Annotated in this window: 217 protein-coding genes, 2 tRNA genes, 2 pseudogenes and 1 riboswitch (2 of these 222 cut by a window edge); of the genes and pseudogenes, 85 read left to right on the top strand and 136 right to left on the bottom strand. The window is 56.1% G+C overall.

From position 1 onward, the window contains the following. Window positions 1-615, bottom strand: partial view of a DNA-3-methyladenine glycosylase 2 gene (gene alkA / locus CWM61_RS09990; RefSeq protein WP_100631178.1) — the 5' portion only. It extends 234 nt beyond the left edge of the window; only the first 615 of its 849 coding nucleotides appear in the window; its start codon is at window positions 613-615; its stop codon lies beyond the left edge, outside the window. Window positions 616-752: 137 nt separating this feature from the next. Here alkA and yegD point away from each other — a divergent pair, with 137 nt between their 5' ends. From yegD to CWM61_RS09970, 5 genes are all read left to right on the top strand, one after another. Continuing rightward, complete coding sequence (gene yegD, locus CWM61_RS09985; protein ID WP_100631177.1) at window positions 753-2,105, top strand: molecular chaperone; 1,353 nt, start codon at window positions 753-755, stop codon at window positions 2,103-2,105. A 289-nt stretch (window positions 2,106-2,394) separates the two neighbouring features. Beyond that, on the top strand, window positions 2,395-4,251 hold the full coding sequence (locus tag CWM61_RS09980) for a sensor histidine kinase (RefSeq protein ID WP_100631176.1): 1,857 nt from the start codon (window positions 2,395-2,397) through the stop codon (window positions 4,249-4,251). Window positions 4,252-4,265: 14 nt separating this feature from the next. Next, window positions 4,266-4,967, top strand: a complete 702-nt coding sequence (locus tag CWM61_RS09975) for a response regulator transcription factor (RefSeq protein ID WP_061153908.1) — start codon at window positions 4,266-4,268, stop codon at window positions 4,965-4,967. Window positions 4,968-5,204: 237 nt separating this feature from the next. After that, window positions 5,205-5,345 (top strand): small membrane protein, encoded by a 141-nt coding sequence (locus CWM61_RS30110; RefSeq protein WP_046621842.1) that lies wholly within the window; start codon window positions 5,205-5,207, stop codon window positions 5,343-5,345. Window positions 5,346-5,460: 115 nt separating this feature from the next. Then, window positions 5,461-6,072 (top strand): helix-turn-helix transcriptional regulator, encoded by a 612-nt coding sequence (locus CWM61_RS09970; RefSeq protein WP_100631175.1) that lies wholly within the window; start codon window positions 5,461-5,463, stop codon window positions 6,070-6,072. Between the two features lie 275 nt (window positions 6,073-6,347). Here CWM61_RS09970 and CWM61_RS09965 read toward each other — a convergent pair whose 3' ends face one another. Next, on the bottom strand, window positions 6,348-7,622 hold the full coding sequence (locus CWM61_RS09965) for a dicarboxylate/amino acid:cation symporter (protein WP_074388079.1): 1,275 nt from the start codon (window positions 7,620-7,622) through the stop codon (window positions 6,348-6,350). A 300-nt stretch (window positions 7,623-7,922) separates the two neighbouring features. Between CWM61_RS09965 and CWM61_RS09960 the strand changes: the two genes are divergently transcribed. The 8 genes from CWM61_RS09960 (at window position 7,923) to yegS (ending at window position 21,815) form a co-directional block, all read left to right on the top strand. Beyond that, entirely contained in the window at window positions 7,923-9,161 is a 1,239-nt protein-coding gene (locus CWM61_RS09960) for an MdtA/MuxA family multidrug efflux RND transporter periplasmic adaptor subunit (protein WP_100631174.1), read from the top strand. Further along, entirely contained in the window at window positions 9,161-12,283 is a 3,123-nt protein-coding gene (locus tag CWM61_RS09955) for an MdtB/MuxB family multidrug efflux RND transporter permease subunit (RefSeq protein ID WP_100631173.1), read from the top strand. The genes CWM61_RS09960 and CWM61_RS09955 overlap by 1 nt, the downstream gene beginning before the upstream one ends. Then, window positions 12,284-15,361, top strand: a complete 3,078-nt coding sequence (mdtC, locus tag CWM61_RS09950) for a multidrug efflux RND transporter permease subunit MdtC (RefSeq protein WP_100631172.1) — start codon at window positions 12,284-12,286, stop codon at window positions 15,359-15,361. Between the two features lies 1 nt (window position 15,362). After that, a complete protein-coding gene (locus CWM61_RS09945; RefSeq protein WP_100631171.1) occupies window positions 15,363-16,778 on the top strand; it encodes an MFS transporter in 1,416 nt (471 codons plus the stop codon). After that, a complete protein-coding gene (gene baeS, locus CWM61_RS09940) occupies window positions 16,775-18,277 on the top strand; it encodes a two-component system sensor histidine kinase BaeS (RefSeq protein ID WP_061153901.1) in 1,503 nt (500 codons plus the stop codon). The genes CWM61_RS09945 and baeS overlap by 4 nt, the downstream gene beginning before the upstream one ends. Further along, window positions 18,274-18,996: a two-component system response regulator BaeR gene (gene baeR, locus CWM61_RS09935; protein WP_074388074.1), complete on the top strand. Its 723-nt coding sequence runs from the start codon at window positions 18,274-18,276 to the stop codon at window positions 18,994-18,996. Before baeS ends, baeR begins: the two co-directional genes overlap by 4 nt. 318 nt (window positions 18,997-19,314) lie before the next feature. Further along, window positions 19,315-20,676 (top strand): tRNA 5-hydroxyuridine modification protein YegQ, encoded by a 1,362-nt coding sequence (gene yegQ / locus CWM61_RS09930; protein ID WP_008804076.1) that lies wholly within the window; start codon window positions 19,315-19,317, stop codon window positions 20,674-20,676. Window positions 20,677-20,918: 242 nt separating this feature from the next. Further along, window positions 20,919-21,815: a lipid kinase YegS gene (yegS, locus tag CWM61_RS09925; RefSeq protein WP_165784240.1), complete on the top strand. Its 897-nt coding sequence runs from the start codon at window positions 20,919-20,921 to the stop codon at window positions 21,813-21,815. A 238-nt stretch (window positions 21,816-22,053) separates the two neighbouring features. Here the strand turns inward: yegS and CWM61_RS09920 are convergent, their stop codons facing one another. From CWM61_RS09920 to dalD, 10 genes are all read right to left on the bottom strand, one after another. Then, complete coding sequence (locus CWM61_RS09920) at window positions 22,054-22,827, bottom strand: ABC transporter ATP-binding protein (protein ID WP_044649923.1); 774 nt, start codon at window positions 22,825-22,827, stop codon at window positions 22,054-22,056. Window positions 22,828-22,837: 10 nt separating this feature from the next. Beyond that, entirely contained in the window at window positions 22,838-23,701 is an 864-nt protein-coding gene (locus tag CWM61_RS09915) for an ABC transporter ATP-binding protein (protein WP_008804073.1), read from the bottom strand. Beyond that, window positions 23,673-24,578: an ABC transporter permease gene (locus CWM61_RS09910; protein WP_002912641.1), complete on the bottom strand. Its 906-nt coding sequence runs from the start codon at window positions 24,576-24,578 to the stop codon at window positions 23,673-23,675. The genes CWM61_RS09915 and CWM61_RS09910 overlap by 29 nt, the downstream gene beginning before the upstream one ends. Beyond that, window positions 24,575-25,612 carry an ABC transporter permease gene (locus CWM61_RS09905; protein ID WP_012541059.1) on the bottom strand — a complete coding sequence of 346 codons (1,038 nt, stop codon included), beginning with the start codon at window positions 25,610-25,612 and terminating at the stop codon, window positions 24,575-24,577. The genes CWM61_RS09910 and CWM61_RS09905 overlap by 4 nt, the downstream gene beginning before the upstream one ends. Beyond that, window positions 25,609-27,231 (bottom strand): ABC transporter substrate-binding protein, encoded by a 1,623-nt coding sequence (locus tag CWM61_RS09900; RefSeq protein ID WP_100631170.1) that lies wholly within the window; start codon window positions 27,229-27,231, stop codon window positions 25,609-25,611. Before CWM61_RS09900 ends, CWM61_RS09905 begins: the two co-directional genes overlap by 4 nt. 119 nt (window positions 27,232-27,350) lie before the next feature. Continuing rightward, the gene (locus tag CWM61_RS09895; RefSeq protein ID WP_074388072.1) at window positions 27,351-28,505 is read right to left on the bottom strand and encodes a mandelate racemase family protein; all 1,155 of its coding nucleotides are present in this window, start codon (window positions 28,503-28,505) and stop codon (window positions 27,351-27,353) included. 297 nt (window positions 28,506-28,802) lie between these two features. Beyond that, window positions 28,803-29,465 (bottom strand): HAD family hydrolase, encoded by a 663-nt coding sequence (locus tag CWM61_RS09890; protein WP_100631169.1) that lies wholly within the window; start codon window positions 29,463-29,465, stop codon window positions 28,803-28,805. A gap of 48 nt (window positions 29,466-29,513) precedes the next feature. After that, window positions 29,514-30,791 (bottom strand): D-arabinitol transporter, encoded by a 1,278-nt coding sequence (gene dalT / locus CWM61_RS09885; protein ID WP_008804068.1) that lies wholly within the window; start codon window positions 30,789-30,791, stop codon window positions 29,514-29,516. 70 nt (window positions 30,792-30,861) lie between these two features. Then, entirely contained in the window at window positions 30,862-32,325 is a 1,464-nt protein-coding gene (gene xylB / locus CWM61_RS09880; protein WP_100631168.1) for a xylulokinase, read from the bottom strand. A gap of 9 nt (window positions 32,326-32,334) precedes the next feature. Further along, the gene (gene dalD / locus CWM61_RS09875; protein WP_100631167.1) at window positions 32,335-33,702 is read right to left on the bottom strand and encodes a D-arabinitol 4-dehydrogenase; all 1,368 of its coding nucleotides are present in this window, start codon (window positions 33,700-33,702) and stop codon (window positions 32,335-32,337) included. A 206-nt stretch (window positions 33,703-33,908) separates the two neighbouring features. Between dalD and CWM61_RS09870 the strand changes: the two genes are divergently transcribed. Continuing rightward, window positions 33,909-34,850: a sugar-binding transcriptional regulator gene (locus CWM61_RS09870; RefSeq protein ID WP_100631166.1), complete on the top strand. Its 942-nt coding sequence runs from the start codon at window positions 33,909-33,911 to the stop codon at window positions 34,848-34,850. 81 nt (window positions 34,851-34,931) lie between these two features. Here CWM61_RS09870 and fbaB read toward each other — a convergent pair whose 3' ends face one another. From fbaB to thiM, 3 genes are all read right to left on the bottom strand, one after another. Next, window positions 34,932-35,984: a class I fructose-bisphosphate aldolase gene (fbaB, locus tag CWM61_RS09865; protein ID WP_004201578.1), complete on the bottom strand. Its 1,053-nt coding sequence runs from the start codon at window positions 35,982-35,984 to the stop codon at window positions 34,932-34,934. Window positions 35,985-36,131: 147 nt separating this feature from the next. Then, window positions 36,132-36,932: a bifunctional hydroxymethylpyrimidine kinase/phosphomethylpyrimidine kinase gene (gene thiD / locus CWM61_RS09860; protein ID WP_008804064.1), complete on the bottom strand. Its 801-nt coding sequence runs from the start codon at window positions 36,930-36,932 to the stop codon at window positions 36,132-36,134. Beyond that, entirely contained in the window at window positions 36,929-37,702 is a 774-nt protein-coding gene (gene thiM / locus CWM61_RS09855) for a hydroxyethylthiazole kinase (RefSeq protein WP_100631165.1), read from the bottom strand. The genes thiD and thiM overlap by 4 nt, the downstream gene beginning before the upstream one ends. A 34-nt stretch (window positions 37,703-37,736) precedes the next feature. Continuing rightward, window positions 37,737-37,834, bottom strand: a riboswitch (TPP riboswitch). A gap of 231 nt (window positions 37,835-38,065) precedes the next feature. On the opposite strand from thiM, the gene CWM61_RS09850 reads away from it, so the two are divergent. After that, window positions 38,066-40,042 carry an alkyl/aryl-sulfatase gene (locus CWM61_RS09850; protein WP_074388065.1) on the top strand — a complete coding sequence of 659 codons (1,977 nt, stop codon included), beginning with the start codon at window positions 38,066-38,068 and terminating at the stop codon, window positions 40,040-40,042. A gap of 67 nt (window positions 40,043-40,109) precedes the next feature. Here the strand turns inward: CWM61_RS09850 and CWM61_RS09845 are convergent, their stop codons facing one another. Further along, window positions 40,110-40,745, bottom strand: coding sequence for a helix-turn-helix domain-containing protein (locus tag CWM61_RS09845; protein WP_074388064.1), 636 nt, complete (start codon window positions 40,743-40,745; stop codon window positions 40,110-40,112). 203 nt (window positions 40,746-40,948) lie between these two features. On the opposite strand from CWM61_RS09845, the gene CWM61_RS09840 reads away from it, so the two are divergent. Beyond that, window positions 40,949-42,925 (top strand): alkyl/aryl-sulfatase, encoded by a 1,977-nt coding sequence (locus CWM61_RS09840; RefSeq protein WP_074388063.1) that lies wholly within the window; start codon window positions 40,949-40,951, stop codon window positions 42,923-42,925. 82 nt (window positions 42,926-43,007) lie between these two features. On the opposite strand, the gene CWM61_RS09835 is transcribed toward CWM61_RS09840, so the two are convergent. Beyond that, window positions 43,008-43,934, bottom strand: a complete 927-nt coding sequence (locus CWM61_RS09835) for a LysR family transcriptional regulator (protein WP_165785031.1) — start codon at window positions 43,932-43,934, stop codon at window positions 43,008-43,010. Window positions 43,935-44,054: 120 nt separating this feature from the next. Between CWM61_RS09835 and CWM61_RS09830 the strand changes: the two genes are divergently transcribed. Further along, a complete protein-coding gene (locus tag CWM61_RS09830; protein WP_074388061.1) occupies window positions 44,055-45,866 on the top strand; it encodes an adenine deaminase in 1,812 nt (603 codons plus the stop codon). A gap of 2 nt (window positions 45,867-45,868) precedes the next feature. Then, window positions 45,869-47,212 carry an NCS2 family permease gene (locus CWM61_RS09825; RefSeq protein ID WP_004180600.1) on the top strand — a complete coding sequence of 448 codons (1,344 nt, stop codon included), beginning with the start codon at window positions 45,869-45,871 and terminating at the stop codon, window positions 47,210-47,212. Here the strand turns inward: CWM61_RS09825 and CWM61_RS09820 are convergent. After that, window positions 47,202-48,101 carry a LysR family transcriptional regulator gene (locus CWM61_RS09820; protein WP_023323022.1) on the bottom strand — a complete coding sequence of 300 codons (900 nt, stop codon included), beginning with the start codon at window positions 48,099-48,101 and terminating at the stop codon, window positions 47,202-47,204. The two genes, CWM61_RS09825 and CWM61_RS09820, sit on opposite strands and share 11 nt — an antisense overlap. Before the next feature lie 183 nt (window positions 48,102-48,284). On the opposite strand from CWM61_RS09820, the gene CWM61_RS09815 reads away from it, so the two are divergent. Further along, window positions 48,285-48,602: an RcnB family protein gene (locus tag CWM61_RS09815; RefSeq protein ID WP_002912749.1), complete on the top strand. Its 318-nt coding sequence runs from the start codon at window positions 48,285-48,287 to the stop codon at window positions 48,600-48,602. Then, window positions 48,577-49,038 carry a GNAT family N-acetyltransferase gene (locus CWM61_RS09810; RefSeq protein WP_100631164.1) on the top strand — a complete coding sequence of 154 codons (462 nt, stop codon included), beginning with the start codon at window positions 48,577-48,579 and terminating at the stop codon, window positions 49,036-49,038. Before CWM61_RS09815 ends, CWM61_RS09810 begins: the two co-directional genes overlap by 26 nt. Here the strand turns inward: CWM61_RS09810 and apbC are convergent. Beyond that, window positions 49,035-50,144: an iron-sulfur cluster carrier protein ApbC gene (gene apbC, locus CWM61_RS09805; protein WP_008804054.1), complete on the bottom strand. Its 1,110-nt coding sequence runs from the start codon at window positions 50,142-50,144 to the stop codon at window positions 49,035-49,037. The two genes, CWM61_RS09810 and apbC, sit on opposite strands and share 4 nt — an antisense overlap. A 153-nt stretch (window positions 50,145-50,297) precedes the next feature. Here apbC and metG point away from each other — a divergent pair, with 153 nt between their 5' ends. Next, a complete protein-coding gene (gene metG, locus CWM61_RS09800) occupies window positions 50,298-52,331 on the top strand; it encodes a methionine--tRNA ligase (protein WP_061156336.1) in 2,034 nt (677 codons plus the stop codon). Window positions 52,332-52,441: 110 nt separating this feature from the next. Here metG and CWM61_RS09795 read toward each other — a convergent pair whose 3' ends face one another. Genes CWM61_RS09795 through CWM61_RS09785 form a run of 3 tightly spaced genes read right to left on the bottom strand, consistent with a single transcriptional unit; the run spans window position 52,442 to window position 55,361 of the window. After that, window positions 52,442-52,912, bottom strand: coding sequence for a DUF1456 family protein (locus CWM61_RS09795; RefSeq protein ID WP_008804053.1), 471 nt, complete (start codon window positions 52,910-52,912; stop codon window positions 52,442-52,444). Between the two features lie 47 nt (window positions 52,913-52,959). Then, window positions 52,960-53,679 (bottom strand): two-component system response regulator BtsR, encoded by a 720-nt coding sequence (gene btsR, locus CWM61_RS09790; RefSeq protein WP_061153886.1) that lies wholly within the window; start codon window positions 53,677-53,679, stop codon window positions 52,960-52,962. Continuing rightward, window positions 53,673-55,361 (bottom strand): sensor histidine kinase, encoded by a 1,689-nt coding sequence (locus CWM61_RS09785; protein ID WP_002912760.1) that lies wholly within the window; start codon window positions 55,359-55,361, stop codon window positions 53,673-53,675. Before CWM61_RS09785 ends, btsR begins: the two co-directional genes overlap by 7 nt. A 229-nt stretch (window positions 55,362-55,590) precedes the next feature. On the opposite strand from CWM61_RS09785, the gene CWM61_RS09780 reads away from it, so the two are divergent. Then, entirely contained in the window at window positions 55,591-55,704 is a 114-nt protein-coding gene (locus tag CWM61_RS09780; RefSeq protein ID WP_002912762.1) for a protein YohO, read from the top strand. On the opposite strand, the gene CWM61_RS09775 is transcribed toward CWM61_RS09780, so the two are convergent. The 5 genes from CWM61_RS09775 to bglX all read right to left on the bottom strand — a co-directional run bounded on the left by CWM61_RS09775 (window position 55,679) and on the right by bglX (window position 61,856). Further along, window positions 55,679-56,416: an ABC transporter permease gene (locus tag CWM61_RS09775; RefSeq protein WP_074388058.1), complete on the bottom strand. Its 738-nt coding sequence runs from the start codon at window positions 56,414-56,416 to the stop codon at window positions 55,679-55,681. The genes CWM61_RS09780 and CWM61_RS09775 overlap by 26 nt on opposite strands. Then, entirely contained in the window at window positions 56,400-57,347 is a 948-nt protein-coding gene (locus CWM61_RS09770) for an ABC transporter ATP-binding protein (RefSeq protein WP_100631163.1), read from the bottom strand. The genes CWM61_RS09775 and CWM61_RS09770 overlap by 17 nt, the downstream gene beginning before the upstream one ends. Continuing rightward, complete coding sequence (locus CWM61_RS09765) at window positions 57,340-58,497, bottom strand: ABC transporter permease (protein ID WP_100631162.1); 1,158 nt, start codon at window positions 58,495-58,497, stop codon at window positions 57,340-57,342. Before CWM61_RS09765 ends, CWM61_RS09770 begins: the two co-directional genes overlap by 8 nt. 7 nt (window positions 58,498-58,504) lie before the next feature. Next, entirely contained in the window at window positions 58,505-59,422 is a 918-nt protein-coding gene (locus tag CWM61_RS09760) for an ABC transporter substrate-binding protein (protein WP_100631161.1), read from the bottom strand. Window positions 59,423-59,558: 136 nt separating this feature from the next. Continuing rightward, the gene (bglX, locus tag CWM61_RS09755) at window positions 59,559-61,856 is read right to left on the bottom strand and encodes a beta-glucosidase BglX (protein WP_100631160.1); all 2,298 of its coding nucleotides are present in this window, start codon (window positions 61,854-61,856) and stop codon (window positions 59,559-59,561) included. Window positions 61,857-62,050: 194 nt separating this feature from the next. Between bglX and dld the strand changes: the two genes are divergently transcribed. Continuing rightward, window positions 62,051-63,784, top strand: coding sequence for a D-lactate dehydrogenase (dld, locus tag CWM61_RS09750; RefSeq protein ID WP_100631159.1), 1,734 nt, complete (start codon window positions 62,051-62,053; stop codon window positions 63,782-63,784). 126 nt (window positions 63,785-63,910) lie between these two features. On the opposite strand, the gene CWM61_RS09745 is transcribed toward dld, so the two are convergent. The 3 genes from CWM61_RS09745 to CWM61_RS09735 all read right to left on the bottom strand — a co-directional run bounded on the left by CWM61_RS09745 (window position 63,911) and on the right by CWM61_RS09735 (window position 66,949). After that, the gene (locus CWM61_RS09745; protein WP_100631158.1) at window positions 63,911-64,684 is read right to left on the bottom strand and encodes an IclR family transcriptional regulator; all 774 of its coding nucleotides are present in this window, start codon (window positions 64,682-64,684) and stop codon (window positions 63,911-63,913) included. A 127-nt stretch (window positions 64,685-64,811) separates the two neighbouring features. Continuing rightward, window positions 64,812-66,014 (bottom strand): CaiB/BaiF CoA transferase family protein, encoded by a 1,203-nt coding sequence (locus CWM61_RS09740; RefSeq protein WP_100631157.1) that lies wholly within the window; start codon window positions 66,012-66,014, stop codon window positions 64,812-64,814. After that, window positions 66,014-66,949 (bottom strand): hydroxymethylglutaryl-CoA lyase, encoded by a 936-nt coding sequence (locus CWM61_RS09735; RefSeq protein WP_100631156.1) that lies wholly within the window; start codon window positions 66,947-66,949, stop codon window positions 66,014-66,016. Before CWM61_RS09735 ends, CWM61_RS09740 begins: the two co-directional genes overlap by 1 nt. A gap of 550 nt (window positions 66,950-67,499) precedes the next feature. Between CWM61_RS09735 and CWM61_RS09730 the strand changes: the two genes are divergently transcribed. Both CWM61_RS09730 and CWM61_RS09725 read left to right on the top strand, forming a co-directional pair. Next, complete coding sequence (locus CWM61_RS09730; protein WP_100631155.1) at window positions 67,500-68,780, top strand: CitMHS family transporter; 1,281 nt, start codon at window positions 67,500-67,502, stop codon at window positions 68,778-68,780. Between the two features lie 145 nt (window positions 68,781-68,925). Beyond that, the gene (locus CWM61_RS09725) at window positions 68,926-69,480 is read left to right on the top strand and encodes a GNAT family N-acetyltransferase (protein WP_008804045.1); all 555 of its coding nucleotides are present in this window, start codon (window positions 68,926-68,928) and stop codon (window positions 69,478-69,480) included. Between the two features lie 475 nt (window positions 69,481-69,955). Here the strand turns inward: CWM61_RS09725 and pbpG are convergent, their stop codons facing one another. Together pbpG and CWM61_RS09710 are read right to left on the bottom strand one after the other, a co-directional pair. Next, on the bottom strand, window positions 69,956-70,906 hold the full coding sequence (pbpG, locus tag CWM61_RS09715; RefSeq protein ID WP_165784241.1) for a D-alanyl-D-alanine endopeptidase: 951 nt from the start codon (window positions 70,904-70,906) through the stop codon (window positions 69,956-69,958). Between the two features lie 188 nt (window positions 70,907-71,094). Continuing rightward, a complete protein-coding gene (locus tag CWM61_RS09710) occupies window positions 71,095-71,682 on the bottom strand; it encodes a Yip1 family protein (RefSeq protein ID WP_008804043.1) in 588 nt (195 codons plus the stop codon). 153 nt (window positions 71,683-71,835) lie between these two features. Between CWM61_RS09710 and CWM61_RS09705 the strand changes: the two genes are divergently transcribed. Further along, complete coding sequence (locus CWM61_RS09705; protein WP_061153879.1) at window positions 71,836-72,405, top strand: DedA family protein; 570 nt, start codon at window positions 71,836-71,838, stop codon at window positions 72,403-72,405. Window positions 72,406-72,437: 32 nt separating this feature from the next. Here CWM61_RS09705 and mdtQ read toward each other — a convergent pair whose 3' ends face one another. Beyond that, on the bottom strand, window positions 72,438-73,877 hold the full coding sequence (gene mdtQ / locus CWM61_RS09700; RefSeq protein WP_074388051.1) for a multidrug resistance outer membrane protein MdtQ: 1,440 nt from the start codon (window positions 73,875-73,877) through the stop codon (window positions 72,438-72,440). 128 nt (window positions 73,878-74,005) lie between these two features. Here mdtQ and CWM61_RS09695 point away from each other — a divergent pair, with 128 nt between their 5' ends. Then, on the top strand, window positions 74,006-74,740 hold the full coding sequence (locus CWM61_RS09695) for a class I SAM-dependent methyltransferase (protein WP_074388050.1): 735 nt from the start codon (window positions 74,006-74,008) through the stop codon (window positions 74,738-74,740). A gap of 33 nt (window positions 74,741-74,773) precedes the next feature. Here the strand turns inward: CWM61_RS09695 and CWM61_RS09690 are convergent, their stop codons facing one another. The 5 genes and pseudogenes from CWM61_RS09690 to dusC form a co-directional block, all read right to left on the bottom strand. After that, entirely contained in the window at window positions 74,774-76,168 is a 1,395-nt protein-coding gene (locus tag CWM61_RS09690) for a glycoside hydrolase family 1 protein (RefSeq protein ID WP_100631154.1), read from the bottom strand. A gap of 15 nt (window positions 76,169-76,183) precedes the next feature. Next, a pseudogene (gene bglF / locus CWM61_RS09685) lies at window positions 76,184-78,159 on the bottom strand (PTS beta-glucoside transporter subunit IIABC). A gap of 29 nt (window positions 78,160-78,188) precedes the next feature. Continuing rightward, window positions 78,189-79,022, bottom strand: a complete 834-nt coding sequence (gene bglG / locus CWM61_RS09680) for a transcriptional antiterminator BglG (protein WP_074388047.1) — start codon at window positions 79,020-79,022, stop codon at window positions 78,189-78,191. A gap of 155 nt (window positions 79,023-79,177) precedes the next feature. Further along, window positions 79,178-80,542 carry a carbohydrate porin gene (locus tag CWM61_RS09675; RefSeq protein ID WP_100631153.1) on the bottom strand — a complete coding sequence of 455 codons (1,365 nt, stop codon included), beginning with the start codon at window positions 80,540-80,542 and terminating at the stop codon, window positions 79,178-79,180. Window positions 80,543-80,898: 356 nt separating this feature from the next. Continuing rightward, window positions 80,899-81,831 carry a tRNA dihydrouridine(16) synthase DusC gene (dusC, locus tag CWM61_RS09670; protein ID WP_100631152.1) on the bottom strand — a complete coding sequence of 311 codons (933 nt, stop codon included), beginning with the start codon at window positions 81,829-81,831 and terminating at the stop codon, window positions 80,899-80,901. A 358-nt stretch (window positions 81,832-82,189) separates the two neighbouring features. On the opposite strand from dusC, the gene CWM61_RS09665 reads away from it, so the two are divergent. From CWM61_RS09665 to sanA, 4 genes are all read left to right on the top strand, one after another. Then, window positions 82,190-82,594 carry a CidA/LrgA family protein gene (locus CWM61_RS09665; RefSeq protein ID WP_004201620.1) on the top strand — a complete coding sequence of 135 codons (405 nt, stop codon included), beginning with the start codon at window positions 82,190-82,192 and terminating at the stop codon, window positions 82,592-82,594. After that, window positions 82,584-83,279: a CidB/LrgB family autolysis modulator gene (locus CWM61_RS09660; protein ID WP_008804035.1), complete on the top strand. Its 696-nt coding sequence runs from the start codon at window positions 82,584-82,586 to the stop codon at window positions 83,277-83,279. Before CWM61_RS09665 ends, CWM61_RS09660 begins: the two co-directional genes overlap by 11 nt. A gap of 128 nt (window positions 83,280-83,407) precedes the next feature. Next, complete coding sequence (gene cdd, locus CWM61_RS09655) at window positions 83,408-84,292, top strand: cytidine deaminase (protein WP_074388044.1); 885 nt, start codon at window positions 83,408-83,410, stop codon at window positions 84,290-84,292. Window positions 84,293-84,568: 276 nt separating this feature from the next. Continuing rightward, window positions 84,569-85,285 (top strand): outer membrane permeability protein SanA, encoded by a 717-nt coding sequence (gene sanA, locus CWM61_RS09645; protein WP_004201624.1) that lies wholly within the window; start codon window positions 84,569-84,571, stop codon window positions 85,283-85,285. Between the two features lie 69 nt (window positions 85,286-85,354). On the opposite strand, the gene mglC is transcribed toward sanA, so the two are convergent. The 6 genes from mglC to folE all read right to left on the bottom strand — a co-directional run bounded on the left by mglC (window position 85,355) and on the right by folE (window position 92,334). Further along, window positions 85,355-86,365, bottom strand: coding sequence for a galactose/methyl galactoside ABC transporter permease MglC (gene mglC / locus CWM61_RS09640; protein ID WP_002912871.1), 1,011 nt, complete (start codon window positions 86,363-86,365; stop codon window positions 85,355-85,357). A 15-nt stretch (window positions 86,366-86,380) separates the two neighbouring features. After that, window positions 86,381-87,901 (bottom strand): galactose/methyl galactoside ABC transporter ATP-binding protein MglA, encoded by a 1,521-nt coding sequence (gene mglA, locus CWM61_RS09635; RefSeq protein WP_074388042.1) that lies wholly within the window; start codon window positions 87,899-87,901, stop codon window positions 86,381-86,383. Window positions 87,902-88,019: 118 nt separating this feature from the next. Then, window positions 88,020-89,018 (bottom strand): galactose/glucose ABC transporter substrate-binding protein MglB, encoded by a 999-nt coding sequence (gene mglB, locus CWM61_RS09630; RefSeq protein ID WP_074388041.1) that lies wholly within the window; start codon window positions 89,016-89,018, stop codon window positions 88,020-88,022. Window positions 89,019-89,314: 296 nt separating this feature from the next. Continuing rightward, window positions 89,315-90,337, bottom strand: coding sequence for an HTH-type transcriptional regulator GalS (gene galS, locus CWM61_RS09625; RefSeq protein WP_012967553.1), 1,023 nt, complete (start codon window positions 90,335-90,337; stop codon window positions 89,315-89,317). 155 nt (window positions 90,338-90,492) lie between these two features. Beyond that, window positions 90,493-91,650 carry a DUF418 domain-containing protein YeiB gene (yeiB, locus tag CWM61_RS09620; RefSeq protein ID WP_100631150.1) on the bottom strand — a complete coding sequence of 386 codons (1,158 nt, stop codon included), beginning with the start codon at window positions 91,648-91,650 and terminating at the stop codon, window positions 90,493-90,495. A 15-nt stretch (window positions 91,651-91,665) separates the two neighbouring features. Beyond that, on the bottom strand, window positions 91,666-92,334 hold the full coding sequence (gene folE, locus CWM61_RS09615; protein ID WP_023290444.1) for a GTP cyclohydrolase I FolE: 669 nt from the start codon (window positions 92,332-92,334) through the stop codon (window positions 91,666-91,668). 360 nt (window positions 92,335-92,694) lie between these two features. Between folE and fghA the strand changes: the two genes are divergently transcribed. Further along, on the top strand, window positions 92,695-93,528 hold the full coding sequence (gene fghA, locus CWM61_RS09610; RefSeq protein WP_100631149.1) for an S-formylglutathione hydrolase: 834 nt from the start codon (window positions 92,695-92,697) through the stop codon (window positions 93,526-93,528). A gap of 70 nt (window positions 93,529-93,598) precedes the next feature. Here fghA and cirA read toward each other — a convergent pair whose 3' ends face one another. From cirA to yieE, 3 genes are all read right to left on the bottom strand, one after another. After that, window positions 93,599-95,572, bottom strand: coding sequence for a catecholate siderophore receptor CirA (gene cirA, locus CWM61_RS09605; RefSeq protein ID WP_100631148.1), 1,974 nt, complete (start codon window positions 95,570-95,572; stop codon window positions 93,599-93,601). 299 nt (window positions 95,573-95,871) lie between these two features. After that, window positions 95,872-97,341, bottom strand: a complete 1,470-nt coding sequence (locus CWM61_RS09600) for an amino acid permease (protein WP_074388038.1) — start codon at window positions 97,339-97,341, stop codon at window positions 95,872-95,874. Window positions 97,342-97,518: 177 nt separating this feature from the next. After that, window positions 97,519-98,385 carry a DNA-binding transcriptional regulator YeiE gene (gene yieE, locus CWM61_RS09595; protein WP_061153864.1) on the bottom strand — a complete coding sequence of 289 codons (867 nt, stop codon included), beginning with the start codon at window positions 98,383-98,385 and terminating at the stop codon, window positions 97,519-97,521. Window positions 98,386-98,652: 267 nt separating this feature from the next. Here yieE and CWM61_RS09585 point away from each other — a divergent pair, with 267 nt between their 5' ends. Together CWM61_RS09585 and nfo are read left to right on the top strand one after the other, a co-directional pair. Beyond that, on the top strand, window positions 98,653-99,702 hold the full coding sequence (locus tag CWM61_RS09585) for a YeiH family protein (RefSeq protein ID WP_012967550.1): 1,050 nt from the start codon (window positions 98,653-98,655) through the stop codon (window positions 99,700-99,702). A 71-nt stretch (window positions 99,703-99,773) separates the two neighbouring features. Then, window positions 99,774-100,628 (top strand): deoxyribonuclease IV, encoded by an 855-nt coding sequence (gene nfo / locus CWM61_RS09580; protein ID WP_061153862.1) that lies wholly within the window; start codon window positions 99,774-99,776, stop codon window positions 100,626-100,628. Window positions 100,629-100,681: 53 nt separating this feature from the next. Here nfo and fruA read toward each other — a convergent pair whose 3' ends face one another. From fruA to fruB, 3 genes are read right to left on the bottom strand one after another with little or no spacing between them, the layout of a single operon-like run. Beyond that, window positions 100,682-102,376 (bottom strand): PTS fructose transporter subunit IIBC, encoded by a 1,695-nt coding sequence (gene fruA, locus CWM61_RS09575; protein ID WP_100631147.1) that lies wholly within the window; start codon window positions 102,374-102,376, stop codon window positions 100,682-100,684. A 16-nt stretch (window positions 102,377-102,392) separates the two neighbouring features. Beyond that, entirely contained in the window at window positions 102,393-103,331 is a 939-nt protein-coding gene (gene fruK, locus CWM61_RS09570) for a 1-phosphofructokinase (RefSeq protein WP_061153860.1), read from the bottom strand. Continuing rightward, window positions 103,332-104,462 (bottom strand): fused PTS fructose transporter subunit IIA/HPr protein, encoded by a 1,131-nt coding sequence (gene fruB, locus CWM61_RS09565; RefSeq protein ID WP_074388034.1) that lies wholly within the window; start codon window positions 104,460-104,462, stop codon window positions 103,332-103,334. 334 nt (window positions 104,463-104,796) lie between these two features. On the opposite strand from fruB, the gene setB reads away from it, so the two are divergent. Then, on the top strand, window positions 104,797-105,978 hold the full coding sequence (setB, locus tag CWM61_RS09555) for a sugar efflux transporter SetB (RefSeq protein ID WP_061153857.1): 1,182 nt from the start codon (window positions 104,797-104,799) through the stop codon (window positions 105,976-105,978). A gap of 34 nt (window positions 105,979-106,012) precedes the next feature. Here setB and CWM61_RS09550 read toward each other — a convergent pair whose 3' ends face one another. Both CWM61_RS09550 and CWM61_RS09545 read right to left on the bottom strand, forming a co-directional pair. Further along, window positions 106,013-107,149, bottom strand: a complete 1,137-nt coding sequence (locus CWM61_RS09550; protein WP_061153856.1) for an HlyD family secretion protein — start codon at window positions 107,147-107,149, stop codon at window positions 106,013-106,015. A gap of 1 nt (window position 107,150) precedes the next feature. After that, window positions 107,151-107,495: a DUF3302 domain-containing protein gene (locus CWM61_RS09545; protein WP_061153855.1), complete on the bottom strand. Its 345-nt coding sequence runs from the start codon at window positions 107,493-107,495 to the stop codon at window positions 107,151-107,153. Between the two features lie 213 nt (window positions 107,496-107,708). On the opposite strand from CWM61_RS09545, the gene CWM61_RS09540 reads away from it, so the two are divergent. Further along, the gene (locus tag CWM61_RS09540) at window positions 107,709-108,641 is read left to right on the top strand and encodes a LysR family transcriptional regulator (RefSeq protein ID WP_061156333.1); all 933 of its coding nucleotides are present in this window, start codon (window positions 107,709-107,711) and stop codon (window positions 108,639-108,641) included. 2 nt (window positions 108,642-108,643) lie between these two features. Here the strand turns inward: CWM61_RS09540 and CWM61_RS09535 are convergent, their stop codons facing one another. Further along, window positions 108,644-108,898 (bottom strand): YkgJ family cysteine cluster protein, encoded by a 255-nt coding sequence (locus tag CWM61_RS09535; RefSeq protein WP_100631146.1) that lies wholly within the window; start codon window positions 108,896-108,898, stop codon window positions 108,644-108,646. A 147-nt stretch (window positions 108,899-109,045) separates the two neighbouring features. Between CWM61_RS09535 and yeiP the strand changes: the two genes are divergently transcribed. Beyond that, the gene (gene yeiP / locus CWM61_RS09530) at window positions 109,046-109,618 is read left to right on the top strand and encodes an elongation factor P-like protein YeiP (protein ID WP_002912951.1); all 573 of its coding nucleotides are present in this window, start codon (window positions 109,046-109,048) and stop codon (window positions 109,616-109,618) included. A 640-nt stretch (window positions 109,619-110,258) separates the two neighbouring features. On the opposite strand, the gene uxuA is transcribed toward yeiP, so the two are convergent. After that, window positions 110,259-111,449 (bottom strand): mannonate dehydratase, encoded by a 1,191-nt coding sequence (uxuA, locus tag CWM61_RS09520; protein ID WP_061153852.1) that lies wholly within the window; start codon window positions 111,447-111,449, stop codon window positions 110,259-110,261. Window positions 111,450-111,656: 207 nt separating this feature from the next. On the opposite strand from uxuA, the gene CWM61_RS09515 reads away from it, so the two are divergent. The 9 genes from CWM61_RS09515 (at window position 111,657) to yejF (ending at window position 123,313) form a co-directional block, all read left to right on the top strand. After that, complete coding sequence (locus CWM61_RS09515) at window positions 111,657-113,123, top strand: mannitol dehydrogenase family protein (RefSeq protein ID WP_100631145.1); 1,467 nt, start codon at window positions 111,657-111,659, stop codon at window positions 113,121-113,123. A 120-nt stretch (window positions 113,124-113,243) separates the two neighbouring features. Beyond that, window positions 113,244-114,230 (top strand): CobW family GTP-binding protein, encoded by a 987-nt coding sequence (locus CWM61_RS09510; protein ID WP_100631144.1) that lies wholly within the window; start codon window positions 113,244-113,246, stop codon window positions 114,228-114,230. 28 nt (window positions 114,231-114,258) lie between these two features. After that, complete coding sequence (locus CWM61_RS09505; RefSeq protein WP_165784214.1) at window positions 114,259-114,972, top strand: phosphatase PAP2 family protein; 714 nt, start codon at window positions 114,259-114,261, stop codon at window positions 114,970-114,972. 426 nt (window positions 114,973-115,398) lie between these two features. Beyond that, window positions 115,399-115,968, top strand: coding sequence for a bifunctional murein DD-endopeptidase/murein LD-carboxypeptidase (gene mepS, locus CWM61_RS09500; protein ID WP_004201653.1), 570 nt, complete (start codon window positions 115,399-115,401; stop codon window positions 115,966-115,968). 188 nt (window positions 115,969-116,156) lie between these two features. Next, window positions 116,157-117,719 carry a cyclic di-GMP phosphodiesterase gene (locus tag CWM61_RS09495; protein ID WP_100631143.1) on the top strand — a complete coding sequence of 521 codons (1,563 nt, stop codon included), beginning with the start codon at window positions 116,157-116,159 and terminating at the stop codon, window positions 117,717-117,719. 68 nt (window positions 117,720-117,787) lie between these two features. Further along, window positions 117,788-119,593 carry an extracellular solute-binding protein gene (locus CWM61_RS09490; protein ID WP_100631142.1) on the top strand — a complete coding sequence of 602 codons (1,806 nt, stop codon included), beginning with the start codon at window positions 117,788-117,790 and terminating at the stop codon, window positions 119,591-119,593. Between the two features lie 9 nt (window positions 119,594-119,602). Beyond that, window positions 119,603-120,697 (top strand): microcin C ABC transporter permease YejB, encoded by a 1,095-nt coding sequence (locus CWM61_RS09485; protein ID WP_100631141.1) that lies wholly within the window; start codon window positions 119,603-119,605, stop codon window positions 120,695-120,697. Next, complete coding sequence (locus CWM61_RS09480) at window positions 120,697-121,722, top strand: microcin C ABC transporter permease (RefSeq protein ID WP_100631140.1); 1,026 nt, start codon at window positions 120,697-120,699, stop codon at window positions 121,720-121,722. The genes CWM61_RS09485 and CWM61_RS09480 overlap by 1 nt, the downstream gene beginning before the upstream one ends. Before the next feature lies 1 nt (window position 121,723). After that, the gene (gene yejF, locus CWM61_RS09475) at window positions 121,724-123,313 is read left to right on the top strand and encodes a microcin C ABC transporter ATP-binding protein YejF (RefSeq protein ID WP_100631139.1); all 1,590 of its coding nucleotides are present in this window, start codon (window positions 121,724-121,726) and stop codon (window positions 123,311-123,313) included. 3 nt (window positions 123,314-123,316) lie between these two features. On the opposite strand, the gene CWM61_RS09470 is transcribed toward yejF, so the two are convergent. From CWM61_RS09470 to rsuA, 3 genes are all read right to left on the bottom strand, one after another. Further along, entirely contained in the window at window positions 123,317-123,661 is a 345-nt protein-coding gene (locus tag CWM61_RS09470; RefSeq protein ID WP_002912974.1) for a YejG family protein, read from the bottom strand. Between the two features lie 330 nt (window positions 123,662-123,991). Beyond that, window positions 123,992-125,188 (bottom strand): Bcr/CflA family multidrug efflux MFS transporter, encoded by a 1,197-nt coding sequence (locus tag CWM61_RS09465; protein ID WP_074388024.1) that lies wholly within the window; start codon window positions 125,186-125,188, stop codon window positions 123,992-123,994. Next, window positions 125,185-125,904: a 16S rRNA pseudouridine(516) synthase RsuA gene (rsuA, locus tag CWM61_RS09460; RefSeq protein ID WP_061153842.1), complete on the bottom strand. Its 720-nt coding sequence runs from the start codon at window positions 125,902-125,904 to the stop codon at window positions 125,185-125,187. The genes CWM61_RS09465 and rsuA overlap by 4 nt, the downstream gene beginning before the upstream one ends. 147 nt (window positions 125,905-126,051) lie before the next feature. Here rsuA and CWM61_RS09455 point away from each other — a divergent pair, with 147 nt between their 5' ends. Next, the gene (locus CWM61_RS09455; protein WP_074388023.1) at window positions 126,052-127,809 is read left to right on the top strand and encodes a DEAD/DEAH box helicase; all 1,758 of its coding nucleotides are present in this window, start codon (window positions 126,052-126,054) and stop codon (window positions 127,807-127,809) included. Between the two features lie 136 nt (window positions 127,810-127,945). Next, window positions 127,946-128,230, top strand: a complete 285-nt coding sequence (rplY, locus tag CWM61_RS09450) for a 50S ribosomal protein L25 (RefSeq protein WP_008804000.1) — start codon at window positions 127,946-127,948, stop codon at window positions 128,228-128,230. A gap of 79 nt (window positions 128,231-128,309) precedes the next feature. Here rplY and CWM61_RS09445 read toward each other — a convergent pair whose 3' ends face one another. Continuing rightward, the gene (locus tag CWM61_RS09445) at window positions 128,310-128,906 is read right to left on the bottom strand and encodes an NUDIX domain-containing protein (RefSeq protein WP_074388022.1); all 597 of its coding nucleotides are present in this window, start codon (window positions 128,904-128,906) and stop codon (window positions 128,310-128,312) included. Window positions 128,907-128,987: 81 nt separating this feature from the next. On the opposite strand from CWM61_RS09445, the gene CWM61_RS09440 reads away from it, so the two are divergent. Beyond that, window positions 128,988-129,749 (top strand): DeoR/GlpR family DNA-binding transcription regulator, encoded by a 762-nt coding sequence (locus CWM61_RS09440; protein WP_074388021.1) that lies wholly within the window; start codon window positions 128,988-128,990, stop codon window positions 129,747-129,749. Window positions 129,750-129,759: 10 nt separating this feature from the next. On the opposite strand, the gene yejK is transcribed toward CWM61_RS09440, so the two are convergent. Beyond that, on the bottom strand, window positions 129,760-130,767 hold the full coding sequence (gene yejK, locus CWM61_RS09435; RefSeq protein ID WP_074388020.1) for a nucleoid-associated protein YejK: 1,008 nt from the start codon (window positions 130,765-130,767) through the stop codon (window positions 129,760-129,762). 186 nt (window positions 130,768-130,953) lie between these two features. On the opposite strand from yejK, the gene CWM61_RS09425 reads away from it, so the two are divergent. The 6 genes from CWM61_RS09425 (at window position 130,954) to CWM61_RS09395 (ending at window position 135,963) form a co-directional block, all read left to right on the top strand. Further along, window positions 130,954-131,181 carry a YejL family protein gene (locus CWM61_RS09425; RefSeq protein ID WP_004195346.1) on the top strand — a complete coding sequence of 76 codons (228 nt, stop codon included), beginning with the start codon at window positions 130,954-130,956 and terminating at the stop codon, window positions 131,179-131,181. A gap of 18 nt (window positions 131,182-131,199) precedes the next feature. Then, window positions 131,200-132,960, top strand: a complete 1,761-nt coding sequence (yejM, locus tag CWM61_RS09420) for an LPS biosynthesis-modulating metalloenzyme YejM (RefSeq protein WP_100631137.1) — start codon at window positions 131,200-131,202, stop codon at window positions 132,958-132,960. Between the two features lie 76 nt (window positions 132,961-133,036). Beyond that, window positions 133,037-133,113 (top strand) — tRNA-Pro (locus CWM61_RS09415). A 236-nt stretch (window positions 133,114-133,349) separates the two neighbouring features. Then, window positions 133,350-134,471, top strand: a complete 1,122-nt coding sequence (locus CWM61_RS09410; RefSeq protein WP_226938777.1) for a hypothetical protein — start codon at window positions 133,350-133,352, stop codon at window positions 134,469-134,471. Window positions 134,472-134,789: 318 nt separating this feature from the next. Beyond that, window positions 134,790-135,467, top strand: a complete 678-nt coding sequence (locus CWM61_RS09400; protein WP_100631135.1) for an SOS response-associated peptidase — start codon at window positions 134,790-134,792, stop codon at window positions 135,465-135,467. A 13-nt stretch (window positions 135,468-135,480) separates the two neighbouring features. Continuing rightward, window positions 135,481-135,963 (top strand): hypothetical protein, encoded by a 483-nt coding sequence (locus tag CWM61_RS09395; RefSeq protein WP_226938776.1) that lies wholly within the window; start codon window positions 135,481-135,483, stop codon window positions 135,961-135,963. Here CWM61_RS09395 and CWM61_RS09390 read toward each other — a convergent pair. The 4 genes and pseudogenes from CWM61_RS09390 to CWM61_RS09370 form a co-directional block, all read right to left on the bottom strand. Further along, a complete protein-coding gene (locus CWM61_RS09390; RefSeq protein WP_100631134.1) occupies window positions 135,924-137,189 on the bottom strand; it encodes a Y-family DNA polymerase in 1,266 nt (421 codons plus the stop codon). The genes CWM61_RS09395 and CWM61_RS09390 overlap by 40 nt on opposite strands. A gap of 1 nt (window position 137,190) precedes the next feature. Next, complete coding sequence (locus CWM61_RS09385; RefSeq protein WP_002901812.1) at window positions 137,191-137,610, bottom strand: translesion error-prone DNA polymerase V autoproteolytic subunit; 420 nt, start codon at window positions 137,608-137,610, stop codon at window positions 137,191-137,193. Window positions 137,611-138,159: 549 nt separating this feature from the next. Then, window positions 138,160-138,582, bottom strand: coding sequence for a hypothetical protein (locus tag CWM61_RS29840; RefSeq protein WP_001333465.1), 423 nt, complete (start codon window positions 138,580-138,582; stop codon window positions 138,160-138,162). Between the two features lie 50 nt (window positions 138,583-138,632). Then, window positions 138,633-138,887: pseudogene (locus CWM61_RS09370) on the bottom strand (helix-turn-helix domain-containing protein); the annotation flags it as partial. A 128-nt stretch (window positions 138,888-139,015) separates the two neighbouring features. On the opposite strand from CWM61_RS09370, the gene CWM61_RS09365 reads away from it, so the two are divergent. Further along, entirely contained in the window at window positions 139,016-139,768 is a 753-nt protein-coding gene (locus CWM61_RS09365) for a hypothetical protein (RefSeq protein WP_100631132.1), read from the top strand. 69 nt (window positions 139,769-139,837) lie between these two features. On the opposite strand, the gene CWM61_RS29135 is transcribed toward CWM61_RS09365, so the two are convergent. From CWM61_RS29135 to CWM61_RS09190, 36 genes are all read right to left on the bottom strand, one after another. Continuing rightward, complete coding sequence (locus tag CWM61_RS29135; protein WP_165785261.1) at window positions 139,838-139,990, bottom strand: hypothetical protein; 153 nt, start codon at window positions 139,988-139,990, stop codon at window positions 139,838-139,840. Window positions 139,991-139,998: 8 nt separating this feature from the next. Beyond that, the gene (locus tag CWM61_RS29835) at window positions 139,999-142,119 is read right to left on the bottom strand and encodes a phage tail protein (protein ID WP_227521378.1); all 2,121 of its coding nucleotides are present in this window, start codon (window positions 142,117-142,119) and stop codon (window positions 139,999-140,001) included. Window positions 142,120-142,174: 55 nt separating this feature from the next. Further along, complete coding sequence (locus tag CWM61_RS09350; RefSeq protein WP_100631131.1) at window positions 142,175-145,243, bottom strand: host specificity factor TipJ family phage tail protein; 3,069 nt, start codon at window positions 145,241-145,243, stop codon at window positions 142,175-142,177. Beyond that, window positions 145,240-145,620, bottom strand: coding sequence for a nitrite transporter (locus CWM61_RS09345; RefSeq protein ID WP_100631130.1), 381 nt, complete (start codon window positions 145,618-145,620; stop codon window positions 145,240-145,242). The genes CWM61_RS09350 and CWM61_RS09345 overlap by 4 nt, the downstream gene beginning before the upstream one ends. 290 nt (window positions 145,621-145,910) lie before the next feature. Further along, complete coding sequence (locus tag CWM61_RS09340; protein WP_100631129.1) at window positions 145,911-146,279, bottom strand: hypothetical protein; 369 nt, start codon at window positions 146,277-146,279, stop codon at window positions 145,911-145,913. A gap of 9 nt (window positions 146,280-146,288) precedes the next feature. Beyond that, the gene (locus tag CWM61_RS09335; protein ID WP_023317177.1) at window positions 146,289-146,771 is read right to left on the bottom strand and encodes a DUF1833 family protein; all 483 of its coding nucleotides are present in this window, start codon (window positions 146,769-146,771) and stop codon (window positions 146,289-146,291) included. A gap of 180 nt (window positions 146,772-146,951) precedes the next feature. Then, window positions 146,952-147,422: a hypothetical protein gene (locus CWM61_RS09330; protein ID WP_100631128.1), complete on the bottom strand. Its 471-nt coding sequence runs from the start codon at window positions 147,420-147,422 to the stop codon at window positions 146,952-146,954. Then, the gene (locus CWM61_RS09325) at window positions 147,422-149,845 is read right to left on the bottom strand and encodes a phage tail tape measure protein (protein ID WP_100631127.1); all 2,424 of its coding nucleotides are present in this window, start codon (window positions 149,843-149,845) and stop codon (window positions 147,422-147,424) included. The genes CWM61_RS09330 and CWM61_RS09325 overlap by 1 nt, the downstream gene beginning before the upstream one ends. 62 nt (window positions 149,846-149,907) lie before the next feature. Continuing rightward, complete coding sequence (locus tag CWM61_RS09320) at window positions 149,908-150,279, bottom strand: hypothetical protein (protein WP_224359868.1); 372 nt, start codon at window positions 150,277-150,279, stop codon at window positions 149,908-149,910. 56 nt (window positions 150,280-150,335) lie between these two features. Further along, a complete protein-coding gene (locus CWM61_RS09315; protein ID WP_100631126.1) occupies window positions 150,336-150,599 on the bottom strand; it encodes a phage tail protein in 264 nt (87 codons plus the stop codon). A 32-nt stretch (window positions 150,600-150,631) separates the two neighbouring features. Beyond that, window positions 150,632-150,985, bottom strand: a complete 354-nt coding sequence (locus tag CWM61_RS09310) for a phage tail assembly chaperone family protein, TAC (RefSeq protein ID WP_100631125.1) — start codon at window positions 150,983-150,985, stop codon at window positions 150,632-150,634. 46 nt (window positions 150,986-151,031) lie between these two features. Next, window positions 151,032-151,562, bottom strand: coding sequence for a KilA-N domain-containing protein (locus CWM61_RS09305; RefSeq protein WP_100631124.1), 531 nt, complete (start codon window positions 151,560-151,562; stop codon window positions 151,032-151,034). 179 nt (window positions 151,563-151,741) lie between these two features. Continuing rightward, the gene (locus CWM61_RS09300) at window positions 151,742-152,224 is read right to left on the bottom strand and encodes a phage tail tube protein (RefSeq protein ID WP_023343204.1); all 483 of its coding nucleotides are present in this window, start codon (window positions 152,222-152,224) and stop codon (window positions 151,742-151,744) included. Window positions 152,225-152,288: 64 nt separating this feature from the next. Next, window positions 152,289-152,651, bottom strand: a complete 363-nt coding sequence (locus CWM61_RS09295) for a DUF3168 domain-containing protein (RefSeq protein WP_008806070.1) — start codon at window positions 152,649-152,651, stop codon at window positions 152,289-152,291. Beyond that, window positions 152,648-153,133: an HK97-gp10 family putative phage morphogenesis protein gene (locus tag CWM61_RS09290; RefSeq protein ID WP_008806069.1), complete on the bottom strand. Its 486-nt coding sequence runs from the start codon at window positions 153,131-153,133 to the stop codon at window positions 152,648-152,650. Before CWM61_RS09290 ends, CWM61_RS09295 begins: the two co-directional genes overlap by 4 nt. Further along, complete coding sequence (locus CWM61_RS09285; RefSeq protein WP_008806068.1) at window positions 153,126-153,476, bottom strand: phage head closure protein; 351 nt, start codon at window positions 153,474-153,476, stop codon at window positions 153,126-153,128. The genes CWM61_RS09290 and CWM61_RS09285 overlap by 8 nt, the downstream gene beginning before the upstream one ends. 1 nt (window position 153,477) lies before the next feature. Beyond that, window positions 153,478-153,690, bottom strand: coding sequence for a hypothetical protein (locus CWM61_RS09280; RefSeq protein ID WP_032701061.1), 213 nt, complete (start codon window positions 153,688-153,690; stop codon window positions 153,478-153,480). A gap of 71 nt (window positions 153,691-153,761) precedes the next feature. Then, window positions 153,762-154,088, bottom strand: coding sequence for a head-tail connector protein (locus CWM61_RS09275; protein ID WP_008806067.1), 327 nt, complete (start codon window positions 154,086-154,088; stop codon window positions 153,762-153,764). Continuing rightward, window positions 154,085-155,131 (bottom strand): phage portal protein, encoded by a 1,047-nt coding sequence (locus CWM61_RS29830; protein ID WP_100631123.1) that lies wholly within the window; start codon window positions 155,129-155,131, stop codon window positions 154,085-154,087. Before CWM61_RS29830 ends, CWM61_RS09275 begins: the two co-directional genes overlap by 4 nt. After that, window positions 155,128-156,486, bottom strand: coding sequence for a phage portal protein (locus CWM61_RS29825; RefSeq protein WP_100631122.1), 1,359 nt, complete (start codon window positions 156,484-156,486; stop codon window positions 155,128-155,130). The genes CWM61_RS29830 and CWM61_RS29825 overlap by 4 nt, the downstream gene beginning before the upstream one ends. Then, a complete protein-coding gene (locus CWM61_RS29130; RefSeq protein WP_086076060.1) occupies window positions 156,486-156,653 on the bottom strand; it encodes a hypothetical protein in 168 nt (55 codons plus the stop codon). The genes CWM61_RS29825 and CWM61_RS29130 overlap by 1 nt, the downstream gene beginning before the upstream one ends. Before the next feature lie 38 nt (window positions 156,654-156,691). Further along, entirely contained in the window at window positions 156,692-158,626 is a 1,935-nt protein-coding gene (locus tag CWM61_RS09260) for a phage major capsid protein (protein ID WP_100631121.1), read from the bottom strand. Between the two features lie 58 nt (window positions 158,627-158,684). Then, the gene (locus tag CWM61_RS09255) at window positions 158,685-160,343 is read right to left on the bottom strand and encodes a terminase large subunit (RefSeq protein ID WP_100631120.1); all 1,659 of its coding nucleotides are present in this window, start codon (window positions 160,341-160,343) and stop codon (window positions 158,685-158,687) included. Window positions 160,344-160,346: 3 nt separating this feature from the next. Then, window positions 160,347-160,859 (bottom strand): terminase small subunit, encoded by a 513-nt coding sequence (locus CWM61_RS09250; RefSeq protein WP_100631119.1) that lies wholly within the window; start codon window positions 160,857-160,859, stop codon window positions 160,347-160,349. Window positions 160,860-161,039: 180 nt separating this feature from the next. Continuing rightward, window positions 161,040-161,408, bottom strand: a complete 369-nt coding sequence (locus tag CWM61_RS09245; RefSeq protein WP_008806062.1) for an HNH endonuclease — start codon at window positions 161,406-161,408, stop codon at window positions 161,040-161,042. Beyond that, a complete protein-coding gene (locus CWM61_RS09240) occupies window positions 161,401-162,000 on the bottom strand; it encodes a hypothetical protein (protein WP_080871594.1) in 600 nt (199 codons plus the stop codon). Before CWM61_RS09240 ends, CWM61_RS09245 begins: the two co-directional genes overlap by 8 nt. Further along, window positions 161,982-163,439, bottom strand: coding sequence for a glycosyltransferase family 2 protein (locus CWM61_RS09235; RefSeq protein ID WP_080871623.1), 1,458 nt, complete (start codon window positions 163,437-163,439; stop codon window positions 161,982-161,984). Before CWM61_RS09235 ends, CWM61_RS09240 begins: the two co-directional genes overlap by 19 nt. Window positions 163,440-163,442: 3 nt before the next feature. Then, window positions 163,443-163,736: a hypothetical protein gene (locus CWM61_RS09230; protein WP_100631118.1), complete on the bottom strand. Its 294-nt coding sequence runs from the start codon at window positions 163,734-163,736 to the stop codon at window positions 163,443-163,445. A 181-nt stretch (window positions 163,737-163,917) separates the two neighbouring features. Further along, the gene (locus tag CWM61_RS09225) at window positions 163,918-164,145 is read right to left on the bottom strand and encodes a hypothetical protein (RefSeq protein ID WP_048290400.1); all 228 of its coding nucleotides are present in this window, start codon (window positions 164,143-164,145) and stop codon (window positions 163,918-163,920) included. A gap of 297 nt (window positions 164,146-164,442) precedes the next feature. Then, window positions 164,443-164,637: a hypothetical protein gene (locus tag CWM61_RS29820; protein ID WP_100631116.1), complete on the bottom strand. Its 195-nt coding sequence runs from the start codon at window positions 164,635-164,637 to the stop codon at window positions 164,443-164,445. Then, entirely contained in the window at window positions 164,588-164,863 is a 276-nt protein-coding gene (locus CWM61_RS09210) for a hypothetical protein (RefSeq protein ID WP_100631115.1), read from the bottom strand. The genes CWM61_RS29820 and CWM61_RS09210 overlap by 50 nt, the downstream gene beginning before the upstream one ends. A gap of 2 nt (window positions 164,864-164,865) precedes the next feature. Next, window positions 164,866-165,495 carry a glycoside hydrolase family 19 protein gene (locus CWM61_RS09205; RefSeq protein ID WP_100631114.1) on the bottom strand — a complete coding sequence of 210 codons (630 nt, stop codon included), beginning with the start codon at window positions 165,493-165,495 and terminating at the stop codon, window positions 164,866-164,868. Next, a complete protein-coding gene (locus CWM61_RS09200) occupies window positions 165,495-165,776 on the bottom strand; it encodes a phage holin family protein (protein WP_080871598.1) in 282 nt (93 codons plus the stop codon). The genes CWM61_RS09205 and CWM61_RS09200 overlap by 1 nt, the downstream gene beginning before the upstream one ends. After that, window positions 165,763-166,158, bottom strand: coding sequence for a phage holin family protein (locus tag CWM61_RS09195; protein ID WP_080871599.1), 396 nt, complete (start codon window positions 166,156-166,158; stop codon window positions 165,763-165,765). The genes CWM61_RS09200 and CWM61_RS09195 overlap by 14 nt, the downstream gene beginning before the upstream one ends. 119 nt (window positions 166,159-166,277) lie before the next feature. Continuing rightward, entirely contained in the window at window positions 166,278-166,430 is a 153-nt protein-coding gene (locus tag CWM61_RS29125) for a hypothetical protein (protein WP_165785259.1), read from the bottom strand. Window positions 166,431-166,432: 2 nt separating this feature from the next. After that, on the bottom strand, window positions 166,433-167,278 hold the full coding sequence (locus CWM61_RS09190; RefSeq protein ID WP_179133323.1) for a TAXI family TRAP transporter solute-binding subunit: 846 nt from the start codon (window positions 167,276-167,278) through the stop codon (window positions 166,433-166,435). Window positions 167,279-167,510: 232 nt separating this feature from the next. Between CWM61_RS09190 and CWM61_RS09185 the strand changes: the two genes are divergently transcribed. Then, window positions 167,511-167,786 carry a hypothetical protein gene (locus tag CWM61_RS09185; RefSeq protein ID WP_080871600.1) on the top strand — a complete coding sequence of 92 codons (276 nt, stop codon included), beginning with the start codon at window positions 167,511-167,513 and terminating at the stop codon, window positions 167,784-167,786. Here the strand turns inward: CWM61_RS09185 and CWM61_RS09180 are convergent, their stop codons facing one another. From CWM61_RS09180 to CWM61_RS09105, 16 genes are all read right to left on the bottom strand, one after another. Then, window positions 167,787-167,993 carry a hypothetical protein gene (locus tag CWM61_RS09180; protein ID WP_080871601.1) on the bottom strand — a complete coding sequence of 69 codons (207 nt, stop codon included), beginning with the start codon at window positions 167,991-167,993 and terminating at the stop codon, window positions 167,787-167,789. Between the two features lie 191 nt (window positions 167,994-168,184). Further along, window positions 168,185-168,260: transfer RNA gene (locus CWM61_RS09175), tRNA-Thr, on the bottom strand. Continuing rightward, window positions 168,251-169,300 carry a DNA-methyltransferase gene (locus tag CWM61_RS09170; protein ID WP_080871602.1) on the bottom strand — a complete coding sequence of 350 codons (1,050 nt, stop codon included), beginning with the start codon at window positions 169,298-169,300 and terminating at the stop codon, window positions 168,251-168,253. The genes CWM61_RS09175 and CWM61_RS09170 overlap by 10 nt, the downstream gene beginning before the upstream one ends. A gap of 149 nt (window positions 169,301-169,449) precedes the next feature. Continuing rightward, window positions 169,450-169,641, bottom strand: coding sequence for a TrmB family transcriptional regulator (locus tag CWM61_RS09165; protein ID WP_080871603.1), 192 nt, complete (start codon window positions 169,639-169,641; stop codon window positions 169,450-169,452). Between the two features lie 209 nt (window positions 169,642-169,850). Further along, window positions 169,851-170,681, bottom strand: coding sequence for an antitermination protein (locus CWM61_RS09160; RefSeq protein ID WP_038808199.1), 831 nt, complete (start codon window positions 170,679-170,681; stop codon window positions 169,851-169,853). Window positions 170,682-170,699: 18 nt separating this feature from the next. Further along, a complete protein-coding gene (locus CWM61_RS09155) occupies window positions 170,700-171,758 on the bottom strand; it encodes a DUF968 domain-containing protein (protein ID WP_165785262.1) in 1,059 nt (352 codons plus the stop codon). A gap of 9 nt (window positions 171,759-171,767) precedes the next feature. Next, window positions 171,768-172,589: a KilA-N domain-containing protein gene (locus tag CWM61_RS09150; protein WP_050418595.1), complete on the bottom strand. Its 822-nt coding sequence runs from the start codon at window positions 172,587-172,589 to the stop codon at window positions 171,768-171,770. Window positions 172,590-172,678: 89 nt separating this feature from the next. Further along, the gene (locus CWM61_RS09145; protein WP_042934062.1) at window positions 172,679-173,077 is read right to left on the bottom strand and encodes a RusA family crossover junction endodeoxyribonuclease; all 399 of its coding nucleotides are present in this window, start codon (window positions 173,075-173,077) and stop codon (window positions 172,679-172,681) included. Further along, window positions 173,074-173,550 (bottom strand): SOS-response repressor and protease LexA, encoded by a 477-nt coding sequence (locus CWM61_RS09140; protein ID WP_100631111.1) that lies wholly within the window; start codon window positions 173,548-173,550, stop codon window positions 173,074-173,076. Before CWM61_RS09140 ends, CWM61_RS09145 begins: the two co-directional genes overlap by 4 nt. Continuing rightward, window positions 173,547-175,517 (bottom strand): DNA cytosine methyltransferase, encoded by a 1,971-nt coding sequence (locus CWM61_RS09135; protein WP_100631110.1) that lies wholly within the window; start codon window positions 175,515-175,517, stop codon window positions 173,547-173,549. Before CWM61_RS09135 ends, CWM61_RS09140 begins: the two co-directional genes overlap by 4 nt. Continuing rightward, on the bottom strand, window positions 175,510-176,892 hold the full coding sequence (locus CWM61_RS09130; RefSeq protein WP_100631109.1) for a phage N-6-adenine-methyltransferase: 1,383 nt from the start codon (window positions 176,890-176,892) through the stop codon (window positions 175,510-175,512). Before CWM61_RS09130 ends, CWM61_RS09135 begins: the two co-directional genes overlap by 8 nt. Continuing rightward, window positions 176,880-177,338: a PerC family transcriptional regulator gene (locus CWM61_RS09125; protein ID WP_100631108.1), complete on the bottom strand. Its 459-nt coding sequence runs from the start codon at window positions 177,336-177,338 to the stop codon at window positions 176,880-176,882. Before CWM61_RS09125 ends, CWM61_RS09130 begins: the two co-directional genes overlap by 13 nt. Beyond that, window positions 177,335-178,246: a conserved phage C-terminal domain-containing protein gene (locus tag CWM61_RS09120; protein ID WP_100631107.1), complete on the bottom strand. Its 912-nt coding sequence runs from the start codon at window positions 178,244-178,246 to the stop codon at window positions 177,335-177,337. Before CWM61_RS09120 ends, CWM61_RS09125 begins: the two co-directional genes overlap by 4 nt. Further along, window positions 178,236-178,415: a DUF4222 domain-containing protein gene (locus CWM61_RS09115; RefSeq protein WP_023322342.1), complete on the bottom strand. Its 180-nt coding sequence runs from the start codon at window positions 178,413-178,415 to the stop codon at window positions 178,236-178,238. Before CWM61_RS09115 ends, CWM61_RS09120 begins: the two co-directional genes overlap by 11 nt. Window positions 178,416-178,587: 172 nt before the next feature. Beyond that, a complete protein-coding gene (locus CWM61_RS09110) occupies window positions 178,588-179,139 on the bottom strand; it encodes a YmfL family putative regulatory protein (RefSeq protein ID WP_008806043.1) in 552 nt (183 codons plus the stop codon). Between the two features lie 28 nt (window positions 179,140-179,167). Then, the gene (locus CWM61_RS09105) at window positions 179,168-179,377 is read right to left on the bottom strand and encodes a Cro/CI family transcriptional regulator (RefSeq protein WP_032425791.1); all 210 of its coding nucleotides are present in this window, start codon (window positions 179,375-179,377) and stop codon (window positions 179,168-179,170) included. Between the two features lie 94 nt (window positions 179,378-179,471). On the opposite strand from CWM61_RS09105, the gene CWM61_RS09100 reads away from it, so the two are divergent. The 15 genes from CWM61_RS09100 to CWM61_RS09015 all read left to right on the top strand — a co-directional run bounded on the left by CWM61_RS09100 (window position 179,472) and on the right by CWM61_RS09015 (window position 189,502). Continuing rightward, window positions 179,472-180,116, top strand: coding sequence for a LexA family protein (locus tag CWM61_RS09100; RefSeq protein WP_032425790.1), 645 nt, complete (start codon window positions 179,472-179,474; stop codon window positions 180,114-180,116). A 1,342-nt stretch (window positions 180,117-181,458) separates the two neighbouring features. Continuing rightward, window positions 181,459-181,830: a hypothetical protein gene (locus CWM61_RS09085; RefSeq protein ID WP_014838118.1), complete on the top strand. Its 372-nt coding sequence runs from the start codon at window positions 181,459-181,461 to the stop codon at window positions 181,828-181,830. A gap of 52 nt (window positions 181,831-181,882) precedes the next feature. Next, entirely contained in the window at window positions 181,883-182,713 is an 831-nt protein-coding gene (locus CWM61_RS09080) for a YfdQ family protein (RefSeq protein ID WP_049009157.1), read from the top strand. Window positions 182,714-182,848: 135 nt separating this feature from the next. Further along, the gene (locus tag CWM61_RS09075; RefSeq protein WP_049181653.1) at window positions 182,849-183,376 is read left to right on the top strand and encodes a hypothetical protein; all 528 of its coding nucleotides are present in this window, start codon (window positions 182,849-182,851) and stop codon (window positions 183,374-183,376) included. Beyond that, window positions 183,376-183,576: a hypothetical protein gene (locus tag CWM61_RS09070; RefSeq protein WP_023343167.1), complete on the top strand. Its 201-nt coding sequence runs from the start codon at window positions 183,376-183,378 to the stop codon at window positions 183,574-183,576. Before CWM61_RS09075 ends, CWM61_RS09070 begins: the two co-directional genes overlap by 1 nt. After that, the gene (locus tag CWM61_RS09065) at window positions 183,569-184,354 is read left to right on the top strand and encodes a ParB/RepB/Spo0J family partition protein (RefSeq protein ID WP_100631106.1); all 786 of its coding nucleotides are present in this window, start codon (window positions 183,569-183,571) and stop codon (window positions 184,352-184,354) included. Before CWM61_RS09070 ends, CWM61_RS09065 begins: the two co-directional genes overlap by 8 nt. Then, complete coding sequence (locus CWM61_RS30020) at window positions 184,351-184,485, top strand: hypothetical protein (RefSeq protein WP_255175781.1); 135 nt, start codon at window positions 184,351-184,353, stop codon at window positions 184,483-184,485. Before CWM61_RS09065 ends, CWM61_RS30020 begins: the two co-directional genes overlap by 4 nt. Further along, a complete protein-coding gene (locus tag CWM61_RS30105) occupies window positions 184,482-184,997 on the top strand; it encodes a hypothetical protein (protein WP_100631105.1) in 516 nt (171 codons plus the stop codon). Before CWM61_RS30020 ends, CWM61_RS30105 begins: the two co-directional genes overlap by 4 nt. Beyond that, the gene (locus tag CWM61_RS09055; RefSeq protein WP_133122456.1) at window positions 184,994-186,148 is read left to right on the top strand and encodes a hypothetical protein; all 1,155 of its coding nucleotides are present in this window, start codon (window positions 184,994-184,996) and stop codon (window positions 186,146-186,148) included. The genes CWM61_RS30105 and CWM61_RS09055 overlap by 4 nt, the downstream gene beginning before the upstream one ends. Further along, complete coding sequence (locus CWM61_RS09050) at window positions 186,149-186,640, top strand: HNH endonuclease (protein WP_100631103.1); 492 nt, start codon at window positions 186,149-186,151, stop codon at window positions 186,638-186,640. A 1-nt stretch (window position 186,641) separates the two neighbouring features. Continuing rightward, entirely contained in the window at window positions 186,642-187,295 is a 654-nt protein-coding gene (locus CWM61_RS30100) for a hypothetical protein (protein WP_413773464.1), read from the top strand. Continuing rightward, the gene (locus CWM61_RS09035; protein ID WP_100631102.1) at window positions 187,292-187,597 is read left to right on the top strand and encodes a hypothetical protein; all 306 of its coding nucleotides are present in this window, start codon (window positions 187,292-187,294) and stop codon (window positions 187,595-187,597) included. Before CWM61_RS30100 ends, CWM61_RS09035 begins: the two co-directional genes overlap by 4 nt. Then, entirely contained in the window at window positions 187,590-187,808 is a 219-nt protein-coding gene (locus tag CWM61_RS09030; RefSeq protein WP_100631101.1) for a hypothetical protein, read from the top strand. The genes CWM61_RS09035 and CWM61_RS09030 overlap by 8 nt, the downstream gene beginning before the upstream one ends. 303 nt (window positions 187,809-188,111) lie before the next feature. Further along, complete coding sequence (locus tag CWM61_RS09020; protein WP_032422972.1) at window positions 188,112-188,321, top strand: hypothetical protein; 210 nt, start codon at window positions 188,112-188,114, stop codon at window positions 188,319-188,321. A 2-nt stretch (window positions 188,322-188,323) separates the two neighbouring features. Continuing rightward, window positions 188,324-189,502: a phage integrase Arm DNA-binding domain-containing protein gene (locus CWM61_RS09015; RefSeq protein ID WP_100631099.1), complete on the top strand. Its 1,179-nt coding sequence runs from the start codon at window positions 188,324-188,326 to the stop codon at window positions 189,500-189,502. A 217-nt stretch (window positions 189,503-189,719) separates the two neighbouring features. Here CWM61_RS09015 and CWM61_RS29810 read toward each other — a convergent pair whose 3' ends face one another. Then, window positions 189,720-190,124 carry a hypothetical protein gene (locus tag CWM61_RS29810; protein WP_226938670.1) on the bottom strand — a complete coding sequence of 135 codons (405 nt, stop codon included), beginning with the start codon at window positions 190,122-190,124 and terminating at the stop codon, window positions 189,720-189,722. Between the two features lie 3 nt (window positions 190,125-190,127). Next, on the bottom strand, window positions 190,128-190,544 hold the full coding sequence (locus CWM61_RS09005; protein ID WP_100631098.1) for a hypothetical protein: 417 nt from the start codon (window positions 190,542-190,544) through the stop codon (window positions 190,128-190,130). Between the two features lie 906 nt (window positions 190,545-191,450). Here CWM61_RS09005 and CWM61_RS09000 point away from each other — a divergent pair. Next, on the top strand, window positions 191,451-191,996 hold the full coding sequence (locus tag CWM61_RS09000; protein WP_413773463.1) for a tyrosine-type recombinase/integrase: 546 nt from the start codon (window positions 191,451-191,453) through the stop codon (window positions 191,994-191,996). A gap of 322 nt (window positions 191,997-192,318) precedes the next feature. Here CWM61_RS09000 and CWM61_RS08995 read toward each other — a convergent pair whose 3' ends face one another. The 8 genes from CWM61_RS08995 to CWM61_RS08960 all read right to left on the bottom strand — a co-directional run bounded on the left by CWM61_RS08995 (window position 192,319) and on the right by CWM61_RS08960 (window position 197,485). Beyond that, window positions 192,319-192,678 (bottom strand): colicin E1 family microcin immunity protein, encoded by a 360-nt coding sequence (locus tag CWM61_RS08995; protein WP_077268453.1) that lies wholly within the window; start codon window positions 192,676-192,678, stop codon window positions 192,319-192,321. A gap of 224 nt (window positions 192,679-192,902) precedes the next feature. Next, window positions 192,903-193,691 (bottom strand): pyrroline-5-carboxylate reductase family protein, encoded by a 789-nt coding sequence (locus tag CWM61_RS08990; RefSeq protein ID WP_100631097.1) that lies wholly within the window; start codon window positions 193,689-193,691, stop codon window positions 192,903-192,905. A gap of 23 nt (window positions 193,692-193,714) precedes the next feature. Continuing rightward, window positions 193,715-193,912 (bottom strand): hypothetical protein, encoded by a 198-nt coding sequence (locus CWM61_RS08985; RefSeq protein WP_100631096.1) that lies wholly within the window; start codon window positions 193,910-193,912, stop codon window positions 193,715-193,717. After that, complete coding sequence (locus CWM61_RS08980) at window positions 193,900-194,439, bottom strand: L-2-amino-thiazoline-4-carboxylic acid hydrolase (protein WP_008803992.1); 540 nt, start codon at window positions 194,437-194,439, stop codon at window positions 193,900-193,902. Before CWM61_RS08980 ends, CWM61_RS08985 begins: the two co-directional genes overlap by 13 nt. A 4-nt stretch (window positions 194,440-194,443) precedes the next feature. Next, complete coding sequence (locus CWM61_RS08975) at window positions 194,444-195,286, bottom strand: transporter substrate-binding domain-containing protein (protein ID WP_100631095.1); 843 nt, start codon at window positions 195,284-195,286, stop codon at window positions 194,444-194,446. Next, window positions 195,276-196,028 carry an amino acid ABC transporter permease gene (locus CWM61_RS08970; protein WP_100631094.1) on the bottom strand — a complete coding sequence of 251 codons (753 nt, stop codon included), beginning with the start codon at window positions 196,026-196,028 and terminating at the stop codon, window positions 195,276-195,278. The genes CWM61_RS08975 and CWM61_RS08970 overlap by 11 nt, the downstream gene beginning before the upstream one ends. A gap of 9 nt (window positions 196,029-196,037) precedes the next feature. Next, window positions 196,038-196,736, bottom strand: coding sequence for an ABC transporter permease subunit (locus CWM61_RS08965; protein ID WP_061156331.1), 699 nt, complete (start codon window positions 196,734-196,736; stop codon window positions 196,038-196,040). Between the two features lie 8 nt (window positions 196,737-196,744). Continuing rightward, window positions 196,745-197,485, bottom strand: coding sequence for an amino acid ABC transporter ATP-binding protein (locus CWM61_RS08960; protein WP_100631093.1), 741 nt, complete (start codon window positions 197,483-197,485; stop codon window positions 196,745-196,747). Between the two features lie 333 nt (window positions 197,486-197,818). On the opposite strand from CWM61_RS08960, the gene CWM61_RS08955 reads away from it, so the two are divergent. The 4 genes from CWM61_RS08955 (at window position 197,819) to eco (ending at window position 200,390) form a co-directional block, all read left to right on the top strand. Then, window positions 197,819-198,028, top strand: coding sequence for a YdgH/BhsA/McbA-like domain containing protein (locus tag CWM61_RS08955; protein ID WP_004102265.1), 210 nt, complete (start codon window positions 197,819-197,821; stop codon window positions 198,026-198,028). A 70-nt stretch (window positions 198,029-198,098) separates the two neighbouring features. Next, a complete protein-coding gene (locus CWM61_RS08950) occupies window positions 198,099-198,287 on the top strand; it encodes a hypothetical protein (protein WP_074387972.1) in 189 nt (62 codons plus the stop codon). Between the two features lie 348 nt (window positions 198,288-198,635). After that, a complete protein-coding gene (locus tag CWM61_RS08945) occupies window positions 198,636-199,745 on the top strand; it encodes an AI-2E family transporter (protein WP_008803986.1) in 1,110 nt (369 codons plus the stop codon). A 153-nt stretch (window positions 199,746-199,898) separates the two neighbouring features. Beyond that, window positions 199,899-200,390, top strand: a complete 492-nt coding sequence (gene eco / locus CWM61_RS08940; RefSeq protein WP_032733375.1) for a serine protease inhibitor ecotin — start codon at window positions 199,899-199,901, stop codon at window positions 200,388-200,390. A gap of 65 nt (window positions 200,391-200,455) precedes the next feature. On the opposite strand, the gene mqo is transcribed toward eco, so the two are convergent. Continuing rightward, the gene (gene mqo, locus CWM61_RS08935; RefSeq protein ID WP_032733376.1) at window positions 200,456-202,090 is read right to left on the bottom strand and encodes a malate dehydrogenase (quinone); all 1,635 of its coding nucleotides are present in this window, start codon (window positions 202,088-202,090) and stop codon (window positions 200,456-200,458) included. 359 nt (window positions 202,091-202,449) lie between these two features. Between mqo and CWM61_RS08930 the strand changes: the two genes are divergently transcribed. Then, on the top strand, window positions 202,450-203,610 hold the full coding sequence (locus CWM61_RS08930) for a SulP family inorganic anion transporter (RefSeq protein ID WP_074388007.1): 1,161 nt from the start codon (window positions 202,450-202,452) through the stop codon (window positions 203,608-203,610). Here the strand turns inward: CWM61_RS08930 and mgtE are convergent. From mgtE to CWM61_RS08900, 6 genes are all read right to left on the bottom strand, one after another. Then, the gene (mgtE, locus tag CWM61_RS08925) at window positions 203,573-205,009 is read right to left on the bottom strand and encodes a magnesium transporter (protein ID WP_061153827.1); all 1,437 of its coding nucleotides are present in this window, start codon (window positions 205,007-205,009) and stop codon (window positions 203,573-203,575) included. The genes CWM61_RS08930 and mgtE overlap by 38 nt on opposite strands. Before the next feature lie 150 nt (window positions 205,010-205,159). Further along, complete coding sequence (locus CWM61_RS08920) at window positions 205,160-206,803, bottom strand: multidrug ABC transporter permease/ATP-binding protein (RefSeq protein ID WP_100631092.1); 1,644 nt, start codon at window positions 206,801-206,803, stop codon at window positions 205,160-205,162. Between the two features lie 74 nt (window positions 206,804-206,877). Beyond that, window positions 206,878-207,531: a DNA oxidative demethylase AlkB gene (gene alkB / locus CWM61_RS08915; RefSeq protein WP_100631091.1), complete on the bottom strand. Its 654-nt coding sequence runs from the start codon at window positions 207,529-207,531 to the stop codon at window positions 206,878-206,880. Continuing rightward, window positions 207,531-208,595 carry a bifunctional DNA-binding transcriptional regulator/O6-methylguanine-DNA methyltransferase Ada gene (ada, locus tag CWM61_RS08910; RefSeq protein WP_061153824.1) on the bottom strand — a complete coding sequence of 355 codons (1,065 nt, stop codon included), beginning with the start codon at window positions 208,593-208,595 and terminating at the stop codon, window positions 207,531-207,533. Before ada ends, alkB begins: the two co-directional genes overlap by 1 nt. A gap of 73 nt (window positions 208,596-208,668) precedes the next feature. Beyond that, window positions 208,669-209,721 carry an FAD:protein FMN transferase ApbE gene (apbE, locus tag CWM61_RS08905; protein WP_100631090.1) on the bottom strand — a complete coding sequence of 351 codons (1,053 nt, stop codon included), beginning with the start codon at window positions 209,719-209,721 and terminating at the stop codon, window positions 208,669-208,671. A gap of 103 nt (window positions 209,722-209,824) precedes the next feature. Continuing rightward, the gene (locus tag CWM61_RS08900) at window positions 209,825-210,916 is read right to left on the bottom strand and encodes a porin OmpC (protein ID WP_061153822.1); all 1,092 of its coding nucleotides are present in this window, start codon (window positions 210,914-210,916) and stop codon (window positions 209,825-209,827) included. A gap of 771 nt (window positions 210,917-211,687) precedes the next feature. Here CWM61_RS08900 and rcsD point away from each other — a divergent pair. Both rcsD and rcsB read left to right on the top strand, forming a co-directional pair. Beyond that, window positions 211,688-214,345: a phosphotransferase RcsD gene (gene rcsD, locus CWM61_RS08895; protein ID WP_074387966.1), complete on the top strand. Its 2,658-nt coding sequence runs from the start codon at window positions 211,688-211,690 to the stop codon at window positions 214,343-214,345. Window positions 214,346-214,360: 15 nt separating this feature from the next. Next, complete coding sequence (gene rcsB, locus CWM61_RS08890) at window positions 214,361-215,011, top strand: response regulator transcription factor RcsB (RefSeq protein WP_004201684.1); 651 nt, start codon at window positions 214,361-214,363, stop codon at window positions 215,009-215,011. 45 nt (window positions 215,012-215,056) lie between these two features. Here rcsB and rcsC read toward each other — a convergent pair whose 3' ends face one another. Both rcsC and gyrA read right to left on the bottom strand, forming a co-directional pair. After that, entirely contained in the window at window positions 215,057-217,897 is a 2,841-nt protein-coding gene (gene rcsC, locus CWM61_RS08885; protein WP_074387965.1) for a two-component system sensor histidine kinase RcsC, read from the bottom strand. Between the two features lie 131 nt (window positions 217,898-218,028). Then, the gene (gene gyrA, locus CWM61_RS08880) at window positions 218,029-220,662 is read right to left on the bottom strand and encodes a DNA topoisomerase (ATP-hydrolyzing) subunit A (RefSeq protein ID WP_012967527.1); all 2,634 of its coding nucleotides are present in this window, start codon (window positions 220,660-220,662) and stop codon (window positions 218,029-218,031) included. 146 nt (window positions 220,663-220,808) lie between these two features. Between gyrA and ubiG the strand changes: the two genes are divergently transcribed. The 4 genes from ubiG to yfaE all read left to right on the top strand — a co-directional run bounded on the left by ubiG (window position 220,809) and on the right by yfaE (window position 225,654). Next, window positions 220,809-221,537 carry a bifunctional 2-polyprenyl-6-hydroxyphenol methylase/3-demethylubiquinol 3-O-methyltransferase UbiG gene (gene ubiG, locus CWM61_RS08875; RefSeq protein ID WP_008803973.1) on the top strand — a complete coding sequence of 243 codons (729 nt, stop codon included), beginning with the start codon at window positions 220,809-220,811 and terminating at the stop codon, window positions 221,535-221,537. Window positions 221,538-221,882: 345 nt separating this feature from the next. After that, window positions 221,883-224,168 (top strand): class 1a ribonucleoside-diphosphate reductase subunit alpha, encoded by a 2,286-nt coding sequence (gene nrdA / locus CWM61_RS08865; RefSeq protein ID WP_061153818.1) that lies wholly within the window; start codon window positions 221,883-221,885, stop codon window positions 224,166-224,168. 101 nt (window positions 224,169-224,269) lie between these two features. Further along, window positions 224,270-225,400 (top strand): class Ia ribonucleoside-diphosphate reductase subunit beta, encoded by a 1,131-nt coding sequence (nrdB, locus tag CWM61_RS08860; RefSeq protein ID WP_015365618.1) that lies wholly within the window; start codon window positions 224,270-224,272, stop codon window positions 225,398-225,400. After that, window positions 225,400-225,654: a class I ribonucleotide reductase maintenance protein YfaE gene (gene yfaE / locus CWM61_RS08855; RefSeq protein WP_002913017.1), complete on the top strand. Its 255-nt coding sequence runs from the start codon at window positions 225,400-225,402 to the stop codon at window positions 225,652-225,654. Before nrdB ends, yfaE begins: the two co-directional genes overlap by 1 nt. Before the next feature lie 95 nt (window positions 225,655-225,749). On the opposite strand, the gene glpQ is transcribed toward yfaE, so the two are convergent. Both glpQ and glpT read right to left on the bottom strand, forming a co-directional pair. Then, entirely contained in the window at window positions 225,750-226,817 is a 1,068-nt protein-coding gene (glpQ, locus tag CWM61_RS08850; protein ID WP_100631089.1) for a glycerophosphodiester phosphodiesterase, read from the bottom strand. A gap of 9 nt (window positions 226,818-226,826) precedes the next feature. Beyond that, window positions 226,827-228,173 (bottom strand): glycerol-3-phosphate transporter, encoded by a 1,347-nt coding sequence (gene glpT, locus CWM61_RS08845; protein WP_100631088.1) that lies wholly within the window; start codon window positions 228,171-228,173, stop codon window positions 226,827-226,829. A 271-nt stretch (window positions 228,174-228,444) separates the two neighbouring features. Here glpT and glpA point away from each other — a divergent pair, with 271 nt between their 5' ends. After that, a protein-coding gene (gene glpA / locus CWM61_RS08840) for an anaerobic glycerol-3-phosphate dehydrogenase subunit A (RefSeq protein WP_100631087.1) crosses the window boundary here: on the top strand, window positions 228,445-229,497 show its 5' portion. 570 nt of this gene lie beyond the right edge of the window; only the first 1,053 of its 1,623 coding nucleotides appear in the window; the start codon lies at window positions 228,445-228,447; the stop codon falls past the right edge of the window.

Here is a 229,497-nt window from a genome sequence, read left to right as displayed (position 1 = left end):
CCCGGCGTCGATGTCCGCTGGCGCCGTCAGGGGCAGCTCGCCGCTGAGCGCCGCCCGGGCGAGGTGGATCAGCGCCTCCGCGCGCCGAAGCGGCATTCCCAGCGCCTTCAGCGCCTGCGGGTCGGCCCGGGACAGCGCCTCTGGCGTCGGGAATAACACATAGCCGGGCGCCTCCGCCAGCGGTTCGCCCCAGCCAGCCGCCACTTTGGCGGTGAGCCGGGCGGCCATCGCCACGCTCACCAGCTGGCCCAGCACCGCACGTACCGCCTGTTCGAAGGCATCCAGCGCCCCCGGCAGGCGCAGCCCCGGCCGCGCCTCAGCCAGAGAGCCCAACGCCCCGGCGACCTGCCGCGGATCGCAGGCTAAATCAAACAGCTGGCCAATTCGCGCATAGCAGATCTCCGCCACCGGTTGCAGCCCCGGGGAGAGGGTCACCCGCAGGCCCTGCGCCTCTTCGTCCGCCACCAGATGAATCAGCCCGTGGTGGCCTGCAATGCCAAAGCTGCGACTATAGCCTCCTTCATCAAAGCGCTCGACGCCGGCGACAGCACGCGCCTGCAGAAAACCAACCATCCACGCCCAGTCGTAAGGCGGGGTCCAGGGTAACAACACCATAAGCTCTCCTTTATATAGCGTTTCAATGATAGTCGCCCTTGACCGTCAGCGCCTTGCTTTTAAATTCCAGTTGTCGCCATGGCGACGATCCGCTAAAGTCGCCCCCCTTCTTCACCGGCATGGGGATTTTGCAGACGATGTTTATTGGTTTTGACTACGGCACCGCCAACTGTTCGGTAGCCGTGATGCGGGAAAATACCCCTCAGCTGTTGACGCTGGAAAACGGCAGCGCGCTGCTGCCCTCGATGCTCTGTGCGCCAACGCGCGAAGCGGTCAGCGAGTGGCTCTATCGCCATCATGACGTCCCCACCCACAGCGATGAAAACCAGGCGCTGCTGCGCCGGGCCATTGCCGCCAACCGCGACGAAGACATCGAGGTGCTGCGCAACAGCGTGCAGTTCGGTCTCGCCTCGCTGCATCAGTATGTTGAAGATCCGGAAGAGGTCTACTTCGTTAAATCGCCAAAATCCTTCCTCGGCGCCAGCGGGCTGAAGCCGCAGCAGGTGGCCCTGTTTGAAGACCTGGTCTGCGCCATGATGCTGCACATCAAACTGCAGGCCGAAAGCCAGCTGCCCGAGCAGATCGACCAGGCGGTGATTGGCCGACCGATTAACTTCCAGGGCCTCGGCGGCGACGACGCGAACGCCCAGGCGCAGGGGATCCTTGAGCGGGCGGCTCTCCGTGCCGGTTTCCGCGATGTGGTCTTCCAGTTTGAACCGGTTGCCGCCGGGCTCGATTTCGAAGCGACCCTCAATGAAGAAAAGCGGGTGCTGGTCGTCGATATCGGCGGTGGGACCACCGACTGTTCTTTGCTATTGATGGGCCCGCAGTGGCGGGAGCGCGCCGACCGCCAGCAGAGCCTGCTCGGCCACAGCGGCTGCCGCATCGGCGGTAACGACCTCGACATTGCCCTGGCTTTCAAATGCCTGATGCCCCTCCTCGGCATGGGCGGCGAAACGGAGAAAGGCACCGCGCTGCCGATCCTCCCGTGGTGGAACGCGGTGGCCATCAACGACGTGCCGGCGCAGAGCGATTTCTACAGCACCGCCAACGGCCGTCTGCTTAACGATCTGCTGCGCAGCGCCCGGGATGCCGACAAAGTGGCTCTGCTGCTGAAGGTCTGGCGCCAGCGTCTCAGCTATCGTCTGGTACGCAGCGCCGAAGAGAGCAAAATCGCCCTCTCCAGCGCCGCCAGCGTCGAAACCGCGCTGCCGTTTATTCAGGACGAGCTGGCCGCCGCCATCGCCCAGCAGGGTCTGGAAGCCGCGCTGGATCAACCGTTGACCCGCATTATGGAACAGGTGCAGCTCGCGCTCGACAGCAGCCAGACCACCCCGGACGTGATCTATCTTACCGGCGGCAGTGCCCGCTCGCCGCTGATCAAAAAGGCGCTGGCCGCCCAGCTGCCGGGTATTCCGCTGGCTGGTGGCGATGATTTTGGCTCGGTAACCGCCGGGCTGGCCCGCTGGGCGCAGGTGGTTTTCCGCTAACCCCCTCCTGGCGCTGCCACACAGCAGGTCTGTCCTGATCGTGGCGCTGCAGATTACGCTGGAATATTCCTGGTCTCCCACGCAAAATGGCCTGTTCGTCCGGACAGGCCTGTCCACTCTTCCCCACTTCAGGGGACGTATTATCCATACCGTAGCCAGACGTCTGCGGTCTGTATCGTTGGCATGCCGCAAGGGGGCGTGATTGAAAAGGGTGTCTGCGATCTTCGCAGCGGTCCGGCGTTGCCGGCCGCGGTTCCTGGCAGGCTGGCTGGTCAGCTGTGGATTACTCTTGCTGCTGGCCGCCCCACAGGCGCAGGCAACAACGCGCCAGGTGGGCATTGATATTCCGGTCCAGTGGTACGCGGACGCCAGCGGCCAGATGACGGTCGATCGCTTCGCCGCCCTGCCCGCGGACCAGCTCGCCACCACCCGGCAGATCCCCTCCTTTGGTTATTCGCGAAAAACCTGGTGGCTGCGCAGCGAGCTGCCGGGAACGTGGTTTGCCGGGGAGCCGCGCTGGCTGCAGCTGGGCCCCTCTTTTGTCGACCATCTGACCATTTACTACCGGCCACTGGGCAGCGATGCCCCCTGGACACAGCGCACCTTTGGCGACCGCGACGTCGCCCGCGAGAGCGACCTGCACTACCGGGAAAGCGTGCTGATCCTCCCCCCGCCGCCGACCGACGCCGGCTATGAGGTGGTCTTTCGCCTGCACAGCACCAGCACCCTGATCCTGCTGGCCTCGCTCTCCTCGCCGCAGGAATTTGTGCAGCGGGCGACCGCCGACACCGCTTTCTGGAGCTTCTATTTTGGTCTCGCCGCCGTCGCCAGCGGCGTGGCGCTGTGGCTGGCGCTGGCCCTGCGCCGACGCCTGCTGTGGGGCATTTGTCTTTTCTCGCTCAATTATCCGTTGGTCGCCGCGCTGCACGGCTTCCCGGAGTGGTTTTTCGGCAGCGCCGCGCTACCGTACCAGGACTTTATGATCAGCAGCCTCTCTCTGTTCAGCTATGCCACCGCCCTCTGGCTGCACAGCGAGATTTTTGATTTGAAGAAGAATATGCCGCGGCTTCATCAGCTACTGATCGCCGCGGTGGTCCTCAACCTGGTGCTGCAGGTCAGTATTCCGCTCGGGTTTTACGGCTTCGCGATGCAGATTGAAGGGGTGATATTTATCATTATCACCCCGGTGCTGCTGTTCACTTCCTGGTGGCTGTGGCGCAAGAAAGCCATCGACCGTAACACCCTGCTGCTGGGTCTGCTGCCGCCGTTCTACGTCGCCGCCGCGGTGCTGGTGCAGTTGTCGATCCACGGGATTATCCCGTTCCATGTGGCGATCTATTCCCTCTGGCAGTATGCGCTGATCGTCCACATCATTACGGTGCTGATCATTGCCATCCTGCGGGTACGCGCTGAGAACCGACAGCTGGAGCAGAAGCAGCGCCTGTCGCGTGAGCTACAGATTGAGCGCGAAGCCAGCTTCCACCAGCGGCAATTTATGGGCATGGTGGCGCACGAATTCCGCACGCCGCTGGCGGTGATCCAGGCGGCGCTGGAGAATCTCCGCCTCTCGGCGGCCTCGGCCAGCCAGGAGGCGCGCTTTGATCGCATCGGGCGCGCCGCCACCCGTCTGGTCCAGCTTACCGATAACTGCCTTGCCGACGCGCGTCTGGCCTCCCACGACCTGCACGTCGACCGCCAGCAGACCGCCCTGCTAACGGTGATCAATATGGCGGCCTCGGTGGTGGCCATCTCCCACGACCATTACCTGAACATTCGCCATTACGGCGCGGTGGAAAGCCCGCAGCTGCAGGCCGATGCCGGTCTGCTGTGCATCGCTATCGCCAATTTGCTGGATAACGCGGTGAAGTATTCGCCCCCCGGTGAAATCGCCATCGATATCCGCTCCGATGCCGGGCACACCGAGTTGCGCATTCGCGACCACGGCCCGGGCCTGCCCGATGGGCAGGCAGAGCTGATCTTTGAGCGCTACCGTCGCGGCGAGCATACGTCGCCGGTGCCGGGCGGTACCGGTCTCGGTTTGTATGTTGCGCGTCAGATCGTGCAGGCTCATGATGGCAAACTGTGGCTGGCCGAGCATGGCCCGGACGGCTGCACCTTTATTCTTACCCTCCCCACGGTTGCTTAAGAGGAGAATGATCCATGGCTTTACGACTGGCAATAATTGAAGATAACCCCGATCTGCTGGATGAATTGCTGGCCTGGCTGGGCTATCGCGGCTTCGAGGTGTGGGGCACGCGCAGTGCCGAAGCCTTCTGGCGGCAACTGCACAGCCATCCGGTGGACATCGTGCTGATTGATATTGGCCTGCCCGGTGAAGATGGCTTCAGCGTGCTGAACTACCTGCATGAGCTGGGGAACTACGGCCTGGTGGTGGTCAGCGCCCGCGGCCAGCAGCAGGATAAACTGCAGGCGCTCAGCCTTGGGGCCGATGCATACCTGATTAAGCCGGTTAACTTCGCCCATCTTGCGGAGACCCTCACCGCCCTTGGCGCCCGCCTGCAGCAGGATCGACCGGCCGTCCTCCAGCCGGAGCCAGTCAGCGCCGCGTCCTCCGCTACCACCGGCCTGTGGCGTTTGCATGAAGATAAACTGATCTCGCCCGACGCCCGGACGCTGGAGTTAACCCAGCAGGAGTACCGTCTGGTGGAGCTGTTGATGCGCAATCGCAACGAGGTATGCAGTAAGCTGGACCTCCATGCCTGCCTGTTTTCCCACGAAAGCGAGCCTGACCTGCACCGCATCGACGTGGTGATTAGCCGCCTGCGCCATAAGGCGCGCCAGCAAGGGATCCACCTGCCCGTTCGTGCGATCTTTGGTAAGGGGCTGGCGTTTATTTCCTGATCGATGGCGCGCTCTCGCCGCTGCGCGGGATATGAATAACTCGCAAGTGTTAATTTTTCTCATTTTCTGAGAGAAATGAGAGGAATGAGACTGACGATGCGCTTAAGAACTTTCTTATAGTGCTAGCACATCAGGATGATGTCGTATGATTTTCAGTGGACAGGAAAGCATATAACAAAACGTAATAGCCGTTCGCGGTAAATTCTGACAGCATACAGCACAGACAAGGTAAAAACGATGGCCATGCAAACGTGGTTAATTTTATTGCTATGCATTTTTTTCTTCAGTATCTCTGTATACAGTTTTATTTCCTATCTGAAAGACAGGAGACGGCAGAAGTTTACGTTTAACGATAAGCGTTCGACTCGTCGTAAATAATTCACTTTATAATAATAAAAAACGATTGCAGGTACTTTTATAAAATCAAAACACCGCATACGCCCGGAGGATTTGTCACAGCATGGCGTTATGTTTTGCATAAGGAAATAACGCCATGAGAAACATTAATGTCACCATCAACACCCGCAACACCTTTGTGCGCGAATCGCTGGTCGCCATGGTTAATGACCTCTCCCGGGACGATATGCGGGCCCGTTTCTCCTGGCGCAATAACGACCTGTCAGGCGAAGACATTATTATTTGCGAAGTGATCCCCGGTGAAATTTACCTGTGTAATGCCTTGATTAAAAACAGGAAAAAAGGCAGCTCCCTGATCATTCTCCACAGCTATGACCAGCTGCCGGAAGACGATTTCATGATTAATTGCCTGAAAGGGGTGATTTTTGTTTCGCTGAAAACAGCCAGTATTCCTCAGCTGCTGGCAATCATCAAAAGCGAGCTACAGCATTGCATGGACCCGTCGGCCACCGACGCTGCGAGCCGGGAGCTGAGCTGCGCCAGTTGTCCGCATCGCGTACTGTCGCGATCGCAGACCGCTGTAGTGCACGGTATTCTTGAAGGGTTGGATATGAGTAAAATCGCCGCCCTGCAGCGCGTCAGTCCCCGCACCGCGGCTTACCATAAGAATAAGATTATGGAAAAATACAGCCTGAATAATAACCACGACTTTTTCCAGTTTATGAATCTGTTACGTGAGCGCTGGTAGGCAAATAGCGAACAGAAGAGAATAAGATATTCCCGTAGTGATATTGTCGGGAATCCGAAAATAGCCGCAGGATGCTAAAAAAGCGCCAGCGCTGCCGAACATAACGTTAAACTCTGACGCTTCCTCGGTATAAAGACGTTACCGCGCGTTTTTATATAAGAAAAAAGACTATTTACGAGGAAAACTGATACTTCGTCACATTGCCCCTGGCGTGCCTGTCAGGGGCCTTTTTTTTCCGTGTGGAATAGCGCCCTCAGTGGAAGGGCGCGGCAGGATCAGGCTTCCGCTTTCTCTGCCTCCCATGCCGGTTCATTCCCCTCTTCGGCCAGCAGACCTTCGTTTTTCGACAGCATGGCGGTGGCGATGCCGTTACCCAACACGTTGATGGCGGAACGCCCCATGTCGAGGAAATGGTCGATACCCATCAGCAGCAGGATCCCGGCAACCGGAATATTGAAGCTGGGGATCGTGGCCGCCAGCACCACCAGCGCCGAGCGCGGCACCCCGGCGATGCCTTTCGAGGCCAGCATCAGGGTCAACATCATGACCGTAATCTCGCTAAAGCTCAGCGGTACGTTATAGGCCTGGGCGATAAACATCGCGGCGAAGGAGCAGTAGACCATCGAGCCAACGAGGTTAAACGAGTAGCCAATCGGCAGGACGAACGAGACGATATTGCGCGAGCAGCCAAACTTCACCAGGCGCTCAAGGGTTTTCGGATAGGCCGCTTCGGAGCTGCTGGTGGTAAACGCCACCAGCACCGGGTCCTTCAGCATGTTCAGCAGACGGAAGACCTCTTTCTTCAGCACCATATAGCCAACGGCAATCAGCACCGCGCTGGTCAACAGCACCGCCAGGTAGTAACCGCCAATGAATGAAGCGTAGTTGAGCAGGATCCCCAGCCCCTGGGAGGCAATCACCGAGGAGATGGCGGCGAAGATAGCCAGCGGCGCAACGTACATCACATAGCCCGTCACCTTCAGCATAATGTGCGACACCACGTTGAGCGCCGCCACCAGTGGGGCATTAAACTTCTCGCCCAGCGACGCGCCGGCGATGCCAAAGAACATCGAGAACACCACGATCTGCAGGATCTCGTTGTTGGCCATCGCCTCGGTGATGCTGGTGGGGATGGTGTGCGACAGGAACCCTTTCAGGCTCATGCCGCTGACCGCCAGACCGGTATCCACCGCCTCTTTCGGCACCGCCAGGTTTAACCCGGTGCCCGGGTGCTGGAAGGTGACGATCACCAGCCCGACGAGAATGGATAATACCGAGGAGGTGATGAACCACACCATCGCCTTCCCGCCTACCCGGCCAATGGTCGCCGTCTCGCCGAGGCGCATAATGCCGACGGTCAGGGTGCTGAACACCAACGGCGCGATGACCATTTTGATCAACCGCAGAAACAGATCGGTCAGCAGCGTAATGTTGTCCGCCCAGGCGGAGATAGTGGTCGGCGTCGCGTAGGCATGGATAGCCGCGCCGGAGAGGATCCCCATCAGCATAAAGATGACGATGAAGAGCGTGAGTTTGTTTGCGTTTGCCACAGCAATGACCCCTGATTATTTAACACGTTGATTTTTAAGTGCATATTTTATTATTATGGAAATGCACTGATTTATTCACCGCATAAATCTAATTAAAGCCCTCCCGGATACAACTGTTTTTTACTTTTTTAAACTAAAAGTTGATATCACCACAGGAATCGGTTGCGAGACCGCCCGGCGTCGCGGCGGTTATCCAGACATTTCTCAACCTTCTTTTCATAATTCCTCCATTTTTACGGCCCCTTCCCTCACTAAACTAGTATCATTCAGCGAAACGCTTCAGGATGAGACCGTAAACTAATGAAAGGCAGTAACATACGTCGTTGGGGCGCCGCGCTGGCGGTAGTGATGATCGCCGGAGCCGCCTACTGGTTCTGGCACGATCGTGGAACGAGCAGCAGCAGCGCTCCCGCCGCCGGGCAAGGCCCACAGGGGCCGGGCGGCGCGCGCCATGGCCGTTTCGGCGGTGCGCTGGCGCCGGTGCAGGCGGCGACCGCGACCGAACAAGCGGTGCCGCGCTATCTCACCGGGCTGGGTACCGCGACGGCGGCCAACACCGTGACCGTGCGCAGCCGGGTCAACGGCCAGCTGCTGAGCCTTCACTTCCAGGAGGGACAGCAGGTCAAAGCCGGCGACCTGCTGGCGCAGATCGACCCCAGCCAGTTTAAAGTCGCCCTCGCCCAGGCGCAGGGTCAGCTGGCGAAAGATAATGCCACCCTGGCGAACGCCCGCCGCGATCTCGCCCGTTACCAGCAGCTGGTGAAAACCAACCTCGTCTCCCGCCAGGAGCTGGACACCCAGCAGTCGCTGGTGGTGGAATCCGCCGGCACCGTAAAAGCCGATGAAGCCGCCGTCGCCAGCGCCCAACTGCAGCTCGACTGGACCCGCATCACCGCGCCGATTGACGGCCGCGTCGGCTTAAAGCAGGTGGATATTGGCAACCAGATCTCCAGCGGGGATACCACCGGGATTGTGGTTCTCACCCAGACGCACCCGATCGACGTGGTCTTCACCCTGCCGGAAAACAGCATCGCCACGGTGGTGCAGGCGCAGAAAGCGGGCAAAGCGCTCAGCGTCGAAGCCTGGGATCGCACCAATAAACAGAAAATCAGCGTCGGCGAGCTGCTGAGTCTCGACAACCAGATCGATGCGACCACCGGGACCATCAAGCTGAAGGCGCGCTTCAGCAATCTGGACGACGCGCTGTTCCCCAACCAGTTCGTTAACGCCCGTCTGCTGGTGGATACCGAAGAGAACGCGGTGGTGATCCCCGCAGCCGCCCTGCAGATGGGCAACGAAGGGCATTTTGTGTGGGTGCTGAACGACGAGAATAAGGTCAGCAAACACAGCGTGACGCCAGGCATCCAGGACAGCCAGAAAGTGGTCATTAGCGCCGGGCTTTCCGCCGGGGATCGCGTGGTCACCGACGGGATTGACCGCCTGACCGAGGGGGCGAAGGTGGAAGTTGTCACCGCCAGCGGCAGCGAACAGGCGCAGCCCGCTCCACGCCAGAGCGGTAAACACGGAGCGCGTTCCTGATGCAGGTGTTACCCCCAGGCCGCACCGGCGGCCCGTCCCGGCTGTTTATTATGCGTCCGGTCGCCACCACCCTGCTGATGGTGGCGATCCTGTTAGCCGGGATCATCGGCTACCGTTTTCTGCCGGTCTCCGCGCTACCGGAAGTCGATTACCCGACCATTCAGGTGGTTACCCTCTATCCGGGTGCCAGCCCGGACGTGGTGACCTCCGCTATCACCGCCCCGCTGGAGCGCCAGTTCGGCCAGATGTCCGGCCTTAAGCAGATGTCGTCGCAAAGCTCCGGCGGCGCCTCGGTAGTCACGCTGCAGTTCCAGCTGACCCTGCCGCTGGACGTCGCCGAGCAGGAAGTGCAGGCGGCCATTAACGCCGCCACCAACCTGCTGCCGAGCGATCTGCCCAACCCGCCGGTGTACAGCAAGGTGAACCCAGCGGATCCGCCGATCATGACCCTCGCCGTCACCTCCTCCGCGATCCCGATGACCCAGGTGGAGGATATGGTGGAGACGCGGGTGGCGCAGAAGATCTCCCAGGTTTCCGGCGTCGGTTTGGTGACCCTCGCCGGCGGCCAGCGCCCGGCGGTGCGGGTGAAGCTTAACGCCCAGGCCATCGCCGCCCTCGGCCTGACCAGCGAAACCGTGCGCACCGCTATCACCAGCGCCAACGTTAACTCCGCGAAAGGCAGCCTCGACGGCCCGGCCCGCGCGGTGACGCTTTCCGCTAACGATCAGATGCAGTCCGCTGAGGATTACCGCCGCCTGATCATCGCTTATCAGAACGGGGCGCCGATCCGTCTCGGCGACGTCGCCAGCGTCGAACAAGGCGCCGAAAACAGCTGGCTCGGGGCGTGGGCTAACCAGCAGCGGGCCATCGTGATGAACGTCCAGCGCCAGCCAGGGGCCAACATCATCGACACCGCCGACAGCATTCGTCAGATGCTGCCGCAGCTCACCGAGAGCCTGCCGAAATCGGTGAAGGTGCAGGTTCTCTCCGACCGGACCACCAACATTCGCGCCTCGGTGCGTGACACCCAGTTTGAGCTGATGCTGGCCATCGCCCTGGTGGTGATGATCATCTACCTGTTCCTGCGCAACGTCCCGGCGACCATTATTCCCGGCGTCGCGGTGCCGCTGTCGCTGGTGGGCACCTTCGCAGTGATGGTGTTCCTCGATTTCTCGATCAACAACCTGACGCTGATGGCCCTGACCATCGCCACCGGCTTTGTGGTGGATGACGCCATCGTGGTGATCGAAAACATCTCGCGCTATATCGAAAAAGGCGAGAAGCCGCTGGCCGCCGCGCTGAAAGGCGCCGGGGAAATCGGCTTCACCATTATCTCCCTCACCTTCTCGCTGATCGCGGTGCTGATCCCACTGCTGTTTATGGGCGATATCGTCGGCCGTCTGTTCCGCGAATTCGCCGTCACCCTTGCCGTCGCGATTCTTATCTCGGCGGTGGTCTCCCTGACCCTGACGCCGATGATGTGCGCCCGCATGTTAAGCCACGAATCGCTGCGCAAGCAGAACCGTTTCTCCCGGGCCAGCGAGCGCTTCTTCGAACGGGTGATCGCCGTCTATGGCCGCGGACTGAGCCGGGTGCTGAACCATCCGTGGCTGACGCTCGGCGTCGCGCTGAGCACTCTGGCGCTGTCGATCCTCCTGTGGGTCTTTATCCCGAAAGGCTTCTTCCCGATCCAGGATAACGGCATTATTCAGGGCACCTTACAGGCGCCGCAGTCGGTCTCTTTTGCCAGCATGGCCGAGCGCCAGCAGCAGGTGGCCAGCATTATCCTTAAGGATCCGGCCGTGGAGAGCCTGACCTCGTTCGTCGGCGTCGACGGCACCAACCCGGCGCTAAACAGCGCCCGTCTGCAGATCAACCTCAAGCCGCTGGATGAACGCGATGACCGCGTCCAGACGGTGATCAGCCGCCTGCAGCAGGCGGTGGACGGCGTCCCGGGCGTGGCGCTCTACCTGCAGCCGACCCAGGATCTGACCATCGACACCACGGTGAGCCGCACCCAGTACCAGTTCACCCTGCAGGCAAACTCCCTGGAGGCGCTGAGCACCTGGGTGCCGCCGCTGCTCAGCCGCCTGCAGGCCCAGCCGCAGCTGGCCGACGTCAGCAGCGACTGGCAGGACAAAGGCCTGGCCGCCTATATCAAGGTGGATCGCGACAGCGCCAGCCGTCTCGGCATCTCAATGGCCGATGTCGATAACGCGTTGTACAACGCCTTCGGCCAGCGGCTGATCTCCACCATTTACACTCAGGCGAATCAGTATCGCGTGGTGCTCGAGCAGGATACTGAGGCGACGCCGGGCCTGGCGGCACTGGATAATATCCGCCTGACCAGCAGCGACGGCGGCATCGTGCCGCTGACCGCCATCGCCACGGTGGAGCAGCGCTTTACTCCGCTGTCGGTGAACCACCTCGATCAGTTCCCGGTGACTACCATCTCGTTTAACGTCCCGGACAACTATTCGCTGGGCGAAGCGGTGGACGCGATCCTCGCCGCCGAACAGTCGCTGGATTTCCCGACCGATATCCGCACCCAGTTCCAGGGCAGCTCGCTGGCCTTCCAGTCGGCGCTCGGCAGCACCGTCTGGCTGGTGGTCGCCGCGGTGGTGGCGATGTATATCGTACTGGGGGTGCTGTATGAGAGCTTCATCCATCCGATCACGATCCTCTCCACCCTGCCCACCGCCGGGGTCGGGGCGCTACTGGCGCTGTGGCTGGCGGGCAGCGAGCTGGATGTGATCGCCATCATCGGCATCATTCTGCTGATCGGCATCGTGAAGAAGAACGCCATCATGATGATCGACTTCGCGCTGGCCGCCGAACGCGAGCAGGGCATGCCGCCGCGGGAGGCAATCTACCAGGCCTGTCTGCTGCGTTTTCGGCCGATCCTGATGACGACCCTCGCCGCCCTGCTCGGCGCCCTGCCGCTGATGCTGAGCACCGGCGTCGGCGCGGAGCTGCGGCGTCCGCTGGGGATCGGCATGGTCGGCGGTCTGATGCTCAGCCAGGTGCTGACCCTGTTCACCACCCCGGTGATCTATCTGTTGTTCGACCGCCTGTCGCTGCACCTGAAGCGCCGCTTCCCGCGTCAGGAAGAGGAGGCGTAAGTGAAGTTTTTCGCCCTCTTCATTTACCGCCCGGTGGCGACGATCCTCATCTCGCTGGCCATCACCCTGTGCGGCATTCTCGGCTTCCGGCTGCTGCCGGTAGCCCCGCTGCCGCAGGTGGACTTCCCGGTGATCATGGTTAGCGCCTCGCTGCCGGGAGCCTCCCCGGAGACGATGGCCTCGTCGGTGGCCACCCCGCTGGAACGCTCCCTGGGACGGATTGCCGGGGTCAATGAGATGACCTCCTCCAGTTCGCTGGGCAGTACGCGCATCATTCTTGAGTTTAACTTCGACCGCGATATCAACGGCGCGGCACGCGACGTTCAGGCGGCGATCAACGCCGCGCAAAGCCTGCTGCCGAGCGGGATGCCCAGCCGGCCGACCTACCGCAAAGCCAACCCGTCGGATGCGCCGATCATGATCCTGACGCTGACTTCGGACACCTACTCCCAGGGTGAGCTGTATGATTTCGCCTCCACCCAGCTGGCGCAGACCATCGCGCAGATCGACGGCGTGGGTGATGTCGACGTCGGCGGCAGCTCCCTGCCGGCGGTGCGCGTCGACCTCAACCCGCAGGCGCTGTTCAACCAGGGCGTGTCGCTGGACGCGGTGCGCACCGCCATCAGCGACGCCAACGTGCGTAAACCGCAGGGGGCGCTGGAGGACAGCGCGCACCGCTGGCAGGTGCAAACCAACGATGAGCTGAAGACCGCCGCCGACTATCAGCCGCTGATCGTCCACTACCAGAATGGCGCCGCGGTGCGGCTGGGGGATGTCGCCAGCGTCTCGGATTCGGTGCAGGACGTACGCAACGCCGGGATGACCAACGCCAAACCGGCGATCCTGCTGATGATCCGCAAACTGCCGGAAGCCAATATTATCCAGACAGTGGACAGCATCCGCGCCCGCCTGCCGGAGCTGCAGCAGACCATTCCGGCGGCCATCGATCTGCAGATCGCTCAGGACCGCTCGCCGACCATCCGCGCCTCGCTGGAGGAGGTGGAGCAAACGCTGGTGATATCGGTGGCGCTGGTGATCCTCGTGGTGTTCCTGTTCCTGCGCTCGGGGCGCGCCACGCTGATCCCGGCCGTCGCCGTCCCGGTTTCCTTAATCGGAACCTTCGCCGCGATGTATTTGTGCGGCTTCAGCCTCAATAACCTGTCGCTGATGGCTCTGACCATCGCCACCGGCTTCGTGGTGGATGACGCTATCGTGGTGCTGGAGAATATCTCCCGCCATCTGGAAGCGGGGATGAAACCTCTGCAGGCGGCGCTGCAGGGGAGCCGCGAGGTCGGCTTTACCGTGCTGTCGATGAGCCTGTCGCTGGTGGCGGTGTTTCTGCCGTTGCTGCTGATGGGCGGCCTGCCCGGCCGCCTGCTGCGCGAGTTCGCCGTCACCCTGTCGGTGGCGATCGGCATCTCGCTGGCGGTGTCCCTCACCCTGACACCGATGATGTGCGGCTGGCTGCTGAAAAGCGGTAAGCCCCACCAGCCGACGCGCAACCGCGGCTTTGGCCGCCTGCTGGTGGCCGTGCAGGGCGGCTATGGGAAATCGTTAAAATGGGTGCTGAAGCATAGCCGGCTGACCGGGCTGGTGGTGCTGGGCACCATCGCCCTCAGCGTCTGGCTCTACATTTCGATCCCGAAAACCTTCTTCCCGGAGCAGGACACCGGGGTACTGATGGGCGGCATTCAGGCCGACCAGAGCATCTCCTTCCAGGCGATGCGCGGCAAGCTGCAGGACTTTATGAAGATCATTCGCGAAGATCCGGCGGTGGATAACGTCACCGGCTTTACCGGCGGCTCGCGGGTCAACAGCGGGATGATGTTTATCACCCTCAAGGCACGCGACCAGCGCCACGAGACGGCGCAGCAGGTGATCGACCGGCTGCGCAAAAAGCTGGCCAACGAGCCCGGGGCCAACCTGTTCCTGATGGCGGTGCAGGATATTCGCGTCGGCGGCCGGCAGTCGAACGCCAGCTATCAGTACACTCTGCTGTCCGATGACCTGTCGGCGTTGCGCGAGTGGGAGCCGAAGATCCGCAAAGCGCTGGCGGCGCTGCCTGAGCTGGCGGACGTCAACTCGGATCAGCAGGACAATGGCGCCGAAATGGACCTGGTCTATGACCGGGACACGATGTCGCGCCTCGGCATCAGCGTCCAGGACGCCAACAATCTGCTTAACAACGCCTTCGGCCAGCGGCAGATCTCCACCATCTACCAGCCGCTCAACCAGTACAAGGTGGTGATGGAGGTGGATCCGGCCTACACCCAGGACGTCAGCGCCCTCGACAAGATGTTTGTGATCAACAGCGAGGGCAAGCCGATCCCGCTGGCCTATTTCGCCAAATGGCAGCCGGCCAACGCCCCGCTGTCGGTGAACCACCAGGGGCTGTCGGCGGCGTCCACTATCTCCTTTAACCTGCCCACCGGCCGCTCGCTGTCGGAAGCCAGCGACGCCATTAACCGCACGATGACCCAGCTCGGGGTGCCGTCGAGCGTGCGCGGCTCCTTTGCTGGTACCGCCCAGGTGTTCCAGCAGACCATGAACGCGCAGGTGATCCTGATCCTCGCGGCTATCGCCACGGTCTATATCGTGCTGGGGATGCTGTATGAGAGCTATGTGCATCCGTTGACCATCCTCTCGACGCTGCCCTCCGCCGGAGTGGGCGCCCTGCTGGCGCTGGAGATATTCGATGCCCCGTTCAGCCTAATCGCCCTTATCGGGATCATGTTATTAATTGGCATCGTGAAGAAAAACGCCATCATGATGGTTGATTTTGCCCTTGAGGCGCAACGTAACGGCAATCTGGCGCCGGAAGAGGCGATTTTCCAGGCCTGCCTGCTGCGTTTCCGGCCGATTATGATGACCACTCTGGCGGCGCTGTTCGGCGCCCTGCCGCTGGTGCTCTCCGGGGGCGATGGCTCCGAGCTGCGCCAGCCGCTGGGGATCACCATCGTCGGCGGTCTGGTGATGAGCCAGCTGTTAACGCTCTACACCACGCCGGTGGTCTATCTTTTCTTTGACCGTTTGCGGCTGCGTTTTTCGCGTCACTCCTCTCAACCGGTAAGCGAATAACATGACAGACCTCCCGGCCAGCGTGCGCTGGCAGCTATGGATAGTGGCGTTCGGCTTCTTTATGCAGTCGCTGGACACCACCATCGTTAACACCGCCCTCCCCTCGATGGCCAAAAGCCTCGGGGAGAGCCCGCTGCATATGCATATGATCATCGTCTCCTATGTCCTGACGGTGGCGGTCATGCTGCCGGCCAGCGGCTGGCTGGCCGACCGGGTTGGGGTGCGCAATATCTTCTTCACCGCCATCGTGCTGTTTACCGCCGGGTCGCTGTTTTGCGCCCAGGCCAGCACCCTTGACCAGCTGGTGATGGCGCGGGTGCTGCAGGGCGTCGGCGGTGCGATGATGGTGCCGGTTGGTCGCCTGACGGTGATGAAGATCGTCCCGCGCGATCAGTACATGGCGGCGATGACCTTCGTGACGCTGCCAGGTCAGGTCGGCCCGCTGCTCGGCCCGGCGCTGGGCGGGGTGCTGGTGGAGTACGCCTCATGGCACTGGATCTTCCTCATCAATATCCCGGTGGGGATCGTCGGCGCCATCGCCACCCTCTGCCTGATGCCCAACTACACCCTGCAGACCCGGCGCTTCGATCTCTCCGGCTTTCTGCTGCTGGCCGCCGGGATGGCGACCCTGACCCTGGCGCTCGACGGTCAGAAAGGACTCGGTATATCGTCACGCTGGCTGGCGGGGCTGGTGGCCATCGGCCTCGCCGCCCTGCTGCTGTACCTGTGGCACGCCCGCGGTAACGCCCGGGCGCTGTTCAGCCTCGACCTGTTTCGTAACCGCACCTTCTCCCTCGGCCTCGGCGGCAGCTTCGCCGGACGCATCGGCAGCGGCATGCTGCCGTTTATGACTCCGGTGTTTCTGCAGATCGGCCTTGGCTTTACCCCCTTCCACGCCGGGCTGATGATGATCCCGATGGTGCTCGGCAGCATGGGCATGAAGCGGATCGTGGTCCAGGTGGTTAACCGCTTTGGCTACCGCCGCGTACTGGTCGCCAGCACCCTGGGCCTGGCCGCCGTCAGTCTGCTGTTTATGTTTAGCGCCCTGGCCGGCTGGTATTACGCGTTGCCGCTGGTCCTGTTTCTGCAGGGGATGATCAACTCCAGTCGATTCTCCTCGATGAATACCCTGACGCTGAAAGATCTCCCGGACGATTTGGCCAGCAGCGGCAACAGTCTGCTGTCGATGGTGATGCAGCTGTCGATGAGTATCGGCGTAACCATCGCCGGGCTGCTGCTGGGGCTGTATGGCCAGCAGCATATGAGCCTCGACGCCGCCAGCACCCATCAGGTCTTTCTCTATACCTATCTGAGCATGGCGACGATCATCGCCCTCCCGGCGCTCATTTTTTCCCGGGTACCGGATGACGTCGGCAGTAATACCGTCATCCGTCGACGCAACAGGAGTGGATCGTGAAATTTTGGCGCCCGGGCATTACCGGTAAGCTGTTCCTCGCTATTTTCGCCACCTGCATCGTGCTGCTGATCAGCATGCACTGGGCGGTACGTATCAGTTTCGAACGTGGGTTTATCGACTACATCAAGCGCGGTAATGAGCAGCGGTTAACCATGCTCGGCGACGCGCTGAGTGAGCAGTATGCCCAGCACGGCAGCTGGGCGTTTCTGCGCAACAACGACCGCTTTATCTTCCAGCTGCTGCGCACCTTCGAACGGGACAACGACGACCGCTCGCCGCCGGGACACGGCATGAAGCCGGGTCCGATGGAGGGTCAGGGGCCAGATGGGCCGCCGCCGGATGGGCCGCCCGACGGCCCCAGCGACACCCCGCCGCCGAGGCCGGAAATGCCGCCCCACGGCTGGCGCACCATGTTCTGGGTGGTTGATCAGTCGGGCCGCGTGCTGGTGGGGCCCCGTGAGCGCGTACCGGAGGACGGCACCCAGCGCAGCATTATGGTCAACGGCGTGGAGGTAGGCAAAGTGATCGCCTCGCCGGTAGAGCGGCTGACGCGCAATACCGATATTAACTTCGACCGGCAGCAAAAGCGCACCAGCTGGCTGATTGTCGCCCTTGCCACCCTGCTTGCCGCGCTGGCCACCTTTCCGCTGGCCCGCGGCCTGCTGGCGCCGGTGAAGCGGCTGGTGGAAGGCACCCATAAGCTGGCGGCGGGCGACTTTTCCACCCGCGTGACGGTGACCGGCGGCGACGAGCTCGGCCGCCTGGCGCAGGATTTCAACCAGCTCGCCAGCACCCTGGAGCGCAACCAGCAGATGCGTCGCGACCTGATGGCCGATATCTCCCATGAACTGCGCACCCCGCTGGCAGTGCTGCGCGGCGAGCTGGAAGCGATTCAGGACGGGGTCCGGCGCTTCACCCCCGAGTCCATCCCCTCCCTGCAGGCCGAGGTGGCTACCCTCACCAAGCTGGTGGACGACCTCCATCAGCTGTCGATGTCCGATGAGGGGGCGCTGGCCTACCAGAAAACGTCGCTGGATATCATCACCCTGCTGGAGGTGGCCGCGGGCGCTTTTCGCGAGCGCTTCGCCAGCCGGCAGCTGAGTATTCAGGTGTCGTTCCCGGAGCAGGCGATGATCTTCGGCGACCGCGACCGCCTGATGCAGCTCTTCAACAATCTGCTGGAGAACAGCCTGCGCTATACCGACAGCGGCGGCAGCCTGCTGATCACCGCCAGCCGCAGCGGCCGGATGCTGGTGATCGACTTTGCCGACAGCGCCCCCGGGGTCAGCGATGAGCAGCTGGCCCGCCTGTGCGAGCGCTTTTACCGGGCGGAAGGATCGCGCAACCGCGCCAGCGGCGGCTCCGGCCTCGGGCTGGCGATTTGCCTCAATATTGTCGCGGCCCACGGCGGCACCCTGCGTGCCGACCATTCGCCTTTTGGCGGGGTTAGCATTAAAGTTGAGTTACCTCTGGAACATGATTTACCGAGAGACGTATGACTGAATTGCCTGTAGATGAAAACACCCCACGCATTCTTATCGTGGAAGATGAACCGAAGCTCGGCCAGCTGCTGATTGATTATCTGCAAGCCGCCGGCTATGCGCCTACGCTGATTAACCACGGCGACAAGGTCCTGCCCTACGTTCGGCAGACGCCGCCGCACCTGATCCTGCTGGACCTGATGCTGCCCGGTACCGACGGTCTGACGCTGTGCCGGGAAATTCGCCGCTTCTCCGACGTTCCGGTGGTGATGGTGACGGCGAAAATCGAAGAGATCGACCGACTGCTGGGGCTGGAGATTGGCGCCGACGACTATATCTGCAAGCCCTACAGCCCGCGGGAAGTGGTCGCCCGGGTGAAAACCATCCTCCGCCGCTGCAAGCCGCAGCGCGATCTGCAGGCGCTGGACGCCCAGAGCCCGCTGATTGTCGATGAAAGCCGTTTTCAGGCCTCCTGGCGCGACAAGCTGCTGGACCTCACCCCCGCCGAGTTCCGGCTGCTGAAAACCCTCTCCCAGGAGCCGGGCAAGGTCTTCTCCCGCGAACAGTTGCTCAACCATCTGTATGACGATTATCGGGTAGTCACCGACCGCACCATCGACAGCCACATCAAAAACCTGCGGCGCAAGCTGGAGGCGCTGGACGCCGAGCAGTCGTTTATTCGCGCGGTGTATGGCGTTGGCTATCGCTGGGAAGCAGACGCCTGCCGACTGGCGTAGTTAGCCTTTTCCCGGCTCGCGCTGCGCTTAGCCGGGCTACACGTTCACCGCCATCTGCACACCGTAGCCCGGGTAAGGTGTTTACGCCGCAACCCGGGGAATTCCATAGAGCCTATCCCACCATGCGTTATGAGTGCTGTCAGTGTGAGCACTGCCCAGGTTCAAAATGGCAAACAAATTAGCCATACTGAAAGATATCCATCAGATATTTACTCCCCTTCGCCGCGGCGCTACAATGCCCGCCCTTAATGTGGGGACACTCCCCAACTCGCCGCGCCAGGTGCGGCGAATCTGACCTGTCATCAGAACGAGAACACCATGTTTAAACCAGAACTCCTCTCCCCGGCGGGAACGCTGAAGAATATGCGTTACGCTTTCGCCTATGGCGCCGATGCCGTTTATGCCGGCCAGCCGCGCTACTCGCTGCGCGTGCGTAACAACGAATTCAATCACGAAAATCTGCAGCTCGGCATCAATGAAGCCCACGCGCTGGGTAAAAAATTCTATGTGGTGGTTAACATCGCCCCGCATAACGCCAAGCTGAAAACGTTTATTCGCGATCTGAAGCCGGTGGTGGAGATGGGGCCGGACGCGCTGATCATGTCCGATCCGGGTTTAATCATGCTGGTGCGGGAACACTTCCCGGAGATGCCGATCCATCTTTCAGTGCAGGCCAACGCCGTTAACTGGGCGACGGTCAAATTCTGGCAGCAGATGGGGCTGACCCGTGTGATCCTCTCCCGTGAACTGTCGCTGGACGAAATCGAAGAGATTCGCCGCCAGGTGCCGGAGATGGAGATTGAGATTTTCGTCCACGGCGCGCTGTGCATGGCCTACTCCGGCCGCTGCCTGCTCTCCGGGTATATCAACAAGCGCGACCCGAACCAGGGGACCTGCACCAACGCCTGCCGCTGGGAATACAACGTGGCGGAAGGCAAAGAGGACGACGTCGGCAACATCGTCCACAAATATGAGCCGATCCCGGTGCAGACCGTGGAGCCCACCCTCGGCATTGGCGCGCCGACCGATAAAGTCTTTATGATTGAGGAAGCTAAACGTCCAGGCGAGTACATGACCGCCTTTGAGGACGAACACGGCACCTACATCATGAACTCGAAAGATCTGCGGGCTATCGCCCACGTTGAGCGTCTGACCCAGATGGGCGTTCACTCGCTGAAGATCGAAGGCCGCACCAAATCCTTCTACTACTGCGCTCGCACCGCTCAGGTTTACCGCAAGGCGATCGACGATGCCGCCGCCGGCAAACCGTTCGATACCAGCCTGCTGGAGACCCTGGAAGGACTGGCCCACCGCGGGTACACCGAAGGCTTCCTGCGCCGCCATACCCATGACGATTACCAGAACTATGAGTACGGCTACTCCCTCTCCGAGCGCCAGCAGTTTGTCGGCGAATTCACCGGGGAGCGTAACGGCCCGCTGGCGGCCGTGGCGGTCAAAAATAAGTTCAGCGTCGGCGACAGCCTCGAGCTGATGACCCCGCAGGGTAACGTCAACTTCACCCTCGAGCATATGGAAAATGGCAAAGGTGAAGCCATGCCGGTGGCCCCGGGCGATGGTTATACCGTATGGTTGCCTGTGCCGGACGACCTGCCCCTGCAGTATGCGCTGCTGATGCGCAACTTTACTGGTCAGACAACCAGAAATCCGCACGGTAACTAGTTAATTTGCGTTATTTTTTCACGAAGTAAGGATATTAGAATCGGATCACATACCGTTTCGATCGAAACAGGTATCATCCATTTCGCTGAAAAACATAACCCATAAATGCTAGTTGTACCAGGAACCACCTCCTTAGCCTGCGTAATCTCCCTTACGCGGGCTTATTTTTTTGCCTCTCCTCCGGTCTTCGCTTTCGTCATGCGGTACACTTTATGCAACATTGCGCAATAAAGGTTCCCTTGATGATGTCTACGTTTCCTGCCAGCTTACTGATCCTTAACGGCAAAGGTGCCAATGAACCGCAGTTACGCGAGGCGGTTAACCTGTTACGCAACGAAGGGATCGATATTCACGTCCGCGTCACCTGGGAAAAGGGCGATGCCGTGCGGTTTATCGATGAGGCCCTGCAGCTGAACGTTGAAACGGTGATCGCCGGCGGCGGCGACGGCACCATTAATGAAGTGGCGACCGCGCTGGTGGAGCGCGGCAGCAAGATGGCGCTGGGGATTTTACCGCTGGGCACGGCCAACGACTTTGCCACCAGCGTCGGTATTCCGCAGGATCTGGCCAGCGCCCTCAAGCTGGCGATCGTCGGCCGCGATGTGCCGATAGATATCGCCCGGGTGAATGATAAAACCGGCTTTATTAATATGGCAACCGGCGGGTTCGGCACCCGGATCACCACCGAAACGCCGGAAAAACTCAAAGCCGCGCTCGGCGGTGTCTCTTATTTAATCCATGGTCTGATGCGCATGGATACCCTGAAGCCGGACCGCTGCGAGATCCGCGGGGAGAACTTTCACTGGCAGGGCGATGCGCTGGTCATTGGCATCGGCAACGGCCGCCAGGCCGGCGGCGGCCAGCAGCTGTGCCCGGAGGCGTTGATTAACGATGGTCTGCTGCATCTGCGCATTTTCACCGGCGAAGAACTGATCCCTGCCCTGTTCAGCACCCTGGCGAATCCGGAAAACTCGCCGAATATTGTTGACGGAGTCTCCTCATGGTTTGAGATCACCGCCCCCCATGAGATGACGTTTAACCTCGACGGCGAGCCGCTCAGTGGCAAAACCTTCCGCATGGAGCTGTTACCGGCGGCTCTGCGCTGCCGGCTGCCGCCCGACTGCCCGCTGTTGCGCTGAGCAGGCTTCGCAAAGCAAAGACGCCGCCCGGCTGGTATACAGCAGCCGGGTTCGTTGAATGAGCCTCTGAATGTTAAGGTAAAACGGCACCTGCGGCTGCAGAAAAAACCTGGGCAGGATATCGATCCAAACACCGCACTTACATTAATAGACGATACTTATAACCACAAACTCTACAATATCACATAGTTAACCATTAAAATGGGCGCATCTGCCGTGAGACAATGCGCCATAAAGCTTAGTATTCCGCCACCTCGCGCGCCATTTCGCGCGTATATTGCCGACTGGCGTTAACCAGCATCTGCGTATAGGCCGTCCGCGCCTCGCCGCTGACCAGCGCATCGACCGTCAGGGTTTCGAGGATCTTCCCGTACTGCATCACCGCCACTTTCTGGCATAAGTGGGCAATAACCCCGAGATCGTGGGTGACCATCAGGTAAGTGAGCTTAGCCTCCCGCTGCAATTCTGCCAGCAGGTTAAGGATCTCAGCCTGCACCGACACATCCAGCGCCGACGTCGGCTCATCCAGCAGCAGCACCTGAGGCTCAAGAATCAGCGCTCTGGCTATCGCCACGCGCTGCCGCTGCCCGCCGGAGAGCTGATGCGGATAGCGCTCACGAAAGGCGCGGTTGAGGCCAACTTTATCCAGCAGCGCATTGATCCGCCGGTCGCGGTCGTTGATACGATGGATCTGAAGCGGCTCTTCGAGGATATCGCCAATGGTGTGACGGGGATGCAGCGATCCGTAGGGGTCCTGAAATACCATCTGCACCTGACGGCAGCGCTCGCGGCTAATTTCATGCCCTAAGGGCTGAGCATCGATGGTCAGTTCCCCCTGCCAGTGGGTAAACAGCCCCGCCAGGCACTTGAGCACCGTCGTTTTACCGGAACCGGACTCTCCTACCAGACCGTAGATCTCGCCAGGCTTAACGTGGAAACTGACGTCATACAACACCTGGTTACGCTTCTCCCCCTCGCCAAACGCGAGGTTGAGATGTTGAACTTCAATCATTATCCGCTCCTTAATCCGTTAACCAGCTGGCCTGACGCTGCAGCACCGGCAGTATCGGGCGACGATGCTGCATATCCGGCAGCGAGTTAATCAATCCCTGAGTGTAGGGGTGACGGGCGTTATCGAGATCTTTAGCGGCAATGGACTCCACTACCCGTCCGGCGTACATCACCAGTACGCGGTCGCAGAAGCTGCGCACCAGGTTGATATCGTGGCTGATAAAAATCAGCCCCAGCCCGCGCGACTGAACCAGGTCATCCAACAGGCCCAGCACCTGCAGGCGCACCGACACGTCCAGCGCGGAGGTGGGCTCATCGGCAATGATCAGTTCCGGGTCGGTAATCAGCATCATGGCGATCATGATGCGCTGCCCCTGTCCGCCGGATATTTCATGCGGATAAAGCTGATAAACGCGCTCCGGCTGGCGAATACGCACCACCTTCAGCATCTCCAGCGCCCTGGCTTTCGCCTCATCTTTGCGCCCGGGATGATGAGTAAGCCAGGCCTCGGCGATTTGCTTACCCACGCAGACCACCGGATTAAGCGAATATTTCGGGTCCTGCATAATCATAGAGATACGTTTGCCGCGTACGCCGCGCATCTGCGCTTCGCTTAGATGCTGCAGATCGAGATCGGCAAACTGCATCCGGCTGGCGCTGACGCGGGCCTTTTTCGGATGCAGCTGCAGCAGCGCGCGCCCAACGGTGGACTTACCCGAACCGGACTCGCCGACAATGGCCAGCTTCTCATGCCCCAGCTGGAAGGAGACGCCGCGCACGGCGTGGGTCACCGCGCTACCGTTAACAAAGTCGACGCACAAATCGCGCACGTCGAGCAGCGGTGCATTATTCACTACGGGGATCGAGGATGTCACGTAGGCCATCTCCTAAGAAGTTGAACGCTAAGCTATTGATCAGAATCGCCAGCCCCGGAATGGTTACGACCCACCAGCACTCCATCATATAAGTGCGCCCGCTGGAGATCATCGCTCCCCACTCCGGCTCTGGCGGCTGCGCGCCGAGGCCGAGAAAGCCGAGGCCGGCCGCGGTCAGAATGATCCCGGCCATATTCATGGTGATACGGATAATGACCGAGGGCAGACACAGCGGCACGATATGGCGCCAGAGGACGCGGGCCGATGAAGCGCCTTGCAGACGCACGGCGGAGATAAAATCGGCCTGGCGCAGAGAGAGCGTTTCGGCGCGCGCCAGACGGGCAATCGGCGGCCAGGCGGTCAGCGTGATGGCGATAACCACGTGCTCCAGCCCCGGTCCTAAAGCGGCGACAAACGCCAGCGCCAGGACCAGACTCGGGAAGGAGATGAAAATATCGGTGACGCGCATCAGCACCATATCGACTTTACCGCCGAAATAGCCGGCACTGACGCCCAGCAGCAGCCCGAGCGGACCGACAGTCACCGAGACCAGCAGCACGATATAGAGCGTGATGCGGGAGCCGTACACCAGGCGACTAAAGATATCCCGGCCAAACTCATCGGTGCCGAACCAGTGCTGTGCATTCGGCGCGACCAGCGCACTGTTCAGGTCCTGTACCAGCGGGTTATAAGGCGCAATCAGCGGCGCGAAAATCGCCACCACCAGCAGCAGAAAGATAATTCCTCCGCCGATGGCCGTGAGCGGATTGCGCGCCATTTTGCCGATAAACCCGACGGCCCGCGCCGCCGCGCGTTGCAGCCGCTGGCGGCCTTCGCCCGCACCGCCCGAAAGCGGCGAATCCAGAGAAACGGTCATGATTTTGTCCTCGGGTCAAAGAATTGATACAGCAGGTCGGAGAGCAGGTTGAGCATCACGAAGATCACGCCCACCAGCAGCACGCAGCCCATCACCGCATTCATATCGCCCAGCAGCAGGCTACCGGTAAGGTAGGAGCCGAAACCCGGCCATGAGAAGACGGTTTCAATCAGCACCGCGCCTTCCAGCAGCGCGCCGTAGGCCAGCGCCACCACCGTCAGCAGCTGCACGAGGATGTTACGAAACGCATGGTTCCAGATAACCTGACGCTCGGTCAGCCCTTTCACCCGGGCGGTAATAATGAACTCCTGCGACAGCTGGGCCAGCATAAAGCTGCGGGTCATACGGCTGATATAAGCCAGCGAGTGAAAACCCAGCAGCGAGGCGGGAAGAATCAGATGATTAATGGCGTTCCAGAACACCTGGCCGTTGCCTGCCAGCAGCGCATCAACGGTCATCAGGCCGGTGCGGCGCGGCACCACACCATCCAGCCCGAGGTCTACCCTCCCGGCGCCGCCTACCCAGCCAAGCCAGGCATAGAACACCAGCAGTCCCATCATTCCGACCCAGAAGATCGGCGTCGAGTAGCCCGCCAGGCTGATAATGCGTACCACATAATCGGAGACGCTGTTGCGCCGCGCCGCCGCCAACACGCCCAGCGGAATACCAAGACCCGCGCCGACAATAATCGCCATCGTTGCCAGCTCCATGGTGGCCGGGAAGACGCGGATAATATCGTCCACCACCGGTTTCCCGGTCAGCAGCGCGTTGCCCAGATCGCCGTGCAACAGGTTGACGAAATAGATACCAAACTGGGTGGTCAGCGATTTATCAAACCCCAGCTGCTGGTAAACCTGCTGATAGGTACTCTGGTCAGCATCCGGGCCGACAATCGCCAGCACCGGGTCGATGGGCATGACGCGGCCAATGGTAAAGGTCAGTAGCAGCAGGCCGAACAGTGTAATTACCACCTGCAGTAGCCGTTTTGATAAGCGCCGGCCGCGTGAACCGGGCGCAAGGATTGCGGTACTCATCCTTTCTCTCCTTCGCGGACTTTATAGACGTCACGCAGAAAAGTGGTGGCGGAGGGGTGCGGCTGATACTCCCGTACCTCGTTGCGCACGACGACCGAATCAACCATTTGCGAAAGCGGAATTAAAGCCGGAACCAGCTGGTCGTAGCGTGTCTGGATGGCCTGGTAGTCAGCCACCTGTTTTTGCGGATCGCGTTCCAGCAGGGCCTGGTCAATCATCGTATTAAGCTGCGGGTCGTAAAAACCGGTACGCCAGCCCTGGAAGTTGGTCAGGCGCGCCTTATCGCTGTTATCCGGGTTATAGACAAGCGCGCGTAGGCTGGAGTGCGGATGCGGCTCCATCCCGCTGCCGCCGCGACCTACCAGCAGGTCAAATTTACGCTCGCGCATTGCACCGTAGATCTGGTTACCAGTGCCGGTGATGATTTTGGCGTTAATCCCCGCCTGCATCAGCGTCGACTGCACGGCGATAGCAATGTTAAGAAATGGCTGATCGGAGAGGACCCGCAGCGTGGTATCAAAGCCGTTGGGATAACCCGCTTCCGCCAGCAGCTTTTTCGCCCGCGCCACGTCCAGCTTATAGCCAGGGTCAGGCAGCGTAGACGGCATGCCCGCCTTAATCGGCCGCTGGTGCAGCACGCCGTAGCCCGGCATTAGCGCTTTATTGATACCCTGGTAATCAATCAGATAGCGCACCGCTTCGCGCACTTTCGGCTGGGCGAAGTGCGCCTCTTTCATGCTCATCGCCACGTAGTACATGGTGCCGCGCTGCACCGCATCGACGGTCAGCTGCGGGTCGCTGCGCAGGGCGTTAATGTCGGAAACCGCCATGTTGTTGGCAATATCGAGGTCGCCTTTTTCGATCATCAGGCGCAGGGTTTGCGACTCCTGGAAATGGCGCAGCACCACGCGGCTCATTTTCGCCTCGCCGCGCCAGTAGTCAGGATTGCGCTTCATGCGCAGCACCTCTTTTGCCTGCCAGGTTTCCAGCGTAAACGGCCCGGAACCGGCTTCATGGGTGGTTAGCCAGCGGTTGCCCCAATCGTTATCCTGCTGGTGGCTTTGCACCGTTTTACTGTCCAGCACCCCGAGGTTGCCCAGCGCCGCCAGCGAGTAAATCACCAGCTGCGGATCGTTTTCTTTGGGTAATACGATTTGCACCGTGAAGCGGTCCGGCGCACTGACCTGGCTGTCGATATTTTTCTTACTGAAGCCATAGGATTTCCATACCGAGGCCTGGGCCAGGTTGAGATGCAGGATGCGCCGCATCGACCACACCACATCGGCGGCGGTCAGCGGGTTACCAGAGTGAAACTTCACGTTATCGCGCAGATGGAAGGTCAGGGTTTTACCGTCGGGGCCGATATCCCAGGATTTCGCCAGCGCGGGCCTGACGGTGGTGAGCTGCTCAGGGTCCAGCTCCACCAGCGAGTCGTAGAGGTTGACCACGATCCCCACCACTTCGTTACCGGTCATCGCTGCCGGGTCAAGGGTGAGCAGGTTATTCATATTCATGCCGATAATAAGCTGATCGGGCGGCGTTTTCGCCACCGCCGCCCCGCTTCCCATCGACACGGCGAGCGTGAATAAACACGCTGCCAGTAGGGAGGTTTTTTTCATATCTCTGTTTGCCTGTACTGTAGGGTACATGTTGCCGGATGGCGGCATTTTCGCCTTATCCGGCCTACCGGGCCGCAGACCCGATAAGCGCAGCGCCACCGGGCATTTATTTTTTTGAATCAGTCGTGGCTAACGGTATTGGCTTCGATATACGCAAAATTAATGTCTTCACCGAGGCCTGGACGTTGTGACAAATGCACAAATCCCTGATCATCCATCGGATCGACAATGCTGTTGAGATAAGCCGCTGGTTCATCGTAGTCGAGGAACGGATGCAGCAGGCCACGCTCATACCAACGGCAGTTACGAATCGCGCCGACCACCGCCAGGCTTGCCGCGCCGTTGCCGTGGACTTCGCAATCCATGCCGAAAGATTCCGCCAGCGCCGCGACCTTCATGGTCGGGGCAATACCGCCCACGCCGTTAGCGCCGGCGCGCAGAATGTCGCAGGCTCCGGCTTTCACCCATTCGGCGCGCATGTGGTGCTTGCCGCCGAAGCTCTCCGGCCCGACGATGGGAATCGACAAGTTTTCCGCCAGCCACGCGTAGGAGGACATCGAATCCTCCTCCATCGGCTCTTCAAACCAGGCGAAATTGAGTTTTTCCAGCGCTTTGCCTATCCACAGCGCCTCGGCGCGGCTGTACCAGTGATAGCCATCAATCATCAGGTCAATATCCGGCCCTACCGCTTCGCGCACCGCCGCGCAGGCTTTAATATCCATTTTGGGATTGGGCGCAAAAGAGATTGGCGGCATCCAGGTGTGCAGTTTGATGGCCTTGTAGCCGCGGGCGACCAGCTTTTCGGCAAAGGCGGCATACTCTTCCGGGGTCGACAGGCCGCCCGGTAGATCGTCGCCGCACATGGTGCTACCGTAAGCCGGGACGGTGTCGCGATAGCCGCCAAGCAGCTTGTAGACCGGCATCCTGAGGCTGCGGCCAATCAGGTCCCACAGCGCTTGTTCAACAAACGACAGCGCGCGCTCCGTTAGCTGATGTGCGCTGCCGCGCTGCCAGTGGTTAAGATCCTGCCAGATACGCTCGCGGTTAAACGGGTCCTGTCCCACCAGCACTTTGCGAAAAAAAGTATTCACCACGAACGGGCGCACGACTTCCGGAGGCGCAAACGAAAAACCCTGCGCCCCATCATCAGCGGTGATGGTCAGCATCGCCATTTTGGCCATGCTTTCAGCCCCCGGATGGGAGTGCCCGGCGCTGTCGGAAACCCGACGAGTGGGATACTGGAAAACGGTGACATTTACAGATTCAATTTTCATGCTCAATCCTTATCACGGCCAAATCCGATCGACAGAAGTAAATCGGCAAAGCGGTTTCACATTATTGAAAATACGTTTCAATATATAATCTAAGCACAATTACGTAGCAGTGCCTCGGACAAACACCGCTAAGCAAGGCCATAAATTTGGGCATTGGCACAACAAGACGTGACTGTTTTCACAAAAGATGAGCGAAATGTGAGGCGGATCGGCATGGAGTAAAAAGGGCGTGAGCGCAGAAAAGAGAGTGACCGACCGTGTACATCCCGGGATTTTCTGCGCTCACGAAAGCGAGAGTTATGCGACCGCCTCTGGCTCAGCGGTAAGCGCTTCCAGCAGTTCAGGTAAGGTTTGATAGCGGCCGACAGCGGCCTGATAGCGCCCCTGCCGGCTATCTTCGGCAACCACCGCCGTGGGAATACCGGCGGCCTGAGCCGCGCAAAAGCCGGTAAAGCTATCCTCAATCACCAGACACTGGCTGGCGTTGAGATTGAGCTTGCGCAGGGTCGTCAGGTACACCGCCGGGTGCGGTTTGCCGCGTGATTCATCATCCGCGCTGGAGACCACGTCGAAAAAGTGCCAGAGCGAGAGTTTGTTCAGCACAGCGGCAATAACCTGACGGGATGATGACGTGGCGAGCGCAATTTGATAGCCCGCCTCGCGAAAATAGCGTAACGCCTCATGCACGCCGGGCATCGGTTCGCCTTTCGCGGCAATCAGGCAGGTGATGCGCTGCAATATTGCGGCTTCAAGCCGCTGCGGGTTGAGCTCAAGCTGAAAATAGCGACACCAGGTGCCGGCGATTTCGTCGAGACGTTTGCCTTTGGTCAGGGTTTCACACTCATCCACGCTCGCCGTTGCCCCCCACTGCGCGAGGGCGTCAATCTGCGCCTGTCGCCACAGCGCCTCGGAATCAATAATCACGCCATCCATGTCAAAAATAACTGCCTGCATACTCATTCGTTCACCTCATTAAGGCTGGCATGAAGCGCATGCCAGCCACATCACCTAAGAGAATTCAACCTGCTCGCGGGCGGTTGCTTCCTTGTGGGAGAACCCCGGCTGCTCCACGCGGATAAAGGCGCAGAGGAAAAAGGCCACCACGTACAATGCGGTGTAGGCGATCACCACCCCGATGGTGCTGAAGAACGGCAGCAACACCACGGCAATCGCCGGCGCGAGAAAGTTCGACATCCCCGCCGACAGGTTATAGACCGAAATCGCCGCGCCTTTGTGCTTCGGCTCCAGCGCCGGGAACACGGCGGCCAGCGGCACGAAGGCGGCGACAAAGATCCCGAGGGCGATGGCGGGGATCAGCGCCATCGCAAAGCTATGGCCAAAGTGCTGAGGGATGTAGTAAAACGCCAGGCTGGAGAGCGCCATCCCGATGCAGCCGAACCAGCGCACCACCTTCATCCAGCCCAGTTTTTCCCCCAGGATCCCCCACAGCACGTTAGAGAAAATGGTAGTGAAGAAGAAGACTGCCCATACCTGGAGCCATTCTGAAGTGGTGAAGCCCAGCTCATCGACAAACATCATCGGCATAATGACCGCAAAACCGAACAGCGAGAGAGTATTGATAATCCTGACCATGCTCGACAGCAGAATATTGCGGTTGGTATAGAGCAGCGTCGCGGCGCGTCCCAGCTCGGAAAATTTCTGGCGAGTGGTTAGATTCTGCATATGCTGCGGCGTTTGAATATGGCGCAGGGAAGCCAGGGCAATCACGCCCCCGGTGACGCAGAAGGCCAGCGCCAGCCATAAAGTCCCCAGTTCGCCAATGTGCGGAATGGTGAAGCTCGGAATATAGCTGCCGAACACACCGATGCCGATGGAATAGACCGCCCAGAACCAACCGATGGCCGAGCTGGCATTGTCGCTTTTGACGTTATGGACAATCGCCACGATAAACGAGTAGAGGAACAGCGGATAGGCGAAGCCGCGGATGCCGTAGAAAATCAGGATCAGCGCATAGTTGGCGTGACCGAGGCCGAAAACGAGGAACAGCACGTGGAACACGCACCACAGCACGAAGCCAATCATCATCGTTTTCAGCGGGGTGATAATTTCCGCCACCACGCCGGAAATCCATGCCGACAGCGCGGCGGCCAGGCCGTAGAGGGTAAAGGCAAAGGAGGCCTCCGCCGGAGAAAAGCCGAGCGCTTTGATATAGTGCGACAGAAAGGCTAATTCAAAACCGTCGCCGGTCATAAATACGGCAATGGCGATGTATCCCCAGAGCAGGTTCAGGGGTAAACCGAGCCACTGTTTATTATTGATAGACATAATGACCTCGTTTTCAGGGTACAGGGTGGCCGCTCCGCGACGTGCAACGAAGCGGCTGTTATGATGAAAATCAGTGCTGCCGATAATTCAGATCGTTTAAATACAGGTCTTTAAACTGCGCGTAGCGTTGCATCAGGATGTGGTGGCGAACGGGATCCGCACGCCAGGTCTGCCAGACTTCCGGTTTTTCACACACCGCGGCAATCGGTTTGCCCGCCGCCAGGCAGGCCAGCCGCGCCGCGCCCAGCGCACCGCCGGTCTCTCCCCCTTTATGGGTCACCACCGGCATAGCGAGAATGTCGGCCAGCAGCTGGGCCCAGAAAGGACTGCGGGCGCCGCCGCCCACCAGCGAGCACTGCGCGATCGGCGTACCGCTCTCTTTCAACGCCTGCAGGCCGTCATTGATACCGAAGCTCACCCCTTCCAGCACCGCGTAGCCAAGCTGGGCGCGCAGGCTGGCGTGGGTCATGCCCCAGAACATGCCGCGCGCGTCAGGATCGTTATGCGGGGTACGTTCGCCGGAGAGATAGGGCAAGAACAACGGGGCGTGAGCTTTCTCCTCCTCGCTGAGCTCGGCAATTTCCGCCAGCAGCGCCACCTCCGTGGTGCCGGTCAGGCGGCAGAACCACTGCAAACAGCTGGCGGCGCTCAGCATGACGCTCATCTGGTGCCACAGGTTCGGCAGCACGTGACAAAACGCATGTACCGCCGACTGCGGCGCCGGGCGATAGGCGTCGGTCACCACAAACAACACCCCGGAGGTGCCAAGCGAAATAAACGCATCCCCCGGCGAGACCGCGCCGACGCCAATGGCGCTGACCGCGTTATCTCCCCCGCCCCCGGCCACCACCACCGAGGCGTTTAGCCCCCAGCGCGCCGCCACCTGCGGATCAAGGGTGGCGGAAACCTCGCAGCCTTCGACCAGCGTCGGCATTTGGCTGCGCGACAGGCCGCACTTGTCCAGCAGAGCGTCGGACCAGTCGCGCTTCGCCACGTCCAGCCACAGCGTCCCGGCGGCGTCCGACATATCGGAGACTTTCTTCCCGGTCATCCGATAGCGCAGATAATCCTTCGGCAGCAGCACCGTGGCGGTGCGCTGAAAGTGTTGCGGCTCATGACGGCGCGCCCACAGCAGCTTCGGCGCGGTAAAGCCTGGCATCGCCAGATTTCCCGCCACCTGATGCAGCTCCGGCGCCATCGCCTCCAGCTCGGCGCACTCTGCGGCGCAGCGGGTGTCGTTCCACAGAATGGCCGGACGGATCGTCTCCCCCTTTTCATCCAGCAACACCGCGCCGTGCATCTGCCCGGAGAGGCCAATCGCCTTAATGGCCGGCCAGTGCTGCGCGCATTTTTCCCGTAGCGTGTTCATCAGGTACTCCGTCGCCTCCCACCATAACTCCGGCGATTGTTCTGACCAGTGCGGATGGGGCCGCTGAATACTCAGCGGCGCGCTATGGCTGGCGATAACCTCATAGTTCTCATCAATGACCAGCGCTTTGACTTCCGATGTGCCGAGATCGATACCCAGATACATAGCCACCTCTTATTTAATCAGCGTGTAAACGGCGGCGACTTTCTCGCGCATCAGCGCCAGAAAATCCGCGTTGTTGGCCAGGTCACCAAACAGGGTTTTATCGCGGGCGTAGACAGCCACCGGATCCTGAGCCTCATACATCTCATGCACCGCCTGCGCATCCAGGATGCCGTCCTGGTACTGATAGGGCAGCGTTCCCTTATGCCACTGCTCCATAAAGACGAAGAACAGCGCCGGCAGCATGGCGGTCGCCTCAGGGCGGACGCCGCGCTGATAGCACTCCTGCAGCGTGGGGGCGATCATCGCCGGAATTTTCGAGAAGCCGTCGGCGGCGACGCGCTGGTTGGTGTCCTGGATATACGGGTTGGTAAAGCGCTTAAGCACCACATCCCGGTAGGTCGGCAAATCAATGCCGTTATCGCCGAGGCAGGGAATGACATCCTCCGTGACGTAGCGGTCGGCAATGGTGTAGATAGCATCGGTGAGCGTGCTTTCATGAATATACTGCTGGCCGATTAAGGTTCCCGCCCAGGCAATGCAGCTGTGCGACGCGTTCAGAATGCGGATTTTCGCCTCTTCATACGGGATGACCGACTCCACCATCTCCACGCCGACCGACTCGAGGTTCGGGCGGGCATCGCGGAAGTGGTTTTCCACCACCCACTGGATAAAGGTCTCCCCCATCACCGGCGCTTTGTCATCAATCCCGGTTTGCGCTTTGATGCGGGCCGGCAGATCGGCCGCCGGACGCGGGGTGATGCGGTCCACCATGGTGTTCGGACAGGTGGTATTGGCCGCCATCCAGTCAATCACCGCCTGTTTGCCGGTGAGCTGCAGGAACTCCACCATGCCGTCGTGGAAACGCTCGCCGTTGTGGCGCACGTTGTCGCAGTTGAGCAGGGTCAGCGGCCCGGCGTTGTCGGCCATGCGCTTCTCCAGGATCCGCGCGAGGGTGCCGTAAATGGTTTTGCACTCGCCTTGCAGGTCGGCCTGCAGATCGGGGTTACTGGTTTCAAGCTGATGGCGGGTGTTCAGGTAGTACCCCCCTTCCGTCACGGTAAAGGCGATAACTTTGGTTTGCGGGTTCGCCCCTTCGTCAATCAGCGGCTGCAGCCCGGCCTGCCACGGCAACAGTTTCTGAATAGAGGTGATTTCTTCATATTCGCGCTCCCCTTCAGGGCTGACGGTCTCCAGGACGTAACGTCCTCCCTGCGCCGCCAGCGCCTGCACCACCTGCTCGGCGTCGTTACGAATATTTCCCGCCGCGATGTGCCAGCGCTTATCCCCGGACGCTATCAGACGATGCAGATACCACGCCTGGTGCGCGCGATGAAAAGAACCCAGACCAATGTGAAGCCATGTGAATTGATTGTTCATGTTCTGTTCTCCTTGAGTTGATGGCGCCACTGTAATTGATCATTTGACCAAAATAAGAGCCACGGATCACAAAAGAACAATTACCCAATTAAATTACAAATGACCAGACAAGAGCAAAAGCTTGCCAGTTATGCCAACCACGGCGAGAATGCGGGTATTCGCCGGGCCAATTGCGAGCCCTGGTCAGCAACTTAGGGCGGGAAACCATGAGTAAAGAAGACGATATCCGGTTGGATCAGAAGGTGCGTGCCGCATGGATGTACTACATCGCCGGTCAGAATCAGAGCGAGATCGCCAGCCAGCTGGGTACCTCCAGACCGGTGGTGCAACGGCTGATCGCCGCCGCGAAAGAAGAAGGGATTGTGTCGATTAATCTGCACCATCCGGTGGCAAACTGCCTCGATTATGCGCAGTTGTTGCAGGAAAAATACGGTTTAATCGAGTGTAATGTAGTCCCCGCCTTTAGCGAAGAAAGCACCCTCGACAGCGTGTCGTTTGGCTGCTATCAGCTGATGGCTCGCTATCTGCAGGATGATAAAGAGAAAATCATCGGCCTGGGCTCGGGCCTGACCCTGAAAAAAGCGCTGCAGCGCATCGATTTTGACAGCCTGAATACCCGCTGCGTGGCGCTGATCAGCGCCATGAACGCCGACGGGCAGTGCAATTATTACGATGACGTGCCCCTGCTGCTGACCCGCAAAATTAAGGCCAAGTACTATCAGTGGCCGGCGCCGCGCTACGCCCAGAGCGCGGAGGAGCATGAGATGTGGTGCACCAACCGCTTATTCCGCAGCGTCTCCGGCGTCGCCCAAGAGGCGGACGTGATTTTTGTCGGCATTGGTCCCCTGGGCACGCAAAGTCCGATCTTTAAAGACGGGTTTATCAATCAGGCGCAAATGGATGAGCTGACCGCGCGCGGCGGCATCGGAGAGATCCTCGGACGGTTTATCGATGCGGAAGGCCACGTGGTAGACAGCGAGATCAACCGCATGATCACCAGCTATGATATCCGTCAGAACCACTGCCCGCGTATTGCCGCGGCGTGTGGAGAATACAAACGACCGGCGATCCTGGCGGCCCTTAAAGGCGGCTGGATCAATGGTCTGGTGACAGATGAGCATACCGCCCGCTGGCTGCTGACGCGGTAACGGCGCGGCCTGAAGGCGCATACACAACGGTAACCCCGGTGCGCGTCGCGCCACCGGGGATCCCAACGATACCGGTGCTTATCAGGCGATAGTCACTTTCCCGTCGAGGTAGACGTCCTGCACGGCATTGATCAGCTTCACGCCGTCGGCCATCGATTTCTTAAATGCTTTCCGGCCAAGGATCAGCCCCATGCCGCCGGCGCGTTTATTGATCACCGCCGTGCGCACCGCGTCGGCAAGATCGGTCTCCCCGCCCGCCGCGCCGCCGGAGTTGATCAGCCCGGCGCGGCCCATATAGCAGTTGGCCAGCTGGTAGCGCACCAGATCGATGGGGTTATCGCTGGTCAGTTTGCTGTACACCCGATCGTCGGTATAGCCGAAGTTAACCGCTTTGTAGCCGCCGTTATTCTCCGCCATTTTTTGCTTAACGATATCGGCGCCGATGGTGGCCGCCAGGTGGTTGGCCTGACCGGTCAGGTCCGCGGAAACATGATAGTCGACACCGTCTTTCTTGAATGCCGAATTGCGCAGATAGGCCCACAGCACGGTGACCAGGCCCAGCTCATGCGCCCGCTCAAAGGCGGCGGAAATCTCTTCTATCTGACGACGCGATTGTTCCGAGCCGAAATAGATCGTCGCTCCCACGGCCACCGCCCCCATATTGAACGCCTGCTCAACGCTGGCGTAGAGGGTCTGGTCGTATTCGGTGGGGTAGCTCAGCGTTTCGTTATGGTTGAGCTTCACCAGGAAAGGGATGCGATGCGCGTAGCGGCGCGACACCGAGGCCAGCACGCCGTAGGTCGAAGCCACGCAGTTACAGCCGGCTTCGATCGCCAGCTCGACGATATTTTTCGGATCAAAGTACAGCGGGTTGGCGGCGAAGGAGGCGCCCGCCGAGTGCTCCACGCCCTGGTCAACCGGCAGAATGGAAAGGTAGCCGGTTCCCCCCAGGCGTCCGGTATTGTACAGGGTCTGCATATTGCGTAGCACCGCCGGTGGTCGGTTGTTATCCACCATCACCCGATCAACATAATCTGCGCCAGGCAGATACAGCTGGTCGGCCGGAATGGTTATACAACGGTGCTGCAACAGGCTCTCGGCATCTTTGCCCAGCAACTGCGTAATATCAGTCATAGCAATCTCCCGTAAGGCCGGCCGAAGCCGGCATGCATTATCCCAACCCAATTTTTTTGGGCAGGTTAAGCCTGGTACCGACTTAGCCTATTTTCCAGCCGGGGGGCCATTTTTTCAGGAGATTCTGCTATCCCGTTGCGCTGCCATTTACCACCAGGCGTGGAAATGGTGCACTGGCCCAATGCCGTGGCCCACCTCCAGAGAGTCGGCCTGCGCCAGGGCCGCCGACAGCCAGGCCTTCGCCTCGGCGACGGTGGCCGCCCAGTCCGCATGACGCGGGCGCAGCGCCGCCAGCGCGGCGGAGAGCGTGCAGCCGGTGCCGTGGGTATTTTTGGTCTGCACGCGCGGCGTGGTAAACCGCTGTTCCCCTTCGCGGGTGAAGAGCCAGTCCGGGCTTTCGGCATCGTCGAGATGGCCGCCCTTCATTAATACCGCGCCGCAGCCCAGCGCCAGCAGCGCCCGCCCCTGCTCCAGCATCTCGCGCTCGGTGCGCGCATGGGGGGCATCGAGTAGCGCGGCCGCTTCCGGCAGGTTCGGGGTGATCAATGACACCTGCGGCAACAATCGTTGACGCAGGGTCTCCACCGCCGAGGCCGACAGCAGCGGATCGCCGCTTTTCGCCAGCATGACGGTATCCAGCACCACGTTGGCCACCCGGTAGCGCGCCAGCCGCTCGGCCACGGCTTCCACAATATCGGTCTCCGCCAGCATGCCGATTTTGGTGGTATCGATACGCACATCGCTGAACACCGAATCGAGCTGCGCCGCCACAAAATCCGGTTCGATGCGATAGACCGACTGCACGCCGCGGGTATTCTGCGCCACCAGGGCGGTGATCACCGAGCAGCCATAGGCCCCCAGCGCGGAGAAGGTTTTCAGATCGGCCTGGATACCGGCCCCGCCGCTGGGATCGGTGCCGGCGATGGTCAGGGCGTTGATGCGTTTCATCCCTGCACCTCCTGATACAGCGCGTCGAGAAACGCCGGAATAAAGCTACCAGGGCCTCCCTGACGGGCGGCGATCTCCCCGGCCTGCTTCATCAGCCCGCAGGCGGCGGCCACGTTTTCCAGCCGGTCTCCCGGCAGCGCCGTGCTTGCCGCCACCACCGCCGACAGCGCGCAGCCGGTGCCCACCACCCGGGTCATCAGCGGATTGCCCCCCGCCACGCTAAGCACCCGCTCGCCGTCGGTGACGTAATCCACCTCGCCAGTGACCGCCACCACGGTAGCCAGCCGACGAGCCAGCGCCTGGGCCGCCGGTAGCGCCGCGGCGGCCGTATCGGTGGTATCCACCCCGCGCCCGCCGGCGCTCATCCCGGCCAGCGCCAGAATTTCAGAGGCATTGCCGCGAATGGCCGCCGGCTGCAGGGCCAGCAGCTCGTGACAAAAGGTCGTGCGCACGGTCAGGGCGCCGACCGCCACCGGATCCAGCGTCCAGGGCTTGCCAGCCTGACGGGCATGCTCTACCGCGGCGCGCATGGCCACGGCGCGATCTTCGGTCAGGGTACCGACGTTAATTAACAGCGCATCGGCGATGGCGGCAAACTGCGCCGCTTCGCGGGGATCGATCACCATCGCCGGCGAGGCGCCGACGGCCAGCAGAACATTGGCGGTAAAGGTCTGCACCACGTCATTGGTCATACAGTGGACAAGGGGGGAATGGGCGCGCAGCAGATGGCGCAGGTGCGCGACAGGCGCGGGATTCAGCAGCTCAGGCATGGTTTGCTCCCGCCAGACGAGGGAGAAGCAATGACCCTGCGGTCTCTGACTTCCCTACGCTGGCATTATCCAGATCAGGTGGTACGGGTATTTCTCAGCCTTCAACGAAGAAGGGCACCCCGAGTCATAAAAGCGGTACAACATTTCCAGTCAGCAGGGTACGAAATGTGGCGGTGTAACACAAGCCGAGCTGATTTCTTTTCCCGTTTATGTAAGTACTACAAAAGGAGTAAAACACGCATTTTTTGTAAACAAAACTGGCTGAATGTTAATGCATGGTTATATTTAAAAAAACCTGTAACAAACAACCACCTGCGTTAAATCGGTAAAACCGAATGAACCATGCCATTAATGAGGATTCCAATGAAATTGACCCCGATAGTAAAAGGGTTAGCGTTAGCGGGTTTGTTAAATAGTCTCGCTTTCGCCGCCTGGGCGGATACGTCAGCCAAAGAGGCGACCGAAGCAACCAAAAAAGCGAACGATGCCCTCTACAATCAACTTCCCTTCTCCGATAACACCGATTTCACCAATGCGCATAAAGGCTTTATTGCCGCCCTGCCGCCGGAAGTCATTAAAGGCGAACAAGGCAATGTTATCTGGGATCCGGGCCAGTATGCCTTCATCAAAGAAGGGGAAAAAGCGCCGGAGACAGTGAACCCGAGCCTGTGGCGCCAGTCGCAGCTGATCAACATCAGCGGCCTGTTTGAAGTGACGGACGGGGTCTACCAGATCCGCAACCTCGATCTCTCCAATATGACGATTATTGAGGGTAAAGAGGGGATCACCGTCGTTGACCCGCTGGTCTCGGCAGAAACCGCCAAAGTGGGCATGGACCTGTATTACAAAAACCGCGGTAAAAAACCGGTCGTCGCGGTGATCTACACCCACAGCCACGTTGACCACTACGGCGGCGTGCGCGGTGTGGTTGATGAAGCGGATGTGAAGTCCGGCAAAGTGAAAATCTACGCGCCGGCCGGCTTTATGGAAGCTGCCGTGGCGGAAAACATCATGGCCGGGAACGTCATGAGTCGCCGCGCCAGCTATATGTACGGCAACCTGCTGAAACCAGACGCCAAAGGCCAGGTGGGTGCCGGTCTGGGCACCACCACCTCTGCGGGTACCGTCACCCTGATTGCGCCAACCAACATTATTGACAAGGACGGTCAGAAAGAAGTTATCGACGGCCTGACCTACGACTTTATGCTGGCGCCGGGCTCCGAAGCACCGTCAGAAATGCTGTGGTATATCGAAGAGAAGAAACTGATCGAATCCGCAGAAGACGTCACCCATACCCTGCATAACACCTACTCGCTGCGCGGGGCGAAGATCCGTGAACCGCTACCGTGGTCGAAATACATCAACCAGGCGATCGTCCGCTGGGGCGATAAGGCTGAGATCATTATGGCTCAGCACCACTGGCCGACCTGGGGTAACGAGAACGTGGTTAACCTGCTGAAGAGCCAGCGTGATCTGTATCGTTACATCAACGACCAGACCCTGCGGATGGCTAACGAAGGCCTGACCCGCGATGAAATCGCCGCTAACTTTAAGCTGCCGGACAGTCTGGCCAACACCTGGGCTAACCGCGGCTACTACGGCTCGGTCAGCCACGATGTGAAAGCGACCTACGTGCTGTATCTCGGCTGGTTCGATGGCAACCCGGCGACCCTCGACGAACTGCCGCCGGAAGAAGCAGCGAAGAAATTCGTCGATTATATGGGCGGCGCGGATGCGATCCTGAAGAAAGCGAAAGAAGATTACGACCAGGGTAACTACCGCTGGGTCGCCCAGGTGGTCAGCAAAATTGTCTTCGCCGACCCCAATAACCAGCAGGCGCGCAATCTGGAAGCCGATGCCCTGGAGCAGTTAGGCTATCAGGCGGAGTCCGGCCCGTGGCGTAACTTCTACCTCACCGGCGCCCAGGAGCTGCGTAACGGCGTGGTGAAAGGCCCGACCCCGAACACCGCCAGCCCGGACACCGTCCGCGCCATGACCCCGGAAATGTTCTTTGATTACCTGGCGGTCCATATCAATGGCGAAAAAGCGGGCAATGCGAAGTCGGTGTTCAATATCGATCTGGGCAATGACGGCGGCAAATATAAGCTGGAACTGGAAAACGGCGTGCTGAACCACACCGCGAATGCGGAAGCCAAAGAGGCGGATGCCACCCTGACGCTGGATCGCGCCACCCTGAATAAAATCATTCTCAAAGAAGAGACCCTGAAGCAGGCGGAAGAGAAAGGGGAAGTTAAAATCAGCGGTAACGGGGCTAAACTCGATGAAATGCTGGGCTATATGGACAAGTTTGACTTCTGGTTTAACATCGTGACGCCGTAATGATCTGCTGACGGCTATCCTGAGTAACAAGGCGACGATCCCGCCTTGTTACCCTTCTCAGCGTCGTTCAATAGTCCGCGGGCAGCGGGCGATCGATAGAGATAAGCTTGCCCCGTTTCATGGTGATGTATCCTCCCGCCTTTAAATCCGCCAGCACGCGAAACACATGGGTGCGCGAAAGATTGGTACGTCTGATGATAAATAACGCCAGTCCCTCATTTTCACCCTCATGGGTGTGCTGTCGATAAAGATAGCGATATAGCATCGGGCGAATCGTCTGATAGCTGGTCACCTGACGGCGTTCATTGTGCAGGTCGATGGTAAAGATACTCATGAACACCAGCACTTTCGCCAGCGCCTCAACGCGCTGCGGATGATTTTCAATAAACAGACGATCGAAGGCCGCGTAAGTGATTTTTCGCAGCGTCACCGGGCCACTGCCTGTATATTCAAATTTCGCCAGCGGGCAATACCGCTCCATCAGGCCAATCGGCATATACTCAATGGAATTACCGATACTCAAGCCATCATCCGGCATTAATATTGATAACGAACCCTCGGTACAAAAATAAATATAACCCGACTCCGGGCGCCATTTTTTATTAGCCGTGAGAATAATCTCTTCACCTTCCGTAACGATATCGGCAAAAAAGTCGGCTATGGCTAATGTTTTATAATAACTATGTATTTCCTGGAAATTCATCCTCTGCCCTCGCCTGCGCCGTTAGCAACAGTATAGCAGCCCTCGTCCGGCGAAGACGAGCGGATCCTTAAGCAACACTCTGTCAGTCCCATATGGGACTATTCAGCACAATATTTGTCTTTAGAATAAACCGCAAGCCATTCATTTTTAAAAACGGAAAATACTTCTTTATTTCCGCGGAATAAATTACCTGAGAGGTAGTCATGAAATTAAATCAGATAGCCAAAAATCTGGCCCTGGCCGGAATGTTATCGTCTTTGTCGATAACCGCCTTCGCCGCCGCGCCACAACAGGATGCCACACCGGCCACACGTGAGGCGAATCAGGCGCTATACAGCAAACTGCCGTTTGCGGATAAAACCGACTTTAACAACGCCCATCAGGGTTTTATCGCCCCCCTGCCGCCAGCGATGCTCAAAGGCGCACAGGGAAATATTATCTGGGATCCCGCCAAATATGATTTCGTCAAAGAAGGCGAAAAGGCGCCGGACACTGTTAATCCCAGCCTGTGGCGACAGTCACAATTACTCAATATCGGCGGCTTGTTCAAAGTTACCGACGGCGTTTACCAGATCCGTAATCTCGATCTTTCCAATATGACCATTATCGAAGGCAAAACCGGGATTACAGTCATCGACCCCTTGCTGAGCGCCGAACCGGCCAAAGAGGCTCTGGCGCTCTATTTTGCCCACCGGCCGAAAAAACCGGTGGTGGCGGTGCTGTTTACCCACAGCCATGTGGACCACTACGGCGGTATCCGTGGCGTAGTCGATGAAGCTGACGTGAAAGCCGGTAAAGTGAAGATTTACGCCCCTGCCGGCTTTATGGAGGAAGCGGTTTCCGAGAACATCATGGCCGGTACTGCGATGAGCCGCCGCGCCAGCTATATGTATGGCAACCTGCTGAAGCCGAACGCTAAGGGACAGGTCGGCGCTGGCCTCGGCACCACCACCTCCGCGGGTACCGTCACGCTGATCCCGCCGACCCATTACATTACCCATACCGGTCAGCAGGAGGTGATCGACGGCCTGACCTATGACTTTATGATGGCGCCGGGCTCGGAAGCGCCGTCGGAAATGCTGTGGTATGTCAAAGAGAAGAAAATGATCGAGGCGGCAGAGGATGTGACCCATACCCTGCATAACACTTACTCGCTGCGCGGCGCCAAAATCCGCGATCCGCTGGCGTGGTCGAAATACATCAACGCCGCCATCGATCGCTGGGGCAACGAAGCGGAAGTGATTATCGCTCAGCACCACTGGCCGACCTGGGGGAACGACAATATCGTTAAACTGATGAAAGGTCAGCGCGATATGTATCGCTATATCAACGACCAGACCCTGCGTATGGCGAACTTAGGCATGACCCGCGATGAGATCGCCGCCAACTTCAAGCTGCCGGATTCGCTGGAGAAACAGTGGTCCAGCCGCGGCTACTACGGTTCCGTCAGCCACGATGTAAAAGCGACCTACGTCTTCTACCTCGGCTGGTTCGATGGCAACCCGGCCACCCTCGACGAACTGCCGCCAGAGCAGGCGGCGAAGAAGTTCGTGGAATATATGGGCGGCGCCGATGCCATCATGCAGAAAGCCAAAGCCGACTACCAGCAGGGGAACTACCGCTGGGTGGCCCAGGTGACCAGCAAAATCGTCTTCGCCGATCCGCACAATCAGCAGGCGCGTGATCTGGAAGCCGATGCCCTGGAGCAGCTCGGTTATCAGGCAGAAGCAGGCACCTGGCGCAACTTCTACCTCACCGGCGCCCAGGAGCTGCGAAACGGCGTGCAGAAACTGCCGACACCGAACACTGCCAGCCCGGATACCGTGCGGGCGATGACGCCAGAAATGTTCTTCGATTACCTCGGGGTGCATATCAACGGCGAAAAAGCCGGGGCGGCTAAAGCGGTCTTTAACATCGACCTGGGCAAAGACGGCGGCAAGTACAAACTGGAGCTGGAAAACGGTGTGCTTAACCATACCGCCAACGCGGTGGCGGACAATGCCGACGCCAGCATCATCCTGAGTCGCGATACCCTGAACAAGATTATCCTCAAGCAGGAAACGCTGAAGCAGGCTGAAGCTCAGGGCGAGGTCAAGATTAGCGGCAATGGCGCTAAGCTCGACGAGATGCTGAGCTACATGGACACGTTTGCCTTCTGGTTCAATATCGTGACACCGTAAGCGTTTAACGCGGACATCCCCCGTCGCCGGTCAGGCCGCGGGGGATTTTTTGATCCCCCCGCCACGATAATCAATGTGCGGATCAGGCATCAGCGCGACGCAATTCTCCCTGCAGCAGGGAAAAACAGGCTTCGATAAGTGGCGGCAGCGCCTGCGGGCCGCGCATCAGGGCCACCGTACGGGTCAGCGCCGGCTGCTGCAGCTGGGCGACCGTAAGCGCCGGGTCCTGCAGATGGGTGGTGTACAGCGCCGGCAGAATGGCCACCGCTAAGCGCGAGCGCACCAGTCCATACAGGGTTTCGATATAGTCCACCTGATAGCGGGTGGTCAGCGTCAGGCGATGGCTCTCCACTAATGCCGCCACCAGCCGCTGAATATTACCTTTCGAGAACACGGCAATATCCCGCCCCACCAGCTGCTTCCACGGCAAGTGCGCCTGCGCGGCCAGCGGATCGTCGCGGTGCAGCACCGCCACGAAGGGATCTTCGCGTAGCGGATAGACCAGCAGTTCACCAGGCACAGAGCTGTCGATCGCCCCGATGCCGAAATCAATCTCGCCGCGCTGCAGCGCCTGGATAAGCGCATCGTTGGTCTGATCGTGAAATTCAATGCGCAGACGCGGAAAGGCCTGGGCCAGGGTCTGCGGCAGCAATGGAAACAGTAGCGAACTGACCGACGGCACCAGACCGATGCGCACTGTCCCGTCGCCGCCCGCCTCGACGATCTGCTGCATATCGAAAAAGGCCGCCTGCGCCACGCTGAGGATCCGCTGGGCGTGGGGTAAAATCGCCGCCCCCAGTTCAGTCAGGGTGACCGCCGAAGCGGTACGGTTGACCAGCTTGCCGCCGAGCACCGTTTCAATCTGCCGCAGCGCGCTGCTCAGCGCCGGCTGGCTAATCGCCAGCCGACTGGCGGTATCGGTAAAATGGCGCAGCTGGGCCAGAGTGACGAAATACTGAAGCTGTTTAAGAGAGAGCGCGGGCAGCCGCTGCCAGGGTTCGTTCATTATCGGGTTCGCTACGGTGGTCCTGCACAATAACCCGAGCTTATCGGGTGATAAATTTATTCATCTGGGCAAACGTTTGCTGTGCCCATAGAGTATCCGCATTATCCTTGTGCCGGAGTGGTTATGTCCAGCAATGCTCAAGTCCGCCGTCGCGCCGTGCAGGCCGCGCGCGGCGAATCCCCGTTTGATCTGCTGCTGGTCGATGCGCAGATCGTCGATATGGCCACGGGCGAAATTCGCCCCGCTGACGTCGGTATCGTCGGCGAAATGATCGCCAGCGTCCACCCGCGCGGCAGCCGCGCCGACGCCCATGAAGTGCATTCCCTGGCCGGTTGCTACCTGTCCCCCGGCCTGATGGACACCCACGTACACCTCGAAAGCTCGCACCTGCCGCCGGAGCGCTACGCGGAAATCGTCCTCACCCAGGGCACCACCGCGGTGTTCTGGGATCCGCATGAGCTGGCCAATGTGCTCGGCGTCGAGGGCGTGCGCTACGCGGTTGACGCCAGCCGCCATCTGCCGCTGCAGGTGATGGTGGCCGCCCCGTCCAGCGTCCCCTCCACGCCAGGCCTCGAAATGTCCGGCGCCGATTTTGCCGGCGCGGAGATGGAGACCATGCTCGACTGGCCGGAAGTGCGCGGAGTGGCGGAAGTGATGGATATGCACGGCGTGCTGCACGGTAGCGAGCGGATGCTGGAGATTGTCCAGGCCGGTCTCAACAGCGGCAAACTGATTGAAGGCCACGCTCGCGGCCTGAGCGGCGCTGACCTGCAGGCCTACCTCGCCGCCGGCGTCACCTCCGATCATGAACTGACCTCGGCGGACGACGCGCTGGAAAAATTGCGCGCCGGTCTGACGATCGAGATCCGCGGCTCGCACCCCTATCTGCTGCCGGATATCGTCGCGGCGTTAACAACGCTGCCGCACCTCTCCTCGCAAATCACCGTCTGCACCGATGACGTGCCGCCGGATATGCTGCTGGAGAAAGGCGGGATCATCGCCCTGCTTAACCTGCTGATCGAGCACGGTTTACCGGCGGTCGATGCGCTGCGATTCGCCACCCTCAACGCCGCGATTCGCCTGCAGCGCCACGATCTCGGGCTGATTGCCGCCGGGCGGCGCGCGGATCTGGTGGTGTTTGATTCCCTGGAGAAACTGGTGGCCCGTGAAGTCTACGTTGGGGGGGAACGACTGGCCCATGCTGGCCGCCTGCTGAAGCCGATCGCCCCCGCGCCGGGCGTGACGCCGCCGCGCGATACTTTGCAGATCGCCCCCCTCCGCGCCGATGACTTTATTCTGCGCGTCCAGGGCATTCGTCACGGCGTCGCCCGCCTGCGTCATATCCGCGGCGCGCGCTTCACCCAGTGGGGCGAAGTGGAAGTGCAGGTTCGTGACGGGAAAGTCCAGTTGCCCGCCGGCTTCAGTCTGATCTGGGTTAAGCACCGCCATGGCCGCCACCAGGCGACACCGCAAATCGCCCTGCTCGAAGGCTGGGGTGAGCTGCGCGGCGCCATCGCCACCAGCTACTCCCACGACTCGCACAATCTGGTGGTGCTCGGGCGCGACGCTGATGATATGGCGCTGGCGGCCAACCAGCTTATCGCTTCCGGCGGCGGGATGGCGCTGGCGCAACAGGGCGAGATCCTTGCCCATGTGGCAATGCCGATTGCCGGCATGCTGTCGGATCTCCCGGCCGCCGAGCTGGCGCGTCAGTTCCGCGAGCTGCGCGATCTGAGCAGCCAAGTCGCCGACTGGGAACCGCCGTACCGGGTGTTCAAGGCCATTGAAGGGACCTGCCTTGCCTGTAACGCCGGGCCGCATTTAACCGATTTGGGTCTGACCGACGGCGGCAGCCGCCAGATAGTCGACCCGTTGATAGCCTGCCGGGAGACCCCGGAGCCAACCGATCACAACAATAATCCTCAGGGAGCCTGAGCATGGCCGATAACACACTTCACTCTTCCGCCCGCGCTAACTGGCTGGAGCGCCGCTTTGCGCTGCGCTCGCGCGGCGGTACGCTACGCACCGAATGCCTGGCCGGGATCACCGGCTTTCTCGCCGCCGCCTATTTACTGGTGGTCATCCCGGGGCTACTGGCGATCGGCGGGATGGACAAAGGCGCCGCCACCACCGGCACCATTCTGGTCTTCGTCGTCGGCTCATTGCTGATGGCGTTTTATGCCAACCTGCCGTTTATCGTCGGCCCGGGCATTGGCGGCTCGGTGCTGGTGGGGGTGACGCTGGCCGGTAGCGAAGGGATTGGCTGGCAGACTGGCCTCGGGATTGCCTGCTGGTCGGGGATCCTCTTCTTCCTGCTGACCCGCTTTGGCCTGCGCGAAGTGGTCACCCGCTCGGTGCCGCAGTCGATCAAACTGGGGCTCACCGCCTCCATCGGCCTGTTTGTCGCCGTGCTCGGCTTTCGCAATGCCGGGCTGGTGCTGGCCAATGCTAAAACCAACGCGCTGATGCTCGGCGACTTTCTCGCCCCCGGCGCGCTGGTGGCGCTGTGCGGCCTGTTCCTGGCGATAGCCCTGCAGGCGCGTAAGGTTCCGGGCGCGATTTTGTGGGCCATTCTGTGCGCCACGCTGGTGGGCATCCCCTTCGGCGTCACCCATCTGCCGACAAGTTTTATCGACGTTCCCCATTCGCTAACCCCGGTGCTGGGGCAGGTTGACCTGCTGGGGGCGTTAAACATCGCCTTCCTGCCGTTCCTGTTCGTCTTTTTCGCCTCTGAGTTTTTCTCCACCATGGGGACGACGCTGGCGGTGGGCGGTGAGGCGGGACTGCTGGATGAAGAAGGCAACATGCCGCAGATTAATCGCCCGTTTATGGTCGATTCGATTGCCGCCGCGCTCGGCCCGTGGGTAGGCATTCCGGCGGCGACGGCGCTGATTGAGTCTTCAGCGGCGGCAGAAGCCGGCGGCAAAACCGGCCTTACCGCGCTGTCGGCGGCGGTAATGTTCCTGCTGATGCTGCTGTTCACGCCGGTGGCGTTGATGATCCCGAAAGAAGCCACCGCCCCGGCGCTGATCCTGATTGGCCTGAACATGTTCAGCGGCCTGCGCAAAGTGGATCTTGGCAACTTCACCGACGGGCTGCCGGTGCTGATGATGGTGATGATTACGCTTATCGCCAACAGCTTCGGCACCGGGATTGCCGGCGGGCTGCTGTTTTACATTGTGATCAAGGCCATCGCCGGTAAGTGGCGGGAAATCCCGATTGGCCTGTGGGTGCTGGCTGTCCCGCTGGTGTATTACTTCGCGACCTTAGTCAGGCATTAAGCCCTTCACAATGTGATTTCACCTCTTCATATAACAAACGCACCGCGGCAGAGAGCTGTTTGCGGTGCGGGCAAATCAGATTCAACGGCACCACATCCCCCTGATAACGCGGCAGCAGGCGCCGCAGGCGCCCCGCCCGCAGATCGTCGCTGACGTCGAGCATCGATTTATAGGCAATGCCCTCCCCGGCCACCGCCAGGCGACGGATCACCTCGGCGTCGTCGCTCATCACCGTGCCGGAGACCTTCTGCTGCTGAACCACGCCGTCGAGGCTCAGCGACCAGCGGTCGAACGGACGGCCGCGCAAAATGTAGATCAACGCATTGTGCTGGCTGAGCTCCTCGAGGGTCTGCGGCTCGCCGTGGCGGGCGATCCACTCAGGCGAGGCCACCAGCACGCGACGATTTTCCGGCGCCACCGGCAGCGAGATAAACGAGGCATCGTCGTTATTGCCATAGCGAAACGCGACGTCCACCGGATCTTTAAACACGTCGGTTAACTGATCGGAAAAGAGCAGCCGCAGACGCAGCGCCGGGTGGCGTTGGCGGAAATCGCGGAACAGGGTCAGGAGCAGGTTACGCCCGAGGTCCGACGGCACGGCAATCTGCAACATGCCGCGAACTTCATCGTCCGGGGTCTGGATCTTCTGCAGACCGGCCTCGAGGGTATCGAGCATCTGAGTAGCGTAGGGCAGCCAGGTCTCCCCCTCCGGCGTCAGGCGCAGGCTGCGGGTCGAACGGGCAAACAGGCGAATATTGAGGATCGTTTCCAGACGCTTAATCGCCGCGCTGACCTGCGCCGGCTGCTGCCCGGACTCGCGCGCCGCATCGCTAAAACTGCCCAGTGCCGCGGCGCGGACAAATAAGGTCAGATCTTCCAGCCTGAACATGCCGATTCTCCCCTGCTTCAGATTGCTCCCAAAATACGCATCACCGTCGCTGCAACGCAAGCGGCGCAAGACTTGTGCCGTGTTTTGCTTACACTTTTTAAAAATCCAGTGCTTGCCATTTCAGCAACGCATCAGGAATGATACGAGGCTGCTAATTTGAGTCCAGGTAATATTGAGGAAATTATGCGTAAAACAAAAATGATGCTTCTGGGCGTACTTCTTGCCACCGCTGGCGCCAGCTGGACGGCTACTGCCGCGGGGATCGATCAGTATGCGCTGAAAGAGTTCACTGCCGATTTCACCCAGTTTCACATCGGCGACACCGTTCCGGCGATGTACCTCACCCCGGAATACAACATCAAACAGTGGCAGCAGCGTAACCTGCCTGCACCCGACGCCGGTAGCCACTGGACCTACATGGGCGGTAACTACGTGCTGATCACCGATACCGAAGGCAAAATCCTCAAAGTGTACGATGGCGAGATCTTCTATCATCGCTGATCCGCGCAACCTCCACGTCCGCCCCGGCGAGCCAGCGGACTCTCCGGCGTTGCGCCAGATCTTCCTGCGGGCGCGCAGTTTATCGTGGACCTGGCTTCCCGCCGCGGCGTGGCGGCTGGAGGATTTCGATGCCGCCACCGCGGATGAACAGCTGTGGGTCGCGGAATGCGACGGCCAGCTGGTGGGCTTTGCCGCCGTATGGACCGCCGATAATTTCCTTCACCATCTGTTTGTCGACCCCGACTGGCAGGGCAAACATATCGGCAGCGCGCTGCTGGCGCAGGTCGAACGGACCTTTACCGCCAGCGGAACGCTGAAGTGCCTGATGGAAAATAAAAACGCCCTGCGCTTCTACCAGCGTCATGGCTGGACCATCGAAGCACAGGGCGCGTCACCCGAGGGCAGATACTGGCTGATGCGCTCGCCGCGGCCTTAAACGGCGCGGAAGGCAATCTCACCCGGGATCACTTCTCCCTGCCAGTACATCTGGGCCGCCACCCGGCCCGCCAGCTGGCGGTAGATGTCGGTAAATTCGCTATCCGGACGCGCCACCACCGTCGGCGTGCCGTTATCCAGATCTTCCCGCAGCGTAATATGCAGCGGCAGCTGGCCCAGCAGCTGGGTGTGATATTTCTCGGCCAGTTTTTGCGCGCCGCCGGTGCCGAAGATAGGCTCGTGGTGCCCGCAGTTGCTGCAGATATGCATGCTCATGTTTTCCACGATCCCCAGCACCGGCACTTCCACTTTCTCAAACATCACGATGCCTTTTTTGGCGTCGATCAGCGCGATGTCCTGCGGCGTGGTGACCACCACCGCGCCGGTCACCGGAATGTTCTGCGCCAGGGTCAGCTGGATGTCGCCAGTGCCCGGCGGCATATCCAGCACCAGGTAGTCGAGATCCGGCCACAAGGTCTCCTGCAGCATCTGCATCAGCGCCTTGCTGGCCATCGGACCACGCCAGACCATGGCGTTGTCGTCGGTCACCAGGTAGCCGATAGAGTTGGTGGCCAGGCCATACTTGATGATCGGCGCCATATGGGTGCCGTCCGGCGAGGTCGGGCGACTGTCTTCGGCGCCCAGCATGGTCGGAATCGACGGACCGTAGATATCGGCATCCAGAATGCCCACCTTCGCCCCTTCCGCCGCCAGGGCCAGCGCCAGGTTTACGGCAGTAGAAGATTTGCCAACGCCGCCTTTGCCGGAGCTGATGGCGATAATGTTCTTCACGCCGTTGACCCCGGGCTGGTTTTTCACGCGCTTGAGGGTCGCGATGCTGTGGGTCAGCTTCCAGTCGATGGCCTTCGCGCCGGTGATGCGCAGCAGCTCGGCGCTGCACTGCTCTTTCAGCACTTCGAAGGCGCTGCTCCAGACGAACGGCATCTGCAGCTCAATATGAACGGTATCGTCCAGCCAGGCGACATGGTGCAGCGCCTTGAGGGCGGTGAGATTATGCTTCAGGGTTGGGTGCTGGAAATTGGCCAGCGTCCCGGCGACCATCGCACGTAGGCGCTCAGGGGATTTGGCCTGGGATTGCGAATTCATCCCGACTCCTTTGTTGTTTTGAGATGCTTTCAGTAATCACAGAGTTTATCACAGCTAACGATTATCCATATATGGGCAGCCATTTATGGCGCACCCACAGCCCTTTTGGTAATATCGGAAGCCCTTTTTACAACAGAAGATGTAATGCTCACTATGACTCAAGTCGCGAAGAAAATTCTGGTAACGTGCGCCCTGCCGTACGCCAACGGCTCCATCCACCTCGGCCACATGCTGGAGCACATCCAGGCTGATGTCTGGGTCCGTTACCAGCGAATGCGCGGCCACGAGGTCAACTTCATCTGCGCCGACGACGCCCACGGCACGCCGATCATGCTCAAAGCGCAGCAGCTCGGTATCACTCCGGAGCAGATGATTGGCGAAATGAGTCAGGAGCATCAGACCGATTTTGCCGGCTTCGACATCAGCTATGATAACTATCACTCGACGCACAGCGACGAGAACCGCGAGCTGTCGGAGCTTATCTACACCCGTCTGAAAGAGAACGGTTTTATTAAAAACCGCACCATCTCTCAGCTCTACGATCCGGAAAAAGGCATGTTCCTGCCGGACCGTTTTGTGAAAGGCACCTGTCCGAAGTGCAAATCTCCGGACCAGTATGGCGATAACTGCGAAGTGTGCGGCGCGACCTACAGCCCCACCGAACTTATCGACCCGAAATCGGTGGTCTCCGGCGCCACGCCGGTGATGCGTGACTCCGAGCACTTCTTCTTCGACCTGCCGTCGTTCAGCGAAATGCTGCAGGCGTGGACCCGCAGCGGCGCGCTGCAGGAGCAGGTAGCGAACAAGATGCAGGAGTGGTTCGAATCCGGCCTGCAGCAGTGGGACATCTCCCGCGATGCGCCGTACTTCGGCTTCGAAATTCCCAACGCGCCGGGCAAATATTTCTACGTCTGGCTGGACGCGCCGATCGGCTACATGGGCTCCTTTAAGAACCTGTGCGACAAGCGCGGCGACACCACCAGCTTCGACGAATACTGGAAGAAAGACTCCACGGCCGAGCTGTATCACTTTATCGGCAAGGACATTGTCTACTTCCACAGCCTGTTCTGGCCGGCGATGCTGGAAGGCAGCAACTTCCGTAAACCGACCAACCTGTTCGTGCACGGCTACGTGACGGTTAACGGCGCGAAGATGTCCAAGTCGCGTGGGACCTTCATTAAGGCCAGCACCTGGCTGAACCATTTCGATGCCGATAGCCTGCGCTACTACTACACCGCCAAGCTCTCTTCGCGCATCGATGACATCGACCTGAACCTGGAAGACTTTATCCAGCGCGTTAACGCCGACATCGTCAACAAGGTGGTTAACCTCGCCTCGCGCAACGCCGGCTTTATCAGCAAGCGTTTCGACGGCGTGCTGGCCGCTGAACTGGCCGACCCGGCGCTGTACAAAACCTTCACCGACGCGGCAGAAAGCATCGGCGAAGCATGGGACAGCCGCGAGTTCGGTAAGGCAATCCGCGAAATCATGGCCCTCGCCGACGTGGCTAACCGCTACGTCGACGAGCAGGCGCCATGGGTGGTGGCGAAACAGGAAGGCCGTGACGCCGACCTGCAGGCCATCTGCACCATGGGCCTGAACATGTTCCGCGTGCTGATGACCTGGCTGAAGCCGGTGCTGCCGCAGCTGGCGGCGCGTGCGGAAGCATTCCTCAACAGCGAACTGAGCTGGGATGCCATTCAGCAGCCGCTGCTGGCGCATAAGGTAAATCCGTTTAAAGCGCTGTATAACCGCATCGAGATGAAACAGGTGGAAGCGCTGGTGGAAGCGTCTAAAGAAGAGGTGAAAGCCACTGCGGCACCGGTCACCGGTCCGCTGGCGGACGATCCGATTCAGGAGACCATCACTTTTGACGATTTCGCTAAAGTTGACCTGCGCGTGGCGCTGATTGAAAACGCGGAATTCGTCGAGGGCTCCGACAAGCTGCTGCGCCTGACGCTGGATCTTGGCGGCGAGAAACGTAACGTCTTCTCCGGCATCCGTTCCGCTTACCCGGATCCGCAGCCGCTGATTGGTCGCCTGACGGTGATGGTCGCCAACCTGGCGCCGCGCAAAATGCGCTTCGGCATCTCCGAGGGCATGGTGATGGCCGCCGGCCCTGGCGGGAAGGATATCTTCCTGTTAAGCCCTGACGACGGCGCGAAGCCGGGTCAGCAGGTGAAATAACAAAAAAGCCGGAGAGTATCTCCGGCTTTTTTTTGCCCGGCGGCGCTACGTTTGCACGGGCCTACGGGTTTTGTCGGCCGGGTAAGGCGAAGCCGCCACCCGGCTAAACATCACGCCTTCGGGTGATGCACCCGGTGGGTCAACCCGCGCAGGAAGTTGCGCATAAACTGATCCCCGCACTCGCGGTAGTTTTTATGCTCCGGGGCGCGCATCATGGCGGTGATTTCCGGCACCGACACGCGATATTTCTGCTCGCTCATGATCGCCTGGATATCGTCTGTTTTCAGCGAGAAGGCGATCCGCAGCTTTTTCAGCACCGTGTTGTTATTCACCCGACGCTCCAGCGCCAGCTCCGGCGCCGAATCATCTTTGCCGCGCTTGTCATAGATAAGGCCATTGAGGAAACCCGACAGGATAATATCCGGGCAGCGGACAAAACCCTCTTCATCCTCTTTCGTCATCCAGGTATCGAAGCTGGCGGCGGTGGATTCCATATCGGCAAGCGCAAGAATGCGCACCATATCGTTATTATTGGCTTTCAGGGTGTAGCGCAGGCTACGAAGAATATCATTACTGAGCATGAGTGCCTTTTACTGTCGATGTTGCAATGGGGCGCAGTGTAGCAGTTTTACAGGCCAATCGCTTCTTTCAGGCTTTTTAAATAGCGCCGGCTCACCGGCACCGTTTGCCCGGCGCGCATCAGCAGCTCCGCCTGGCCGTTCTCTTCCAGGCGAATCTCCTTCAGGTGCGCCATATTCACCAGATACTGGCGATGGCAGCGCAGCAGCGGCGTGCGGCTCTCGAGGGTGCGCAGGGTCAGCTCGGTAAAGCCCTCTTTTCCTTCGCGATCGGTCACGTAGATGCCGCTCATCCGGCTGCTGACGAAGGCCACATCCTCCATCTGCAGCAGCCAGATACGGCTGTGGCCGGTACAGGGAATGTATTTCAGCGTCTGCCGGGCATCATCCAGCAGCGACACGTCCTGCAGGCTGCGCTCCTGACGCAGGCGAGCCAGGGTTTTCTCCAGCCGCGCGGCCTCAATCGGCTTGAGCAGATAGTCAAAAGCGTGCTCCTCAAAGGCTTTCACCGCGTATTCATCAAAGGCGGTGAGAAACACGATATAGGGGCGATGCTCGGGGTCGAGCATCCCGACCATCTCCAGGCCGCTGATGCGCGGCATCTGAATGTCGAGAAACAGCACGTCAGGGCGCAGCTTATGTACTGCGCCAATCGCCTCCACCGCATTGCCGCACTCGCCGACGATCTCGATATCGCGCTGAGTCTCCAGCAAAATACGCAGGTTTTCCCGCGCCAGCGGCTCATCATCGACGATCAATACTCTCAGCATGCATTCTCCTCCAGGGGCAAACGTAGGGTGACACGGGTAAAGCGCTCCGGTTCACAGGTGACGCTGATGCCGCAGTCGGCGCCAAAACGCGCCCGCAGACGCCTGTCCACCAGATTCATCCCCAGCCCGCTGGCCTGGGGGTTGGCCCGGTACAGTCCGGCGTTATCTTCGATATCCAGCTGCAGCCAGCGATCGTCCTGGCTGGCGCGAATGGTAATTTCGCCGACGCCAAGATGTTGCGATGTGCCATGCTTAATCGCGTTCTCCACGATCGGCTGCAGGGTGAAAGCGGGCAGCTGGTGATGCGCCAGCCCCTCGGGCACCGCCATCTGGATCTGCAGGTTAGCCTGGAAGCGAGCCTTCTCAATCTGCAAATAGGCGTTAACATGCTCGATCTCATCGGCAAGCGTGACAATTTCCGTCGGCCGTTTCAGGTTCTTGCGAAAGAAGGTCGACAGATACTGCACCAGCTGGCCGGCCTGATCGCTGTCGCGACGGATCACCGCCTTCAGCGTGTTAAGCGCGTTAAACAGGAAGTGCGGGTTGACCTGAGCGTGCAGGAGCTTGATTTCAGATTGCGTCAGCAGCGCCTTCTGCCGCTCGTACTGTCCGGCGAGGATCTGCGCCGACAACAGCTGGGCAATCCCCTCCCCGAGGGTGCGGTTGATCGAACTGAACAGGCGGTTTTTGGCCTCATACAGTTTAATGGTGCCTATCACCCGCTGGTTCTCCCCGCGCAGGGGGATCACCAGCGTCGACCCCAGCTTACAGTGCGGATGAATCGAGCAGCGGTAAGGCACCTCGTTGCCGTCGGCGTAGACCACCTCCCCGGTCTCAATCGCCCGTTGCGTATACGAGGAGGAGATAGGCTTGCCCGGCAGATGGTGATCGTCGCCGATGCCGGTAAACGCCAGCAGCTTGTCGCGATCGGTGATCGCCACCGCGCCGATATCCAGCTCCTGGATCAGCACCTGGGCCACCTTCATGCTGTTCTCTTCGTTGAATCCCTGACGCAGGATCCCCTCGGTCGACGCCGCCACCTTCAGCGCCGTGGCGGAAAAGGCGGAGGTGTATTTCTCGAACATCGCCCGTTTATCCAGCAGAATGCGCATAAACAGCGCCGCACCGACGGTATTGGTGACCATCATCGGCGCGGCGATGCTCTGCACCAGATGCAGGGCGTCCTGGAACGGGCGGGCAATCAGCAGAATGATCATCATCTGCACCAGCTCGGCCACGAAGGTGATCGCCCCGGCGGTCAACGGGCTAAAGACTTTGTCCGGCCGACCGCGTTTGACCAGCACGCTGTGCACCAGACCGCCCAGCAGCCCCTCAACGATGGTGGAGACCATGCAGCTTAAGGCGGTCATTCCGCCCAGCGAGTAGCGGTGCAGGCCGCCGGTCAGCCCCACCAGCCCGCCGACCACCGGACCGCCGAGCAGGCCGCCCATCACGGCGCCGATGGCGCGGGTGTTGGCGATGGAGTCTTCGATATGCAGACCGAAATAGGTCCCCATAATGCAGAAAATGGAGAAGGTGACGTAGCACAGCAGCTTGTGCGGCAGGCGAACGGTGACTTGCATCAGAGGGATAAACAGTCGGGTTTTGCTCATCAACCACGCGATGACCAAAAATACGCACATCTGCTGAAGCAGCAGCAACACCAGATCAAACTCGTACATACCCGCAAACCACACATTACTGAAAGCGCGTACCATACCCTGACTGGCGAAAACTTTCTTTGAAGCCCTGCATAAAAATGAAAAATGACGGACAGGATCACACTTTTTTCCGGCGCGTTGCTCAGTAAACGCGGCAAAAACCCCGGCGCGGCGCGCTAAACCGCAATTAATGTTTCATTAACACCTGTGCTTCACCGTATAATCCCCCTGTTAACATCAGGAGCCTATTATGAAGCCAGCGAAAATCGCGGTCGTCACCCTCTTCTTACTTATGGCCATCGGCGGGATCAGCGGCGTGATGCTGGCCGGCTATTCCTTTATTGTGCGTGGCGGTGTCGGCTGATCCAGCGGGTCAGACGCTCAAACGCGCGGTCGACGATAATCGCCGCCAGCGCCACCAGCAGCGCCCCCTGTACAATATAGGCGGTATTAAAGCCGCTCAGGCCGATGATGATCGGCGTCCCGAGCGTACTGGCCCCCACCGTCGAGGCAATGGTCGCGGTACCAATATTGACGATGACCGAGGTGCGGATCCCCGCCAGTATCACCGGGGCCGCCAGCGGTAGTTCCACCTTATACAGACGCTGCCAGCCGGTCATTCCCATCCCTTCGGCTACCCCTGACACCCCCGACGGTATCGACCCCATCCCGGCCAGCGTTCCCTGCAGCACCGGCAGTATGCCATACAGCGCGAGGGCGATGAGCGCGGGCAGCCAGCCAAATCCCAGCACCGGCACCGCCATCGCCAGCACCGCCACCGGCGGAAAGGTCTGCCCGATAGCGGCGATCGTCTCCACCAGCGGGCGAAACGCGCTGCCGGCGGGCCGGGTGACCGCCACCCCGGCCCCCAGCCCCACAGCCGTTGCCGCGAGACTGGACGCCACCACCAGCCAGCCGTGATCGAGGGTTAGCGCCCAGAAGCTCTCCTGCAGATAGACCGGCCGCGGCAGTTCCGGAAACAGCCGGCTAAACAGCGGCGCGCTGTAGGGCAGCCCTACCAGCAGGCCGATAAACAGCGCGATAAGCCACCACAGCGGCTCACGAAGCGCCTTCATGGCTCATCTCCTGGCGCAGCAGATCGGCAAAATGCAGCGTGCCGCAGGGCCTGCCGTCGGCATCGACCACCGGCAGCGCCTCGCAGCGCCGGGCGACAAACTGCGACAGCGCTTCCCGCAGGGTCATGGTGACGGTCAGCCCCTCACCCGCCAGCCATTCGCCGGGACGCAAATAGTCCCCCACCTCGCGCAGCGACAGCAGGCGCACGCCCAGCTCGCTGCGGCCAAAAAAGGTCTGCACAAAACTATTTTTCGGCCGCAGGAGCATCTCCAGCGGCGCCCCCTGCTGGACCACCTCGCCCCCGTCCATCAGTACCAGGTGGTCCGCCAGACGCAGCGCTTCGTCAATATCATGGGTCACCAGCACAATCGTCCGCCCCAGCAGGCGGTGGATGCGCAGCATCTCCTGCTGCAGCGCCTCGCGGGTCACCGGGTCGAGGGCGCCGAAGGGCTCATCCATCAACAGCACCTCCGGATCCGCCGCCAGCGCCCGCGCCACCCCCACCCGCTGCTGCTGGCCGCCGGAAAGCTGATGCGGGTAACGGTCGTGCAGCGTCGCCTCCAGCCCTAACAACGCCATCAGCTCGTCGACCCGGTCGGCGATCCTCGCCCGCGGCCATTTTTGCAGCTGCGGCACAGTGGCGATATTCTGCGCCACCGTCCAGTGCGGAAACAGGCCGATGGACTGGATGGCATAGCCCATCCGCCGCCGCAGGGTCAGGACCGGCTGCTGACGGATGTCCTCGCCGGCAAAACGAATAGTGCCCCGGTCCGGCTCCAGCAGGCGGTTGATCATCTTCAGCGTCGTCGACTTGCCCGAGCCGGAGGTCCCCACCAGCACCGAGAAAGCGCCTTCGCGCAGCTGCAGGGTCAGATCCTTCACCGCCGGATGGCCGGCAAACACTTTGCTGACCCCTTCAAACTCAATCATTGGCCTCTCCTTTTAGCCAGGCGCCCCACAGGGCGAACAGGGCATCCACCACCACCGCCAGGGCAATGGTCGGCACCACACCCAGCAGCACCAGATCCAGCGCACTGCTTAGCAGCCCCTGAAACACCAGCGCGCCAAAGCCGCCGGCGCCGATCAGCGCGGCCACCACCGCCATGCCGACGGTTTGCACGCTGACCACCCGCAGGCTGCGCAACAACACCGGCATCGCCAGGGGAAGCTGCACCTGACGAAAGCGCTGCCCGGCGCTCATGCCCATCGCCGTCGCGCTCTCCAGAGCATCCTGCGGCACCTGCTGCAGGCCGGTCACCACCCCGCGCACCAGCGGCAGCAGCGCATACAGCGTCAGAGCGATCAGGGCTGGCGCCACGCCGGTCCCGGAGACGCCCAGCTCGCCCAGCGCCGGGAAATAGCGCGCCAGGCCGGCAAGTGGCGCAATCAGCAGGCCGAAAAGCGCCACCGACGGGATAGTCTGGATCACATTGAGCACAGTGAAGGCCGGCGCCTGCCAGCGCGGACGTCGCCACAGCCATACCCCCAGCGGCAGGCCAATGAGCAGGCCCGGCAGCAGGGTGCCGAACAGCAGAAGCAAATGCTGGCGCAGGGCGTCGTCAAATACTTCCTGACGGTTGGCATACTCCTTCAGCAAAGAGAGCTGATCGAGCGCCCCGGTAGCAAGCAGGATGATGGACAACAGCCAGACTTGCGCATTGAGCAGCCAGCGCCACAGCGGCCGGACGGTAAGATGACGGATGGCCTCGCTGGCCAGCAGCAGACAAAGCGCCAGCGAAAGCCACAGGCCGCTGCCTGGCGAGGTGCGCGCCAGCGGCGAGCCATGTCGGGAGAGCTCAAGCGCCGCCTGTCCGCTGCCCCAGATAAGCAGCGGGAAGAGCAGTTCGGCCAGCAGCAGGTGAAGAAGCGGCACGACCCTGCCTGGCAGCCAGCAAAGCAGCATCCCGGCAAGGGCTGCCGCCAGCTGAACGCCGGCGAGCCAGGGCATCACCTGCCACAGCCCACGCCCTTCACCGGAGAGTAAGCGATTCGGCGCGTAAGTGATAAACGGCAGCGCCAGCGTAACCAGCAGCAGACCTGTCAGCAGCAGGCCGACGCGGTGAGTACAGCGAATGGTCACCAGTGGCTTACTTCAGCAGGCCTTTCTGCTGCAGATAATCTGCCGCCACGCGCTTCGCATCCTGGCCTTCCACCGCAATACGGGCGTTCAGCTGCTGCAAGGTTTTTTCATCGAGGCTGGCAAAGACCGGCTTCAGCCAGTCGGCGATCTGCGGGTAGGCTTTGAGCACAGCCTCGCGCACCACCGGCGTCGGGGCATAAATCGGCTGCACGCCCTGCGGGTCGCTCAGCGTCTGTAACCCCAGCGCCGCGACCGGGCCGTCAGTGCCGTAGGCCATCGCCGCGTTAACGCCCGAGGTCTGCTGCGCCGCTGCTTTGATGGTCACCGCCGTATCCCCCCCGGCCAGCGACAACAGCTGGTTCTGGTTGAGGTTGAAGCCATACGCTTTCTCAAACGCCGGCAGCGCGTCCGGGCGCTCAATAAACTCCGCCGAGGCCGCCAGCTTAAATTCACCGCCCTGCTTCAGGTAGCGACTGAGGTCGGCCAGCGAGGTCAGGTGATTTTTCTCCGCCAGGTCCTGGCGCACCGCGATGGTCCAGGTGTTGTTCGCTGGCGCCGGGGTGAGCCACACCAGTTGATGTTTCTCCTGGTCGAGACGCTTCACCTTCTCATAGCCCTGTTGGGCATGCTTCCACGCCGGGTCGTTTTCATCTTTAAAGAAGAAAGCGCCATTGCCGGTATATTCCGGGTAGATATCCAGCTCGCCGGCGACAATCGCCCCGCGCACCACCGGCGTAGTGCCGAGCTGGATTTTATTAATCGTTTTTACGCCGTGGCTTTCCAGCACCTGCTGGATCATATTACCCAGCAGCGCCCCTTCGGTATCAATTTTCGAGCCGACCTTCACCGGCTCCGCCGCCTGCAGCGGCACACTTATCAGGGCGGCCAGCGCCAGCGCGCCGGACCATTTCATTGCCATCTTCATCCCGCTTCCCTCAGTTCTTTTGCGCTTCGCTTACAGAAGCTTAAGAGAAAAGCGTAGTCCATTTGCAGGCGATACGAAAAAGAAAAGGCCGATTAATCGGCCTTTAACGTGTCACGTTGAGCTTAAGGGCTATTCCTTACAACAGTTCAAACTCGCTCTGCTTCACGCGGGCGGAGTCCACGCCGATAAAGACATTGAATTTGCCCGGCTCAGCAACGTATTTCATCTGCTGGTTCCAGAACTTCAGCGCGTCGACGTCAATCGGGAAGCTGACAGTTTGCGTTTCGCCCGGCTTGAGGTTGACCTTTTTAAAGCCGCGCAGCATTTTCACCGGCCGGCTCATGGAGGCAGTGACGTCCTGCAGATACAGCTGAATGACCGTTGCCCCTTCACGTTTGCCGGTGTTGGTCACCTGCACGCTGGCGGTCACGCTGCCGTCGCGCGGCAGGGTGGCTGACGACATGGTGACATCGGAGACGCTAAAGGTGGTGTAGCTGAGGCCATAACCAAATGGATACAGCGGGCCGTTGGCTTCATCGAAGTAACGCGAGGTGTACTTGTTCGGCTTCTCCGGATTATACGGCCGGCCGGTATTCAGGTGGCTGTAGTAGGTTGGGATCTGCCCCACCGAGCGCGGGAAAGACATCGGCAGTTTGCCCGACGGATTGTAATCGCCAAACAGCACATCGGCGATGGCGTGGCCGCCTTCGGTGCCGGCAAACCAGGTCTCCAGCAGCGCATCGGCTTGCTGATCCTCTTTCACCAGCGCCAGCGGACGGCCGTTCATCAGCACCAGCACCAGCGGTTTGCCGGTGGCTTTGAGAGCGGCAATCAGATTGCGCTGGCTCTGCGGCAGGGTGATGTCGGTGCGGCTGGAGGCCTCATGCGCCATGCCCTGCGCTTCGCCCACCACGGCAACCACCACGTCGGATTGCTTCGCCGCCGCGACGGCTTCGTCGATCATTTCCTGCGGCGAGCGCGGGTCAACCTGCACTGCTTTCTCATACAGGTTAAGGAAATCGACAATGCCTTTATCGTCGGTAACGTTCGCCCCTTTGGCGTAAATCACTTTGCCGTTATCGCCCAGCGCTTCTTTAATGCCGGTCAGGACGGTCACCGACTGGTCGGCCACCCCGGCCGCGGACCAGCTGCCCATCATGTCGCGTTTGCTGTCCGCCAGCGTGCCAATCACCGCGATGGTGCCGGATTTTTTCAGCGGCAGCGTATCGAGACGGTTTTTCAGCAGTACCAGGCTTTCGCGGGCCACTTCGCGCGCCTCTTTGCGATGCAGGCGGCTTTCCGCGTTGGTGTCCTGCGGGTCAGAATCTTTTGGTCCCAGGTGGCTGTACGGATCGTTGAACAGCCCCATGTCATATTTCACGTTGAGCACATGACGGGTGGCGTCATCCAGCTCGGCCATGGTCACCTTGCCTGACTTTACCAGCTCCGGCAGGTACTTGCTGTAATACTCGTCGCTCATGCTCATGTTGATGCCGGACTTGAGCGCCACGCGCACCGCGTCTTCCGGGTCGGAGGCCACGCCGTGCTTAATCAACTCTTTGATGGCGCCGTGGTCGGAAACCGTGATGCCTTTAAAGCCCCACTGGTCGCGCAGGACGTCTTTCAGCAGCCAGGAATCGGCAGTCGCCGGGGTGCCGTTCAGCGAGTTCAGGGCCACCATCACCGCGCCGCTGCCGGCATCAAGCCCGGCTTTATACGGCGGCATATAGTCGTTGAACAGGCGCTGCGGACTCATGTCGACCGTGTTGTACTCTTTCCCGCCCTCCACCGCGCCGTAGGCGGCGAAGTGCTTGACGCTGGTCATCACTGAATAGCGGTCCGCCGGACTCTTGCCCTGCATCGACTCCACCATCGCCTGGCCCATCATCGTGGTCAGATACGTGTCTTCCCCGAACCCTTCGGAAGCGCGTCCCCAGCGCGGGTCGCGGGAGACGTCGACCATCGGCGCCCAGGTCATGTTCAGGCCGTCATCGGCGGCTTCATAAGCTGACACGCGGCCCACGGTCTTCACCGCGTCAAGGTTAAACGACGAGGCCAGGCCGAGGCTTATCGGGAACACGGTGCGCTGGCCGTGCAGCACATCGTAGGCAAAGAACAATGGGATCTTCAGGCGGCTAAGCTGCATCACCTGATCCTGCATCGTGCGGATATCCGGACGGGTGACGGTGTTAAAAACCGCCCCCACCTGACCGTCTTTGATCATTTCACGGATCGCTTCTTTCGGGTTATCCGGGCCGACGCTTATCAGACGCAGCTGGCCGATTTTCTCGTCCACCGTCATTTTTTTCAGCAGGTCGGTGACAAAGGCATCCCGCGCCTGCGGGGTCAGAGGGTGGTTACCAAACAGTTCATCCGCCAGCGCGGGTTGCAGCGCCAGACTCACGGCGACGCCTACAGTGCAGAGCCATTTCATTGTTATCTCGCTTTTTCTCAGACGGGGACTCGGTAAAACATAATAAAAACCGCAGTTTGCCATATATATAAACAACGCGCCCGCAGAATGCTAAGGTTCTTCTCTGATTTTTGCGAAACATTCATGCATCAAATTGTCATACAAAGCGCTATGCTTATCCTCGATATTTCGCGCACCACCACAAGGAGTGGAACATGTCATCTGCACCCACTAATACCCATAAAACGTTTCTGGCGGATCTGGCGCGCCTGGTTGGCCCTTCGCATCTGCTGACCGACCCGGCAAAAACCCAACGCTACCGCAAAGGCTTCCGCTCCGGTCAGGGCGAGGCGCTGGCGGTTGTGTTTCCCGGCACCCTGCTGGAACTCTGGCGCGTGCTTAACGCCTGCGTAGACGCCGATAAAATTATTCTGATGCAGGCGGCCAACACCGGCCTGACCGAAGGTTCGACCCCCAACGGCAATGATTACGATCGCGAGATCGTGATTATCAGCACTCTGCGCCTGGATAAACTGCATCTGCTGGACAAAGGCGAGCAGGTGCTGGCCTGGCCTGGCACTACCCTCTATTCGCTGGAAAAAGCGCTCAAACCTCTGGGTCGCGAGCCGCACTCAGTGATCGGCTCGTCGTGCATCGGCGCATCGGTGATCGGCGGGATCTGCAACAACTCCGGCGGTTCGCTGGTGCAGCGCGGGCCCGCCTATACCGAGATGTCGCTGTTCGCGCAGATTGACGCCGACGGCAAGTTGAAGCTGGTCAACCATCTGGGCATTGATCTCGGCAGCACGCCGGAGCAGATCCTCAGCCGCCTCGACGACGAGCGCATCAGCGATAGCGATGTGCTGCACGACGGCCGCCACGCCCACGATCACGACTATGTGACCCGCGTGCGCGATGTCGATGCCGACACCCCGGCGCGCTACAACGCCGACCCGGACCGCCTGTTCGAATCCTCCGGCTGCGCCGGCAAGCTGGCGGTTTTCGCCGCGCGTCTGGATACCTTCCCGGCGGAAAAACGCCAGCAGGTGTTTTACATTGGCACCAACCAGCCGCAGGTATTGACCGAGATCCGCCGCCATATCCTCGCCGAGTTCCAGCATCTGCCGGTGGCGGGGGAATATATGCACCGCGATATTTACGATATCGCCGAGAAGTATGGCAAAGACACCTTCCTGATGATCGACAAGCTCGGCACCGACAAAATGCCGTTCTTCTTCACCATGAAGGGGCGCACCGACGCGATGCTGGATAAAGTCTCGCTGTTTAAGCCGCACTTTACCGACCGCTTTATGCAGAAGCTCGGCCACGTCTTCCCAGCGCACTTACCGGAGCGGATGAAAACCTGGCGTGATAAATATGAACACCATCTGCTGCTGAAGATGGCCGGGGATGGCATCGAAGAAGCGCAGCGCTGGCTGACGGAATACTTCCAGCAGGCCGAGGGAGATTTCTTCGCCTGTACGCCAGAAGAAGGCAACAAGGCATTCCTGCACCGCTTTGCCGCCGCGGGCGCGGCCATCCGCTATCAGGCGGTGCATGCTGATGAAGTCGAAGATATTCTGGCGCTGGATATCGCCCTGCGCCGCAACGATACCGAGTGGTTCGAACATCTGCCGCCGGAGATCGACAGCCAGCTGGTGCATAAGCTCTACTATGGCCACTTTATGTGTCATGTTTTCCATCAGGATTACATCGTCAAGAAAGGGGTCGACGCCCACGCTCTGAAAGAGCAGATGCTGGAGTTACTGAAAGCGCGCGGCGCCCAGTACCCGGCGGAGCATAACGTGGGTCATCTGTATGAGGCGCCAGAGAGCCTGCAGCAGTTCTATCGCCAGAACGATCCGACCAACAGCATGAACCCAGGAATTGGTAAAACCAGTAAGCAGAAATACTGGGGTGAGCCGCAGAAGCCGTCTGCGCCACAATAATCGTAAAAACGGGACTGTCCCATTGAGGGGGACTCTCAAATCAGAGCGTCCCCTGCCCTAAAATCAGTATTGTTAGAAGTCCGTCTTAAGCCGTGATGCTCTATTTAGCTGGCGCTGCTGGCTATTTTATTCAGTCATCTTCTGACGGGCTTCTACCAGCAGAGAATAATCGCCACCGAGTTCTTTCGTCGAGTGGATAGCGCTCTGAAAAAGCGTGCCCAGAATGTTCCTGATCTCCTGCGGCCTGAACCTTTCTTTTGGCCCAGAGAGCGTGAGTGCGCCCTGTAAAATCCCCCCCACGCCAAAAACCGGCACAGAAACCGAAGCGGTTTCGGGATCGCGTTCACCATAAGATTCAGCCCACAAGTTTTGCCGTATTTCGGCAAAAATGGGGTCATCCGTGTAGGTAAACGCGCTCAGTATTTTCCCGGAGGCGCCGTATTTCGCAGAGAAGCGATCGCCTTCACGTATGGAAACACGAACCGCCCGTCGAGGTTCGACGCGATAAAGAATGACGCGCCAGTCATTATCCATGATGTAGAAAGAGGATGTTTCTCCGCTGAGAGTGGAAAGGTGCTCAAGATGTGGCAACAGCACATCCCTTAAGCGGAATGAAGCCTGATACAGCGATGAGAGCCTGAGCGGCTCTGGCCCGATGCAGTAACGACCATCGACGGATTTACGCACAAAGCCTGCTTTTTCAAGGGAGCTCAGCAGACGGAGAAGGGTACTTTTATAGAAACCGGTTCGCCGCGCTAATTCAGCTAGCGTCAGTTGAGAGGCGTCCTTGTCAAATACGGCAAGAATAGCAAACGCACGATCCACTGCTGCAGCGCCGCTTTCAGCTGCCGGTTTCTTTCCGGCCGGATTTTTTTCCGGCGCGCCGTCATCGTTTGTCATGCAGACCTCATAAATTGAAAAAGCCCGGTGAATCGAGGCGAATTGTCCATAACTTAATGAACAAAATAAGGAATTACAAGGACAGATAAGGAAGCCTGGGGGGCCCGCCTGTGCGGGCTGGTGATGATTAAGTCGCTGAGGAAATGATACCGCGTTGCTCCAGACGCGCTATCGCCTCTGATGAGTAACCCAGCGCTTCAAGAATGGATGCCGAATCATGGCCAACATCAGGCACGTTAATACGGGTTCCGAAACGCTGTCCGTCCATCTCAAAAGGCAGCATAGGGATACGGACCTCGGTCCCGTCTGGCAGCGTAACGCCAGTCATGCCGCCGGACTCGTTAAGATGGACATCATCAAAAAGATCGTCCGGGCGACGAATGGGAGAAAATGGCAGGCCAAACCGTTCACATAGCGCCATAACGTCATGCTTAGGCATCGACTGCAGGTGCGCTCTGATAACCGGCAAAATTCGCTCACGGGCCTGAACACGTTGATTATTTGTGGCAAGGCTTTCATCCACAGCGAAATCATGCATGCCAAAGGCTTCACAGAATACCTTCCACTGCGTATCGCTCACCACGCCAATGAACACCTGCTCATTTTCGCGGGTGGTAAATACGTCATAGACGGCCCAGGCAGACAGCCGGCTGGGCATCGGCGCGGCTGATTTTCCCGTTACGGCTTTCTGCATCATGTGCTGGGCGACCAGGAAGGCTGAGTTCTCATAGAGCCCCGTCTGCACAAACTGCCCCTGTCCGTTCTGGCCGCGCTGTAGCAGAGCAGCCAGCACTGTGATTGCGCTGAACATCCCGCCCATCACATCATTGACTGACGCGCCCGCCCGCAGCGGACGTCCCTCCGGCCCCGTCATATAGGCCAGTCCGGTCATCATCTGCACCACTTCATCCAGCGCCGTCCGGTTCTCATACGGACCCGGCAGAAAGCCTTTCATCGAGCTGTAGATGATGTCGGGCTTAATGGCTTTGACGGCCTCGTAGCCGAAACCTATTTTATCCATAGCGCCAGGGCGGAAATTTTCAGTGAACACATCGGCTGTAGCAATCAGCTTTTTAACCGCTTCCTGACCTTCTGCCGATTTAATATCGACAGCCAGACTTTTCTTGTTGCGATTATAGGTCATCCAGTAGCCAGCGCCCGACCCCGTCAGTCGTCGGGTATTGTCTCCCTGAGGGACCGGTTCAATTTTTATCACTTCTGCGCCAAGATCGGCCAGCAGCAGGCCACAGGTCGGCCCCATCACCATGTGGACAAATTCAATGACGCGGATGCCTTCCAGCGGCAGTTTTTTCTGATTCTGATCGGACATTATTTTCTCCCTGCATAGTGAAAATTTTTCCCAACTCCGGCATCGGGAATAAAACCGTAGAGCGGCTCTCCGGGTACTCCTCGTTTGAGCGTTTCACGCGCAGTGAGCAACCTGTCTATATCGACGCCGGTACGCAGCCCCATTGATTCGAGCAGATAGACGAGATCTTCTGTCACAATATTGCCCGATGCGCCGGGCGCGTATGGGCATCCACCTATCCCGCCGAGCGAGGCGTCAAAGGTCGTTACACCGGCCTCCAGAGCCGCAAGAACGTTCGCCAACCCCTGGCCTCGGGTATTGTGAAAATGAGCGCTGCCGGCCAGCTCACCGACTTCTGCTTTCAGCCTGCGGAACAGGCGCTGTACCTGAAGCGGCGTGCCGTAACCTACCGTGTCAGCCAGGCCAACCTCATCAACGCCCAGCTCAGCCATCATGCTGGCAATGCGAATAACGTTGTCGTCGTGAACGACGCCCTGAATAGTGCAGCCGAATACCGTCGAGAGACCTGCTTCGATCTCAACCCCGGGGTGGTTCTCATTGCGAAATGAGACGATTTTGGCCACCTCGGCAAAAATCTGGTCATGGGTTTTATTCACGTTTGCCAGCGAATGAGGTTCGCTGACTGACACCGGGATAGTGACTTTCTGTACTCCTGAGGCGAATGCGGCCTCTGCCCCACGCAGATTTGGTACCAGCGCAGTGACAAACAGATTCGGTAGCGTACGCGCATACTTTACGATCTCACCCGTATCGGCCATCTGGGGCAGCAGCTTCTGTGAAACAAAAGAACCCACCTCAATTTCCCTCAATCCCGCTGAGGCTAAATCACTGACCCACTGCTTTTTCAGCGCTGTCGGCATGACGGCAGAAACGCTCTGCAGCCCGTCTCGCGGCCCCACTTCACTGATAAGAATGTCGATATTGCTCTGGCTCATTGGCTCTGCTCCGATATAGTCAGGTGAACTCTCACCACACTCACGTGTTCTCTCTGACGAAACGATGTTCTGTTATAATTTTGTTGTAATTTGAACAAGAGTCAATCAGCGCTTAACGCCTCGATTTATTACTGAGATCTAAATCACATTCGTTGCTGTGCGCGGGGATCATTTCTGAGCGGTTAACCACTGGATGCATTATTTTTTATCGGGAGCGGATAATCATGCGCAAATTTTTCGCTAAAATCGGAATAAAAAAGCTTTATTTTCAGAACAATGCCTGAAAATTTTGTCGGAGGCGGTAATGTTGACTGGGCGCGATAATGTTATTCATTGCCTCTGGCGGCAGGGTGTTTTCTCACGGCAGAAAATCTGAGCGTAGCGATCAAGTCATGATCGCTTTTCAACAAAACTTCGATCCAGCTCAATTATTTTACATCTCATTCACATCCTTTCTTGACGTCCTCCTCTGTTCACCGCAAGAGTTAACATCAAAATAACAAAACAACGTTCTGTCTGACAGAATAATATCAATAACCAAGAAGGTGCAATGATGACAATACTAAGCTACCTCATGATCGGCGTGTTCATGTTTCTGATCATGACTCGCAGACTGTCAGCCCTGCTCGCGTTAATCCTCGTGCCGCTGTTTTTTGCCCTCGTGGCCGGCTTCCACGCTGAGCTGGGCAAAATGATGATGGACGGCGTTAAGCTACTTGCCCCGACAGGTGTCATGTTGACCTTCGCCATCCTCTATTTCTGTGTCATGACCGACGCCGGGATGTTCGACCCTTTTATCCGTCTCATTGTTCGTATCGTAAAAGGCGATCCGCTTAAGGTTTTGGTAGGCACGGCGATTCTGGGTATTAGCGTAGCGCTGGACGGCGATGGTGCCACGACTTACCTGATCTGTACCGCCGCTCTGCTTCCGCTGTATCGCCGGCTGGGAATAAAGCTTCAGTACATGGCAACCGTGCTGCTGCTTTCGATCGGCGTGATGAACATGCTTCCCTGGGGGGGACCCACGGCGCGCGCCGCCAGCGCCATGAAAGTCGACGTTGGCGAACTCTTTATGCTGCTCCTGCCCGTTATGCTCTGCGGTCTTGCCTGGGTGGTACTGGTTGCTGTTTTTTTTGGCCTGCGCGAACGGCGCCGGCTTGGCGTCATCGACATTGATCTCAGTGAAGATACCGGGAAGCGTACTTCAGTCACCAGTTACCGTTATCTCTTCAACTCCGCTCTGACCACTGCTTTGTTAGTGATGTTAGTTCTGGGCATTCTGCCTATGGCGACACTTTTCATGATCGCCTTTGCGCTGGCGATGCTGGTGAACTTCCCCAACCTGAAACGCCAGAAGGAGATCCTTGCCAAACATGCAGAGAACGTGCTTGCCATTGTTGCTCTTATTTTTGCAGCAGGGATTTTTACCGGCATTTTGTCAGGTACAGGTATGGTGGATGCCATGTCCAACAGTCTCGTAGAGTCACTACCTGCCTCAGCAGGCCCCTGGCTCGGCGTTATCACCGCGCTTATCAGTATGCCGTTTACCTTCTTCATGACAAACGATGCCTTCTACTTTGGCGTTTTGCCTATTCTTGCCCAGACCGCGGCCAGTTATGGGATTTCACCCATGCAGATGGCCGTTGCTTCGCTGATTGGACAACCCGTTCATCTACTCAGCCCACTCGTTGCGTCAACGTACCTTCTTGTCGGCATTCTCGATCTTGATTACGGGTTGAATCAGCGCGCAAGCCTGAAGTGGGCAGCAGGAACCGTTATGTGCATGCTGGCAGGCGCGATCGTGCTCGGCACTTTGCCGTTACACAGCTGACCGGTTGTCGTTGGTCGATACATTGCCTGGGTTAATCTTGTCAACTTTTTGGGGTCAGAACAAAACCAGGACTATTCAGCCTTGGCGCTTCTGTATTACGCTGCACGCCGGAGAATGTCTCTCCGGCAGATTCAGGAGCGCCGCCATGCCCGCAGAGGCCCCGTTACTCGACAGTGATTTAGAAATTCGTGAAGCGCTGCCCGACGATGCGCACGCCATCGCCGCGCTGTATGTCTGGCACGTGCTCAATGGCCGCGCTTCCTTTGAAGAGATCCCCCCTACCGTTGACGAAATGCGTAAACGGATCAAAACCGTCCGCGATAACGGGCTGCCCTGGCTGGTGGCGCTATGGCGCGGCGCCATCGTCGGCTACTGCTACGCCACCTTCTATCGGCCCCGTCCGGCCTACCGCTACACGCTTGAGGAATCGATCTACGTTGAATCGGGAATGGGCGGGCGCGGTATCGGCAGCGCGCTGCTGTCGCGGCTGATCGCCGAATGTGAGAAAGGCCCGTGGCGGCAGATGCTGGCGATCATCGGTGATGGCCATAACAATGCCGGTTCGCTGGCGATCCATAAAAAGTTTGGTTTTACCGTGGCGGGTCAACTGCGCAGCGTGGGCTACAAGATGGGCGACTGGCGGGATACGTTGATTATGCAGCGCGCGCTGGGTGACGGCGACTGGACCCTGCCGGAGTGATATCTGACGTTAAATCCCCGGCTCGCGGCGTAACCGCCTTAGCCGGGCTACCGTTCAGCGCGGTTCCGTAGGCCGGATAAGGCGTCAGCCACCATCCGCCACAAACACCGGCACTCAGCCTGATTGCCCGGCGGCGCTACGCTTGCCGGGCCTACGAAGAAGATGAACCAGGCACCAAATAACGTAGGCCGGATAAGGCGCGAGCCGCCATCCGGCACAAACGTGGCACGGTTCCGGGTATATTGCCCGGCGGCGCTACGCTTGCCGGGCCTACAAAGGGGGCGAACCAGGCACCAAATAACGTAGGCCGGATAAGGCGCGAGCCGCCATCCGGCACAAACGTGGCACGGTTCCGGGTATATTGCCCGGCGGCGCTACGCTTGCCGGGCCTACAAGCCCTGATAACCATTTGATGTATAAATACATCTGTAGCCCGGATAAGGCGCAATGCGCCGTCATCCGGGGGACAGGCAGATTAATCGTTCTGCGCGGTCTGCGCGCCGCCTTTCAGCATCGCCTCTGCCATCTGCGCTTCGCGCTGCTTTTTATAGCTCAGCGCCGAGGCGGGTACCGGCATCACCTTCCCGGTCTCGATCCAGGTCCGCAAGCGGCTGGCGTCGGCGAAGTGGGTGTATTTCCCGAAGGCATCCATCACCACCAGCGCCACCGGGCGTTGGTTAATCACCGTACGCATAATCAGACAGTGGCCGGCAGCATTGGTGAAGCCGGTTTTGGTCAGCTGAATGTTCCAGTTATCGCGATACACCAGATGGTTGGTGTTGCGGAACGGCAGGCTGTAGGCCGGATGGGCGAAGGTGGCAGTCTCTTCTTTGGTGGTGCTCAGTTGGCCGATCAGCGGATACTGCTCGCTGGCGATCAGCAGTTTGGACAGATCGCGGGCGGTAGAGACGTTATGTACCGACAGGCCTGTCGGCTCCACGTAGCGGGTATGGGTCATGCCCAGCGCCTGCGCTTTGGCGTTCATGGCGCGAATAAAGGCGTCGTAGCCGCCCGGGTAATGATGCGCCAGGCTGGCGGCCGCGCGGTTTTCCGAAGACATCAGCGCCAGCAGCAGCATTGTGCGGCGGCTGATTTGACTGTTGAGCCGCACGCGGGAGTAAATCCCCTTCATTTCCGGCGTCTGGCTGATATCCACCGTCAGCATCTCATCCATCGGCAGATGGGCATCGAGCACCACCATGGCGGTCATCACTTTGGTGATCGACGCCATCGGGCGCACCAGATCCGGCTGGCTGGCATAGATGATTTTTTTGCTCGCCAGATCGACGATTATGGCACTGCCGGAGGCGATATCCGGCTGCGAGGCGGCAACCGCCGCGGAGGTTTTTGCTAACGCCTGGGGCGCAAAAGGCACAGCCAGTAGCAAGGTCAGGCTGAGCAAAGAGACTCGAAATTTCGGCATCATGGGCATTCTGAAAAGTATTTTTGCACGTTATGGAACGTACGCCGCGAGGTTAAGTGGGCAACATCGCTGGCAAACGCCATCATACCGCGCCGTAAGGCCCTGTGCCTAATAAGAATCGTGAAGAAATGCTGCATTGCCGACACAAAATACATATTTGCCGGCAATGCATAATAACCCGAGACGTCCGATCAGAAGAGTCGGTAGCCATACCCCCACAGTACCACAGTGATCGCCAGCAACACTTCCAGCACCAGTACCCCGATGGCCAGCGTCGAACTGGCGAAGCTTAACCCCTCTTCCCGGTTAATGCTCAGGAAGGTCGGGATGCCCAGGTAGAGCAGATAGCCGGTGTAAAACAGCGCGATGGTACCGATAAGCGCACACAGCCAGACCAGCGGATAGAGCGCCACAATCCCGCTCAGGAACAGCGGCGTGGCCACATAGCCGGCAAACACCATGCAGCGTTTCAGCGAGGGTTGCTGCGGATATTGCCTGGCCATCCACCAGATAACCCGTCCCATGATCGCCACCCCGGCCAGCATCACGGCGTAAAACAGTACCGCCAGCGCCAGACCGGTCAACATCGACAGTTTAATAACGGTGCCGTCGCCGAAGTTCCAGCCCAGCTGCGTAGTGCCGATAAAGGCGCACACCACCGGAACCGCCGCCATCAGCAGCACATGGTGCGTATAGTGATGAGAAATGGTTTCATTCTCGCTCTTTATCACGCTCATCTCCCGGTTGGGATGAGCGAAGAGCCCCCAGACATGGTTCATAGCGTCCCCCTTGTCACGGCTTCGTACTGCACTGATCCAAGTATAATTCACCCTACAGATTATTTTGTGTACAGCGCAAAAAATCTGCGTCACCGCGTTTTGGTCAGCAGGGTGTATGATTAACAGGTGATGAGGTAAGGAGATAAGCTTTTTATGGATATTAATCACCTGATTTCCCAGTATGGCTACGCGGCGCTGATCGTCGGCAGCATAGCGGAAGGTGAGACCATTACCCTGTTGGGCGGCGTCGCAGCGCATCAGGGGTTACTGAAGTTTCCCCTGGTGGTGATCGCCGTCGCTCTCGGCGGAATGATTGGCGATCAGCTGCTCTATCTGCTCGGCCGCCGCTTCGGCGGGCGCATTCTGCGCCGTTTCGCCAGCCAGAAGGCGCGAATACGTAAAGCGCAGCGCATGATCCAGCACCGGCCGTGGCTGTTTGTCATCGGCACCCGCTTTATGTACGGCTTCCGGGTTATCGGCCCCCTGCTGATCGGCGCCAGCCGCCTGTCGCCACGGGTTTTCCTGCCGCTCAATGTCCTCGGGGCGCTGGTATGGGCGCTGCTGTTTACCACCATTGGCTATCTCGGTGGCGAAGTGATCGGCCCGTGGCTGCATCATCTGGACGCGCATCTGAAACACTGGATCTGGCTGATCCTCGCGGTGGGACTGGTGGTCGCCGCCCACTGGTGGCTCAGGCGGCGAGAAAGAAAGAAGAAAGACTAAGCGGCGCACCCGCAGGCGCGCCGTTGCGCCGGTTATTTCACGCTCTGGTGATAGCCGCCGCCGAGAGCAGAAGTCAGCTGAATGCTGGCGTCAATCCACTGGCCGTGCAGGCGCAATGCGGTAATGCGCTCCTGCAGCGCCGGGAGCTTCGCCATACTGACTCTGGAGCCGGGTAAGATCCCCGCCGCCATTCGGGCCTGCGCCAGGTTCACCACCCGCTGGGCGTCTTTTTCAACCTGCTGCTGCTGCTGGCTTTTGGCCATCAGCGTCTCGACCTGGCTGGCGGTTTTCGCCACCTGGTTGACGGCATCCACCACCGCTTTGTTGTACTGCGCTATCGACAGGCTGTTCTGCGCGCTGGCGATATCCAGATTGGCATTGAGGCGACCGCTGTCAAAGATCGGCAGCGTCAGCCCGGCGGTGACGCCCATCTGCTGCGCCGAGTGACGGAAAAGATCGCTTAAGTGCAGGGCATCCTGCTGCAGGAACGCCATCAGATTGATGTCCGGATAAAACGCCGCTTTCGCCGCGTCCACTTCGCTCAGCGATGCCTCAATGTACCAGTGAGCGACCTGCAGATCCGGGCGGCGCGCCAGTAGCTCATAGCCGAGGGTATCAGGCAGCTGCGCGCTGACGGTCGGCAGGCTGACCGGTTTGAGGTTCAGCGACTGACTCTGGCTGTTGGTCAGGGCCATCAGACGCGCTTCAATCTCTTTCATCGTACCCGCGACGTCCGCCAGCTGCTGGTCGGTTTTGCTGACGTTAATATCATTCTCCGCCCCTTCGGCGGAGTTGGTGATCCCGCGCTGCAACAGCGCCTTGTCGACCGTCACGATATTATTTTGCTCACTCTTCACCTGCTGCAGCACGGCTTTAATCGCCGCTTCCGTCTGCCACTGCCAGTACAGACGCGCCACGCTGCCGGAGAGCAGCTCGCGGGTCTGGGCCTGCTCTGCCACCTGAGCTTTCAGCTCGCCGATACGGGCTTTTACCAGCGCGCGGTTTTTGCCCCACAGGTCCAGATCCCAGCCGGCGGTCAGGCCGAAGGTGCCGTTGGTGTACCACGGGCCGGTGTTGCCGTCGGTGTCGGTGGCGAACGGCCCCATCAGGCCTTCAGCGGACATTTTCTGCCGTTCGATATCGGCGGAGAAATCCATCTCCGGGCCAAGATTCGCCTGCGACATTCGCGCCTGCGCTTCGGCAAGCCTGATGCGCTGTTCGGCAATTTGCATATCCGGCGCATTAGCGAGTGCGCGCTGAATCAGATTATCCAGTTGGGCATCGTGGTAGTCTTTCCACCAGTCGGTCTGCGGCCAGCCATTTTTCACGGCAGCAGGGAGATCCATGGAAACATGGGACGCCGGAATTTGCTGCTGCGGCGGATGAGCAATCTCATGTGATGGCGCGCAGCCAGCCAGCGCGATGGCCAGGGGCAATGCCGCCAGCACGCTTTTATTTAATATCAATTTCATTAGACAGGTCAGATAACTTAATCAGGTTGGTTATCATAAGTTAATTGAATTAAACGCGTTTAGTAAAGCGTGTGACTAAATTATTAGTTAGCTAAAAATAAACAACCTTATCAATTCAAGGGATGAATATGAGCCAGAATATTTATGACGATCCGCACTTCTTTGCCGGCTATGCGACCCTCGATCGCTCGGTGAAGGGGTTGGATGGCGCACCGGAGTGGCCTTCCCTGCAGGCGATGCTGCCGCCGATAACCGGTTTGCGGGTGGTGGATCTCGGCTGCGGCTACGGCTGGTTTTGCCGCTGGGCGCAGCAGCAGGGAGCCAGCCAGATAACCGGTTTCGATATCTCCCAGCGGATGCTGGCGCAGGCGCGGGAAATGACCCGCGGGGATGAGATTGACTACCGCTGCGCCGATCTGCAAACCCTGACGCTGCCCGCCAACAGCTGCGATCTGGTCTACAGTTCGCTGGCGCTGCATTACTTACCGGACATCGCCCCGCTCTTCGCCACGCTGCATCAGGCGCTGGTCCCGGGCGGCATCCTGGTCTTTTCCGCCGAACACCCCATCTATACCGCGCCGCTGCAACAGGCATGGCAGGTGAATGAGCAGGGGAAAAAAAGCTGGCCGGTCAGTCACTATCAGCAGGAGGGCGAGCGGGTCAGCAACTGGTTTGCGGAGGGCGTCATTAAACAGCACCGCAAACTCTCAAGCTGGATAAACGCGCTTATCGCCGCGGGTTTTGTGCTGGAGCAGCTGGATGAGTGGGGGCCGAGCGCCGAACAGATTGCCCAACAGCCCGCCCTGGATGAAGAGAAAGAGCGTCCGATGATCTTTTTACTGCGCGCGCGTAAACCGGGCTAATCCCCCGCCCGGCGATGGCCGGGCGGGCATCCTTTACGCTTTCAGGCTGGCGCCGCGGCTGGCAATCACCTCTTTATACCAGTCAAAGCTCTTCTTCTTACTGCGCGCCAGGGTGCCGGTGCCATCATCATGGCGGTCGACATAGATAAAGCCGTAGCGCTTCGACAGCTCCGCCTTCGAGGCGCTCACCAGGTCAATCGGCCCCCAGCTGGTAAAGCCCATCAGCTCAACGCCATCGTCAATGGCTTCCCGCGCCTGCACCAGATGGTCATTCAGGTAACTGATGCGGTAGTCATCGTTAATGCTGCCATCGGCTTCCACCTTATCTTTGGCGCCCAGACCGTTTTCCACGATAAACAGCGGCTTCTGATAGCGATCCCACAGCACGTTCAACAGCGTGCGCAGACCCAGGGGGTCTATCTGCCAGCCCCACTCCGAGCTCGCCAGGTGCGGGTTCGGCACCATGCTGAGAATATTGCCGCGCGCCTGCTGGTTCAGCGCCTCGTCGGCGGTGACGCAGCCGGTCATGTAGTAGCTGAAGGAGATAAAGTCGACGGTGGTTTTCAGCGCTTCACGATCGGCGTCGGTAATGGTGAGCGTGATGCCATTGTCGCGGAAAAAGCGCAGCATATAGCCCGGGTACGCGCCGCGCGCCTGCACGTCGCCGAAGAACTGCCAGCTGCGGTTCTCCTGCAGCGTCTCAAACACATCTTCCGGTTTGCAGCTCAGGGGATACATCAGCCCGCCGAGCAGCATATTGCCGATTTTGCCCTCAGGCACCAGCTCGTGACAGGCTTTAACCGCCAGGGCGCTGGCCACCAGTTGGTGGTGAATCGCCTGATACACCTCGCCTTTGCTGCTGCCAGCCGGCAGGCCGACGCCGGTCATCGGGGCATGCAGCGACATATTGATTTCGTTAAAGGTCAGCCACAGTTTGACCTTATTTTTATAGCGGCTAAACACCGTGCGGGCGTAGCGCTCAAAGAAGCCAATCACCTCCCGGCTGCCCCAGCCGCCGTAGTTTTTCACCAGCGCCCACGGCATTTCATAATGCGACAGCGTCACCAGCGGGGTGATGTTGTGCTTCGCCATCTCGTCGAACAGCTTGTCGTAGAACGCGAGGCCGGCGTCGTTGGGCTCGGCGTCATCGCCGTTGGGGTAGATGCGGGTCCAGGCGATGGACACCCGCAGGCAGTTAAAGCCCATCTCGGCGAACAGAGCGATATCTTCCGGGTAGCGATGGTAAAAATCGATCGCCACATCCTTAATACCGCTGTCGCCGGGTACGCGCTCGACCACCTCACCGAACACACCATGCGGCTGCACATCGGAGGTGGATAAGCCTTTGCCCTCTTCAAGATAAGCCCCTTCCACCTGATTCGCCGCGGTCGCGCCGCCCCATAAAAAATCCGCCGGGAATGTTTTCATCTCTCTCTCCTGTGATTAATGGCTGACTGACAACAGCGGCTGACCGGCTTCGACGGCGCTGGACGCCACCGTATCAATCTCCCGGTAGTCGTCGCTGTTGCTGATAATAATCGGGGTCGCCAGGTCGTAACCGGCATCCAGAATCGCCTGACGATCAAACTCAATCAGCAGATCGCCGGCCTGCACCCTGTCACCTTCTTTGACATGCGCGGTAAACGGCACGCCGTCGAGTTTGACCGTGTCGATGCCGACGTGGATCAGCAGCTCAATGCCGCTGTCGCTCTGCAGGCCAATGGCATGTTTAGTCTGAAACAGGGAGGCCACTTCGCCCGAGAATGGCGCAATCACTTTGCCCACCGCCGGGATAATGGCAACCCCTTTACCGAGTAAGCCGCTGGCGAAGGTGCTGTCCGGCACTTGATCGAGGTCGATAACGCTGCCGCTCATCGGCGCCAGAATGTCGTTTGCCGAGGCCGGGGCTACCGCCACGGCGCCCTGTGCGGCGCTGGCACGCGGCAGGCCAGCGAAGAAGGTCAGCAAGCAGGCGAGCACGAAAGCCACGCCGGTGCCGATAAGCCCCCCCCAGACGCTGGCGTCAATGCCGCCAGGCGGGATCATCTGCGCCGGGAAAAAGATATTCGGCACACCGAACGAGTAAGCATGGCTATTACTGTAGGCGGTGATCGCCCCGCCGATGGCGCCGGCGATACAGCCGAAGATAAACGGACGACGCAGCGGCAGGGTCAGGCCATAGATAGCCGGCTCGGTGATGCCAAACAGCCCGGCAGAGAAGGCCGACCCCGCCAGCACCCGCTGGCGCGCATCGCGGGTGGCCAGCAAAATTCCCAGAACCGCACCCACCTGGGCAATCACCGCCGGAAGGATAATCGGCAGCATGGAGTCATGGCCGAGCACCGTCATGTTATTGATCATCAACGGCACCAGCCCCCAGTGCAGGCCGAAAATAACGCACACCTGCCACATGGCGCCCAGTACCGCGCCCGCCAGCCATGGCGCAAACGCGTAGATAAACTGGTAGCCGTTGGCCAGCAGGTGACTCAGCCAGGTGGCGACCGGGCCAATCACCAGAAAGGTAAGCGGGACCACCACCGCCAGGCAGATCGCCGGGGTGAAGAAGTTTTTCATCGATGACGGCAGCAGCGCGTTGCTCTTACGCTCCAGCCAGCAGCAGACCCACGAGGCGAGAATAATCGGGATCACTGACGAGCTGTAGTTGATAAAGGTCACCGGAATGCCGAGAAAGTGTTCCACCGCCGCGCCCGGCGCCTGGCTGGCCTCAAAGGCCTGGATCATCAGCGGGTGGGTTAACGCCCCGCCAATCACCATCGAGATAAACGGGTTACCGCCAAACTTCTTCCCGGCGGTATAGCCAAGAAACAGCGGGAAGAAAAAGAACAGCGCGTCGCTGGCGGCAAACCAGATTTTATAGGTCCCCTGCTCTGGCGTGAGCCAGCCGCAGGTCACCGCCAGCGCCAGCAGGCCTTTCAGCAGACCGGTCGCCGCCATCACGCCGATAAACGGCGTAAAGATGCCGGAGATGATGTCGATAAGCTCGCTTAACACCGAGCCTTTTGCCGTTTTCTCCTCGGCAACCGGCTCGCTGTCATCGCTCAACCCCGCCTCCTGGCGCACCGTCTGCCAGACATCATGGACATGGTTGCCAATCACCACCTGAAACTGGCCACCGCTCTCCACCACCATAATGACGCCCGGATTGGCCTTCAGCCCTTCGGCATCGGCTTTGCCGTTATCTTTCAGTTTAAAACGCAGACGTGTCGCACAGTGAACCAGACTCACAATGTTCTCTTTGCCGCCGACGCGGTTGAGAATATCCTGCGCGAGTGCTTTATATTCCATGCTCTTTTCCTTACTGCCGCTGCCCGCAGACAACCGGCGACTGAGTAGTAAAAAATAAAAAAAACCCGAGAACCACGCCGGTGGGCGTCGCGCTCAGGTTTTGCCTGCATCATGCAGTAACAATCCAGTTTTGTTGGGGGAATTAACGCCCCTCTTTTCTTACCCGTTCGATATGAATGGCAAGAAACATAATCTCTTCGGTGGTCAGCGACCGCTGATACTGCTTTTGCAGATGCGTCGCCACCGTTTCCGCACACTTCCACGCTTTGGCGTAGTTATCTTTCACCGCGCTGTGCAGCGAGACGTCGTCATCTTCCACCACCGTGCGCGTCAGCATCCGCTGGGCGAAAAATTTCAGATGGGTAACGAAACGCTGATAGCTCAGCGACTCCTCGTCGTAATTCAGCTGCAGCTGATACTTCACCAGTTGCAGGATCTCCTGCATCACCCGGGTCACGTGCATGACCTCCGGCATTTCGCTGTTGAGCTGCGCCGTCACCAGATGCAGGGCGATAAATCCGGCTTCATCCTCCGCCAGCTCCACGCCAAGCCTTTTGGCAATAATGGCCCTTGCCTCCTGGCCCAGCGCGAACTCCTTCGGATACAGCCGCTTAATCTCCCACAGCAGCACGTTACGCAGTGCGATGCCCTTTTTCTGCCGCTCGATAGCAAAATGACAGTGATCCGTTAATGTGATGTACAAGCTTTCCTGTAGCTTGCCCAGCCGCCCGCGTGCCAGTTCGATAATGCGATCGCAGGTGGTCATCACTTCTAACGGTATCTGACTGAGTAACTCACCTAAGCGGCCTACCAGTTCATCGCTCTGTAAGGCGAAGACTTTTTCAATTTTACTGTCGTCCAGCACGTCGCCCGGGCGTTTCTGAAAGGCCAGCCCTCGCCCCATCACCACCTGTTCGCGCCGGTGCTCGTCGAGAACCACCACCACATTGTTATTGAGTACTTTGGCGATTTGCATATAGACCCCAGAAACAAAAAAACCTGACCCCCGACGAAACGCCAGGTGATCAGGTTTTGCCTGCCGCAGCAGTTGCAATCCAACACCCGCACTGTAACAACTTCTGCTGCGCGCTCAACCTGACAAGTGAAAAAACGTGATTAAGATCGCGACTATCAGAAAGTCACCACCGTTTTCCACTCCACCACCCACGCATCCTGGGTCTGCGCGACGCCGCCCGGACGGTGCCAGTACTGCAGGCCCGGCTGCAGCTCCAGCCAGGAAACCGGGCGGAAGCGATAATAGAGCTCGCCGTTCAGTGAATGATCGGCCACCGGCTGGTAAGCCGGATCGTTATAGTCGGTGGCCCCGCTGATCTGGTTCATATAGCGCTGGTTGCGTGCGTAGTGGCTGCTCATGTCGATCCACGTCAGACCAAAGCCAATCCAGTCCTCCGGGCGGGCGTCAAACAGCCCGCGGTAGCGCATTGAGGCGGCGACGGCGGAGTGGATATAGTTGCTGCGCTGGTCGCTGAGGCTGCCGCTCAGCGAGACGCTCATCCCCCGCAGCGGGTCGTCGGCGTGGCGAGTGATCTGCTGGTTCAGGCCGGCGTACATAAACCAGGTGCTGTCGTGCTCGGCGTAGCCTTGCGGATCGGTCGCCCCGGCGCCGCCGGATTTGCCGCTGTAGAGATCGGTTTGCGGTGCATTAGTCCAGACCACACCCAGGTTATAGGCTCCCGGCAGGCCATTAATCAGCGGACGGGTTTCGATCTCCATCGGCAGTAAAATGCCTTTGCTGCCCTTCGTCGACCAACTCCAGGCGTGGCTGCGCGCGGTAGCCTGCGGGTTTTGCTCCATCACCCCGCCTTTCAGGGTGACCGTCGGCGTCAGCTTGTACTCCAGGGTGGTGCCCCAGGTGTGGATGTTCCAGTTATTCCAGGTCAGCGAGTTGGCCGATTTACCACCGCACTGGGTCAGCAGTTGAAAATCGCAGGGTATGATCTGGTCGAAGGTTTGCACCTTGTTCATCATGCCGATGCGCCAGGTCAGGCGACGGTCGTCAAAGCTGCGGGCAAAGGTCAGCCAGCCGAGGCGGGTGATCGACCCGCCTCCCCAGCTCTCCTGCGACAGATCGTTGAAACTCACCCGCGGATCCTGCAGCCGTTTCGTGGTGAGGTTATCATCGTGGTTACGGTTGACGATGTTGCCTTCGAGACGCGCGTCCGGTATGCCGGTCCAGCGCTCCAGATCCTGGGTAAAGGTCAGCGCCACCTGGTCAATATAGGCCAGGTGTTTATCATGGTCATAACCGCCGCCGGCGTTGTATGCCATCTCGTTAAGATACCCGAGATTATAATGAAAGCCGTTCTCTTCGAGGATCGGACGAATGCCCAGCATATCGCCCAGCAGCCCCTGCTGCCCGGCTTCGAACCCCAGCACGCTGCCGTTCCACGCCGGAGTTTCCGCGGCGCTCACGGCAGGCACCATTGCCGCCAGCGCTGCGCCGATCAAAAGCTGATTTATTTTTTTGTTATGCATTGTGATATCCACCGTGACTGAATAAAAACAAAGGGGATCCCCAGGCTATTTATTTACCTGTTTTCTTTTTTAAAAAATGAATGGCAAGGGGCGTCCGCCGGTAATAAAACCGCGACGATGCCAGAGAAAGCGTTAATTACAATTCATTGTTTTACATCATCATTTTTTCACCATTAAATTTTTGCCAAAAAAAAACCTAAGCACTTTCCGCCACGAATGACGAAAGTGCTTAGGTTTTGCCTGGGTTCAGTAGCAATCCTGAATTGATTGACCGCACATTATCACTTTATTCAACTCATGCCTACCAGCAATAGGCAGGCAAGTAATAATATGTGAAGCAAATAACAGTATGGCGTTTAATAGCGGGCAATGGCCGCCGCTATTTCAGCAGATGTTTGCAGGGCACGAATTTCATTAAACAGGGTCAGCGCCTCGCTATATTCCTTGCGTAAATAGCCTAACCACTGCTTAATTCTCGCCACATGATACAGACCGGTGTCGCCCTGCTTTTCCAGGCGGGTATATTTTTGCAACAACTGGACCACCTGCGGCCACGGCATCCGCGGTTCATTGTATTTGATCACCCGGCTGAGGTTCGGCACGTTGAGTGCCCCGCGGCCAATCATCACCGAATCGCAGCCGGTGACGGCCATGCAGTCCTGGGCGCTTTGCCAGTCCCAGATTTCACCGTTGGCGACCACCGGGATAGTCAGGCGCTGGCGGATCTCGCCGATCGCCTGCCAGTTGATGCGTTCGGCTTTGTAGCCATCTTCTTTGGTGCGGCCGTGAACCACCAGCTCGCTGGCCCCGGCCTGCTGCACCGCATCGGCGATTTCGAAGCGCCGTTCGCCGCTGTCCCAGCCGAGTCGCACCTTGACGGTCACCGGCAGATGATCGGGAACCGCTTCGCGCATGGCTTTCGCGCCGCGATAGATCAGCTCCGGATCTTTCAGCAACGTCGCCCCGCCGCCGCTGCCGTTCACCAGCTTAGACGGACAGCCGCAGTTTAAATCCACACCCCACGAACCCAGCGCCACCGCGCGGGCGGCGTTTTCCGCCAGCCACTCGGGATATTGTCCCAGCAGCTGGACGCGCACGCGGGTGCCGGACGGCGTGCGGCTCTGGTGATGCAGTTCCGGGCACAGCCTGTAGAACGATTTTACCGGCAGCAGTTGATCCACCACGCGCAGAAATTCGGTGATGCACAGATCGTAATCGTTAACCTCTGTCAGCAGCTCGCGCACCAGCGAATCGAGCACGCCTTCCATCGGCGCCAGTAGAACACGCATATCGTTACCCGGAAAAAAAAGAGGCGCTATGGTAGCGCCTCCGGGCACTGGTTGAAAGCGCTCAATGCGTCCGGCCCGCCGTACGCCGTTCCCCGTTCGGCGAATGCGGCAAAGCGATGAGATAATCTCTATGCTTTACAGGAGTCTGCGGCGTCTCATGCCGCCTTTATTTGCCGCGCCTCGTTCAAAAAGGTAGCGTGGGGCCCGATATACCCTAAGCTGCAAGCTGTCGGGTCCTGCCAGGAGAGGCTATTGTTCCCGTACGCTATCAGCGCTATGCGTAGAATTCATGATGTGATCGGTAGCACATTTTAGGGATTAATTGTATGATGAATGCACTTCATCAAGGGTTATTACCATGAGTAAATCGCTGACTATTATCTGGCAGTACCTGCGGGCCTTCGTCCTGATTTACGCCTGCTTATACGCCGGAATTTTTATCGCCGGGCTGCTGCCCATCACTATCCCCGGCAGCATCATCGGCATGCTGATCCTCTTCGTGCTGCTGGCGCTGCAAATTATGCCGCCGCAGTGGGTCAATCCTGGCTGCAATATCCTGATCCGCTATATGGCGCTGCTGTTCGTGCCGATCGGCGTCGGCGTGATGCAGTACTGGGATCTGCTACGCGCCCAGCTGGGGCCTGTGGTTATCTCCTGCGCTATCAGCACCCTGGTGGTATTCGTGGTGGTGAGCTGGAGCTCTCACCTGGTGCATGGCGAACGTAAAGTGATTGGGCAAAAGGAAAAGAAAAATGATGCATGAAATCTGGTGGTCGCTGCCGCTAACCCTGATCGTCTTTTTTCTCGCCCGCAGGCTGGCGGCCCGCTTTAAGTTCCCGCTGCTCAACCCGCTACTGGTGGCGATGGTAGTCATAATTCCGTTTCTGCTGCTGACCGGGATCTCCTATGAGCGTTATTTTGCCGGCAGTAAAGTCCTGAACGATCTGCTGCAGCCGGCGGTGGTCGCGCTGGCCTTTCCACTGTATGAGCAACTGCATCAGATCCGCGCGCGCTGGAAATCAATCATCACCATCTGCTTTATCGGCAGCTGCGTGGCGATGATCACCGGTACCACCGTCGCCCTGCTGATGGGCGCCACGCCGCAAATCGCCGCCTCTATTCTGCCTAAGTCAGTCACTACGCCGATTGCCATGGCGGTCAGCGGCAGCATCGGCGGCATTCCGGCCATCAGCGCCGTGTGCGTGATTTTTGTCGGCATCCTCGGCGCGGTATTCGGCCATACGCTGCTTAACCTGATGCGCATTCGCACCAAAGCATCACGCGGCCTGTCAATGGGTACCGCCTCGCACGCCCTCGGCACCGCCCGCTGTGCGGAACTGGACTATCAGGAAGGGGCGTTTAGCTCGCTGGCGCTGGTGCTGTGCGGGATCATCACCTCGTTGATGGCGCCGTTCTTATTTCCGCTGATCCTCGCGGTGGTGGGATGAATTGTGATTTAAGTCACATTTTTTAATGCAACAAATCAAAGTTGCATAAACAATGAGATATTCATCACATATGAGACCGCGGGACGCCCGTACACTGGCTTCCCATTACATTGTTATGAGGCAACGCTATGCACTCACGTTTTCAAGCTGCTTTGACGACTCTGGCAGCAGACCTGCAGGCAGCCATCGCCCCGATGCTCGCCGACCCGCACTTCCCGGCGCTGCTCGAAGCCGATCAGGTGGCGACGCTGCAGCAGGCGACAGGTCTGGACGAAGACGCGCTGGCCTTTGCGCTACTGCCGCTTGCTGCCGCCTGCGCGCGCGCCGACCTTTCTCATTTTAACGTCGGGGCTATCGCCCGCGGCGTCAGCGGCCGCTGGTACTTTGGCGGCAATATGGAATTTCTCGGCGCGACCATGCAGCAGACCGTTCACGCGGAACAGAGCGCCATCAGCCACGCCTGGCTGCGCGGCGAGACCTCCCTGCGCGCTATTACGGTGAACTACACGCCGTGCGGCCATTGCCGTCAGTTTATGAACGAACTGAACAGCGGACTGGCGCTGCGCATTCATCTGCCGGGCCGCGAAGCGCATGCCCTGGAGCACTATCTGCCGGACGCCTTTGGTCCGAAAGACCTGGAGATCAAAACCCTGCTGATGGATGAACAGGACCATGGCTTCCCGGTGAGCGGCGATGCCCTGACCCAGGCAGCCATTCAGGCCGCCAACCGCTGCCATGCACCCTACAGCCACTCGCCTTCCGGCGTGGCGCTGGAGCTGAAAGACGGCACCATTTTCAGCGGCAGCTATGCGGAAAACGCGGCGTTCAATCCGACGCTGCCGCCGTTGCAGGGGGCGCTGAATCTCCTGAGCCTCAATGGCTATGATTATCCCGATATCCAGCGGGCAATCCTGGCGGAGAAAGCCGACGCGGCGCTGATCCAATGGGATGCCACCGTCGCCACCCTGAAGGCGCTGGGCTGCCAGAATATCGAGCGGGTGCTGTTAGGTTGATCAGCCTGAGCAGATTGCCGGATGACGGTTTCGCCTTATCCGGCCGACCTGTTATACCGTGATGTTGTCGGGTGGCGCTACGCTTACCCGACCTACCGTCCGTTCCATTGCGAGCTGAAGATCTCTATGTCGGGTGTCGGCTCACGCCTTCCCCGACCTGCGTTCGGCGATCTGTCTATATTGCTGAAAATCCCCGCAATCAAACGCGGGTTTCTTGCGCTTACCCGGCGGGTAAAGTAGCCTGAAGACTCCGTTGTCTATTATTGAGCCAAGTTCATGTTAAAGCGTGTGTTCTACAGCCTGTTAGTCCTGCTCGGCCTGCTGCTGTTGACCGTGCTGGGCCTTGACCGCTGGATGAGCTGGAAAACCGCGCCCTATATCTATGATGAGCTGCAGGACCTGCCCTATCGTCAGGTCGGCGTGGTGCTGGGCACCGCCAAATATTACCGCACTGGCGTCATCAATCAGTATTACCGCTACCGCATCCAGGGTGCGCTGAACGCCTACAACAGCGGCAAGGTCAACTATCTGCTGCTGAGCGGCGATAATGCTCTGCAAAGCTACAATGAACCGATGACCATGCGTCGGGACCTGATTAAAGGCGGCGTCGATCCCGCCGATATCGTGCTGGACTATGCCGGCTTCCGTACGCTCGACTCGATTGTCCGCACCCGTAAAGTGTTCGACACCAACGACTTCATTATCATCACCCAGCGCTTCCACTGCGAACGGGCGCTGTTTATCGCCCTGCATATGGGGATCCAGGCCCAGTGCTACGCGGTGCCATCGCCGAAGGATATGTGGAGCGTAAGGCTGCGCGAGTTCGGCGCCCGTTTTGGCGCGCTGGCGGACCTCTATATCTTCAAACGGGAACCGCGCTTTCTCGGCCCTCTCATCCCGATTCCGGCTCAACAGCATGACGTACCGGATGACGCCCAGTCCTACCCGGCAGTCACTCCGGAGCAGCTGCTGGAGCTGCAGAAAGAAAAGTAGCCTCCATCAACGCATTCGTTTCAGATATAAAAAACCCGCGCCAGGCGCGGGTTTTTTATGCGTTCAATCTTATTTCTTACGGGCGTATTTCAGGGAGTCCAGCGCCACGGCGAAGATAATAATCGCCCCCTTAATGATGTACTGCCAGTAAGGGTTGACGCCGATATAGGTCAGGCCGTAGTTGATGACGGTAAAGATAATCACCCCGGTCACCACGCCAAACACTGTCCCTACCCCGCCGCTGAACGATACGCCGCCCACCACGCAGGCGGCAATGGCGTCCAGTTCATACATAAAGCCGAGGTTATTGGTCGCCGAGCCGATACGCCCGGCTTCCAGCAGGCCGCCGAAGGCGTAGAACACGCCGGAGAGGGCATAGATCATCAGCAGGTTCAACGCTACGTTAACCCCGGAGACTTTCGCCGCTTCCGGGTTACCGCCGATAGCGAAGATGTTTTTACCAAAACGCGTCTTGTTCCACAGGATCCAGACAAAGAAGACGGCAATCAGCGCGTAGAAGGTAATGTAGGACAAGCGGAACGAGCCCAGCGCCACAAACCCCTGGGCGAAATGGGAGAAGTGGCTGTCAAAACCGGAGATCGGCGACGCGCCCACAAAGTCGTAGTACAGCGAGTTAATACCGTACACGATGATCATGGTGCCGAGGGTGGTAATAAACGGCGTCACGTTCAGGTAGGCGATGACAATCCCGTTAATCAGGCCGATGACCGCCCCGATGGCGCACACCAGCAGGATCACCAACGGGATCGGCATGGTCGCCATATCCGGGAACACCTTGTTGGCATTATCCACCGCCTGCAGCATGGTGGCGGCAATGACCGCGGCCAGTCCCACCTGACGTCCGGCGGAGAGGTCGGTCCCCTGCGTGACGATAAGTCCGGCCACGCCCAGGGCAATAATAATACGCACCGAGGACTGGGTCAGAATATTACTCAGGTTGAGCAGACTTAAAAATGTCGGATCCTGGAAAATAATAATGGCCAACAGGACCAGAAGGACGACATATATCCCACCCTCTTTCAGGTAAGTGAGAAAACTCTTTTTATTTAACGCACTCATGTGAAGCCCCTGATCTTAAAGGTGCAATGACGCAAGACGCAGTATCTCGTTTTGCGTGGTGGTTTTAGTCTCAACAATGCCCGCGACAAGGCCATTGCTCATCACCAGAATGCGGTCGGTAATCCCCAGCAGTTCCGGCATTTCGGAAGAAATAATAATGATCCCTTTGTCTCTTTTAGCCAGCTCGGCAATCAGCTGGTAGATCTCGAATTTGGCGCCGACGTCGATACCGCGCGTCGGCTCATCCAGCATCAGGATCTCCGGCTGGGTCAGCAGCCAGCGGCCTATAATGACCTTTTGCTGGTTACCACCGGAAAGCGAACCGATCTGCGTATGCTGCCCGGGGGTTTTAACGCGCATCGAGTCAATGACCCACTGGGTATCGCTCTTCATTCGCGAATTATCCAGCAAGCCGAGGCTGTTTTTATATTTCTTAATATTGGAAATCAGAGAGTTAAAACCGATATCCAGATAGGCATAAATCCCGGTGGAGCGCCGCTCCTCGGTCACCAGTGCAAAACCGTGGTTAATCGCCTCGTTGGCGCTGTGGTTGTTGATCTTCTTACCGTGCAGGGTGATGGTGCCGCTGGCCTTCTCACGGATCCCGAACAGCGTCTCCACGATATCGGTGCGTTTAGCGCCCACCAGGCCGGCGATACCGAGAATTTCGCCTTTATGCAGGTCGAAGGAAATATCACGAATGGACGGCTGGCGCAGCGACGTCAGATTGCGCACCTCGAGGATCACTTCGCCTGGGGTGTTTTCGCGATCCGGGAAACGCTGATTGAGCGAGCGCCCGACCATCATGGCGATGATCTTGTCCATATCCAATCCTTCCAGCGGCTGGGTGGCAATCCACTGGCCGTCGCGCAGGATGGTAATTTCATCGCACAGCTGGAAAATTTCTTCCATCTTGTGCGAGATATAGACGATACCGCAGCCGCGATCTTTCAGCTTGCGGATGATCTTAAACAGATGGTTGACCTCTTTTTCCGTCAGCGATGACGTGGGCTCATCCATGATGACGATTTTAGCGTCATAGGAAAACGCCTTGGCGATCTCAATCATCTGCATCTGGGATACCGATAAGGTGCCGACGCGGGCGCGCGGGTCGATATCAATATCCAGTTCATCAAAAATCGCCTTGGTATCCCGGTACATTCTCTCCTGATCGACGAACATGCCTTTAGTGGGATAACGCCCAAGCCACATGTTATCCATGACCGAACGCTGTAATACCAGGTTTAATTCCTGATGCACCATCGATATACCGTTTTCCAGGGCTTCTTTCGCCGAATGGAAATCGATCTCTTTTCCCTGAAAAAGAATGCTACCGGAATCTTTTTGATAGATCCCAAAAAGGCATTTTAATAATGTCGATTTGCCGGCGCCGTTCTCACCCATTAACGCATGAATGGAGTGCGGACGAACCTTCAGGTTGACATTATCAAGAGCCTTGACGCCAGGAAACGATTTGTTGATGTTGGTCATCTCCAACAAATACTCGCCTGACCGTTCGCTATTATTGCTGACCATAGTTATACCTGGCTGCGTTCATGCACGCCCCGTCCGGCGCAATAACGCCAGCAGGAGTCTGGTTCTGTATCAGGAATAATCGGGCGTGGATGAACCACGCCCGCAACTCACATCACGATTATTTGCCGGTAAACTGGCTCAGGTTGTCTTTATCGACGCCCACGTAAGGTACGCGAACAATTTTGTTGTCAATTTTCCAGTTGGTGCCCGCCGCGGCTTCTTTACCTGCTGCAAGATTTTTCGCCAGATCGAAGGTTGCTTTCGCCTGGTTGTTGGCATCGTTCAGCACGGTACCGGCCATCGCACCGGATTTCACCAGCGCCAGCGCTTCTGGCAGGGCATCGACGCCGAATACCGGAATGCTGCTCTTGTTGTGCGCTTTCAGCGCTTCAACCGCACCCATCGCCATGGCATCGTTATTGGCGATCACCACTTCAATCTTGTTCGCATTCGGGCCGGAGAGCCAGGCGTCCATTTTGTCTTTCGCCTGAGCGGTATCCCACATGGCGGTATCCAGCTGCAGCTGTTGGGTCTTCAGACCTTTATCATTCAGCTCTTTGATAACGTAGGTGGTACGCGCTTCCGCATCCGGATGGCCCGGCTCGCCTTTCAACAGGACGAACTGAATCTGGCCATCTTTGTTCAGATCCCAGTTCGGGTTGGCTTTCCAGTGCTTGGCGATCAGATCGCCCTGAATAATCCCGGACTCTTTCGAATCGGTACCGACGTAATAAGCTTTGTCGTAACTATCCAGTGCTTTGCGGGAAGGCTCTTTGTTGAAGAACACCACCGGAATATTCTGCCCGCGCGCTTTTTCGATCACCGTTCCCGCTGCCGCCGGGTCAACCAGGTTAATCGCCAACGCCTTCACGCCTTTCGCCAACAGCACGTCAATCTGATCGTTTTGTTTCGACTGGTCGTTCTGCGAATCATTCATCAGCAACTGGACGTCAGGCGCGGATTTGCCATCTTTTTCAATCGCCTTACGCACCACCGACATAAAGTTGTCGTCATATTTATAAATCGTCACGCCGATACGGGTATCTGCTGCGTGTGCTGCGGCGCCAAATAACAGACCAGCCATTACAGCAGACAGGGTAAACACCTTCTTATTCATGGAATCTCCGGTTTTATTATGCAGGGTCATTATTGTGAAAAAGTGCGGGCGGGATTTGTTGCATTAGTGTTACCGCACAACGCATTTCACGACGAAAATTCGGTCTTCCGTGTCGGGTAACGCTCCAGAAAAATACGACTCTAAAACTCGTTTAACGCCTTGTTCCTACTTAAAAAAGTGAGGATAACCCATCACCTCGTGGTTCAGACTGGTAAACGCTGCCATCATAATCAGGCGAATGTTAATATACTGTGAATTTACTCACAAATTGAAAGCGGTTACATCCCATCACCGCTTCAGTTAGTGATCGGCCCCACAGTTTGCCGCTGGGCAACGGAATGACGGCGCACCAGCGTCGGCATAAAGCAGTGCGTTGCCTCGCGATCCAGCTTGCCGGCCGCCCCCAGCAGCGCCAGCTCGGTGGCCAGTTTCGCCATCGACATCACCGGATAGCGCACGGTGGTGAGCTGAGGATCGGTGTAACGGGAAATAGGAATATCATCAAAGCCAATCAGCGACAGATGCTGCGGCACGACAATGCCGTTGTCCTTCAGCGTCGTCAGCGCGCCGGCCGCCATGCTGTCGTTATAGGCAAACACTGCGGTGAGACCGAGATTACGCCCCAGCAGTTCGACCATCGCCGCTTCGCCGCCCTGCATATCCGGGGAGCCAGAACCGACCCAGCTATCCGGGGCGATGATGCCCTGCTCCTGCAGCGCTTTGCTCCACCCTTCCCGGCGCATATCGTCATCTTCAATGCCGTGATTCGAGGAGAGGTAGCCGATGCGCTGGTGGCCGTGATTGAGCAGCATGCGGGTGGCCATCAGCGCGCCGCTGACGTTGTCGAGCCCGACGCAGCGATGGGCAAAGCCCGGCACGATGCGGTTGATCAGCACCATCCCCGGGATATGTTGCATAAAGTCGCTCAGTTCATCATCGCTGAGCGCTTTCGAATGGACGATCAGCGCCGAGCAGCGCTGGCGGATCAGCACCTCGATGGCGTGGCGCTCTTTTTCTGCCTCGTGATAGCTGTTGCCGATCAGCACATACTTCTGATGCTGCTGGGCGACGGTATCCACCGCTTTCACCAGCGCGCCGAAGAAGGCGTCGGAGACGTCCATCACCACCACGCCGATGGTATCGCTCACCTGGGTGGCCAGCGCCTGGGCGTTGGCGTTGGGCCGGTAGCCCAGTTGGGTCACCGCTTTCATCACGGCGTCGCGCGTATCCGGACTCACCAGCGCGCTGTTGTTCAGCACCCGCGACACGGTGGCCACGGATACGCCCGCCTGGCGGGCGACATCACGAATGGTGATCATACTCTGCGACCTTAAGAGAATTACAGCACGTCACATTCACCTCCTGTGCTCAGCAAGGAGGCTATTCTGGCAGCGACCCGCGGTCCGCTACGTGAGTGAAGTCACACGGCTGGAAACGTTTACATCCGTTTTGTTAATGATTGTGATCGAGATCGTTATCTGGATGTGTCTTTCAATGATGTGCCTGACGCACGCAGGGTTAACTGACGCCACAGCCATTCCACCGGCCCCTGGCGGAAGCGGCGCAGCCACAGCGATGAGACGAGGAGGTTAACAGCCCAGATGGGGGGAACAAAGGCCAGCAGCTGCAGACGATCGAAGCGCATAAACAGCCCGAGATGATAAAACAGGGTGGTGCAGATCAGGGTCTGCAGCAGGTAGTTGGTCAGCGCCATGCGTCCAACGCAGGCGATAGCGCCCACCAGGCGGAAACGGCACAGCTGCGGCCAGTAACCCCAGGCCAGCGAGGCATAGCCGATAGCCTGCAGGGGGGCGCTCAGTTCGCGCGGCGCCTGCAGCAAAAACGCGCACCAGCGATAGTCCCAGGCCAGATACCACTGGGCGAATATTGCCGGCAGATTCACCGCCATCCCGGCCACCACCAGCAGCACCCCCGTGCGCCGGTAGTGACGCAGGCTGAACTGCCCTTTGAGCCAGCCGCTGCGCATCAGCGCTGCGCCCATCAGCATCATCCCCGCCAGCTGCCAGCCATACTGGGCGCCCAGTGCCAGCAGATTGTCCGATAGCATATCCGCCCGGTTGCTGACTGCCTCCATGCCTCCGTGCAGCTTCCAGTACTGCTCATATTGCAGGTTCGCTGCGTCCGGCACCCAGGAGCGATTCGCCGCCGTCCCGGAGATCATCCCCAGCAGGACCAGCACCGCAATGCCGATGAGGTAGAGCACCACCCCGGTATTGAACAGCGATTTGACATGGTGCGCCTCACGCACCATGCGCCAGCTCACCAGCCCCACCAGGGCGTAGGCCAGCAGAATGTCGCCATCCCAGAAAAAAAGACCGTGAATGAAACCGAGCAGCGCCAGCAGCGTCAGCCGCGACTGGATCCAGCGCTTCCCTCGCGGGAGCAGCAGCTGCAGACCGGCGCCAAACAGCAACGCGAACAGGGTGAGAAACTTCACCTGTGCCAGCAGGTCGAGGAGTGCCCACGTCCAGGTATCGCTGAGAGTCGCGCTTCCAGACCAGGCGGGATTGAGGTAAGCGGCCTTCGGCAAGCCGAAGGCGCTGATATTGAGAAGCAGGATACCGAGGATGGCGACGCCGCGGACAAAGTCCAGCGTGACATTTCTCTCCATGTACCCTGCTCCGTTTTAGTTGTGGTGACGTACTGCGCGCAGGAATTCCTGGCGGGTATTCTGGCTGGATTTAAACAGGCCGCCGAGAGAGGTGGTGGTGGTAGCGCTGGTCGCATCGCGAATGCCGCGCGCCTTCACGCAGTAATGCACCGCGTCAATGGATACCGCCACGTTGCTGGTGCCGAGCAGCGTCTGCAGCGCAATCAGGATCTGCTGGGTCAGACGCTCCTGGACCTGCGGACGCTGGGCGAAGAACTGCACGATGCGGTTGATTTTCGACAGGCCGATAACCGAATCTTTCGGGATATAGGCTACTGTCGCTTTACCATCGATGGTAACGAAATGGTGTTCGCAGGTGCTGGTCAGGGTGATATCGCGCACGGTAACCATTTCATCAACCTTCATTTTGTTTTCAATGACGGTGATTTTTGGGAAGCGGGAGTAATCCAGCCCGGAGAAGATCTCATCGACATACATTTTGGCGATGCGATGCGGGGTCTCCATCAGACTGTCATCACTCAGATCCAGATTCAGCAGTTGCATAATCTCGGTCATATGACCGGTAATCAAACGCTTGCGTGTTTCGTTATCAATTTCTTGTACTGGCGCACGCATCGGCGTCTCCAGCCCACGAGCGACCAGCGCTTCATGAACGAGGACGGCTTCTTTACTCAGTGATGACATTTGGGTTTCTCCTGCAGGTGTGGCGCTCTTTGCTTTTTCTGGGGGCAAAGTTTGTATTCATTGTGCGTGAGGTGGCGCACAGAATCCAGTAGCCGTAACGATAATTATTGAAATTGGCGCTGCCTTTTATTAGGGCCTGGAGCCACGCCTCAGGCGCAGCGCCAAATCCTTATCGCCGAATCCGGAATGATCTGACCGCTGTACGCATCCATAAGCGCCATCGCTACACCGGCATGTTGGCTATAAGTTGCATTAATGATGCAGTAAGTTCTCAAAAGGAGAAAGTGAAAGTTACTCACCGGCTAATGAAATATCTGTATTATGAACGTTTACGCGCACACCCCTTTCGAGGAGCCTTGCATGGAACTGCTTGAAGAGCATCGCTGTTTTGACGGTCGGCAACAACGCTGGCGTCATCACTCCCCTGTCCTGAACTGCGCCATGACGTTCAGCATTTTTTTACCGCCTGAGCGCGAAACGCCGCCGCCGGTACTGTACTGGCTATCCGGGCTGACCTGTAACGACGAAAACTTTACCACCAAGGCGGGCGCCCAGCGCATTGCCGCTGAGCTGGGCATCGCGCTGGTGATGCCGGATACCAGCCCGCGCGGTGATGAGGTCGCCAACGATGACGGATACGATCTGGGGCAAGGCGCCGGCTTCTACCTGAATGCCACCGAGGCGCCGTGGGCGGCGCACTATCGAATGTATGATTATCTGCGCGATGAACTGCCCGCGCTGATCCGTAGCGAGTTTAGCGTCGGCGAACGCTGCGCCATCAGCGGCCACTCGATGGGCGGTCACGGCGCGCTGGTGATGGCGCTCAAAAATCCGGGCCGCTACGCCAGCGTCTCCGCCTTCGCGCCGATCGTCAATCCCGGCCAGGTGCCGTGGGGCAAGAAAGCGTTTACCGCCTATCTGGGCGCGGATGAATCGACATGGCAGTCGTGGGACAGCTGCGCGTTGATGCAGGCCAGCCAGCCGGCTGACGCCGTGCCGACGCTGATCGACCAGGGCGATAACGATCCGTTCCTCGCCGGGCAATTACAGCCGGCCGTGCTGGCGGAAACCGCCCGCCAGAAGGCCTGGCCGTTAACGCTGCGTATCCAGCCTGGCTACGACCACAGCTATTACTTCATTGCCTCGTTTATTGAAGACCATCTGCGCTTCCATGCGCAGCATCTCTTTGGCTAAACACCAATACGCCGCGAAGCAGCTTCGCGGCGCATGCTCAGGCCCGCAGGCCACGTTTTAGTGCCGACGATCAGAAGCGATAATCCACCGCCATAAAGTAGCGACGGCCCTCTTCGGTATAGCTGTAGTCGTCCCGGCTCAGATCTTTATCACCCACGTTCTGCACCCCGGAGCGCAGTTTCACGTTTTTGGTCACCTGCCATGCCGCGCCAACGTCAAACAGGGTGTAGCCGCCCGGCGTTTTGCCGGTGGCGCTCACCGAGCGCTGCTGGCCGGTATAGTTGGCCGTCACGTAGAAGGACCAGTCGTCCAGCGGTTTCCAGTCAAGCGTGCCGTTGGCGGTATGGAACGGCAGCGTCTGCAGCGGTTTGTCGCCGCCATTGCTCAGATCGCGGCCATCGTTGTAGGTGTAGTTCATCGTCAGCTTCCACTCATCGCCAAACGGGATCTTCACCTCCGTCTCCACCCCTTTGATGCGGGCTTTGTTGACGTTGAAATAGCGGAAGATCGGCACGCGCTTGCCGTTGACGGTTTTCCAGCCGACAAAGTTCGGGTAGCCCGGCGCTTCGCTGGCGCTGGAGGTGCGCAGAACATCGATCATATCGTCGACATTATTCTGGAAGGTGGTGATGCTGCCTTCGACATCTTCCAGCCAGCCCTCTTCCCCACGGTAGTAGAGACCGAGCTCGAAGCTTTCACTGGTTTCCGGTTTCAGATCCGGGTTACCGATGATGCTGCACGAGCCGCGGCAGGAGTTGGTGGTCCAGTCAGGGTTAAGCTGCAGCAGCGACGGGGCTTTAAACGCCGTCGCCCAGCCGCCTTTGACGGTGACGGTATCGGTGGCGTTATACACCAGATAGGCACGCGGGCTCCAGTGATCGCCATAGGTCTGGTGGTCGTCCATACGAATGCCGGTGGTCAGCGACAGCGGCTCGATGATGCGCCATTCGTCTTCGATAAACAGGGCATACTGGCTGGCGGAGGTCGACTGGCTGCCGCTGCTCAGGTTGACCGGATCTTTCAGTTTATCGTGGCGCCATTCGCCGCCGAAGGTTACCAGCTGGTTAATCATGTCCAGCGGCAGGACATATTTGCCGTCGATGGCATTGCTTTCCGAGGTAATGGTCCCGTTCTGTCCCGGATTTTTGTTATCCACCTTTTCGCCGTAGAACTTGAGCTCGCTATTGCCCATATCCCAGCGGCCGTTATGGCTCAGGGAGTAGTTCTCACGCTCAAGGCGGTTGCGGTCAAGGGAATCGGAATCACGATCCTGACGGTCAAAGCCATAGCCCGCCGTAAAATCATGGTTTTCGCCCGGCGTCCAGGCGAATTCAACATTGCCATCGCGACTGGTGAAGCCCTCAATGCGCGGCGTCTCGCCAGTGGCGCTGCTGGAAGACTGCGGATCGTCCTTGGCGCGTTTTGCCAGGCTGCCGTAGGCCTTCATCCCGAGCACGCCGTCGATCAGCGGACCGCTGGTGAAGAACTGGCCGTTCCAGGTATCGCCGCGGTCGCGGTGTTCCTGAATGGTGGTATCGGCACTCAGCGTCCCGGTCCATTTCTGGCCGATTTTTTTGGTAATAATGTTGACCACGCCGCCGAGCGCATCGGAGCCGTAAAGGGAGGACATCGGGCCGCGCACCACCTCGATACGTTCGATGGCATCCACCGGGATCCAGTTCAGGTCGAAGTCATTATGGCGGAAGACGGCGTTCCGGGAGTTGACGCGTTTCCCGTCGACAAGGATCAGGGTATAGCTGCTGCTCAGACCGCGAATGCTGACGCCCTTGCGGTTATCCCCTTCGTTAGTGAGCTGGACCCCAGGGACATCGCGCAGTACGTCTTTCAGGTTCTGGACGGGCTTACGTTGTAAATCCTGCTGGGTGATGACGCTGATGCTCGCCGGCGCGTCTTTGACGCTCTGTTCAGTGGCCGAGGCGGTCACCACCAGCGTTTCTTCATTTACATCGGCGAGGGCCGGAAACGCCAAGGATACGACGGACGCAGACAATCCCGCCCGGATAAAAGGGTTTAACCTGAACATTCCAAATCTCCATGAGGTGTACAACCAAACAAACAAAAAGGTGCTGCTCACACGCGCTGGCGGCCTGTCGCTCTGTCGGCGGCATGCTCGCGCTGTTTTCTCGTCGATGTGGCTGGTCGCCCAATGTCAGTCTGACCCAATGGCAGAGACGGGGAGTGGCTTCATCCGTAATGGGCGAAAATGATAAAGATAATGATTACGATTATCAATATAATTATGAAGAATTGTGTCAAGTTGTAACCGTGCGGACATAAAAAAAGCCCTCTTTTCAGAGGGCTTTTATCACACAATCGCGAAGATTAACGCTTAAAGCGGTCCGGGAAGGTCATTTCGCTGTAGCGAACAAAGCGGGTGCCTTTCGCCAGCTTGTAACCAAACCAGATGACGAGGAACAGCGGAATACCGATGTAGGTCGCCGCCACGCCGCCCCAGTCGATTGTGTCCTTGAGGAACGCTTCGTAGTTCTGCCCGAGGGTGATGATCAGGCACAGCACGAAGGCGAAGATCGGCCCCAGCGGGAAGAACCCGGAACGATACGGCAGATTATTAATATCGTTACCCTGCAGAACATAGCCACGACGGAAACGATAGTGGCTGATCGCAATCCCCAGCCAGGCGATAAAGCCGGTCATCCCGGAGGTGTTCAGCAGCCACAGGTACACCGTCTGGTTGCCGAACATGGACGTCAGGAAGCACAGCGCCGCGATAACAGTGGTCGCGTACAGCGCGTTGCGCGGCACGCCGCCACGCGACAGCTTCGAGAAAATACGCGGCGCTTTGCCGTCGCAGGCCAGGGTGTACAGCATACGCGTGGAAGCGTACATCCCGGAGTTACCGGCCGACAGAACGGCGGTCAGGATAACCGCGTTCATGATCGCCGCCGCCGACAGCAGACCGGCGTGCTGGAAGACCAGCGTGAACGGGCTGACGGAGATATCCTTCACGTCGTTGCGCAGCAGGCTCGGGTCGGTGTACGGAATGATCAGGCTGATAATCAAAATGGCGAAAACGTAGAACAGCAGGATACGCCAGAAGACCTGGCGCACCGCGCGCGGGATGTTCTTCTCCGGATCCTCAGACTCACCGGCCGCGATGCCGATAAGCTCGGTGCCCTGGAAGGAGAAGCCGACAATCATTGCCACGCCGATCATCGCCGAGAAGCCGCCGGCGAACGGCGCATCCGCGATCCCCCAGTTGCTCCAGCCGGTAGGCTGCGACCCTTTGAAGATGCCGACAATCATCATCACGCCGACAATAATAAAGATAATGACGGTGGCGACTTTGATCAGCGAGAACCAGTATTCCGCCTCGCCAAAGCCGCGAACCGAGATCCAGTTCAGCAGGAACATAATGCCAAGGAACAAGGCGCTCCAGATCCAGCCCGGCGAGTCAGGGAACCAGTAGCTCATCACCAGCTGCGAGGCCACGAGGTCAACGGCGATCGTCACTGCCCAGTTGTACCAATAGTTCCAGCCCAGCGCGAAGCCAAAGCCTTCTTCAACATAATTCTGGCCGTAGGTGGCAAAGGAACCGGACACCGGCATAAACGCCGCCAGTTCACCCAGGCTGGTCATCAGGAAATAGACCATCAAACCGATCAGAATATACGACAGCAGCGCCCCGCCGGGACCTGCTTGCGAAATGGTTGCGCCAGAGGCAACAAAAAGACCCGTACCGATGGAACCGCCGATGGCGATCATGGTCAAGTGGCGCGCCTTGAGTTCACGACGTAGCGTGGGCGCTTCTGTGGTTTTAGTTTCCGAAACCATGTGATAATGCTATCCATCCAAAAAATGAGGCGCGATTGTAGCAGACGATCGGGGTTCCATCCGGTACAAATGCAAAGTTATAAGAGAGCTTCATGATCGCCCGCAAATTATTAGTAAAGCACTAACCTGCGGAATTGCCAGCGAATTCAGCCCGTTATGAGGCGGAAAAACCGGGTGCTACACCTGGCAATAATGCAGAAAACGTTGTAATGCTTTGGAAATATGTTTCTGCCGATGATGGATCCGCCACAGCGTGCGCGTCAGCCGGGGCAATGGCACTTTCAGCTCCGCCAGCGTGCCCGAGGCCAGTTGTTCGGCAATGACCCGCCGCGATAAACAGCTGATGCCCAGCCCATGCCGGACCGCATGTTTGATCGCCTCCGAATTGCCCAGCTCCATGCCCATATGAAACGCCGGCAGATGCGACAGCAGAACATAATCGACAATCTCCCGGGTACCGGACCCATGCTCGCGCAGGATCCACGGCGCCTCGGCCAGCTGCTGCAAAGTCACCTCTCCCGCCAGCAGCGGCGAATCAGGCGCGGCAAACACCACCAGCTCATCTTCCAGCCACGGCTCGGCAATAATATCAGCGGCATGGCACGGCCCTTCAATCAGACCGAAATCCACCCGCAGGTCGGCGACGGCGTTGATCACATCCAGACTGTTACCCACGCTCAGCTCAACCGGCAGCTCCGGGAAGTCATGGCGATAGCGGGCAATGATCTCCGGCATAATATAGTTGCCGATGGTGCTGCTGGCATAGACCCGGATTGCCCCATTATCGCCGCGGAACAGCTGTTCGATCTCCAGCGCCCGCTCCAGCAGCGCCAGCGCACGCGGGTACAGCAGCCGTCCATGCTCATTCACCACCAGTCGTTTACCGACGCGGTCAAACAGCTGCACGCCGAGCTGCCCTTCCAGATCGGTCAGCGCGGCGCTGACCGCAGATTGCGAAAGCGCCAACATCTGTGACGCCTGAGTGGTTGACCCACTCTTGTGGACTTCGGCGAACACTTCCAGCTGCCGCAGCGTAATATGCATAACCCACCCGTTTAGTAATCCAACCTGAATAACCTTCCTTACTATGGTGACACAAATCGAGGCGGCTGAAGGAAGGAAAATCCGCTTATGTCACAAAATCATCGTCTTGCCGGGGGAAACCGCCCCGCTTCCGCCGCCTCAGGCCCCTGACCCGTTGTCAGCGACGATGCGGCCATTAACCACTTATTACGATTGATTATAAACATATAATCAATTTTATATTTAACCCCGCGCGGCGTAACCTTTAGGCAGACAAAGGAGAAGGTTATGACAGCACTCACTTTACCCACCAAACATCGTTCCCTGTGGCATTTTGTCCCAGGCCTGGCGCTGACCGCCGCGCTGACCGGCGCCGCCCTGTGGGCCGGTAGTTTCCCGGCCATCGCCGGCGCAGGCTTTAGCGCCCTGACCCTCGCTATCCTGTTCGGGATGGTCGTCGGCAACACGGTCTACCCGAAAATCTGGCAGCCCTGCGACGGCGGGGTGATCTTCGCCAAGCAGCATCTGCTGCGCCTGGGGATCATCCTCTATGGCTTCCGCCTGACGTTCGCCCAGATTGCCGACGTCGGCGTGAGCGGTATTTTGATTGACGTACTGACGCTCTCCAGTACCTTTTTCATCGCCTGCTTCCTTGGCCAGAAAGTGTTTGGTCTCGACAAACACACCAGTTGGCTGATCGGCGCCGGCAGCAGTATCTGCGGCGCGGCGGCCGTGCTCGCCACCGAGCCGGTGGTCAAAGCCGAAGCCAGTAAAGTGACCGTCGCCGTCGCCACGGTGGTTATCTTCGGTACCATCGCCATCTTCCTCTACCCGGCGATGTACCCGCTGCTGGCGCACTGGTTTACCCCGGAGACCTACGGGATCTATATGGGTTCCACCATGCATGAAGTGGCGCAGGTGGTTGCCGCCGGCCATGCGGTCAGCCCGGACGCGGAGAACGCGGCGGTTATCGCTAAAATGCTGCGCGTCATGATGCTGGCTCCGTTCCTGCTGTTCCTGGCGGCGCGTGTTAAACAACTGACCCCGGCAGGCAACGGCGAGAAAAGCAAAATCACCATTCCGTGGTTCGCGATTATGTTCATCCTGGTGGCGGTGTTTAACTCCTTCCATCTGCTGCCGAAAGCCGTGGTGGATATGCTGGTGACGCTGGATACCGTTCTGCTGGCGATGGCAATGGCCGCCCTCGGGGTCACCACTCACGTCAGCGCGCTGAAAAAAGCCGGGGCGAAACCGCTGCTGATGGCGCTGATGCTGTTCGTCTGGTTGATTGTCGGCGGCGGGGCTATTAACGTCGCTATCCACAGCCTGATGGCATAAAGCACTACATCTTTCTCCAGTTAAGCCGCTATCATTACCCACCCCCCAGCGGCTTTAACTGGAGTTTTTTTATGAAATACGTAGGAGCGCACGTGAGCGCCTCAGGTGGACTGGCCAATGCCGCCATTCGCGCCGCCGAAATCGAAGCAACCGCCTTCGCCCTCTTCACCAAGAACCAGCGCCAGTGGCGCGCCGCGCCGCTCAGCGACGAGACCATCGCCGAATTCAAAGCCGCCTGTGAAAAGTATCACTTTGGCCCGGGGCAGATCCTGCCGCACGACAGCTATCTGATTAACCTCGGCCACCCGGTGGAAGAGGCGCTGGAAAAATCCCGTGATGCCTTCATCGATGAGATGACCCGCTGCCAGCAGCTGGGGCTGACGCTGCTCAACTTCCACCCCGGCAGTCATCTGCAGCAGATCCCGGAGGAGGCGTGCCTGGCGCGCATCGCCGAATCGATCAATATCGCGCTGGCGAAGACCGAAGGCGTTACTGCGGTTATCGAAAATACCGCCGGCCAGGGCAGCAACCTCGGCTTTAAGTTCGAGCACCTCGCGGCGATTATCGACGGCGTGGAAGATAAATCCCGCGTCGGCGTCTGCATCGATACCTGCCACGCGTTCGCCGCCGGCTATGACCTGCGCAGCGCGGAAGCGTGTGAAAAGACTTTCGCCGAGTTTGCGCGCATCGTCGGCTTCCAGTATCTGCGCGGCATGCACCTGAATGATGCCAAGAGTACGTTTGGCAGCCGCGTTGACCGTCACCATAGCCTTGGCGAAGGCAACATCGGCCACGACTGCTTCAGCTGGATCATGCAGGACAGCCGCTTCGACGGCATTCCACTGATTCTGGAAACCATCAACCCGGATATCTGGGCGGAAGAGATTGCCTGGCTGCGGGCACAACAGACCGCCGAAGTGGCGTAAAAAACAGAGATAAAAAAAGGCCGAACAATCGGCCCTTTTTTATTACGGTAAGATTATGCCGCTTTTTCGACTTCCACTGCCTGCGCTTCCGGGCGTTTCAGCACCGCGTAGGAGAGGCCCGCCACCAGCGTCCCGGCAACAATCGCCAGCAGGTAGCCCAGCACCGGCGTAATCGCTCCCGGGATCAGCAGGACAAACAGACCGCCGTGCGGCGCCATCAGTTTCGCGCCAATCGCCATCGAGATAGCGCCGGTTACCGCGCCGCCGACGATACAGCAAGGCAGCACGCGCATCGGGTCACGAGCGGCAAAAGGAATCGCCCCTTCAGAGATAAAGCACAGGCCGAGAACCAGCGCGGCTTTCCCCCCTTCACGCTGCCCTTTGTCGAACTTATTGCGGGCAACCAGCGTCGCGATACCCATCGCCAGCGGAGGCACCATACCGGCCGCCATGATCGCCGCCATCGGCGCGTAGGTCTGGGTACTCAGCAGACCCACGCCAAAGGCATAGGCCGCTTTGTTCACCGGCCCGCCCATGTCGGTACACATCATCGCGCCGAGGATCGCGCCCAGCAGAACCGCGTTCGCGGTGCCCATGGTTTGCAGCCAGTGGGTGAGCCAGGTGAGGATACCGGCTACCGGTTTACCGATCAGGTAGATCATCGCCAGACCCACGATCAGGCTGGAGACCAGCGGAATGATCAGGATTGGCTTCAGCGCTTCCATACTCTGCGGCAGTTTCAGCTTAGTGCTGATGGCTTTCGCCACGTAACCGGCAAGGAAACCAGCGATGATCCCGCCGATAAAGCCGGAGCCGCCGCTGACCGCCAGCATACCGCCGATAAGACCCGGGGTCAGACCCGGGCGGTCGGCAATGGAGAAGGCGATAAAGCCTGCCAGCACCGGCACCATCAGCGCGAAGGCCGAGCCGCCGCCGATCTGCATCAGCGCCGCCGCCAGGGTGTCTTTCACTTCAAACGCTTTGATCCCGAAGGCGAAGGAGAGCGCGATACACAGGCCCCCGGCCACCACCATCGGCAGCATGTAGGAGACGCCGGTCAGCAGGTGGCGATAGGCGCCCGCCGACTCTTTTTTCCCTTCGCCAGCAGCCTGAGGTTTACCGGAAGGCTGGTACGGTTTGGCTTCGGCCACTGCTTTATCCAGCTCAAGAGCGGTTTTCTTCAGTGCCAGACCGGTAGTAGTGCGATACATTGGCTTACCGGCGAACTTCGCCAGGTCCACCTCGATATCGGCGGCGACGATCACCAGATCCGCCTCGGCCACCTCTTCCGGGGTGATAGCATTGCCAGCCCCGACGGAGCCGCGAGTTTCCACCTTCACCCACCAGCCGCGTTTTTTCGCTTCGGTTTCGATGGCTTCCGCCGCCATAAAGGTATGGGCAACGCCGGTCGGGCAGGCGGTGACCGCGACAATACGTTTCGGTCCTCCGGTGGCCGCCGGGACTGCTGCCGCGGCAGGGGCCGCGTACGGCGTCGCGTGACCTTTGGCTTCGCTGAGGAACAGCTCCGGGTGCGCCACGGCGCGATTAATATCGCCAAGGTAGACCTGTTTGCCGTTCAGTGCGCTGTCGGTGGGCAGCGCCGCGCCCAGCACAATCACCAGTTCGGCATCGTTCGGGTTATCAATCAGTTCAAGGTGCGCTTTAGGCGCTGCCGCTCCCAGCAGGGTTTTCGCCATATAGGCGCGTGCCTGTCCGAGTCCGGCATCAATAATCAGCAGCGTTTTCATTATGCCTCTCCTGCTGTCAATTAAAGGGTTGTAAGTCGACGCGCGCCATCATCGCGGCCAACTGGGTACGGTCGGTAATACCCACGTTGCTCTGGCTGACGGCCAGGGCAGCGACGGCAGTCGCCAGGCGCAGGGTATGCTCGCTGGATTCACGCATCAGCAGGCCGTAAATCAGGCCGCCAACCATCGAATCGCCGGCGCCGACGGTGCTGACCACTTCCACTGAAGGCGGTTTGGCAATCCACTCACCGGAGGCGTTCACCCACAGCGCGCCCTCTTCACCCAGGGAAATCACCACGTGGGCGATACCCTGCTCGCGCAGCGCATGGGCGGCTTCGATAACATCTTTCATCTCCGGCAGCTTGCGCCCGGCCCAGATTTCCAGCTCGCGACGGTTCGGTTTCACCAGCCACGGCGCCGCTTTCAGTCCTGCAACCAGCGCTTCGCGGCTGCTGTCGAAAATAATGCATGGGCACTGGCTGCGCAGACGGGTCATCCAGTCAGTGAAGGCCTCCGGGCTGACGCCGGACGGCAGGCTGCCGCTGACGCAGACCATATCGAACTGCCCAAGCCAGCTCAGGGAGTCGTTGACGAAGCGTTCCCAGTCGCCCGGGGTGACTTCAAAGCCGGAGAAGTTGAAATCCGTCACTTCGCCATCTTTTTCCGTCAGCTTAACGTTGATGCGGGTCCGGCCCTGCACCACCTGGAAACGGTTGGCGATACCCAGCTCGCTGAACAGCTGCTGAAAGCCATCCTGATTGTCTTTGCCCAGGAAGCCGCCGACGGTGACATCAATGCCGAGATCTTTCAGCACTTTCGCCACGTTGATGCCTTTCCCGGCTGCGTGCAGGCCAGTGGTGCGCACCAGGTTCACTTCACCGCGTTCAACCTCCGGGGTGAACCCCACCAGATCGTACGCCGGGTTTAACGTAATCGTTGCTACACGTCTGCTCATTTATGCGCCCTCCCCAAGGCCTGCGGCGATCGCTTCGCCAATCGCATCCAGCGCTTGTTGCGCATCCTCACCCTGCGCGGTGAAACGCAGACGGTGACCTTTTTTCACACCCAGCGCCACGACCTTCATCAGGCTACGACCGTTGGCCGGCTTGCCGGAACCGTCGAGGTTGGTGACGGTGACGTCGCTGGAGAATTGTTTAATCGTATTGACCAGCATAGTGCCCGGACGGGCATGCAGGCCATGCTCATTGCGCACGACGAATTCGGCGCTCAGCACGTCTTCCGCAATGGCATCGTCGCTGGTCAGCAGCGCCAGCACGGTGGCGGCGTCGGCTTTCAGCAAACGGTCAGCTTTCTTATCCAGCAGCAGCTTGCTCAGGCGGTTCAGCACCGCAGTCGGCTGCTCATCGGCCATCGCCACCGTGACCAGCAGGGAAACCGGCTGATCGTCGCGGGTAAAGGCATTAGCCGCACGACTGACCGCCACGGCGCTGCGCAGATTGCCTTCCGCACTGTCGTTCAGCCAGATGCCCTGACCGAGGTTCAGCGGCGTATCGTTGATAGCGTGGCTAACGAATGCCGTGTCAGCAGCACCCACTTCTTTCAGCCGCGCCGCGTTCAGCGCCTGCAGGGTCAGCAGATCGCTGGCCGCCACGTCAAGGCTCAGGGTCTCGTTGTCCAGCTTCAGCGCTTCGCTCTGTTTTTCCCCCATCAGCAGCGCACGCAGCTCTTCCGCGGTGGTAGCGGACTGCAGCTGAGCGGCGACCGCGTCATCACTTAGCACATGGGTCAGCTGACGCAGCAGGCCGAGGTGTTCATCTGAGCTGGCGGCAATACCGATCGCCACATAGGCGGTCTGCCCTTCGCCCCAGGTGACGCCCTGCGGGAACTGAAACACCTGGACGCCGGTCTTCAGCACCTGGTCACGGGTGTCCGTCGTGCCGTGCGGGATCGCAATCCCGTTGCCGAGGAAGGTCGAGGTCTGCTGCTCGCGAGCCAGCATACCGTTCACGTAGCCATCAGCCACGTTGCCGGCGCTGACCAGCGCGGCGGCGACCTGCCGGATGGCCTCTTCTTTATTACCGGCCTGCTGGCCGGGATGAATATCCTGCACAGATAACTGGAACATGGTTCTCCTCTCCTGCTGAATTGAATCGTTTCAGCTAACTTGAGAAAAAAGGCGCCATCTGACGGTGAACGGATTGTCGAATGACGCTGAAACGTTTCAAGAATTTTGTACCTTTCTTGCTCAACGCGCAAGGTACGTCAGCGACTTGATTGCAGAACTTAGAGGTACTGCACACTTTTGCTGAAGCCTTTGCTAGCGACTACCGCAAACGTCAGCTTTTTGCTGAACCTTATATTTTGAAACGCCTTTTTAATTATTCGTGCCATACTACTGTTTATTTTCAGCCAGCAGGCGTAAACTCCGCGCCGTCTCCTGAAACTACAGAAAACCGAACATGCAAAACCGTAGCGCCGCCCTTCCCCGACGCGGGTTCGATGTAACCTCTTCCGCATTCTTGATCGTCGCCTTTCTGACAGGCATTGCCGGGGCGTTGCAAACCCCAACCCTGAGCCTCTTTTTGACCAACGAAGTGCACGTCCGCCCGGCGATGGTCGGCTTCTTTTTTACCGGTAGCGCCGTCATTGGCATTCTGGTCAGTCAGTTCCTCGCCGGCCGTTCCGACCGCAGGGGCGATCGCAAGCAGCTGATTGTCATCTGCTGCCTGCTGGGGGTGCTGGCCTGCCTGCTGTTTGCCTGGAACCGGAACTACTTCATCTTGCTGTTTATCGGCGTCTTCCTCAGTAGCTTTGGCTCGACTGCCAACCCGCAGATGTTCGCCCTCGCGCGCGAGCACGCCGACAAGACCGGTCGCGAAGCGGTGATGTTCAGCTCCATTTTGCGCGCCCAGGTCTCCCTGGCGTGGGTGATTGGTCCCCCGCTGGCCTACGCCCTGGCGATGGGGTTTGGTTTTACCGCGATGTATCTCAGCGCCGCGGCGGCGTTTATCGTCTGCGGGATCATGGTCTGGCTGTTCTTGCCCAGCATGCGTAAAGCGACGGCAGTGGCGACCGGCCGGCTGGAAGCCCCGCGCACGCACCGTCGCGATGCGCTGCTGCTGTTCAGCATCTGCACGCTCATGTGGGGTACCAACAGCCTGTACATCATTAATATGCCGCTGTTTATCATTAATGAGCTGCATCTGCCTGAGAAGCTGGCCGGGCTGATGATGGGCACCGCGGCCGGACTGGAAATTCCTACCATGCTGATTGCCGGTTACTACGCCCGGCGCTTCGGCAAACGCTTTCTGATGCGCCTTTCGGCAGTAGCCGGTGTGTTGTTTTACGTGGGCATGTTGACGGTGCATACGCCAGCGCTGCTGCTGGCGATGCAGGTGCTGAACGCCGTCTATATCGGGATCCTCGCCGGGATCGGCATGCTCTATTTCCAGGATCTGATGCCGGGACAGGCGGGCGCGGCCACCACCCTCTACACCAATACCACCCGCGTTGGCTGGATTATCGCCGGTTCACTGGCGGGGGTAGTGGCGGAAATTTGGAGCTATCACGCGGTGTTCTGGATTGCGCTGGTCATGGGTATCGCCGCTCAGGCTTGCCTGTGGCGGATCAGGGATGTATAGGCAAGACGGCCCGGCCGCGACCGGGCCATCCTGATTAATGATCCAGATAGAGGTAATGCAGCCAGCTGGTCATCCGTAGCAGGACTTTGCGCATAATCGACACATGGGCAAAATAATCGGTATAAACCGCCGCCTGCGCACTGACCCCGTCCGGTAAATGTTCCACTTCCGGGTGGGGATCGAGGTCGATCAGCACATAGATGCCCTCTTTTCCTGCCCCGGCGCTCAGCCCCTGCAGCGCACCGCTGGCCTGATAGCTGCCATCCGGTATCGCCGGCAGCACCCGCGATACCTTACCGCTATAGACGCTGCCTGGCAGACCATTAAACACCACCTCCGCGCTATCCCCGGCCGTCAGACGCAGAACCGAGTTCTGGCGGAATACCGCCACCACCTGGCGCTTTTGCTGGGGAATAAACACCAGCACCGGCTTGAAGGGCAGACGTACCGCGGTCATCCCCGGCCGCGCCAATAGCTGGGTAACGTAGCCGTCACTCGGCGCACGAACCACGGTTTGCGCCAGATTATACTCCGCCTCGAGGATCTGCGATTTCAGACTGGCAATGTTGGCATCAAGCCCATTATAGCGGCCAGACACCTGCTCTCTGGCGTTTTGTAATTGCGCTTTCGCCGCCTGCAATACCGCCGTCTGGATCTGCACCTGCTGCCTGGCGTGAGTCACATCCTGTTCCGAGAAAGGATTGACCGGCATGGCCGCCCCCTGAGCATAACGCTGGTAGTCACGGGTAACGCGATCGTACTCGGCCTGCGCCTGCTGCACTCTGGCGCTGGCATCGTCAATGGTCGCCTGCTTCGCCCGTAGCGTCGCCTCCTCGGCCGCCAGATCGGCCTGCAGTTTGTTCAACCGCGCGCGGTAGCGGGTGTCATCGATGCGGAACAGCAGTTCGCCCTTCTTCATTAACACGTTGGTTTTACTGGTGACCTCAACCACCTCGCCTGAGACCTGAGGCACCATCGGAATAGAGACGACAATTTTTTGCGCCCGCAGCGTATAGGGATGGTTATAGTTCATCGTTAATATTAACGTGCCTACGACCACTATTCCGCCTAATATAGCAGTGGGGATCGTCCATTTATTTACTGGAATGCGAAATATCTTAAAAACGCCCCAGGCGATGGCGACATAGCAAAGGATAATTAACAGATCCATATTATTTCTCGTTATTCCCCGCTGACGCTTGCTGACTATTTTTTAACGCTGCTTCGAGTAACGCAATGCGTTTCTCCAGTTCCTCGCGTTGCAGACTATCCTCGGTCTGCGAAGCCATCCCCCACCCGCGGTCAGGGCGGTACAAGGTGGCCCAGATCCACAGAAAAGGCCAGATAGCATGCAGGGTAAACAGGCTTATCCAGCCCGCCACATGAATCGCGTCCTGATGGGGGTGCTGTCGTTTTTGCGCGATATGATAGGGAATATCGTGGATAATAATCACTCCATAAAATAATATGAGAAAAACCAGTATTAATACAAACAAAGCAAAATAATTAAGCAGCATGGTGCATATACACTCAGTAAGCCAGCGGGAAGATCATTATTTTTAATGACGTCGAGGACCACAAAAGAAGCGATAAAACGCACAATTTTCCTTAAATAACGGACTGTTCAACGCAAAGGCCATCATACGTTTAGCGGATCAATAAATCACATGGCAATTCCGCCAAACTGGTATATCATTTTTGATATATTACAGATATCAGGCAGCGATAAGATGTTGAAAGACTTTAAAATGGATGAGCTTAGAGTTATCAGCGCCATCGCCGAAACCGCCAGCGTGAGCCGGGCGGCCCAGCGCCTGAATATGCCCCAGTCTAACGTCTCGCGGACGCTGACCAGCGTGGAGCGGAAAGTCGGTTTGGCTATTTTCCTGCGCACCGCCCGAGAACTGGTGCGCACCGAGTTCGGCGAGCAGTTTATCCATGCCAGTCGCGCGGTTCTCGAACAACATGAGCAGCTTATCAACCTTGCCGACCGTTATAAGAACACGCTGCAGGGCGTGGTCACGCTCGGGGCCCCCATCGGTATCCATCAGTTTCTCGGGCGGTATATTCTGCCGGCGCTGAGAAAAACCCTGCCGGAGCTGCAGATCAATCTGGTCACCCGCAACGCCAGTGAGCGGGAACAGAAATACGGCGCCATTTTTAATAGCGACTGCGATCTGCTGATAAGCCCCTTTAAGCCGCAGAATGAAAATCTCATCGCCCGCCCCTTTACCCGCTTTCGCACCGGCGTCTTCGCCTCTCCGGACTATCTGGCGCAACATCCTATCGCCGAGCCGGAGGCGCTGGTGGATCATGAGTGCATTACCCTGCGCATGCTGGGCGGTAGCGACAATATCTGGACCTTCAAAAGCAAAAACGGCAAACCGCTTAATCTCACGGTTAAAGGGGGATTCGTTTGCGATAACACACTACCGGCGGTGGAGCTGGCGAAGCTGGGGATGGGGATCGTCTATGCGCCCTACTATTCACTCGCCACCGAGCTGGCGGCGGGACAGCTGGTTCCCTGTCTGAAAAAGGAGCGCTGTATCGACCTGCAGGCCTGGCTTATCTTCCAGCGGCGGGACATTCTTCCCCTGCGCGTACAGGCGCTACTCGACGGCCTCAGCGCCCATATCAAAAACCTGTCTCATCTGCTGCTTTAAGCTCAGGGTGCGGTGGCCAGTTCAAGATCCAGCAGCCAGGTAATGGCGTCATCGCGGTTGGTGAAGCACATCTCTGGCGAGGGCTGCAGGCTGGCGCACACCTTCGGGCGCAGAGGGGAGCCGAAAATCAGGCATAAATTGTGCTCGGAAAGCTGAATACAGCGGGTATTGGCGGGCTTGCCCTCCGGCATGCCGGGTATTGGCGATGATATAGAGGGAGCGATGCAACATGCGCCACAATCGGTACGACATTCCACAACCCAGCTCCCAAACGCTCATTTTGTGCCACAGCCTAAACGTTTTGCCAGAAGATAGCAAAACTCGCGAATTCCGCTTGCCTGAAGGCGCGGGCGCGAGTAGTTTTACGCGATATTTTTGACTCGTTAAGTGACAGGATTACTGCAATGCCAAGAGCGAATGAAATTAAAAAAGGTATGGTGCTGAATTACAACGGCAAGCTGCTGATTGTGAAAAATATCGATATTCAGTCACCCAGCGCCCGTGGTGCTGCGACACTGTATAAAATGCGCTTCTCCGATGTGCGTACCGGCCTGAAAGTGGAAGAGCGCTTCAAAGGTGACGATATCGTCGATACCGTGACTCTGACCCGCCGTTTCGTTGACTTCTCCTATGTCGATGGCAACGAATACGTGTTCATGGATAAAGAAGACTATACCCCTTACACCTTTACCAAAGAGCAGATCGAAGAAGAGCTGCAGTTTATTCCGGAAGGCGGTATGCCGGATATGCAGGTGCTGACCTGGGACGGCCAGCTGCTGGCCCTGGAGCTGCCGCAGACCGTTGACCTGGAAATTATCGAAACCGCGCCGGGTATTAAAGGGGCGTCCGCCAGCTCCCGCACCAAGCCAGCCACCATGAGCACCGGCCTGGTCATTCAGGTGCCGGAATACCTGACCACCGGTGAGAAAATCCGCATTCATATCGAAGAGTGCCGCTATATGGGCCGCGCGGATTAATCCTCTGGGACGCACCGACAGTAAAAAAGGACAGCCGCTGGCTGTCCTTTTTATTTGGCGACGGTATGCCCCTGTGCCGGGTAATATTCATTCAACACGGTTCCCGTATTTGTGCCGGATGGCGGCTGACGCCTTATCCGGCCTGGGGGCCGGGCGCCCTGTCGTTAATTTATTCACTATTCTTGCTGAAACTGCCGGTGCTGGCGGCCTCAACATCGCTGAGACGTTCCCGGAAGGCCGGGGCAGCCCGCATGGATGCGGGCTGAGGGCCGTATTTTGCACGGACGCTGCCTCGGCCCGACCCGAAGCCTGCAGGGATAAGTCGAAGGTACCACGCAGTGGCGATGTTGCTGGCCGGAGCCAGGGGGTACAGGGGGCGGCGGCGACTGGCCGCCCCCTGTGCGCTCCCTGCACCATGAGTGACATAACGCAGAAGAAATATCGGGAGCGCAATCTGCCCGGAAATAACAGAGAACACAGGTTTTTCCAGGGTCGACACTGTTGCAAACCGATCACAGTATCTACCCCATTGCGCCGTTATTTTGTCGGGTGGCGCTTCACTTACCCGACCAGGCTGACGCCCCAACAGTAAAAAAGGACAGCCGCTGGCTGTCCTTTTTATTAACCCCTATTACCGCGATTACAGCAGTTCAGGGTATTTGGTCATTTTCAGCGCCAGCTCGACGCCACGCACTTCCGCCATCCCTTTGAGACGGCCAATCGCCGAATAGCCTGGATTAGTTTTCTTGCGCAGATCGTCGAGCATCTGATGACCATGATCCGGACGGAACGGGATCGGACGCAGATCGCCAGCCTGTTTACGCCGCTGCTCTTCACGCAGAATCGCATCCACCACCGCCACCATATTGACGTCGCCGCTAAGGTGCGCCGCCTCGTGGAAGGTTTTCGGGTTCGCTTCACGGCAGGTGGAGCGCAGATGGGTGAAATGGATGCGATCGCCAAAGGTTTCCACCATCTTCACCAGATCGTTATCAGCGCGGACGCCATACGACCCGGTACACATGGTGAAGCCATTATTGATGCTGTCCACCGTCTCTTTCAGCCACTGCATATCTTCGATGGTCGACACGATACGCGGCAGGCCGAGGATCGGCCGCGGCGGATCGTCCGGATGCACTGCCAGACGGATCCCCACCTCTTCGCACACCGGCACGATGGCGCGCAGGAAATAGGCCATATTGTCGCGCAGCTGCGCTTTATCGATGTGGTCATATTCCGCCAGACGCGCGCGGAACTGGTCGAGGGTGTAACCCTCTTCCGCCCCCGGCAGGCCGGCGATGATATTGCGGGTCAGTTTCTCAATATCCGCTTCGCTCATCGCCTTGAACCAGGCCTCGGCCTGGCGCTGCTCTTCTTCGCTGTAATCCGCTTCCGCGCCCGGGCGTTTAAGGATATGTAGTTCAAAGGCGGCGAAGGCTATTTGATCGAAACGCAGCGCCCGGGAGCCGTCCGGCAGCTCATATTCCAGATCGGTGCGCGTCCAGTCGAGGATCGGCATAAAGTTGTAGCACACGGTATCGATGCCGCAGGCCGCGAGGTTGCGGATGCTCTGCTGATAGTTGGCAATCCAGGTCGCATACTGCCCGCTATGGGTTTTAATATCCTCGTGGACCGGAATGCTTTCGACGACCGACCAGGTCAGCCCTTTTGCCGCTAACAGCGCCTGACGCGCTTTAATCTCGTCTACCGGCCAGACCTGACCGTTTGCAATATGGTGCAGCGCAGTCACGACGCCGGTCGCCCCTGCCTGCCGTACATCATCAAGCGATACCGGATCGTTCGGCCCATACCACCGCCAGGTTTGTTCCATCGCTATGCCCTCACAAAAGTTGTTATACCAATAATGGCGACACTCATGACGACTACCATACATGTTTCTGCTCAGGCTGCAAACAGTGCCGGCGCATTGATTGATCCAGCTCACAGTCAGCGGATAATTTCGGCTTACCAATTTAATTTCCTGTCATATAACTTTAGACTAGCAATGTTAATAAGCAGTTAAACAGGTGTATGAAGAATGACAACAATTGCAACCGCTACGCTACCGGAAAGCGTGCAACGTCCTCAGTACGATCGCAGCCAGCTCCGCTCGCGTATTGTCCATTTCGGCTTTGGCGCGTTTCATCGCGCGCACCAGGCGCTGCTGACCGATCGCGTGCTGAATAACGTCGGTGGCGACTGGGGGATCTGTGAAATCAGTCTGTTCAGCGGCGATACGCTGATGAGCCAGCTTCGCGAGCAGGACCACCTGTTTACCGTGCTGGAAAAAGGCGCCGACGGTAATCAGCCCATTATTATCGGCGCGGTGCACGAATGTCTGAACGCCAGGCTCGATTCACTGGCGGCAATTATCGAAAAATTTTGCGAGCCGCAGGTGGCAATTGTCTCACTGACCATCACGGAAAAAGGCTATTGCATCGATCCGGCGACCGGCAAGCTGGATCCAACGCATCCGCGCATCATTCACGATCTGGAGAATCCGACGCTGCCGCAGTCGGCTCCCGGTATATTAGTTGAAGCGCTGGCCCGCCGCCGGGAACGCAGCTTGCCGCCCTTTACCGTGCTCTCCTGCGATAATATTCCCGACAACGGCCACGTGGTGAAAAATGCCGTCCTCGGCATGGCGGAAAAACGCAGCCCGGCGCTGGCGAACTGGATCGCCGATAACGTCAGCTTCCCGGGCACCATGGTGGATCGGATCGTTCCCGCTGCCACCGCCGAGTCGCTGGCGGAAATCGCCGCCGTGCTGGGGGTCGACGATCCCTGCGCCATCAGCTGCGAACCCTTCATTCAGTGGGTGGTCGAAGACCACTTCGTCGCCGGACGACCCGCCTGGGAGACGGCAGGCGTGCAGATGACCGTCGACGTGCTGCCCTGGGAACAAATGAAGCTGCGGATGCTCAACGGCAGTCACTCTTTCCTCGCCTGGCTTGGCTATCTGGCAGGTCATGCGCACGTCAGCGACTGCATGCAGGATGACGTCTTCCGCCGGGCAGCTCGCCAGCTGATGCTTGACGAACAGGCCCCGACGCTGACCATTACCGGCGTCGATCTGGAGGCTTATGCCGACAGCCTGATCGCCCGTTTCAGCAATCCGGCGCTCAAACACCGCACCTGGCAGATCGCCATGGACGGCAGCCAGAAGCTGCCCCAGCGTATGCTCGACGGCATCCGCGTGCATCTTGAGCGCGGTAGCCGCTGGCCGCTGCTGGCCCTCGGCGTTGCCGGCTGGATGCGCTACGTCAGCGGTACTGACGATGCGGGTCAGACGATCGACGTGCGCGATCCGCTGGTCGACAAGATCCAGCAGCGGGTGGCGCAGAGCGATGAGCAACAGCGCGTCGATGCGCTGCTCGGGCTGGAGGAAATATTTGGCCGCGACCTGCCGCACAACGCGCAGTTTGTCGCCGGGATCCGCACCGCCTGGCAGCAGCTGACGACGCACGGTGCCCGCGAGGCCGTGGCCCGCGCGCTGAATTCTTAACAATATTTGCGCTTATGCGGACAGAATCCGCTTCTGTCCGCCTCAGGTCTTCTCTTTTCTCCCTTTTTTCGTCAGGATAGGCGTAACTGTTACAACATTACATTTATCCTGGAGAAAAGAGTGACCAGAACCAATTTGATCACCGGCTTTCTCGGTAGCGGTAAGACGACCTCTATTCTTCATCTGCTGGCACAGAAACCTGCGGATGAAAAATGGGCCGTACTGGTGAATGAGTTTGGTGAAGTCGGGATAGACGGCGCGCTGCTGGCCGACAGCGGCGCCCTGCTCAAAGAGATCCCCGGCGGCTGCATGTGCTGCGTCAACGGCCTGCCGATGCAGGTTGGACTGAATACCCTGCTGCGCCAGGGTAAACCCGATCGTCTGTTGATCGAACCCACCGGCCTTGGCCACCCGAAGCAGATCCTCGATATCCTCACCGCAGCAGTGTATGAACCCTGGATCGATCTGCGCGCCACAGTGTGCATCCTCGATCCCCGCCAGTTGCTGGATGAGAAAGTCGTCAACAATGACAATTTCCGCGATCAGCTGGCGGCGGCGGACATCATTGTGGCCAACAAAAACGATCGGGAAACGCCCGCAAGCGCCCAGGCGTTGGCCGACTGGTGGCTGCGCTGGGGCGGCGATCGTCGTCAGGTGTCGGCGACCCAGGGCAATATCGACCTCGCCCTGCTCGATGAACCGCGCCGCAACACCGCCCCATTGCCGGCGAGTGCGGAGCATGTTCACCACTCTCGCCCGACCAGCGGTCTCGCCGCACTCAGCCTGCCTGAGCACCAGCGCTGGCGCCGCCATCTCAACAGCGGCCAGGGCTATCAGGCCTGCGGCTGGATTTTCGACGCGGAAACGGTCTTCGAGACCATCGGCCTGCTCGAATGGGCACGGCTGGCACCTGTGGCACGCGTCAAAGGTGTGATGCGCATTGCCGAAGGGGCTGTGAGGATCAACCGCCAGGGCGAGGATCTGCATATCGAGACCCTGAGCGTCGCCCCACCCGATAGCCGGATCGAGCTTATCTCGGCGAACGAAGCCGACTGGAACGCGCTCCAGACCTCACTGTTGAGGCTTCGTTTAAGTTACGACGGCTAAGGTTGCCGCCGACTGTTACAGAATCGCAATGGCTATGATGAAAAACCGAATTCCTTTAATCCTGCTGCTTAACATCGCGGGTGTGGCACTATTTTGTTCCTGGTATTTACCAGCCAACCACGGCGCGTGGTCGCCGCTCGACTCTGCGATCTTCCATTTCTTTAACCATGGCGTCAGCGTCAGCCACGCCTATGCCTGGCTGCTGGCGATCATCAACAATCGCGCCTTCGACGCCTGCTCGCTGCTGGCGATGGGTTGCCTGATGCTCAGTTACTGGCTTAAAGCGTCGGCGGCGGGCCGTCGTCAGATTGCCATCATGGGCCTGGTGATGCTGCTGGCGGCGGTGATCATTAACCAGCTGGCGCAGCACCTGATGCCGGTTCAGCGCGCCAGTCCATCGCTGTTTTTCGACGATATCACCCGCGTCAGCGATGTCGTCAATTTCCCCACCAAGGATGCCTCAAAGGACAGCTTCCCTGGCGATCATGGGATGATGTTGCTGATCTTCGCGAGCTTTATGTGGCGCTATTTCGGCCGTCGTGCGCTGGCCGTGGCGCTGGTGATATTTGTGGTCTTTGCTTTCCCGCGCGTCATGATTGGCGCTCACTGGTTCAGCGATATTGCCGTGGGCTCCCTGACCGCCGTCCTGATTGGCGCGCCGTGGGTATTGATGACACCGCTGAGCGATAAATTGATCGCCCTTTTCGATCGCTCCCTGCCCGGCGGAATATCGACCAAATAATGCCGTGCTCGCCGCCTGGCGTCATTATCTATAAGGGGACCTTTTGGGTCCCCTTTTTCAATTGTGCTTTTTTTCAACATGATGTTCATCTTCTTGTCACATTAATCCCGTGACAAATGAAGGAATTGTCTGTTTTTTACCCGATACTGGCGCTATTTTGTCCTTTCCCGATGATTCACTTTTTGTCACCAAAATACTTATAAGAAATCGCGCAAAACCGCTCGCCATGCGGCGTTTGATAGGGTAATCTCGTTCACGTTTTGCCTTTTCCGCAACATTAATTCAGAGCATGAATAAATTTGTGCGTGACTGCACAAATTTAAGCTTAAGGAATTGTCTCATTGCGGATGGGTATTTAGGCTCTAACACGTTTGGCATTTTTTATAACGACATTGTCGTTAAGGACAACAAGGGAAAATAAACAGCATGGTCAAATCTCAGCCGATTTTGAGATACATCTTGCGGGTAGCCCCCGCGATTGCAGTAGCGGTTCTGCTTTCCGCGTGTAGTTCAACAAGTACCGCCAGAAATATGCATTCTGAGACGCATGCTGTGGGTAGTGGCGATTTATCATCACTGCAAGCCTCTCAGGATGAATTTGAAACGATGGTCCGTAACCTGGACGTGAAGTCCCGTTTGATGGATCAGTATGCCAGCTGGAAAGGCGTGCGTTACCGCCTCGGTGGCAGCACTCGCAAAGGTATCGACTGCTCGGCGTTCGTGCAGCGCACCTTCCGCGAACAATTTGGTCTGGAACTGCCGCGTTCAACCTCTGAACAGCAGGAAACCGGAAAATCGATTTCCCGTACCCAGCTGCGTACTGGCGATCTGGTTCTGTTCCGCGCCGGCTCTACGGGCCGCCACGTCGGGATCTATCTCGGCAACAACCAGTTCGTTCACGCCTCCACCAGCAGCGGGGTGACCATCTCCAGCATGGATGAACCGTACTGGAAAAAGCGCTACAACGAAGCGCGTCGAGTTCTGAGCCGCTCGTAAACTGTCCTCTACCGCCGCCGGTTATCCCTTGGCTGGAGGCGGGATAAAAAAACACTGCCCCGGCAGTGTTTTTTTTTGCCACCTGATTCTGAACGACGCAAAATAAGCTATGTCTTTTAAGTGGGAATGAGAAAAACGACGACTGACAACCCGTTGATGCGATTCAATAACACGGAAAGACTATAGCTATGCTTACTCGCTACTTTTCGCCCCAGCGTAAAATCTGGTTAACCAGCCTCTGCGTGGGGGTTATCGTCGCGCTGCTGGCCGGCTGCATTCAGTTCATGGTGATCTACCATAACCGGGCAGAGCGTTTCGACGCCATTATCAACAACGTTAACACTTACCTGAAAAGCTATTTTTACGATCTCCGTCAGACCATTGACGGCCTGCAGCCGCTGGTGGATCAGCCCTGCGAAAACATCGACTCCGGGCTCACCTCCCATGCCGCCTTCAGCCCTAACGTTCGCGCGTTTCTGCTGGTCAAAAACGGCGTCGTCTTTTGCTCCTCGGCGACAGGGGCCATGAATACGCCCCTCAGTCAGCTTATCCCGGCGATCGATATTCACAAACCCGTTGATATGGCGATTTTGCCGGGCACGCCGATGATGCCGAAAAGCGCAGCGCTGGCGTTATGGGTCAGCAAACCCGATGATGCAAACAGCGGCATTTTCGTATCGATTAACGCTAACCTCACGCCCTATATCCTCTATTCCGCACGACAAAATGATTTCAGCGGTATAGCGCTGGCCATCGGCCATACCGCCATCTCCACCTTCAGTAACCGGCTGGTGGATCCGCAAACGCTGGACAACGCACCGATCCGCCAGGTACAGATCGACGGTTTACCGCTGAAGGTCTACCTGTATGCCAACAGCTGGCTGGCGGAAAATACACAGTTTGCCCTGTTGCTCGGGGTAGTGTGCGGCCTGCTGGCGGGGTTGCTCTGTTATTACGTGCTGACGATCAAATCCGATCCGCGAAAATCGATACTGCTGGGGATCAAAAATAACCAGTTCTACGTCGTCTATCAGCCGGTCGTGAATGCCCAGACCCTGCGCATCAGCGGCGTGGAAGTGCTCATGCGCTGGCGCCATCCGGTGGTGGGTGAAATCCCGCCCGACGTCTTTATTAACCTGGCGGAAACCCAGCAGATGATCGTGCCGCTGACCCATCACCTGCTGGCGCTGATCGCCAGCGACGGTCAAGTGCTTAAACGGATCCTGCCGCGCGGCGTCAAGCTGGGGCTCAATATTTCCCCTGCCCATCTGCAGGCTGACAGCTTCCGCGACGATATGCTGCGCTTTGCCGCCGCGCTGCCCGCCGACCATTTTCACGTGGTGCTGGAGGTGACCGAGCGGGCCATGATTGATAAAGAAAAATCGATCGCTAACTTCGCCTGGCTCCACCAGCAGGGTTTTGAAATCGCGATAGATGATTTTGGTACCGGGCATAGCGCGCTGATTTATCTCGAACGCTATAACTTCGATTATCTGAAGATCGATCGCGGCTTTGTGCAGGCGATTGGCACCGAAACTGTGACCTCGCCGGTGCTGGATGCGGTACTGACCCTCAGCCGCCGGCTGAAATTAATGACCGTCGCTGAAGGAGTGGAGACCCAGGAACAGGCGGAATGGCTTCGTGCCCAGGGCGTCAATTTCCTGCAGGGGTACTGGATAAGCCGTCCGCTATCGCTGGAGGCGCTGGTCGCCGCGCATGATGAACCTGCGAATTATTTCACAACGCGCTAAGTCTCACATATGATGCGGGAACAGAGGTCGGCTATGGGGGCCGACCATGACAAGGTATTCTGCCGCCTATGTATGCGCGCCTCTTTTTAATTCTGCTTGCTCTGTTTAGCCTTAGCGCTAAGGCGCAAACTATAAAAGAAAGCGTCGCCTTTGCGATTATCGGTGAACCCAAATACGCCGCCAGCTTCAGCCATTTTGATTATGCCAATCCAGAGGCGCCAAAAGGCGGCACCCTCACCCTGGCGGCGATCGGCACCTTTGACAACTTCAACCGCTACGCACTGCGCGGCAATCCCGCCGTGCGCACTGAGGCGCTCTACGATACCCTGTTCACTACCTCGGATGATGAGCCCGGCAGCTACTACCCGCTGATTGCCGAGCGCGCGCGCTATGCTGAGGATTATTCATGGATGGAGATCGCTCTCAACCCGCGCGCCCGCTTCCATGACGGCACGCCAATCACCGCCCGGGACGTCGCGTTTACCTTCAACAAGTTTATGACTGAAGGGGTGCCGCAGTTCCGCCTGTTTTATAAAGGCACCACCGTTAAGGCCATCACCCCGTTGACCGTACGAATCGACCTCGGGCAGCCCGGCAAAGAGAACATGCTGAGCCTGCTGAGCCTGCCGGTGATGCCTGAGGCATTCTGGCGCCAGCACAAACTCAGCGACCCGCTGTCAAAGCCGCCGCTGGCCAGCGGGCCATACCGCATCAGCGCCTGGCGAATGGGGCAATACATCACCTATTCACGGGTCGCCGACTACTGGGCAGCCGATCTGCCGGTCAACCGGGGTCGCTGGAATTTCGATACGCTGCGCTATGACTATTATCTCGACGACAATGTCGCTTTCGAAGCCTTTAAAGCGGGAGCCGTCGATCGCCGGGAAGAGACGGTCGCCAAAAACTGGGCCACCCGCTACGTCGGTCGCAACTTCAGCCGCGGCTACATTATTAAAGATGAGCATACTAATACCTCGGCGCAGGATACCCAGTGGCTGGCGTTCAATATTCAGCGTCCGGTATTCGCCGATCGCCGGGTACGGGAAGCGATTACTCTGGCGTTCGATTTTGAATGGATGAACAAGGCGCTGTTTTACAGCGCCTATCAGCGCGCCAACAGCTATTTCCAGAACACCGAATATGCCGCCCGCAGCCTGCCCGACACGGCCGAGCTGGCCTTGCTGACGCCGATGAAAAACGAACTGCCCCACGAGGTCTTCAGCCAGGTTTACCAGCCGCCGGTCTCCCGCGGCGATGGCTTCGACCGCGACAACTTACTCAAAGCCGACGCCCTGCTCAATGCGGCGGGTTGGACGGTAAAAAATCAGCGCCGGATCAACGCCGCCACCGGCAAGCCGCTGCGCTTTGAGGTGCTGATGCCAGCCGGAGGCAATGACCGCTGGGTGCTGCCGTTTCAGCACAACCTGCAGCGCCTGGGGATCGTCATGGATATTCGTCAGGTTGATAACTCGCAGTACAGCAACCGCCGCCGTAGCCGCGATTACGACATGATGCCGAGCCTGTGGCGTGCCATGCCCTGGCCCGGCACCGACCTGCAAATCTCCTGGGCGTCAGACTATATTCACTCCAGCTATAACGCGCCGGGGGTGCAAAGCCCGGTGGTGGATAAGCTGATTGCACAGATCCTGCAGTGGCAGGGCAATAAGCAGAAACTGATCCCCCTCGGTCGGGCGCTGGACCGTGTGCTCACCTGGAATAACTACATGCTGCCGATGTGGTATATGGCGCAGGACCGCACCGCGTGGTGGAATAAATTCTCATTCCCCGAGACCCGCCCCATTTATTCGTCAGGCCTCGATACCTGGTGGTACGACGTGAACAAAGCGGCCACCCTCCCCGCGGACAGACGTTAAGGACATCCCATGGGCAGCTACCTGATCCGCCGTTTGCTGTTAGTGATCCCCACCCTGTGGGCCATCATCACCATTAACTTTTTTATAGTGCAAATCGCGCCCGGCGGCCCGGTCGACCAGGCCATCGCCGCCGTAGAGTTTGGTCAGCACGGCGGGATGCCGGGTGCCGGCGACGGCGGGATGGGCGCCAGCCATGCCCGCACCGGCGCAGGGAACATCAGCGAGGGGCACTATCGCGGCGGGCGGGGCCTTGATCCGGAAGTCATCGCCGAGATCACCCACCGCTACGGCTTCGATAAGCCGCTGCACGAGCGCTACCTGAAGATGCTGGGCGATTATCTGCGCTTTGATTTTGGCGACAGCCTGTTTCGCAGCGCCTCAGTACTACAGCTGATTAAAGACAGCCTGCCGGTCTCGGTGAGCCTCGGGCTGTGGAGTACGCTGATTATCTACCTGGTTTCCATTCCGCTGGGTATCCGCAAAGCGGTCAGCAATGGCAGCCGCTTTGACATCTGGAGCAGTACGCTGATTATTATTGGCTATGCGATCCCCGCCTTTCTGTTCGCCATCCTGCTGATCGTGATTTTTGCCGGCGGCAGCTATTTCGACCTCTTCCCGCTGCGCGGTCTGGTCTCACCGAACTTCGACACCCTTCCCTGGTATCAGAAGATCCTCGACTACCTGTGGCACATCACCCTGCCGGTGCTGGCGACGGTGATTGGCGGCTTTGCCGCCCTGACCATGCTGACCAAAAACAGCTTCCTCGATGAGATCCGCAAACAGTATGTGGTCACTGCCCGCGCCAAAGGTGTCGGTGAGAAACAGATCCTCTGGGGACATGTATTCCGCAACGCCATGCTGCTGGTGATCGCTGGCTTTCCGGCCACCTTTATTAGTATGTTCTTTACCGGTTCGCTGCTGATCGAAGTGATGTTCTCGCTGAACGGCCTGGGTCTGCTGGGCTATGAAGCGACGGTCTCCCGCGACTATCCGGTGATGTTCGGCACACTCTATATTTTCACACTGATTGGCCTGCTGCTGAATATCATCAGCGATATCAGCTATACGCTGGTCGACCCGCGCATTGATTTTGAGGGCCGCTAATGTCTTTCTTCAGTCCCGTTAATCAGGCCCGCTGGGCGCGCTTTCGCCATAACCGTCGCGGCTACAGGTCGCTGTGGCTGTTTTTAATTCTCTTCCTCTGCAGCCTGGGCGCTGAGCTGCTGGCCAACGATCGTCCGCTGCTGGTGCAGTACCGGGGCCAGCTGTACGTTCCGGTGTTAAAAAACTACACCGAGCAAACCTTTGGCGGCGCATTTGCTACCGCCGCCGACTATCAGGATCCCTGGCTGCAGCACCAGCTGGCCACCCACGGCTGGGCGCTTTGGCCGCCGGTACGCTTCGGCGCAACGACGATTAATTTTGCCAGCACGGTTCCTTTTCCGTCGCCGCCCTCGACCAGCAACTGGCTCGGCACCGACGCCAACGGCGGCGATGTGCTGGCGCGGATCCTCTATGGTACGCGCATCTCAGTGCTCTTCGGTCTGCTGCTGACGCTGTTCTCCAGCGTGCTGGGGGTGCTGGCCGGGGCGATACAGGGTTACTATGGCGGCAAAATCGACCTCTGGGGCCAGCGCTTTATCGAGGTCTGGTCAGGGATGCCGACGCTGTTTTTGATTATCCTGCTCTCCAGCGTCGTGCAGCCTGGCTTCTGGTGGTTGCTGGCAATCACCGTCCTTTTTGGCTGGATGACGCTGGTGGGCGTGGTGCGCGCTGAATTTCTTCGCACCCGCAACTACGACTACATCCGGGCAGCGCAGGCGCTAGGGGTCAGCGACCGGCAGATCATCCTGCGGCATATGTTGCCTAACGCAATGGTGGCGACCCTCACCTTCCTGCCTTTTATCCTGTGCAGCTCCATTACCACCCTGACGTCGCTGGATTTTCTCGGCTTCGGTCTGCCGCTCGGCTCCCCCTCTCTCGGGGAGCTGCTGCTGCAGGGAAAAAACAACCTGCAGGCGCCCTGGCTGGGCATTGCCGCGTTTCTCTCCGTCGCCGTACTGCTGACGCTGCTGATTTTTATTGGTGAAGCGGTTCGCGACGCCTTTGACCCAAGTAAGGCGGTGTAATATGACCCACCCGCTGTTAGCTATCGACAATCTCTCTATTGCCTTTCGCCAGCAGGGCGAGACGCAGACCGTGGTACATAATCTGTCGCTCGAGGTGGCGGTCGGTGAGACGCTGGCGCTGGTGGGAGAATCCGGTTCCGGAAAAAGCATCTCCGCGCTGTCAGTGCTGCGGCTGCTCCCCACCCCGCCGGCCAGCTACCCCAGCGGCGATATCCGCTTTCATGGTCAGTCGCTGCTGCATGCGAATGAGGCCACGCTGCGCGGTGTGCGCGGCAACCGAATCGCGATGATCTTTCAGGAGCCGATGGTGTCGCTCAACCCCCTGCATACCCTGGAAAAACAGCTCTATGAGGTGCTGTCGTTACACCGGGGAATGCGCAAAGAGGCGGCGCGCGGGGAGATCCTCGACTGCCTGGAGCGCGTTGGGATCCGTCAGGCACCGCGGCGGCTGGCGGACTATCCGCATCAGCTCTCCGGCGGCGAGCGCCAGCGGGTGATGATCGCCATGGCGCTGCTGACGCGCCCGGAGTTGCTGATCGCCGATGAGCCGACCACCGCCCTCGACGTGTCAGTGCAGGCACAAATCCTGCAGCTGCTGCGCGAGCTGAAGCGGGAGCTGAACATGGGGTTGCTGTTTATCACCCATAACCTGAGCATTGTCCGTCAGCTGGCTGACCGGGTGGCGGTGATGCAGAACGGCCGCTGTGTGGAACAAAATCACTGTCGGGCGCTGTTCAGCGCACCAGCGCATCCGTACACCCAACGCCTGTTGGATAGCGAACCAGACGGTGAGCCAGTGCCGCTGGCCGTCGATGCCCCGGTGCTGCTGCAGGCGGACGATTTAAACGTGGCGTTTCCTGTTCGCAAAGGGATCCTGCGCCGGGTGGTCGATCACCATCGGGTGGTCAACAGCCTCAGTTTTCGGCTGCGCGCCGGCGAGACGCTGGGGCTGGTGGGCGAATCGGGATCGGGAAAAAGCACCACCGGTCTGGCGCTGCTGCGCCTGATCTCATCCGAGGGCAGGATAACCTTTGCCGGCCAGCCGATTCAGGGGCGTAACCGTCGACAGCTGCTGCCGCTTCGCCGACAAATGCAGGTGGTTTTTCAGGATCCGAACTCGTCGCTCAATCCGCGCCTGACGGCGCAGCAGATTATTGAAGAAGGATTGCGCGTCCACCAGCCGACGCTGACGGCAGCGGAACGCGAACAGGCGGTGATCCTCGCCATGCAGGAGGTCGGCCTCGATCCGGCCAGCCGCCAGCGCTACCCGGCGGCGTTCTCCGGTGGCCAGCGGCAGCGTATCGCCATCGCCAGAGCGTTGATCGTCAAGCCGCAGCTGATCGTCCTCGACGAGCCGACCTCATCGCTGGACAAAACCGTTCAGGCGCAGATCCTGAATCTGCTGAAAGCATTACAGCAAAAGCATCAGCTGGCCTATATTTTTATCAGTCATGATTTACGCGTGGTGCGGGCGCTGTGTCATCAGGTGATGGTGCTGCGTCAGGGAGAGGTGGTTGAACAGGGCGAGTGCAAGTCCGTCTTCAGCGCACCCCGACACGAGTATACCCGCCAGCTGCTGGCGCTGAGCTGACGGTCAGAAGGGGTTGTTGCCGGAGAAGGGCTCGGCGATGGCCACGCCAAAATTTTTCAGACGACAGGTGGCGGCGAACTCATCCTGCAGGTTAACGAACAGGCAGGGTTCGCCTTCGCACTCAAGGACTGAACAGTCGACTTCGATGTCGCTTAACGCCTGGCTGAGCTTATGCATAACCGGCCAGGCTTTCTCACCGTCCGGACTCAGCAACTTCAGGGCAACGAGACTGTTCTCGTTCTGCGCGCCGTTTTGCGGAATCGGTTCAACTCTGGAACCCGCAAAACCGGCCAGCCAGCGATAGCTCTGCGGCAGACGGTGTACGATAGAGAGTTGTTGTGTATTCACGTGGTTTCCCCGGAAGCAAAAAGCTTCACAATAAATTTACATCAATATTAACACACTGTTGACAAATAGTCCTGCCTTGACGCAGAAAACGTTTACAGCCGCGGCGGGCCAGGGTTAAGCACTTATAATCCAGCGCTTTATTTTTTTACCCGGCGAGCCGATTGGCGCTATATGTACCCGTTTCTGTGATCCAAAACAACTTTTTTATCGCAACAATGCGACTTTTTACACTAATTGATTTTACATAAAGGAAACAAATCGCAGAACCCTGAAGCTCATTCTGGTTGACATGTATCAAGAAAGGGGCGATTTCGCCCCTGAAAATGTGACCTAGTGTGCGATTTTTCGCCGACGGGAAGCGTAAAGCGAGAAGAAAATAGAACAGGTTGCGCAGAAGGCAATAGAGATCAGCATCGGCCAGGCGGTGGTAAACGTTGCCATAGACAGCAATGCGCCGATGATCGCCCCAATACCAAAACGAAACGTTCCGGCCAGCGACGAAGCAGTGCCCGCCATATGCGGAAACTCATCGAGGATCACCGCCATAGCGTTAGACGACACCATCGATACGCAGCCGACAAAGGCCGCCACGCCGATCACCAGTGACCAGAAGCCAACATCGAGCAGCGCGCAAACCACCATCCAGACCGCCATGGCAAACTGGATCCACAGCCCGGCACGGAACATCCGCAACGCCCCCACCCGCCGCACAAACCGGCTGTTGAACATGGTCATCAGGAACAGAAAAACAATGTTCAGCGCAAAATAGTAGCCAAAGTGCTGAGGCGCGACGTGGTTAATATTGATATAGACGAATGGCCCGGCGCTGAGGAAAGAGAACATGCCCGCGAAGCTAAAACCGCTCGCCAGCATATAACTCAGCACCCGCTTGTGGCGAAACAGGGTGGCAAAATTACCCAGCGTAGTGCGCAGATGGAACGGCAGACGCCTGTCAGCTGGTAGCGTCTCGCGGATAAACAGGCCAATCATCAGCGAGGCCAGCAGGGCCACCAGCGCGAGGATCCAGAAGATGGCATGCCAGCTAAACCAGACCAGCACCGCCCCGCCGACCATCGGCGCCACCAGCGGCGCAATGGTCGTCACCAGCATGACAAACGACATCATCCGTGAAAACTCATCTTTCGGATAGATATCGCGCATCAGGGCGTTGATCACCACGCTGGCCGCCGCGGCCGCCAGACCGTGGAAGAAACGCATGACAATGAGCATATCGATGGTCTGCGACAGGGCGCAGGCCACCGCCGCCGCGGCGAACACCAGCGTCCCGCCGAGGATCACCGGTTTGCGACCAAGGCTGTCTGCCATCGGCCCGTACAGCAACTGACCCAGCGCAAAGCCCAGGATATAGGTGCTGAGCGTCATCTGCGCGCTGCCGTCCGGGACGTTGTACTGGGCGGCGATCACCGGCAGCGCCGGAAGATACATATCGATCGACAGCGGCATCAACATGGCCAGCAGGCCGAGAATAAACACAATTCCCACAGAAGAATTCTGCTTCACCGTCACGTTTTACTCCGTGCTTGCGGGGCGCCCACGCTGGCGATTTCCGCTTCCGTCAGCGGACGATATTCACCCGGCGCCAGCGCGTCATCCAGCAGGATGTCGCCGATGCGTTCCCGATGCAGGCCAACCACATGGTTGCCCACGGCGGCGAACATACGTTTCACCTGATGGTAGCGCCCTTCGCTAATGGTCAGACGCACTTCGGTCGGGGTGATGACTTCAAGCACCGCCGGTTTAGTGAGATCTTTTTCGTTATGTAACTGGACGCCTTTGGCAAACAGCTCTGCGGTCCCTTCCGCCAGCGGGCTTTCCAGCTCCACCAGATAGGTTTTTTCACAGTGGTGGCGTGGCGAGGTAATGCGGTGCGACCACTGGCCGTCATCGGTCATCAGCACCAGTCCGGTGGTGTCGATATCCAGGCGCCCGGCGGCATGCAGCTTGTGCGCCACCGGCTCATCGAGGAAATAAAGGATCGTCGGATGATCGGGATCGTCGGTGGAACAGACGTAACCCTGCGGCTTGTTGAGCATAAAGTAACGTGGGCCGTGCTGCTGGGTCAGCGTGTTACCGTCATACTCCACCTCGTGCTCCGGCTGGAGCTTAAAAGAGGTATCTTTCACAATGTCGCCGTCCACGGTAACGCGGCTACCGCGGATTTCACGCCCGGCAATAGCCCGGCTGACGCCAAGCTGCTGAGCGATAAACTTATCAAGTCGCATGAGTTTTTTTTAGCCTGTAATAATGCTGGAGCGGGCAACTCGCCCGAAAAAGAAGAATTTCACTGGCTAGTATAACGGGCTCTTAACACCACTCAAGGGAAAAGATTCGTGGCATACTATTCGCGAGTTAATTAGCCCCGTGAATTCATGACTTTTACATTACGCCCCTATCAACAAGAAGCTGTCGACGCCACCCTCGCCTGGTTTCGTCGCCATACCGAGCCGGCGGCCATTGTCCTGCCCACCGGCGCGGGCAAAAGCCTGGTGATCGCCGAGCTCGCCCGGCTGGCCCGCGGCCGCGTGCTGGTGCTGGCCCACGTCAAAGAGCTGGTGGCGCAGAACCATGCGAAATACTGCGCCCTTGGCCTCGAGGCGGATATCTTTGCCGCCGGTCTGCAGCGTAAAGAGAGCCATGGCAAAGTGGTGTTCGGCAGCGTGCAGTCGGTGGCGCGTAATCTCGACCAGTTTCACAGTGAATTCTCGCTGCTCATCGTCGATGAATGCCACCGCATCAGCGATGACGACGACAGCCAGTATCAGCAAATCATTAGTCACCTGCGGCAGGTGAATCCTCAGCTCCGGCTGCTCGGCCTGACGGCCACCCCGTTCCGCCTCGGCAAGGGCTGGATCTATCAGTTTCACTATCACGGCATGGTTCGCGGCGACGAGAAAGCGCTGTTTCGCGACTGCATCTATGAGCTGCCGCTGCGCTATATGATTAAGCACGGCTACCTGACGCCACCGGAACGCCTTGATATGCCGGTGGTGCAGTACGATTTCAGCCGTCTGCAGGCGCAAAGCAACGGCCTGTTCAGCGAAGCCGATCTTAACCACGAGCTGAAAAAACAGCAGCGCATTACGCCGCATATCGTCAGCCAGATCGTGGAGTTCGCCGAAAGCCGTAAAGGGGTGATGATCTTTGCCGCCACCGTGGAACACGCCCGGGAAGTGACTGGCCTGCTGCCGGTGGCGCAAGCGGCGCTGATCACCGGGGAAACGCCTGGACCAGAGCGGGATCGCATCATCGAGGCGTTTAAAGCGCAGGAGTATCGCTATCTGGTGAACGTCGCGGTGCTGACCACCGGCTTCGACGCCCCGCACGTTGACCTGATCGCCATCCTCCGCCCCACCGAGTCGGTGAGTCTTTACCAACAGATCGTTGGCCGCGGCCTGCGCCTGGCGCCGGGCAAAACCGACTGCCTGATCCTCGACTACGCCGGCAACCCGCATGATCTGTACGCCCCGGAAGTGGGGACGCCGAAGGGGAAAAGCGACAACGTTCCGGTGCAGGTCTTCTGCCCGGCCTGCGGCTTCGCCAACACCTTCTGGGGCAAAACCACCGCCGACGGCACCTTGATTGAACACTTTGGCCGCCGCTGCCAGGGCTGGTTTGAAGATGATGACGGCCACCGCGAACAGTGCGACTTCCGCTTTCGCTTCAAAAACTGCCCGCAGTGCAACGCGGAAAACGATATCGCTGCCCGCCGCTGCCGCGAGTGCGACACGATTTTGGTCGACCCGGACGATATGCTGAAGGCGGCGCTAAAGCTAAAGGACGCGCTGGTGCTGCGCTGCAGCGGCATGGCTATGCAGCACGGTAGCGACGAGAAAGGCCCGTGGCTGAAAATCACCTACTATGATGAGGACGGCGCCGACGTGAGTGAGCGCTTCCGTCTGCAAACGCCCGCCCAGCGTACCGCCTTTGAGCAGTTGTTTATCCGCCCGCATACCCGTACGCCGGGCGTGCCGTTACGCTGGATAACCCCGGCGGATATCATTGCCCAGCAGGCGCTGCTGCGCCATCCTGACTTTGTCGTCGCCCGAATGAAGGGGCAATACTGGCAGGTGCGGGAAAAAGTGTTCGATTATCAGGGCCGTTTCCGTCGCGCCAATGAGCTGCGTTAATCCGCCAAAAACTGAGGTTTTGATTGCCGCTGTGCCGATTGGCGGCTATAATGCCGCCCGCTTTTGCATTCGCAAAGCAGATAATCTGCCTGCAGCTGGGTCGCCTGTTGCAGGCTTTATATATAGAGAGACATCAATGTTTACTATCAACGCAGAAGTACGTAAAGAGCAGGGTAAGGGTGCGAGCCGCCGCCTGCGCGCAGCTAACAAGTTCCCGGCAATCATCTACGGTGGCGAAGCTGCTCCGGTTGCTATCGAACTGGATCACGACAAACTGTGGAACATGCAGGATAAAGCTGAATTTTACGGCGAAGTTGTGACCCTCGTTATCGATGGCAAAGAAGAGAAAGTGAAAGTTCAGGCTGTTCAGCGTCACGCGTTCAAGCCGAAACTGACCCACATCGACTTCGTTCGCGCGTAATCGCCGATAGCAAGTTGTATGGCAAACGCCCCGGAGTCTTTGGCTCCGGGGCGTTTTGTTATCTGCACCGCCCACGGCCTTAGCCGGCGAGGAGCGTGTCAGCATTTAGTGCCAGATGCTGCAACAGCATTATCGTTTTAGCATCCATGATCTCGCCATCGCGAATAGCCTGCAGCGCCCGCGCCAGCGGCCACTCCAGCACTTCAATATCCTCACCTTCTGCCGCCAGCCCGCCGCCGTCGCCCCGACGATCATCAGCCTGATATTCCGCGATAAAAAAGTAGAGCTTCTCAGTAACAGAGCCTGGGCTCATAAAGACAGTGAAGACGGGTTCGATACGCGTCACGCGAAAGCCGGTCTCCTCTTCCGCTTCGGCAACGATCCGCGCTTCCGGCGAGGCGTTATCCAGCAGCCCGGCGGCAGCCTCAATCAGATACCCATCGTGGCCGTGGGTAAACACCGGAAAACGGAACTGACGGGTCAGGACCACCGTCCGCTTCTCACGGTTATAGAGTAAAATGACCGCGCCGTTGCCGCGGTCATAGGCTTCCCGGCTCTGCTCCTGCCAGCGGCCGTCCCGGCGCAGCAGTTCAAAAGTATATTTTTTCAGGATGTACCAGTTGTCAGAGAGCAGCGTCTCGCGAACGTGGCGGACGTGCGGTGCGTGAGTTTGCATGTTATTTCCCCTTTGAGGTGACAGACGGCACCATAACATGCATAATCGTGCACAAACAAGATCAGCCGTGAAGGAAAATCGATGCTCGCCAGTCAGAGAAAACAACAGATCCTCCAGATCCTCACTGAGGAAAAACAGGTCATGTCCGGGGAACTGAGTCAGCGATTTAACGTCTCCGAGGACTCCATTCGCCGCGATCTGCGCGAGCTGGCGGCGGACGGGAAACTACAGCGGGTCCATGGCGGCGCACTGCCGGTTTCTGCCGCCATTGCGCCTATTGAAACGCGCAAAAGCGTGCAGATCGCCTCCAAGCAGGCGGTAGCGCGCGCCGCTGCCGCGCTGATCCAACCAGGACAGGTGGTGATTGTCGATGGTGGCACCACCACCGCAGCGATGATCGGCTTTTTACCTGCGGAGCTGAGCTGTACGGTGGTCACCCACAGCCCCGGTATTGCCGTGGCGCTAGTCGACCACCCGCGAATCGAGGTGATCCTGCTCGGGGGCAAAGTGTTTAAACATTCAGTCGTCGCTGTGGGCGCCGAGACGCTGGCGGGTATGGCGCGGATCAATGCCGATCTGTTCTTTATGGGGGTGACCGGCATCCACCCGCGGGCAGGTTTCACTACCGGTGATTATGAAGAAGCGGGCATCAAACGCGCACTGGCGGCCAGAGCGGCGGAAACCGTGGTGATGGCGTCCCGGGAGAAGCTCAACGCCGCGTCAGCCTTTGCCATCGGCGAACTGAGCCTCGCCAGTATGCTTATCGTCGATGGTGAACCCGACGCCGCACTGCGCCAGCAGCTGGTGCAGTGCGGCGTGGAGATCATCCCCGTTCAGCGATAGCGCGTGGGACTTAATTACCGCCGGACGTCCGGCGCTGCAGCTGGTCGCGCAGATTCGGCGGGGTACCCTTAATGGTCAGGGTATCGGTGGCGGGATCCCAGAACACGCGCTCGCCTAACAGCATGGCGTCGAAGTTAATGGTCAATCCGCCGCCGCTGCCGGCAAACTTGGTCAGCTGGCGTAAGGTGCTGCGATCCGCCGGGAAGCTCTCTTCCAGCTCATAGCCCTGCTCGGCAGTGAACTCCTGGAAGCTCCTCTCACTGACGCCGGCGAGCTCTTTGGACAGCGACTCCAGCTCAATCTCTTCCCCGGCCTGCAGCTGTTCATTGCAGTAAGCGTAGACCTGCTGACGCACATTCTGTCGCTCGGATTTATCAAGCTGGGCATCGGCGGCAAAGTCGTCCACCGCCTGCAGCAGGCCGCGATTCTGCGCTTTGGCGTTAAGCCCTTCGCTGGCGCCGAGGAAATCCATAAAGAAGTCGGCCACTTTGCGCCCTACCCGCCCTTTCAGGAAGGTCAGATAGCGGGTCGATTCCGGGTTGGTTTCCCACTCGGTCAAATCGATGCGCGCGACGATATCAGCATGGTTAATATCCAGATAATGGGTCGAGCGGATATCCAGCTCTTCGTTGACGCGCATACTGCTCAGGTTATTGAGCACCGCCACCAGCAGATACTCGACCGCCAGGTAACGATACTGGCAGAACAGGACAATGCCCCCTTCTGCGAACGGGTATTTCGCCAGTTCATCGCGCAGACGACCGGTCGCCGCGCGGCTGAACGCCAGAAACTCTTCTTCCCCCTGACGCTGCAGACGCAGCGCCTGCGCCAGTTCACTCTCTTCATTGAACAGGCCATAGGCTTTGCTTTTGGCGCTATAGACCCGGTGCAGTTCAGCCATCATCTCGACGACCGTCGCGTTCGGCTCCAGCAGTGACTCGCGCAGCACCAGCTCCAGATTTTGTTCATCACGTTTGATTAACTGATGCAGGGCAATCTGGTCGATATCCAGACTCATGTTAAACTCTCCTTTTAGACCGGGCGGTATTCAACCACCGCCGGGTTGCCGACGCAACTGGCGCCACACATTTCGACGTTGTTACCGACGATCGGTGCGCTTTTGCGCCGCGGCGAAAAAATGCGGAAAAAAAGCTGCTGCTACGGTAATATGTTGCCCTTTCACGAACAAACAGATTTTGAGTTTATGCCGCAAATTTCCCGCTATAGCGATCAACAGGTCGAACAGTTGCTCAGTGAGCTGACGAACGTCCTGGAATCACACAAAGCCCCGGTTGACCTTTCACTGATGGTGTTAGGCAATATGGTGACCAACCTGATCAACAGTAGCGTCGCGCCGGCGCAGCGTCAGGCCATCGCCCGTTCTTTCGCGCAGGCTTTGCAGTCTTCCATTAACGACGATCCGGCGCATTAAGGATAACAGCAACAGTATATGGTGACTCTACGTCAGCCCTACCGAGAAAAAGTCTCCCAGATGGTTAGCTGGGGGCACTGGTTCGCCCTGTTCAACATGTTGTTGGCCATGGTGCTCGGCAGCCGCTATCTTTTTGTCGCCGACTGGCCGACGACGCTTGCCGGACGACTTTTTTCGTACGTCAGTCTCGTCGGACACTTCAGCTTCCTGGTGTTTACCAGCTATGTGCTGATCCTCTTCCCGTTGACCTTTATCGTGGTCTCGCAGCGCCTGATGCGCTTCCTGTCGGTGATCCTTGCCACCGCCGGGATGACGTTGCTGCTGATAGATAGCGAGGTTTTCACCCGCTTCCATCTTCACTTAAACCCGGTCGTCTGGGAGCTGGTCATTAACCCTGACCAGAATGAGATGGCGCGCGACTGGCAACTGATGTTTATCAGCGTCCCGGTCATCTTTTTGATTGAAATGCTCTTCGCCACCTGGAGCTGGCAGAAACTGCGCAGCCTGACGCGTCGCCGCCATTACGCCCGCCCGGTCGCCTGGTTCTTCTTTCTGTCGTTCGTCGGCAGCCACCTGGTCTATATCTGGGCGGATGCCAATTTCTATCGCCCGATCACAATGCAGCGGGCGAATCTGCCGCTCTCCTATCCGATGACCGCCCGCCGTTTCCTCGAGAAACATGGCCTGCTCGACGCCCAGGATTATCAGCGTCGCCTGGTGGAACAAGGGGCGCCGGAGGCGGTATCGGTCCAGTATCCGCTCAGCAACCTGCGTTACCGTGACCTCGGCGCGGGTTACAACGTGCTGCTGATCACCGTCGACAATCTGAACTACTCGCGGTTTGAAAAGACCATGCCGGCGCTGGCGGCGTTCGCCAAAGAGAACGTCAATTTTACCCAGCATATGAGCTCGGGTAATACCGCCGACAGCGGCCTGTTTGGCCTGTTCTACGGTATTTCACCAGGCTATATGGACGGTGTCCTCTCGGCGCGTATTCCCGCCGCGTTGATCACCGCCCTCAACCAGCAGGGCTACCAGCTGGGCCTGTTCTCCTCCGATGGGTTTAGCAGCCCGCTCTATCGTCAGGCGCTGCTCTCCGACTTCTCGCTACCGAGCGCGAAGACCCAGAGCGACGAGCAGACGGCCAATCAATGGATCGGCTGGCTGGACCGTTACGCGCAGGATGAGAATCGCTGGTTCTCGTGGATCTCGCTCAACGGTACGACCCTCGACGACACGCAGCAACAGGGCTTTGTCCGCCGTTACAGCAAGGCGGCAGGTGACGTCGACGCCCAGATTGATCGGGTGCTGACCGCGCTACGTGCAGCCGGCAAGCTCGACAACACGGTGGTGATTATCACCGCTGGCCACGGCAAGCCGCTTAACGTCAAACACGACCCGTTCGACTGGTCGCGCGAGCAGCTGCAGGTACCGCTGGTTATTCACTGGCCAGGCACGCCGGCCCAGGAAATTGCCACGCTGACCGATAACAAAGATGTGATGACCACGCTGATGCAGCGTCTGCTCCACGTTTCGACGCCAGCCAATGAGTACTCGCAGGGTGAAGATCTGTTCAGCGCCGTACGGCGTCGTAACTGGGTCACCGCGGCCAACGGCGATACGCTGGCCATTACCACCCCGACTATCACCGTGGTCCTCAACCATAACGGCACCTATACCACCTGGAGCCGCGACGGCGAGAAAATTAAAGATCAGAAACCGCAGCTCAGCCTGTTGCTGCAGGTCCTGACTGACGAAAAACGCTTTATCGCTAACTGATTGATTAATTATGAATCAATCGCGCGCGACCCGCTTGCATTCGCTCGGGGAACGGGTAATATTGTTCCCCACGCGTCGGCACGTAGCGCAGCCTGGTAGCGCACCGTCATGGGGTGTCGGGGGTCGGAGGTTCAAATCCTCTCGTGCCGACCAAAAATCCCAATTAAACCAGCCTCTTAAGGCTGGTTTTTACATTCCTGCTTTTCGAACGGGGAGTTTATGGGGTGAAACTGGGGTGAAACCCCGTCAAAACTTCTATGCGTACCCCCTATGTAACCACTCAGATACCTGAAAAAATCCACATATATTTTTTACTTAATTCTGCGGCTATGATGTTCCTTTAAACCCCTGTATCTCTGGGTTATCTTTTAAGAATTAAAGAGGGTTAAATGACTGCCGCAGTTGAAAAATTTTTAATAACAAATGAATGTGAGTTTGAAGCTTTCATCTCAAAAATGATGGGACGAAAGGATTTAGACTCTGATGAGTTCTGTTTCCCTGACGTAGAGTTCAAAGGCTGGCCCACGATCAGCATCAATGTGAAAGGGGACAAGAAGAGATACAGCTCTTCGTTGACAGCCTCAATGCTGTTCGGGATGGCTGAGCTAACCAATGAGATTCAAAAGGCATTTACAGTCATCCGGCACGACACACATAACAGGCAAAAGTTAACAAACTCAGACAAACATTTGCTTGATATTGTTTACCATATAAGTGAAGGTTCAAGCCAAGCAGATGGTCAATCAGATGCAATTGTGAATGGGGCAGTTTCGGTGATCAAAGAAGCAATCGGTAAAATGAATGGCAGACAGGCGCTTTGCGCATTGGTTGCTATTGTGATTGCCGCCGGCACAGTTGGCTGGAAAGTTGCGGATGAATATTGGGAAACCCAGCGCCAGTCATCTTCTGATCAGATCTCTTTAGTCAAAGAGGCAACCGGGGCAGTACTTGAATCGCAAAAGTCTACCTTAGAGCTCTTAAAAACAGGTCAGACGACTGTCAGCCGTGAAGTTTTGGCGCACGGTGAAGATGGTAGAAAAAAGTTTTTGAAAAATATTGCCCAAGACCCTAAGGTCAAAACAGTCAAGCTCGGTGATGAAGTAATCGATCGTGCACATCTTAATACATACACTCAGCGGCAGTCTGTTGAACGGATAAAAAATACACGTCAGGATGAGTTTTATATTCGAGGCATATCTCGCTCAGGGGCTACCAATCAAGACATCAGCATTTCAGTTATCAGGGCCTCTAACGGTGAAGGTTTCACTATCAAAACCACTGCCGATATAACTTCAACTGATGAGCTTTTGGTGTTTTCCAGCGCAGTAGCAACAGAGTCTACTCTCGAGATCTCTTATTTAGAAGTCACAGAGAATGGACACGTATCTGCAGGCCAGCTAATTAATATCATTCAGCCAACAGAAATTCAAAGCGATGCCGCTGAGCCGGAGTCTACGGATTCAGAGGCAGATTCTGTAGCTGATGGTGAACCGACAAAACCCAAAAAGTAAAGTATTTGGTCATATCCTTTGAGGCATATGGCCCTTTAATCACCTAACAGAGCTGTCGTCGAGCTCCCGTGACCGCGCATCATTGACTATATACGTGATCACACCGAATACAGTTGGTTGGCAATTGTCCTCTTGGCTCGGCAGGGGCTCTTTTCTCCCTGATGTCAGGTCCTCAAGATGAGTTTTTGCGCTGGGAGTGAGTGGGGTGAAACCGGGGAGAAACCCCATCAATAACAACTACTCCGGGGTTATTTTCCTCCCTAAGAAAAGCTCAATTTTCTGTCTTCTATACTTTCAGAATGACTACTGGAGGTAACCATGTGCGGACGCTTTGCTCAATCACAAACGCGTGAAGAATATCTGGCATACCTAGCGGATGAAGCCGAGCGCGACATCGCATACGACCCTGAGCCGATTGGGCGTTACAACGTGGCGCCGGGGACTAAAGTTTTGCTCCTGAGCGAACGAGACGAACAGCTGCACCTCGATCCGATCCACTGGGGTTACGCGCCAGGGTGGTGGGATAAACCACCGCTGATTAATGCCCGGGTGGAGACCGCAGCCACCAGCAGGATGTTTAAACCGCTTTGGCAACAAGGTAGAGCGGTCTGCTTTGCAGACGGCTGGTTTGAATGGAAAAAGGAAGGTGACAAGAAACAGCCCTATTTCATCCATCGTAAGGATGGTCAACCGATTTTTATGGCTGCTATCGGCAGCGTACCTTTCGAACGCGGGGATGAAGCAGAGGGATTTTTGATTGTAACCGCAGCGGCTGATAAGGGTCTTGTTGATATTCACGACCGACGGCCGCTGGTCCTGACGCCGGAAGCAGCGCGAGAATGGATGCGACAGGATCCTGGCGGGAAAGAGGCAGAGGACATAATTGCAGATGGCGCTCTGTCAGCAGACCATTTCACTTGGCATCCAGTATCGCGGGCGGTAGGCAACGTGAAAAATCAAGGTCCTGATCTAATATCTCCATTGCATGAAAACTAAAACTGGGAAGAGTATGAAGCGCCAAGATATCATTAAATGGATTCATTCTGAGTCACCTAATGTTGAATCACAGATTCAACGTTGGCTTGCAGAAATTTTACAGAAAGGAGATAAGTCTGATGAATTCATGCGCGGTTTAGAGATTATCGATAATGAAATAGTTGTTCTACTCAGGCCATACACTAATAGATACCCAGGAAATTGCTTAACCATTTGCACAGTAACTCTTCCTCCAGAACTCCAAAGGAAAGGATGGTTTAAAAGCTTTCTAAATCTTTGTTGTAAAGTAAACCCATGGAACGATGTTGTAATTGAAGACGTTGGCAATGTGCATCTTTTCGATTTTTGTGCACGTAATAACTTTTCAATTCTACACCCTTGTTATAAAACAACATTTATTGTTAATCAGGCTATTGTTAGGGAAATGAATATTCCGCCTCTGGAAGATTACTCTTACTATCTGACCTTAAGTAAATCAGAAAACCGCGTCGTGTAGCGCGGAGAGAGCATATCACGCTTCATCTGCCAGGCAGTCTGGATACCCTGCCCTGCAAAATACAGAGTTCCTCTTCCGTCTTTCGCATTGAGATGGTCGAGTACTTCCATGAGCTTTTCACTGTTCTTCCGTGGTGCGTTGTCATCAAACAGGTTGAGCTGCGCTACGCCATGACTGTAGAAATCCCCAAGCATCACCCCTGCTTTTTGGTAGCGATGTCCGTCTCGCCAGATTACATCGAGGCATTTCGTCGCCGCGGTGATTATGTCCCGACTGTCCTGGGTTGGAGTTAGCAGCTTTACTGATGCGCTGTTTCCGTAGTATGGCTCGTTAAGCGCAAAGGGACTGGTTTTAACGAACGCTGAGATGAACCGACAATACTGATGCTCGCCACGGAGTTTCTCCGCTGCACGTGATGCGTAGCTGCATATCGCCTGCCTCATCTCATGGTATTCCGTGATACGGCCGCCGAACGAACGGCTGCACACGATTTCCTGCTTTACCGGCGCGAACTCCTCCAGCCCGAGGCATGGCTCGCCGCGCAACTCCCTCACGGTTCGCTCCAGAACCACATTAAAATGCTTCCGGATAAAACGGATATCGGTATCCGCCAGTTGCAGTACCGTTTTAATCCCCATGGCCTCCAGTTTTTTACTGATGCGGCGTCCGACGCCCCAGACTTCATCCACCGGAAGCAAAGCCATCAACTTCCTCTGCCTTTCCAGATTAGACAGGTCCACCACTCCTCCGGTCTGTCGCTGCCACTGTTTCGCCGCGTGATTGGCCAGCTTTGCCAGGGTTTTAGTCTGGGCTATGCCGACGCCGACCGTGAGGTGCGTCCTGCGCAGAACCGTCTCGCGAATTTCCCTGCCAAAATCGGTAAGATCGCGACAGTTACGAACACCAGTCAGATCGCAAAATGCCTCATCAATACTGTAAATTTCGCAGCGTGGAGAGAGTTCCTCCAGCGTTGTCATCACTCGGTTTGACATATCGGCATAAAGCTCATAGTTGCTGCTAAACGCGATAATACCGTGCCGGCGAAACATGTCCTTTTGCTTGAAATAAGGCTCGCCCATTTTGACGAAGGGCTTCGCCTCTTGCGAGCGGGCGATCACACAGCCGTCGTTGTTTGACAGAACGACCACCGGACGCCCCTTCAGGTCAGGACGGAAAACAGTTTCGCAGGATGCGTAAAATGAGTTCACATCGCAAAGTGCAAACATCTCAGCCAGCTGATTTGATGATGTACGTAACCACCCCGAACACGTCGAGAGTGTCCTCACTACCGACGACTATCGGCGAATATGCAGGGTTCATTGGGTTAAGCTGAACCCGCGGATGCAGCTGCAGCTTCTTAACGGTGAATTCCCCATCCACTGCAGCGATAACGATATCGCCATGAACTGCTGTCCTTGAGCTATCCACAACAAGAAGATCACCTTCTCCTATGCCGGCATCCTTCATGCTGTCGCCGGCGGCTTTGACAAAATACGTCGCACTGGGGTGGTTAACGAGCAACTCGTTCAGATCGATGCGTTGCTCAACGTAATCCTGTGCAGGGCTTGGAAAACCACATTGCACAAGGTCACTGTACAACGGGATCAGCATGATCTCACGTAACTCAACGGGCGTGTAAAACTGCATAATTGACTCGCTCAGATTAATACTGTTTTTATATACAGTAGTTTTAACAGGACGACAGATCAATATAGGTTCTGGCTATCAATTTTTGTCATTGCCGTAACACATTGATGTAACGAGTAAGGTTAGTCTGAAAGTGTTTTCAGGCCTTAGCTGTTTGATGGTTTTGCGAACAATGCGAGGTTAAAATTTTTCAGCTATGGCAATGCCTTCATAGCAAATTGCTCACCTGCGATCTCTTGCATACGGTTCGCAGGTGAGCAAACTTAACCGGCTGGAAAATATTTATAAATCGTCTTCACCCCCTCCTATTACATCGGCTACCGACCCAATGTTTTAACTGCTCAGACCAGAAATATCTGGAAGCTTTAGGCATCTTCTTGGAAGATAGATGAGCGCAAAGACGCACACAGCAATGATGTTATGTAGTATTTTCCCCTTGAGTGTGCCTGCTCAAGGGGATTTTTTATCGCCGTATTGTACTGGCAAATATTTGTAAATCGTCTTCACTCCCACGCCTGTCACATCGGCCACACGCTACTGGACGGGCGCTTAGTCCGGTATGTTTCTCGCGCTACTACTGCTTACGTTAACGTCTGGTAATGATCTAGCGGCGCGACGTAAAGCGGCGTTGAAAGCAATTATAGTGACCGGCCGGCGATGGTACTTCACACGGTTAGAATGACTCTGAAATAAATAAACATCTTCTGGATAGCGTTCTCTTCTACGAGCAATCATCGCCTCCACTGGAGGGGTTGATTTAACACGTAGCTCCTTCAGGTGACCCTGTTTTCGTATCAGTATCAAGTCACCATCAATATCATCATATCGAATACTCAGCAGCCTTCCAGCGCTTAAACCCGTGTGAAAAATTAACGCCCACAAGTCAGCCCATGTATCTGAGATGGAAACAAGATTGCTGTTAATAGTTAAAAATTGCTCAAAACTTATTGTTTTCTTACCGTTCACGAACAAACCAAACTGTTTTCAAAACTGAAATAACTTATTATCTCAAATGTTACATATCACGGGAAGGGCAGGAATCCTTGATCACGGACGGCAGCAGGAAAGTATTTGTAGATCGTCTTCACTCCCACCCCTATCACATCTGCGATCTGGTGCCGGGTTGCGCCGTTCTCCAGCATTCTGCGACATCTCTCCACCACTTCTTCAGTCATTATCCGGCGGCGGCCGCCGACTCTCCCCTGCTCCCTCGCTGCGGCTAAACCGGCTCGGGTACGCTCCACTATCAGCTCGCGTTCCATCTCTGCCAGGGCGCTCTAAGCTTTATCATTGCTAATCAGGATATTTATCACAATCCATCATCTCAGTGCTTGGGGGTCATTGACGAAGATTCATAACTGCTCCAGGCTGGTACAGCCAATGGGGCAATGCCAGTGGGTGACATATGGAAATTTTTGCCGCACCAAAATTAAAAATCGAGAGAGCGAAACGCCACATCCGTGACCTCAATAATGAGATCGTCTCTTTTACACGGAAAAATCCATTCAAAGTGGTTGTTGAGGGAAATGCGTTTCAGTACGACTTCGTTATCCGAGTTAAAGAAGAAATCCCCGAAAACATATCCTGCTACATCGGAGACGTCATCCATAACCTGCGGGCTGCCCTTGATTTGCTGGCGTGCGACCTTGTCAGGAGAGCGGGAGGCAATACCAATGGCGTCTATTTCCCGTTCGCCTCCGGGCCCGGTGAACTTGAGGCAGCTATTGTTAAGAGAAAGATAGGAAGGGCTGGGCAGGATATCGTTTCCATTATACGGGCGATGAAACCTTACACTGGTGGGAATAAATCTCTCAGAGCCATCCATGACCTTGATATAGCTGATAAGCATCTTGCTCTTATTCCTGTCGCAACCTATGCCGGGTTGAATAACGTCAGATTTACTGGCGTCCAAGGACTCGAGTCTCAGCTGTGCGAAAAAGTTCGAATCAGCCCTATTAAAGACGGCCAGCTGCTTATAAGAGCTCCCGCCGCAGCGAATTACAAGCTCGGCCAGCAATTCAACGCGATAATTGATATAACGTTCGCTGATGGGCAGCCTCTTAGCGGAGAGCCCATTCTCAAAGCGCTGGAAGAGCTCATTGATTTGACTAATGGCATTATCAGTACTTTTGTTGTTCATTGTTCTGGGCGCCAATAAATTACAGATATGATTAAATGCGATTAACAATCAGCAGAAAATACCGCCAGCTCATCACTGGCGGGTATATTATTCATGCGATTGTGCAAGTGCTATTTGCTCTTCCAGGGTAAGCGTATTTCCGTTTCCATCATCAGTCTGAATTGCCATTTCCTGCGCGTCAGATAACGCCTGTGCTACTACTGCTCTGTTGCTAAACAGGTTGTTTAATTCTTCGTCCATATCATACCTCATGGATTAATTTTTAACGTGTTTGTATTAGGGTCGCGGTAGATACCACCTGTCGCACCTGATGCTGTGGGGAGATTGGGCAGAGAGAGCGTGACTGCGCCAGTTTCTGCACGGGTCAGGGCTTTTTTCCCGAGCACCGCAGCCGAAGTCGCATCTGAACGGTACTCGTATACGGTTCCTTTACCGTGAAGCCTGTACTCAAATCCGTTCGGGTCCGTGTAGATGTAAGTATTGTCATAAGACCGCTGGTCTGAGTAGGAGAATGCCACGTTGAATGCGTCATACGTAAATTCAACGTGGTTGTTGGCCCACATCCCCAGAGACAGAATGTAGTCGAACCCCTTCAGGTCGGCAGTAATCCGGTTGTGCTGTCCCCCATTAAGTCTCAGCCCGGATTGTCGCGCTGCGCCTGTTGAGAAATAATCACCATGAATCGCGGTAATATTAATCCGGCAGTGCTGGATATAGGCGTTGTTTGCTGCGGTAGCATAAAACAGGGCGCCCTGGGTTACGCTGAAACCGGAGCCATCAACGTTACAGCCAATGACCGGGTTTTCTGCTGAATTCCCAATAAATGCCGCTACATATTGCGCGTTATATGTAGTTACGTCCCCGCTACATGCCTCGCAACCATACCCTGTAATAACGCCACCACCCTCAACGATATCCGTTGCGGAAACTTTGTAGCTAATATTCTTACATCTCCATAAATGGAGTCCGGCATGGTATGCCTTATTGGTTACCAGTGTTATGGTGCCATGGATATTGTTGCTCTCAGCCTCAATGCCTGCGTATGCTGAATCGTTAGCGATAACCTCCATGATAAAATCGGAACACGCATCCAGTTTAAAAGTACTCCCCAGCGCTAAATCTGAACTTACTGACGTTGGTTGCGGGTAAATCTGCCCGGATTTTTTGGCGGTACAGAATACTTTCATATTCTTTGTACCGTTATTGGCAAAGAAAGGGAAAACGGCTCTTTCCAGGGTTACCGCCTTACCAACATAAAGCCCATCAACCCCAGACGCCCATAGGCCTAATGTATTTGCCAGAGGGGATGTGAAAATTTCCCTTGAGTCAATTTTTGTTGCGCTCTGGTACGCATACAACGGTTTATTAGTTGGGTCATCCGATGTGATAAGAAGTTTGCCTTTCAGTGAAATTTCATCACCGGTAAGTTTCAGTGTAGTAAACCCTGAATAGCTTGCAGCTGAGGGGGTGGCTCGGGAAAGAGTAGCCCCATCACCATCTAATGTGATGTTATCAGCGGTTATTACCCATCCATCCAGTGCCTGCGAGTTATTTGGAAAACTATTATAATGTTTCGCGTTTGGCGTTAACTTAATATAATCGCCATCATTCAAATGGGATAACATTGCAGCAAAAGGTATCGTATCTGGTATTGATGGCCCACGTCCGCGACAACCGTACCATTCAGGCCTGACTATTCTGCTGGCATAATACTCTTCCCTGACGAATACCAGCCCAGCAATACCGGAAGCTACAACCTTACCCCCATCAGCAATGAAGTCTGCCGCGTGCTGAACGATGAAGTTCCCCCCACCCACGATATAGCCATAGGCAAATTCAGTTACCTGAATACGCTGGCCTGCCACCGCGGGAGAAATCGTGGATAAATGGGCAATGGTAGGGACGCTTCCTATGTAAAGAAGCCCTTCGCCTGAACCCAGGTTTGAGCGAAGAGCCGCGTCACCGATGTTCGACCATTTCCCTGTGGGGTTTGCAGCCGACCATACACCGCCATCGTTCTCAGGAGAATCCCCGGCAATGACGTGCTCAAGCTCGCCAAGGTATTTGTACCAGGAGCCATTGTAGTAGACGATTTGCTGGCGATTATCCACAGCCAGACCAACAGCCCAGTTGCCAAGCTCCTGCCAGCCGATAGCTGCAACTGCCTGCTCGCCGCGACCAGTGATGTAGTCGATAAAGCGGCTGAAGATCATCTCCATGCCGTGCCAGGTTTTGCGAAGCACACCTAACCGGTCCTCTAACTCCTCTTTTGTCCTGTCGTTAACGAATTTATCCACGTTTTCAGCGTTATCGTACAGGTCCTTTACGGCGGCGGAACCTAAAGGATTTTTCGTTTTATATGTGCTCATAGTCGCCCTATAACAAAAAACCCGCCGAAGCGGGTTGTTGAGAGTTATTTCTGTTTTATGCAATGTCGCCGGGATAACTGGCGTTGTCGTAGTCATAGAAGGACGCGCGGTACTCTTTGGCGGTAACCTGACACGTCCCGTCTGATTGTGGGGCAATCTCCTCAACAATGGCGTCATAGACATGACGCGTTGAGCCGCAGAACACCAGACGGACTGGCTCAATGGCTGGTGAAGTCTGGTCAATCTTCAATGGGTCATCAAAATCACTCAGATGGGGAACGGACAACTGATAATCCCCTACCCTCGTGGCTACCATCAGACCGGATGCAGAGCCATCCTGGTAGCGGAGCAGCGCGCGGGGATTTTCGAAAGACCAGTCCAGCGGCTCCGTAACGGTGAACGTTGTCACGCCACCCGCCGTTGTCATCGCCTCCACCAGACAGGAAATCGTGTTGTTCCCCGGAATATCATCCGTGAGCACAATGCGATCGCCCGTGTTGTAGCACAGCGCGTCCAGCTCGGTAGTGGTCTGGAACGTCACCCGCTGCTGCAGGTATTTCATCAGGCGACGCATGCCGATCTGGTAGGCGTGATCCTGATTCAGTACCCCATCGAGTTTGTAATTCTCGATTTTAACCGGCGTGGGATTGTCGGGTGTCCGGCATTTAACGGTCTCCTCTGCCCAGGTGACGCCGTTGATGTACGTCACGTCTACGCCATCAAAATCATCGTCGGACGGCACGGTAAATCCGCTCTGCAGCTCCTCCACCATCTCATGCGGCGTTATGATCCCCGTCCAGGGCTTAATCCCCTCGCGGTTGACCGTTGCAAGGCCATCGCTTAACAGGAAGCGGGATTTTCCGGCACTGGCTATCATCTGCAGCATTTCCAGCGCCGAGATACTGTCGCCGGTGGCGAAATCGAAATTTTCGCCCTGTGGCGTCCAGTACGCGGATTCCAGCGCAGTAATGGTATCGACGTCCATCTCCAGCCCCAGCGAGTTCCCGACATGCAGCAGCGCCCCCGAAATGGTTCTGGCCGTTCCTGAGTCATAGGCCCGCGTGGCCACAACGTTTACGCGGCGGTCCGACTGAGCCGCCAGCTTCCCGCCCGTCTCAACGGTCACCGCCATCAGCGACACATCGGGATAGGATGAAGGACGTGTCAGCAGTCGCCCACGCAGTGCCTGCCAGTACATCGAATCCCTGGCGTTGTTTGAGCCCTGCTCATTGCGCCGACGACAGCGAACTTCCACCAGCCCCGGAGAACTGAGGGTGATCCGCTCAGTGAAACCTAACCCGTTGATGTTTTTCAGCGCGTACTCGCCCTGGTGACTCACCCACCCCGATCCAGAACCGTAGACGCGATACTGTATCTCCCACTCAACGTGGCGAATCCGTTTTTTGCCCTTACTGTCAAAGCCGCAAATACCGTTCGGGAAAGAGAAATTCACCTCGAACATATCGACGGTCTCATTTTCAGGGCAAACCAGGAACGGCCCCAGCCAGCTCAGCGTGTCGTTAAGACCAGTGGCCTCATAGTCGATCATCGTCCTGGCGGTGAATCCCGGCCACGACTCATCAACGGACCCATTAACCAGGCGCGCCACTGTTGCCGTTGTGCCGTCGGCAGAGACGATCTGGTACTCATTCCCGCGGTGAGCAAGTGAAAGCCGTTGCACACCTTCAGGCATGCCCGAGAATGCGGTTCCCGTAGTGCTGTTATACGCAAGCGTCACGTTTGCCGTTACCGCCGGGCTACCGCCGGTTGATGCCGTGCCGGAGGTGTAAACCGGGGCATCACCGAAAACGGCTGCAGGCAGCGAGGAAGATGTGATTGCCCCACCCACGTAAGGACTGGCCGCCTCGGTTATCAGTACGGTACCGCCGTTGTCCCGCGCGACCAGGCCGGAGCCAGTGAGCCCCTCAGTGATAGCCGCCAGCAGTCCCGACATCGAGATGTAGTTCGCTACCAGCGACACCGTATAGGTGGTGCCCTGCCATGTGATCATGAACGTACTGGAACTGGTCGAAAAATCGTAGGTGACGGGAGCCGCACTGGCCTGAATTTTTGCCGTACTGCCACCCTCGCCAGGCACCGCATCCTGACCCGGGGTATAGGACGCAATGACGAGGTCATAATTGACACTGTTGAAACTCAGCGTCACCGGCATACCCGCTACGGGAGCAAGTTCGGTAAGCAACGAGCTGGCAAAGACACTGTAACCAGAAGAGGTGGAGATCAGATAATTTGTCGGCGCCTTAATTTCTACTATGGTCCCCGTTACCCAGCTGTCCGGGAGAGAATTATCATCCTCGTCGTCATCGTCGCCATCATCTGTATCAAGACCTGTAAACGTTACGGATGCACCAGAAACCGTCATGCTGTCAGCGATAATATCGTCGGAATCAGGTGAGGTCTGGGCCATATCCAGCCCTGTTCCGCTTGATGTTCCACCGACCTCTGTCGAGTTGAACCAGTTCTCGCTGCGCTCATCGCCGGAAACATCCGCGCCGGGCGGAAAATAGGTGATGCTGAATCCCGGCAGCGTTGAAGCTGGCGTACTGCCAACCCGGATATCACCATTGGTATAAATCAGTTCACCGACACCGAGACACAGCAGCATCTGGACGCGCATTTTCGTAGGATCAGCAGCGTCGAACCGGGTCACAGGCTGGACCACATAATCAGGGTAGATACGCACCCGGCCAAACACCTCGCGAATCGGATCACCCAGCTTTGCGGTATTTGCCTTCGCCGGGTTCAGGTCGAGACTGCGCCCTGTGGATGATGTATAGCCCCCCGTATCGATACTGCTCATCATAAACAGCGAATAAGCTGCTGCAGCAACGGAGATACCGACACCTATCCACGCGATGGTGGCGGCCTCCAGCCCGAAGGGCACCGGATAAAGCCGGACATCACTTTCAGGGTGGATCACGCAAGTAGCCCACTCGCCTGGCGGAATGGACAGACCGTCAACCTCAATGGTTAGCGGCGGTGCATCTCGATCCTCGTAACCTTCAACATTCACCGCCAGCCAGTTACGAAGGCTGGTTACGCCATGCTCATGCGTTTCGAGAGGTTCACCGGGAAGCCGGGACGGGTAAAAACGAATGGTCATTGCCAGAACTCCACTTTGACAAATCGACGCTTAAACCGCGCTAACGGCAGAAACGTTACGTTAGAACCTGGATTGCATTCCGCCACATGCAACAGGCCATCAATACTGACGACAATCCCCACATGGGTGACGGCTGAGCCGGAATAGCAGGCCACACCAGCCCCTTCGCAGGGGTCGCAGCGCTCCAGGGTAAGCATCATTTGACGCGCCTCCCGGTCGAGGCCGCCGTCGTCTTTCGTGACCCCGGCAAAATCAGGCCAGAGAGGCAAGCCAAAATCCCGGCGTATCTCGTTCACAATGCCGAAGCAGTCGAGCTGCGGATATACGCGACCGCCCTTCAGCCAGGTGACTGAACGGTATTTATCAGGGATGAACATAGTTAATCTCCAGTCAGAATCACTGGTTAAAAATCAGGATGTTTAAATGGTCAGAGCCTGGTTATGTTGGGTACTCTGTCGCTATGTGCGGACATAGCGAGCAAAGAGGGCTGATTAAAAGGACTGAAAATGAAATACAAACATCTATCCGTCTACCTGTATCAGGGCGACACAGTAGAAATTTCCTTCAGGTTTAAAACAAATATCTATTTGATGAATAGCCGCGAATTTATGGCACATAGTGATGTTCGGATGTGACGATCCTGCCGATGCAAGGCAAATGGTAAAAGTCATTTCGAAGCGTAAGTGATATTTTCTGCCGGAATTTCTTCGAAAAATGCCCCATCGTTATTCCGGTAGAATTTCCTGCTTGCTATGGCTGCTCGTTCAGCCCAGTTCAGAGCGGAAATGATTTTTTCTATTGTGCCATCTTCGAAAAACTCACGACAACTTACTGTCGTTCCGGCGCTGTTTTCATCGGGAACTGCCCAGACAACCTTGCCATCTAATTCGATAAGGATCCGCATGCGGGAATGAGGTTGTGCTGTCTCGCTATTGCGCCTAATTATCTTGATTTGTGGATCGCAGTCTCCGTTAATGCCATCCTGAAGGCTGCGTGAAAGATTTAAAATTGGGTTTCCTGTTCTGTATTTTTTCATTTCGACTCCTTAGCTGATGTAACGCAGTCCAGGGAAGACTGGGAGCGTGTAGCGGTAACGCGGCCAGGCCATATCAAGGACATTCATATAGCCCGCAGTGATCTGAACCTCTGTTGCCGTCCAGTAACCCGACTTGATTTTCAGCGTATACGGTACCGCCGCAGGCGCGGCTAAATCCGTGGAGATAAAACTGCGGTATGTCAGCGATGCAGACAACCTGTTAGCCAGGGCATTGCGGATCGTCGTGGACACAACACCATCTACATTGCACAGGGCGAATTTCAAATCTTGCGTACCGTCCGCGTTGCGCGCCGGCAACGCAATGTCAATCGCGCAGGCGGTAAACGTTACGGTATCGCCGCTCTCTGTCGTCGCCGTAATATCCTCATACCCCTGGCACAGGTAGTGAACATCTGAGCCAACGGTGATCTGCAGCGTTTCAATGATCACCTCCGGCCCGCTGCTGGCATAGAGCCTGTTAAGTCTTGTCATGATTTTTACCCAATAAAAAAGGCCACCCGAAGGTGGCCTTAAAAATTGGTGTCGAATGTGGGTGTACCCTCACCGGCAGGATCGCTATTCCTCACTTTATTTCACGCTCCGGCTACGGAGCGGCATGAAGGACTTTCCCACAAATCGACACAGGTTATTATGAAGGTGAAACGGTTTTAATCAAGCCTTTGGCCACTCCCTGTTAACTGCAAGATCAAGAATATCGCTGTTCACAATGAAGTCAGGGAACTCGGCCCAGCCAGGCGGAAGGATCGGACGCTCCCATAATTCCAGCGTTGCAATATATCGCCAGTATTTACCACCCTCTGGTGTCGGTCCCTCGTATATATCGACAAACCTACAGACATAATCTTGCGCACCTAAAGGGGTAAGGAGCGGCATGTTGAACCAGTCAGCCCCATCGGTAATGATGTCTCTGTACCAGGCTTCGAAAAGCTGTGCCTGACCATCAGTAAAGATCCATGAAACTGGCGTTTGAGTAGGAACCGAAGTATAAGCTCGCCTTTGTCGCCGCCTGCCGGTAACCATCGCGGTACTTTTTAGCGGAGAAGTCGCTTTAAGACCAAAGTTCTCCTTCAATGGGCAAGGGAGATAATCCTTCGGGTAATTGAGATTAGTTGAAATTGCCATCAGCTAATTTTCCTCCCCGAGGTAGTTTTCCCCATCAGAGCCTTATGTAAATCACCCTGACCGGTAGCAATAGACTGAACAGCTTTTTGATACCCCATCTGAGCACCATCGGATGCAGCTTTCTTCATCATGGCAATTTGAGCATCAGAGGGATCGCCGTTGACATAGAAACTCATACTCGGCGCATAGGTTGTCCCCCCTGTTGACTGGTTTGCTACTCGATCCAGCGTGGCATCAAGTTTGGCGCTGGTTTTAGCAGTCGTAACGCGCTCACCTTTCTGCAGGAGCCAGGTTCCTGTTTCGGGTACAGAGTCGATACCGTCGTGAGCCTGGCCGTGCAATGCCGACCCGATCGCCGTCATGAATACGCCAGCTGCTGCAGCTGCTGCAATTGCTTGAGCCGGAGCCACCGCCGGGCCAACGTAAGGAACACCTATCCATTGCGTGAAGGCATTAAGTGCCGCCATTGCTACCTGAGCAGCGGCATATTGCAGCATTGCCGCACCTACAGACTGTATAAAGGTCGCTGCAAAATCTTGAGCGTTCAACTTTCCAGTTTCTGCCCAAGCTATAATCATGTCGGTCATGCTGCTGAATGTTTGCGCCCCAACCTGCTGCATTGTGGAGTACAAATCCATCGCAGCAGTAGCCTGTGTAGCAAAACCAGAAATTAACCCAGCACTGTAATCATTCTGTAATTCATCCTGTTGCTTATAATAATCATTTTGAATTTCTAGTCTCTTATTCAGTGCATCCTGCAAAGCTTCAGTTTCAGCGTCATAAAGACTTTTAGAAATATCACCGGATTGGTATTGCTTTAATAAATCCTCGCGACTCCCCTCATACTCCTGCTGAATACTGTTGCGCTCTTGCATCCGGCTACGCTCTCGATCGCCAGAATAACGCCCAATAAATTCACTATCATATCCCTGCTTAATTAATTTATTCTGTCTTTCAAGGCCTGATACGTACTCAGCTACTTTCGCGTTTTCCTGATTAAGGCGTAACTCTTCCTTCTTGGAGTCTAGGAACTTAGCCGCATCTCGAAGTTGGTTTTTTTGCGCTTCTGATAATTTCTTTAGGTTACCACTTGTTATATCAAAATTTACTTTTTCAAGCTCTGTAACTTCTGCAGTTTTTTTGCCAGTAGTTTCAATGAGAGCAGCTTGTTTTTGTAAATCAAGAAGGCGGCTTTTAAAAGCATTTTCAGTTGGGTTGCTTTTTGTAGTTACCTTCTGATTTGATTCCCCTTTCCCCAGTTTGTAATCGTCACCTTTTGGTGGTTGTATTCCCATATCAGAGAGAAGCGAAGTTAACCCATTAGCTCCTTTCTCTACTTCCTCTGGGGTTAAACTTGATTTGATGGCTCGAAGGAACTGAAGGCGTTTATTTAAAAAATCTAACTCATCTTTTTGTTCTTTACTTTGATTCCCTCTTTTATTGAGGAACTCGATGCGCTGCTCAATATCTTTTTCGTCAGCTGAATCATAGTTCCCTGATACCGCACCGACCCTAGAGCGGGTGTAAGAAGCAATAGCTCCAAGCCCACCAGCAATACGACCTACAACACCGGCTAAACTGATCGCCTCACCTACCAGGTCGGACAGGCCCTGTAGGATAGCAGGGTCAGTGAAAACATCATGGATACTATCAAGCCCGTCCTGTAGAGGTGATAAATCTACTTTTGCCAGGCCAGACGCAATTTCCATTTTTAAGCCACGGGCGCTTGTCTCTATATCCTGAAAAAATTGATTAACTTTAACTAAGTTATCAATATCTTCCTGCGGCGGAGCTACGCCAAAATCCTTTGATAACTGAAGAAACTGTTTTAGCTTTTCGTTGTTGTTGTCAAACAACGGCAGCATTTTTGACAGGTCATTCCCTAAGCTTTCAAGGATGTTGGTTTTCCCAGCCTGAGTGGGTATTTTCTGTAATGCCGAACTAATAGCCAGCAACTGTTTATCAGGGGATTGCTGGGCCAGCTTCTGAGCTGAAAGCCCGAGCGTGTCCAAAGCCTGCGCAGCCTCACCTGATTTGTTCAGGACCGCATCGCCGACTTTATCATTAATGTCTTTGAAAATATCGGCTATGTTATCGCCGGTTAAACCTGCCTGTTCAGCTGCGTATTGCCAGGATAGCAAGTCCTGGGTGGACATTTTTAATGACTTAGCCCAGCGATCTGCCTCGGTCACTTGCTGCGCTGTATTTTTTACAATTGCCAGCCCAGCAGCGCCAATCCCGACGGCGGCAGTTGCCGCAGCTGCTCCAATAGCAATAATTGAGGTGCTTATTTCCTTGGCGTCTTTTTTAACCTGGTCACGCCATTTTTGGGATGCCCTTTCAGCTTTATCCATTCCTTGAACAAATCCGCCGACCTTTGCTATTAGATCAATTGTTAAAGTACCAAGGGACTTGCCAGCCATTTATTTTTCTCCAGGCAATAAAAAAACCCCGCAGGAGCGAGGTTTATTTTAATTTACTAAATCTAACTTTTTCCGCACCCTCCCACCTGGAAGGAGGCCGTATAGTCAATAGCATTATTTTTATTCACCAAATAAAGGTATGACTTATTACCTACATAACCGCCATAACTATTTTTAGCGTTAAGAGTAAAAGGAACTAACCATCCGTAATAAGTTGTAAATCCTGACTTGCACCAACCTTTGAAAGGTTCATTGAAATCATATCGTGCAGAATAAGGGTCCTTAAGGCGAGCCGACATACTACCTTTAATTATTTCCTGATAATTATCAGGTAACTTCCCATAATCGGCACGGCTTAGCTCCGCCTTATCTGGCGCACTAACGCAGCCACCTAATAGCATTACAGTAAAAACAACCGCTGCTTTCTTTATCATAATCCCCTCGGTATCAATATAATTATTCCAGAGAGAATATAACCAAATAAATGATATCAATGCCAACTTTTCATAGCTTCTTCCAGAGGTAATGGCGCTTCGTTGATGTGCGGTGCAAAGTCACTTACCTTGAACGGCGGCGTGTTCTTTGCCTTATTGATGTTAGCTAGGACAGATGCCACCAGCGAAGCCCCCCACTCGGTACGCATCATGATATTGAGCGGTCCGTACTTCTCACGGTACTTGAGCCAAACCAGAAATTCCCTGCGACTCATCCGCTCCTGAGCCTCTGCGATGGTGCGGCCACCGATGCCGTTCATCACCAGTTCGCACCAGAATTCATCCTCGCCGGTTAGCTCGTAGTCTTTCCCAGTTCGTTTACATCATGAATTGCAGCCAGAAGGGCCATAACGATCGGGCCGTCCAGCGCCCCACGCTCCGGGGTAGCGGTCCCAAGAATGTCAGCCGCGGTAAACACCGCAGCACCATCTTGATCGCAAATATGCGCCGCAATGCGCTCAGCAATCGGGTCCGATTTCCCGTTGTACGCCAGCAGTTCAGCTTTAGTGGTGTGGTATCCCATCGGGCGCACATAGACGGTTGCGATATGCTCTTTCCCGTCACGGCCTTTCCACTTAATTTCTTTCTCTACGGGACGCCCGGTAAAAGCACCGGTTTCTTTCAAAGTATCAAGCGTGAGTTGCATGTTGTCTCCTTTTAATGAAAGCCCACGCGGGTGGGCTATTCCAAACTTATGCGATACCAGGCAAATAGAGCTGTACTTCATCAGCGGCCCGCTCCCGTGCCGCGTGAAGTAGCCGCTTGCGACCGCCAACCCCCCATTTCGCCATCTGACTTGCACACTGACTGATAGCCTTCGTTTCTGTGTTGATGATATGATCGATTTTGTTCAGGCGGGACATAGCGCCGATCCCCATGCGTACAACGGTTCGAAATACCTCATACACCTTTATTTCAAACTCGGGCTTAATCCATGCTGCATAGCGAATGGCAAGCAGTTCGACGCCCCACGCTCCTGATTCAGAGCCACCTTTTATCACCTTAAGCTGTTGATTTTGTTCCGAAGCACTTTTTAGTGCTTTGGATTGAAGCGCCTTAATGAAGCGTTTTATTTGGGCGCTTCTGAGGAATACGCTTGGGCGCTGGGACTCTGTAGCTTCCCCATTTGCCACGGCAGCTGCATGGAGATCATTGAGGCTGTAGCGACCTTCGTCGTCAACACGAACGGAGACGCCGTTTACTGATACGGTTGGATATTGCATGGTGAGTACCTTTCAAAAAAGAGACCTCTGCTCACCAGAACGGCCATACCCGAGCGCACCATGCTGCGATGGCGTTCTCAGAGGTCGCTTTTGTGAATGGTCTCGGGGTTGGTATGCGCGGTGAGTGCGCGGTGAAATGCTGTGGAGCAAAACCCCGGATTCGGCCGGGGTATCTGGTCTTAACTGCCTGGCTGGACTTTACGTACCCAGAGGCCTGGGCCGCTACGCTGCATCGCGGCTGCGGTAGACACCACGGTATTACCCTGGAAGTCGAATGGAAAATCGCTAACATACGCGCGGAAGGTATACCAGGTACGGTCAGTTGGCAGAACCATCTCACCAGCAGAGACTGTAGGCACCGATTCACCATCAGACCAACCAATAGCCCAGTGGATCAGTTCATCCTGGTATTCATCCAGCTCCGCCAGTTGCCACATCAGATAATGCGAGTCATTCACTGGATCGGCATTAATTGTTACTGAAGCCTGCCCGGGAGTGCGAAGCCCTTTTTTATACGTCCGGCTATTACGCTCGCTAAGGCATGTATCTTCAATTTGATCTGCCGGGTTCGCACCGGGATTAAAGTTAGTTATGCATTCGATCTCATGAATAACACCGCGGATTAGCGCGTACAGCTGGGTACCCTGCGTTAACACAGACATAGTTCTCTCCAAAATAAAAAACCGGCACATGGCCGGCGTTAGGAAGGTTTGTTGAGTTAGGTGATTAGCGTTTAACTATCCAGTCAACGTCGAATGAATAGCGGAAGCGTTTTGTTTCAGGGTCGCGGCTTTGTGACCCCCAGCGGGTGATATAGGCATTTGGTTCGATAGCATCACGCAACGCTTTTGCAACCTCCTGAGCTGATGTCACAGTGTCCGAATAAACGTCCACCTGTAGCGTATAGCTATCGACATCGGGGCGCCTGTCCAGATAGTTTTCCGGTACTCCGCTGATGTTCTGCCACAGCGCGTAGGGATAAACGATATTGTCATCCTGCAGACCGAACGGATAAAGTCGCACGGGAGAGCCTAACAAATCCCTGACAGCCTGGCTGGCCGCGCAAACAGCAAATATTGGTGCGATCATCCACTTCTCCCCTTCTTAGCCGCTCTGGTTATCGCTCGATCGATAGCCTTTCCATATTCTTCAACGAAAGTTCTCGTTGCGTCTTCTGCGCTGGATTCAGCTGCCGGCCGCATGAAAGGTTCAGCTCGCATCTTTTCCGTTCCAAATTCCAGCAGGCGCCAGTGAGGTGTAGGGGCATTTTTAGCTTTATCGGGATGCTTTTTCAGCACTGCTCCATGCAAAACCCCAATTCTGAATGCAAGGTTCCCGTTACGCTTAAACTCGCGGCCATTCCAGCGCACTGCAATGTTATCTGCTATGCTTCGGCCTGTTGCAGGATCATCGAGCCGGCTTGCATTAGCCTTTGCCCTGTTAGCAATTATGTTTGCCGCTTTTCTTAACGCTGCTCGCCCGCCCTTACGCTTCATATCATCGGTGATTGACTCAAGCTTACCCAGTAACTCATCAACCCCGGTCAGCTTAAACTCAACCCCGTCAGCCATCGTTTACCCCCTCCGAGCAGGGCAACGTTAAATACTCCAGACCGCTATCAGGATCGGGAAGTACCCCCTCAATGTTGAAAATCTTCCCTCGATATAAAATGCGGCATTTAGGAGTAATATCGTTTCGCTGACGGATTGTGATCCTGGTAGTAATCTCGTTCTGGGTTGCCTGTGCCGATGTAAATTCCCTGGCGGAAAGGGGATATACTTCAGCCCAAATCCCATTATCTGCAGTTGACTGAACAAGGTTAACCCAATTTTTCACTACCTCTCCGGTCAATGGATCCTGCACCGAGACGGATTTCTGGGGAATAACACGATGTCGGAGTTTGCCGGCCTGCATATTACCCCCTCGTTTTTTGACTCAAGTAAACGGGGCGCTCGTCCCCCAATGTAGTAATTTCAATATCTTCATCTGCGGCCAGCGACTGGATAATGACGTCCCTCAAAGCGTTATTTGATTCAGCCAGACGGTTTATCGCTGCCGTTTGCTCTCTCTGTGCTGCTGTCTGCTCTTTCAACGCTGCGATCAGCGCGCTTACCTGTTGCTCGTTCATAGGCAATTTTCGTCCACTTTTTAATCCACTCGCGCCGCCTGGCGCAACCTGAACAGGCCATAATGTCCTCGTTAGAAAATGGTTGGCCGACGCAGATCGTAAATCAGCATCGTTACTGAGAAGGGAAGCTCACCCTGCTGAAGTTTTTCTTCCTCTTCTCCGTTGCGGTTGCGATCGAGGTAACCGAGAAGAATTAGAAGCGCACCCTGCACACGTTTAAGCGGCTCCCCCTCAATCAGATTCCCATCGCTGCTTACAACCAGTTCGCGGCTCCCCTGGATGTAGGAAAGCAAAGCTGCACTGCCTGACTGGATTTTCAGGAGCAGATCGCCATCACCTGCGTCATCGTCAATGCGCAAATGCTCTTTTGCTTGGGGTAAAGTTACAAGCTCAATCATACTTTACCCCTCCCATCCCGCCCGCGCTTGACGGCCAGAGTCCAGCCTTTAGAGCCAGTTTCACCCGGCTTATCCTGCGTCTGTTCGTCACAGTGCCAGAGTGAACCGCCCCATGTAACCGTATCGCCAGGCAGGTACTCATCGCCCGATTTGAATACGCCGCGGTACACCATAGTCGGTATATCAAAAGATTTTTTCTCACTGGCACCGCTTGCACGGTTGACGGTGACAATGAAATTTCGTTGACCATTCATGCTTATATCAACATCTGATACGCCATCGACGATGCATTCCCAGCCACGCATACCATGGGTTTTCTCGTAAGCACGCCAGAGGCCTCCGTTGTGGGTGGCATAATAGCCGCGCGTATAGCTCTTTCCTTCATCAATGAAAGGCTGTATTTCCAGTTGTAAGGCATCCCGTCCGTCCTGCGCCGGCGGTAACGCGGCGACCGCATCGTCCACCGCCTGCTTCAGCACTGCCGGATCGTAGTCTTTGCCGTCACGCGGGACCGGAATTTCACTAACCGCCGCGGTAACTAACTCCTGCAGCAACGGCCGCACGTCTTCCGGCGTCACGCTCTTGCCATCCTGCGCCGGCGGCAACGCGGCGACCGCATCGTCCACCGCCTGTTTCAGTACTGCCGGATCGTAGTCTTTGCCGTCACGCGGGACCGGAATTTCACCAACCGCTGCGGTGACTAACTCCTGCAGCAATGGCCGCACGTCTTCCGGCGTCACGCTCTTGCCATCCTGCGCCGGCGGCAACGCGGCGACCGCCTCGCTGACCATAGCGCCGATATCCGGTAATTCAGGAATTTTCGGAGCCGGGAGGGATGCCACTGCATCAGCCAGTTGTGCTGTAAAGTCAGGTGCCGTGGTATTCTTCAGGGTCGAAACTTCCTTGGTGAGCGCTGCCAACTTTTCTTCTGTTGCCTTTACGTGGTCGCCCAGACTTTTTCTGAAAGATTCACGTAGTTCGCTTAGCGCCTCGGAGAACTCCTCTCCAAGAGCCCTGATAAGGGAGAGTTCACGTTCATTCATTTAGCTAACAATCCTCGCAGCATCGCTTTTGCCGCCGTCAGTTCAGATTCAGACATGGCTTTCCCGCCCGATTCCTCTGGCGCCGTGACGCTGCTGGCACCAGATTTGGCAAATGGATCATCAGAAGCATCACGCCGTGCCAGCGCTTCAAGGCTGTAGTTTTGTTGCTGAAGATACAGCGCATCACCGCCGGGTAAAGGAGGAAGATTTTCACTCCTGCGCGCCTCATTTGGTGTCAGGATGGTATTTTTTACACCTTCGCCAAGAGACTTGATACGGCGCTCACTATCCATACGCAGCAGAGCATTAACATCAAACTCCGTGCCCGTTTCGCCATCAAGATCAAAGGCTTCATCCAGCAGCAATTCTATCGACTCAATGAGCGACTGAAGGCACTGAGAATAATATTGCTGATCCTGCGCTTCGATATTGTCGTGAGTGGGGAGTTCACCAACACCCACTTTATAGGCCGGGACGTGAAACACAGAACATATGATCTGAGCCGTCATACTCAGTTGTTCGACAGTCTGTGCATCAGCAGCAGATACTGTTGTGGGATTGTACTTAGCCCCGTTACTTAGAATGGCTGTCTTGCCGGCATTCTTGCCAGAATATCCTGAGTCCCAGTTTTCCTTTATTGTTCTGGCGTTTTCTTCAGTGAGGTAACCAGGCACCTCAATAACACCGCTGGGCTTTCCACCGTTACGGAAAAAAAAGGCGGAGTTTTCCTGAATATGGTGGCCCTGCATTGCCGCCAACCCAGCTGCGTAAATGGGAGACAAACCGATGAGAGGATGAAAGAGGCAGTTGAAGCGATCGTGAATCACCTCCCGCGCCGGGACAGTAACTGACGATTCAATACCGGTCATGTTATCAGGATTTATCTGATAGAAGACAGAGCCATCATCCGCCACCAGCGGCGTAACCTTGCGCCAGTCAAGCAGCCTGAGTTCACTAATGTTTCCGGCGTTATTGCGGATTTTTAACGCCACCGTATTTCCGTGACACAGTTTGGAGTTCAGCCAGTTCTCGAAGAACTGGATTCGGTTCTGAAAGGCATTCGGCCTTTTGTACAACGCCGGAATGTCCCCTGATTTTACCTCCTGCATGACTCCCTTTGAGTCGCGCCGCATCAGCCGTGGCGGCATTTTGGCAATATCACTCGCAATCAGCGATATGCAGGCAAAGACAGCATAATAAGAAAGAACGGTATCCTGACTGACCTCAAGGTTACGCTGCCATGCCCCAGCAAACGGCTCATGTATAGAGCTGTATAACGGGTTCCAGCCTCCGCGACTGGCAGGCTGCTGCAGGGCTTTTTCATTTCCCTGTTTTCTCCGGAAAGGATTCCACATTAGCCGTTCTCCGCTTTTCGCTTATTCTTTTTGCCATCGGTACGGGCACCGGTGAAATATTCGGCCTTGCCAAGCAGCACCAGCACCTTTGCGCAACGATCGTCCACGGCTTTCACATCGCCCGGCGCCGAGTCATGGGTACGTTGCAGATATCTGATTTTTGCCATGCAATGCGGCGGGGTTTCCCCCGCCCTCCTTCCGCTGTTTAGCTACCCTGGCTTGAGCTGTAGTTCACACCAGAGATAACCGCTACCGCTGCTGTACGGCGGCGCTTCCAGTTGATCCAGCGCTCAGCACGAATGGCCACGCTGTTGGTCTGGAACATGGAAACCAGTTCAGTTCCGGTCGGAGTGACGCTGTCGCCGGTCGGATCGCTTTCCATTTCCAGAGAGGCTTCACGCGACATATCCACCGCCACGCCACCATCATCAGCCAGATAAATATCCGGGGCGTTAAGCAGCGTCAGGTTGGTGCCAGCGTACTGGGAAACAATAGCCGGAAGGCCCTGAAAGGTGCCGCCAAGCAGGGTCATTTCCGGGTACATTTTCTGTCCCAGGGCATTTTTCTTCATGGACAGCGCCAGCGCGTTGGTGCTGGACATGATCCATACGCCGCCAGTCGGCTGCAGGTTATTCGCGACAAACTGAGCGAAGGCTGCTTCCGCATCAGCATCCGGGTCGCCGGTGGATGGTACAGCCACGATACCGTTGGTAACCGAGGCCGGAGAGACGTTAGCAACTTCAGCTTTAGCCGGGTTGATAAAGTCCGTATCCAGACGGGCGATGACAGCTTCTGCCAGGGCGTTACGCACCAGTGCATCGGCTGCCGGATTGGAGAAACGGATCAGCTCATCGGTCAGCACCGCGATAGCGGCGACCTTAGCAAAGCTGAACGTGATCGACTCAAAGTCGAATTTGGTCAGTGGCTTGGCCTTGCCCTGTCCAACCCAGTTTGCCGAACCGCCGGAAGTCTGTGCTGGAATACGGATATTGAACGGGACCTGGCGCAGGGCAGGAATACCACCCTGACCGAAACGGCCGATAATGGTTTGCGGGCGGAGGAATTCAACAAAATCATTTGCATATTCCTGATACTCCACCAGCGCGCCAGCCCACTGAGGATCAGTCGTTGTACCAGCACCTACAGCGGCCTTCAGTACATGGTGAAGCTTCGCATCATCAGGATACTGTTTACGGGCAATCTCCAGCGCTTCGGAGCGGCTGCCGTTAGCCGCGGCCAGCGCTTTCGCGAAGCGGGCAAAGGCGATGCCTTTTTCCAGTTTTTGCTCGACACGGATAATGCCGGGCGCACCAGTCTTAACCGTAGTGATTTCGCCATTAGCGGCTTTTGATACCGGTTTAGCGGTCGATGCCATATTGCTTTCCATGTCGCGAAGACGTTTCAGATGCTCATCAACTGCCTTAATTTCGGTAGACGTGTTGTCGTAGCTTTCGGTTTCTTCTGCGTCAAGCGTACGTCCTTCATCAGCTGCTTTACTCATGATGTCGCTGAGTGAGGCTGCCAGCGCTGAACGCTTCGCTTCGAAGCTCTTAATTTGTTCTGAAATATTCATCGAATTGATTCCTTTTTTGGTATTGGTTGCTGTAGCGCCAGCGGTTTTAGAGGTTTTCACTACCGGCTTCTCAATGCCAGACGCGGCAAGAAGCTGGCGATCGAAAGACTTAACGGTCTGGATGGAACATTCTGCGTTTGCAGGAATAGTCACCGCCGATACTTCAAGCAGGTCCCAGGACAAAAAGCGGATACCGCCTTCATCCAGGAAGGAGTACTCGATCGGTCGAAAGCCAATAGACAGCCCCCGGACCAAACCCGCCTTTATTGATGCCCAGGCTTCATCAAGACGAGCAACCAACTGCGACGGCATATCAGAAGTTGGTTTCACCAGCTTTGCGGTGATCTGCAATCCTTCCTTCACCATTTTTGGTGTGCATGTGCCGATAGGTTGCGATCGGTCGTGCTGCCATAGGAACGGCGTGTCACTACGGAATTTCGCCCCCTCGGGCTCCATGATGTCACCGTCACGATCTGGTGACGGTGTGGAGGCGATGCCGGTAATAATCCGATCATCCTCGTTTACCGACTTCACCGTCATGAGGGTACAGGCACGCTTAAGCGTCATTTACTGTCCTCCAGAAATGAAAAAACCCGCCTGAGCGGGTCATTAACTGACGTGTTTGTTATACGAAAAATACCTGGTAATCTTTTTTAGCAGGTTCAGGGTTAAGGGCCATGAGAGAAACGGCGTTAAACAATGCCATCAGTGGATCAATCTTGCCCTTACCACTGGCCTGTTTGGTGATCAGAATGGCGTTGCCTTTCGGCTCAACTCTGGCGTTTCCAACACACCAAGCCATCATCGGTTGACCACCATGTATCAATATGCCTTCAGCAAGTTTTCTCTCTGTGGTTTTAATTGCTCCACCAAGGCGCCAGCCCTGGCTGACCCCAACTACCGCATCGGCGGGAATACCTACCTCAATCAGCGCATCGAGTATTTGTCCGACACCAGACGGGTCAATACCAATCTTGTCCAGCAACTCGGCAGCGTAGATACGGCTGACGTATTCAGCCACCTCTTCCGTATCCTGTCCGACGCGCTTCACAATGGTCAGATCGCCGGCTTTGACGAAGTCATTAAATCGGGACTCTTCACTTTTACGCCGGCGGATCGCTATCTCATGTGCCCACGCATGACACCAGCAGAGCCACTCTCTTGTTTTGGCATCACGCCCAACCGCAGAGGCACCCAGCAGGTCATCAAGGCCGCCGCCGTCTATACCGACGGTGATCACCTCTGAACGTCGCAATAAATCTTCAAAACTGACACGCTGCGCCTGCTGTTCCCAGAAATCGCCGCCAGCCCAGCGGTCGCTGCGCAGGTTAAGGCCAATTTCGATGTTGAGATGCTTTGCCAGAAACTGCTGCAGCGTGCCGTCAGTTTTCGCCTGGTTCTTTCGCAGGTTATCGGCAATCCACTCCGGACTGACGGAAAGCCCGATGTTCGGGTTGGTGATATAGAAGTTCTCAGGCTGCAGATAGGCCTTGCTCTGGATCATACTGTCAGGGAATTCGTAGAGGATGCCCAGCGTTTTAGGATCGCTGATTTTGCCGTCGCGCACATCGCGCCAGTAATCGAGACGCTCCTTAAACACGCCCGCCGGCGGTTCATCGCTCTGCGTGGTAAGGTAAATAACCCAGCCCTCATTACGCGATACCTGGCCGCCAAGAGCCTCCATAAACATCGCCTCTGCGTTGGCACGCTTGCCGAAAAGCCAGAGTTCGTCGACGAGGATCCGGCCTGATTTCTTCCCGGAGACCGTGTCGGTATCAGCGGCCACCACTTTCAGCGTATTTCGTGTCACCCGGTGGGTGATAGTGCGGATATGATCCTGAATCTGGAACATATCCGTCAGTTCTTCATCCGCGCGTATCATGCCGGCGGCAGGTTTGAAGCTGTTGTCGGCCACCTCTTTCGTCGGTGCAAGAATAAGATGCTCCTCATCCTCACGCCAGCATAGAATGAGCGCAGTCAGCATTATGCCAGCGGCAATCGTCGACTTGGTGTTCTTCTTCGATATCAGCAGGCCGTATTCACGGATCAGCTGATTTCCGGTCTCGGCGTCGTACCCGCCGAAGATAACTTTTACAAAGTCGAATACCCACGCCTCTGAACACTCACCGAAAGTGGGCTTTCCAGGCAGGTCTGACACACGAAGTTCTCGGAATATACTCAGCGCCTGTTCAGCCTGGTCAGCAAATATTGGCGGCGGAATAATGGACTCGCCGTCGATGAGGCGTTTTTCCCAGTCGGTGCAGGCCGTGGACCACTGCGCCATGGATTACCCCTTTTTATTGTTTACCACCAGCTTTGGCGGTGCCATGGACCCGAACTTGCTCACGCCTGCAGCTACTTTTGCCGCAGCGTTGCGCGCTTCTTTTTTGCCCGTCTCCCCTTTTTTGGGGTGAACGTAAGGCAGCATGGCTTTGGCCGCATCCTTTCGGGTGTCGATGTCTTCAGTTGAGTCGTTCATCACTGCCATCAGAAACTGAAGAGGATCATCAAACTGGCCGACAACTGCGAGGCCCTCGGCCGGTACCGCCGCTCCTTCTTTTTTTTGCGGTGTGTTTACTGCTGGGGTGTAAACCTTTTTACCGTAGGTGGGAACGTCGTCAGTCTCGATGACTTCCTTTTTTTTACGACTAATAAACGCGATGACTTCCGGGTCCTTTGCAAGCTGCGACCCTTTGGACCGTGCGGATTTCTCCGAATACCCCGCCTTTATTGCCGCATCTTTTTGAGACATGCCGGACATCAGCGCGACCGCGAATTTTCGCTTTTGCGCTGTTAACATGTTTACACTCTCCAAAAGGGAATTTTTTCTGTGCGTGAGAGGGGGCGCGGTGTCCAGGCCCGCCGACGTTTACTCCAAACCCTCCCCCCCCCCACCTGCAAATGAAAATAGATATCATTTATGATGATATGATTTCACATGAAACTATTTCTAACGATATTGATATTGATTCCTATTTGCCTAATAGACCTGGGCAGATGCCGCTTCGCCCTCATCTGGTATTGAGTGCTTCAATGCCTCTTCATCTGGCTGACCACCAGCGGCTTCGCGAGCAGACTTACCGGCATGACATTCAGTACAAAGCGTCCATAGATTTTGCTCTGAGTTGTCACCACCAAACTGAAGGGCGATCCGGTGATCGAGTTCACTCTCGTGAAGGTCAACAACACGAGAGCACATGCAGCATTGTCCACTGTCACGAACCCAGATGCGCCGTTTAAGACTTACCCGGGCACCACCGCTAATGCGGCGATGCTCCCCATAAACCGGCTTGATACGGCGCGTATCGATTACTTTTAACCGGGGCTTTAAAGTCGTCAGCTTAGCCATAAAACCTCCATGCCCGTCGCCGTTCATTGCGATGCTGACCATCAGGGTGCTTCTCGACAGGTTTGCAATCAGCATGATCCACCAGCGAATAACACGGGTATATCACCGGGCCGCCGCAAGCGTCACCAACAGCATAATCAGCAGGTTTATTTGAATCCCACCGCGTCAGCACCTTCTGGATAAGATTCACCGGGACGCTATAACACACAGCATGTACAAGACGTAGCAGGGAAATGTGATCGGCCCGGATGCGATCAGCGGCAATTAGCTTAGTGGCTATCTCCAGCTGATAATGCGGAGGGCGGCCTGTACCGAGATAGAAAGAACATAAGGTGTCAGGGAAGCGGCCTAGCCATTCAACAACCTGAGCCTCAAAACCCGTCGCTGGTATTGCGTCATCCTCAATGATCACCACCCGACAATCTTGCTCGGCAGCCCACTCAATAGCACGCCGGTGATTCCATGCTGCCCCATGATCTTCTGGGTCGATCATCACGTGGGCAGATGGCCCGATTTGGTACGCCAGCGCTCTCGCCTGTTGCTCTCTTGAATGATGCCCAACCACCACAAACTTTATTTGTGTTTCCACCAGGCAACCTCCTTACCGAGTCCATCGGTTTTGAACACGGAGTGAACCAAGGGGCCGGTGATAATCCTGTCAGCGAATGACTGCGCCACAAGGCCAAATGCGATCATGTCACCAACCGCTGCGCCAGCCTGCTCTTTCTTCCAGAAGCGATAACTCTCGATCCGGTAATAAAGACGGATAATGCCGTGAGCGAACGACATTACATCAGCGCGGGAACCACCCAGAAGGCCAGCATTAAGCATTACATCGTTGCGGTGCGCGTCGATGAACTCCTGATAGATACGCTCTGGATGATTCTGCTTTGCCCAGATGTCGGCATAGGTCTTAGGCTCTGAACCAACATAGACCTTACCGGGAAGCATTTCTTCCCACGGCGCGCGGAGCATTTCGACATCGGTACCATCCGTACACCAGACGAACCGATATTCAGGATGCTCACGAAGGTGCTGCCAGATGTGCAGCCAGCGCCGGAAGTAGACGTTCATCTTGACGTCGGGGACGCGGTACAACTCTATGCCAGCCGGGCCCGTTTGCAGTTCATCCACCAGCGCGATACCGACACACTGTCGAAGCGAGGAAGCCCACTTGTTCAGCATGTCAGGCGATGCCGTCATTTTCGATCCGCGCTGCGGGTCAGGCTGGCTGGTAAGCAACGTTGTGATTACAACGTCACTCTGCCGCCGGTACTCAACATAACCGGTAAAGCCGGTATCACGCCGCTCGTTGTGGATTTTCACATTTCGTTCTACCAGCGCCACACGGTCAGGCTTTGGTACTGACCGCTCTACCGCCTCATGCTCATCGAGAGAATGAATCAGTTTTTCGGAGCCAGTTACATCGGCATAAGCCCACGTCGTCAACCCGGCGTTATGGATACGCAGGGCAAGGTCGCTGTGTTCGTACATACCGCGACCGTAGACAGAATCGAAACCGCCTACTTTCTCTATCGCACTACGATGGTAATACAGCATGACACCACGCTGCCCGGTATAAGCAACATGCCTTTCATCCCTGTAGAGTACCGCCAGATCATTCAGCTTATTGCGGCCAGCAAGATCGAGAAACTGATAAGCCAGATGTGGCTCCTGTGACTCGATGTAAGGTTGGTGCCAGTCGTCGGCTATTGGCCAGGCGTCATCGTCCCACAGGAAAAGATGCTCACAACCGGCTTCCATAAGCACAGACAGACTGGCGTTCTTCGAGGCCACAATACCGAGGGATTTATCATGCCTCAGCAGTTGCACACCAGAAGGGACAACAGCGGCGGGGCTTGAGCCATCATCTACTACGACCACCAGCGCACCAGCAGGTAGATGCTTCATGTGCTGATCAATGGCTCTCTTCAATACTTCTGGCCGCTGATGCGTGGTTATTGCAATTCCGATCCTTAAGTTTCCATTTGCCGCGGGCAAATATTCAATGCCGTCAATAATGACCCGCATCATTCACCCCCTGGAAACAGAGTTGACCGCCGTTCGGTAGTTGCGAGCGGCGGCTTCAGCTACAGCCTTTTTTATCAAATCAACCTTTTGTGAATCTCCTTCGTCGTCTAAGCGGATGGTGATTTGGTTTTCGGCATGCTCGTTATTCATATTAAAAATTGCAGTTATTAAGGGAATGCCTTTCGCATCGGTATCAACTGTCGTTGATACCTGCCCATCAAGAAGTTTACCGTCTACTGCAATTCCGTAACCCATAAACCGACCATAGCGATAGACCTTTGCGACCTGGAATTTCATGAGCGTTTCCTTTTAGACGTGAGCCTGTCGCACAGCCATGCCGCCCGAGAGGTAAACGCTACCTAACGGCATGACCCAGGCTCACTACTGAAAGACTCTCTTTTGAGAAGCGCGTGCGATGCGCATGAAAAAAGCCACCGGTTGGTGGCTTAATTAAATTTCTTCGCTGAAAAATACATTCTTACTTTGGTTTGCTCTCATGTATTTTTTTTACTTCATCGATAGTACTTTCGATCGCGTCAATTGTTCTAGTCACTTCATTTTCTGAATGACCTACAAAGCGATACACTTCATTACCTAACATGATTTGCTTGGCTTTTTCTGCAATCTTGTCTACATCATATCCAAGTTCAATTGCGGCACCGAGTACCGCGTGGACTGTTTGTTCCCAGACTTGTTCCTGCGACATTTCTCTGCTCCTTTTCTGAACGAGAAATAACATTATCACAGGCACTCAATGAATGCCTGCTGTAATGCCTACTGCTCTTTGGTGAATGACGTTATGCCTAGTTCAGTAAGCTGATGCTTTACCGCACCAATGCGTCGGCTAAGTTCACCGGTAACACTCCTGCGTACTGCATTAACAAAATCATCATCCTGATAACGACTCTGAATCGTGATACCTAACCCTTCCCCGCGTGCGACGAGTGAGTATTGCCCTTCAAGTTCCTTAAGCTGTTCGCATAAGATTGAAGCAGCGTTAACATTATGTATGTTCATTTCCGTTTACCTTGCCGCAGTTAGCCTGCACCGATTTGTTGTGCGCCAGAATGTCGCGCTTGGTCTGCTTATCCAGCACATCGATATCGTGGTCAGTAAGGTAGATAATCCTTACCCAGCTGCACGCGGTATCAACGACTACCGGGGCGGGTAAACTTTTCGCGCAGCTCCCGATCAACATAGTCATCAGGCATATGGCTAACAGTCTGCTGTACATCACTGGCCTCTTTCGTGACTTCTGCCTTACGTTCTGCCGCTGCGACAGTGGCGACGGCTTTCTCTTCAGTACGCTGCTGATCGGCTTTGGCTTCTGCCTTACTGGTCCCACGGGCATGACCAATACCGAACGCGCCAGCGATAGCAGCCAGGATGACAACCACCAGCCCCGCGATAGCTTCGATTCCCATAATTACCCCACCAGTACCGATTTTGCTTTCAGGAAGCGAGCGCGCCGGTTATTAATCCCGTTTTGCCCGCCGTTGATAATCTGCGTCACCCGGACAAGATCACCCGGATATTTCAAGCAACCTTTTGAGACATAGAACCACGCTGCACTACGGGCCGCATACGAGGACTGCTCCAGTAATTCTGGCTGTGCCACCAGATCAGCCTTCAGCCCGGCGCTGCAGTCCCGGTAATTAGAAAGTCCGGTTATTTGAATAAGTCCGCGCCCTCGATAAACCCAGCCATCAGTTGCCCTGTTGTTACCCAACCGCTTGCTATAGACAATATTGGCGATAGCCCGCTGGCGCTCCAGAGGTAACACTGTTTCCGACTGGCTGCGCCCGAGGGAATTGGCCTGATCCTGCGTTAACCTGCCGTAACGAACAAAATCAGCAAGCCCGGCGATGCTGTAGTTGAAATTCTCCACTACTCTGTTAAACCCAAGGCTCTCATGGCCGCATTGAGCAATGAACATTGCCTGATCGAGTGGAGCAGTGATGCCGAACTCTTTCATCGCAGCTGTAATATGCGGATACCAGCGCGCAGCTAACCCGGCGCTGATGCCAGCCGCCTTCTGGAATTGTGATTGATTCATTAGTGCCTCAGTGTATCGACCAGGCGCGCCACGTTACCCCGTGCCCACAGCACGGCGGCGCAGATAAGTATGTTTGCCAGTACCACCAGCCAGTGGGACGACTCATACAGGCCAAACAAGAATCGGAACGGGATGCTGGCGTACACCAGCACCATGAGATAAGCCAGAACTGATATGCCCGGGCGGTGCCGTGCGCTACCTCGCTGGTAGAACATCAGGGCAATAACGATAACGGCGCAAATCACAGCATTGGCCGGCGCAGACGGGTCATTTATCACCACTCGAACCTCCTCCCCTTAATCGGGAAAGTAATCCGAACAGGCTGCTCAGGTCCTGGCTATTGATGAAAGTCAGTACTTTGATGGTGATAGCCGATGCCACCACCGCACCGAGTGCATCTAGCGGCCGGTCTGTATAGCCTGTCCAGGTAGTAAATTTTGAGCCTAATAGTCCAGCGGCCAGGACACCGACAATAAACGATGTCATGAAGTAGGCTATCTGCCTCCCTCGCGTCAGATTTGCGGTGGTTGCCACATAAAACACCGCGCCACCGAAGGCACCAAATACCACACCAAAATCGGTATGAGTGATAACGCCATACACGATGGAACCAATTAACCCGCCTCCAAAAATCAGGCCGGTACCAGTTAAAGGATCGGACATTGAGCCCCCTCTTATTGCTGTGAGTCCTCTCATAAGCGAGGGGAATAAAAAGGCCCGCTATAAAGCAGGCTAAAGAACACTCTGTCAAAGGCACCCTCACGGATGCCTTTTGCACAATGTCATGCTTTTCTTTTAAACGGCCATCGCCGGCACACCACCAGCGCAGCGACGATAACCACCAGCAGCACCATATCCATGAGCATGCCGGCCAGGCGCCAGGCCACCAGCAGCAGAACGGTAAACAGCACCCAGAAAAACAGCCTGCGCATCATGGTTACTTACCGTTGGTCCCGAGCACCCGGCTCAGGTTTTTCAGCAGGACGGTCGAGGCCGTTTCCAGCATGTCATCACCGGCATCAGTATTGGCGACCACCAGTGTTTTGGTACACGGCACCTTCACCTTCGAATCGCTAAGCCACCCGGATTCGGTCACCGCTTTTTTCAGTTCGTACACCGGTTTTCCGTTCGGCAACTTGTCGTCAACGTGCCAGCCGTTCATGTCGATCATGGTCAGGCCGCTGCCTTCCTGGTTAACGGCTTCTAGGAACTTATTCGACCTGTCCGGCGCGGATACCCAGAGGAAGGCGTCATATTCGCCGGTTGTGACCTTAGCCAGGGAGCGCACGCCGCCTTTGGCATAGGTCTCGACTTTGGCGTAGTCCTTTTCCAGTCCCTGCAGGTATTGCCAGGAGGCATACGATCCGCTGGTGGGCTCACCGACGGCAATTTTCACACCTGCTTTTAAATCACCCTCATCGCTGACTTTGCTGCCCTTCTTCACCGCGACAAAAACGCATTCATCAGCCAGTTCGCCGATGATGTCCACCTTCTGGGCTTCGTTGACGTGACGGCCGCGCCAGTATTGAAAGGCATCGGCCTGGGTAAACCCAATCTGAGCGGCACCGCTGGCAACCTTGTCGAGGTTGTCCAGCGAGCCTTTGCTGGGGATCACCGTCGAACTGTAACCATATTCACTCATTGCACTGGCGAGGTTCACGCCGTACACCGCGTTGTAGGTCAAACCCTGTTGACCCGTGGTGATGACGACTTCAGCAGCCGAAGCTGCGTTACTCAAGCACAGCGAAGCGACCGCGATTGCGGCCATGATGACTTTTTTCATGTGACTTTCCTTTTGAGGTGAGCCTTCGCCCGGAGTGGCCGCCCTGCAGAACAGTCACACGACCATTCCAAAGGCTCACCCCGAAAAGCTCTGCAGGTTTTATGCGCCGGGCGTGGCGCGGATATGAAAAAGGCCCGCGGATTCGGGCCTTCAATTGCCACTATATGGCGGCTTTTTCACCAGTCTGATATTGTTGATTCGCCAAAACCAAAACATACCAAAGGGAAATACAATGGCTGAGTATACCGTCAGAGTTGAATTAATTGACGCACAAGCAAGCGACTACGAACTTCTACATCAAAAAATGCAAGCAAAAGGCTATCTAAGAGAAATAACTGGTGATAACGGGGAGCGTTACCAACTTCCACCTGCAGAATATGTTGCCCAGAAAGAACTTGAGGTAACAGGTGTTCGCGATGAAGTCCGCACAATTGCAAACACAGTCAAAAATAACAGAGTTCTTGTGACTAAATCTGATGGACAAGCATGGTATCTGGATGCTCTTTAACTAGCGAGATTGCCCATTTTTCGCCCTGCCATCATCACACTCATCCGGAGCACTATCAAAGTGCTCCAGTTTAATAAATGCCGCAGCAATCCCTTCAGCAAGCATTTCAAATTTCTCCTTACTTCCTGGAGCAAGTTGAATGATGGCTGTCGTCAGAGAATTTCTAGCCGCATCCGCTGATGCAGGGCTGAGTTCTTTAAATTTCATAGGGACTCCTGAATAGAAAAGGCCCGCGAACGCGAGCCTGTTGGTTCCGCTTACTGATACGGAGCGACCAGCCGCAGCTGTCGCAGATTCAAATTGTGGCCCTGCTTTGGAGTCACTTTGCGCTCAGCTGGGACGTGTAGGTTTCGCATCGTGATCGGGATTCGCTTCAGACGCTGGCCCCGCTGCCGTTCTGGTGCTGATTGACGGAATCGAACCGCCGACATCCTGCTTACAAGGCAGGCGCTCTACCTGCTGAGCTAAACCAGCAAATTACGCATTTCACTTACCGTCTGATCAAATCGCTCCTTCTCAAGCTCAACACCGATACCATTCCGACCGAGCAAAGCGGCCTGCTTAAGCGTTGAGCCAGATCCAAAGAAGAAATCCGCGACTACCTCACCAGGTCTGCTGCTTGCTTTGATGATCTGCTGCAGCATATCGGCGGGCTTTTCACATGGGTGCTTCCCCGGGTAGAACTGAACCGGCTTATGAGTCCAGACATCGGTATATGGCACCGTGACAGAAACGCTGAAAGGTCTACGTAGACGCTGATACTCCTGCTGGAGTTCTGCGTATTTCCGGTTAAGTGATTGCCAAGTTGCCACCAGCTGGTGGTGAGGCCTCTCCAGCTCATTGCGTGCATGCTTGTCACCGGCAATTTGCTGGAACAATGCCTGGAGCTTCAAATAGTCGGTTTCGCTCGGCAACTGCCACTGGCTAAGACCAAACCAGTGGGAAACCATATTTTTCTTTCCCGTTGCAGCAGCAATTTGAGCAGAGGTTACCCCCAGAGACTCTCTGGCATCACGGAAATATGAAATTAATGGAGTCATGACATGCTGCTTAAGCTCGCTGCATTTGACAGCGAAACCATCATTTTTCGGCCTGTATGGGCCCTGATAATGATCAGCAAAAATGATCCGCTCAGTAGCCGGGAAATATGAACGCAGACTTTCTTTATTGCATCCATTCCAGCGGCCTGATGGTTTGGCCCAGATGATATGGTTGAGCAGGTTAAAACGCTCTCTAACCAGTATTTCAATATCGGAGGCTAAACGGTGCCCGCAGAACAGGTACATACTGCCGGAGGGTTTTAATACCCGCCAGAACTCGGACAAACATCTATCCAGCCAACGTAAGTAATCCTCGTCCCCTTTCCACTGATTATCCCAGCCGTTCGGCTTTACCTTAAAGTAAGGCGGGTCCGTAACGATTAGGTCGATAGAGTTATCAGGTAGAGATGGAAGATATTGCAGGCAGTCAGCATTCACCAACTTAATACTGGATATTTTTACAGTGTTTTTCATAGATCAGTAAGCGTAACTCTGGTAGGCTCACTATGCTTTTGCGCTAAAGCAGTGGGCCATGGTTCGCTTGTGACCTTCTACATGAGCGAATGGCTGGCTGGGTGCTACAACACCCACCAGCCGCCCATTTTCACAGCAGGAAACCTCCATTACTGGAGGCGCTTGTAACACCCAAACTGGTAATCAGATAACCCCGCCATCACAAGCTGCGTCAGTATTAACTGGCAACGTTCGCGCGTCAGGTGCGTATTCTGTGCAATCTCCCCAGCCGTTGCAGGCTTCTCGCTTAAGGCGCTCAAAACCGCTTTGGCTGTTTCTGTTATATCTTGCTGATTTAGCATGTCTTTTACCCTTTCATTTGGCGTGACACACAGATAACTCTGGTCGAATAATTCAGCAAGCTACAAATTACCGCCACAGCGAGAAATGTGATTCGCAGCCATAAAAAAACCCGCTCGGAGGCGGGTTTGATAACGTTGAACATACAATGCCCATCGTTAAGATTAAATTTACACAAAAACGGCAACTTTGCAAGTATCGTGTCGCTATTTCATGCGAAATTTATCAAATCAGTCGTTTTTGTAACGCGCCGGAGTTGAGCATCAGTAAAACTCTCCTCCACAAAACATTTGGTCACCAGGCTTTCATAAAAAGGTTTCCAGCTATAACGCCAGGTACGCTCCGGCAAGCCAGGTAGCTCTGAAAGGATGCCGCGGTATGCGTTGGAGGATTTTGGCCTGCTAAACCCGCGGCCTTCACAACGCTTACATGTCTTGTAGACAGGCACTCCCTGAAGTTCTGATTCTTTGCGGTCAAGTGTCTTCCCCGTCCCGCTGCACTGGCAGCGCTTACTGATTTTCCCGGTGCCATGGCATTTCACACAAAGCACGTGATCGACATCCTGCACCTGCCGCTTAACCTCAAAATCCGAAGGCGACTGCCTGAGGTCTTTTGCCCATTGCGGTAATCTCATTGTGTAGTGGCTTTTCTCGACCATTTTAACTTTCTTCACGAACCCCTTACCTGCGCATTTCGTACAGTCCGTAGTATCAGCAGCTGATGAGGAGTAGTCGTAATATGCGAACCTGGCGATGATCAGCATGCAAAGAGGAAATTTCTTGCCGGCGGCTTTCCTGACTGAGCGGGGAGCATTCTTCTTTGCATATTCGGCCAACCAGTGAATTGATGCCATGCGGTCATTCTCGCTGATGCCAGCCTTACCCAGGAACATGGATAATCCAATCCCCGCTTCGGCCTGCGTCATCCCCAGCGCAGCCATAACGTCAGTTACGGTGAGTTGTTCGCTGGCAGTTGCTCTCCCGCTATCTGAAATATGCATTCCTTTCGGGGCAAAGAATTTTGGAATTGATTCGATATTCATGCTCAGCACTCCATACACTTATTCTTTAAAAATGACGCCAATGCCAAGCGCACGATCAAGAAAACGGATTAGCAGCTCCAGCTGCGAACCATACTTCTCTTCAAATGCGATGAGGTTGGCATGTAGTTCATCGTGATGCGCTCTGCACAGCGGTATCACGAACAGGTCATGGGCTTTGGTTGCTGTTCCTCCCATACCATGCCCTATTATATGGTGTGGATCGTCAGCTGGTTGCCTACAGCAGGCACATTCCTGTGTTTTTACCCACTGGGTGTATTGAGGGCAAATCCAGCGCCGGCGCTTCGGTCGCAACATAAATGCTTCAGGGCAGTCCGGATCCACGCCCAACCGGAGAATAGGTCTCCCTGCATCCTGATCACCCGTCACCAGATCCCCTGTTATGGCATGGCTTTCCCTCTTATCCAGACGTCTTTTAAGTATGTCGGCCGCGGGTATTGCCGGGATGATGTCGCTGTCCCTATATACCGAACGGTGCGGCTCTGGAGCTATCCGCAAGGCCTTTTCAGCCATAGCCTCCGTTATCGCATCAGAAATCCCAGACTGAACAGCCCACCAGCACAACTCTGCCAGGGATAATGTCCTTTCCCGGGTGCATCCAAGCGAAAGCAGGACCATATCGATGACCCAGTCGATAACATTACGGCTTGCTATTTCCTTGATCGCCGGATCCGGCTCATCTCGAAGCTTATTGTCGCAATGCCAGCATAATAAAACGGAGCCTGGATCTTGCCTTAAGATGACTGTTTCGATGTGGTGATATCCCTCATCATGATTCTGGCATTGTCTGACAGCCAGGCTAAGCCATCGCTCCAGCCCCTCAATACCTCCCGCAGCTGTGATGACACGTGGATCGGTAAAGAAAGGAACAAGGCTGCGATCTACGGATAACGGCTGGCGAGCGTCTGGCACTTTCCCCGTCGGAAAACCGGCCATGTACTCGGGCTGTGGAGTTATTAGAACGCGCCCCTGAGCAAAGAGGCTCATCAGCTCCTTTCCCGGTTTAAAGAGTACTACGCCGAGGCGGGGCACAATCTCTGGTGTTAATAATCCGCGCAAGATCATCCCCTACTGCGTGACAATGCCGAGCAGTCTCAGAAGCTCGGGAAATTTTGATTCAAAAAAATGTGGCTGAGTCTCCCGGGGATTCGCAGGGCTGGTGATATTTTTCCCGTAAAGGCAGCCTTTGGCTGTTACAGACCAGAATTTTTTTACTCCGTTTAATCCGCTCCGGCTTTGCCGTTCCTTCTGATCCACGATCCCGGCACGCGCCATTAAGTGATATGCCTGGTTTGCAGTTAGCCGTATCCCATGGGTTTTAAGCAGAGCACTAAGCGAGAGTGTTGGCCGACTGGATCCATCCATGGCGCCGGCTGGAGCATCAATCGCATAAGCTGGCATTAAATCTGGAAGCCCGGCCGCCTGTTGCAATTTCTGGTAAGCACCAAGTTTGGAAGAATTTGAGAGGTTTAATGTTCGGGATGCTGACTCCAGCAAAATGACACCAGCCTGAATACGATCGGAGGTCAGCGCTGTCATAGTATTTTGCACCGCATCAAACGTTCTGATGACTTTCAGATTGAAGGCGGCGCTAATCCACATTGCATAGGCATACACCAATTCCTTGCAGGCGTATGTCCCAGGGTTGATCCCTCCTCTCACAACATCGACAGGGGCAAACGCCATATCTGGCGTTAGCTCAGCAATCAACTGAGCTGCCATCTCGGACCGAAGCCAGCGGTTAGGATTATGACGTTCTTCTCCACCAGCTGCGCGCTGAAAGTCATTTAAACAAAATCGACCTGCTGAATCCCGGCGAACGAAAATACCTTCTATCGCCAAATGAGAGTGGTTTTTGGGCGCACCATAGCCCATAACGTGGTTAGCCATATTTATCTCCATACACTTTAACGTGACGATCGGGCCTGCACGCCCGGTTCGTTTACACACCTTGAGATTAATGCCTGATTGCATAGTCTTCAACCTACCACTGAACAAACATCCAGCACTTTATTGAATGCCGTTATGGTGATCTCAACTCTCCCTCCCTTTGCATTCTCACCCCACTCGATCGTCATTCTCTTAACCTGGCTGTCATCCTCCCAGATACCGGCGTATGTAAGTGCGTCGAAAAGCGCCTTATTGTAGTTGTCCAGATCGCGGCGGCGGTAATCAGGCGGATACAGGACAATGACTACCTCCGCTGGTGAAGCGGAGGGTTTTGGGACTGCTTTCAGCTGTTCGATAATCGCTGCTCTTACAGCATGTTTGAATTTGCGGCCGGCTTCGCTGACCAGCAATTTACCTTTTGCAGTCCCCTTATTTGGGGAACGCCAGTAGGAGTTCACGCTGGGCGGAAAAGGAAGAATAAATTTCATTCATCCTCCAGGGGAATTTTTAGTTCGAAAGGGACTTCCCCACCGCAATAACATATCTGCCCCAGTTCGGACATGAGGCTCCATAGCGTCATTTTCGTAAACCCATTTTCATCCTTTGACGGTGGTTCAAACTCACCAAAAATGGAGGGGTGGCGAATACGGTTTTCTTCATGCTGACGCTCTAAAAACACAAGGGCGACATCACTAAGTTTGACTTTAACGAGGGTATTAAGATTTATGACAAATTCCCTCTGAGGGGGAAAATTAACGATGCTTATACCGCGGGAAACCCCGCGGGTGATTTTGATCGCACCCTTCTTCTCCAGCGCTTTGAGATGACTTGCCGCAGCATTGGGGGACCGGCACCCCAACATGCCGGTCAGTTCATAGGTGGTTGGCGGAAATCCATGGGCGCGCTGGTACTCAATGAGCAGGTTAAGAACTTCCTGCTGCCTGATAGTTAACTTTATCATGCCGCAAACTCCTCTCTGTTTACGCACAATTCCGGAAGGTTTGCCCTCACCAGCGCATCAGCGAACGGGGGCGGAACGGCATTGCCGCAGCGTGCAACCTGCTTATCCTTCGCATACTTCACCCCTCGGTAATCCCGATCGATGATGTACCACTCCGGAAAGCCCTGCGCCCGGTAAAGCTCATGCGGTTGCAGCATTCGCATCCCGATATCAACGATGCGGTAAGTAATTCCGCCGATATCCACCAGCCCGGTGCTATCCTCCCCGCAGTATTGCTGCAGGAACGCCAGCACCTGCTGCGCGCGCTCTTCGTCATAGTCCGCGACCGCCAGAGTCGTTTTAACCTCCCCTACGTGCTGGCCGCCGGCAGTGATAGTCGGCATCGGCTCGTCAGTTGTCTGGCCATCACGACAGGTACCGCGGAGTTTTATCAGGTGGGACGTGACCATTGCAGCATCAGCCTTTGTCGTCATGGTCTGTAGTGGCTCGCTAACGTCTCGCGGCCTGCTCTGCCCAGCTCGACCGCCAACACCAACAATCTGAGCAGTAACCAGCGCGTGATGATCGACCGTGGTAACTGAATGAGCGGGTTCGCCCAGGTCAATACCGGCGCCCTGGTAGTTCCCGCCGTAGTGTTTCGCCAGAAATGCTGACACCAACTGATATTTACCTCCCCCTCCAGCGGTAATCGTAGCGCACGGTACGTCCGCCCGGTGGCCGATGCTGGAGCCAAACTGCCGGGCAATAACCGGAGCGACAACGCAGGCACGGGACTCTTTCAGGATGGTGTGAGCAGGTTTATCAAGCGGGCGCGGTTTAGCCTGGTATTCGCTGCCACCGTTGCCAGCGAGGAACGGGACAAGGCCCGCCTCAACAATCCCCAGTGCATGACCATTCCCGCCCGGGCGCCTGGACGTGCCAGCCGTCACCGTTGGTAACGGTTCGGTGACTGGTTGACCGGTTGCGCCGGTGCGGAACTTCGTCAGATGAGGTACCGCGATTGCGTATCCGTGGGTTTTCGTAATCGTCTGCAGCGGTTCAGTGAGAGCCTGCCCCCGGAAGCAATCGTATTTGCCTTTAGTGGTAGTGTGATTACACTTCACGATAAACGGCGACGCGCTTTCGATAACAAAGCGTTGGATGCCGCGCGCGATCCGCTTCAGCGTATTCTCTGCCAGAGACTTTTTGCGGTCGAATATGCTTGGCGCTGGAATTGACCAGTCGATGCATTCTGCAGCTGTGCGCCATGGTGCCAGTTTGCCAGAAATCACCGCAGGCGATTTCGGATCCCCGTGAGTAGCTGCCGGCCAGACTATCGGCTGCCCGTCCCGTCGCATAACCATGAAGAAACGTTTTCGGATAGTTGGCGCGCCGTAGTCGCAGGCGCGCAATTCGCGATAATCGACGTCATAGCCCAGCCCGGTAATCAAACGCATCGCCTGTTCGCTATCCGGCGATAACTCCAAAAATTCGCAGCATTCCAACAACGCAGGGTGATCTGCAGGAACTCCGGATGTCAGCATGCCTACGAACGCCTCGAACGTTTCACCAACGCGGTCCGGATCCGGACGCATTTCCGCCGCCAGTAGTGGACCCCACGTTTTAAACTCTTCGACGTTCTCCAGCATCATTACCCGCGGACCAACATCCAGCGCCCAGCGAAGAACGATCCACGCAAGCCCACGAATCGCTTTTTCAACTGGTTTAGCTCCTTTCGCTTTGGAAAAGTGGCGACAGTCTGGGGAGAACCAGGTCAGGCCAACAGGTTTGCCGCTGGTTGCTGCGCCAGGAGAAACATCGAACACGCTTTCGCAGTAGTGCAAGGTATCCGGATGATTGGTACGGTGCATGGCCACAGCGTTTTCATCATGGTTAATGGCAATATCGACACTACGCCCAAGAGCCATCTCAATCCCGGTAGAAGCGCCGCCGCCTCCGGCAAAGTTATCAACGATAATTTCACGCATGGCTAACCCCCTGCATACTGCTGACCAGCCCGCTGGCAATAGTTATGATTTCGGTACTGGGCGTACGCTCAAGCCACAGCTGATTGATGTGTGCCTTCAGCTTGTTTTGCTGAGACTCGTTAAGATGATTCACGCCTTCGACTCGCTCAAAAACCAGGCCTACTTCCAGTGGCCATATCCGGCTTTCGGGTAAGGTCTGTTTGGCAACTGAGAGAGCTTCCCGAACATGGCTGCGGATCAGTCTGCTGTTGAACCAGCTTGCTTTATCCAGGTTGCTAACAATATCGATGAATTCAGTGACCGGGCATGTGTCGATAAACTCTGCATACACCGAATTCATGCGTTCTATGGTTTCTTCACGTGCAATTGTGGATCCGAGATCAACACCGTTAAGCCAGCCCACCAGCGCTTGTTTCGCAGTTTGTTTGATGATCAGGGATTGAGCTGTGGCGATCACTTCTGAGTTAACCGGCGTAAACTCCGGTTTATCCACTGAATCAGCCGCCCAGGTATGGCCAAACTTTGACTCTGCAAAGGTGTACTCGGCTTTATCTCCAAAAGCCGCAACCACGCAAGCCCAGGATCGTATGCCGCTTTTCGCGAGGATTTCATCCTGAAGAAGCGGGATTTCAGTTTCAGCTTGATCTGTCTGAGGCTGATCCGTTACTGAAGCTGTTGCCTGTTTACCCACGGCGTACTGGGCCAGGGCCATACTCGCACGCCCCTTCGCTTCAAGAGCCACACGATCGATATAGCTAAAGCGCTCCCCTCGCCATGACTTATCAAACACAACAATCGCCCCGGCAAAGAAGGCACTGGTCGGCTTCTGCTTATCGTCCGCCGGCTTAAACCAGGTAGGCAGATCGAAACCGATGCGACCGCGAATAAAACAGACATGATCCGCATCTTCTGGCCACCATGTCTCACTCGTCGCTGACTTCACCAGAAAGACATAACGACCACCCTTTTCACGCTGAGCGGATGCATAACTCATGATGTGGGTCATGCCTGTGATCGCCTGCTTTTCGTGATATTGAGAACGGCTATACGGCGGATTTCCAAATGCCGCGCCGCCGAGTTCTATCAGTCGCCCCGCCCAGTCCTGCGTCAGGGCATTGTCTTCTGCTGAGTACCACGCAGGGCATTTTGCGTTGGTTTCGTCTGCAAAGAGGTCCAGCACCAGCGGGCCATACATAGCGTTAACCCCCCAGAACAACAGATCGGGCGTTCTCCACTGGTCGCCGACCTCCTTGAGATAGTGGGCAGGTGCAGCACGTAATGCATCCAGAGCATCACAGTAATGGCTTCTGGTGATTGGGAGTTCGGCCTCATCCACCAGCATTTCCCCTTCGCTGGTCGTGTTCAGTCGATGCACAGATCACCTCCGCAGTAATTCCCGGCTAACGGACACTCAGTGTGTGATTTCCCCATGCGTGCTTTCCGGAGGCAGGCATTTTTCTGACGAATGTAATACTCAAGAGTTTTCTGGCTGCAGCTTGAGGTACTGAGCTGGTGCCACACAGTAGCGGCCCGGCGATACAGGCTGCGCTCTTCTAGTTTTTTAGCGGCTTTTTCCTGTTCCAGGTTTCCTCTGGACTTAAAGTCGTCCTGTAGATCATCGCAGCAGGATGCATCATCGATGACTCGATAAATAAAGCCGCACGAGGTTGCTTTGGTTTCCAGGCGCCCTTCTGTGTACAAGCGATATACGGCACTTTTCACAGAAACAGGTTTGCAGTCAGGAAAGGCGGCAATGATATCGCGCATTTTCTGATCTGGGTTTTTAACAATGAATTCAAAGGCCATTTGAGTAATGTTCATCCACGAAACCCCTTCGGTATGGTTGTTTGCACTGCACCAATTTGGTTGATATCCCGCGGCTTACTTCTGTCCCAGCATTCCCGTGGCGGTCGCCCTTTGGCATCCCAGCGGATAGCGCTCTGCAGATAGCCTTCGAATTTTTTAGGACCAAAAAGCGTCTCGGGGCGCATGTACTGGTATTGCTCGTCGTTGCCATGCCAGTGCTCATGCTTAACGTCGATAACGAGTTTCAGATCTGGAACCGTATGCCCCTCACGTAGACGTGCCCGAATGTTTTCGAGGGAAGTTTTTGACTTCTGAAACCGGGAGCCACTGACTTGGTTCAGATGCGTCAGAACTTCGATCGCATGGTCAGTGATCACCACTTCAGGATCCGGCTTATCGTCGGGTTCCGCAGGAGCCCGACAAGAAGGTTTTTTAGATGACGGATCTAATGACGGATCTAATGACGGATCGCCTTCAACCATTGAGGGGTCCCCCCGCAATATTTGAGGGGATGCAGACCCATTATTTGAGGCATCAGAAATTGCCCCCTCAAATTTTGAACCCTCAATTTCTGAGGCATCAAATTTTGATTGCTCACGCGGGGTTGCGTAGAAGAGTTTTGCTTCAGCTGCTGCACGTTCCAGCATATCGACGTTGAGTTTGTAGACGTTCGAATTATTCTTGCCGCCTACGCGACGCTCCTGCTTCTTCAGCCACCCTTTCGCCTGAAGTTTTTTAATGGCGCTTCGAACAGTATTCTCGCTCTTTGCCCCGATCTGTCGCTGAATAGTTGTCACAGCAGGCCACGATATTCCTTCATCGTTGCTGAAGTCAGCCAGGCGGGCCATGACCGCTATTTCAGATATGATCAGGCCTTTGAAAGCACAGGCTTCCCATACCAGACCGTGTAATTTACTGCTCATGGCTGCCCTCTACTTCCCTGAATTTTCGTTGAAACTGATCGAGTGGGCTAAAACACTCGTGCGGATAGCCTTCCCTGAGGTAAATGACACGATTCGTCTCACGTTCCCACCGTATGACTCTGACGGGCTTGCCATAGTGGTCTCTGAACTTTCGGTTAACTTCGCGCATAACGCTTTTACCCTCCGGTTAAAGACCCCCACAATCGCCGTTGCCCGGCTGTGGTTACATGAAACCCATTTACCGCATACCATGCGTTCATACCGAAACAGCGCAGCACCCGTCACCGGACGCATACGTAGTTGCGGTAACCTGAGATTTACGATTAAATTGCTCATGCGGATTATTTCTCCATACACGTTGATTTATCTGCCACGACGCCCGGAGCTGCACACTCGCGGGCGTCACTCTTTTCTGGCTGACAAAAGACACGGAAAAGTAACGTTAAATGCTCCTGCCATTTCGCCATGACCTGGTAACTGTTCTCCTCAATCTGTTCGCGTTCGGCCTGGTCAATAACACCGTCCGCAGTGGCTTTGCGTAGATACTGCGAGTGTTTTCCTATCCACTCGATCGACTCCATCAGGCGCTGGTTAATATCGGCGTTGTCAACTTCCTCGATATCGGCCAGTGGCACGAATACCCCGTTCGAATGGCGTGCTATCGCATTGGCAATGTGGTTTGATCCACCAGCACGCTGCAGGACCATTGCCCAGCCGATTGGGAAGATCTGATCACCATCCGAGCGAAGGCGGTTAAATAACGCATTTTCTGTAACGCCCAGCCATTCAGCGGCCTCTTCATAACCACCATCTAAATCGGTGATCGTCTTTTTGATCGCAGCCACTAGCCATGCCGGTTGCTTATCGACTTTCCACTCAGGTTCTATACCCACGGCTTACCCCTTATCTCTGTGGTGTCATTCATGCTTTATGTGGATTAGTCTTCTCATAAAGCTCAGGACGAAAAATGAGCTTTCCATTGGTACGATATGCAGCTTCAGCAGCACGACCTTTAGGGATCAGACTACCCGGGCGTTTTCTCCATTGATAAAAAGCCTCAGGAGAAACGCCGAAGAAATCAGCTGCCTTATTGGGAGTTCCGAAGAACGTTTCTAACTCTGTTGTTGTCATACACCCTCCTAAATTTATTTAGATATTACTTCCAAAGCAAATTTAGGTCAATTAAAGCTAAGATAATTTAGTTTTCATAACATGGCGAACCACAGTGAGCACATTTGGAAGTCGTTTAAAATCATTGAGAAAGGACCGTAAACTTACCCAGAAGCAACTGGGTAGAGTTGTTGGAGTGACAGATGTCACCATTGGGTACTGGGAGAAAGATCAAAACATACCTGGAGGTGTCTCGCTGACTAAATTAGCGCGGTATTTTGGGGTTTCTGAGGACTTTCTCCTAACCGGAAAAGAGGAGCTCTCAAACGTAACGCCAGGTAACTTGGGCGCTATGCAGATCCCTATCATAAGCTGGGTACAAGCCGGCACTTGGACATCTGAAAGTGATGCTCGTAATTTAGAGGGCGCCGTGGATTACATTTTAACTAACGGCGCTCATTCGTTTGGTACCTTCGCACTTAAGGTACGTGGAAAATCGATGGAGCCGGAGTTCAAAGAAGGAGACACTATCATTGTGGATCCTGACTTGTGTCCAGGCCCTGGGGACTATGTTGTAGCCAAAAACGGTAGTGAATACGCCACTTTTAAAAAATACCGTGCAAGAGGTGTCAACGAGGACGGCGAAGAGGTATTCGAATTGGTCCCCTTAAACCCTGATTTTGCTGCTTTAAATTCTGCTGTAGAAAAAATTTCCATCATCGGTGTTGTTGTCGAACACCGCCGCCAGATGCGACGCTAATCTTCCTTCCTTCCCTTACCAATGGTGAAAACTAAAAATATTTAGCATTTTCACCTTGACCAAAAAACTAAATTATTTTAGATTTTATTCATCAGCCGCGGACTTACAGTACGCCGAAGTGCAGCCACTAGAGACATACGAAACCATGGTGACTCGCTAAGCATTCAACCGAAGAGGCATTCAGGATGGATAAAGAATACGAAGAATATTTTGACAGTCTGGCAGAAGGTGAAGAAGCACTGAGCTTTGCCGAGTTCTGCGAGGCTCTCTACTAAACATGGCGAAAGCCGACAGCGTTGAAGGCGATTTTCTCGGTTTGCGCGCTAAACCATAGCGGGGGTGAAATCGGGGCGGAGAAGCAGAATCCGCGATGTCGGGACTTGATACTTCCGGCCAAACCAACAAGCCGAGTGATCGCGTAACGGTCCTTTGCATCTGCCCCGGCGAGGTGGCGCCGCCGGACCGGGGTAGATGAATCGTACACAACTTGAAAGCGCATTCCATCTTCCATCGGTCGTGGGGATCGGTTTGTAACTGAAGGAGTGCGCTTCCAGTTGTGAACGGCAATATTCGCAACCGCTGTATGGCACATGCAGCTTTAGCCGCCTGAGAGTTACCTTTATCCATGCGCTCTCAGGAATTCCGGAAGAATGTGCAAGCTAAGTGTTTCAGGCACGACGTGCGCCCCACCAGCGCGGCGAAAAGGTGTGACGCCCGGGAAGAGTCCGGGACACAACGATGAGGGCATTGACGAGCAAGGCACAGAGTCTGGTTCGATTCCAGACGCCAGGATAGTTCTATATCTGGTGATGGGCAGGGAAAAGGTCCGTTCGATTCGGACACCGGCAGTGCTCTCTTCGTTGTGGTAATTGCGGCTATGCGCACGTGACGAGCCAACCCGTTCTTTGAGTACGTTTCCGGGCAGTGTACGTCGCCGAGATTGGCTAACACCGGCAGGTGGAGGCACCACCGCCACCACTTTAATAACGGTGCTGTAAAAAGATAAGCGAGGCATAAATAGTGAAAAATTACTGTCTTGAAAGATATTGCGAACTACGAAAAGAGGGTTTCGCAGCAATCTCCGCCCTCTTTTATGCCCGCAGAGCTTGGGTTAATTCAGGATATGAACGTCACCGTAACAACTGATAGCTGTGTGTAGTTTGGCGGTGCCAGTTTCCCTTTGTTTCTGGTACCGCCCTTTTTACACAAGACACAAGAGCATCACCGGGCGACGGGCTCATAACCCAATCCACCCGGGCGGCCGTCAACCGCAGATGCTCTTCTGTGTTGTGTATGGAGAAACCGTCGGCGGTGGCAGCCGCCCTAACAAAGAGGTAGTGCTATGAGCAATGATCGCATGACCAATGTTCCAGATTTCCTGGGCGAACTGGATGCTGGCGTGTTCATCAACAAGATCGCCGGGGCGCTCAATACCGCCGCACTGGGCGTTTTGAACAATGGCAGCAAAGGCAAAGTAGTACTGACTTTCGACATCGATCGCATGGGCAATTCGATCGAAGAAAAGCGAGTCATGATCAAACACAAACTGCAGTACATCACCCCCACCCCGCGCGGGAAAGTTTCTGAAGAAGACACGACAGAAACGCCGATGTTTGTTAACCGCGGCGGCAAGCTGACCATCCTGCAGGAAGACCAGGGCAACCTGTTTACTCTGAGCGGGGATCCGGATGCAAAGCTGCGAGCGGCTCAGTAGGCCGCGATTAACGTGCTTTTAGATTAACTGTATTCATCTTTAAGGAAATTTTATGTCCCAGCAATTAGACAGCAGCGCAATTAAACAAATTAAAGACCTGGTGCTTTCTGGCTACCACCTGAACGACATTCACAGTCTGGCCTGCCCGACAACCATTCTGCCGGAAGGTACTGCCGTCGCTAGCCTTGAGCGTTTCGCACTGGAGCGTTACCGCTTCCGCGGTGCCATGGACACAACCAGCATTGACGATTTCGTTCGCTATTCCGTTGGTTATGCCCAGGAAGACGAAAAAGCCCGTTGCTTCATCGATGCCGACAACATGCTGGCGTGCTCTATCTTCAACATCGGTACTCTGGATAATCCTGGCCACGCTGATAACGTCGCCTCGATCAAGCTGAAGAAAACAGCCCCATTCCGCGCGCTGCTGTCGATCAACGGCGATCACCTTAACCAGAAGCAAATCGCCGAATGGCTGGAAGACTGGAGTGATTACCTTTTGGCATTCGATGCTGATGGCGGCTCTATGAGTATTGCCAATGCTGCTCAAGCTGTTCGCCGCGTTACCATCCAGAAAACCAACGCTGCCGATCATGAAGATGGTGATTTCCGCGGTAAGAAAACACTGATGGAAAGTATCGAAGCCAGCAGTAAAGACGTGATGCCGGCGGCATTCGAGTTCAAATGCGTTCCCTATGAAGGGCTCGGTGAACGCCGTTTTAGCCTTCGCAATAGCCTGCTGAAAAGTAGCGACCCGGTATTCGTCCTGCGTATCGTCCAGTTGGAAGCCCAGGAAGAAGCGATCGCCAATGAGTTCCGCGACCTGCTGACTGGTAAGTTCGATGGAAAACCTGTCGAGACCTTCATCGGTACTTTCAAAGCCTAAGCCTGATTGCTCAACCTTAAATCTCCGCTGCTGCGGGGATTTATTGAAGCGTAATCCTTTTATTTATCGCCTTCTGGCGAGGGATTTCTATACCCAAATAACAGCGCTGTGCAGGCGTAACGTATGGAGAAAATAATGAGCTTTATTCAAACCCTTTCAGGCAAACACTTTAATTATCTCGATATCCAGCAAGACGCGATCGAGATAGAGGATATTGCCACCGCCCTCTCGCATATCTGCCGATTTGCCGGCCACCTGCCAGAGTTCTACAGCGTTGGACAGCACAGCGTTTTATCCAGCCTGCTCGTACCGCAGGAGTTCGCACTTGAGGCACTTCTTCACGATGCTGCCGAGGCTTACCTGCAGGATATTCCGGCTCCGCTTAAGCACCTTTTACCTGACTATCGCGCAATGGAGATTCGGGTTGATGCTGCAATACGTCAGAAATTCGGCCTGCCTGATGAGCAACACCCGACCGTTAAATATGCCGACCTGGTGATGTTGGCCAGCGAACGTCGTGACTTTGAGATCGACGACGGCACTGTCTGGCCCATGCTCGAAGGCATTATTCCAACGGATCAATTCGTTATTAATCCGGTTCGCCCAGGCCAGGCCTACGGGATGTTCATGAACCGCTTCCACCAGTTGATGGAGCGGCGCTAATGGCACATATGAAAGTTAAAGAACTGGTCGCTGCAGCTTACGCTGCGGCACCCGATCTACCACCGGAAAAAGCAGAGTTAATGCGCAATATCGCTTCCCGGCTGGATGTTACGTTCATCGCCCTTACCGAAGCTATGGACCAAAACACTGCGCAGGCTGCAGTGTTGGCAGGCCTTAATGGGGTGAAAAACCATGGCTAAAAACTCGATCGAGGTGTACGGCGCCAGCGGCAAGACGAACGTTTTAACGTTTGAACCTGAACACCTGCATCTGATTACCGACAAAACTCACCCGCTCTACGATGAGCGGGTCCATCTGCCGATCGACGAAGGGATGGTACTGAACATCAAGGAGCTGGGGGTACTGGAGCCGATTATCGTCTGGAAAGACCCAGAATCAGGGCTCACCTGCGTAGTTGTAGGCCGCCAGCGTGTTAAGCATACCCTTGAGGCAAATAAGCTTCTTTTGAACGAGGGCAAAGCCCCACTGCTTGTTCCTGGCGTCGTTAAGCGCGGATCAGCAAATCAGATGGCTAAATACATGGTCAGCGAAAACGAAATTCGCCGACCTGATACACCGCTTGGCCGGGCTAAAAAAATGTCAGACGCACTCGACCGCGGGCTCGATGAGGACGACATTGCAGTGTTGTTTGGCTGCAGCGTTCAGACCGTTCGAGCAACGCTCTCCCTCCTCGAGGCTACCCAGGCCGTCCGGGAAGCTGTAGAGGCTGGCACAATTACCGTTACCCAAGCGCGCCAACTGGCATCGCTTAAACCCGAAGAGCAACGGGAGAAGGTCAAGCAGATCGAGACAGCGACCGCCGGCACCACGGGCCATGAAAAAGCCCGGCGACAGCGTCAGGTTCTTGGTGAAGCAAAGCCGCGTATCAAATCACGCAAGGAAATTGCAAAAGCCCTCGAAGATGCCAGCGGCGAGTATGCCGAGGCTCTGCGCTGGGTGCTTGGGGAGGTGGTATGAATATTGATCCTGAGAATTACAGCAAATACACCCTCCGTCGGTTCGACGCCATTTTGGATGTGATCTGCTGGGTGCTGATTGCCGTAGTAACCGTTGGTATCTGCATGTTTATTGAATGGTGGACAGCATGAACATCTCAACAGTAAACGAACTCATTCAGTCGCTGGAGAGCGCAGGCGAGCTGTCGATCAGAGAGCAGAAGTTCCTGAAGCTGGCGAAAGCGTTTAAGCAGCTGGCTGCGGAGAATGTGGCGCTGAAACAGTTCCCTGAAAAGATAGTTAAGTTTATCAGCAGGCTTGGGACAAGTGAGATTGGCAGCGACACGAAAGAGACAATTGGGTTGGCGGCAAGCCGCATTAAAACGCCCGCCACCGATCGCATCGTAGCCGGGATTAAGGCTGATGGGGTAGCAGAACGGGAAAAGGCCATCACATTCACCGCAGCTAAAAAGCGCACACAGGATGGAGTGGCGTTAATCGCTATCGGCAAGCCTTATAAAATTCACAACGATGATGTGATCGGCGAATTCTTCATCGGTGAGAGTGGGCGCTACGGCGTAATCACCATGGACCGTCTCGACTACTTCACAACGTCTGACGAATACGCATGGGAGTTTTCGCTGCGCGAGGGGGCCGACAAATGAGCAAGTCATTCCCTGAGTGGTGGAAGCACGGGCAGAAGGTTCGCACAGCAAATGATGGCGTCCTGACTCTCAATATTGCCGAGGACTCTGAATACTGGTTAACCAATAATGCAGGGAAAGAAGTGTCTGTTTTCTCAATGGACATCCTTGGACCAGCATCGGTTCCTGAGGCGTGCAGCATGACAACTGATATCACCGAACTGGCGCTGATTACCAAAATCAAAAAGCAGCTCGAAAACTTTGACACTGTGGTGCTGAAAGAGGCTGAGGCTAAAGCGCTGGTAGAGGCGCTGGAGAAGGCGCAGCAGCACATTGCGCGCCAGGAGCAAATTATCCTGAATCAGGATGAGTCCCTGTCTATTCGTCGCGGTGAACTGGAGAAGGCGCAGCGCGCCAATGCCGCACAGGATGACCATATCAACCAGCAGCAGGACCGTATCGAGTCGCTGGAGAAGAAAAACGCCGAGTTGGGCAAATATTCTGGGAATCTAGAGGACAAAATCATTGAGCTGCATCAAAAGACCGAAATTGACCCACGCACTCACGAAATTATCGACCTGAAAGAGCGCATCGCCGCTCTGACCTCCGAAAATGCTGCGTTAAAAGACAGCGTAGAGAATGCGGCCGGATGCATTAATGCCGCATACACCGAAGGATTGATTGATGTTCTTGCTGAAAGCAGTGACGAGCGATTGGTAGACCTGGTTAAGCGTCGCCTGCTGTTCGCATATCTCCCGGTAGAAGCACCGGCAACTGATGATGCCCTGGTTGCTATGGGTGATGCTGTTTTGCTGGAGCAACTTGAAGACAGCAGAAAAGCCATCGTGAGTCAGTCAAATATCATCGCCGAGCTGGAGTCCCGCACCGTCACCCCTGTGACGTATTCAGAGAATGCCGACGCTGACTATTGCCGCAAATGGGCATGGGAGCAGGTTAAAGACGAGGTATCAACGGAAGATTGGACTACTGGAGATAGCATCACCTACTTCGGTTTCTTTTGCTGGGGATGGGATATGCGCCGTCAGTATAACGAGCAGCGCCCCGTCACCGTGAAGATTCCCTATCTGCCGGGCGACTGCGACAGAACGGAGGCCCATTATAAATACCAGGCGGCATTGCGCGCCGCTGGCATCAAGGTGGAGGCTGAGTAGATGGCTGCCTTTAATTACAATGAAATGTTTTATTACGAGAGTGGAAACATCTACTGGAAGATTAACGCATCTCGTAATACGCCAGTTGGCACTTTGGCAGGTAGTAAAGATAAGTCAAGGGGATATTGGAGCGTCCACATTAAAGGAAAGTCATTCAAACGCTCAAGAATAATATACGAAATGCACCATGGACCAATCCCTTCTGGCATGCAAATTGACCATATAAACGGCGTTACCTCAGATGACAGAATCGAAAATCTTCGGATTGCCACCCAATCTGAAAACCAGATGAACAGAGGAATCATGAAGCACAACAGTAGCGGAGTTAGAGGGGTTAGCTGGGACCCGAGAAAGCAGCGCTGGAGGGCTCAGGTTCAAATTAATGGAAAGTGCAGGCACTTAGGGTATTTCAAAGAAATACATGAAGCTGCGATTGCTGCAGAAAGTGGTAGGCGGTCTTTATTTGGCGAATTTGCAAGAGTAGGTGATTGAGATGAAAAAAGATAACCAGCCCGCGCCGGAATATCCCGAAGTGCTGCCCTGTTCGGTATTGCTTGAGCCAGGGTTGCGCTTTGGCAAGGGCATTAAAACCAGCACCATGCTTGCCGCCCTGGCGCGCAGGGCCGTATACGAATCAGATATGGCTGCGCTATCACCGGAAGAGAGAGCGGATTTTCAGACGCGAATTGAGGAGTTCAAAGCGCTGATTGCGCAGCCAGCGCCGGTAGTGCCGGAGGGTTACGTGATGGTGCCGAAGGTGGCAACAGAAAAAATGCTCATAGCAGGCCTGGAGGAAGCAGACCCTCTTGGCAGTCTAATCGATTGGAATGCATCCCAAGGCGACTGTAATACGCGCGAACAGGTTCAGGGAATGTTTGAAGCCATGCTCGCAGCCGCCCCGCAGTCACCCGGCAGTGAACCCGCTACCGTGCCGGGTAAATGGATTCCGGTAAGCGAGCGGATTCCTGATTGTTGGTGCCGCGCGTGCCGTCCTGTGGCCATTAACGATATGCGCTTCGTGGTGTGTCCAGACTGCGGGAACAAGAGATGCCCGCGAGCGAATGACCACAGAAACGCCTGCACTGGAAGCAATGAGCCAGGCCAGGAAGGAAGCGCATATCCGGATATCCAGCAGGAGGGAAAATGACTATAGCCATTGATCGACTTAAAGAAGTGACAAGGGTCTTTGGTCGCAGGCATATCGCCTACCAGATGGCCAGAGAACTGCTGGAGATTTATAGCGGTAACGGCCCGGTTGTCTGGAATGTGTTGAGCGATTTCCCTCCTGAAGTTAACGGGAAATATCTGGTGATGACCAGCTATGGTGATATTCGGACCGCCTGCTATGACTGTGAATCAGGGGAATGGCGGGCCTCAGATGGCACCATTACCGGAGTTATCAAATGGATGGATTTGCCAGCCGCACCGAAGGAGGTGAAAGGTGAATAAGGCTGAACTGCTTGAGAAGATATCAGCGCTCGCTACTGAATGCCACACGCTGGCCTGTGAGCTTGATATTGGTGATGAGCGAACCGAAATATTCGAAATCTACAGCGTGCTACACAACCTCGGTCGCCGCGGGTACGCCTGCCAGGTAGGGCGGCGAATGAATCCATTGCTCGCATCCTGCGATGACGACGATGATGACGATGATGACTGATGCCAAGTAAATTAAAGCGCCGGCGATGGAGGCGTATGCGGGATGATTTAGCTTGGTATAAGGAGGAAGCAAAGGACCTTCATTGCCGCCTTTTGGAATTAGCCGATGAAGTTGCAAACCTTCGCAAACAGATTCTCCCAGGATCTAAGCTGATTATTGCCAAAATGAAGATTTACGAAACAGATAAGGATAATCGAGACCACCAGCTATGCAGAAGATGTAATGACGGACTTCGAGGTGGGTGTTCGTCATGTTCTTTTAACGTTCGATAACCGGGTGCAGCCGGTTTATGGAGAAATAGCCATGGCAAAACTAATGAAAGCGAGTCAATGGGGAAAACGCGAATTTACCAAAGACTCTATTCCAGATAACAGAACCATTAAACGTTGGGTAGAAAATGGCCTTCTCACTGGAAAAATTGTAGACGGCACTGTGTTCGTCTACGAGTCTGAAAAGTGGGGAGTAGACTCAATGGTAAATCATACGGTTCTTCAGCTAATAAATGAAGGTTGACCATGGCCGCCAGACCGAGAAAAAGAGAATATCGTCATCTTCCAGAATACTTGTTATTTGATAAGGAGCGTGGCGTTTATAAATTCACACTAATAACGGGGAAGAAGAAAAATCTTGGTAAAGACCGGGCTATGGCGATCGCTATAGCTCGCGAATATAACCTAAGAATGAGGCCATTAAATGCACCATCTGTTGAATTGTTAATCCGAGAATCAGGCGGTGTTACTGGCGAGGCTAAACCATTTGCTGAGCACGTAGATCATATCATGCAGCGAGCAATAGAGAATGAGCGACCGTCGCCAAGTACCCTTGACGACTGGAACAACGACGCTCTTAGGGTAAAAGAGTTTTTTAATATCATACCTGCTTGCGATATTGAGCTGGAGCATGTGAACGCGTACATAAATCGTTTCCACTCAGATTCATCAGCGAACGTACAAAACCGAAAGGTTAGTTTCCTTAAAAAATTGTTCTCGTATGCGGTCGATGAATCATTGATGTTTGATAACCCTGCTTCACGCAAAAAAATGCGAAGAACCGAAGAGAAGAAACGCCAACGTCTTTCACTCGATAACTTTAAAGCCATTCGGCGGGCCGCCGAACCCTGGTTACGCACAGCGATGGATTTAGCATTGCAGACGACGCACGCGCGCCTTGAAGTGTCACGAATCCGGTATTCAATCAGTGAACCTAAAGACGGAATCTGCGGCTGCGTATGGTTAGCTCAACCCGAAAATGGCATCTATGGGACGCTCTACATACACAGGCAAAAAGTGCAAAAGAAAGAGGCATCACACGTAGCAATCCCGATCGGTGAAGAATTAAAGCGGATTATTGATGATAGCCGCGATAGTGTGGCCAGTCCGTTTATAGTTCATAGAATTCCAGAACGGCAGGTGAAACGCAGTAAAGAGGTTTCCCACCCTACCCAAGTTGCGCCGGATTACTTAAGCCGATCATTCTCTGCTGTACGTGACAAGTTAGGTCTATGCAACAAAATGCCTATGGACGAGAGACCAACCTTTCACGAAATTCGAGCTCTAGCTGCGCATCTTTTCGATCTGCAAGGCATCGATCCGCAAGGACGAATGGCACACAGTGATGCAAAGTCGACCAAGATTTACACACAAAACCATATCGATTGGGTTGTCGTACCTCATGGGGAAATTAAAGCAGGATAAAATTGCATTAGCCCAGACTTAACTGAGCATTATTAGGGAAAAGTACCAAACTGAATCTAATAGGCGACTCTATGTCAGAGCGGCTATTGCTGGAACCACATACGTAATTCAACTGTTAGTATAGTAAAAAATCCACTAAAGCTGCATCTTAACAGTTACAACTTTAGTGGAAAATAATTATTTATTTTGATGCGAGTAGGTTTTTCACCTGAATGCTCTATGATTTAGTCTCCGTTGACGAATCTTTCTTGAAGCTATCATCCTCTTTCTTACCAAACATATACCCAAGGGATAACGTAATAATTGGAGTAAAAACAGCCCAAGAGTCTTTAACAATGCTCAAAGCCGATTGACCACCATTACTAAATACATCAATAACTAATAATGCTGCTACAATACAGGAATAAATAGTCAGAGAGTACGTTATCACATGCCAAACCACACTGTTTTTGGCATCATCACCTTTCCCTATTTTATCGGGGATACTTTCATCACTCTTATTTCTGACTCTAACTGGAATATCACCATCTTGATAATCACCTTTTGTTGATTTTTTACTACTAGGCGAAGCATTTGTGGTCGTAAACAAGTAATCCGACTGTTCGTACTGTTCATCAGACATAACTCAATCTCCATCCGAGTCCGAAGCTTCTTCTTTGGCAGTTATGTTCACAGTCAAGAGAATAGCATCATTATTTTCAGATAGTGATTGTGTAGCAAAAAACAAATAATAGATGAAGGTTTTTTCTTCACCTTCAGATGTTTTTATACCTTGCTTAAAAAATCTAGTTTTAACGCCATCATTGACTCCCGAATCAACATGGAAAAAATTGTACATATTGATGTTTAGTCCATTTTTAATGGAGGTTTTTACATGAGGTGTAATCTCACCTTTTTCATCCTCTTTTTTATCGGTATCAAATTTAAGCCTTAATTTAAAATCTCCATAAAACTCAACTTCAGGGTTAGCTGCAAGAACAACCAGTGTTTGAGAAAATACAACATCCATTCCTGATAGTTTAGTTTTAACTTGTTTTTTCATCTACATGCCTTTTTTTGGTATTTAAGTCAATAGACTCTGATGAATTATTTTTATTCATTAAAGATGGGCTTCTCGAACAAATATAGTAAGTGATAAATATGACTACTATCACCATAAAACCAGACTTGCATATAATTCTGTATAAAAACTTACCTATATCCTTGAATACTGATGAGTCTATTAAAGAAGGTACTCGCCAAAGAAAGCGACCAAAGGAAAGGAGGGCTAGTATTAGAATGATTATCCCAACCGCAGTGTAAATAACATATTCAATGTTCATAAATACCTTATACTAAGCTACGAGTGCCTTTAATTAGGATATTATAGAAATATTAAATCTAGATCCATCATTTCATTTTTTGCATACCTCCACCCACATTTATTATCATATTTAAAGAAGAAAGTCGAGATTAATTTATATTTCATGCAGTATCTCTATGAATCGTAGATCTGTGGATAGGTGCTTCAAAAGTCGACTGAACATTCAAAATCATTATAGGGAGCTCTTAGCTCAGCCAGTCTTCCCGCTTTTGAGCATAAGTTCACGTGTCGAAACAGATTGTCAGGTTTGATTGTGTTCTATCTTGGGAAACTAACCAGTCTGAAGTGAGATAATACATCTGTATATAATGGGGAGAAACTACCCCCTAACTCATTGATGTGTATAGCGCATATTTTGCAAAAAAAGCACTGTTTGTTTATACATACGAATACCCCGCACCACCAGTAATAGCGGGCCTTTCAGCGTTTTGAAAGCGGTGTCATGGGGTGTCGGGGGTCGGAGGTTCAAATCCTCTCGTGCCGACCAAATCATTCACCGGTAAGTGTTGTTAACGACCGGTAACCCTACAGAAACCCGCACTCTCTCTGAGTTTGCGGGTTTTTTGTTGCCTGTTTTCCGTCGATTTGATTGAAGCCAGTGGCAAACTGGAAGCATTAAAGCGGGTTATTCAGCTTATCAACGAGGTGATGGATTACGCGGTAAATGATGGTCTGATACTTTCTAACCCCGCTGCTAAGATCCGTAAAGTATTCCAGGCACCTGTCAAAAAGAATATGCCTACCATCAGGCCTGAAGCACTTCCCGATCTGATGAAAACTCTTTCTGTTGCCAGCATCGAGTTACAGACCCGGCTACTGAATGAATGGCAATTGCTGACCGTAAATCGCCCAGCAGAGTCCGCGTCTGCCCGTTGGTCTGAAATAGACCCTAACACAAGCACATGGACAATACCTGCTGGTCGAATGAAGATGCGTCGCGAGCATACCATCCCCCCTCCCCTCGCAAGTGTTAGCGATTTTGGATGCTATGCGACTATCAGCGACCACCGCGAATACATTTTTCCATCCGCCAGTTACGCCGTATGGGCTACAAAGGCATTCTTGTTTCTCATGGCTTGCAAGCCATATTCAGTACAGCAGCAACTGAAGCCGTGTTTACGCCAGATGTAATCGAGGCAGCCCTCGCGCATATAGACACGAACGAAGTACGTCTGGACTGACCCAATCCCGGAATAACTGCCCTTACAATTACAACCGCACGAGCGATAGTGCACTCATTTACACTCGGCACGCAACATGTCAGGACGTATATAGCCTGTTAGCCATCTTCCCAAATAATGCCGCAACATGGACAAGGATAAGGACAATGGAATAATAAATGACATTGCCAAATACGCGGAAGCCTTCCAGAAACTAACAAACCCGTAGTTATCAGCAGTTCCATGCCCTTATCAGACGCAGCGTGAATCCATTACGAGAACTTTCATATTTTTTAAGCACTTACTTTAACTTTTTCACGTATACATAAATACACGATGAATAAGGGTACAGACAGCGGCATGCAAAACAACCACACAATAATGAACATACCAAACACACCACTGTTCACGCCAATGTGACGTTCCCAAAAGTGTTTGGTCATTATCTTAAGGGCTAGTTTCTCCGAAGAATAATATGAGAATGGGTACAGGAAGGCGCTTAAAACAAGATATGCAACCACAAATGGCATATAAGGAGCATAGGGAGGAAAAATGTGCCCGTTATTCATATCGCGCACTATAAAATAGATCAGATAGCCATAACCACACCATCCCCATAAGCAGTGCCTTAAATAATATTTCAAGGTCATCATCTATGATTCCTTCATAGCTATACCATTAAATCTATCATATCATGACCAGTGAGTATCCGTTCCTTCTACGTTTTACAACACTGACCTGCTCCCCGTGGATTAATACACGACGATATTAGCGATCCGGCTGGGCTACCGCTCTCATGCGGCCTTAAGCCGCACCTCTAAGTGCATCACCGGAAAAGCGCCGGGGTGCTGCACGGCCTGTCGCGGGAAGAAGGGTTTTAGCGCTGTCCCAGTTCACGGGTACGCCTGACCGCCGCCAGTACGCTGCGCTGAAGGCCTGCGGCAAAATCACTGTTGTTCAGCTCATACAGAGCGTGGATCCCGACTCCCGCCGGTGAATTATTGATATCCAGAAGCTGACGCGGATGCTTCTGGCTTTGGCGCAGCATCTCGACCGCGCCGAGCAGGTTCTCCAGCACCACCTCCGTCGCCTGAGGCCGCGACAGCCCCGCCAGTACGCCGGCATCAGTAAGCGACTCAATAAAGTAGTAAATATAGTTCGGCCCCGCGACGCCAAAACCGGTAAAAACATCGATCAACCGCTCTGGCAAATACAGCACTTTGCCAAAACCGCGCAGAAACGGCTCAATCTCAGCCGCGCTGGCGTGGGCGTTTAAGCTCACGCCGCTATAGCCAAATCCGGTATCGGTCAGAGTATTGGGGATCGTCCTGGCAATCGGCGTTGCCTCACCAAACAGGGAGGCCAGCGTTTCCAGGGTCACTCCCGCGATCAGAGAAACCACCGTCGTTGAGCCGTTTAGCTGGGCGCGCACGCGGCTCGCCACCGACGCCAGATCGTCCTGCGGACGGATCCCCAGCACCAGTAAAGAGGCCTCGCTTAAGCTACCGTCGCCCGACAACCGATAGCGGGAGTGCAGAGCCTCGATTCGCGCGCTGTCGATATCCTCCAGCGAGATCGCGTCCGCCCGCAGCGTACCGTTGCTTAATGACGCGCGAATAATCGCCTCCGTCATCTGTCCGGCACCAATAAAATGGACCTTTGCCATAGTTTTACTCCTTATTCAAAACGCTATTCGTCGTGACCAACACCGAAGCGCCGGCTTTGTCGCGCGGGGGCGGCAACGCAAATCCCCGTTCCGTCAGTGGGATAAATCCGTCCGTCAACGTCGCCGTCAACCGTGGTGAGCTTTTGCCTGCTCAGTGCCTGAATCGCCGCTTCTGGCTGATTAATAAACTGGTTGCGTGGCCCCCCACTTAAGGTTGCCATTCCGCCTCATGCGACTCTGACTGGTAAAAACGCAGCCGACAGGCGGCATCACCGCGAGCCAGCGCGGTCTGCACCTCTAAACGCAGTCCCGGAAACGCGTCGGTTAACGCATGATCCCCTTCCATGCAGATATCGCATAGCGTCTCAATTTCGCTGGCGCCCCGCCCCTGCTGCCGCCAGCAGTTAACGTAAGGACAGTAGTGAAACAGGACGATAAATTCAGCCCGGCTGGCGCTAACGGGCTCCATCTCATAAACCTGAGATTCCAGACCGCGGGTAAACAGCCCGGCAAACTCCTGCAAATCCTGGCGATCGCGCATTTGCGCACGCAGCTTATGCCCGATATCGCGGCCATAGTGGCGTATGGCTTCACGCGCAAAATCATCCGCGATATGACGTTGTCGGCTTTCGTCCAACAGGTAACCGATGGTAGCCGCGCGTTTTTCAGTAATGGCGCGCAGCGCCAGGGTCACCTCATCGTTTAAGGTGGCGGCGTTATGCGCCGGCTCCGAGCTTATTTGCGTCATGCGTTTATTCCCAGTCGGTATTCACTTTGACGTCGCTGGCGCCCGGCAGGGCATACACATCTTCGGCGTACCATTTCCGTGAGAGCTCAGCGAGCGTGCCGTCCTTTTTCAGGGCAACCAACTGCGCATCAATCGCTTTGATCAACTGCGGGTCGGTATTTTTTTTATACAAATAGACGTTAGGAAACAGGCCGACGGAATCCGAAGCTTTCAGATTGAGATTTAGCGCCTTATTTAATGCCAGCAGCGCGCCAATGGGATAAATCGCCGCATCGTATTCCCCGGAAGCGACCGCTTTAAAGATATCGGCGGCGGACTGCTCGCCGTTGGGCTGCAGGTTAATTTGTTGGCCTGGATGTTTTTTGTTGTAGTTTTCAATCACCGTATAACGGGCGTCGGAGGTGTGAATCGGCACCAGCTTTTTCTTACCGCTGGCGAGATCGCCGAGTTGATGAATATCGTTCTCATCGTTACGTACAATCAGGCGTAAATCGCTGATCCCGGTCGGCTCGCCGGAGTGGTCATATTTTTCCGCTCGCTCTTTGGTGAGATAAAAGTGATCCGCCGCAAGGGTATACGCGCCGGTCGACAGGCCGACGATCATCGCGTCGCGCGAGACCGCATTAAAATGAAACGTATAGTCGGTTAACCGCTGGTCCAGCACCTTTAACAGATCGCCATCGTAGCCGGTAATATTGTTGTTATCGTCCACAAAGCTAAAGGGAAAACCGTTAGCGTTAACGACAACCTCAACCGTCTTCGCGTTCGGACTTTTTTCAACCGCCTGCGCGGCGTTAATTCCCATTGCCAACGCCAGCGCACTCACCAGTAAAATTTTATTTTTCAAAATACCTTCCCCAAAATGATAACCGTGGAACACTCTTTTTTACGTTTCCTTGCCAGCGGGCGCGCAGAAACCGTTCTACACTGCGCAATGCTCTGGCAATTGCCAGGCACAGCACGATATAAATCACCAACACGACGCAATAGGCTTCGACAAAATGAAACCCGCGCGCGGCGGCGATATTGGCTTTCGCCATCAGATCAATAACGGTGATGGTGTAAACCAGCGAGGTGTCTTTAATCAGATCGATCAGCACGCTGGTGAAGTTCGGCAGTGCGGATACTGCCGCCTGCGGCAAAATAATGCGTCGGAACTGCGTGAACCCGCTTAGCCCAATTGACCATGCGGCCTCGCGCTGCCCCTTATCAACCGCGTTCCAGCCTGCGCGAAAGGTTTCGGCGAAATACGCGCTGAAAATCAGCGATAGCGCGGTGACCGCCGCTACCAGTGGCGAGAGTTTATAGTGGTACATATTGTCCTGCGGGCCGCCAAACAGCCCGGCGGCTATCCACGGCCAGACGTAAAAAAAGAAATACAGCATCACCAGTACCGGGACCGAACGGCTAAAGGAGAGAAATACCTTCGCCCCCCATTGAACCCCGGGAACCTGACGAATAATCACCCACGCCAGCGCTGCGCCCAGCAGAGTGGAAAAGAGTAAGGACAATAACGTTATCACCAGGGTGACCGGCAGCGCGCTTAAAATAAACGTAAAATTGTCCCGAATGAACGCCAGGCTAAACATGTTAATCTATCACTCCAGCAGGAACTGATACTTCTTTTCAATACGAGTGGTAAAATAGAGAATAATACTATTCAGCACCCAGTAAACGATAATAACACTAATAAATGCCGCAACCTGTTTAGACCCATAGCTATTTTGCGAAATCTTTTGTGCCCGGCCAAAAATATCTACAATACCAATAATATTGACCAGTGAGGTCATCTTCACGAGGTTAATTAAAAGATTACCAAAAACGGGAATGGCAATAATGAGCCCCTGGGGAAAAATAATCCGTAGCATTCCCTTATGCCAGGGAATATTCAAGCTGATAATGGCCTCTTTCTGGCCGATATCCACCGCACGCCACGCTGAACGCATCATTTCCGCAAAATAGGGACTGATGCTGACCGAAATAGACAACACCGCAAAGGTGGTATCGCTAATCCATAGCGGCGGCAGCGCCAGCGCAGTCAAAATTAATTTTCCGCCGAAGAAAAACAGCAGGATCAGCAGCGCCAGGGGGGCGCCGCGCAGAATGTCGGTATACCCGTTTGCCACCGCGCTGAGCGGCTTAAAGCGACTAAACTGCAGCAGCACAATCAGCAGCGCGATCGTCAAACCAAGCAGCAGCGATGCCAGCGTTATCCCGAGGGTCACGGGTAAATTTTCCAGCAGTTTCGGCAATATTCCGGCGATATCCTGCCAGTTAAAGAGCGGGTTATTGTTCATCATGAGCCTCAGGCATGATAGTGCAGTTGCGCCAGAAACGCCCGGGTTCGCCCCTGCTGTGCTGCGCCAAATATCTGTTCCGCCGGGCCCTGCTCAACGATTTCGCCGTTTTCCATAAATACCACCCGGGAAGCGACCTGGCGGGCGAACGCCATTTCATGGGTCACGATAATCATCGTCTGACCCGCAGCGGCAATCGTCTGAATAAGCTCCAGCACTTCACCAACTTTTTCCGGATCCAGCGCTGAAGTCGGCTCATCCAGCAGCAGAACGGCGGGGTTAATTGCCAGCGCCCGCGCAATCCCGATACGCTGCTTTTGGCCGCCGGAAAGACTGTGCGGATAACTGTCTTTTTTATGCAATAACCCCACCTGCTTTAAGAGTCGTTCAGCAATATCCTGCGCCTCCTGACGCGGGCGCTTTTGAGCGTAAATCAGTCCTTCGGTAATATTCTGCAGTGCGGTCAGATTATGAAAGAGATTCCACGATTGAAAAACCATGGCGGTTTTTGCCCGTAGCTTTTCAATCTCCTTTTTGCCCGCTTTTGCGCAATCCAGCGCCACATCATCTATTTTTATTTGCCCGCTATCGGCAGGCTCCAGGAAATTAAGCGTACGTAATAGCGTAGTTTTCCCTGAGCCGCTGGGGCCAATAATGCAAATAATCTCGCCGGAATGAATACTGAGCGAGACCTCTTTTAGCACTCTTTCACCGGGGAAGCTTTTACTGATCTTATTAATAGTTATCATAATGAAATATTCGTGGATAATTTTTATTTGCCGCACGCCGGCGCTTATTGCTGCCTAAAAACTATATTGCTGCAGTTCAGATGATAGCAAACAAGAAAATCATCTATCGAAAGTTAAAAAATAACTTTTTATATATTTGTTATGACAATGAGGCTGAATTGTAATTTAACTTTCTTAACAAAACTGGATGGCGATACTTGACAATAATTATTCAAATTTACTGAACAATGAGAGCAAATTGTTTCGATTTTAATCATCCGACCGTCAGCCTATCATTTATCACATCGGGGCAACAACGCTCCAACACTGACAAAACACTTCAGGAATACGACCATGAAATCCATCAAAACTTTCGTTGCAGTTGCCGCACTCTCTATGATCTCTTTCGGTACTTTTGCTCAGAGCATCAGCGCCAGCGCTTCCACCCTGGACCGTGCAGAAGCCAAAATTGCCGCGCAGGCCGCAGAGCAAGGCGCGTCTTACAAAATCACCAGCGCTCAATTCAATAACCGCGTACATATGACCGCTGAGCTGACGAAATAAAATCGCCATATTGCCGGGCCGCCGGAAGAAACAGGCGACAGCGACAACACGATGAAATAAGGAACAGAACATGAAAAATATCGGCGTAGTCACCGCACTGCTGTTGGCCGCTACACTTTCGTCCGGCGTGATAGCCGCAGAGAAGAGCCAGACGCATCCGGAGGCGGGTTCAAATATCGATACATCGATGCATCAGAATCATATTGATGTCAGCCATGCCTTTGATAAAGAGAGCCTGACCGCAGGCAATCTTCAGTAAGACACTGCATAAGGCGCGCGTGGAAATATCCGCTGCGCGCTTTTTTTCTGCCCGTTTGACCATGGATTATCCGCCATAACTTCCGCTTTTGCCGTATCGATATACTGCGCTTCTACACCTCGTTGCTTCCTGACAGCACATTTTGCAGATAACACTGCTTTCATCATGCGTACCGGACAGGCATTGAAAGCAGAAGTTGTCTGTTTTACTCAATAGCGTCCGCAGGGTTTTCTGCCAGGGCTTTTATCCACTTTTTCCCCTCTGTTATAGAGTACGACTATCCAGATGGTAAATTACGTCGTAGCATCTATCATTCGACTGTATGACTCATAAGCAGGAGCGGATGACATGAGAGTTAATGGACTTACCAAAGGATTTTTCATCCTTATCGTCTTTATTGTAACCCTGGCCTTTTTTGATGTTCTCTCACCCTATTATTCCGCCATCCTCTGGGCCGCGATCCTTGCGGTGATTTTTAATCCGGTCAAAAACAAGATTCGTACCCGCCTCGGCGAGCGCAATGGCCTCGCGGCGCTGCTGACCATCGTCATTATCTGCCTTATCGTTTTTACGCCGCTGGCGATCATCCTCTCGTCGCTGGCCTACGAGCTGAACGTGGTGTATAGCAAACTTCAGCATAACGACACTCAGTTCCCGACGGTGGTCGCCAGTCTGTTTGCCCACCTCCCCGGCTGGGCGAGAAGTTTCCTTGCCGAGCACAACCTCGATAGCGCGCAGCAGATCCAGCAGCAGCTCTCCGATGTTGCGCTGAAAAGCGGCCAGTATCTGGCCGGCAGCGCGTTTCTGATTGGTAAAGGCACCTTTGGCTTTACCGTCAGCTTCGGCATTATGCTGTACCTGCTGTTTTTCCTGCTGAAGGATGGGCCTTACCTGGTGCTGTTGACCCTCGAATCCCTGCCGTTATCGAGCTACGTGAAGCAGCACCTGTTCGCTAAATTCGCCGCGGTCGCCCGCGCCACGGTAAAAGGCACTGTGGCTGTTGCGCTGGCGCAGGGGGCGCTGGGCGGCTTTGCCTTCTGGGTTGCCGGTCTGGACGGCAGTATTCTGTGGGGAGCGCTGATGGCGTTCCTGTCGCTTATCCCGGCGGTAGGCTCGGCCATTATCTGGGTGCCGGCGGCGATTTACCTCTTCGCCACCGGGCAGCTGTGGCAGGGCGCCTTTATCGTCGGCTTCTTTGTGATTGTGATTGGCCTGGTGGATAACATTCTGCGTCCGCTGCTGGTGGGCAAAGATACCAAAATGCCGGACTACCTGATCCTTATCGCCACTCTGGGCGGCATGGAGATCTACGGTATCAACGGATTCGTTATCGGGCCGCTGATTGCCGCCTTGTTTATCGCTTGCTGGAACCTGCTGTCGGGACGAGAGCATGCCGGCAACACTGATGAATTAGATGAAGAATTCATTGAGGAAGCGAAAAATAGCCGCAACGAATAGCTTCATCGGCCGGCGTCGGGCGCAAGGTGCGTGATGGAATCATGCCAGTACATAACACCATTCATTTTGAAAAAATTAGTAAATAAAACTTAACATTCAGCAAAGCAATGATAGGCTGTATCAGTCAGGAACGAAAATAAAGGATGATCAACCGTGAAAAAAATCACTACGCTAGCTGTTTCTCTGCTGACCGCCGCCTGCATGTCCGCTGGCGCCCTGGCCGCAGACCAGCCGCTGGAAAAAGTCGCGCCGTTCCCGAAAGCGGAAAAAGGCATGAAGCGTCAGGTTATTCAGCTGCCGCAGCAGCAGGATGAGTCAGCGCTGAAGGTTGAGCTGATAATCGGCCAGACGCTGGAAGTTGACTGCAACCACCATCGTTTAGGCGGGAAGCTGGAAAGCAAAACCCTGGAAGGCTGGGGCTATGACTACTATGTCTTTGATAAGCTGAGCGGCCCGGTCTCCACCATGATGGCCTGCCCGGACGGCAAGAAAGAGAAGAAATTTGTCACTGCCGGCCTCGGCGATGATGCCATGCTGCGCTACAACAGCAAATTGCCGATCGTCGTGTACGCGCCGACCAATGTCGATGTGAAATATCGCATCTGGCGCGCCGACGAAACCATCGGTAACGCCGTCGTCCGCTAAGGCGAATCGTCAAACCGACAAAAAAAACGGCAGCCCGCAGGCTGCCGTTTTTGTCAGCGCGTTTGTCAGAGCGCGATATCCGCCATCGGCTTACCACCGCTCAGCGGCTTCAGCTCCGCCTGCGGGGCTTCATCCGCCGCCGCGGCCGGCTCATATTTCAGCTCCAGCACTTCACTGGTCCACGCCAGCGCTTTCTCAATCTCCGCCGGGTTGCCATCAAGGCGAATACCGTAGGTCGGGATGATGGCCTTCAGCCTGGCCTGCCATTCCGGCGAATTGACTTTATCTTTAAACACTTTTTCCATCAGCTGCAGCATGATAGGCGCCGCCGTGGAGGCCCCAGGCGACGCGCCGAGCAGCGCCGCGACGGTGCCTTCGTCATCGCTGACCACTTCGGTGCCGAGGCGCAGTACCCCGCCCTTCTTCGCATCGCGCTTGATAATCTGCACGCGCTGACCGGCCTGCCACAACCGCCAGTCCTCTTTCCGCGCTTCCGGATAGTATTCGCACAGCGCGGCCAGACGATCTTTATCTTTCTGCATCACTTGGCTAATCAGATATTTCACCAGATCGAAGTTGTCCAGACCGACATTAAGCATCGGCAGAATATTCGAGGTATTCGTCGAGGCCAGCAGATCCCACAATGAACCGTTCTTCAGGAAGCGGGTCGAGAAGGTGGCGAACGGCCCGAACAGCACCACGCGTTTACCGTCGATAATACGGGTATCGATGTGCGGCACCGACATCGGCGGCGCACCTACTTCGGCCTGGCCGTAAACCTTCGCCAGATGGTGGTTCACCACCTCCGGATTTTCGCAGACCAGGAACTGGCCGCCGACCGGGAAGCCCGCATACTCTTTGGCCTGTGGAATGCCGGTTTCCTGCAGCAGCGTCAGCGCCGCGCCGCCGGCGCCGATAAAGATGAATTTAGCTTTAATGACCCGCTTCTGACGACGGTTGTCGGCATCCGCGAGAGTGACCGTCCAGCTCTTGTCGGCGTTGCGCTTGAAGCGACGTACCACGGTACCCAGCTGCAGGGAGAAATTATCATGCTTTTGCAGGCCGGCGATCAGCTGGCGGGTGATTTCGCCATAGTTGACGTCAGTTCCCACTTCAGTACGGGTGGCGGCCACCTTTTGCTGCGGATCGCGGCCTTCCATCACCAGCGGTGCCCAGGCTTTGATCTGCTGATGGTCTTCAGAATAGCGAATACCGCGGAACAGTTCGCTCTGCTGCAGCGCCGCATAGCGCGCGCGCAGGAAGTTGACGTTATCTTCGCCCCACACAAAGCTCATGTGCGGCACGCTGTTAATGAAAGATTTTGGTTTGTTCAGGACGCCGCGCGTCACCTGATGCGCCCAGAACTGACGCGAGATATGGAAGGCTTCGTTGATGTCGACCGCTTTGTCGATATTAATGCCGTTGGCGGTCTGCGGCGTGTAGTTCAGCTCCATCAGCGCCGCGTGGCCGGTACCCGCATTGTTCCACCCGTTTGAGCTCTCTTCTGCCACGCTGGACATTTGCTCAACCATGGTAATAGACCAGTCTGGCTCAAGCTCCTGCAGCCAGGTTCCCAGTGTGGCGCTCATAATGCCGCCGCCAATCAACAATACATCCGTCTCTTGCTCATGGCGGGTGTTGGTCCGAGTGCTGTTGGGACCAACCGCCTGTGAGCGTGGTACGGCCATCTTTTTATTCATCGGATTTGAGCCTTACTTTACTCGCTGTTTTTATTTAGCGCAGGTGATACGATTCTCACCACTCACGTTACCACCTAAGCTAAAAAATTTAAATATTGTTTAAATTTTAAGTTCTGTTTTGAGATCCGTTATAAAAATGTTTAATAAATGTATACATAAAATCACTTTTCATACTGGTAGCCTTGCGGATTCCGCGCTATCATCCTCGGTTTTGTGACAGACCGCACGGAAGCCGGGCCTGACACCGCTCCTCCTTTTTTTATAACCTGCGAACTTTTTTTATGCCGCCTGTTCCTGACTCCTCCGCTTCCGGCACTTTGCGTCCGATCCTCCGCTCCCCGTCGCTGCTGACGCGCGAAGTGCTGGCCGGCGTGCTTACCGCCCTGGCGTTGATTCCTGAAGTCATTTCGTTTTCGGTCATTGCCGGCGTTGACCCGCAGGTCAGCCTGGTTGCCTCGGTGGTGCTTTGCCTGGCGATGTCGGTGCTCGGCGGGCGCCCGGCAATGGTGACGGCTGCTGCCGGGTCGGTAGCGCTGGTGATTGGCCCGATGGTGCATCAGTACGGCGTGGGCTACATTCTGCCGGCGGTCATTCTGGCGGGTATGATTCAAATTTTGTTTGGCCTGTGCGGCATGGCGCGCCTGATGCGTTTTATTCCCCCGGCGGTGATGACCGGATTCGTCAATGCCCTTGGGATACTGATTTTCTTTGCTCAGGTACCGCATTTCTGGAGTCGCCAACCGCTGATCGTCGGCCTGTTCGTCCTGACGCTGCTTATCGTCCTGTGGGCGCCGCGCTTCATTAAGGCTGTCCCGGCGCCACTGATCGCCATTGTTGTGCTCACTCTCTATACCGTCACCACCGGCCAGCAGTTGCCCACCGTCGGCGATGAAGGCTCGATGAGCGGCGGCCTGCCAGGATTCACCGCCCTGACCGTCCCCCTGAACCTGGCGACACTGCAGATTATCTGGCCCTGCGCCCTCAGCATCGCCTTTGTCGGCCTGATGGAGTCCCTGCTGACGGCTAAGCTGGTGGATGATCTCACCCATACGCCGTCGAATAAATCGCGGGAGAGCGCCGGGCTGGGTATCGCCAATATCCTTGCCGGTTGTTATGGCGGTATAGCCGGCTGCGCGATGATCGGCCAGACCATCGTTAACGTGGAGATGGGCAAAGCCCGCAGCCGTCTCTCAACGGTGATCGCCGGTCTGGTGCTGCTCCTGCTGGTAACGGCGCTCAGCCAGGTGATGGCGCAGATCCCGATGGCGGTGCTGGCTGGGGTGATGGTGATTGTGGCGGTGAAAACCTTTAGCTGGCACAGCATTCGCCCGAGCGAACTGGCGCGTAATCCGTGGCCGGAAACGCTGGTGATGCTGGTGACCGTCGCCGCGACGGTGGGAACCAGCAATCTGGCGATCGGCGTGCTGGCGGGGATCGTCGCCATGGCGCTCATCCCCCGCCGCCTGCGCACGAAGGCGCAGGCTACATCAGAAACAGCGTCGCCAGACCAAGGAAAATAAAGAAGCCGCCGGTGTCGGTGATCGCAGTGATCATCACGCTGGAGCCGACCGCCGGGTCGCGCCCCAGCTTGACCATCACCATCGGGATTATCACGCCCATCATCGCCGCCATCAGCAGGTTGAGCATCATGGCCAGCGTCATCACCCCACCGAGCTGCGGATCGTCATACAGCCACCAGGTAATGGCCCCCATAATCCCGCCCCATACCAGGCCGTTAATCAGGGCGACCCCCATTTCACGCAGGATCAGGAAGGTAAAGCTGCCGGGCTGGATCTGCTGCAGCGCCATTGCCCGGACGATCATGGTGATCGTCTGATTGCCGGTATTGCCGCCGATCCCGGCGACGATCGGCATCAGCGAGGCCAGCGCCACCAGCTGTGAAATGGTGTGTTCGAAGCCATCGATGACCCTGGACGCGATAAATGCCGTACACAGGTTGACCGCCAGCCACGCCCAGCGGGTTTTAACCGCTTTACTGACCGGGGCGAAGACATCCTCTTCATCGCTCAGGCCGCCCATCCGGCGCAGATCGTTATCGGTTTCTTCATAAACCACATCGACGATCTCATCGATGGTCAGTCGCCCGATCAGCTTGCCGTCGGCATCAATGACGGCGGCGCTGAGTAAGTCATCACGTTCAAAGGTGCGCGCCACCTTCTCGGCCTCTTCGTGCGGCTGAAAGGTGACCGGATCGCCCTCCATCACCTCCCCTACCCGCTTCTGCGCATCGTTGAGCAGAATGGTCTGCAGCTCCAGCTCGCCGAGCAGCAGCTTGTTACGGGTGGTGACGAACAGCTTATCGGTGTTTTCCGGCATTTTACCCAGACGCCGCAGATAGCGCTGCACCGCCGCCAGCGTGGCCTCCGGTCGCACCGTAATGACCTCAAACTCCATGATCGCCCCGACGCTGTTGTCGGCGTAGCGCATAATCTGGCGAATACGGGCGCGCTTCTCGGCCGGCAGGGTCGCCAGCAGCCGTCCGGTCAGGTTGCGCGGCAGATGCTGCAGCAGGTAAACCTGTTCATCGATATCCAGCGGCTGCATCGCCTGCAGCAGCTCGGGGTCGCTCATCTTGTCGATGAGGTCGCCCCAGACGTTTTCTGAGGCTTCCAGCAGCACTTCGCCACGTTTATCGTCAGGCACCAGGCACCACAGCGCGGTGCGAGCGTCATAGGGGAGCGCTTCCAGCGCATCGGCGAGATCCGGCGGCGGCAGATGCGAGACCAGGATCTCGACTTCCGCCAGGTCATCGGCCAGCGTGCCTTCATCGTAACGTTCGGCCAGCGTCAGTTTGCCCAGCAGCGCGGAGGTCACCGCTTTATCGGTGCTCAAGAGCCAAATCAGACGGGCGCGCTCTTCGTCACGCAAGCGGGCGCTTTTTTTATGCAAAACGGACATCGATCGGGCAATCCTTTTGAGAATAGTGAGCCGGCCTGTGGGCCGGAAGCCTTAAGCATAGCGCGGGGAGGGGGAAATAATAACTGTCAGCAATATAGTCGCTGAAAATTTCAGCGGCGCCCGGGTTTTCCCCCGGGCTCGCGGCGAGCATCAGGCCGTACGGGCCACCGCATCGCGGGAAGCCTGCGCCCGCTCCTCCCCGGTGAGTTCGGACAGCTGGCCGGCACGCATCTCCAGCAGGCGGTCGGCGTGCTGGAAGTAGTGATCGTCATGGCTGATGGCGAACACAGTTTTCCCCATCTGCTGCATCAGCGGCAGCAACACCTGGTAGAACTCGCGGCGGAAATGCGGGTCCTGATCCGCTGCCCATTCATCCAGCAGAATGATGTCCCGGGACTCGGCCAGCGCCAGCAGGAGCGCCACACGCTTCTTCTGCCCTTTCGACAGCCGGAGGTCGACAATTTTCCCGTTCTCCAGCTGCAGCTTGTGGGCCATTTGCAGGCGCTCCAGCCACGTTGCCACCAGCGCCGGATCGGCCTCCTCGCCCTGCGGCCCAAGCAGACGGTCAAACAGCCAGACATCGGTAAACACCGCGGAGAACAGTTTGCGATACTCCTCCGGTTTATCCGCCGCCAGCGGCTGGCCGTCCACGAGGATCTGACCGGAAACCGGCTGATACAGGCCGGTCAGGAGCATCGCCAAGGTTGACTTGCCGCTGCCGTTGCCGCCGATCAGAAACACCAGCTCGCCGCGTTTCAGCGTCAGGTTAAGCGGCCCTACCGCAAAGCGCTGGTCCGGATAATGGAAAGTGATATCGCGCAATTCCAGCGTTTGCCAGTCAGGATGCGCCTGCGGCCGGGGAAATTCGGCTTGATATGGGGCGAGAGAGAACTGGCGCAGCTTGTTAAACGCCACCTGAGCGCTGAGCAAGGTGGGCAGCGCGCCGACGGCGGAGAGCAGCGGCGTACGCAGAAAAAGCAGCGTCAGGGAATAGGTCGCCGCCACGGCGGTATCGGCCCAGCCGAGGCTGTTGGCCATCCAGAACACCAGCCCGATGGCGCCAAGCATCATAATATTCGACCAGTTGACCGCGCTGAGATGGAAGGTATCGGCGCGAACGATATGGTGCCGATACTCCCGGGCGTCCGGGAGGTAGAGCTGATTAAACACATACTCCGCGCGTTCGCGATTGAGGGTCAGTTCTTTGCGCCCCTCCAGCACCGTCTGGTAGTCGTGATACAGCTTATCTTCCGTTTCGCGCAGGCTGGCCATATGTTTGTACACCCGCGACACCAGCACAAAGCCGCCCCAGATGGTGAGCGCCATCCACAGCGCCGTCACCAGCATCATTTTGCCTGACAGCCAGGCCAGATAGCCGGCAGAGCCGAAGGTCAGAATGATCCCCTGCACCAGCTCCGGCAGGCGCACAAAGGCGATGGTGATGTTACGGATATCGCTGGTCAGCCCGGCAAGCAGCGACGCGCTGCCGATCTTCTCCACCTGTTCAATCTGAGTATCGAGGATGCGTTTAACAAATTCGCCGCGCAGGCGATAAACAAAATGGTGGCCGAGGGTGGTCAGCGCCAGCTGGGAGCCCAGCGTCACCGCCATCAGCAGCCCCAGCAGGCCAAGAAACTCCGGCAGGACCCGCAGCGAGGTATCGACAGCGGTAATCAGGCGCAGGTTAATGAAGGCGATTAAGCCGATACCCAGCGCGGCGCTGAGCAGACTGAGGGCAATCACGCCGAGAAACGGCCAGCGATACTGACGCCAGACGAGAGAGAGAAGTTCCATAACAGGCTATCCGGAAAAGCAAAACAGCCAGCAGTTTAAACGGCTCGCCGATGACATCAAGAATAATTCTTATTTTAATACTGGCGACTGCCCGCCTGCCGAAAAGTGAGGTTGTAACGACAGTCGCCCGTTTCGGGGTGATGACCGGCTTTCAGCGGCTGAATACCATGATAAAACAGACGCGACTCGCCGCCCCAGACCACCACATCGCCATGCTCCAGCAGCAGCCGCTGCAGCGGGTCGCTGCGTTGCAACCCGCCAAACTGAAAGATGGCCGGCAGACCCAGCGAGACCGAGACGATCGGCGCCCGCAGATCCTGTTCATCTTTATCCTGATGCAACGACAGTTTTGCGCCCGGCTGATAGCGGTTAATCAGACAGGCGTCGGGGGAAAAGCCAGGATAGCCGCCGGCGGCGGCTGCCGCCAGCGCCAGTTCGCGGAATACGGCAGGCATCGGCGGCCAGGTTTGATCGGTTAACGGGTCGACCGGGGCGTACAGGTAGCCATGGCGATCGGTGGTCCAGCCCAGCGCGCCGCAGTTGGTCATGGCAACCGACATGGTGTATCCACCCGGCGTGACCATCTGGCGAAATGGCGACTGGCGGGCGACATCGGCAATCGCCTGCAGCAGCCCCGGGGCGCGCTCGCGGGCGAAGCGTCGGAGCACCACCGCACCGGGTGCCAGCGGCTCCTGCCACGGTGGCGTATCGCTAAACAGATCGAGCATTATTCCTCCTCGTGTTGGGCCTCGCGCGCCAGCAGCTGCGCTTTCCGCGCCGTTCCCCAGCGATAACCGGACAGCGCGCCGCCCTCCCGCACCACCCGATGGCAGGGAACGATCACCGCCAGCGAATTCGCCGCGCAGGCACCAGCCACCGCTCTTGCTGCTCGTGGCAGACCAATATGCTCTGCCACCTGGCGGTAGCTGCGGGTCTCGCCCGCCGGGATCTGCCGCAGCGCCTGCCAGACCTGCAGCTGAAACGCAGTGCCCTGCAGATCCAGCGGCAGCGACACCGGCCGCCGGCTGTCGTCGAGGTGAGCGAAAATCTCCGCCATCTGACGACGGAACTCAGGGTCTCCCTGACGCAGCTCGGCGTTAGGAAAGCGCTGGCGCAGGTCGTCGAGCAATGCCGTATCGTTATCGCCCGGCAGAACCGCGCAGACGCCGCGCTCACTTTGCGCCACCAGACAGCGACCCAGCGCGCAGTCGCCCGTCGTCCAGGTCACCACGGTGGCAGCGCCGCCACGACGAAACTGGCTCGCCGTCATGCCTAATGCCGCATCGGCCTGACGATAATAGCTGCTGCTATCGGGAAAACCGGCCGCCAGCGCGGCGCGGGTCACCGTGTTCCCCTGCTCCAGCGCTTCCCGCAGGCGTCGGGCACGCCACGCCTGTTGCCACGCTTTGGGGGTCATACCGGTGACGGATTTGAATAAACGGTGGAAATGAAACGGGCTGACCGCCAGCTCACGAGCCAGCGCCTCAAGGGTCAGGGGCGCGTCCTGCTCCAGCAACCGGCAAGCCTGCGCCACTTTGTCGACCCTTTGCTGCTGCGGATCGTCTTTATCCGGCTGGCAGCGTTTGCAGGGGCGGAACCCCGCCGCCACGGCGGAGGCGACGTCGGCAAAAAAGCGCACATTTTCCCGCCGCGCACGACGCGAGCGGCAGGAAGGGCGGCAGCAGATACCGGTGGTCAGTACCGCGAAGACAAACTGACCATCGGCCCGGGTATCACGTTCGCAGACCGCCTGCCAGCGGCGGTCATCAGTATCGGCAACTATCGGTTTCATGACGAGGCTCCTGCTGTAAGTGTATCCTCAGTCTGCGGCGACGCCCGCAACAAAAAACCCGCAATCTTGCTTTTTAATTTTTCTCGCCGACGAGGAAGGTGCGGAACTGTGGCGACATCCAGGTTTTAAACCCCTCGCCCTCTTTGACGATCATATAGACCGCCAGCCCCTGCTCGCGCACCACCTGCTGCGCTTTTTCAGGCCCGAGCACCATCAGTCCGGTATCCCAGCCATCCGCCTCCAGCGCCGTTGGCGCAATGACGGTGACGGAGACCAGCTTATGGCTTATCGGCTGCCCGGTCTGCGGATCAATGACGTGCGAGATACGTTTGCCGTCGAGTTCATAGTAATTACGATAGCTGCCGGAGGTGCTGATGCCGTGACCATTGATGTCGACAATCGCCTGGACGGCGTTTTCCCGGTCGGTCGGTTTCTGTATCGCCACCCGCCAGGGCTTACCTTCGCCGTTCATCCCGCGGCTCACCAGCGCCCCACCCACCGACACCAGATAGCGGGAGATCCCCTCCTGCTCCATCAATCGCGCGAGGTGATCGGCAGCATAGCCCTCTCCCACCGTGGAGAGATCGACAAACAGGTCGGGGATATCTTTTTGCAGGAACTGCCTGCCGCTCTGATTGATAACCTGCAGATGCTGCAGGCCGGTGCGCGCCTTCGCCGCGGCAATCGCCTGCGCATCCGGAGTGGTGACCGGCTGTTTATCCGGGCCAAAGCCCCACAGATTGACCAGCGGCCCCACGGTAATATCCATCGCGCCGTGCGTTTTGGCGCCAATCCGCAGCGACAGCGTCACGATGTCCGCCATCGCTTCGCTCACTGGCCAGGGCCGGGTATCCGCCGCGTGGTTGAAACGCATCAGCGCCGAGTCGTTTTTCCAGGTCGACAGCAGGCGATCGTCGGCGTCCAGCTGGGCCTGAACTTTATCGCGCAACGCCTGAGCCTTTGCCTCATCCACGCCAATGACGCTGACCCGCCAGAAGGTGCCCATCGTTTTGCCATCCAGCACGGTGGCCGTCGAGGTGGAGGTCGCAGGGGTGGTGGCTGAATCGCAGCCAGAGAGCAATACGCAGACGCCCAGCAGTGCGGCGCGAAAGAAAGTCATGTCCATTAATCGAGGCTCCTCTTACCAGGGCGACAAGAGTATACCAGCGAGGTTAAACCAGACATAAAAAAAGGCGCCAGAGGCGCCTTTTTCTTGTGCAGCTTGCGACTTAGAACTGGTAAACCAGGCCCAGTGCAACCACGTCGTCGGTAGAAACACCGGCGTTGCGGGTGAAGCTGTTGTCGTCCAGCAGGTTGATTTTGTAGTCAACATAGGTGGACATGTTTTTGTTGAAGTAGTAGGTCGCACCAACATCAACATATTTCAGGAGGTCCTGGTCGCCGTAGCCTTCCAGATCCTTACCTTTAGACTGCAGGTAAGCAACGGACGGACGCAGACCGAAGTCGAACTGGTACTGAGCAACCACTTCGAAGTTCTGTGCTTTGTTAGCAAAGCCCAGGGAACCGGCGCGGGTCGCGTTGTAGGTCTGGGTGTACTGAGTCGCCAGGTAAACGTTGTTCGCGTCGTATTTCAGACCACCGGTGTAGGTTTCAGCGTTGTCGCCGTTACCCAGAACCAGGTTGTTCTGATCGTCGGTACGTTTAGAGTGAGAGAACGCGAAACCAGCGCTGATGCCATCAAAGATGTCATAAGTTACAGAAGTACCGTAGCCGTCGCCGTTCTGTTTCTGCGCGCCACGACCGTTGTTGGTCGCGCCTTCGCCGCTGACGCTGCCGTTTTTACCCTGGTACTGCAGAGCAAAGTTCAGGCCGTCAACCAGACCGAAGAAGTCAGAGTTACGGTAGGTTGCCACGCCGTTAGCACGGGACTGCAGGAAGTTGTCAGAACCGTAGGTGTCGCCGCCGAATTCCGGCAGAACGTCGGTCCAGGACGTTACGTCGTATACCACGCCGTAGTTACGACCGTAGTCGAAAGAGCCCGCGTCGCCAAATTTCAGACCGGCGAATGCCAGACGAGTCCATGCCTGATCGCTGGAGCTTTCAGTGTTGTTCGCCTGAACGTTGTATTCCCACTGGCCGTAACCGGTCAGTTGGTCGTTGATCTGAGTTTCGCCTTTAACGCCTACACGCATGTAGGTCTGGTCGCCGTCTACGCTCTTGTCGTCAGAGAAGTAGTGCAGGCCATCGATTTTACCGTACAGGTCTAATTTGTTGCCATCTTTGTTATAAATTTCAGCCGCATTTGCTGCGCCTGCTACCAGCAGAGCCGGTACCAGGAGGGACAGTACTTTAACTTTCATGTTATTAACCCTCTGTTTGTTATATGCCTTTTATTATGCCACTGCTTACTGATTACCCTTCTAATCAGTCGGCTATTTCATTGTGCTGCAAAATGCAGAATAATCCAACAAGAATATGATACTAAAACTTCTAAGATGTTTCAAAATGCCCACAAGATGTTTCAATTTGTAAATTTGGCGGAACTTTTTGCACCGCAAAATGGTCTGGGAAATACGCACTAATAATCAAAAAAAATATTTAACCATTTACAATCAATCACATACATAGAAATAACCCTATAGCACTGAATGGTAAAACAAAACTATCATTGGTGACTAAAATAACAGTCGCTATCATCATTAACTTTATTTATTACCGTCATTCAGTTCTGAATGTCTGTTTACCCCTATTTCAACCGGATGCCTCGCATCCGGTTTTTTTTACCCTTCTTTACACAACTTTAATTTATCTGTGCTACAGCCAAAGATTCCCTAACGACTATTAATCAATCAATTAGCTTGTTAGTTGTTCTTATTCAGCCAATGTCTTGTTATTTCGTGCGATTCTTATCCCCCCATTTTGTCAATATCGCTACTGGTCAGCGTTGATGGCGCGGTTTCATTTGCGCTTCGATTCTAAGATAATTCCTGGAGGGTATCGCGCCGCTGGCACCATTCTGTAGTATGGATTTACGCCATTAGCCTTTATACTGCCTGCAGCATCTGCTTTGTTGCCAGTTACTCTGGCGCTACATCCTGTTTACAAACAATGATGAGTCGTTCAGCCACAAGATGACCCCGAAAAAATTCTCCCTGATCCCCGGCAACATCAGCCGCTTCTTCATTTTGATGGTTATTGTCCTGCTGGCGACGATGGGGGTGATGATTCAAAGTGCCGTCAATGCCTGGCTGAAAGAGAAGAGCTATCAGGTGGTTGATGTCTCCCACGCCTTGCACCAGCGCATTGACACCTGGCGCTATGCTACCTGGCAGATTTACGACAATATCGCCGCGACCTCGGCTAACGCTTCGAGCGGTGGCTTGCAGGAGACGCGTTTAAAACAGGACGTCTACTACCTTGAGAAGCCCCGGCGTAAAACCGAAGCGCTGATTTTTGGCTCCCATGACAGCTCGACCCTCGAGATGACGCAGAAAATGTCCGATTATCTCGATATTTTGTGGGGCGCGGAGACCATCCCATGGTCGATGTACTATCTCAATGGTCTGGACAATAGCCTGATTCTGGTCTCAACCCTGCCGTTGAAGGACCTCTCCTCAAGCTTTAAAGAGTCAACGATCAGTAGCGTGGTGGAATCCCGGCGCGCGGAGATGCTGCTGCAGGCCAATACCCTTGATGAGCGCGAGACCTTCTCGCCGCTGCGCCATCTCGCCTGGCAGAATGCGCACTACTTTACGTTACGCACCACCTTCAACCAGCCCGGACACCTGGCCACCGTGGTCGCTTTCGACCTGCCGATTAACGATCTGATCCCGCCGGGCATGGCGTTGGACAGCTTCCGTATTGAGCCAGACCCGTCGCAAAACCTTGCCACCAATCCTGACAAAGAGACCACCGACCATATCGGGATCACTTTTAACGGCATGCAGATCGACATCGCCACTGATATCAGCACGACCGGTATGCAGTTACTCTGGACGGTACCGCTGAGCAGCATGCTGCTGGCCGCCCTGCAGAATATTCTTCTGCCGCTGCTGCTCAACATCGGCCTGCTGGCGCTGGCGCTGTTTGGTTTTACCACCTTTCGTCACTTTAAAGGACGCAGCAGTCCGTCTGGCGCCGGGCTCCCTTCCGCCGCCAACAGCGAACTGCGTCTGCTGCGCGCTATTAATGAAGAGATTGTTTCTTTGCTGCCGCTGGGGCTGCTGGTCCACGATCAGGAAGCCAACCGAACCCTTATCAGCAACCCTATTGCCGACCACCTGCTCCCGCATCTGAATCTGCAGAACATCACCAATATGGCGGACCAGCATCAGGGGGTGATTCAGGCCACCGTCAACAACGAGCAGTATGAAATCCGCCAGTATCGCAGCCAGGTCGCGCCGCGCACGCAGATCCTGATTATCCGTGACCAGGACCGTGAAGTGCTGGTCAATAAAAAGCTCAAGCAGGCCCAGCGCTTGTATGAGAAAAACCAGCAGGGCCGGGCGGCCTTTATGCAGCACATTGGCAGCGCCCTGAAGCAGCCCGCCCTGACTCTGGCGGCAGAGGCGGCGGCGCTCAGCAGTACAGAGAACCGGACGCTGGCGCAGCACGCCGATGAGCTGGTCAAACTGATCGATGACATTCAGCTTGCTAATCTGCTGGAAAGCGACACCTGGAAAACCAGCCAGGCGCTGTTCTCGGTTCAGGAACTGATCGATGACGTTGTACCGGAAGTTCTGCCGGCGATGAAGCGCAAGGGTCTGCAGCTGCTGATCAATAACGCGCTCCCTGCCGGTGAGCAGCGCTACGGTGACCGTGAAGCCCTGCGACGCACACTGGTGCTGTTAATCCAGTATTCCATCACCACCACGCCTATCGGCAAGATCACCCTCGACGTTTGCCAGGACGAGTCGGCCAGCGATCGTTTGACCTTCCGCATTCTGGATACCGGCAACGGCGTCTCGGCAAACGAGATCGATAATTTGCACTTCCCGTATCTCAACGCGACCCAGAGCGATCTGTACGGCAAAGCAAACGCCCTCACCTTCTGGCTGTGCGACCGCATGACGCGCAAACTGGGTGGGCAGTTGACCATCAAAGCGCGGGAGTCGCTGGGGACTCGTTATACCCTGCATCTGAAAATGCCGGCCAGCGAAGAGGCGCCAGAGGCGGGCGAACATCTGCTGGATGACGTTATCGTCCTGCTGGATGTGACCTCCAGTGAAGTGCGGCGGATTGTCACCCGCCAGCTGGAGAGCTGGGGGGCGTCCTGCATCACGCCGGACGATCGGGCGACAAGTCAAGCGTTCGATCTGTATTTAACGGATAATCCGTCTAATCTTACTGCTTCGGGCTTGCTTTTAAGCGATGATGAGGTCGGGATACGCAAGATCGGCCCGGGACAACTGCGGGTCAACTTTAATATTAGCACGGCGATGCAGGAGGCTATCCTGCAGCTTATTGAGCAGCAGCTGGCGGAGGAGGCGGTTCAGCCCGCCACCTCAGGAAACGAGAGTAACGCCGAACTCCATGCCAGCGGCTATTACGCACTGTTTGCCGATACGGTACCGGATGATGTTCAGAGATTGTATACTGAAATCGAAGCGGGTGATTTTGCTGCTCTGGCGCAAACCGCCCACCGCCTCAAAGGGGCATTTGCTATGCTTAATCTGATACCCGGCAAGCAGTTATGTGAAACGCTTGAGCATCTGATTCGCGAAAAGGATGCGCAAGGCATAGAAAAATATATCAGCGACATTGACGCTTACGTCAAGAGCTTGCTGTAGAAGGTAGCCTTATACATGAACACTATGAACGTAATTATTGCCGATGACCATCCGATCGTACTGTTCGGTATTCGTAAGTCACTTGAGCAAATTGAGTGGGTGAACGTCGTTGGCGAGTTTGAAGACTCCACGGCCCTTATCAACAATCTTCCGAAGCTGGACGCCCATGTGCTGATCACCGATCTGTCCATGCCCGGTGATAAATACGGCGACGGGATCACGCTGATTAAATACATCAAGCGCCACTTCCCGGATCTGTCGATCATTGTTCTGACCATGAACAACAACCCGGCGATCCTCAGCGCGGTGCTGGATCTGGATATCGAAGGGATCGTCCTCAAGCAGGGGGCGCCAACCGACCTGCCAAAAGCGCTGGCCGCGCTGCAGAAAGGGAAGAAATTCACACCGGAAAGCGTCTCTCGTCTGCTGGAAAAAATCAGCGCCAGCGGCTATGGCGATAAACGCCTGTCGCCGAAAGAGAGCGAAGTGCTGCGTCTGTTCGCTGAAGGCTTCCTGGTGACCGAGATCGCCAAAAAGCTCAACCGCAGCATCAAAACCATCAGTAGCCAGAAGAAGTCGGCGATGATGAAGCTGGGCGTGGAAAACGACATTGCGCTGCTGAACTACCTCTCCTCCGTCTCGCTGAGCTCGACGGATAAAGAGTAATCCCTTTGCTTTCTCCGTCTCGCCCCGGCGAGACGGAGCTCCCCGTTATTCCCGCCCGTTACGTACCCGCGCCGCATACACCGTCAGCGTTTGCTTCAGCACGTCAAGCGTCACCGGCTTGGACAGACAGCTGTCCATCCCCGATTCCAGACAGCGCTGCTTCTCTTCCGCCAGGGCATTGGCGGTGACGCCGATCACCGGCAGCGTCAGGCCAAGCTGACGAATGCGCTGCGTCAGACGATAACCATCCATATTGGGCATGTTGACGTCGCTGAGCACGATATCGATATGCTGTTTGCTAAGTACGTTGAGCGCGTCGACCCCGTCGTTAGCGGTCACGCACTGGTAGCCGAGCGATCCCAGTTGATCCGCCAGCAGACGGCGGTTAATCGGGTGATCGTCGACCACGAGGATCATCATGTCGTCGTTATTACCGATCTGCGCGTCCGGCGCCATCAGCGCCCGGCTATTCTCCGCGCTGTCGAGGGCGACGTGGAAAATACGCCCCAGCAGCGGCAGCAGTTCATGCGGCGTCGTCACGCTGTGCAGCCACTCACCGGCGGCTCGCTCCTGCGGGATGCCGATATGGCGGCGGCAGAAGATGACCATCGCACTTCCCTGCCAACCCGCCTGCGCTTCATCGTCAGTCAGCAAGACATCGTCGGCATCCGGCGTTTCTCCGGCATGGCGGCGTACCGACAGGCCGTGATAGCTGAGCAGCGACGTGACGAACATCGCCAAGGAGGTATTATGGATTGCCAGCCAGCAGGTCTTGCCAGCGAAACCGTCCGCCGTCACCTGCGGTGTATTCTGCACGCCATACAGCGGGATACGGATGGTAAAGCGGCTGCCCATCCCCGGCTCCGTTTCCACGGCGATATCGCCATCCATCATGCTGATCAGCTTTTCACAGATCGCCAGGCCAAGGCCGGTGCCCTGGAAGTTTCGCTGCACGCCGGTCCCCACCTGGAAGAAGGGGTCGAACAGGCGCAACACCTCTTTCGCCGGGATCCCCTCTCCGGTATCGCGAACGCTAATCTGCAGATAATCCCCCGCACACTGGACGTGCAGGATAATACAGCCGGTGTCGGTGAACTTGATTGCATTGCTCAGCAGGTTAGAGATCACCTGCTGCAGGCGCATCGGGTCGCCGGACATCTGCTCCGGGACATCCGGCTCGATAAAGCAGTACAGACCCAGCTGCTTGCGTACCACCAGCGGCAGATAGTTGGCAGAAATATGGTTCATGACTTCGCGCGGGGAAAACTCCCGCGGCTCGATCTTCAACTGCTCAGACTCGATTTTCGAGAAATCGAGAATATCGCTGATGATTTTCAGCAGCAGGCTGGAAGAGTTGTTCATCGCCGTCACCAGGCGATCAACGCCCTTCGGCAGGGCCTTCGTCTGCAGTAGATCGAGGTTACCGATGATGCCGTATAGCGGGGTACGCAGCTCATGGCTGACGGTCGCGAGGAACATCGATTTCGACTGGCTGGCCTGTTCAGCCGCCTGGGCCATCTCCTGCAGCGACTCCTCCATTTTCACGCGGGCGGAAACGTCCACCAGCACACAGATGGCGACGTTTTCATTGCGATAACGCGAATGGACAAAGCTAATCTGCAGGTTGGTATGGTTACTGGTCAGCACATCGACAAAGTTGACCTGCTGGCCGCAGATAATCTGCGTCAGCCGCTGGCGATCCTCATGGGTCAGCATGTTCAGGTAGTTGTGCGCCAGCTCGTTACTGAGAATATTGGTCCCGTCGACGGTGCGCAGAATACAGATCCCCACCGGGGCGGAGGCCACGATTTTGCGGTTGAACTGTTCATGCTCTTCCAGTCGCTGAGCATCATTTTCCGCCGGGATAAAAATGCGCCGCTCATACATTCGCGCCAGCGCAAACAGCATTGCCCCGGTCAGGATATTGAGAATGATGGCGTTGATGATGAGCATGCGGATCCGCTCCAGCACCTGGTCCACCGAAACGGAATAGACGATGCTTAAGGAGGACGGCGCCAGGCTCTTTTTCAGCACCAGCTCGCGAAAGCCGGCGCTGTAGCCAAACCACATCCGCTCCTGCATCCACTTCGCTTCGCTCTGGATTTTGCCTTCCGCGCCGGCCAGCGAGATCAGCGGCTGGCCGTTATCGTCAAAAATCGTCACGCTCATCGGCAAACTGCCCGGCGTGAAGAAGCTTTCCATACGGATGGTCTGCTCCACGCCGAGCATCGCCTGCAGACGGTTGGCCATATAGACCGGGGTCAGGGCATAAAAGTAGCCCACGCCGGGACGCACGCCCTGGCTTATCCAGAACAGGTTGTTGCCTCGCTCGTTTTGCGGCGCGTTGCGATATTGCTCAATGCGCTGATGCAGGACTTTCAGCGCCTGATCGCGCTCAATCGGCACATCCCGCAGGCCAAAGTTGGCCATGCAGAGGTTATCGCTGCCAATGAGAAAGATGCGGTTAAGGTCGTAAGCAGCGGTAAAATTATCCCGCCAGTAGCGCATAAACCACGCCAGCGATTGCAGCGAATTACGCCAGGTGGTGCTCATCGCGCTGCAATCGGAATCAGGGTACAGGGGTTCAAAGTTGGGCACTGCTATATCGCTATTTTGCCCTTGCGCTACCGCATCCCCTGCCGACAGGCGGTTACCGGCGACGTACTTCAGCTCTTTAATCACATCCGCCGTACGCTGAATATAGCGCTGGGCCTGATCGGCATTGAGATTGAGCTCCTGATGGATCTCGGCTTCCCGCTCGTGCAGGGCATTAACGATATAGAACACAGAGACAAACGCAATCAGCAGCCACAGCAATACCGCCAGCGCTCTGAACAGATAACGTGAAACCTTCAGGGTTGTATGAAACGAGGCAAGATATTTCAATGTGGCGATGCTCGGCCGTCAGGGACTCAACAGAATGGGGTTAAAGTAGCGGTAAACCAGCTTTGCCGCAATGTTAATGCAAAAAGGGCCGGGAGAATACCCGGCCCTTTCAGAACATTTACCGTGGACGATTACTCTTCGTCTTCGGCGATGTCGTCATCGGTATCCGCTTCCGGGGCGATATCGTCATCGCCTTCCGCTACGCTACCGTCGATGGCATCCAGTTCTTCGTCGTCCACCGGCTCTGCCACGCGCTGCAGACCCACAACGTTTTCATCTTCCGCGGTGCGGATGAGGATCACGCCCTGGGTGTTACGGCCCACGATGCTCACCTCGGAAACGCGGGTACGAACCAGCGTCCCGGCGTCGGTGATCATCATGATCTGATCGCAGTCATCCACCTGCACGGCGCCCACCACGGAACCGTTACGCTCGGTGACTTTGATCGAGATAACGCCCTGAGTGGCACGCGATTTGGTCGGATACTCCGCCGCTGCGGTACGTTTACCGTAACCGTTTTGCGTCACCGTCAGGATCGCGCCTTCGCCGCGCGGAATAATCAGCGAGACGACGCTGTCATTTTCCGCCAGCTTGATGCCGCGTACGCCGGTGGCGGTACGGCCCATGGCGCGAACGGCGTCTTCTTTGAAGCGCACAACCTTACCGGCCGCGGAGAACAGCATCACTTCGTCCTGACCGGAGGTCAGATCGACGCCGATCAGCTCATCGCCTTCGTTCAGATTGACCGCGATGATACCGGCGGAACGCGGACGGCTGAACTCGGTCAGCGCGGTTTTCTTCACGGTACCGCTGGCAGTCGCCATAAAGACGTTGACGCCCTCTTCGTACTCGCGGACCGGCAGGATGGCGGTGATACGCTCATCGGCTTCCAGCGGCAGCAGGTTGACGATCGGACGACCGCGCGCGCCGCGACTGGCTTCCGGCAGCTGATAGACCTTCATCCAGTACAGACGACCGCGGCTCGAGAAGCAGAGGATGGTGTCATGGGTGTTAGCCACCAGCAGGCGGTCAATGAAGTCTTCTTCTTTAATGCGCGCTGCTGACTTGCCTTTGCCGCCACGACGCTGTGCTTCGTAGTCGGTCAGCGGCTGATACTTCACATAGCCCTGATGCGACAGGGTGACCACCACGTCTTCCTGGTTGATCAGATCTTCGATGTTAATATCAGCGCTGTTGGCAGTGATTTCGGTACGACGTTCGTCGCCGAACTGGTCGCGGATCAGCTCCAGCTCTTCGCGAATCACTTCCATCAGACGGTCGGCGCTGCCGAGAATGTGCAGCAGTTCCGCGATCTGCTCCAGCAGCTCTTTATATTCGTCGAGCAGTTTTTCATGCTCAAGGCCGGTCAGTTTCTGCAGACGCAGATCCAGAATCGCCTGGGCCTGCTGCTCGGTCAGGTAGTATTTACCATCGCGCACGCCGAACTCTGGCTCCAGCCATTCCGGACGCGCGGCGTCATCACCGGCGCGCTCCAGCATCGCCGCAACGTTACCGAGATCCCACGCCTGGGCAACCAGCGCCACTTTCGCTTCTGCCGGGGTCGGCGCACGACGGATCAGTTCGATAATCGGGTCGATGTTGGCCAGCGCAACGGCCAGCGCTTCGAGGATATGCGCCCGGTCACGCGCTTTGCGCAGTTCGAAAATTGTACGGCGGGTCACCACTTCGCGGCGGTGGCGTACAAACGCGGCGATGATGTCCTTCAGGTTCATGATCTTCGGCTGACCATGGTGCAGAGCAACCATGTTGATGCCGAAGGAGACCTGCAGCTGGGTCTGGGAATAGAGGTTGTTGAGCACCACTTCCCCTACCGCATCGCGCTTCACTTCAATCACGATGCGCATTCCGTCTTTATCAGACTCGTCACGCAGCGCGCTGATGCCTTCCACGCGTTTTTCTTTGACCAGCTCGGCGATTTTCTCAATCAGGCGCGCTTTGTTCACCTGATACGGAATTTCGTGCACGATGATGGTTTCGCGGCCAGATTTCGCGTCCACTTCCACTTCCGCGCGGGCGCGGATGTACACTTTACCGCGACCGGTGCGGTAGGCCTCTTCAATGCCACGACGGCCATTGATAATGGCGGCGGTCGGGAAATCAGGGCCTGGAATATGCGCCATCAGCCCTTCAATGCTGATGTCTTCATCGTCAACATACGCCAGACAGCCGTTGATCACTTCCGTCAGGTTATGCGGCGGTATGTTGGTGGCCATCCCTACCGCGATCCCGGAGGCACCGTTCACCAGCAGGTTAGGAATTTTGGTCGGCATGACGTCCGGAATACGCTCCGTACCGTCATAGTTGTCGACGAAATCGACCGTCTCTTTTTCAAGATCGGCCATCAGCTCATGAGCGATTTTCGCCAGACGAATTTCGGTATAACGCATCGCCGCGGCGGAGTCGCCGTCGATGGAACCAAAGTTACCCTGGCCGTCCACCAGCATGTAGCGCAGCGAGAACGGCTGTGCCATACGGACGATGGTGTCATATACCGCGGAGTCGCCGTGCGGGTGGTATTTACCGATTACGTCACCAACGACACGGGCTGATTTTTTATAGGCTTTGTTCCAGTCATTGCCCAATACGTTCATGGCGTAAAGTACGCGACGGTGTACCGGCTTCAGGCCATCTCGGACATCCGGCAGCGCACGGCCAACAATGACCGACATCGCGTAATCCAGATAAGAGTTCTTAAGCTCTTCCTCAATGTTGACCGGTGTAATTTCTCTCGCAAGGTCGCTCATCTAACCGCTATCCCTCTACTGTTTCCCGGATTCAAAGGTCGCAAATTATAACACAGCCGCGCTAATAGAGGTAAAGCAATACGGTTTATTCATGGCGCGCTGCTGATATACTCGCAGGTCTGAACAGAAAAGGAGTAAAAGCGCCCATGAATGCCGAAAAAACGTCGGTAGCCCCTAACGTCGATCATGCTGAAATCGCCAAATTCGAAGCCGTCGCCTCGCGCTGGTGGGATCTGGAGGGCGAGTTCAAACCGCTCCACCGCATCAACCCGCTGCGGCTGGGCTATATCGCCGAACGCTCCGGCGGCCTGTTCGGTAAAAAAGTCCTCGATGTCGGCTGCGGCGGCGGCATTCTCGCCGAGAGCATGGCGCGCGAAGGTGCAACGGTCACCGGACTGGACATGGGTGCCGAACCGCTGCAGGTCGCGAAGCTGCACGCCCTGGAGAGCGGTATTCAGGTGGACTATGTTCAGGAAACGGTTGAGGAACATGCCGCGAAGCATCCGCAGCAGTATGACGTCGTGACCTGCATGGAGATGCTGGAGCACGTCCCCGATCCACAGTCGGTGGTGCACGCCTGCGCGCGGCTGGTGAAGCCCGGCGGCCAGGTCTTCTTCTCCACCATCAACCGCAATGGCAAGGCCTGGCTGATGGCGGTGGTGGGCGCGGAATACGTCATGAAGATGGTGCCCAAGGGCACTCATGATGTGAAGAAGTTTATCAAACCGGCCGAACTGCTGAGCTGGGTAGATCAGACTACTCTGAAAGAGCAGCATATCATCGGTCTGCATTACAATCCGCTGACCAACACCTTCAAGTTAGCGCCGGGGGTTGATGTTAACTATATGTTGCACACCACCGCCAAACAGGACTGAGGTCAGCACCTGCGCTTATGATGATTGCGCGGCATCAAGCCGCGTGATTATTTCTTCCGATGAAGAAATCAGCACTCGATCAAATTTTCATTTTTTTTTCTGTTTTATTGACTTCTTCTCCAGGCCTTATGCGACGTGGACTTGAGGATTATTACCCTTCCGCAACCTCAATTTAACGTCAAAATCAACCCTTGTACTCAAAAGATTCCTTACTAAAATAACTCACCATATAGCGTTCTTTTTATCGACAACCCCCTACATATAGTATTTATCCACAGAGTTAGTCACAACGGCCTTCTGTGGATAAACGGGGGATATTTTCTTTCACGGACAGGTAAAATCCACATGAATCAGAGTCTGCTGGTGACAAAGCGCGACGGGACCACCGAGCGCATCAATCTCGACAAAATCCATCGCGTACTGGATTGGGCGGCAGAAGGACTGAATAACGTTTCGATCTCCCAGGTAGAACTGCGCTCCCATATCCAGTTCTATGACGGCATCAAAACCGCGGACATCCACGAAACCATTATTAAAGCCGCCGCGGACCTGATCTCCCGCGACGCGCCGGATTACCAGTACCTCGCCGCGCGTCTGGCGATTTTCCATTTGCGTAAAAAAGCCTTCGGCCAGTTTGAGCCGCCGGCGCTCTACGATCACGTGGTGAAGATGGTCGAGAAGGGTAAATACGATCATCATCTGCTGGAAGACTACACGGAAGAAGAGTTCCAGCAGATGGACGGTTTCCTCGATCACTGGCGCGATATGAACTTCTCTTACGCGGCCGTTAAGCAGCTGGAAGGCAAGTACCTGGTACAAAACCGCGTTACCGGCGAAATTTACGAGAGCGCGCAGTTCCTCTACATTCTGGTCGCCGCTTGCCTGTTCTCTAACTATCCGCGTGAGACCCGTCTGGACTATATCAAGCGTTTCTATGACGCGGTGTCCACCTTTAAAATCTCGCTGCCGACGCCGATCATGTCCGGCGTGCGTACCCCAACCCGTCAGTTCAGCTCCTGCGTGCTGATCGAGTGCGGCGACAGCCTGGATTCGATCAACGCCACCTCCAGCGCGATTGTGAAATACGTTTCCCAGCGCGCCGGTATCGGTATCAACGCCGGCCGCATTCGCGCGCTGGGCAGCCCGATCCGCGGCGGCGAAGCCTTCCACACCGGCTGTATCCCGTTCTACAAACACTTCCAGACCGCGGTGAAATCCTGCTCGCAGGGCGGCGTTCGCGGCGGCGCGGCGACCCTCTTCTACCCAATGTGGCATCTGGAAGTGGAAAGCCTGCTGGTGCTGAAAAACAACCGCGGTACCGATGCCAACCGCGTTCGTCACATGGACTACGGGGTGCAGATCAACAAGCTGATGTACACCCGTCTGCTGAAGGGCGGCGACATTACCTTGTTCAGCCCTTCCGATGTCCCGGGCCTGTATGACGCCTTCTTCGCCGATCAGGACGAGTTCGAGCGCCTGTACACCCAGTACGAGCAGGACGACAGCATTCGCAAGCAACGTATTAAAGCCGTTGAGCTGTTCTCGCTGATGATGCAGGAGCGCGCCTCTACCGGTCGTATCTACATCCAGAACGTCGACCACTGTAACACCCACAGCCCGTTCGATCCGGTGGTCGCCCCGGTGCGTCAGTCTAACCTGTGCCTGGAAATTGCCCTGCCGACCAAACCGCTGGAAGACGTCAACGACGAAAACGGCGAAATCGCGCTGTGCACCCTGTCGGCCTTCAACCTCGGCGCTATCGACAGCCTCGACGAGCTGGAAGAGCTGGCGGTACTGGCGGTGCGTGCCCTGGATGCGCTGCTCGACTATCAGGATTACCCGATCCCGGCCGCCAAACGCGGCGCGATGGGCCGCCGTACGCTGGGCATCGGCGTGATCAACTTCGCTTACTATCTGGCGAAGCATGGCAAACGCTACTCCGACGGCAGCGCCAACAACCTGACCCACAAAACGTTCGAAGCGATTCAGTACTACCTGCTGAAGGCCTCCAACGAACTGGCTATCGAGCAAGGCGCCTGCCCGTGGTTCAATGAAACCACCTACGCGCAGGGCATCCTGCCGATCGATACCTATAAGAAAGACCTGGATGCGATCGTCAGCGAATCCCTGCATTTCGACTGGGAGCAACTGCGCGAATCCATTAAAACCCACGGTCTGCGTAACTCCACGCTCTCCGCGCTGATGCCGTCCGAGACCTCGTCGCAGATCTCCAACGCCACCAACGGCATTGAGCCGCCGCGCGGCCACGTCAGTATCAAAGCGTCCAAGGACGGTATCCTGCGCCAGGTGGTGCCGGATTACGAAAACCTGCAGAACGCCTATGAGCTGCTGTGGGAAATGCCGAACAACGACGGTTATCTGCAGCTGGTCGGTATCATGCAGAAGTTTATCGACCAGTCGATCTCTGCCAACACCAACTACGATCCGACGCGTTTCCCTTCCGGAAAAGTGCCGATGCAGCAGTTGCTCAAAGACCTGCTCAACGCCTATAAATTCGGCGTCAAAACGCTGTACTATCACAACACCCGTGATGGCGCAGAAGATGCTCAGGATGACCTGGCACCGTCTATCCAGGACGATGGCTGCGAAAGCGGCGCTTGTAAGATCTAAGTTATTTTTGCCGGGTGGCGCGATGCTTACCCGGCCTACGATTTTGTAGGCCCGGCCAACGCAGTGCCGCCGGGCAATACATTTCAACAGGACTCACTTCAATGGCATACACCACTTTTTCACAGACGAAAAACAATCAGCTGCTTGAGCCGATGTTTTTTGGCCAGCCGGTTAACGTGGCCCGCTACGATCAGCAAAAATATGACATCTTTGAAAAGCTGATTGAAAAGCAGCTCTCCTTCTTCTGGCGCCCGGAAGAAGTCGATGTTTCCCGCGATCGCATCGACTACCAGGCGCTGCCGGAACATGAAAAACATATTTTCATCAGCAACCTGAAGTACCAGACGCTGCTCGACTCCATCCAGGGCCGCAGCCCGAACGTCGCGCTGCTGCCGCTGATCTCCATCCCGGAGCTGGAAACCTGGGTGGAAACCTGGGCCTTTTCCGAGACCATCCACTCGCGCTCCTACACTCATATCATCCGCAACATCGTCAACGATCCGGCGACCGTGTTCGACGATATCGTGACCAATGAGCAGATCCAGAAGCGTGCGGAAGGTATCTCTCACTATTACGATTCGCTGATCGAAATGACCAGCTACTGGCACCTGCTGGGTGAAGGCACCCACACCGTCAACGGTAAAACCGTGACCGTGAATCTGCGCGAGCTGAAAAAGAAACTGTATCTGTGCCTGATGAGCGTTAACGCCCTGGAAGCAATCCGCTTCTACGTCAGCTTCGCCTGCTCCTTCGCTTTCGCCGAGCGCAAGCTGATGGAAGGCAACGCCAAAATTATCCGCCTGATCGCTCGCGATGAAGCGCTGCACCTGACCGGCACCCAGCATATGCTGAACCTGCTGCGTTCTGGCAGTGACGATCCGGAGATGGCGGAAATCGCCGAAGAGTGCAAACAGGAGTGCTATGACCTGTTCGTGCTGGCGGCGCAGCAGGAAAAAGAGTGGGCGGACTATCTGTTCCGCGACGGCTCGATGATCGGCCTGAACAAAGATATTCTCTGCCAGTACGTCGAGTACATCACCAATATCCGCATGCAGGCGGTGGGCCTCGATCTACCGTTCCAGACCCGCTCCAACCCGATCCCGTGGATCAACACCTGGCTGGTTTCCGACAACGTTCAGGTCGCGCCGCAGGAAGTGGAAGTCAGCTCTTATCTCGTCGGCCAGATCGATTCTGAAGTCGACGCTGACGATCTGAGCAACTTCCAGCTGTAATGAAGCGGATTTTCCTGAAAATCTCTGACACTCGCCTTGAGTGTCAGGATGAACACCCTTCCCTGTTGGCCGCGCTTGAATCGCATAACATCGACGTGGAGTATCAGTGCCGCGAAGGCTATTGCGGTTCCTGCCGCACGCGTCTGGTCTCCGGCCAGGTTGACTGGCTGACCGAGCCGCTGGCGTTTATCCAGCCGGGAGAGATTTTGCCCTGCTGCTGCCGGGCAAAAGGCGATATTGAGATCGAGATGTAAGTGTTGTCGATGTGTGCGGCCTGATGCCCTCACCCCGGCCCTCTCCCACAGGGAGAGGGGGAAAACATAAAAAAGGGCCTTACGGCCCTTTTGTTTTATTTCGCGTCCAGGAACTGCACCGCTTTATCCGGGAAATCGGTAAACAAGCCGTCGACGCCCGCCTGGTGATACAGCACGTCATAGAGCTGATTAACGTTAGTGGCGTACTCCGGCAACTGATCCGCACGCACGGTATAGGGATGCACCTGCAGATGGCTGGCGTGCGCCTCTTTTACCATCGCCGTCAGCTTCACCGCGCCCGGCTTCGAGCCTTCCGCTACCAGCATATGGTAATCCGGGCCAATACCGTCGGCGTACTGCGCGATCTGCGCCATCGCCCCCGGCTTGAACATCCAGTCATAGCTGTAGTTCACCCATTTACCATCGGCCTGTTTCTGCTGCGTTTCATTCCAGTCGGTATAGGCGATGAGCTGCACCAGATTGAGATCCATGCCCATCTTCGGTTCCAGCTCATTTTTGATGCGTTTGAGCTCATTAGCGTCAAAGCACTGCAGATAAACCTTATCCTGCTTGCTGGTGTAGCCATATTCCTTCAGCACTTTCAGCGTGCTGGCGGCAATATCTTTCCCTTCCTGATGGTGGAACCACGGCGCTTTGATTTCCGGGTAGATACCGATATTTTTACCCGTCGAATGGTTCAGCCCCTGGACAAACTCAATCTCTTCTTCAAAGGTATGAATGCGGAAATCAGATTTGCCCATCGGGAAACGGCCAGGATAGGTTTGCACGTTTTTACCATCTTTCGGCTCAAAACCTTCGGTAAACTTCAGCGACTTAATCTCGGCCAGGGTAAAGTCAATAGCGTAAAAACGACCATCTTTACGCGCCCGCTGCGGGAAGCGCTGAGCGACGTCAGTCACCCGATCGAGATAGTGGTCATGCAACACCACCAGCCGGTCGTCTTTGGTCATCACCAGGTCTTGCTCAAGGTAATCCGCTCCCTGGGCGTAGGCCATCGCCTTCGCCGGCAGGGTATGTTCCGGCAGATAGCCGCTGGCCCCGCGGTGCGCAATGACCATTTTCTCTGCTGCGACGACACTGGAGCACAGCGCCGAACCGGCGAGGATCATGCCGCTCATTAGCGCGGTTAATTTCATGTTCATCATCGCTCCTTAAGCTTGTTTCAGCTGTTGGTGATGGCGACGTTCACCGAGCATCACGATAACCAGCAGGATAACCGCCAGCACGCTGCCGCCGATCATTACCATAAAGCCGCCGTCCCAGCCAAAGAAGTCGACGGTATAGCCGACGATAGCGCTCGCCGCCACGGAACCGCCGAGATAACCGAACAGACCGGTGAAGCCCGCAGCGGTGCCGGCAGCTTTTTTCGGCGCCAGTTCCAGCGCATGCAGACCGATCAGCATCACCGGGCCGTAAATCAGGAAGCCAATGACGATCATACAGGCCATATCGACGCCCGGATTCCCCGGCGGGTTGAGCCAGTAAACAACGGTGGCGATGGTCACCAGGGTCATAAAGAACACGCCGGTGGCGCCGCGGTTGCCTTTAAACACTTTGTCCGACATCCAGCCGCACAGCAGCGTGCCCGGGATCCCAGCGTATTCATAGAGAAAGTAGGCCCAGGAGGATTTATCCAGCGCGAAGTGCTTCACCTCTTTCAGGTAGGTTGGCGACCAGTCCAGAATGCCGTAGCGCAGCAGATAAACGAAGACGTTAGCCACCGCGATGTACCACAGCAGCTTGTTCGGCAGAATGTATTGCATAAAGATCTGCTTCGCCGTCAGCTCTTCTTCGTGCTTTTCGCTATAGTCATCTGGATAGTCGTTTTTATACTCTTCAATCGGCGGCAGACCGCAGGACTGCGGGGTATCGCGCATCATCGCAAAGGCAAAAATCGCCAGCAGGATCGCGCCGAACGCCGGCATATACAGCGCCGCGTGCCAGTCGTTAAACCACGCCATCCCCAGCAGGAACAGCAGCGGCGGAATACCGCCGCCGACGTTATGCGCGCAGTTCCACACCGAGACAATTCCGCCGCGCTCTTTCTGCGACCACCAGTGCACCATGGTCCGCCCGCACGGCGGCCAACCCATCCCCTGGAACCAGCCGCACAGGAACAGCAGCACGAACATGATCATGATGCTGGAGGTGGCCCACGGGACAAAGCCCATTACCAGCATCACCAGCGCGGCGAGGATCAAGCCGGCCGGCAGGAAAATGCGCGGATTCGAACGGTCAGAGACCGAGCCCATGATGAATTTCGAAAATCCGTAGGCGATGGAGATGCCGGAAAGGGCGAAACCGAGGTCGCCACGGGAGAAGCCCTGCTCAATCAGATAAGGCATCGCCAGGGCAAAGTTCTTACGAACCAGATAGTAAGCGGCATAACCAAAAAAGATGCCAATGAAAATTTGCCAGCGTAATCGACGATACAGCGGGTCGATCTCCGCTGCTGGCAAACGCGCTTTATGCGCGGCAGGTTTAAAAATACTTAACATATCAGCCTCCGTGGCCCTTGCTGTTTTCTACTGACGTCACGACAAAATCCCAGATTAATCACCCACTTCAAATATGGTCGCGATGGTAGGCAATACGTAGAGTTGATACTGTGAAACATCGCACAATTTGTTACAGAAATATGACAAAACGTTCTATTGTGAGCACAAAATCACATAACACGCTCAAATAACGCGCGAATATGCTCGAAATCAAACAATAGCCTTATGAATTGTGGCTAAATGGCGTTAAACGAAAGCAGAGGAGCTGAAGATGACGGGACGCCTTGATAGCGAGGTCATTATCATCGGCGGCGGGGCAACCGGCGCCGGCATTGCCCGCGACTGCGCCCGACGCGGATTACGGACGCTATTAATTGAGCGCCATGATATCGCCACCGGGGCCACTGGCCGTAATCATGGGCTGCTGCACAGCGGCGCTCGCTATGCGGTGACCGACAACGAATCTGCCCGCGAATGCATCAGCGAGAACCGTATCCTGCGCCGCATCGCCCGCCACTGTATCGAACCGTCCGGCGGTCTGTTTATTACCCTGCCTGAAGATGACCTCGCGTATCAGCAGACTTTTATCAGCTCCTGCCAGCAGGCCGGCATTGAAGCTACCCCGCTCTCCCCGCAGGAAGCGCTGCGCCGGGAGCCCGCCGTCAACCCGACGCTGCTGGGCGCGGTGCAGGTCCCGGACGGCACCATCGACCCGTTTCGCCTCACGGCGGCCAATATGCTCGACGCCCGCGAACACGGCGCGCAGATCCTCACCGGCTGCGAAGTGACCGGCCTGCTGCGCCAGGGAGATCGCGTCTGCGGCGTCCAGGTATATGACCGTCAACTTCACCAGGCGCGTACCCTACACGCCGGGGTGGTGGTCAATGCCGCCGGGATCTGGGGACAGCGCATTGCGGAATATGCCGACCTGCGCATTACCATGTTCCCGGCGAAGGGATCGCTGTTGATCCTCGACCACCGGATTAACAACCTGGTGATCAACCGCTGCCGTAAGCCGGCCGACGCCGATATTCTGGTGCCCGGGGATACCATCTCGCTGATCGGTACCACCTCAATGCCTGTTCCTTATGACGACATTGACGACAACCGGGTAACGACGGCGGAAGTCGATACCCTGCTGCGCGAAGGCGAAAAGCTGGCGCCGGTCATGGGCCGCACCCGGATCCTCCGCGCCTACTCCGGCGTCCGCCCGCTGGTGGCCAGCGATAACGATCCCAGCGGGCGCAGCGTCAGCCGCGGCATCGTCCTGCTCGACCATGCCCAGCGTGACGGTATGGAAGGCTTCATTACCATCACCGGCGGC

The organism is Klebsiella sp. K-Nf6 (assembly GCF_002806655.1).
Taxonomy (GTDB): Bacteria; Pseudomonadota; Gammaproteobacteria; order Enterobacterales; family Enterobacteriaceae; genus Klebsiella; species Klebsiella variicola.
This window is presented reverse-complemented; position numbering and strand designations above follow the sequence as displayed.

Excerpts from the sequence above, each read along its gene's own strand:
- CWM61_RS09850 (WP_074388065.1), top strand. The coding sequence starts at position 38,066 with ATGAAATTGACCCCGATAGTAAAAGGGTTAGCGTTAGCGGGTTTGTTA.
- yejM (WP_100631137.1), top strand. The coding sequence starts at position 131,200 with ATGGTGACTCTACGTCAGCCCTACCGAGAAAAAGTCTCCCAGATGGTT.
- gyrA (WP_012967527.1), bottom strand. The coding sequence starts at position 220,662 with ATGAGCGACCTTGCGAGAGAAATTACACCGGTCAACATTGAGGAAGAG.
- CWM61_RS09020 (WP_032422972.1), top strand. The coding sequence starts at position 188,112 with ATGGCAAAACTAATGAAAGCGAGTCAATGGGGAAAACGCGAATTTACC.
- CWM61_RS09735 (WP_100631156.1), bottom strand. The coding sequence starts at position 66,949 with ATGAGCCAGAGCAATATCGACATTCTTATCAGTGAAGTGGGGCCGCGA.
- CWM61_RS09135 (WP_100631110.1), bottom strand. The coding sequence starts at position 175,517 with ATGCGTGAAATTATCGTTGATAACTTTGCCGGAGGCGGCGGCGCTTCT.
- CWM61_RS09400 (WP_100631135.1), top strand. The coding sequence starts at position 134,790 with ATGTGCGGACGCTTTGCTCAATCACAAACGCGTGAAGAATATCTGGCA.
- CWM61_RS09905 (WP_012541059.1), bottom strand. The coding sequence starts at position 25,612 with ATGAGTACCGCAATCCTTGCGCCCGGTTCACGCGGCCGGCGCTTATCA.
- CWM61_RS29820 (WP_100631116.1), bottom strand. The coding sequence starts at position 164,637 with ATGTTGATCGGGAGCTGCGCGAAAAGTTTACCCGCCCCGGTAGTCGTT.
- CWM61_RS09710 (WP_008804043.1), bottom strand. The coding sequence starts at position 71,682 with ATGAACCATGTCTGGGGGCTCTTCGCTCATCCCAACCGGGAGATGAGC.
- mglB (WP_074388041.1), bottom strand. The coding sequence starts at position 89,018 with ATGAATAAGAAGGTGTTTACCCTGTCTGCTGTAATGGCTGGTCTGTTA.
- CWM61_RS09540 (WP_061156333.1), top strand. The coding sequence starts at position 107,709 with ATGTTGAAAGACTTTAAAATGGATGAGCTTAGAGTTATCAGCGCCATC.
- nrdB (WP_015365618.1), top strand. The coding sequence starts at position 224,270 with ATGGCATACACCACTTTTTCACAGACGAAAAACAATCAGCTGCTTGAG.
- CWM61_RS09325 (WP_100631127.1), bottom strand. The coding sequence starts at position 149,845 with ATGGCTGGCAAGTCCCTTGGTACTTTAACAATTGATCTAATAGCAAAG.
- nfo (WP_061153862.1), top strand. The coding sequence starts at position 99,774 with ATGAAATACGTAGGAGCGCACGTGAGCGCCTCAGGTGGACTGGCCAAT.
- CWM61_RS30020 (WP_255175781.1), top strand. The coding sequence starts at position 184,351 with ATGAATATTGATCCTGAGAATTACAGCAAATACACCCTCCGTCGGTTC.
- yegS (WP_165784240.1), top strand. The coding sequence starts at position 20,919 with ATGATGTCTACGTTTCCTGCCAGCTTACTGATCCTTAACGGCAAAGGT.
- CWM61_RS09340 (WP_100631129.1), bottom strand. The coding sequence starts at position 146,279 with ATGAAAAAATACAGAACAGGAAACCCAATTTTAAATCTTTCACGCAGC.
- cirA (WP_100631148.1), bottom strand. The coding sequence starts at position 95,572 with ATGTTCAGGTTAAACCCTTTTATCCGGGCGGGATTGTCTGCGTCCGTC.
- metG (WP_061156336.1), top strand. The coding sequence starts at position 50,298 with ATGACTCAAGTCGCGAAGAAAATTCTGGTAACGTGCGCCCTGCCGTAC.
- CWM61_RS09690 (WP_100631154.1), bottom strand. The coding sequence starts at position 76,168 with ATGAAAACATTCCCGGCGGATTTTTTATGGGGCGGCGCGACCGCGGCG.
- CWM61_RS09955 (WP_100631173.1), top strand. The coding sequence starts at position 9,161 with ATGCAGGTGTTACCCCCAGGCCGCACCGGCGGCCCGTCCCGGCTGTTT.
- CWM61_RS08955 (WP_004102265.1), top strand. The coding sequence starts at position 197,819 with ATGAAATCCATCAAAACTTTCGTTGCAGTTGCCGCACTCTCTATGATC.
- CWM61_RS30110 (WP_046621842.1), top strand. The coding sequence starts at position 5,205 with ATGGCCATGCAAACGTGGTTAATTTTATTGCTATGCATTTTTTTCTTC.
- CWM61_RS09410 (WP_226938777.1), top strand. The coding sequence starts at position 133,350 with ATGACTGCCGCAGTTGAAAAATTTTTAATAACAAATGAATGTGAGTTT.
- CWM61_RS09160 (WP_038808199.1), bottom strand. The coding sequence starts at position 170,681 with ATGAATATCGAATCAATTCCAAAATTCTTTGCCCCGAAAGGAATGCAT.
- CWM61_RS09505 (WP_165784214.1), top strand. The coding sequence starts at position 114,259 with ATGGCTATGATGAAAAACCGAATTCCTTTAATCCTGCTGCTTAACATC.
- thiM (WP_100631165.1), bottom strand. The coding sequence starts at position 37,702 with ATGCCTGAGCTGCTGAATCCCGCGCCTGTCGCGCACCTGCGCCATCTG.
- CWM61_RS09840 (WP_074388063.1), top strand. The coding sequence starts at position 40,949 with ATGAAATTAAATCAGATAGCCAAAAATCTGGCCCTGGCCGGAATGTTA.
- CWM61_RS09695 (WP_074388050.1), top strand. The coding sequence starts at position 74,006 with ATGAGCCAGAATATTTATGACGATCCGCACTTCTTTGCCGGCTATGCG.
- mdtQ (WP_074388051.1), bottom strand. The coding sequence starts at position 73,877 with ATGAAATTGATATTAAATAAAAGCGTGCTGGCGGCATTGCCCCTGGCC.
- fruA (WP_100631147.1), bottom strand. The coding sequence starts at position 102,376 with ATGAAAACGCTGCTGATTATTGATGCCGGACTCGGACAGGCACGCGCC.
- CWM61_RS09345 (WP_100631130.1), bottom strand. The coding sequence starts at position 145,620 with ATGTTCATCCCTGATAAATACCGTTCAGTCACCTGGCTGAAGGGCGGT.
- CWM61_RS09730 (WP_100631155.1), top strand. The coding sequence starts at position 67,500 with ATGATGACAATACTAAGCTACCTCATGATCGGCGTGTTCATGTTTCTG.
- CWM61_RS08900 (WP_061153822.1), bottom strand. The coding sequence starts at position 210,916 with ATGAAAGTTAAAGTACTGTCCCTCCTGGTACCGGCTCTGCTGGTAGCA.
- bglX (WP_100631160.1), bottom strand. The coding sequence starts at position 61,856 with ATGAAATGGCTCTGCACTGTAGGCGTCGCCGTGAGTCTGGCGCTGCAA.
- CWM61_RS08920 (WP_100631092.1), bottom strand. The coding sequence starts at position 206,803 with ATGGAACTTCTCTCTCTCGTCTGGCGTCAGTATCGCTGGCCGTTTCTC.
- CWM61_RS09280 (WP_032701061.1), bottom strand. The coding sequence starts at position 153,690 with ATGAACGAGCAACAGGTAAGCGCGCTGATCGCAGCGTTGAAAGAGCAG.
- CWM61_RS09820 (WP_023323022.1), bottom strand. The coding sequence starts at position 48,101 with ATGTTCAGGCTGGAAGATCTGACCTTATTTGTCCGCGCCGCGGCACTG.
- CWM61_RS09145 (WP_042934062.1), bottom strand. The coding sequence starts at position 173,077 with ATGAAATTTATTCTTCCTTTTCCGCCCAGCGTGAACTCCTACTGGCGT.
- CWM61_RS09775 (WP_074388058.1), bottom strand. The coding sequence starts at position 56,416 with ATGAAGGCGCTTCGTGAGCCGCTGTGGTGGCTTATCGCGCTGTTTATC.
- dalT (WP_008804068.1), bottom strand. The coding sequence starts at position 30,791 with ATGTCTATCAATAATAAACAGTGGCTCGGTTTACCCCTGAACCTGCTC.
- CWM61_RS08980 (WP_008803992.1), bottom strand. The coding sequence starts at position 194,439 with ATGACGCAAATAAGCTCGGAGCCGGCGCATAACGCCGCCACCTTAAAC.
- CWM61_RS09585 (WP_012967550.1), top strand. The coding sequence starts at position 98,653 with ATGACAGCACTCACTTTACCCACCAAACATCGTTCCCTGTGGCATTTT.
- CWM61_RS09785 (WP_002912760.1), bottom strand. The coding sequence starts at position 55,361 with ATGTACGAGTTTGATCTGGTGTTGCTGCTGCTTCAGCAGATGTGCGTA.
- rcsD (WP_074387966.1), top strand. The coding sequence starts at position 211,688 with ATGACCCCGAAAAAATTCTCCCTGATCCCCGGCAACATCAGCCGCTTC.
- CWM61_RS09050 (WP_100631103.1), top strand. The coding sequence starts at position 186,149 with ATGGCTGCCTTTAATTACAATGAAATGTTTTATTACGAGAGTGGAAAC.
- CWM61_RS09910 (WP_002912641.1), bottom strand. The coding sequence starts at position 24,578 with ATGACCGTTTCTCTGGATTCGCCGCTTTCGGGCGGTGCGGGCGAAGGC.
- CWM61_RS09365 (WP_100631132.1), top strand. The coding sequence starts at position 139,016 with ATGGAAATTTTTGCCGCACCAAAATTAAAAATCGAGAGAGCGAAACGC.
- fruK (WP_061153860.1), bottom strand. The coding sequence starts at position 103,331 with ATGAGCAGACGTGTAGCAACGATTACGTTAAACCCGGCGTACGATCTG.
- CWM61_RS09975 (WP_061153908.1), top strand. The coding sequence starts at position 4,266 with ATGGCTTTACGACTGGCAATAATTGAAGATAACCCCGATCTGCTGGAT.
- sanA (WP_004201624.1), top strand. The coding sequence starts at position 84,569 with ATGTTAAAGCGTGTGTTCTACAGCCTGTTAGTCCTGCTCGGCCTGCTG.
- CWM61_RS29830 (WP_100631123.1), bottom strand. The coding sequence starts at position 155,131 with ATGAATGAACGTGAACTCTCCCTTATCAGGGCTCTTGGAGAGGAGTTC.
- CWM61_RS09830 (WP_074388061.1), top strand. The coding sequence starts at position 44,055 with ATGTCCAGCAATGCTCAAGTCCGCCGTCGCGCCGTGCAGGCCGCGCGC.
- setB (WP_061153857.1), top strand. The coding sequence starts at position 104,797 with ATGCAAAACCGTAGCGCCGCCCTTCCCCGACGCGGGTTCGATGTAACC.
- CWM61_RS29125 (WP_165785259.1), bottom strand. The coding sequence starts at position 166,430 with ATGATGCGCAGGCTGTTTTTCTGGGTGCTGTTTACCGTTCTGCTGCTG.
- galS (WP_012967553.1), bottom strand. The coding sequence starts at position 90,337 with ATGATCACCATTCGTGATGTCGCCCGCCAGGCGGGCGTATCCGTGGCC.
- CWM61_RS09780 (WP_002912762.1), top strand. The coding sequence starts at position 55,591 with ATGAAGCCAGCGAAAATCGCGGTCGTCACCCTCTTCTTACTTATGGCC.
- mglC (WP_002912871.1), bottom strand. The coding sequence starts at position 86,365 with ATGAGTGCGTTAAATAAAAAGAGTTTTCTCACTTACCTGAAAGAGGGT.
- CWM61_RS09795 (WP_008804053.1), bottom strand. The coding sequence starts at position 52,912 with ATGCTCAGTAATGATATTCTTCGTAGCCTGCGCTACACCCTGAAAGCC.
- yieE (WP_061153864.1), bottom strand. The coding sequence starts at position 98,385 with ATGCATATTACGCTGCGGCAGCTGGAAGTGTTCGCCGAAGTCCACAAG.
- CWM61_RS09455 (WP_074388023.1), top strand. The coding sequence starts at position 126,052 with ATGACTTTTACATTACGCCCCTATCAACAAGAAGCTGTCGACGCCACC.
- folE (WP_023290444.1), bottom strand. The coding sequence starts at position 92,334 with ATGTCATCACTGAGTAAAGAAGCCGTCCTCGTTCATGAAGCGCTGGTC.
- glpQ (WP_100631089.1), bottom strand. The coding sequence starts at position 226,817 with ATGAACATGAAATTAACCGCGCTAATGAGCGGCATGATCCTCGCCGGT.
- fruB (WP_074388034.1), bottom strand. The coding sequence starts at position 104,462 with ATGTTCCAGTTATCTGTGCAGGATATTCATCCCGGCCAGCAGGCCGGT.
- CWM61_RS09120 (WP_100631107.1), bottom strand. The coding sequence starts at position 178,246 with ATGAGCAGTAAATTACACGGTCTGGTATGGGAAGCCTGTGCTTTCAAA.
- CWM61_RS08970 (WP_100631094.1), bottom strand. The coding sequence starts at position 196,028 with ATGTTTAGCCTGGCGTTCATTCGGGACAATTTTACGTTTATTTTAAGC.
- CWM61_RS09260 (WP_100631121.1), bottom strand. The coding sequence starts at position 158,626 with ATGACGCTTAAGCGTGCCTGTACCCTCATGACGGTGAAGTCGGTAAAC.
- CWM61_RS08945 (WP_008803986.1), top strand. The coding sequence starts at position 198,636 with ATGAGAGTTAATGGACTTACCAAAGGATTTTTCATCCTTATCGTCTTT.
- yeiB (WP_100631150.1), bottom strand. The coding sequence starts at position 91,650 with ATGGAGAGAAATGTCACGCTGGACTTTGTCCGCGGCGTCGCCATCCTC.
- CWM61_RS09075 (WP_049181653.1), top strand. The coding sequence starts at position 182,849 with ATGAGCTTTATTCAAACCCTTTCAGGCAAACACTTTAATTATCTCGAT.
- rplY (WP_008804000.1), top strand. The coding sequence starts at position 127,946 with ATGTTTACTATCAACGCAGAAGTACGTAAAGAGCAGGGTAAGGGTGCG.
- fbaB (WP_004201578.1), bottom strand. The coding sequence starts at position 35,984 with ATGACTGATATTACGCAGTTGCTGGGCAAAGATGCCGAGAGCCTGTTG.
- CWM61_RS09300 (WP_023343204.1), bottom strand. The coding sequence starts at position 152,224 with ATGTCTGTGTTAACGCAGGGTACCCAGCTGTACGCGCTAATCCGCGGT.
- CWM61_RS09760 (WP_100631161.1), bottom strand. The coding sequence starts at position 59,422 with ATGAAGATGGCAATGAAATGGTCCGGCGCGCTGGCGCTGGCCGCCCTG.
- CWM61_RS09745 (WP_100631158.1), bottom strand. The coding sequence starts at position 64,684 with ATGACAAACGATGACGGCGCGCCGGAAAAAAATCCGGCCGGAAAGAAA.
- CWM61_RS09035 (WP_100631102.1), top strand. The coding sequence starts at position 187,292 with ATGACTATAGCCATTGATCGACTTAAAGAAGTGACAAGGGTCTTTGGT.
- alkB (WP_100631091.1), bottom strand. The coding sequence starts at position 207,531 with ATGCTCGATCTGTTTAGCGATACGCCACCGTGGCAGGAGCCGCTGGCA.
- xylB (WP_100631168.1), bottom strand. The coding sequence starts at position 32,325 with ATGTATCTGGGTATCGATCTCGGCACATCGGAAGTCAAAGCGCTGGTC.
- mgtE (WP_061153827.1), bottom strand. The coding sequence starts at position 205,009 with ATGTCCGTTTTGCATAAAAAAAGCGCCCGCTTGCGTGACGAAGAGCGC.
- CWM61_RS29130 (WP_086076060.1), bottom strand. The coding sequence starts at position 156,653 with ATGGCAAAAATCAGATATCTGCAACGTACCCATGACTCGGCGCCGGGC.
- CWM61_RS09140 (WP_100631111.1), bottom strand. The coding sequence starts at position 173,550 with ATGATAAAGTTAACTATCAGGCAGCAGGAAGTTCTTAACCTGCTCATT.
- CWM61_RS09285 (WP_008806068.1), bottom strand. The coding sequence starts at position 153,476 with ATGCAGGCCGGCAAACTCCGACATCGTGTTATTCCCCAGAAATCCGTC.
- CWM61_RS09425 (WP_004195346.1), top strand. The coding sequence starts at position 130,954 with ATGCCGCAAATTTCCCGCTATAGCGATCAACAGGTCGAACAGTTGCTC.
- CWM61_RS09920 (WP_044649923.1), bottom strand. The coding sequence starts at position 22,827 with ATGATTGAAGTTCAACATCTCAACCTCGCGTTTGGCGAGGGGGAGAAG.
- yejF (WP_100631139.1), top strand. The coding sequence starts at position 121,724 with ATGACCCACCCGCTGTTAGCTATCGACAATCTCTCTATTGCCTTTCGC.
- CWM61_RS09600 (WP_074388038.1), bottom strand. The coding sequence starts at position 97,341 with ATGGTTTCGGAAACTAAAACCACAGAAGCGCCCACGCTACGTCGTGAA.
- ubiG (WP_008803973.1), top strand. The coding sequence starts at position 220,809 with ATGAATGCCGAAAAAACGTCGGTAGCCCCTAACGTCGATCATGCTGAA.
- CWM61_RS09660 (WP_008804035.1), top strand. The coding sequence starts at position 82,584 with ATGATGCATGAAATCTGGTGGTCGCTGCCGCTAACCCTGATCGTCTTT.
- fghA (WP_100631149.1), top strand. The coding sequence starts at position 92,695 with ATGGAACTGCTTGAAGAGCATCGCTGTTTTGACGGTCGGCAACAACGC.
- mepS (WP_004201653.1), top strand. The coding sequence starts at position 115,399 with ATGGTCAAATCTCAGCCGATTTTGAGATACATCTTGCGGGTAGCCCCC.
- apbE (WP_100631090.1), bottom strand. The coding sequence starts at position 209,721 with ATGGACATGACTTTCTTTCGCGCCGCACTGCTGGGCGTCTGCGTATTG.
- CWM61_RS09085 (WP_014838118.1), top strand. The coding sequence starts at position 181,459 with ATGAGCAATGATCGCATGACCAATGTTCCAGATTTCCTGGGCGAACTG.
- CWM61_RS09870 (WP_100631166.1), top strand. The coding sequence starts at position 33,909 with ATGAGTAAAGAAGACGATATCCGGTTGGATCAGAAGGTGCGTGCCGCA.
- CWM61_RS09665 (WP_004201620.1), top strand. The coding sequence starts at position 82,190 with ATGAGTAAATCGCTGACTATTATCTGGCAGTACCTGCGGGCCTTCGTC.
- yejK (WP_074388020.1), bottom strand. The coding sequence starts at position 130,767 with ATGAGTCTGGATATCGACCAGATTGCCCTGCATCAGTTAATCAAACGT.
- CWM61_RS09310 (WP_100631125.1), bottom strand. The coding sequence starts at position 150,985 with ATGCAACTCACGCTTGATACTTTGAAAGAAACCGGTGCTTTTACCGGG.
- CWM61_RS09225 (WP_048290400.1), bottom strand. The coding sequence starts at position 164,145 with ATGTCGCAGGAACAAGTCTGGGAACAAACAGTCCACGCGGTACTCGGT.
- CWM61_RS29135 (WP_165785261.1), bottom strand. The coding sequence starts at position 139,990 with ATGGACGAAGAATTAAACAACCTGTTTAGCAACAGAGCAGTAGTAGCA.
- dalD (WP_100631167.1), bottom strand. The coding sequence starts at position 33,702 with ATGAACAATCAATTCACATGGCTTCACATTGGTCTGGGTTCTTTTCAT.
- CWM61_RS09815 (WP_002912749.1), top strand. The coding sequence starts at position 48,285 with ATGCGTAAAACAAAAATGATGCTTCTGGGCGTACTTCTTGCCACCGCT.
- CWM61_RS09185 (WP_080871600.1), top strand. The coding sequence starts at position 167,511 with ATGGCTGAGTATACCGTCAGAGTTGAATTAATTGACGCACAAGCAAGC.
- CWM61_RS09330 (WP_100631128.1), bottom strand. The coding sequence starts at position 147,422 with ATGGCAATTTCAACTAATCTCAATTACCCGAAGGATTATCTCCCTTGC.
- CWM61_RS09195 (WP_080871599.1), bottom strand. The coding sequence starts at position 166,158 with ATGTCCGATCCTTTAACTGGTACCGGCCTGATTTTTGGAGGCGGGTTA.
- CWM61_RS09180 (WP_080871601.1), bottom strand. The coding sequence starts at position 167,993 with ATGAAATTTAAAGAACTCAGCCCTGCATCAGCGGATGCGGCTAGAAAT.
- CWM61_RS09210 (WP_100631115.1), bottom strand. The coding sequence starts at position 164,863 with ATGGGAATCGAAGCTATCGCGGGGCTGGTGGTTGTCATCCTGGCTGCT.
- CWM61_RS08990 (WP_100631097.1), bottom strand. The coding sequence starts at position 193,691 with ATGGCAAAGGTCCATTTTATTGGTGCCGGACAGATGACGGAGGCGATT.
- CWM61_RS09250 (WP_100631119.1), bottom strand. The coding sequence starts at position 160,859 with ATGTTAACAGCGCAAAAGCGAAAATTCGCGGTCGCGCTGATGTCCGGC.
- CWM61_RS09245 (WP_008806062.1), bottom strand. The coding sequence starts at position 161,408 with ATGGCTAAGCTGACGACTTTAAAGCCCCGGTTAAAAGTAATCGATACG.
- CWM61_RS08985 (WP_100631096.1), bottom strand. The coding sequence starts at position 193,912 with ATGGCAACCTTAAGTGGGGGGCCACGCAACCAGTTTATTAATCAGCCA.
- bglG (WP_074388047.1), bottom strand. The coding sequence starts at position 79,022 with ATGCAAATCGCCAAAGTACTCAATAACAATGTGGTGGTGGTTCTCGAC.
- nrdA (WP_061153818.1), top strand. The coding sequence starts at position 221,883 with ATGAATCAGAGTCTGCTGGTGACAAAGCGCGACGGGACCACCGAGCGC.
- CWM61_RS09315 (WP_100631126.1), bottom strand. The coding sequence starts at position 150,599 with ATGAACGGCATCGGTGGCCGCACCATCGCAGAGGCTCAGGAGCGGATG.
- CWM61_RS09105 (WP_032425791.1), bottom strand. The coding sequence starts at position 179,377 with ATGACAACAACAGAGTTAGAAACGTTCTTCGGAACTCCCAATAAGGCA.
- dusC (WP_100631152.1), bottom strand. The coding sequence starts at position 81,831 with ATGCGTGTTCTACTGGCGCCGATGGAAGGCGTGCTCGATTCGCTGGTG.
- CWM61_RS09845 (WP_074388064.1), bottom strand. The coding sequence starts at position 40,745 with ATGAATTTCCAGGAAATACATAGTTATTATAAAACATTAGCCATAGCC.
- CWM61_RS09480 (WP_100631140.1), top strand. The coding sequence starts at position 120,697 with ATGTCTTTCTTCAGTCCCGTTAATCAGGCCCGCTGGGCGCGCTTTCGC.
- CWM61_RS09545 (WP_061153855.1), bottom strand. The coding sequence starts at position 107,495 with ATGCTGCTTAATTATTTTGCTTTGTTTGTATTAATACTGGTTTTTCTC.
- CWM61_RS09125 (WP_100631108.1), bottom strand. The coding sequence starts at position 177,338 with ATGAACATTACTCAAATGGCCTTTGAATTCATTGTTAAAAACCCAGAT.
- CWM61_RS09305 (WP_100631124.1), bottom strand. The coding sequence starts at position 151,562 with ATGCAATATCCAACCGTATCAGTAAACGGCGTCTCCGTTCGTGTTGAC.
- CWM61_RS09515 (WP_100631145.1), top strand. The coding sequence starts at position 111,657 with ATGACAACAATTGCAACCGCTACGCTACCGGAAAGCGTGCAACGTCCT.
- CWM61_RS09005 (WP_100631098.1), bottom strand. The coding sequence starts at position 190,544 with ATGAAAAAACAAGTTAAAACTAAACTATCAGGAATGGATGTTGTATTT.
- CWM61_RS09190 (WP_179133323.1), bottom strand. The coding sequence starts at position 167,278 with ATGAAAAAAGTCATCATGGCCGCAATCGCGGTCGCTTCGCTGTGCTTG.
- apbC (WP_008804054.1), bottom strand. The coding sequence starts at position 50,144 with ATGAATTCGCAATCCCAGGCCAAATCCCCTGAGCGCCTACGTGCGATG.
- btsR (WP_061153886.1), bottom strand. The coding sequence starts at position 53,679 with ATGCTGAGAGTATTGATCGTCGATGATGAGCCGCTGGCGCGGGAAAAC.
- CWM61_RS29810 (WP_226938670.1), bottom strand. The coding sequence starts at position 190,124 with ATGTCTGATGAACAGTACGAACAGTCGGATTACTTGTTTACGACCACA.
- CWM61_RS30100 (WP_413773464.1), top strand. The coding sequence starts at position 186,642 with ATGAAAAAAGATAACCAGCCCGCGCCGGAATATCCCGAAGTGCTGCCC.
- rcsB (WP_004201684.1), top strand. The coding sequence starts at position 214,361 with ATGAACACTATGAACGTAATTATTGCCGATGACCATCCGATCGTACTG.
- yfaE (WP_002913017.1), top strand. The coding sequence starts at position 225,400 with ATGAAGCGGATTTTCCTGAAAATCTCTGACACTCGCCTTGAGTGTCAG.
- CWM61_RS09275 (WP_008806067.1), bottom strand. The coding sequence starts at position 154,088 with ATGATTGAGCTTGTAACTTTACCCCAAGCAAAAGAGCATTTGCGCATT.
- CWM61_RS09080 (WP_049009157.1), top strand. The coding sequence starts at position 181,883 with ATGTCCCAGCAATTAGACAGCAGCGCAATTAAACAAATTAAAGACCTG.
- CWM61_RS09705 (WP_061153879.1), top strand. The coding sequence starts at position 71,836 with ATGGATATTAATCACCTGATTTCCCAGTATGGCTACGCGGCGCTGATC.
- CWM61_RS09065 (WP_100631106.1), top strand. The coding sequence starts at position 183,569 with ATGGCTAAAAACTCGATCGAGGTGTACGGCGCCAGCGGCAAGACGAAC.
- CWM61_RS09890 (WP_100631169.1), bottom strand. The coding sequence starts at position 29,465 with ATGAGTATGCAGGCAGTTATTTTTGACATGGATGGCGTGATTATTGAT.
- yeiP (WP_002912951.1), top strand. The coding sequence starts at position 109,046 with ATGCCAAGAGCGAATGAAATTAAAAAAGGTATGGTGCTGAATTACAAC.
- CWM61_RS09290 (WP_008806069.1), bottom strand. The coding sequence starts at position 153,133 with ATGGCTGACGGGGTTGAGTTTAAGCTGACCGGGGTTGATGAGTTACTG.
- CWM61_RS09255 (WP_100631120.1), bottom strand. The coding sequence starts at position 160,343 with ATGGCGCAGTGGTCCACGGCCTGCACCGACTGGGAAAAACGCCTCATC.
- CWM61_RS09490 (WP_100631142.1), top strand. The coding sequence starts at position 117,788 with ATGTATGCGCGCCTCTTTTTAATTCTGCTTGCTCTGTTTAGCCTTAGC.
- CWM61_RS30105 (WP_100631105.1), top strand. The coding sequence starts at position 184,482 with ATGAACATCTCAACAGTAAACGAACTCATTCAGTCGCTGGAGAGCGCA.
- CWM61_RS08965 (WP_061156331.1), bottom strand. The coding sequence starts at position 196,736 with ATGAACAATAACCCGCTCTTTAACTGGCAGGATATCGCCGGAATATTG.
- rsuA (WP_061153842.1), bottom strand. The coding sequence starts at position 125,904 with ATGCGACTTGATAAGTTTATCGCTCAGCAGCTTGGCGTCAGCCGGGCT.
- CWM61_RS09770 (WP_100631163.1), bottom strand. The coding sequence starts at position 57,347 with ATGATTGAGTTTGAAGGGGTCAGCAAAGTGTTTGCCGGCCATCCGGCG.
- CWM61_RS09395 (WP_226938776.1), top strand. The coding sequence starts at position 135,481 with ATGAAGCGCCAAGATATCATTAAATGGATTCATTCTGAGTCACCTAAT.
- CWM61_RS09055 (WP_133122456.1), top strand. The coding sequence starts at position 184,994 with ATGAGCAAGTCATTCCCTGAGTGGTGGAAGCACGGGCAGAAGGTTCGC.
- CWM61_RS09230 (WP_100631118.1), bottom strand. The coding sequence starts at position 163,736 with ATGAAATTCCAGGTCGCAAAGGTCTATCGCTATGGTCGGTTTATGGGT.
- CWM61_RS08960 (WP_100631093.1), bottom strand. The coding sequence starts at position 197,485 with ATGATAACTATTAATAAGATCAGTAAAAGCTTCCCCGGTGAAAGAGTG.
- CWM61_RS09900 (WP_100631170.1), bottom strand. The coding sequence starts at position 27,231 with ATGAAAAAAACCTCCCTACTGGCAGCGTGTTTATTCACGCTCGCCGTG.
- thiD (WP_008804064.1), bottom strand. The coding sequence starts at position 36,932 with ATGAAACGCATCAACGCCCTGACCATCGCCGGCACCGATCCCAGCGGC.
- CWM61_RS09150 (WP_050418595.1), bottom strand. The coding sequence starts at position 172,589 with ATGGCTAACCACGTTATGGGCTATGGTGCGCCCAAAAACCACTCTCAT.
- CWM61_RS09205 (WP_100631114.1), bottom strand. The coding sequence starts at position 165,495 with ATGAATCAATCACAATTCCAGAAGGCGGCTGGCATCAGCGCCGGGTTA.
- CWM61_RS29825 (WP_100631122.1), bottom strand. The coding sequence starts at position 156,486 with ATGTGGAATCCTTTCCGGAGAAAACAGGGAAATGAAAAAGCCCTGCAG.
- baeR (WP_074388074.1), top strand. The coding sequence starts at position 18,274 with ATGACTGAATTGCCTGTAGATGAAAACACCCCACGCATTCTTATCGTG.
- mqo (WP_032733376.1), bottom strand. The coding sequence starts at position 202,090 with ATGAATAAAAAGATGGCCGTACCACGCTCACAGGCGGTTGGTCCCAAC.
- CWM61_RS09115 (WP_023322342.1), bottom strand. The coding sequence starts at position 178,415 with ATGCGCGAAGTTAACCGAAAGTTCAGAGACCACTATGGCAAGCCCGTC.
- CWM61_RS09165 (WP_080871603.1), bottom strand. The coding sequence starts at position 169,641 with ATGCTAAATCAGCAAGATATAACAGAAACAGCCAAAGCGGTTTTGAGC.
- CWM61_RS09390 (WP_100631134.1), bottom strand. The coding sequence starts at position 137,189 with ATGTTTGCACTTTGCGATGTGAACTCATTTTACGCATCCTGCGAAACT.
- CWM61_RS09015 (WP_100631099.1), top strand. The coding sequence starts at position 188,324 with ATGGCCGCCAGACCGAGAAAAAGAGAATATCGTCATCTTCCAGAATAC.
- cdd (WP_074388044.1), top strand. The coding sequence starts at position 83,408 with ATGCACTCACGTTTTCAAGCTGCTTTGACGACTCTGGCAGCAGACCTG.
- uxuA (WP_061153852.1), bottom strand. The coding sequence starts at position 111,449 with ATGGAACAAACCTGGCGGTGGTATGGGCCGAACGATCCGGTATCGCTT.
- CWM61_RS09945 (WP_100631171.1), top strand. The coding sequence starts at position 15,363 with ATGACAGACCTCCCGGCCAGCGTGCGCTGGCAGCTATGGATAGTGGCG.
- CWM61_RS09725 (WP_008804045.1), top strand. The coding sequence starts at position 68,926 with ATGCCCGCAGAGGCCCCGTTACTCGACAGTGATTTAGAAATTCGTGAA.
- CWM61_RS09320 (WP_224359868.1), bottom strand. The coding sequence starts at position 150,279 with ATGATAAAGAAAGCAGCGGTTGTTTTTACTGTAATGCTATTAGGTGGC.
- CWM61_RS09350 (WP_100631131.1), bottom strand. The coding sequence starts at position 145,243 with ATGACCATTCGTTTTTACCCGTCCCGGCTTCCCGGTGAACCTCTCGAA.
- CWM61_RS09675 (WP_100631153.1), bottom strand. The coding sequence starts at position 80,542 with ATGCATAACAAAAAAATAAATCAGCTTTTGATCGGCGCAGCGCTGGCG.
- yegQ (WP_008804076.1), top strand. The coding sequence starts at position 19,315 with ATGTTTAAACCAGAACTCCTCTCCCCGGCGGGAACGCTGAAGAATATG.
- CWM61_RS09385 (WP_002901812.1), bottom strand. The coding sequence starts at position 137,610 with ATGCAGTTTTACACGCCCGTTGAGTTACGTGAGATCATGCTGATCCCG.
- CWM61_RS09335 (WP_023317177.1), bottom strand. The coding sequence starts at position 146,771 with ATGACAAGACTTAACAGGCTCTATGCCAGCAGCGGGCCGGAGGTGATC.
- CWM61_RS09810 (WP_100631164.1), top strand. The coding sequence starts at position 48,577 with ATGGCGAGATCTTCTATCATCGCTGATCCGCGCAACCTCCACGTCCGC.
- CWM61_RS09740 (WP_100631157.1), bottom strand. The coding sequence starts at position 66,014 with ATGTCCGATCAGAATCAGAAAAAACTGCCGCTGGAAGGCATCCGCGTC.
- ada (WP_061153824.1), bottom strand. The coding sequence starts at position 208,595 with ATGAAACCGATAGTTGCCGATACTGATGACCGCCGCTGGCAGGCGGTC.
- CWM61_RS09070 (WP_023343167.1), top strand. The coding sequence starts at position 183,376 with ATGGCACATATGAAAGTTAAAGAACTGGTCGCTGCAGCTTACGCTGCG.
- pbpG (WP_165784241.1), bottom strand. The coding sequence starts at position 70,906 with ATGATGCCGAAATTTCGAGTCTCTTTGCTCAGCCTGACCTTGCTACTG.
- CWM61_RS09550 (WP_061153856.1), bottom strand. The coding sequence starts at position 107,149 with ATGGATCTGTTAATTATCCTTTGCTATGTCGCCATCGCCTGGGGCGTT.
- CWM61_RS09895 (WP_074388072.1), bottom strand. The coding sequence starts at position 28,505 with ATGAAAATTGAATCTGTAAATGTCACCGTTTTCCAGTATCCCACTCGT.
- CWM61_RS09445 (WP_074388022.1), bottom strand. The coding sequence starts at position 128,906 with ATGCAAACTCACGCACCGCACGTCCGCCACGTTCGCGAGACGCTGCTC.
- CWM61_RS09960 (WP_100631174.1), top strand. The coding sequence starts at position 7,923 with ATGAAAGGCAGTAACATACGTCGTTGGGGCGCCGCGCTGGCGGTAGTG.
- mglA (WP_074388042.1), bottom strand. The coding sequence starts at position 87,901 with ATGGTCAGCAATAATAGCGAACGGTCAGGCGAGTATTTGTTGGAGATG.
- CWM61_RS09295 (WP_008806070.1), bottom strand. The coding sequence starts at position 152,651 with ATGATCGCACCAATATTTGCTGTTTGCGCGGCCAGCCAGGCTGTCAGG.
- CWM61_RS09970 (WP_100631175.1), top strand. The coding sequence starts at position 5,461 with ATGAGAAACATTAATGTCACCATCAACACCCGCAACACCTTTGTGCGC.
- CWM61_RS09440 (WP_074388021.1), top strand. The coding sequence starts at position 128,988 with ATGCTCGCCAGTCAGAGAAAACAACAGATCCTCCAGATCCTCACTGAG.
- CWM61_RS08950 (WP_074387972.1), top strand. The coding sequence starts at position 198,099 with ATGAAAAATATCGGCGTAGTCACCGCACTGCTGTTGGCCGCTACACTT.
- CWM61_RS09170 (WP_080871602.1), bottom strand. The coding sequence starts at position 169,300 with ATGAAAAACACTGTAAAAATATCCAGTATTAAGTTGGTGAATGCTGAC.
- CWM61_RS09825 (WP_004180600.1), top strand. The coding sequence starts at position 45,869 with ATGGCCGATAACACACTTCACTCTTCCGCCCGCGCTAACTGGCTGGAG.
- CWM61_RS09495 (WP_100631143.1), top strand. The coding sequence starts at position 116,157 with ATGCTTACTCGCTACTTTTCGCCCCAGCGTAAAATCTGGTTAACCAGC.
- glpT (WP_100631088.1), bottom strand. The coding sequence starts at position 228,173 with ATGTTAAGTATTTTTAAACCTGCCGCGCATAAAGCGCGTTTGCCAGCA.
- CWM61_RS29835 (WP_227521378.1), bottom strand. The coding sequence starts at position 142,119 with ATGAGCACATATAAAACGAAAAATCCTTTAGGTTCCGCCGCCGTAAAG.
- CWM61_RS09235 (WP_080871623.1), bottom strand. The coding sequence starts at position 163,439 with ATGCGGGTCATTATTGACGGCATTGAATATTTGCCCGCGGCAAATGGA.
- dld (WP_100631159.1), top strand. The coding sequence starts at position 62,051 with ATGTCATCTGCACCCACTAATACCCATAAAACGTTTCTGGCGGATCTG.
- CWM61_RS09485 (WP_100631141.1), top strand. The coding sequence starts at position 119,603 with ATGGGCAGCTACCTGATCCGCCGTTTGCTGTTAGTGATCCCCACCCTG.
- CWM61_RS08995 (WP_077268453.1), bottom strand. The coding sequence starts at position 192,678 with ATGATGACCTTGAAATATTATTTAAGGCACTGCTTATGGGGATGGTGT.
- yegD (WP_100631177.1), top strand. The coding sequence starts at position 753 with ATGTTTATTGGTTTTGACTACGGCACCGCCAACTGTTCGGTAGCCGTG.